Annotated in this window: 206 protein-coding genes and 3 pseudogenes (1 of these 209 cut by a window edge); 95 read left to right on the top strand and 114 right to left on the bottom strand. The window is 35.1% G+C overall.

Features of this window, described 5'->3' with window-relative positions; translation table 11 throughout:
- A protein-coding gene (locus AB674_RS09935; RefSeq protein ID WP_047776161.1) for an FUSC family protein crosses the window boundary here: on the bottom strand, positions 1-1,568 show its 5' portion. The gene continues 655 nt to the left of window position 1, outside the view; only the first 1,568 of its 2,223 coding nucleotides appear in the window; it begins with the start codon at positions 1,566-1,568; the stop codon falls past the left edge of the window.
- Between the two features lie 199 nt (positions 1,569-1,767).
- On the opposite strand from AB674_RS09935, the gene def reads away from it, so the two are divergent.
- The 3 genes from def to mazG all read left to right on the top strand — a co-directional run bounded on the left by def (position 1,768) and on the right by mazG (position 3,777).
- Positions 1,768-2,358, top strand: a complete 591-nt coding sequence (def, locus tag AB674_RS09930; RefSeq protein WP_047776159.1) for a peptide deformylase — start codon at positions 1,768-1,770, stop codon at positions 2,356-2,358.
- Between the two features lie 65 nt (positions 2,359-2,423).
- Positions 2,424-2,906 carry a DUF5606 domain-containing protein gene (locus AB674_RS09925; RefSeq protein ID WP_047776158.1) on the top strand — a complete coding sequence of 161 codons (483 nt, stop codon included), beginning with the start codon at positions 2,424-2,426 and terminating at the stop codon, positions 2,904-2,906.
- 100 nt (positions 2,907-3,006) lie between these two features.
- The gene (gene mazG, locus AB674_RS09920) at positions 3,007-3,777 is read left to right on the top strand and encodes a nucleoside triphosphate pyrophosphohydrolase (protein ID WP_047776314.1); all 771 of its coding nucleotides are present in this window, start codon (positions 3,007-3,009) and stop codon (positions 3,775-3,777) included.
- A 368-nt stretch (positions 3,778-4,145) separates the two neighbouring features.
- On the opposite strand, the gene AB674_RS09915 is transcribed toward mazG, so the two are convergent.
- On the bottom strand, positions 4,146-4,826 hold the full coding sequence (locus AB674_RS09915; RefSeq protein ID WP_047776156.1) for a Crp/Fnr family transcriptional regulator: 681 nt from the start codon (positions 4,824-4,826) through the stop codon (positions 4,146-4,148).
- Between the two features lie 1,171 nt (positions 4,827-5,997).
- Between AB674_RS09915 and AB674_RS09910 the strand changes: the two genes are divergently transcribed.
- The 8 genes from AB674_RS09910 (at position 5,998) to AB674_RS09875 (ending at position 15,225) form a co-directional block, all read left to right on the top strand.
- Positions 5,998-8,385 carry a heavy metal translocating P-type ATPase gene (locus tag AB674_RS09910; RefSeq protein WP_047776154.1) on the top strand — a complete coding sequence of 796 codons (2,388 nt, stop codon included), beginning with the start codon at positions 5,998-6,000 and terminating at the stop codon, positions 8,383-8,385.
- Positions 8,386-8,499: 114 nt separating this feature from the next.
- Positions 8,500-8,691, top strand: coding sequence for a cbb3-type cytochrome oxidase assembly protein CcoS (gene ccoS / locus AB674_RS09905; RefSeq protein ID WP_047776152.1), 192 nt, complete (start codon positions 8,500-8,502; stop codon positions 8,689-8,691).
- A 2-nt stretch (positions 8,692-8,693) separates the two neighbouring features.
- Entirely contained in the window at positions 8,694-10,883 is a 2,190-nt protein-coding gene (gene ccoN, locus AB674_RS09900) for a cytochrome-c oxidase, cbb3-type subunit I (RefSeq protein ID WP_047776150.1), read from the top strand.
- A gap of 5 nt (positions 10,884-10,888) precedes the next feature.
- A complete protein-coding gene (locus AB674_RS09895; RefSeq protein WP_047776148.1) occupies positions 10,889-11,083 on the top strand; it encodes a cytochrome c oxidase subunit IV in 195 nt (64 codons plus the stop codon).
- A gap of 1 nt (position 11,084) precedes the next feature.
- The gene (locus AB674_RS09890; protein ID WP_047776147.1) at positions 11,085-12,020 is read left to right on the top strand and encodes a cbb3-type cytochrome c oxidase N-terminal domain-containing protein; all 936 of its coding nucleotides are present in this window, start codon (positions 11,085-11,087) and stop codon (positions 12,018-12,020) included.
- Between the two features lie 13 nt (positions 12,021-12,033).
- Positions 12,034-13,452, top strand: a complete 1,419-nt coding sequence (ccoG, locus tag AB674_RS09885; protein WP_047776145.1) for a cytochrome c oxidase accessory protein CcoG — start codon at positions 12,034-12,036, stop codon at positions 13,450-13,452.
- Positions 13,453-14,062: 610 nt separating this feature from the next.
- Positions 14,063-14,512, top strand: a complete 450-nt coding sequence (locus AB674_RS09880) for a FixH family protein (protein WP_047776144.1) — start codon at positions 14,063-14,065, stop codon at positions 14,510-14,512.
- Between the two features lie 11 nt (positions 14,513-14,523).
- The gene (locus AB674_RS09875; RefSeq protein ID WP_047776142.1) at positions 14,524-15,225 is read left to right on the top strand and encodes a sulfite exporter TauE/SafE family protein; all 702 of its coding nucleotides are present in this window, start codon (positions 14,524-14,526) and stop codon (positions 15,223-15,225) included.
- Positions 15,226-15,227: 2 nt separating this feature from the next.
- Here the strand turns inward: AB674_RS09875 and hemN are convergent, their stop codons facing one another.
- From hemN to prfB, 8 genes are all read right to left on the bottom strand, one after another.
- Positions 15,228-16,592 carry an oxygen-independent coproporphyrinogen III oxidase gene (gene hemN / locus AB674_RS09870; protein ID WP_047776140.1) on the bottom strand — a complete coding sequence of 455 codons (1,365 nt, stop codon included), beginning with the start codon at positions 16,590-16,592 and terminating at the stop codon, positions 15,228-15,230.
- Between the two features lie 124 nt (positions 16,593-16,716).
- A complete protein-coding gene (locus AB674_RS09865; protein ID WP_047776139.1) occupies positions 16,717-17,187 on the bottom strand; it encodes a hypothetical protein in 471 nt (156 codons plus the stop codon).
- A 109-nt stretch (positions 17,188-17,296) separates the two neighbouring features.
- On the bottom strand, positions 17,297-17,644 hold the full coding sequence (locus tag AB674_RS09860; protein ID WP_047776137.1) for a hypothetical protein: 348 nt from the start codon (positions 17,642-17,644) through the stop codon (positions 17,297-17,299).
- A 493-nt stretch (positions 17,645-18,137) separates the two neighbouring features.
- Positions 18,138-18,560 carry a DoxX family protein gene (locus tag AB674_RS09855; RefSeq protein WP_047776135.1) on the bottom strand — a complete coding sequence of 141 codons (423 nt, stop codon included), beginning with the start codon at positions 18,558-18,560 and terminating at the stop codon, positions 18,138-18,140.
- A gap of 121 nt (positions 18,561-18,681) precedes the next feature.
- Positions 18,682-20,310 carry an acyl-CoA carboxylase subunit beta gene (locus AB674_RS09850; protein WP_047776134.1) on the bottom strand — a complete coding sequence of 543 codons (1,629 nt, stop codon included), beginning with the start codon at positions 20,308-20,310 and terminating at the stop codon, positions 18,682-18,684.
- A gap of 160 nt (positions 20,311-20,470) precedes the next feature.
- On the bottom strand, positions 20,471-21,469 hold the full coding sequence (gene lpxD / locus AB674_RS09845) for a UDP-3-O-(3-hydroxymyristoyl)glucosamine N-acyltransferase (RefSeq protein ID WP_047776132.1): 999 nt from the start codon (positions 21,467-21,469) through the stop codon (positions 20,471-20,473).
- Between the two features lie 915 nt (positions 21,470-22,384).
- Positions 22,385-22,831, bottom strand: a complete 447-nt coding sequence (msrB, locus tag AB674_RS09840; RefSeq protein WP_047776131.1) for a peptide-methionine (R)-S-oxide reductase MsrB — start codon at positions 22,829-22,831, stop codon at positions 22,385-22,387.
- Between the two features lie 172 nt (positions 22,832-23,003).
- Positions 23,004-24,102, bottom strand: a protein-coding gene (prfB, locus tag AB674_RS09835; protein WP_117610300.1) for a peptide chain release factor 2 whose coding sequence is annotated in 2 segments (ribosomal slippage) — positions 23,004-24,038 and positions 24,040-24,102 — 1,098 coding nt in all. Because the reading frame shifts where the segments join, the coding sequence is not laid out codon by codon here.
- A 150-nt stretch (positions 24,103-24,252) separates the two neighbouring features.
- On the opposite strand from prfB, the gene AB674_RS09830 reads away from it, so the two are divergent.
- The gene (locus tag AB674_RS09830; RefSeq protein WP_047776127.1) at positions 24,253-25,272 is read left to right on the top strand and encodes a threonine aldolase family protein; all 1,020 of its coding nucleotides are present in this window, start codon (positions 24,253-24,255) and stop codon (positions 25,270-25,272) included.
- 95 nt (positions 25,273-25,367) lie between these two features.
- Here the strand turns inward: AB674_RS09830 and AB674_RS09825 are convergent, their stop codons facing one another.
- The gene (locus tag AB674_RS09825) at positions 25,368-25,688 is read right to left on the bottom strand and encodes a YbaB/EbfC family nucleoid-associated protein (protein ID WP_047776126.1); all 321 of its coding nucleotides are present in this window, start codon (positions 25,686-25,688) and stop codon (positions 25,368-25,370) included.
- Positions 25,689-25,756: 68 nt separating this feature from the next.
- Here AB674_RS09825 and AB674_RS09820 point away from each other — a divergent pair, with 68 nt between their 5' ends.
- Positions 25,757-27,892, top strand: coding sequence for a S9 family peptidase (locus AB674_RS09820; RefSeq protein WP_047776124.1), 2,136 nt, complete (start codon positions 25,757-25,759; stop codon positions 27,890-27,892).
- A gap of 70 nt (positions 27,893-27,962) precedes the next feature.
- A complete protein-coding gene (locus tag AB674_RS09815; RefSeq protein WP_047776313.1) occupies positions 27,963-29,003 on the top strand; it encodes a PLP-dependent cysteine synthase family protein in 1,041 nt (346 codons plus the stop codon).
- A 1,377-nt stretch (positions 29,004-30,380) separates the two neighbouring features.
- Here AB674_RS09815 and AB674_RS09810 read toward each other — a convergent pair.
- From AB674_RS09810 to gcvT, 3 genes are all read right to left on the bottom strand, one after another.
- Positions 30,381-31,094, bottom strand: a complete 714-nt coding sequence (locus AB674_RS09810; protein WP_047776123.1) for a YebC/PmpR family DNA-binding transcriptional regulator — start codon at positions 31,092-31,094, stop codon at positions 30,381-30,383.
- Positions 31,095-31,416: 322 nt separating this feature from the next.
- Positions 31,417-33,447, bottom strand: a complete 2,031-nt coding sequence (locus AB674_RS09805) for a S41 family peptidase (protein ID WP_047776121.1) — start codon at positions 33,445-33,447, stop codon at positions 31,417-31,419.
- 495 nt (positions 33,448-33,942) lie between these two features.
- Positions 33,943-35,025, bottom strand: a complete 1,083-nt coding sequence (gene gcvT, locus AB674_RS09795) for a glycine cleavage system aminomethyltransferase GcvT (protein WP_047776118.1) — start codon at positions 35,023-35,025, stop codon at positions 33,943-33,945.
- Between the two features lie 281 nt (positions 35,026-35,306).
- On the opposite strand from gcvT, the gene AB674_RS09790 reads away from it, so the two are divergent.
- From AB674_RS09790 to AB674_RS09780, 3 genes are all read left to right on the top strand, one after another.
- Entirely contained in the window at positions 35,307-36,155 is an 849-nt protein-coding gene (locus AB674_RS09790; protein ID WP_047776116.1) for an NAD(P)H-hydrate dehydratase, read from the top strand.
- Between the two features lie 132 nt (positions 36,156-36,287).
- On the top strand, positions 36,288-37,070 hold the full coding sequence (locus AB674_RS09785; RefSeq protein ID WP_047776115.1) for a HipA family kinase: 783 nt from the start codon (positions 36,288-36,290) through the stop codon (positions 37,068-37,070).
- Positions 37,060-37,443, top strand: a complete 384-nt coding sequence (locus AB674_RS09780; protein ID WP_047776108.1) for a DUF3037 domain-containing protein — start codon at positions 37,060-37,062, stop codon at positions 37,441-37,443. The genes AB674_RS09785 and AB674_RS09780 overlap by 11 nt, the downstream gene beginning before the upstream one ends.
- Positions 37,444-37,674: 231 nt before the next feature.
- Here the strand turns inward: AB674_RS09780 and AB674_RS09775 are convergent, their stop codons facing one another.
- The 3 genes from AB674_RS09775 to AB674_RS09765 form a co-directional block, all read right to left on the bottom strand.
- Positions 37,675-38,223 carry a HutD family protein gene (locus AB674_RS09775; protein ID WP_047776106.1) on the bottom strand — a complete coding sequence of 183 codons (549 nt, stop codon included), beginning with the start codon at positions 38,221-38,223 and terminating at the stop codon, positions 37,675-37,677.
- 68 nt (positions 38,224-38,291) lie between these two features.
- On the bottom strand, positions 38,292-38,798 hold the full coding sequence (locus tag AB674_RS09770; protein WP_047776104.1) for a GNAT family N-acetyltransferase: 507 nt from the start codon (positions 38,796-38,798) through the stop codon (positions 38,292-38,294).
- 362 nt (positions 38,799-39,160) lie between these two features.
- Entirely contained in the window at positions 39,161-40,015 is an 855-nt protein-coding gene (locus AB674_RS09765) for a hypothetical protein (RefSeq protein WP_047776102.1), read from the bottom strand.
- 476 nt (positions 40,016-40,491) lie between these two features.
- On the opposite strand from AB674_RS09765, the gene AB674_RS09760 reads away from it, so the two are divergent.
- Both AB674_RS09760 and AB674_RS23070 read left to right on the top strand, forming a co-directional pair.
- Entirely contained in the window at positions 40,492-41,421 is a 930-nt protein-coding gene (locus AB674_RS09760; RefSeq protein WP_047776100.1) for a hypothetical protein, read from the top strand.
- A 193-nt stretch (positions 41,422-41,614) separates the two neighbouring features.
- Positions 41,615-41,716, top strand: a pseudogene (locus tag AB674_RS23070) (transcriptional regulator); the annotation flags it as partial.
- A gap of 79 nt (positions 41,717-41,795) precedes the next feature.
- On the opposite strand, the gene AB674_RS09755 reads toward AB674_RS23070, so the two are convergent.
- The 4 genes from AB674_RS09755 to thrA form a co-directional block, all read right to left on the bottom strand.
- Entirely contained in the window at positions 41,796-44,963 is a 3,168-nt protein-coding gene (locus AB674_RS09755) for a COR domain-containing protein (protein ID WP_047776098.1), read from the bottom strand.
- Between the two features lie 176 nt (positions 44,964-45,139).
- The gene (thrC, locus tag AB674_RS09750; RefSeq protein ID WP_047776096.1) at positions 45,140-46,429 is read right to left on the bottom strand and encodes a threonine synthase; all 1,290 of its coding nucleotides are present in this window, start codon (positions 46,427-46,429) and stop codon (positions 45,140-45,142) included.
- A 227-nt stretch (positions 46,430-46,656) separates the two neighbouring features.
- Positions 46,657-47,580: a homoserine kinase gene (locus AB674_RS09745; RefSeq protein ID WP_047776095.1), complete on the bottom strand. Its 924-nt coding sequence runs from the start codon at positions 47,578-47,580 to the stop codon at positions 46,657-46,659.
- 89 nt (positions 47,581-47,669) lie between these two features.
- Complete coding sequence (thrA, locus tag AB674_RS09740; RefSeq protein ID WP_047776093.1) at positions 47,670-50,117, bottom strand: bifunctional aspartate kinase/homoserine dehydrogenase I; 2,448 nt, start codon at positions 50,115-50,117, stop codon at positions 47,670-47,672.
- Positions 50,118-50,761: 644 nt separating this feature from the next.
- On the opposite strand from thrA, the gene hutH reads away from it, so the two are divergent.
- The 4 genes from hutH to AB674_RS09720 are packed head-to-tail and all read left to right on the top strand — an operon-like array spanning position 50,762 to position 55,884.
- Positions 50,762-52,276, top strand: coding sequence for a histidine ammonia-lyase (hutH, locus tag AB674_RS09735; RefSeq protein WP_047776311.1), 1,515 nt, complete (start codon positions 50,762-50,764; stop codon positions 52,274-52,276).
- Between the two features lie 48 nt (positions 52,277-52,324).
- Positions 52,325-52,969 (top strand): DUF47 domain-containing protein, encoded by a 645-nt coding sequence (locus AB674_RS09730; RefSeq protein ID WP_047776092.1) that lies wholly within the window; start codon positions 52,325-52,327, stop codon positions 52,967-52,969.
- 32 nt (positions 52,970-53,001) lie between these two features.
- A complete protein-coding gene (locus AB674_RS09725) occupies positions 53,002-54,342 on the top strand; it encodes an inorganic phosphate transporter (RefSeq protein WP_047776090.1) in 1,341 nt (446 codons plus the stop codon).
- 21 nt (positions 54,343-54,363) lie between these two features.
- Positions 54,364-55,884: an SMI1/KNR4 family protein gene (locus AB674_RS09720; protein ID WP_240478078.1), complete on the top strand. Its 1,521-nt coding sequence runs from the start codon at positions 54,364-54,366 to the stop codon at positions 55,882-55,884.
- Positions 55,885-56,015: 131 nt separating this feature from the next.
- Here AB674_RS09720 and AB674_RS09715 read toward each other — a convergent pair whose 3' ends face one another.
- The 3 genes from AB674_RS09715 to AB674_RS09705 all read right to left on the bottom strand — a co-directional run bounded on the left by AB674_RS09715 (position 56,016) and on the right by AB674_RS09705 (position 60,689).
- Positions 56,016-56,531: a DUF421 domain-containing protein gene (locus AB674_RS09715; RefSeq protein WP_047776309.1), complete on the bottom strand. Its 516-nt coding sequence runs from the start codon at positions 56,529-56,531 to the stop codon at positions 56,016-56,018.
- A gap of 102 nt (positions 56,532-56,633) precedes the next feature.
- Positions 56,634-58,004: a 30S ribosomal protein S6--L-glutamate ligase gene (gene rimK / locus AB674_RS09710; protein WP_047776087.1), complete on the bottom strand. Its 1,371-nt coding sequence runs from the start codon at positions 58,002-58,004 to the stop codon at positions 56,634-56,636.
- Between the two features lie 138 nt (positions 58,005-58,142).
- Positions 58,143-60,689 carry an ATP-dependent Clp protease ATP-binding subunit gene (locus AB674_RS09705; RefSeq protein ID WP_047776085.1) on the bottom strand — a complete coding sequence of 849 codons (2,547 nt, stop codon included), beginning with the start codon at positions 60,687-60,689 and terminating at the stop codon, positions 58,143-58,145.
- Positions 60,690-60,950: 261 nt separating this feature from the next.
- On the opposite strand from AB674_RS09705, the gene gyrA reads away from it, so the two are divergent.
- Positions 60,951-63,593, top strand: a complete 2,643-nt coding sequence (gene gyrA, locus AB674_RS09700; RefSeq protein WP_047776084.1) for a DNA gyrase subunit A — start codon at positions 60,951-60,953, stop codon at positions 63,591-63,593.
- A 40-nt stretch (positions 63,594-63,633) separates the two neighbouring features.
- Positions 63,634-64,902 carry a tetratricopeptide repeat protein gene (locus tag AB674_RS09695; protein ID WP_047776082.1) on the top strand — a complete coding sequence of 423 codons (1,269 nt, stop codon included), beginning with the start codon at positions 63,634-63,636 and terminating at the stop codon, positions 64,900-64,902.
- A gap of 67 nt (positions 64,903-64,969) precedes the next feature.
- On the opposite strand, the gene AB674_RS09690 is transcribed toward AB674_RS09695, so the two are convergent.
- The 7 genes from AB674_RS09690 to AB674_RS09660 form a co-directional block, all read right to left on the bottom strand.
- The gene (locus tag AB674_RS09690; RefSeq protein WP_047776081.1) at positions 64,970-65,389 is read right to left on the bottom strand and encodes an OsmC family protein; all 420 of its coding nucleotides are present in this window, start codon (positions 65,387-65,389) and stop codon (positions 64,970-64,972) included.
- A gap of 640 nt (positions 65,390-66,029) precedes the next feature.
- A complete protein-coding gene (locus AB674_RS09685) occupies positions 66,030-68,021 on the bottom strand; it encodes a DUF349 domain-containing protein (protein WP_047776079.1) in 1,992 nt (663 codons plus the stop codon).
- A gap of 279 nt (positions 68,022-68,300) precedes the next feature.
- Complete coding sequence (locus tag AB674_RS09680; RefSeq protein ID WP_047776077.1) at positions 68,301-69,041, bottom strand: hypothetical protein; 741 nt, start codon at positions 69,039-69,041, stop codon at positions 68,301-68,303.
- 66 nt (positions 69,042-69,107) lie between these two features.
- Positions 69,108-69,857 carry a shikimate dehydrogenase family protein gene (locus tag AB674_RS09675; RefSeq protein ID WP_047776075.1) on the bottom strand — a complete coding sequence of 250 codons (750 nt, stop codon included), beginning with the start codon at positions 69,855-69,857 and terminating at the stop codon, positions 69,108-69,110.
- A complete protein-coding gene (locus tag AB674_RS09670; protein ID WP_047776073.1) occupies positions 69,857-71,254 on the bottom strand; it encodes a tetratricopeptide repeat protein in 1,398 nt (465 codons plus the stop codon). The genes AB674_RS09675 and AB674_RS09670 overlap by 1 nt, the downstream gene beginning before the upstream one ends.
- Before the next feature lie 206 nt (positions 71,255-71,460).
- Entirely contained in the window at positions 71,461-72,657 is a 1,197-nt protein-coding gene (locus AB674_RS09665; protein WP_047776072.1) for an aspartate aminotransferase family protein, read from the bottom strand.
- 142 nt (positions 72,658-72,799) lie between these two features.
- Entirely contained in the window at positions 72,800-74,467 is a 1,668-nt protein-coding gene (locus tag AB674_RS09660) for an OstA-like protein (RefSeq protein WP_240478077.1), read from the bottom strand.
- Positions 74,468-74,752: 285 nt separating this feature from the next.
- Between AB674_RS09660 and AB674_RS09655 the strand changes: the two genes are divergently transcribed.
- Positions 74,753-76,621: an alpha-amylase family glycosyl hydrolase gene (locus AB674_RS09655; protein WP_047776068.1), complete on the top strand. Its 1,869-nt coding sequence runs from the start codon at positions 74,753-74,755 to the stop codon at positions 76,619-76,621.
- 445 nt (positions 76,622-77,066) lie between these two features.
- On the opposite strand, the gene AB674_RS09650 is transcribed toward AB674_RS09655, so the two are convergent.
- The 7 genes from AB674_RS09650 to rsfS all read right to left on the bottom strand — a co-directional run bounded on the left by AB674_RS09650 (position 77,067) and on the right by rsfS (position 82,694).
- Positions 77,067-77,846: a superoxide dismutase gene (locus AB674_RS09650; RefSeq protein ID WP_047776067.1), complete on the bottom strand. Its 780-nt coding sequence runs from the start codon at positions 77,844-77,846 to the stop codon at positions 77,067-77,069.
- 8 nt (positions 77,847-77,854) lie between these two features.
- The gene (locus AB674_RS09645; RefSeq protein ID WP_047776065.1) at positions 77,855-78,124 is read right to left on the bottom strand and encodes an acyl-CoA-binding protein; all 270 of its coding nucleotides are present in this window, start codon (positions 78,122-78,124) and stop codon (positions 77,855-77,857) included.
- Positions 78,125-78,778 carry a phosphatidylserine decarboxylase family protein gene (locus AB674_RS09640; RefSeq protein ID WP_047776063.1) on the bottom strand — a complete coding sequence of 218 codons (654 nt, stop codon included), beginning with the start codon at positions 78,776-78,778 and terminating at the stop codon, positions 78,125-78,127.
- Complete coding sequence (locus AB674_RS09635) at positions 78,768-79,658, bottom strand: phosphatidate cytidylyltransferase (RefSeq protein WP_047776060.1); 891 nt, start codon at positions 79,656-79,658, stop codon at positions 78,768-78,770. The genes AB674_RS09640 and AB674_RS09635 overlap by 11 nt, the downstream gene beginning before the upstream one ends.
- A 1-nt stretch (position 79,659) precedes the next feature.
- A complete protein-coding gene (locus AB674_RS09630; protein WP_047776058.1) occupies positions 79,660-80,268 on the bottom strand; it encodes a lactate utilization protein B/C in 609 nt (202 codons plus the stop codon).
- Positions 80,269-80,381: 113 nt separating this feature from the next.
- Positions 80,382-82,307, bottom strand: a complete 1,926-nt coding sequence (gene ftsH, locus AB674_RS09625) for an ATP-dependent zinc metalloprotease FtsH (protein ID WP_047776055.1) — start codon at positions 82,305-82,307, stop codon at positions 80,382-80,384.
- Between the two features lie 15 nt (positions 82,308-82,322).
- Positions 82,323-82,694: a ribosome silencing factor gene (rsfS, locus tag AB674_RS09620; RefSeq protein ID WP_047776053.1), complete on the bottom strand. Its 372-nt coding sequence runs from the start codon at positions 82,692-82,694 to the stop codon at positions 82,323-82,325.
- 94 nt (positions 82,695-82,788) lie between these two features.
- Here rsfS and AB674_RS09615 point away from each other — a divergent pair, with 94 nt between their 5' ends.
- The gene (locus tag AB674_RS09615) at positions 82,789-83,517 is read left to right on the top strand and encodes a biotin--[acetyl-CoA-carboxylase] ligase (RefSeq protein ID WP_047776051.1); all 729 of its coding nucleotides are present in this window, start codon (positions 82,789-82,791) and stop codon (positions 83,515-83,517) included.
- A 183-nt stretch (positions 83,518-83,700) separates the two neighbouring features.
- Here AB674_RS09615 and AB674_RS09610 read toward each other — a convergent pair whose 3' ends face one another.
- The 3 genes from AB674_RS09610 to pyrE all read right to left on the bottom strand — a co-directional run bounded on the left by AB674_RS09610 (position 83,701) and on the right by pyrE (position 85,968).
- Positions 83,701-84,366 (bottom strand): hypothetical protein, encoded by a 666-nt coding sequence (locus AB674_RS09610; protein WP_047776049.1) that lies wholly within the window; start codon positions 84,364-84,366, stop codon positions 83,701-83,703.
- A gap of 406 nt (positions 84,367-84,772) precedes the next feature.
- On the bottom strand, positions 84,773-85,165 hold the full coding sequence (locus AB674_RS09605; RefSeq protein ID WP_047776047.1) for a hypothetical protein: 393 nt from the start codon (positions 85,163-85,165) through the stop codon (positions 84,773-84,775).
- Between the two features lie 158 nt (positions 85,166-85,323).
- Positions 85,324-85,968 (bottom strand): orotate phosphoribosyltransferase, encoded by a 645-nt coding sequence (pyrE, locus tag AB674_RS09600; protein WP_047776045.1) that lies wholly within the window; start codon positions 85,966-85,968, stop codon positions 85,324-85,326.
- Positions 85,969-85,975: 7 nt separating this feature from the next.
- On the opposite strand from pyrE, the gene AB674_RS09595 reads away from it, so the two are divergent.
- Positions 85,976-86,578, top strand: a complete 603-nt coding sequence (locus AB674_RS09595; RefSeq protein WP_047776043.1) for an NUDIX hydrolase — start codon at positions 85,976-85,978, stop codon at positions 86,576-86,578.
- A gap of 279 nt (positions 86,579-86,857) precedes the next feature.
- Here the strand turns inward: AB674_RS09595 and AB674_RS09590 are convergent, their stop codons facing one another.
- The 4 genes from AB674_RS09590 to AB674_RS09575 all read right to left on the bottom strand — a co-directional run bounded on the left by AB674_RS09590 (position 86,858) and on the right by AB674_RS09575 (position 89,437).
- Positions 86,858-87,202, bottom strand: a complete 345-nt coding sequence (locus AB674_RS09590) for a cyclic-phosphate processing receiver domain-containing protein (protein WP_047776042.1) — start codon at positions 87,200-87,202, stop codon at positions 86,858-86,860.
- Positions 87,202-87,537, bottom strand: a complete 336-nt coding sequence (locus AB674_RS09585) for a hypothetical protein (protein ID WP_047776039.1) — start codon at positions 87,535-87,537, stop codon at positions 87,202-87,204. The genes AB674_RS09590 and AB674_RS09585 overlap by 1 nt, the downstream gene beginning before the upstream one ends.
- 125 nt (positions 87,538-87,662) lie before the next feature.
- Positions 87,663-88,523 carry a hypothetical protein gene (locus AB674_RS09580; RefSeq protein WP_240478076.1) on the bottom strand — a complete coding sequence of 287 codons (861 nt, stop codon included), beginning with the start codon at positions 88,521-88,523 and terminating at the stop codon, positions 87,663-87,665.
- Positions 88,524-88,663: 140 nt separating this feature from the next.
- Positions 88,664-89,437 carry a hypothetical protein gene (locus tag AB674_RS09575; protein WP_047776038.1) on the bottom strand — a complete coding sequence of 258 codons (774 nt, stop codon included), beginning with the start codon at positions 89,435-89,437 and terminating at the stop codon, positions 88,664-88,666.
- 104 nt (positions 89,438-89,541) lie between these two features.
- On the opposite strand from AB674_RS09575, the gene AB674_RS09570 reads away from it, so the two are divergent.
- From AB674_RS09570 to AB674_RS09515, 12 genes are all read left to right on the top strand, one after another.
- Positions 89,542-90,213, top strand: a complete 672-nt coding sequence (locus AB674_RS09570) for a sigma-70 family RNA polymerase sigma factor (RefSeq protein ID WP_047776035.1) — start codon at positions 89,542-89,544, stop codon at positions 90,211-90,213.
- Positions 90,214-90,245: 32 nt separating this feature from the next.
- Positions 90,246-90,704: a hypothetical protein gene (locus tag AB674_RS09565; protein WP_047776033.1), complete on the top strand. Its 459-nt coding sequence runs from the start codon at positions 90,246-90,248 to the stop codon at positions 90,702-90,704.
- Complete coding sequence (locus tag AB674_RS09560; RefSeq protein ID WP_047776031.1) at positions 90,688-91,893, top strand: phage terminase large subunit; 1,206 nt, start codon at positions 90,688-90,690, stop codon at positions 91,891-91,893. The genes AB674_RS09565 and AB674_RS09560 overlap by 17 nt, the downstream gene beginning before the upstream one ends.
- A gap of 50 nt (positions 91,894-91,943) precedes the next feature.
- On the top strand, positions 91,944-92,180 hold the full coding sequence (locus tag AB674_RS09555; protein ID WP_047776028.1) for a hypothetical protein: 237 nt from the start codon (positions 91,944-91,946) through the stop codon (positions 92,178-92,180).
- Positions 92,181-92,183: 3 nt separating this feature from the next.
- Positions 92,184-92,582 (top strand): hypothetical protein, encoded by a 399-nt coding sequence (locus AB674_RS09550; RefSeq protein WP_047776027.1) that lies wholly within the window; start codon positions 92,184-92,186, stop codon positions 92,580-92,582.
- Positions 92,583-92,855: 273 nt separating this feature from the next.
- On the top strand, positions 92,856-93,308 hold the full coding sequence (locus AB674_RS09545; protein ID WP_047776025.1) for a hypothetical protein: 453 nt from the start codon (positions 92,856-92,858) through the stop codon (positions 93,306-93,308).
- Positions 93,302-93,724 carry a hypothetical protein gene (locus tag AB674_RS09540; RefSeq protein WP_047776023.1) on the top strand — a complete coding sequence of 141 codons (423 nt, stop codon included), beginning with the start codon at positions 93,302-93,304 and terminating at the stop codon, positions 93,722-93,724. Before AB674_RS09545 ends, AB674_RS09540 begins: the two co-directional genes overlap by 7 nt.
- Positions 93,696-94,073, top strand: a complete 378-nt coding sequence (locus AB674_RS09535) for a hypothetical protein (protein WP_047776021.1) — start codon at positions 93,696-93,698, stop codon at positions 94,071-94,073. Before AB674_RS09540 ends, AB674_RS09535 begins: the two co-directional genes overlap by 29 nt.
- The gene (locus AB674_RS09530) at positions 94,066-95,271 is read left to right on the top strand and encodes a hypothetical protein (protein WP_047776019.1); all 1,206 of its coding nucleotides are present in this window, start codon (positions 94,066-94,068) and stop codon (positions 95,269-95,271) included. The genes AB674_RS09535 and AB674_RS09530 overlap by 8 nt, the downstream gene beginning before the upstream one ends.
- Positions 95,272-97,743: a hypothetical protein gene (locus tag AB674_RS09525; protein ID WP_047776017.1), complete on the top strand. Its 2,472-nt coding sequence runs from the start codon at positions 95,272-95,274 to the stop codon at positions 97,741-97,743.
- 33 nt (positions 97,744-97,776) lie between these two features.
- On the top strand, positions 97,777-98,292 hold the full coding sequence (locus tag AB674_RS09520) for a hypothetical protein (protein WP_047776015.1): 516 nt from the start codon (positions 97,777-97,779) through the stop codon (positions 98,290-98,292).
- Positions 98,292-100,424 (top strand): hypothetical protein, encoded by a 2,133-nt coding sequence (locus tag AB674_RS09515; RefSeq protein WP_047776012.1) that lies wholly within the window; start codon positions 98,292-98,294, stop codon positions 100,422-100,424. The genes AB674_RS09520 and AB674_RS09515 overlap by 1 nt, the downstream gene beginning before the upstream one ends.
- A gap of 56 nt (positions 100,425-100,480) precedes the next feature.
- On the opposite strand, the gene AB674_RS09510 is transcribed toward AB674_RS09515, so the two are convergent.
- Entirely contained in the window at positions 100,481-100,918 is a 438-nt protein-coding gene (locus AB674_RS09510) for a hypothetical protein (protein ID WP_047776010.1), read from the bottom strand.
- Between the two features lie 116 nt (positions 100,919-101,034).
- Between AB674_RS09510 and AB674_RS09505 the strand changes: the two genes are divergently transcribed.
- From AB674_RS09505 to AB674_RS09465, 10 genes are all read left to right on the top strand, one after another.
- Positions 101,035-102,138: an XkdF-like putative serine protease domain-containing protein gene (locus tag AB674_RS09505; protein ID WP_047776008.1), complete on the top strand. Its 1,104-nt coding sequence runs from the start codon at positions 101,035-101,037 to the stop codon at positions 102,136-102,138.
- A 13-nt stretch (positions 102,139-102,151) separates the two neighbouring features.
- Entirely contained in the window at positions 102,152-103,168 is a 1,017-nt protein-coding gene (locus AB674_RS09500) for a hypothetical protein (protein ID WP_047776006.1), read from the top strand.
- A gap of 80 nt (positions 103,169-103,248) precedes the next feature.
- Positions 103,249-103,800: a hypothetical protein gene (locus AB674_RS09495; protein WP_131701537.1), complete on the top strand. Its 552-nt coding sequence runs from the start codon at positions 103,249-103,251 to the stop codon at positions 103,798-103,800.
- 141 nt (positions 103,801-103,941) lie between these two features.
- The gene (locus tag AB674_RS22820; RefSeq protein ID WP_165579367.1) at positions 103,942-104,205 is read left to right on the top strand and encodes a hypothetical protein; all 264 of its coding nucleotides are present in this window, start codon (positions 103,942-103,944) and stop codon (positions 104,203-104,205) included.
- Positions 104,165-105,583: a hypothetical protein gene (locus tag AB674_RS09485; RefSeq protein ID WP_131701536.1), complete on the top strand. Its 1,419-nt coding sequence runs from the start codon at positions 104,165-104,167 to the stop codon at positions 105,581-105,583. Before AB674_RS22820 ends, AB674_RS09485 begins: the two co-directional genes overlap by 41 nt.
- Positions 105,583-106,065: a hypothetical protein gene (locus AB674_RS09480; RefSeq protein WP_047775998.1), complete on the top strand. Its 483-nt coding sequence runs from the start codon at positions 105,583-105,585 to the stop codon at positions 106,063-106,065. The genes AB674_RS09485 and AB674_RS09480 overlap by 1 nt, the downstream gene beginning before the upstream one ends.
- Positions 106,066-106,069: 4 nt before the next feature.
- Complete coding sequence (locus AB674_RS21860) at positions 106,070-110,665, top strand: beta strand repeat-containing protein (RefSeq protein ID WP_053004231.1); 4,596 nt, start codon at positions 106,070-106,072, stop codon at positions 110,663-110,665.
- A gap of 82 nt (positions 110,666-110,747) precedes the next feature.
- On the top strand, positions 110,748-111,008 hold the full coding sequence (locus AB674_RS09470) for a hypothetical protein (protein ID WP_047775996.1): 261 nt from the start codon (positions 110,748-110,750) through the stop codon (positions 111,006-111,008).
- Between the two features lies 1 nt (position 111,009).
- Positions 111,010-111,210, top strand: coding sequence for a hypothetical protein (locus AB674_RS22680; RefSeq protein WP_131701535.1), 201 nt, complete (start codon positions 111,010-111,012; stop codon positions 111,208-111,210).
- Between the two features lie 74 nt (positions 111,211-111,284).
- On the top strand, positions 111,285-112,100 hold the full coding sequence (locus AB674_RS09465) for a hypothetical protein (protein WP_047775995.1): 816 nt from the start codon (positions 111,285-111,287) through the stop codon (positions 112,098-112,100).
- A gap of 3 nt (positions 112,101-112,103) precedes the next feature.
- On the opposite strand, the gene AB674_RS09460 is transcribed toward AB674_RS09465, so the two are convergent.
- Positions 112,104-112,763, bottom strand: a complete 660-nt coding sequence (locus tag AB674_RS09460; RefSeq protein WP_131701534.1) for a hypothetical protein — start codon at positions 112,761-112,763, stop codon at positions 112,104-112,106.
- 117 nt (positions 112,764-112,880) lie between these two features.
- Here AB674_RS09460 and AB674_RS09455 point away from each other — a divergent pair, with 117 nt between their 5' ends.
- Positions 112,881-113,231: a hypothetical protein gene (locus AB674_RS09455; protein WP_047775992.1), complete on the top strand. Its 351-nt coding sequence runs from the start codon at positions 112,881-112,883 to the stop codon at positions 113,229-113,231.
- A gap of 82 nt (positions 113,232-113,313) precedes the next feature.
- A complete protein-coding gene (locus AB674_RS09450; RefSeq protein ID WP_165579366.1) occupies positions 113,314-113,925 on the top strand; it encodes a hypothetical protein in 612 nt (203 codons plus the stop codon).
- A gap of 45 nt (positions 113,926-113,970) precedes the next feature.
- On the opposite strand, the gene AB674_RS09445 is transcribed toward AB674_RS09450, so the two are convergent.
- Together AB674_RS09445 and AB674_RS09440 are read right to left on the bottom strand one after the other, a co-directional pair.
- Complete coding sequence (locus tag AB674_RS09445) at positions 113,971-114,555, bottom strand: glycoside hydrolase family 19 protein (RefSeq protein ID WP_047775989.1); 585 nt, start codon at positions 114,553-114,555, stop codon at positions 113,971-113,973.
- A gap of 5 nt (positions 114,556-114,560) precedes the next feature.
- Complete coding sequence (locus AB674_RS09440; protein ID WP_047775987.1) at positions 114,561-115,034, bottom strand: hypothetical protein; 474 nt, start codon at positions 115,032-115,034, stop codon at positions 114,561-114,563.
- Positions 115,035-115,156: 122 nt separating this feature from the next.
- Between AB674_RS09440 and AB674_RS09435 the strand changes: the two genes are divergently transcribed.
- The 3 genes from AB674_RS09435 to AB674_RS09425 all read left to right on the top strand — a co-directional run bounded on the left by AB674_RS09435 (position 115,157) and on the right by AB674_RS09425 (position 116,861).
- On the top strand, positions 115,157-115,711 hold the full coding sequence (locus AB674_RS09435) for a hypothetical protein (RefSeq protein ID WP_047775985.1): 555 nt from the start codon (positions 115,157-115,159) through the stop codon (positions 115,709-115,711).
- Position 115,712: 1 nt separating this feature from the next.
- A complete protein-coding gene (locus tag AB674_RS09430) occupies positions 115,713-115,991 on the top strand; it encodes a hypothetical protein (protein ID WP_047775983.1) in 279 nt (92 codons plus the stop codon).
- A gap of 273 nt (positions 115,992-116,264) precedes the next feature.
- Positions 116,265-116,861, top strand: a complete 597-nt coding sequence (locus AB674_RS09425) for a hypothetical protein (RefSeq protein ID WP_047775982.1) — start codon at positions 116,265-116,267, stop codon at positions 116,859-116,861.
- 48 nt (positions 116,862-116,909) lie between these two features.
- Here AB674_RS09425 and AB674_RS22675 read toward each other — a convergent pair whose 3' ends face one another.
- Both AB674_RS22675 and AB674_RS09415 read right to left on the bottom strand, forming a co-directional pair.
- A complete protein-coding gene (locus AB674_RS22675) occupies positions 116,910-117,227 on the bottom strand; it encodes a hypothetical protein (RefSeq protein ID WP_131701533.1) in 318 nt (105 codons plus the stop codon).
- A 21-nt stretch (positions 117,228-117,248) separates the two neighbouring features.
- On the bottom strand, positions 117,249-118,013 hold the full coding sequence (locus tag AB674_RS09415; RefSeq protein ID WP_047775979.1) for a hypothetical protein: 765 nt from the start codon (positions 118,011-118,013) through the stop codon (positions 117,249-117,251).
- A gap of 1,238 nt (positions 118,014-119,251) precedes the next feature.
- Here AB674_RS09415 and AB674_RS09410 point away from each other — a divergent pair.
- The 5 genes from AB674_RS09410 to AB674_RS09390 all read left to right on the top strand — a co-directional run bounded on the left by AB674_RS09410 (position 119,252) and on the right by AB674_RS09390 (position 122,385).
- Positions 119,252-119,584, top strand: a complete 333-nt coding sequence (locus tag AB674_RS09410; RefSeq protein WP_047775977.1) for a hypothetical protein — start codon at positions 119,252-119,254, stop codon at positions 119,582-119,584.
- A 168-nt stretch (positions 119,585-119,752) separates the two neighbouring features.
- Positions 119,753-119,950: a hypothetical protein gene (locus AB674_RS09405; RefSeq protein ID WP_047775976.1), complete on the top strand. Its 198-nt coding sequence runs from the start codon at positions 119,753-119,755 to the stop codon at positions 119,948-119,950.
- 69 nt (positions 119,951-120,019) lie between these two features.
- Positions 120,020-120,457, top strand: coding sequence for a hypothetical protein (locus AB674_RS09400; RefSeq protein WP_047775974.1), 438 nt, complete (start codon positions 120,020-120,022; stop codon positions 120,455-120,457).
- A gap of 320 nt (positions 120,458-120,777) precedes the next feature.
- On the top strand, positions 120,778-121,473 hold the full coding sequence (locus AB674_RS09395; RefSeq protein ID WP_053004230.1) for a recombinase family protein: 696 nt from the start codon (positions 120,778-120,780) through the stop codon (positions 121,471-121,473).
- 504 nt (positions 121,474-121,977) lie between these two features.
- The gene (locus AB674_RS09390) at positions 121,978-122,385 is read left to right on the top strand and encodes a hypothetical protein (RefSeq protein ID WP_047775973.1); all 408 of its coding nucleotides are present in this window, start codon (positions 121,978-121,980) and stop codon (positions 122,383-122,385) included.
- Positions 122,386-122,421: 36 nt separating this feature from the next.
- On the opposite strand, the gene AB674_RS09385 is transcribed toward AB674_RS09390, so the two are convergent.
- From AB674_RS09385 to AB674_RS09370, 4 genes and pseudogenes are all read right to left on the bottom strand, one after another.
- On the bottom strand, positions 122,422-122,616 hold the full coding sequence (locus tag AB674_RS09385; RefSeq protein WP_047775971.1) for a hypothetical protein: 195 nt from the start codon (positions 122,614-122,616) through the stop codon (positions 122,422-122,424).
- Positions 122,617-122,663: 47 nt separating this feature from the next.
- On the bottom strand, positions 122,664-123,032 hold the full coding sequence (locus tag AB674_RS09380; protein ID WP_047775969.1) for an LPD29 domain-containing protein: 369 nt from the start codon (positions 123,030-123,032) through the stop codon (positions 122,664-122,666).
- A 152-nt stretch (positions 123,033-123,184) separates the two neighbouring features.
- The gene (locus AB674_RS09375; RefSeq protein WP_047775968.1) at positions 123,185-124,927 is read right to left on the bottom strand and encodes a recombinase family protein; all 1,743 of its coding nucleotides are present in this window, start codon (positions 124,925-124,927) and stop codon (positions 123,185-123,187) included.
- 48 nt (positions 124,928-124,975) lie between these two features.
- Positions 124,976-125,842, bottom strand: a pseudogene (locus AB674_RS09370) (M14 family zinc carboxypeptidase); the annotation flags it as partial.
- 208 nt (positions 125,843-126,050) lie between these two features.
- Here AB674_RS09370 and AB674_RS09365 point away from each other — a divergent pair.
- The 4 genes from AB674_RS09365 to AB674_RS09350 all read left to right on the top strand — a co-directional run bounded on the left by AB674_RS09365 (position 126,051) and on the right by AB674_RS09350 (position 129,871).
- Entirely contained in the window at positions 126,051-126,509 is a 459-nt protein-coding gene (locus AB674_RS09365; protein ID WP_047775967.1) for a cupin domain-containing protein, read from the top strand.
- A gap of 17 nt (positions 126,510-126,526) precedes the next feature.
- Entirely contained in the window at positions 126,527-127,405 is an 879-nt protein-coding gene (locus AB674_RS09360) for a dihydrodipicolinate synthase family protein (protein WP_047775965.1), read from the top strand.
- 445 nt (positions 127,406-127,850) lie between these two features.
- Positions 127,851-129,200, top strand: a complete 1,350-nt coding sequence (locus AB674_RS09355) for a DEAD/DEAH box helicase (protein ID WP_047775963.1) — start codon at positions 127,851-127,853, stop codon at positions 129,198-129,200.
- 224 nt (positions 129,201-129,424) lie between these two features.
- A complete protein-coding gene (locus tag AB674_RS09350) occupies positions 129,425-129,871 on the top strand; it encodes a hypothetical protein (protein WP_047775962.1) in 447 nt (148 codons plus the stop codon).
- 118 nt (positions 129,872-129,989) lie between these two features.
- On the opposite strand, the gene AB674_RS09345 is transcribed toward AB674_RS09350, so the two are convergent.
- The 4 genes from AB674_RS09345 to AB674_RS09330 form a co-directional block, all read right to left on the bottom strand.
- Positions 129,990-130,568 (bottom strand): PhnA domain-containing protein, encoded by a 579-nt coding sequence (locus AB674_RS09345; protein ID WP_047775960.1) that lies wholly within the window; start codon positions 130,566-130,568, stop codon positions 129,990-129,992.
- Between the two features lie 67 nt (positions 130,569-130,635).
- Positions 130,636-131,253 carry a zinc-ribbon domain-containing protein gene (locus tag AB674_RS09340; RefSeq protein ID WP_047775959.1) on the bottom strand — a complete coding sequence of 206 codons (618 nt, stop codon included), beginning with the start codon at positions 131,251-131,253 and terminating at the stop codon, positions 130,636-130,638.
- A gap of 72 nt (positions 131,254-131,325) precedes the next feature.
- Complete coding sequence (coaD, locus tag AB674_RS09335) at positions 131,326-131,784, bottom strand: pantetheine-phosphate adenylyltransferase (RefSeq protein WP_047775957.1); 459 nt, start codon at positions 131,782-131,784, stop codon at positions 131,326-131,328.
- Positions 131,785-131,961: 177 nt separating this feature from the next.
- The gene (locus tag AB674_RS09330) at positions 131,962-132,933 is read right to left on the bottom strand and encodes a D-alanine--D-alanine ligase (RefSeq protein WP_047776301.1); all 972 of its coding nucleotides are present in this window, start codon (positions 132,931-132,933) and stop codon (positions 131,962-131,964) included.
- Between the two features lie 209 nt (positions 132,934-133,142).
- Between AB674_RS09330 and AB674_RS09325 the strand changes: the two genes are divergently transcribed.
- Positions 133,143-133,766 carry a PASTA domain-containing protein gene (locus AB674_RS09325; RefSeq protein WP_047775955.1) on the top strand — a complete coding sequence of 208 codons (624 nt, stop codon included), beginning with the start codon at positions 133,143-133,145 and terminating at the stop codon, positions 133,764-133,766.
- A complete protein-coding gene (locus AB674_RS09320; RefSeq protein ID WP_047775954.1) occupies positions 133,756-134,799 on the top strand; it encodes an RluA family pseudouridine synthase in 1,044 nt (347 codons plus the stop codon). Before AB674_RS09325 ends, AB674_RS09320 begins: the two co-directional genes overlap by 11 nt.
- A 139-nt stretch (positions 134,800-134,938) precedes the next feature.
- Here the strand turns inward: AB674_RS09320 and AB674_RS09315 are convergent, their stop codons facing one another.
- The 4 genes from AB674_RS09315 to AB674_RS09300 all read right to left on the bottom strand — a co-directional run bounded on the left by AB674_RS09315 (position 134,939) and on the right by AB674_RS09300 (position 138,261).
- Positions 134,939-135,598, bottom strand: a complete 660-nt coding sequence (locus tag AB674_RS09315; protein WP_047775946.1) for a hypothetical protein — start codon at positions 135,596-135,598, stop codon at positions 134,939-134,941.
- Positions 135,599-135,627: 29 nt separating this feature from the next.
- A complete protein-coding gene (locus AB674_RS09310) occupies positions 135,628-136,869 on the bottom strand; it encodes an ATP-binding cassette domain-containing protein (protein WP_047775944.1) in 1,242 nt (413 codons plus the stop codon).
- A 17-nt stretch (positions 136,870-136,886) separates the two neighbouring features.
- Positions 136,887-137,744 (bottom strand): sulfurtransferase, encoded by an 858-nt coding sequence (locus tag AB674_RS09305; protein WP_047775942.1) that lies wholly within the window; start codon positions 137,742-137,744, stop codon positions 136,887-136,889.
- A gap of 127 nt (positions 137,745-137,871) precedes the next feature.
- Entirely contained in the window at positions 137,872-138,261 is a 390-nt protein-coding gene (locus tag AB674_RS09300) for a DUF1398 domain-containing protein (protein WP_047775941.1), read from the bottom strand.
- A 357-nt stretch (positions 138,262-138,618) separates the two neighbouring features.
- Here AB674_RS09300 and AB674_RS09295 point away from each other — a divergent pair, with 357 nt between their 5' ends.
- Entirely contained in the window at positions 138,619-139,311 is a 693-nt protein-coding gene (locus AB674_RS09295; RefSeq protein ID WP_047775939.1) for a hypothetical protein, read from the top strand.
- 26 nt (positions 139,312-139,337) lie between these two features.
- Here the strand turns inward: AB674_RS09295 and AB674_RS09290 are convergent, their stop codons facing one another.
- From AB674_RS09290 to AB674_RS22130, 18 genes are all read right to left on the bottom strand, one after another.
- On the bottom strand, positions 139,338-140,174 hold the full coding sequence (locus AB674_RS09290) for a mechanosensitive ion channel family protein (protein WP_047775938.1): 837 nt from the start codon (positions 140,172-140,174) through the stop codon (positions 139,338-139,340).
- 20 nt (positions 140,175-140,194) lie between these two features.
- Positions 140,195-140,638, bottom strand: coding sequence for a nuclear transport factor 2 family protein (locus AB674_RS09285; RefSeq protein ID WP_047775936.1), 444 nt, complete (start codon positions 140,636-140,638; stop codon positions 140,195-140,197).
- 80 nt (positions 140,639-140,718) lie between these two features.
- Positions 140,719-141,156 carry an acyl-CoA thioesterase gene (locus tag AB674_RS09280; RefSeq protein WP_047775934.1) on the bottom strand — a complete coding sequence of 146 codons (438 nt, stop codon included), beginning with the start codon at positions 141,154-141,156 and terminating at the stop codon, positions 140,719-140,721.
- Positions 141,157-141,294: 138 nt separating this feature from the next.
- Complete coding sequence (locus tag AB674_RS09270) at positions 141,295-141,885, bottom strand: hypothetical protein (protein ID WP_047775931.1); 591 nt, start codon at positions 141,883-141,885, stop codon at positions 141,295-141,297.
- Between the two features lie 22 nt (positions 141,886-141,907).
- A complete protein-coding gene (locus AB674_RS09265; RefSeq protein ID WP_047775929.1) occupies positions 141,908-142,936 on the bottom strand; it encodes a saccharopine dehydrogenase family protein in 1,029 nt (342 codons plus the stop codon).
- Between the two features lie 38 nt (positions 142,937-142,974).
- Positions 142,975-144,240 carry a Na+/H+ antiporter gene (locus AB674_RS09260; RefSeq protein ID WP_047775927.1) on the bottom strand — a complete coding sequence of 422 codons (1,266 nt, stop codon included), beginning with the start codon at positions 144,238-144,240 and terminating at the stop codon, positions 142,975-142,977.
- A gap of 144 nt (positions 144,241-144,384) precedes the next feature.
- On the bottom strand, positions 144,385-144,705 hold the full coding sequence (locus AB674_RS09255) for a hypothetical protein (RefSeq protein ID WP_047775925.1): 321 nt from the start codon (positions 144,703-144,705) through the stop codon (positions 144,385-144,387).
- Between the two features lie 239 nt (positions 144,706-144,944).
- Positions 144,945-145,433, bottom strand: a complete 489-nt coding sequence (locus AB674_RS09250) for a hypothetical protein (RefSeq protein WP_240478075.1) — start codon at positions 145,431-145,433, stop codon at positions 144,945-144,947.
- A 60-nt stretch (positions 145,434-145,493) separates the two neighbouring features.
- Positions 145,494-145,970 (bottom strand): hypothetical protein, encoded by a 477-nt coding sequence (locus AB674_RS09245; protein WP_047775920.1) that lies wholly within the window; start codon positions 145,968-145,970, stop codon positions 145,494-145,496.
- A gap of 45 nt (positions 145,971-146,015) precedes the next feature.
- Positions 146,016-146,468, bottom strand: coding sequence for a hypothetical protein (locus tag AB674_RS09240; protein ID WP_047776297.1), 453 nt, complete (start codon positions 146,466-146,468; stop codon positions 146,016-146,018).
- Positions 146,469-146,571: 103 nt separating this feature from the next.
- Positions 146,572-147,126 (bottom strand): hypothetical protein, encoded by a 555-nt coding sequence (locus AB674_RS09235; protein ID WP_131701532.1) that lies wholly within the window; start codon positions 147,124-147,126, stop codon positions 146,572-146,574.
- A 65-nt stretch (positions 147,127-147,191) separates the two neighbouring features.
- Positions 147,192-147,707 carry a hypothetical protein gene (locus tag AB674_RS09230; RefSeq protein ID WP_047775917.1) on the bottom strand — a complete coding sequence of 172 codons (516 nt, stop codon included), beginning with the start codon at positions 147,705-147,707 and terminating at the stop codon, positions 147,192-147,194.
- A gap of 73 nt (positions 147,708-147,780) precedes the next feature.
- Positions 147,781-148,881 carry a hypothetical protein gene (locus AB674_RS09225; RefSeq protein WP_047775916.1) on the bottom strand — a complete coding sequence of 367 codons (1,101 nt, stop codon included), beginning with the start codon at positions 148,879-148,881 and terminating at the stop codon, positions 147,781-147,783.
- Positions 148,882-149,181: 300 nt separating this feature from the next.
- On the bottom strand, positions 149,182-149,853 hold the full coding sequence (locus AB674_RS09220) for a hypothetical protein (protein ID WP_047775914.1): 672 nt from the start codon (positions 149,851-149,853) through the stop codon (positions 149,182-149,184).
- A 324-nt stretch (positions 149,854-150,177) separates the two neighbouring features.
- On the bottom strand, positions 150,178-150,771 hold the full coding sequence (locus AB674_RS09215; RefSeq protein WP_047775912.1) for a hypothetical protein: 594 nt from the start codon (positions 150,769-150,771) through the stop codon (positions 150,178-150,180).
- A 206-nt stretch (positions 150,772-150,977) separates the two neighbouring features.
- Positions 150,978-151,517 (bottom strand): hypothetical protein, encoded by a 540-nt coding sequence (locus tag AB674_RS09210; protein ID WP_047775911.1) that lies wholly within the window; start codon positions 151,515-151,517, stop codon positions 150,978-150,980.
- A 190-nt stretch (positions 151,518-151,707) separates the two neighbouring features.
- A complete protein-coding gene (locus AB674_RS21855; RefSeq protein ID WP_131701531.1) occupies positions 151,708-152,301 on the bottom strand; it encodes a hypothetical protein in 594 nt (197 codons plus the stop codon).
- 311 nt (positions 152,302-152,612) lie between these two features.
- Positions 152,613-152,999 carry an RDD family protein gene (locus tag AB674_RS22130; RefSeq protein WP_082210615.1) on the bottom strand — a complete coding sequence of 129 codons (387 nt, stop codon included), beginning with the start codon at positions 152,997-152,999 and terminating at the stop codon, positions 152,613-152,615.
- Positions 153,000-153,332: 333 nt separating this feature from the next.
- Here AB674_RS22130 and dnaK point away from each other — a divergent pair, with 333 nt between their 5' ends.
- Both dnaK and AB674_RS09190 read left to right on the top strand, forming a co-directional pair.
- Entirely contained in the window at positions 153,333-155,216 is a 1,884-nt protein-coding gene (gene dnaK / locus AB674_RS09195) for a molecular chaperone DnaK (RefSeq protein ID WP_047775908.1), read from the top strand.
- Between the two features lie 246 nt (positions 155,217-155,462).
- Positions 155,463-156,035: a DUF6252 family protein gene (locus tag AB674_RS09190; RefSeq protein ID WP_047775906.1), complete on the top strand. Its 573-nt coding sequence runs from the start codon at positions 155,463-155,465 to the stop codon at positions 156,033-156,035.
- Between the two features lie 64 nt (positions 156,036-156,099).
- Here the strand turns inward: AB674_RS09190 and AB674_RS09185 are convergent, their stop codons facing one another.
- Positions 156,100-156,702 carry a hypothetical protein gene (locus AB674_RS09185; RefSeq protein WP_047775904.1) on the bottom strand — a complete coding sequence of 201 codons (603 nt, stop codon included), beginning with the start codon at positions 156,700-156,702 and terminating at the stop codon, positions 156,100-156,102.
- Positions 156,703-156,877: 175 nt separating this feature from the next.
- On the opposite strand from AB674_RS09185, the gene corA reads away from it, so the two are divergent.
- From corA to AB674_RS09170, 3 genes are all read left to right on the top strand, one after another.
- The gene (gene corA / locus AB674_RS09180) at positions 156,878-157,948 is read left to right on the top strand and encodes a magnesium/cobalt transporter CorA (protein ID WP_047775903.1); all 1,071 of its coding nucleotides are present in this window, start codon (positions 156,878-156,880) and stop codon (positions 157,946-157,948) included.
- A 63-nt stretch (positions 157,949-158,011) separates the two neighbouring features.
- Positions 158,012-160,105: a phosphate acetyltransferase gene (gene pta, locus AB674_RS09175; protein ID WP_047775901.1), complete on the top strand. Its 2,094-nt coding sequence runs from the start codon at positions 158,012-158,014 to the stop codon at positions 160,103-160,105.
- 88 nt (positions 160,106-160,193) lie between these two features.
- Positions 160,194-161,390, top strand: coding sequence for an acetate/propionate family kinase (locus AB674_RS09170; RefSeq protein WP_047776292.1), 1,197 nt, complete (start codon positions 160,194-160,196; stop codon positions 161,388-161,390).
- 259 nt (positions 161,391-161,649) lie between these two features.
- On the opposite strand, the gene AB674_RS09165 is transcribed toward AB674_RS09170, so the two are convergent.
- The 3 genes from AB674_RS09165 to AB674_RS09155 are packed head-to-tail and all read right to left on the bottom strand — an operon-like array spanning position 161,650 to position 164,174.
- Entirely contained in the window at positions 161,650-162,201 is a 552-nt protein-coding gene (locus AB674_RS09165) for a hypothetical protein (RefSeq protein ID WP_047775899.1), read from the bottom strand.
- 8 nt (positions 162,202-162,209) lie between these two features.
- The gene (locus tag AB674_RS09160) at positions 162,210-163,601 is read right to left on the bottom strand and encodes a hypothetical protein (protein ID WP_047775898.1); all 1,392 of its coding nucleotides are present in this window, start codon (positions 163,599-163,601) and stop codon (positions 162,210-162,212) included.
- A 6-nt stretch (positions 163,602-163,607) separates the two neighbouring features.
- A complete protein-coding gene (locus tag AB674_RS09155) occupies positions 163,608-164,174 on the bottom strand; it encodes a YceI family protein (protein ID WP_047775897.1) in 567 nt (188 codons plus the stop codon).
- Positions 164,175-164,930: 756 nt separating this feature from the next.
- Here AB674_RS09155 and AB674_RS09150 point away from each other — a divergent pair.
- The 10 genes from AB674_RS09150 (at position 164,931) to AB674_RS09100 (ending at position 182,614) form a co-directional block, all read left to right on the top strand.
- Entirely contained in the window at positions 164,931-167,675 is a 2,745-nt protein-coding gene (locus AB674_RS09150; RefSeq protein WP_047775896.1) for a histidine kinase, read from the top strand.
- A 243-nt stretch (positions 167,676-167,918) separates the two neighbouring features.
- Positions 167,919-170,933 carry a SusC/RagA family TonB-linked outer membrane protein gene (locus AB674_RS09145; protein ID WP_047775895.1) on the top strand — a complete coding sequence of 1,005 codons (3,015 nt, stop codon included), beginning with the start codon at positions 167,919-167,921 and terminating at the stop codon, positions 170,931-170,933.
- 4 nt (positions 170,934-170,937) lie between these two features.
- Positions 170,938-172,401 (top strand): RagB/SusD family nutrient uptake outer membrane protein, encoded by a 1,464-nt coding sequence (locus AB674_RS09140; protein WP_047775891.1) that lies wholly within the window; start codon positions 170,938-170,940, stop codon positions 172,399-172,401.
- An 11-nt stretch (positions 172,402-172,412) separates the two neighbouring features.
- Positions 172,413-173,312: a LamG domain-containing protein gene (locus AB674_RS09135; RefSeq protein WP_047775889.1), complete on the top strand. Its 900-nt coding sequence runs from the start codon at positions 172,413-172,415 to the stop codon at positions 173,310-173,312.
- Between the two features lie 68 nt (positions 173,313-173,380).
- Complete coding sequence (locus tag AB674_RS09130) at positions 173,381-174,766, top strand: glucoamylase family protein (protein WP_047775887.1); 1,386 nt, start codon at positions 173,381-173,383, stop codon at positions 174,764-174,766.
- 5 nt (positions 174,767-174,771) lie between these two features.
- Positions 174,772-175,485, top strand: a complete 714-nt coding sequence (locus AB674_RS09125) for a prolyl oligopeptidase family serine peptidase (RefSeq protein WP_047775885.1) — start codon at positions 174,772-174,774, stop codon at positions 175,483-175,485.
- Positions 175,486-175,496: 11 nt separating this feature from the next.
- Positions 175,497-177,797, top strand: coding sequence for a beta-glucosidase BglX (gene bglX / locus AB674_RS09120; RefSeq protein ID WP_047775883.1), 2,301 nt, complete (start codon positions 175,497-175,499; stop codon positions 177,795-177,797).
- A 101-nt stretch (positions 177,798-177,898) separates the two neighbouring features.
- Positions 177,899-178,684 carry a glycerophosphodiester phosphodiesterase family protein gene (locus tag AB674_RS09115; RefSeq protein ID WP_047775882.1) on the top strand — a complete coding sequence of 262 codons (786 nt, stop codon included), beginning with the start codon at positions 177,899-177,901 and terminating at the stop codon, positions 178,682-178,684.
- Positions 178,685-178,749: 65 nt separating this feature from the next.
- A complete protein-coding gene (locus AB674_RS09110) occupies positions 178,750-180,681 on the top strand; it encodes a discoidin domain-containing protein (protein WP_047775880.1) in 1,932 nt (643 codons plus the stop codon).
- 544 nt (positions 180,682-181,225) lie between these two features.
- Positions 181,226-182,614 (top strand): M20/M25/M40 family metallo-hydrolase, encoded by a 1,389-nt coding sequence (locus tag AB674_RS09100; RefSeq protein ID WP_047775877.1) that lies wholly within the window; start codon positions 181,226-181,228, stop codon positions 182,612-182,614.
- A 255-nt stretch (positions 182,615-182,869) separates the two neighbouring features.
- Here AB674_RS09100 and AB674_RS09095 read toward each other — a convergent pair whose 3' ends face one another.
- The 17 genes from AB674_RS09095 to AB674_RS09015 form a co-directional block, all read right to left on the bottom strand.
- Positions 182,870-183,175: a hypothetical protein gene (locus AB674_RS09095; RefSeq protein WP_047775875.1), complete on the bottom strand. Its 306-nt coding sequence runs from the start codon at positions 183,173-183,175 to the stop codon at positions 182,870-182,872.
- Between the two features lie 4 nt (positions 183,176-183,179).
- Positions 183,180-183,632, bottom strand: a complete 453-nt coding sequence (locus AB674_RS09090; RefSeq protein ID WP_047776291.1) for a Coq4 family protein — start codon at positions 183,630-183,632, stop codon at positions 183,180-183,182.
- Between the two features lie 89 nt (positions 183,633-183,721).
- Positions 183,722-184,399 carry a YiiX family permuted papain-like enzyme gene (locus tag AB674_RS09085; RefSeq protein WP_047775873.1) on the bottom strand — a complete coding sequence of 226 codons (678 nt, stop codon included), beginning with the start codon at positions 184,397-184,399 and terminating at the stop codon, positions 183,722-183,724.
- Between the two features lie 113 nt (positions 184,400-184,512).
- The gene (locus AB674_RS09080) at positions 184,513-185,367 is read right to left on the bottom strand and encodes a hypothetical protein (protein WP_047775872.1); all 855 of its coding nucleotides are present in this window, start codon (positions 185,365-185,367) and stop codon (positions 184,513-184,515) included.
- Positions 185,368-185,385: 18 nt separating this feature from the next.
- Complete coding sequence (gene kdsA / locus AB674_RS09075) at positions 185,386-186,204, bottom strand: 3-deoxy-8-phosphooctulonate synthase (protein ID WP_047775870.1); 819 nt, start codon at positions 186,202-186,204, stop codon at positions 185,386-185,388.
- 285 nt (positions 186,205-186,489) lie between these two features.
- Positions 186,490-186,942, bottom strand: coding sequence for a hypothetical protein (locus AB674_RS09070; protein WP_047775869.1), 453 nt, complete (start codon positions 186,940-186,942; stop codon positions 186,490-186,492).
- Positions 186,943-187,042: 100 nt separating this feature from the next.
- Entirely contained in the window at positions 187,043-187,741 is a 699-nt protein-coding gene (locus tag AB674_RS09065) for a lysoplasmalogenase (protein ID WP_047775868.1), read from the bottom strand.
- A gap of 12 nt (positions 187,742-187,753) precedes the next feature.
- On the bottom strand, positions 187,754-189,025 hold the full coding sequence (locus tag AB674_RS09060; RefSeq protein WP_047775867.1) for a sterol desaturase family protein: 1,272 nt from the start codon (positions 189,023-189,025) through the stop codon (positions 187,754-187,756).
- A 65-nt stretch (positions 189,026-189,090) separates the two neighbouring features.
- Positions 189,091-189,366, bottom strand: coding sequence for an ATP-dependent Clp protease adaptor ClpS (locus AB674_RS09055; RefSeq protein ID WP_047775865.1), 276 nt, complete (start codon positions 189,364-189,366; stop codon positions 189,091-189,093).
- A gap of 34 nt (positions 189,367-189,400) precedes the next feature.
- On the bottom strand, positions 189,401-190,234 hold the full coding sequence (gene prmA, locus AB674_RS09050; RefSeq protein ID WP_047775863.1) for a 50S ribosomal protein L11 methyltransferase: 834 nt from the start codon (positions 190,232-190,234) through the stop codon (positions 189,401-189,403).
- A gap of 142 nt (positions 190,235-190,376) precedes the next feature.
- Entirely contained in the window at positions 190,377-191,129 is a 753-nt protein-coding gene (gene tpiA / locus AB674_RS09045) for a triose-phosphate isomerase (protein WP_047775861.1), read from the bottom strand.
- 70 nt (positions 191,130-191,199) lie between these two features.
- On the bottom strand, positions 191,200-191,694 hold the full coding sequence (locus AB674_RS09040; protein WP_047775859.1) for a TlpA family protein disulfide reductase: 495 nt from the start codon (positions 191,692-191,694) through the stop codon (positions 191,200-191,202).
- Between the two features lie 299 nt (positions 191,695-191,993).
- A complete protein-coding gene (locus AB674_RS09035) occupies positions 191,994-192,659 on the bottom strand; it encodes a YqiA/YcfP family alpha/beta fold hydrolase (RefSeq protein ID WP_047775857.1) in 666 nt (221 codons plus the stop codon).
- 58 nt (positions 192,660-192,717) lie between these two features.
- Positions 192,718-193,017, bottom strand: coding sequence for a type II toxin-antitoxin system RelE/ParE family toxin (locus tag AB674_RS09030; protein WP_240478074.1), 300 nt, complete (start codon positions 193,015-193,017; stop codon positions 192,718-192,720).
- Positions 193,014-193,259: a type II toxin-antitoxin system ParD family antitoxin gene (locus tag AB674_RS09025; RefSeq protein ID WP_047775854.1), complete on the bottom strand. Its 246-nt coding sequence runs from the start codon at positions 193,257-193,259 to the stop codon at positions 193,014-193,016. The genes AB674_RS09030 and AB674_RS09025 overlap by 4 nt, the downstream gene beginning before the upstream one ends.
- 229 nt (positions 193,260-193,488) lie before the next feature.
- Entirely contained in the window at positions 193,489-194,610 is a 1,122-nt protein-coding gene (locus AB674_RS09020; RefSeq protein ID WP_047775853.1) for a BT_3928 family protein, read from the bottom strand.
- 67 nt (positions 194,611-194,677) lie between these two features.
- Positions 194,678-195,217, bottom strand: a complete 540-nt coding sequence (locus tag AB674_RS09015) for a DUF1599 domain-containing protein (RefSeq protein ID WP_047775851.1) — start codon at positions 195,215-195,217, stop codon at positions 194,678-194,680.
- Positions 195,218-195,365: 148 nt separating this feature from the next.
- On the opposite strand from AB674_RS09015, the gene folP reads away from it, so the two are divergent.
- A complete protein-coding gene (gene folP / locus AB674_RS09010) occupies positions 195,366-196,199 on the top strand; it encodes a dihydropteroate synthase (protein WP_047775850.1) in 834 nt (277 codons plus the stop codon).
- A 47-nt stretch (positions 196,200-196,246) separates the two neighbouring features.
- Positions 196,247-196,894 (top strand): hypothetical protein, encoded by a 648-nt coding sequence (locus AB674_RS09005; RefSeq protein ID WP_047775848.1) that lies wholly within the window; start codon positions 196,247-196,249, stop codon positions 196,892-196,894.
- 70 nt (positions 196,895-196,964) lie between these two features.
- Here AB674_RS09005 and rlmH read toward each other — a convergent pair whose 3' ends face one another.
- From rlmH to AB674_RS08950, 11 genes are all read right to left on the bottom strand, one after another.
- The gene (rlmH, locus tag AB674_RS09000; protein WP_029269532.1) at positions 196,965-197,438 is read right to left on the bottom strand and encodes a 23S rRNA (pseudouridine(1915)-N(3))-methyltransferase RlmH; all 474 of its coding nucleotides are present in this window, start codon (positions 197,436-197,438) and stop codon (positions 196,965-196,967) included.
- Between the two features lie 216 nt (positions 197,439-197,654).
- A complete protein-coding gene (locus AB674_RS08995; RefSeq protein ID WP_047775845.1) occupies positions 197,655-197,960 on the bottom strand; it encodes an antibiotic biosynthesis monooxygenase family protein in 306 nt (101 codons plus the stop codon).
- Positions 197,961-198,025: 65 nt separating this feature from the next.
- A complete protein-coding gene (locus AB674_RS08990; protein ID WP_047775843.1) occupies positions 198,026-199,444 on the bottom strand; it encodes an adenosine deaminase in 1,419 nt (472 codons plus the stop codon).
- A 109-nt stretch (positions 199,445-199,553) separates the two neighbouring features.
- Positions 199,554-199,838: a GNAT family N-acetyltransferase gene (locus AB674_RS08985; protein ID WP_047775842.1), complete on the bottom strand. Its 285-nt coding sequence runs from the start codon at positions 199,836-199,838 to the stop codon at positions 199,554-199,556.
- A 5-nt stretch (positions 199,839-199,843) separates the two neighbouring features.
- Positions 199,844-200,239, bottom strand: a complete 396-nt coding sequence (locus tag AB674_RS08980; protein ID WP_047775840.1) for an OsmC family protein — start codon at positions 200,237-200,239, stop codon at positions 199,844-199,846.
- A gap of 3 nt (positions 200,240-200,242) precedes the next feature.
- Positions 200,243-201,124: a pirin family protein gene (locus tag AB674_RS08975; protein WP_047775839.1), complete on the bottom strand. Its 882-nt coding sequence runs from the start codon at positions 201,122-201,124 to the stop codon at positions 200,243-200,245.
- A 291-nt stretch (positions 201,125-201,415) separates the two neighbouring features.
- Positions 201,416-203,413 (bottom strand): heavy metal translocating P-type ATPase, encoded by a 1,998-nt coding sequence (locus tag AB674_RS08970; protein WP_047775837.1) that lies wholly within the window; start codon positions 203,411-203,413, stop codon positions 201,416-201,418.
- A 10-nt stretch (positions 203,414-203,423) separates the two neighbouring features.
- Positions 203,424-204,641: an efflux RND transporter periplasmic adaptor subunit gene (locus tag AB674_RS08965; RefSeq protein ID WP_047775835.1), complete on the bottom strand. Its 1,218-nt coding sequence runs from the start codon at positions 204,639-204,641 to the stop codon at positions 203,424-203,426.
- An 11-nt stretch (positions 204,642-204,652) separates the two neighbouring features.
- On the bottom strand, positions 204,653-208,969 hold the full coding sequence (locus AB674_RS08960) for a CusA/CzcA family heavy metal efflux RND transporter (protein ID WP_047775834.1): 4,317 nt from the start codon (positions 208,967-208,969) through the stop codon (positions 204,653-204,655).
- Between the two features lie 94 nt (positions 208,970-209,063).
- On the bottom strand, positions 209,064-209,390 hold the full coding sequence (locus AB674_RS08955; RefSeq protein ID WP_053004236.1) for a DUF6660 family protein: 327 nt from the start codon (positions 209,388-209,390) through the stop codon (positions 209,064-209,066).
- A gap of 524 nt (positions 209,391-209,914) precedes the next feature.
- Positions 209,915-211,012 carry a DNA alkylation repair protein gene (locus AB674_RS08950; protein WP_047776286.1) on the bottom strand — a complete coding sequence of 366 codons (1,098 nt, stop codon included), beginning with the start codon at positions 211,010-211,012 and terminating at the stop codon, positions 209,915-209,917.
- A 405-nt stretch (positions 211,013-211,417) separates the two neighbouring features.
- On the opposite strand from AB674_RS08950, the gene nadC reads away from it, so the two are divergent.
- From nadC to priA, 5 genes are all read left to right on the top strand, one after another.
- Positions 211,418-212,275, top strand: coding sequence for a carboxylating nicotinate-nucleotide diphosphorylase (gene nadC / locus AB674_RS08945; RefSeq protein ID WP_047775832.1), 858 nt, complete (start codon positions 211,418-211,420; stop codon positions 212,273-212,275).
- A gap of 110 nt (positions 212,276-212,385) precedes the next feature.
- Positions 212,386-213,306 carry a YihY/virulence factor BrkB family protein gene (locus AB674_RS08940; protein WP_047775830.1) on the top strand — a complete coding sequence of 307 codons (921 nt, stop codon included), beginning with the start codon at positions 212,386-212,388 and terminating at the stop codon, positions 213,304-213,306.
- Between the two features lie 3 nt (positions 213,307-213,309).
- Positions 213,310-213,741, top strand: coding sequence for a DUF2147 domain-containing protein (locus AB674_RS08935; protein ID WP_047775828.1), 432 nt, complete (start codon positions 213,310-213,312; stop codon positions 213,739-213,741).
- A 25-nt stretch (positions 213,742-213,766) separates the two neighbouring features.
- Positions 213,767-214,522, top strand: a complete 756-nt coding sequence (bla-B1-FLAV, locus tag AB674_RS08930; RefSeq protein ID WP_047775826.1) for a subclass B1 metallo-beta-lactamase — start codon at positions 213,767-213,769, stop codon at positions 214,520-214,522.
- A 127-nt stretch (positions 214,523-214,649) separates the two neighbouring features.
- Complete coding sequence (gene priA, locus AB674_RS08925; protein WP_047775821.1) at positions 214,650-217,100, top strand: primosomal protein N'; 2,451 nt, start codon at positions 214,650-214,652, stop codon at positions 217,098-217,100.
- Positions 217,101-217,102: 2 nt separating this feature from the next.
- Here priA and AB674_RS08920 read toward each other — a convergent pair whose 3' ends face one another.
- Complete coding sequence (locus tag AB674_RS08920) at positions 217,103-217,801, bottom strand: LytR/AlgR family response regulator transcription factor (RefSeq protein WP_026729423.1); 699 nt, start codon at positions 217,799-217,801, stop codon at positions 217,103-217,105.
- Between the two features lie 177 nt (positions 217,802-217,978).
- On the opposite strand from AB674_RS08920, the gene rpsF reads away from it, so the two are divergent.
- From rpsF to AB674_RS08885, 6 genes and pseudogenes are all read left to right on the top strand, one after another.
- Positions 217,979-218,320, top strand: a complete 342-nt coding sequence (rpsF, locus tag AB674_RS08915; RefSeq protein ID WP_047775818.1) for a 30S ribosomal protein S6 — start codon at positions 217,979-217,981, stop codon at positions 218,318-218,320.
- Between the two features lie 5 nt (positions 218,321-218,325).
- Positions 218,326-218,622: a 30S ribosomal protein S18 gene (gene rpsR / locus AB674_RS08910; protein ID WP_002987043.1), complete on the top strand. Its 297-nt coding sequence runs from the start codon at positions 218,326-218,328 to the stop codon at positions 218,620-218,622.
- A 67-nt stretch (positions 218,623-218,689) separates the two neighbouring features.
- The gene (gene rplI, locus AB674_RS08905) at positions 218,690-219,130 is read left to right on the top strand and encodes a 50S ribosomal protein L9 (protein WP_047775815.1); all 441 of its coding nucleotides are present in this window, start codon (positions 218,690-218,692) and stop codon (positions 219,128-219,130) included.
- A 99-nt stretch (positions 219,131-219,229) separates the two neighbouring features.
- Positions 219,230-222,427: a TonB-dependent receptor gene (locus AB674_RS08900; protein WP_047775813.1), complete on the top strand. Its 3,198-nt coding sequence runs from the start codon at positions 219,230-219,232 to the stop codon at positions 222,425-222,427.
- Between the two features lie 109 nt (positions 222,428-222,536).
- Complete coding sequence (locus AB674_RS08895; protein WP_047775811.1) at positions 222,537-223,010, top strand: DUF6495 family protein; 474 nt, start codon at positions 222,537-222,539, stop codon at positions 223,008-223,010.
- 1,263 nt (positions 223,011-224,273) lie between these two features.
- Positions 224,274-230,686: pseudogene (locus tag AB674_RS08885) on the top strand (hypothetical protein); the annotation flags it as partial.

Below are 230,686 nucleotides of genomic sequence, written 5' to 3'. Positions count from 1 at the left end.
CCTGCAAGCGAATCTAATATTCTGAACTGAATTACTTCTACAACATTTGGCGTTAGGATTCCGTAAATAAAAACCACATACATGGTTACGAAAGTGGCACTTATTTTATAGTTAATCTGTGTAAATGAGATACCCAGTAACATACAAACAATAGAGAATATACTCAACGCCACATGGTTCTGAATAAGGGATACAATCCCGAATGCCAGAAGTCCACCAAGTACAGTTCCAAAAATTCGATTATACGAACGCTCTTTTGTTAATCCATAACCCGGACGCATGATGACAACGATGGTCAGTAGAATCCAATAGACATTTTGAAAAGGAAGAAAGTTCCCTACAACAAGACCAATCAGAATCGTAATGGTCAGTCGGAGCGAATGTCTGAAAATAGAAGAAGAAAAACTCATATTTTCAATAAGTGTACGGAGCGGATAATACTGAGGTGTCAGAAATTTTTCCAGTTCCTTGTCTTTGTCTTTCAACTTGTAAGATTGCATGGCAAGTGAAAAAGCCCTTTGTATGATCTTGATTTTTCCAACCTGATTTTTAGCATATTTCAGCATATTGGTCAGCATGAGAACTCCTTCGTTTGCTTCTTCTCTTCCTAAGCTTTTTTCATAATCAAAAATGGCAAATTCGAGCGCGTCCAATTCATTTTTCAGATCATTTTTGTCCACATAAGCGGCAATATGATGTACATTTTTGGATAGTTTTTTTAAAGTGGAAGCCAGTTTGTACGCCACATTTTGATACGTTCTTAAAACGTCAGGATGTTTGTCAAACTTTTCATGAAGTTTGTCGTAATCAAATGAGGTGTATAATGCTAATTCCTGGATTTCAACAAGCGTTATGAAAACAAGTAACATTTTGCGATTCTGACTGGTGGCAGCGGAAGTGCTTTGATTTCCAATTAACACTTTCCTTAAATCTTCGTTGATTTGGTTTAGTTCTACCTGAACAGCCAATTGCTTTTGAGTTATTTTTTCGCGATTTGCTTCAGGGCTCCATAAATCTCCTCTTAGTTTTAAATATTTTGCCGTTAGTTTTATGCCTTCAGCAATTTGTAATTCAACATATTTATAAGGTTGTACAAAATGAAAAATAAGCGAGACAATGAGATATAAAATACCACCAATAAAAATAAAACCCGAATATTCAACCGCATCCCAGCCTTCATGTAAATGGCCAAAAGACAAAGAAATTGAAAGTAATGCAGAAAAGGAAACCAAGGTAGCGCGCTGTCCATAAACAGAAATCATACAGCATAAAAACAGTAACAATCCCAAAAACGGATAAAATAATATCGGGAACGGATAAGCAAGATTCACCAGAAGATTTACACCCGAAACGATTAAGGAGGCCACAATAAGACCTTTTATCTTATGCGTTAAAGTACTCGGAATATCACTCGGATAGGTATAAAAAGCACCTAAGGCAATCGTAAAACCAATTTCAAAATGTCCCAGAAAGTTCAGGATCAGAACAGGAACAACAGAAGCAATAGTTACTTTAGAAGCATTTAGAAAAGAGGTACTATTGGTAAATTTGGAGATACGATTAAACATATAGTATGGTTTACGAGCAAAGGTAAGAATTGTACGAATTCTTTTGGCACAATTATAGCTGAGTTTTTAATAAGCATGCAAAAATGAGATTAATATGTTGTTTAGAATTATTCATTGACTATTTTTTACTATTTTTGCCAGCTGAATTAGGAGAATAAAATTCAGTGTTTTCCAGTAGATAATACAAAAAATAATACAAATGATTTTACCAATTGTAGGATACGGTGATCCAGTTTTAAGAAAAGTGTGTGAGGTAATTACACCGGAGTATCCAAACTTAAAAGAGATATTAGCAAACATGTATGAAACCATGTACAACGCTTATGGTGTTGGACTTGCTGCGCCACAGGTTGGAATAGCAATTCGTTTGTTTGTAATTGATACAACTCCTTTTAGTGACGATGAAGATTACTCAACAGAAGAACAAAATAAATTAAAAGGTTTCAAAAAAACATTTATCAACGCCAGAATCGTGAAAGAAGAAGGCGAGGAGTGGAGTTTTAACGAAGGTTGTTTGAGTATTCCTGATGTTCGTGAAGACGTTTACAGAAAACCAACCGTTACAATCGAGTATTGTGAAGAAGATTTTGTTGTAAAAACAGAGGTTTTTGACGGTTTGATTGCCAGAGTTATTCAGCACGAATACGATCATATTGAAGGAGTGTTGTTTACAGACAAAATATCTTCTTTAAAAAAGCGTTTGATTCAAAAGAAATTAAAAAATATTACAGAAGGCAAGACTTTTCAGGATTATAAAATGAAATTTGTTGCTGCCAAAAAAGGCAGATAATTATTTTTGATAAAAAAAGAGACAATAAAAAATAAACGAAATTCTTAATACAAATTATAATAAACATGAATTTAGAAAAAATATTAGCTGTTTCCGGGAAACCAGGTTTATATGCTTTAAAAGTACAGACTCGTACAGGATTTGTAGCTGAATCATTAACTGATGGAAAAAAAATCACTGTAAGCTTAAAAAGTAATGTAAGTTTATTGTCTGAAATTTCAATTTATACACAAGATGGTGAAAAACCGTTGACTGAAGTAATGCAACGCATTGCGGTTAAAGAAAACAAAGGTCAGGCGATTTCTCATAAAGAAGATAATGCAACTTTAACGGCTTATTTTAAAGAAGTTTTACCTGATTATGATGAAGAAAGAGTTTACCCATCTGATATTAAAAAAGTATTAAACTGGTACAACACTCTTCAAGGAAAAGGTTTAGTGACAGACTTAGCTCCGGTTCCAACTGAAACTGAAGAAGCTCCTGTTGCTGAGGAAAAACCAAAAAAAGCTGCAGCTCCTAAAAAAGCAAAAGTTAAAAAAGAAGAATAGTAAATTTTAGATTCAAATATAATAATCCTGTTAAGATGTTTTCTTGACAGGATTTTTTACTTTTACACCGTTCGGTTATACAATCAAAAAAACGTCAAAAATGAGCAAAGAACTTCAACTTCAGGCTTTCGAAAGATTATTAGTTATTATGGATGAACTTCGTGAGCAATGTCCGTGGGATAAAAAACAGACTTTGCAAACCCTGCGACACCTTACAATCGAAGAAACCTACGAATTAGGAGACGCCATTTTGGATAATGATTTGAATGAAGTTAAAAAAGAACTTGGAGATCTGTTATTGCATATCGTTTTTTATGCTAAAATAGGCAGTGAAACCAATGCTTTTGATATGGCTGATGTGTGCAATGAAATTTGCGATAAACTGATTCATCGCCATCCTCATATTTACAGCGACACGGTTGTAAAAGATGAAGAAGAAGTCAAACAAAACTGGGAAAAACTAAAGCTTAAAGAAGGCAAAAAATCGGTTTTAGAAGGCGTTCCGAGAAGTTTACCCGCTTTGGTAAAAGCCAGCAGAATACAGGATAAGGTAAAAGGTGTAGGTTTTGACTGGGAAGAACCGCACCAGGTTTGGGATAAAGTACAGGAAGAATTAGAAGAATTACAAGTAGAAGTAAAAGCAGGCGATCAGGATAAAATAGAAGCCGAATTCGGAGATGTTTTATTCTCAATGATCAATTATGCCCGATTTTTAAATGTGAATCCCGAAGATGCTTTAGAACGTACCAATAAAAAATTCATTAAGCGTTTTCAATATTTAGAAAGCAAAGCAAGTGATATGGGCAAACCTTTAATGGATATGACCTTAGCAGAAATGGATGTGTTTTGGAATGAAGCAAAAAAACAGTAATTAATTCAAGTTGTGTTTTTTTTTACCCCAATAATGAAGCCAGTGATACCTCATTTTTTGAATTGCCTCCTGCTTTAGCTGGAGGAATACGTTAAGATTAAAGGGCTTTAGCCAAAATATACTACACCTCTTTCGACTCAGATTAGTGGTTTGATTATTAAATATTTAATATCAGATAAATCTCAGTACCATTAAGTTAAGATGTTTTTTCACGCAGATTCTGCAGATTCTGCGGATTTTTTTGTCTCAATCTGTTTCAATCTTTGTGAGACTTTTTTGAGAATCCTTGGCTTAATGAAATTGAGCCAAAGCAGAAGGCTATTGAAATGGCAGCATATTGAAAAGCAATAATTAGCAACTTGAGTCAATTATTCTGCCAATCGTTTTAGGGAATTGATGTCTTTAAGCACAATTTTTTTACCAACCAATTCGATTAGTCCCAATTTATTGAAGTCAGATAATAAACGGATACAGCTTTCAGTCGCAGTACCAATCATTCCGGCTAATTCTTCACGAGTAAGTTGAACTTTTAAGGTTTTGTCTGTGTTTTCACCAAAAGTAGCCAGTAAGTATAATAAAGTTTCGGCCAGTCTTTGTTTTACGGTCTTTTGTGCTAATGCGATTTTGTCGTTTTCAGATTCTTTCAAATCTTCGCACACCGATTGCATCAGGTTCATGGAGAACTGATTGTTGTTGTTAAAAAAGTTGATGATTTCTGTTTTTGGAATAAAACAAACTTCCATGTCAGCGACAGCTTTTGCACTTAGATTTGCGGGTTCGTTACTGATCATCGAGCGTTGCCCTAAAAGTTCACCTGATTTAACAAGTTTTACAATCTGATCTTTTCCGTTAGCACTTAACTTAGAAAGTTTTCCAATACCGTCTTTTACACAAAAAACACCATTGGTAATTTCACCTTCTTCAAAAATAGCATCCCCTTTTTTTATGCTTAATGTTGTTTTGCTATTTGCTAATCTAATAACCTCATCTTTATTCAGTGCTTTTAGAGAAGTAAGCTGTCTTACGATGCATTGATCACATTTGTTCATAGCAAAAAAATTTACTGCAAAATTACGATTATTCGTATTCAAAACCCCAATTATGCTGGAAAAATAACAGCAAAAAATTATTGATAGCTAGTATTTTTTTATTTCTGTAAAGTTAGAATTGTAATTGCGTGCAGTACATTTAAGTAACATTGTATTTTTTGAATAGCCGTTGGTTTCAACCAACGGATTTAAAAAGTGTTGATGTAAGGCTTTAGCCCAATATCATTGAGCCAAGGATTCTCAAAAAAAGTTTCACGCAGATTTAGCGGATTTAGCAGATAATAATAAAAAAAATTAGCTAAATCAGCTAGATCTGCGTGAAAAAAAAAAATTAATCTAGTGACATTGGACTTTAGTAAAAAACTTAAAGAATAAAATTTTGGCTAAAGCCTCTGGACTCGGACCTACAGTACCGTTGGTTGAAACCAACGGCAATTCAAATCCGGATTGATTATTTACAGTGGGAAGTGCCAATTTTAGAAGTTACAGATAGTATTTGCAATAAAAAATTCTCCTGATTTACTTTTTGTGTTTTATCCAAAATCGTATGTAAGAGTTTTAATATCATGCTCCAATTATACTGGAAAAATAACAGCAAAAAATTATTGATGGCCAGTATTTTTTATTTCTGTAAAGTTAGAATTGTAATTGCGTGCAGTACATTTAAGTAACATTGTATTTTTTGAATAGCCGTTGGTTTCAACCAACGGATTTAAAAGGTGCTAATGTAAGGCTTTAGCCCAATATCATTAAGCTAAGAATTGTCAAAAAAGTCTCACGCAGATTTAGCGGATTTAGCAGATAAAAAAAAATCCCCGAAATCTGCAAAATCTGCGTGAAAAAACATTTTAATTTAGTGACATTAGGTTTTTGTAAAAAACTTAAAGAATAAAATTTTGGCTAAAGCCTCCGAACTAGGACCTAAAGTACCGTTGGTTGAAACCGATGGCAATTCAAATCCGGATTGATTATTTACAGTGGGAAGTGCCAATTTTAGAAGTTACAGATAGTATTTGCAATAAAAAATTCTCCTGATTTGCTATATGTGCTTTTTTGGCTGGTTTTCTAAATGTACTACGGGTTTGTAATTATCCGGTAGCTGCGAATGATAAATATCATAGTTAAAGTCTTTTGTGATTTATAAACTTTGCATAAGTTAAAATAACAAATTATGAAGGAGCAAGGGTGTTTTCATTGCGGATTAACCATTTCTAAAGACGAAGAGATCAATTTTGATGAAAAAAAGTTTTGTTGCAAAGGCTGTCAGACTGTTTACGAAATTTTCAGCGTTCATAATCTAACCTCTTATTATGATTTTGAAAAAGCACCGGGAGCTACACCGCAAGATATTCAGGGCAAATATGATTTCCTGGAAAATGAAGCCATACTATCTAAACTACTAGAATTTCAGGAAGGAAATACCGCTATTGTATCCTTAAGTATTCCGCACATCCATTGTAGTTCGTGTATTTGGATTCTGGAAAACCTCAATAGGATGCAACCCAGAATCAGTAACTCGCAAGTTAATTTTCCGGACAAGAAAGTTCGAATTACCTTTAATTCTGAACTCGTTTCTCTTAAAACTATCGTTTACCTGTTAAGCTCAATAGGATATGAACCTTATATAAGTTTAGAAAACTATGAAACCGGAAAAAATAATGTAGATCGTAGTCTTACTTATAAATTAGGGGTTGCCTTCTTTTGTTTTGGAAACATTATGTTACTGTCATTTCCGGAGTATTTCGAAATAAAGGAATTTTGGTTAGACAATTACAAACCATTTTTCAGGGTTTTGATTTTGATTTTATCATTGCCCAGTTTTTTATATTCAGCAAGTGGTTATTATGTTTCGGCTTATAAAAGTATAAAGGCCGGAATGTTAAATATTGATATTCCAATAGCCCTGGGTATTATTGTAATGTTCATCCGAAGCACTTTTGATATTGTAATGGATTATGGTTCAGGTTTCTTTGATAGTTTAACGGGGCTGGTTTTCTTTATGCTCCTGGGGAAAATGTTTCAGATTAAAACCTATAGTTTTTTAAGTTTTGAAAGAGATTTTAAATCCTATTTTCCGATCGCCGTCACCCGAATTGATGCTGACGGATCTGAAGAAAGTGTTCCGGTTTATGATATCGTAGAAGGCAATAGATTAATAATCAGAAATCAGGAATTGATCCCCGTTGATGGTATTTTGATTAGTGAAAAAGCTGAGATCGATTATAGTTTTGTTACGGGTGAAGCCATTCCGATTACCAAAAAATCAGGGGATAAAGTTTTTGCCGGAGGAAAACAAATCGGGAAAGTCATCGAAATGGAAGTTTTACATTCGGTTTCACAAAGTTACCTGACACAATTATGGAGCAATGAGATTTTTCAGAAAAAGGTACTGCAGCAACATAAAACCATTACGGATACGATTAGTCGTTATTTTACGCCGATATTATTAGTAATTGCAATGGCAGGTTTTGGATATTGGATCGCTATTGATGCAAACATTGCTTTTAATGTCTTTACGGCGGTGCTTATCGTAGCATGCCCTTGCGCCCTGGCACTGACAGCGCCTTTTACTTTTGGGAATATCCTCAGGATTTTAGGAAAACAAAAATTCTATCTCAAAAATGCGCTGGTAATTGAGCAGCTGGCAAAAGTAGATACCATAGTTTTTGATAAAACGGGGACGATCACCACCAGTAAAAAGGCAAATATCAAGTATGACGGGAAGTCAATTTCAGAAGAAAATAATGCACTTATAAAAAATGTACTTCGTGCATCAAATCACCCGTTATGCCGAATGTTGTATGACTTTTTACCTGAAAATAAAAAAACTAAAATCGATGATTTCTGCGAAATAACCGGAAAAGGAATTCAGGCCTCAGTTGCTAATAAGGTAATCAGGATAGGTTCAGCAGTATTTCTTGACGTTCCTGTTTCCGAAGAGACGCAGACCGGGAAAACTTCGCTTCATATCGAAATTGACGGTATTTATTATGGCAGATTTACATTTCAAAATCAATATCGGGAGGGTTTAGAAAAATTGTTTTTAGCATTAAGCAAAAAGTGTCAGATAAAAGTACTTTCGGGTGATAATGATGGTGAAAGAGCCAATTTAGAAGCAATCCTGCCGGAAAATACAGAATTGGTTTTTAATCAAAAACCCGAGCAGAAATTAGAATTCATTAAACAACTCCAGGAAAAAGGGCAAAACGTGATGATGGTTGGCGATGGTTTGAATGATGCAGGTGCTTTGGTGCAAAGTGATATCGGAGTTTCAATCTCAGAGAATGTGAATGTTTTTTCCCCCGCCTGCGATGCCATTTTAGATGCGTCGGAGTTCGCCCGCTTAGGTTATTTTTTAAAACTTTCGAAAAAATCTATTCTTATTATAAAGATGAGTTTTGCTTTATCCTTACTCTATAATATTATTGGTTTATCTTTTGCTGTTACGGGCAATCTCCTTCCTTTAGTGGCGGCTATAATTATGCCTTTAAGTACGATTACTATAGTTGGATTTGTAACTTTTGCTACTAACTATTTTAGTGCTAAGAATCTACGGTAAACTAAAAATATACGGAAGGTATTTTTATAAAGTCAACATTCCTCCCTTACCATGATAAATATCATTTTTTATACGCTCGTTACACAATAATTTTGGTAACATAAAATTTAGAGTATGAGTGTCATTTATCTACTAATTACAGTAAGTATTTTCGTAGCAATTGGATTCTTTATTGCTTTTATCGTTGCTGTCAAATCCGGACAATACGACGATGATTATACCCCCTCGGTCAGAATGCTTTTTGACGATGAGACCAATATTACCCCCAAAAAGAATAAATCAAATACAGAAGAAAAACAAGTATAATTATGGAAATGGAACAGTTTTATTACGACAACAAAATTGTAAAGAAGTTCATTTACGCTACGATCCTTTTTGGAGTCGTAGGGATGTTAGTAGGACTGACCTTAGCGGTTATGTACCTCTTTCCCAATATAACAGACGGGATTTCCTGGCTGAGTTACGGGAGATTAAGACCTTTGCACACCAATGCGGTTATTTTTGCCTTTGTAGGTAACGCCTTTTTTGCAGGGATGTATTATTCGCTGCAACGATTGCTGAAAGCCAGAATGTTTAGCGACTTTTTAAGTAATCTTCATTTCTGGGGATGGCAGCTTATTATCGTTGCTGCTGCAATTACGCTGCCGTTAGGGTATACTTCTTCAAAAGAATATGCAGAGCTCGAATGGCCAATTGATATTGCTATTGCGCTTATTTGGGTTGTAATGGGGATTAATATGATTGGTACGATGTTGCGTCGTAGAGAACGTCATTTGTATGTAGCCATTTGGTTTTATCTGGCCACATTTGTTACCGTTGCCGTATTGCATATTTTCAACAATATCGAAATTCCGGTTTCAGCCTTAAAAAGTTATTCTGTTTACGCGGGTGTTCAGGACGCTTTAGTACAGTGGTGGTACGGACATAATGCCGTGGCCTTTTTCCTTACAACGCCATTTTTAGGATTAATGTATTATTTCGTTCCGAAAGTAGCTAACAGACCTGTTTACTCGTATCGCTTATCAATTATACATTTCTGGTCTTTAATATTTATCTATATCTGGGCAGGACCACACCACTTGTTATACTCTGCTTTACCAAACTGGGCACAAAATTTAGGAGTTGCATTCTCTGTAATGCTTATTGCCCCATCATGGGGAGGTATGATCAACGGACTTTTAACATTAAGAGGAGCATGGGATAAAGTTCGTGAAGAACCGGTTTTAAAATTCTTTGTAGTCGCCATTACAGGATACGGTATGGCAACCTTTGAAGGACCAATGTTATCGTTTAAAAATGTAAACGCCATTGCACACTATACAGACTGGATTATCGCCCACGTACACGTTGGAGCTTTAGCATGGAATGGGTTTATGTCATTTGGTATCATTTATTGGTTAATTCCAAGAATGACAAAAAGCACTTTGTTTTCAAATAAATTAGCAAACTTCCATTTCTGGATTGGCACTTTAGGGATTATCCTGTACACCGTTCCGATGTATGTAGCCGGTTTTCTTCAAGCCTCTATGTGGAAACAATTTAATCCGGACGGGACTTTAACTTACGGAAATTTCCTGGAAACCGTTACGCAAATTATGCCAATGTACTGGATGAGAGCCATTGGAGGTACCTTGTATTTGATTGGTATGCTAACCTTGGTTTATAATATCATCATGACAGTGAGAGCCGGTCAACCAGTGGAAGACGAATTAGCTCAGGCTCCTGCTTTACAGGTAATAAACAGCAATAGACTTAGCGGAGAAAAATTCCACTCTTGGCTAGAAAGAAAACCAATCCAGCTAACCATTTTAGCTACGATCGCTATTTTAATAGGAGGAGTTATTCAGATTGTGCCAACGATTATGGTAAAATCAAATATACCTACGATAAGCAGTGTGAAACCATATAGTCCGTTGGAACTGGAAGGACGTGATTTATACATTCGTGAAGGTTGTGTTGGTTGTCATTCTCAATCCGTTCGTCCGTTTAGAAGTGAAGTCGAACGTTACGGACCACAAGCCAAAGCCGGAGAATTTGTCTACGACCATCCATTTCTTTGGGGATCAAAACGTACAGGACCTGATTTGTTGAGAGTGGGAGGAAAATATAACGACAACTGGCATTTCAATCACTTTTGGAATCCACAAAGTACTTCGGCAGGATCAATTATGCCGGGTTACAAATGGTTGTTTGATAACAAACCAATGGATACTTCTTTAATTGAAACGAAAATGAAAGCCATGGTTTCGCTGGGTGTTCCTTATAGCGATGCCGATGTAGCCAATGCGCAAAAGACTTTGAGAACGCAAGCAATAGCGATCGAGTACAATCTAAAAAGCGATCCTGATTTTGTAAAAAGTTACGAAGACAGTAAGAAGAAAGCAGCTGCAAAAGGCGAAAAATTCGTTCCTATGAACGAAAGAGAAATTGTAGCGCTGATTGCTTACATCCAAAGACTGGGTACAGATATTAAAGTAAAAGAAACTGCCAAAAACTAAGCGTTATGTTCGAACAAATTAAACACAACATGGAAAACATATCGGGTATCGAAATTTACCCGATACTTTCCCTCCTGATATTCTTTTTCTTTTTTGTGGGTTTGGCCCTTTGGGTTTTCTCCTATAAAAAAGAAAAAATTAGAGAAATGAGTGCAATCCCTTTAGATGAAGGACTTTGTGTAATATCAAAAGACAAATAAAATGAAAAAGTTTTTCCCCGTATATCTAAGAGTCCCCGTGATTTTCTTTATCGTTTTCGGTTTGATGGAGTATTTTATTGATTCAGGAGATAGGCCCGCTTTTGTAAAATATCCGATGGTTACTGTTTTTCTACTGGTCTTTTTATTCATTTTAATTGCAATAGAAATTACACTAAGTGCTGTAAATCGGGTCTTGTTTCAATTATTGTCTCCCGAAGAAAAAGCAAAAATAGAGTATGAAAAGAGTCTGCCGCTGACAGAAAGCAATTGGTACAAAAACTTAATGCAAAAATTGACCGAGACTCAACCCATAGAAAAAGAGGGTGACTTATTGATGGATCATGATTATGACGGAATCAAAGAGCTTGATAATAATTTGCCACCCTGGTGGGTCTATTTGTTCTATATCTGTGTCATTTTCGGAGTAATATATGTCGCCCGATATGAATTGTTTGGTGGTGACGATCAGGAAACGGAGCTAAAAATGGAGATGGCTCAGGCTAAAATTGATGTAGAAGAATACCTAAAGACTGCCCCCGATTTAATGGATGAAAAAACAGTTGTCCTGCTTACAGATGCACCAAGTCTCGATGCCGGAAAAGAGATTTTTACCAACAACTGTGCCGCTTGCCACCGTGCTGATGGAGGTGGGCAAATTGGACCAAACCTGACAGATAATCAGTGGATATTGGGTGGAGGAATTAAAAATTTATTTCACACCATAACCAACGGCGGACGTGACGGAAAAGGAATGATTTCCTGGAAAGGAACTTTAAAACCTAAAGAAATTCAAAAAGTAGCCAGTTATATTTTGTCTTTACAAGGAAGCAATCCAAAAGACCCGAAAGAATCAGAGGGTGAAATTTGGGTAGATGAAGCGGCTCCCAAAAAAGAAGCAGCGGTTGCTAAAGCCGCAGACAGTACGCAAGTTAAATAATAAAAGAAATACCATGTCAAATTTACCGGACGAAACATTTAGAGATACCATTGGAACTATTGATGAAGGTGGTAAAAGGAAGTTTATTTTTCCTAAGAAACCGTCGGGTAAATTTTATGAGTATAGAAAATGGGTTAGCTATGTGTTATTAGCCATTTTAATAGCTAACCCATTTATAAAAATAAACGGAAATCAATTTATGATGTTCAATGTTTTGGAACGTCGGTTTACTATTTTCGGATTTCCATTTTGGCCACAGGATTTTTATCTTTTTGTGATCTCCATGCTGGTCGGTATCGTTTTTATTATTCTGTTTACCGTGGTCTTTGGAAGGATTTTTTGCGGTTGGATTTGTCCGCAGACCATATTTCTCGAGATGGTTTTTCGTCGGATCGAATATTGGATTGATGGAGATCGTGGCGCTCAGTTGCGATTGTCAAAACAAGAATGGAATGCTGAAAAAATTCGCAAAAGAGTTTTAAAATGGATCGTCTTTTTTCTAATCTCTTTTGGAATTGCAAATGTCTTTCTGGCGTATTTAGTAGGGAGTGATACCTTGTTTTTAATGATTGAACAAGGACCTCTTGAACAGGCCAGTAACTTTATTGCGTTGCTGATTTTTACAGCGGTGTTTTATTTTGTTTTTGTCTGGTTTCGTGAGCAGGTTTGTATCATTGCGTGCCCTTATGGTCGTTTGCAAGGAGTACTTTTAGACAATAAATCAATAAATGTGGCCTATGATTTTGTTCGTGGCGAAAAAGAAACCGGCAGAGCAAAATTCAGTAAAAAAGAAGACAGAGCGACCATAGGAAAAGGAGATTGTATTGATTGTCATCAATGTGTTCATGTTTGCCCAATGGGAATTGATATCAGAAACGGCACTCAGTTAGAATGTACCAATTGTACTGCCTGTATTGACGAATGCGATACTATAATGGAAACGGTAGGTTTGCCGAAAGGACTTATCAGATACGCTTCTGAGGATGAAATTGAGAAAAAAGCACCTTTTAAATTTACCGCCAGAATGAAAGGCTACACCGCCGTTTTATTGATATTGTTGAGTGTTTTTGTTGGAATGTTATTTTTAAGAACAGATGTTCAGGCGATTGTTTTGAGACTTCCTGGACAGCTTTTTCAGCACAAAGGCGATAAAATAAGTAATGTGTATACTTATAAGATTGTAAACAAAACGATGAAAGAGTATCCCTATATCCATTTTGAGCTCATAGACCAAAAAGGAGCAATTAAAAACGTCGGAAAGCAACATTTTAAAGTATTGAAAGAAGGAATTTCGCAAGGAACTCTTTTTATAGAAATTGACAAAACACTTTTAGAAAGCGACAAAACTAAAGTCAAAATTGGAATTTATAACGGAAATCAGTTACTGGAAACAGCCACGACAAATTTTTTGGGACCACGAAGTTTTAATTAATTCAAGTTTTGGTGGCTTATCCCTAAAATGAAACAAGTTATACCTCGTTTTCTGAATGGTAATACTGTAAGAATTAAGAATTAAAAATTAAAGATTAAAAATTAAAAGATTTATAAAAGGATCATTATGAATTGCCTACAGCTTTAGCTGTAGAAATGTTGTTGGGATTAAAAATAAAATGGCTTTAGCCAAAATATACCGTAATTCTTTAGGCTAAAGCACAATGCCATCAAGTAAAGAATCATCAAAAAAAGTTTCACGCAGATTGAAGCAGATTGAAATAAAAAAAATCCGCAAAATCCGCAAAATCTGCGTAAAAAAAAACCTCTTAACTCAATGACATCGTACTTTAGCCCAACGTCATCAAGTTAAGAATCATCAAAAAAAGTCTCACGCAGATTTAAGCAGATTGAAATAAAAAAAATCCGCAGAATCTGCAAAATCTGCGTGAAAAAAATCTCTTTACTCAATGACATCGTACTTTAGCCCAACGTCATCAAGTAAAGAATCATCAAAAAAAGTCTCACGCAGATTTAGGCAGATTGAAACAAAAAAAATCCGCAGAATCCGCAAAATCTGCGTGAAAAAAAATAATTAAAATAATACTACCATGAAAATCAATTGGGGAACAGGAATAGTAATCGCGTTTGGATTATTTATGACCTTTATTTTATATTTTGTTTTTGAAGTACAATCGAATAGTAAATACGATAACGATCTGGTTGTCGAGGAATATTACAAACACGATTCGCATTTTCAGGACGAGATGGCAAGAATTCAGAATGCCCATGATCTAAAGAATAAACCTTCTATGATTTATACCGCTGAGGGTTTAAAAATAGCTTTTCCGAATACATTTGAAAATGAAAAAATAAAAGGAAATGTACTATTGTATCGACCATCAAACAAGAAATTTGATTTTGATACAGAAATCGCCTTGACCAATAATGCATTGTTAATTCCGCAGAAAAAATTAATCAAAGGACGCTGGGATGTCCATATGGAATGGCAGTATAATGGAATAAAATACTTGTCAAAAGAAGTGATTTATGTCAATTAATACGAAGCAAGATGTTATATTCAGCTTTTATATTCGGACTCATCAGTAGTTTTCACTGCATAGGAATGTGCGGCCCGATTGCGATGATGTTACCTGTAGATCGTACCAATGAAGCCAAAAAGAGCGCCCAGATTATGACCTATCACTTGGGGCGATTAACAGCTTATGCCATTATAGGATTACTATTTGGACTACTGGGAAGAGTTTTCTTTTTGGCAGGATTACAGCAAAAAATGTCCATTTTTATAGGTGTCGCCATGATACTTGTGGTTTTGATTCCGGAGAAAACAATTTCTAAATACAATTTTTCGAAACCCGTTTACAAAATCATTTCAAAAATAAAATCAAGTTTAGGAAGTCATTTTAAAAACAAGAGTTACAAATCCCTTTTTCTAATCGGTTTATTAAACGGATTCCTGCCTTGCGGAATGGTTTATGTGGCTTTATTTGGAGCAATGGCCATGCAAAGTGCCGGTTTAGGAGTTTTGTATATGCTTTTGTTTGGACTGGGTACAGTGCCGTTAATGACCCTTGTAGTGTACATCAACTCGATAATTACGGTATCCTTCAGAAACAGAATTCAGAAAGTCATTCCGTACGTAGCGGTGCTTATTGGAGTTTTGTTTATCTTAAGGGGTTTGGGGCTCGGAATTCCGTACCTGTCACCATCAAATATGAGTTTATTTGTACAGCAAACGCCCAATTGTCATTAAACTTAAATGGTCATCGAAAACAAGTTTGTTTCCGGTGACTTTCTTTTTAAATGCAGATCAAAAGCCATACAAATATTGCGAACAAAAGGTTTTCCGGCTTCCGTAATTTTTATTCTGTACTCTTCTATTACAATTAAATGATCTCTTTCCATCTCTTTCAAATCAAATAAAACAGCGGGAAGTTCTTTAAAATAGCCTGTTTTATTATTCCAGGAAGTTTCAAATTCACAGGTAAGATTTAAAATATGTTTTCTAATTGTCAGATCTTCATCAGTAAGAACATGCCCTTTAACAACAGGCAATTTATCCCATTCCAACAATTGGTAATAATCTTCCAGATTCTTGGTGTTTTGAGCAAAACTGTACCAACTGTCACTAATAGAAGAAACGCCCAATCCAATCATGAGTTGGGTTTTAGAAGCGCTATATCCCATAAAGTTTCGGTGTAATTGGTTGCTTTGCGAAGCCTTATACAAACTATCTGTTTTTAAAGCAAAATGATCCATACCAATTTCGTGATAGCCATTTTCAGAAAGTAATTGTTTTCCAATCTCATACAGTTGTCGTTTTTCGGCATCTTTTGGGAGGTTTTCATCATTAAAACCACGTTGGCCATTCCCTTTTATCCACGGCACGTGAGCATAGCTGTAAAAAGCCAATCGGTCCGGTTTTAGAGAATTTGTTTTTTCGACCGTATCAATTATGTTTTCCACATTCTGAAAAGGCAATCCAAAGATCAAATCGTGGCTAATAGAAGTATATCCGATTTCTTTTGCCCAAAACGATACTTTGGCTACGTTATGAAAAGGCTGAATGCGGTGAATTGCTTTCTGCACTTTTTCTGCATAATCCTGAACACCAAAACTAACCCTGCGAAAACCTAATTCATATAATTTTTTGAGTTGTTCGTAAGTTGTATTGTTGGGATGGCCTTCAAAGCTAAATTCATAATGATCTGCTTTATTGGCAAAAGAGAAAATTCCGTTGATGAGGTGTTCTAAATTGTTTACAGAAAAAAAAGTGGGCGTACCTCCTCCCAAGTGTATTTCTTTTATAAGTGGTTTTTCTGTGAAAAGTTTGCAATACAAACTCCACTCTTTTAAAAGTGCTTTTATATACGTTTCTTCAACCGTATGATTTTTTGTGATTCGTTTGTTGCAACCGCAAAAAGTACACATGCTTTCGCAAAAAGGGAGATGGATATACAAACTAATTCCGTTTTGGGTATTACTTTCTGAAAAGGCTTTTTGAAACGACTCTATCCATTTTTGTTCTGTAAAATCAGACTCATTCCAATACGGAACAGTAGGGTAACTGGTATATCTTGGACCGGGAACATTGTATTTCTGTGTGAGTGAAATTTTCATAAAAATGGATTTTCGATTTATCAAAATTAAGGAGCGAGGCCAACATATAAAATGATAAATGTCATACGACCGGCACAAAAAAAGAGGCTCAATTGAGCCTCTTCGGTGAATTAAATAACTAACATTAAATAGAATCCTGAATGATTTTAAGCCATTTTTTTGCAAACTGCTGATCTTGATAAGCACTTATTTGTTTGATGCGATCGTCATCAAAATCATAGAATGGAATTGTAATTTTTTTGGAGGTTTCTTTTTCCTGAAACTCAAAATCGATTTTCAAGATGGTATCTGAACCGGATTCAGTAGTCGGAACCAATTTACAGGAAGAAATGTTTTTTAAATCCACGTAGGTAGATTCCTGTTGATTTGGATTGAAATTCATCAAAATAAATTTCCCGTTTTTCTGATCAATAGTAAGCGTTTTATTGTTTTGAGATTCCGTTAAATCGAAGTCCTGTGGGTGATTTGGGTTGAATCTTTTTTTTATGTCTAAAATTTTTGCTTTGTTTACGGCATTTGTTCTTGCAGAAAAATATATAGGGATGGCTACTATGATCGCAATCACAATACCAATAATAGTTACACTTGTATCCATTTTGTTTTTGAAGTTTAATTGAATGAAATAGTTAAACCGCTTTCATAAGGAAAACCGTTTAATGATTGGAGAAGAACGAACTTCTTCCGTTTGAAATTTCAAAAATTAATTACCAAAAATGATGGAAAGGATAGAGTAGAAGTAGTATTCTTTTACTCTGATTTAAATGTTGATTAGCAAAATTGGATGCTGATTTTACGGCCTGATGTCTTGGAATGGGCATCAATATAGCATCAAACCATTTAACTATGTTTGGATAGTTGGTTTTGATATTTGCAACAAATTGATAGCTTGCCTGAGGTTGTATGAAAGCTAAAGAATCAGGTGATTCCATAGAGAACGCAGGATCTCTTTTCTCCGTTTGAGTTTTTTCAACAGTAATTTCATTCCCCTGACAAGCAAAGAAACTTATAATTAAAAGTGAAAAAAAGATAATGGTTCTGCGAATCCCGTTCATAGCGGCGAATTTAATTCATAAAAGACAATTAAAGAAATTTTAAAGAATTAATTAACGCTAAAGAAAGGTGTTATTATTTTATCCTCAACAGTTTTGCGATACAATTGAGGATAAAACAATATTATTTTTGCATTTTGAAATAATAATCAGCCGAGTGTTTTCCGCCTCCGTAGAACAAAAAGAAAATGCAAACTAATAAAACGACTATGGCTACAGTCAGATTTTCAGAGTGCCTATTTTATTGTCAATACCGAGTATTGATATTAAAATTTTCCTTTCCATTGCAACTAATTAATCCGGATTTGAATAGCCGTTGGTTTTAACCAACGGTCGTATATGTTTACGTCAAAAGGCTTTAGCCAAAAACCTTAAGTGTAAAGTTTTGGCTAAAGCCTGCATTATTGTCCTTTTTAAATCCGTTGGTTAAAACCAATGGCTATTCAAAAATACCTTTTTAATGATTTTTTTGAATATTCTCTAAATGAACTATAGGTTATTTTTGCATTTTGAAATAATAATCAGCCGAGTGTTTTCCGCCTCCGTAGAACAAAAAGAAAATACAAACTAATAAAACGACTATGGCTACAGTCAGATTTTCAGAGTGCATATGTCCCATGGAATTTACGAGAACAGCTCCAAATAGTATGGGTAATTGCGCGGCAATTGCCCAACGGGTGAGTAATCCAAAGAAAATCATGATTCCTCCAATCATATGGGCTGGCGCAATATAATGTAAGAGAAACATTCCGCCTCCAAATTGGTCAATTGGTGAAATCAAATCATGCAGATATTGAACATTGGTTACAAATGAAATTCCTTTCATAAATAAAAAAATGCCCAATACAATACGTATTAAATCTACTGGCAAATAAGTGTGCGAATTAGCCCATTTATTCAAGCTTTTTACATTTTCCATGATGTTACCTGATTAAAAATTACACACTAAGTTACTAATTTTTAATTAGATAAATATTTTTAAGGGACTTAAAATAAGTTTTTTACTTTTAATTTAACGTATTTTAAGAATCCCTTAAAAGTTATACCTGAATTACACCCAAATTAAATGGTTTTTGAATAGGAGCATGATTGGCAGCCTCAATTCCCATAGAAATCCATGTACGGGTATCTAAAGGGTCAATAATGGCATCTGTCCATAATCTCGAAGCAGCGTAATATGGAGACGTCTGTTCGTCGTAGCGTGCTTTTATTTTGGTAAACAATTCTGTTTCTTTGGCTTCATCTACAATCTCTCCTTTAGCTTTAAGCGAAGAGGCTTCAATTTGAGCCAATACTTTTGCGGCCTGAGTTCCGCCCATAACGGCAAGTTCCGCACTTGGCCAGGCAAAAATCAATCTTGGATCATAGGCTTTTCCACACATGGCATAATTTCCGGCTCCATATGAGTTACCCACAATTACGGTAAATTTCGGAACTACTGAATTACTCACAGCATTTACCATTTTCGCGCCGTCTTTTATAATTCCGCCATGTTCTGATTTTGATCCAACCATAAAACCGGTCACATCTTGTAAAAAGACAAGGGGAATTTTCTTCTGGTTGCAATTGGCAATAAAACGGGTTGCTTTATCGGCACTATCAGAGTAGATAACCCCTCCAAATTGCATTTCTCCTTTTTTGGTTTTAACTACTTTTCTTTGATTGGCTACAATACCAACTGCCCAACCATCGATTCTCGCATAGCCGGTGATCAAAGATTGTCCATAACCATCTTTATAAGCTTCAAATTCAGAATTGTCAACCAGACGATTGATGATTTCCATCATGTCATATTGTTCGTTTCTGGCTTTTGGCAGGATTCCGTAAATATCTTTTGGTTCTAAAGCAGGTTTTTCGGCTTTGATACGACTGTATCCGGCTTTATCAAAATCACCTATTTTATCTACGATGTTTTTTATTTTATCTAAGGCATCGGCATCATCTTTTGCTTTATAATCGGTTACACCCGAAATTTCGCAATGTGTTGTTGCGCCACCCAAAGTTTCATTATCGATCGTTTCACCAATGGCCGCTTTTACCAGGTAGCTTCCGGCAAGAAAAATACTTCCGGTTTTGTCTACAATTAGAGCTTCATCACTCATAATTGGCAGATAGGCACCACCGGCTACACAACTGCCCATTACGGCAGCTATTTGGGTAATTCCCATACTGCTCATTTGAGCGTTATTTCTAAAAATACGTCCAAAATGTTCTTTATCAGGAAAAATTTCATCTTGTAATGGCAGATAAACACCGGCACTGTCCACCAAATAGATGATAGGTAATCTGTTTTCCATTGCGATTTCCTGAGCGCGTAAGTTTTTCTTTCCTGTAATAGGAAACCAGGCACCTGCTTTTACAGTAGCATCATTGGCCACCACAATGCATTGTTTTCCTCTTATGTATCCTATTTTGATAACCACACCACCGGAAGGACAGCCTCCATGTTCGGCATACATTCCGTCTCCGACAAATCCTCCGATTTCGATACTTTTAGCATTTTCATCCAGTAAATAATCGATACGTTCGCGGGCTGTCATTTTGCCTTCTGCATGAAGTTTTGCAATTCGCTTTTCACCTCCCCCTAATTTGACTTTAGCAAATCTGTGTTTTAATTCAGAAAGTAGTAATTTATTGTGATCTTCGTTTTTATTGAAGTTTAAATCCATAAGAAATTGATTTTTTTACAAAATAGTCTGCGCTAATTTACAAAATCAATTGAAATAAACTATTATGGATTTAAAATTGAAATTTGATTTCTTTTTTGTAAATAAAGAGCAAAAAAAAACAGGAGCGAACTCCTGTTTAGTATATGTATAAATCGTACGATTATTTTTTAGATTCGCAAACCAATCTTTTTAGGATTGCCCATTGTTTTAGAGCATCACGAGCTTCTACAGCAGGATAACCCAACATTGTTTTTCCGGCAGGGATATCTCCAACAACTCCGGAACCGGCACCTACAATGGCTCCGTCACCGATAGTGGTGTGGTCTTTAATAGAGGCACTACCGCCAATTATTACGCCGTTACCAAGGGTTACAGAACCTGCTAAACCACTGTTTCCGGCCATAATACAAAATTTACCTAATTTGCTGTTATGTCCGATTTGAACTAAATTATCAATTTTACAACCGTCACCAAGAATGGTTGAACTGAATTTACCACGATCCACACAGGAATTGGCTCCAATTTCAACTCCGTTTCCGATAATTACATTTCCGATTTGTGGAATTTTAACCAATCCTTTCTCCTTACAAGGACGGAATCCGAAACCGTCAGCTCCAATTGTTGCATTTGGATGAATGATACAATCGCTACCAATATGGCAACGCTCGCGCACTACGGTTCCTGACCAGATAACGGTGTTTTTACCGATAGTACATTCGTCTAAAATAGTCACATTTGGATAGATGGTCACATTAGCAGCAATTTCTACTTTTGGACCAATATAACAGCCTGCACCAATTTTACTTCCTTCACCAATAATAGCAGTTTCGTCAATAACCGCAGTTCTGTGGATTTGATTGTGAAATATTGGAGTAGGTGGGGCAAAAAGGGCAAGAATTTGAGACATCGCTAAATCGGCGTTTTTTACTTTTATAAAAGCACGATTATCTCCAGGTTCAATCGAAATATCTTCATTAACAACTGCTATTGAGGCTTTTGAAGCTTCCCATAATTTTTCATATTTTTTATTTCCTATGAAAGAAATTTCAGTAGTTGTTGCTTTTTCCAGTTGCTCTGTTGCAGTTACGCTTTGCGAAGTAGTGCCATAAATTTCACCTTTTATGACTTCGTTAATTTCTTGGATTGAATAGGATTTCATGAATGAATTAAATTGATTGTAGGGGTTATTTTTTGCCAAATAAAATCAATTTGATTCGAATTACCTAATGTTCTTTTTAAGTTTTTTAAATTACTCTCTAAATAATAGTTTAAATATTACAAATTTAATACTAGAACTACTAATTTTTTGATTGTTGTGCAATTTTCAGGTTTGTGTAAATTTTGATTTCGCTGCTGATTTTGTAGTTTAAATATGTAAATCTCAGTAAAAAATAAAAAGAAGAATAAGGTTTTATTTTGTTGGTTATCATGTGTTTATTGTGGGTTGCTTTTGATGTTTTATGCCGTACTACCTGCTTTGTTGTTTCTTTTTTATGAAAAAAGAGAGATCGGAAAAATTACAATTTTCGGTTTTTTGAACTCATTCCGAATTTTGATTTTGATTTTTATTGTAATTCGTTCATAATGAGAGTGAAGCGTAAAATAGTGGCGAAAAAAAGTTTTTTTAGTGATGGGGAGATTGTATGAAAAAATAGTAGTATAAATAGTATGATTTATAAAAACGGAAGAAATGATTTAGCAGCGGATTACTTTTAAAAGCGACTTACAATAATCGTTTACTTTATAAGACTAAAATAAAAAGCGATTCACTTACTACTAAGGAATCGCTATTCTGAATAATTGGTTTGTAAATAATTATCCTTTTTGAATTTTTTACTATTTGATTTGCCTCAAGCTTTGGTTCAATATCATTAAGTTAAGGATTGTCAAAAAAAGTCTCCCACAGATTTTAGCAGATTGAAATAAAAAAAATCCGCAAAATCCGCAAAATCTGCGTGAAAAAACATCTTAACTATATTCCTCAAACTAAAGCAGGAGATTATTCAATAAAATGCTTTTACAGACCTTAAGTTGATTTAGCTTTCGGCATAAGAAAACTTATAACTTGAATTAATTACTCTTTTATTTTAGAAAGAGATATAGCATTGATACAGTAACGCAATCCGCTTGGCTCCGGGCCATCTGGAAAAACGTGTCCTAAATGTCCGTCACAAGTATTACAAACTACCTCAACACGAATCATTCCGTAAGATTTGTCGGCGTTATAAGCGATTGCATTTTCTTTAATCGGTTGCGTAAAGGAGGGCCAGCCTGTTCCTGATTCAAATTTTTCACTGGCATCAAAAAGTAGCGTACCACAACATTTACATTCATAAATTCCGGGATCAAATAAACTGCATAACTCAGAACTAAAAGATCTTTCTGTTCCTTTTAAACGAGTTACCTGATATTCTTCAGCAGTTAGAAGTTGTTTCCATTCTTCTTCTGTTTTTTCCACTCTCTTTTCAGGAGCCGGATTTCCTTTATTTGTAAAACGAATTACATCTGCCCATTTGATCATAAGTAGTTTTTTTTTAAAGTTTCAAGTTTCAAGTTTCAAGTTTCAAGTTTCAGGTTTCAAGTTTCAGGTTTCAAGTTTTTAGTCTCAGTTTTCAGTTTACTTGACGGTTTTGCTTTTGAATTTAATCAAAGAGTAAAACTGCGACTGCGACTGAAAACTGCGACTAAAAAAACTATTCCTCCTCCCGTTGGCCCATCATCATTAGAAATGCTTTTAGGAAAGGATCAATATTTCCGTTCATTACGCCATCAACATCGCTGGTTTCGTAACCTGTACGAACATCTTTTACTAATTTATAAGGTTGCATAACGTAATTACGGATTTGCGAACCCCATTCGATTTTCATTTTTCCGGCTTCGATATCAGCACGTTGGGCTTGTTGTTTTTTAAGCTCAATTTCGTATAACTGAGAACGTAACATCTGCATGGCACGTTGTCTGTTGTCTTGCTGAGAACGGGTTTCAGAACATTGAATCTGAATTCCGGTTGGTTTGTGAACCAATTGTACTTTGGTTTCTACCTTATTTACGTTTTGTCCTCCGGCACCACTCGAACGGGAAGTTGTAATCTCGATATCGGCAGGGTTAATGTCGATTTCGATACTATCGTCAACAAGTGGGTATACATAAACTGATGCAAATGACGTATGACGTTTGGCATTACTGTCAAAAGGCGAAATTCGAACTAAACGATGTACGCCGTTTTCTCCTTTTAAGTACCCAAAAGAATAATCTCCTTCAAACTCTAAAGTAACAGTCTTGATTCCTGCCACCTCGCCAGCCTGAAAGTTCAGTTCTTTTATTTTGAAACCGTAACTTTCGCCCCACATGATGTACATGCGCATCAGCATTCCGGCCCAGTCACAACTTTCAGTTCCACCGGCACCCGCCGTAATTTGAACCACAGCACTCAAACTGTCACCTTCGTCGGAAAGCATGTTTTTGAATTCTATGTTTTCAATATGCGATTGCGTAGTGTTGTAATGCTCGTCTAATTCCTCGGCTGAAAGTTCCCCTTCTTTATAGAAATCATAAGCAAGCTGTAATTCATCTGTAAGTTCAATGGCTTTGTCATAATCTTCGATCCATTTTTTCTTGTTCCGAAGGTTTTTTACAATGATTTCAGCTTCTTTAGGATTGTTCCAGAAGTCAGGTGCGAAGGTTTTTTCTTCTTCGTTGGCAATTTCGATTAGCTTGGCATCAACGTCAAAGATACCTCCTCAACGCACCAAGGCGCTCCACAATACCTTTAATTTGTTCGGTAGTTGTCATAAATTAATACAAGTTTTATATGTTTTTTATAAATATTACGTTAATTTGGTTCTGGGATATTCACTAGTTAAAGTTTATTAAAACTTATCTCGAATAACTGTCAGTAATACGTAATTTTGTTGTGCAAAAATAAGACATAGTTTTTAGAATATGGAAATAAATTTAATTAGCGATACCATTACCAAACCTTCTCTGGAAATGTTGCAGTATATGTTTAATGCCCAAGTCGGTGATGATGTATACAAACAAGACCCGACAGTCATTGAGCTTGAAACCAGAGTAGCGGAGTTTTTTGGAATGGAGGCCGGGCTTTTTTTTCCATCCGGAACTATGGCTAACCAAACTGCAATCAAATTACACACCCAACCGGGAGAACAATTAATTGCGGACAAATACGCGCATGTTTATCATTATGAAGGAGGAGGTGTTTCTTTTAATAGTGGTGTTTCCTGTTGTTTAATAGATGGACATCGCGGCATGATCAATGCTACTCAGGTAGCAGCAGCGATTAATGATCCTGAATTCTATCATAGTCCTTTAACAAGTTTGGTTTGTGTCGAAAATACAACCAATAAAGGAGGTGGTGCTTGTTACGAATTAGAAGATTTAAGAGAGATAAAAAAAGTCTGCGATGCCAATAATTTGAAGTTTCATTTGGATGGCGCCAGAATTTGGAATGCGTTGGTAGCAAAAAGACAAAATCCAAAAGAATTTGGAGCAATTTTCGATACTATTTCGGTTTGTTTGTCTAAAGGATTGGGTGCGCCAATCGGTTCTGTTTTGTTAGGATCTAAAGCTGATATCCATAGAGCGTTGAGAATCAGGAAAATACTTGGAGGTGGAATGCGTCAGGTGGGGTATTTGGCAGCAGCCGGACTCTATGCTTTGGCTCATAATATTGAAAGATTGGCCGAAGATCACCGCAGAGCTAAAGAAATTGCAGCAGTTTTAAGTACAAAACCCTGGATAGCGGCAATAGAACCGGTAGAAACTAATATTTTGATTTTTTCACTGGCTGAAAACTACAGCGACCAGCTCTTAGTAGAAAAATTGAAACAGAAAAATATTTCAATAAGTTTAATGGGACACAATAAACTCCGAATCGTAACGCATCTGGATTATAGAGAAGTGATGCATACGTATGTTTTGGAGACACTTTCGAAGTTTTAAGAAAAAAAGAGTTTAAATTTTGTTTCAGGTTTCAAGTTTCAGGTTTTTCGTAATACGTATAACTTGAAACCTGAAACCTGAAACTTGAAACATTCTTATTTAAACAAGTTGTCCATTCCCGGAATCATTGGCATATCCATTTTTGCAACGGCGTCCAATTCTCTTTCGTTTACACCTGTAGCCTTTTCAATCGCTTTATTGATTGTTACAATTAAGTAATCTTCTAATTGCTCTTTGTCTTCCAATAAAGAGTCGTCAATTGAAATGGAAGTTATCTTTCTATTTGCAGTTAAGGTCACTTTTAATAATCCATCAGCACTTTGTTCGTCGATTAAAACAGTATCCAGGCGCTTTTTTGTATCTTCAATTTTTTGTTGGGTTTCTTTAAGTTTGCCCATCATTCCCATTAAATCCATTTTTGTTGATTTTTAAATTATTCCGTACAAAATTAGTATATTGCTCTAGTATTTCAATACAATATTTTATGAAAAAATTAATTCTGTTTTATTGTGTTTGTGCTACTTTTGCTCCTTCTTATTTAAAAACTAATGCTCAATCTATGCCAAATGATATAACGGCTCCAAAGGCCAAAATAATTGAAAAGAAATTAAAAAAGCATAAAGAAACCCGAATCGACAACTATTTTTGGTTGAATAATCGTGAGAATCCTGAGGTAATAGATTATCTGAATCAGGAAAATGCTTATTACGAAAGTATGACAGCACATACAAAGGAAATTCAGAATGCCTTGTATGAAGAAATGAAAGGGAGGATTAAAGAAGATGATTCATCGGTTCCTTATTTTTATAATGGATACTATTATATAACTCGTTTCGAAACCGGACAGAACTATCCTATTTTTTCAAGAAAAAAAGGAAGCCTTTCTGCTGCTGAAGAAATTTTATTCAATTGTAATGAATTGGCAGTAGGTCACGCTTACTTTAAACTAGGAGGTTTAAGCATAAGTCCGGACAATAAATTTGCCAGTTTTGGAGTGGATATTGTGGGGAGAAGAATCTATACGATTCAGTTTAAAAACTTGGAAACAGGAGAAATTCTGGCAGATAAAATTGAAAATGCTACAGGCGGTTCTGTTTGGGCAAATGATAACCATACTATTTTTTATACCAAACAAGACGAAGTTACCTTAAGAGCCGATAAAGTATTCCGACATAAACTAAATACAAGTTCTGAGAAAGATGTACTGGTTTTTAATGAAACAGATGATACCTTTAATGTTTCCATCAGCAAAGAAAAATCAAGAAAATACATTGTAATCGGATCCGGAAGTACACTTACTACTGAACACAGAATCCTGAATTCAGACAATCCGGACGGGGAGTTTGAGGTTTTTCAGCACCGTGTACGTGGTTTAGAATATAGTATTTCGCATTACGAAGATTCGTTTTATATCTTAACCAATAAAGATAAGGCAACGAACTTTAAGTTGATGAAAACGCCTGAAAACAGAACAGAAAAGAGAAACTGGGCAGATCTTATCCCGCATCGTGAAGATGTTTTGTTGGAAGACATTGAGATTTTTAAAAATTATCTGGTTGTCGAAGAACGCTCCAATGGATTGAATCATATTCGAATCATGCCTTGGAAGGACGAACCGGATTATTATCTGCCTTTTGGAAGCGAAACGTACAGTGCTTATACGACAACAAATATTGATTTTGATACTGATATTTTGCGTTATAGCTATCAATCGCTTGCAACGCCATCGTCTGTGATTGATTTTAATATGAAAACTAAAACCAAAGAAATCTTAAAAGAACAAGCGGTTTTAGGAGGGAAGTTTGATAAAGAAAATTATATCGAAGAACGTATTTGGGCTACTGCCAGAGACGGTGTAAAAGTGCCTATTTCTATCGTTTACAGAAAAGGACTCGAGAAAAATGGTAAAAATCCTTTATTGTTGTACGCATATGGTTCATACGGAATGACAATGGATGCTTATTTCTCGTCTACAAGACTTTCTTTGTTAGATCGTGGATTTGTATATGCAATTGCCCATATTAGAGGAGGAGAAGACTTAGGAAGACAATGGTATGAAGACGGGAAACTGTTAAAAAAGAAAAATACCTTTACAGATTTCATCGATTGCTCTAAATTTGTAATTAACGAAAAATTTACTTCTTCGAAACATTTGTATGCAGAAGGAGGATCAGCAGGAGGGTTATTGATGGGAGTTATCATAAATGAAGCCCCGGAACTGTATAACGGAGTTATTGCTCAGGTGCCTTTTGTTGATGTTGTTACAACAATGCTTGATGATAGTATTCCATTAACGACAGGAGAGTATGACGAATGGGGGAACCCAAACAATAAAAAGTATTACGATTATATGTTGTCTTATTCGCCTTATGATAATGTAAAAGCGCAACAATATCCAAATATGTACGTTTCTACAGGATTGCATGATTCGCAAGTGCAATATTGGGAACCAGCCAAGTGGGTAGCCAAATTGAGAGAAATGAAAACAAATAATAATTTTTTGTTTTTAGATACCAATATGGATGCCGGACATGGCGGTGCTTCAGGAAGGTTTGAAGCACTAAAAGACTTAGCAAAGGAATTTAGTTTTTTATTAGATTTAGAAAAAATTAAAAGCTAATTAGATTTTTTTTGTTAAATTTGCAACCTATCGAGGTTATTTAAAAATGCCTTTGATTAACTATTTTTTTATGAAAGAAGAAATAAATGCTTATAATAATGTTTTAGAGTTAATAGGTAATACACCACTTATTAAGCTAAATAAAGTCACCGAAGAGTTAGAAGGAAATTTCTACGCAAAGGTAGAAGCTTTTAATCCGGGACATTCCTCAAAAGATAGAATAGCATTATATATTATTGAAGAAGCCGAGAAGAAAGGAATTCTGTCTCCGGGAGATACCATAATCGAAACTACATCAGGAAATACCGGTTTTAGTTTAGCAATGGTCAGCATTATAAAAGGGTATAATTGTATTCTAGCTGTAAGTTCAAAATCATCGAAAGATAAAATTGACATGTTAAGAAGTTTAGGAGCTAAAGTATATGTCTGTCCGGCGCACGTTTCTGCAGATGATGAAAGATCATACTACAATGTTGCCAAGAGATTACACGAAGAAACTAAAGGTTCGGTTTATATTAATCAATATTTCAATCAGTTAAATATTGATGCGCATTACAACACCACAGGTCCTGAAATCTGGGAACAGACAAAAGGCCAAATCACGCATCTTATTGCTTGTAGCGGAACAGGAGGAACAATTTCCGGAACCGCAAAATTCTTAAAAGAACAAAATCCAAATATTAGAATCTTAGGTGTTGATGCTTTTGGATCGGTATTAAAAAAATACCACGAAACAAAAGAGTTCGATAACAAAGAGATTTATCCGTATCGTATTGAAGGTTTAGGTAAAAACCTGATTCCATCTGCGACTGATTTTGATATTATTGATAAATTCATGAAGGTAACCGACGAAGAAAGTGCTCACTCAGCAAGAGAGATCACCCGTAAAGAAGGTTTATTTGTGGGGTATACATCCGGAGCTGTAATGCAGGCTATTAAACAATATGCCGAAGAAGGTGAGTTTACCAAAGACAGTAATGTTATTGCTATTTTCCCAGATCACGGTTCACGTTATATGAGTAAAGTATTTAGTGATGACTGGATGAACGAACAAGGATTCTTTGATAGCATCAATGAAGAAGAAGTTCAAAAAATTGAATTTGTAAAGTAATTTAAATACTTTTAGAGATATAACTCCATTCGCCGGTCGAATGGAGTTTTTTTTTGGAGTTAAAGCAAGGGATACTTGGATTAACTCTAGAAAGAATAAGCGTCCCGTTTGTTCTTTCAACGAAGGAGACTCGACTTCGCTCGAAATGACTAACTAAATGTGTTCCTGTTGTGGAGTTGCTTGTGCGATTTCTCGACTTCGCTCGAAATGACAAACTAAATGTCTTTCTGTTGTGGAGTTACTTGTGTGATTTCTCGACTTCGCTCGAAATGACAAAAAGAGCGAATCCTGTTCTTATACTAACGTTTTTCAACTAACCATGTCATTTCGAGGCACGAGAAATCACACAAGTAACTCGGTAAAGATTGGCGATTTTCTACATGAAATTACAGGAAATTGGGTTTGACGAATTGATGATGTTAATAGTTGAGTTTCGAAGAAATAAACTATATATTGATTAGCAGTATTCATAATGTGAGCTCTTTTGATCTCGAAGAAAGAAATTAGATGGAGAGTGGGAGTAAAATTTAGAAACAATTGCTTAAAACAGCCTTAAAAGGCTTACGATCATCACTTTTGATTGTTTTGCCGACTATTTAGGTAAGTTAACGGGAAAATTTTCTTTTAACACTATTATACTATAGATTAGTGGTAGTGTAATAATACGTTGTTTTTAAATTACTTATAGCTGTGTGATGAAAAGTGTACGACAATGCTGAGTTTATCGGTATTGATAAACGAAATTTTCAGACTTAAGAAGAGGAGTGTTTTCAGATCAACTGAAACGAGTGAGGGACGATAAAAAGAATAGTGATATATGACTTGACGGAAGGGAGTTATTTGTTGTAAATAACAAATGTTCCCTCTAAAAACAACCTTAAATTGAATGTAAAACTTTGATAGTTATAGATTGATTAGTTTATTAGTTGTTAAGTTTTGAATAGTGAAAAAGCCTCCTGAAATGCATCGTCAGTTGGCTTTTTGTTTTTTTACGGGTGTCGTTTTAGCTTATTACGCTTAACACTACGAATAAAATTACCAGAATAATCACGGCAAATTTGGTGTATTTTGATGTTCTCATGAGATTGATTTTTAGATTTTAATAAAACTATTGATTGCTGCAAATATAACAGTTAATCTGTCTTTTCATAATTAAAACAGAAACATTACAAAGCAGAAATCCGGGTTTAAGTAAAAAAGAACCGTAGATGAAAAATTAAACCATATAAGTGATGTAAGTCCATTTTAAGCAAAACGCTTAAGCTGATGTGAACTTACATCACTTATATGGTTTAAAATAAATGTCTTTACTCAGAGTTTGGGGAATAAAAAAAGCTCTGAGTTTTCAAAGCTTTTGGATAGGTATATAGAAGTTTTTTATTCTTCTTTCATCGTATGATAAACGTTCATCACATCATCATCTTCTTCAATCTTTTCGATTAACTTTTCTACATCAGCGATTTGAGCTTCAGTAAGTTCTTTTGTGATCTGTGGAATACGCTCAAAACCAGAAGACAAGATTTCTAAACCTCTGTTTTCTAATTCTTTTTGCAAAGCTCCAAAGCTTCCAAAAGGAGCATAGATTAAGATTCCGTCTTCGTCTTCGAAAACCTCTTCTGCACCGAAATCAATTAATTCCAGTTCTAATTCCTCAGCATCAAGTTCTCCTTTTGCAATGCGGAAATTACAAGTATGATCAAACATGAATTCAACCGATCCCTGAGTTCCCATTGTTCCGTTGCATTTGTTGAAATAACTGCGAATATTAGCCACAGTTCTGTTATTATTGTCAGATGCTGTTTCAATTAATATGGCAATTCCGTGAGGAGCGTATCCTTCAAACAAGATTTCTTTATAATTGGCAGTATCTTTATTACTGGCATTTTTTATAGCGCGCTCAACATTATCTTTAGGCATGTTGGCCGCTTTTGCATTTTGTATTACAGCTCTTAATCTAGAATTGGCTTCTGGGTTAGGACCGCCTTCTTTGACAGCCATAACGATATCTTTACCAATTCGGGTAAATGTTTTGGCCATTGCAGACCAACGTTTCATTTTTCTTCCTTTTCTAAATTCGAACGCTCTTCCCATTACTAATTTTTTATTTTGTGATGCAAAAATACGGTTATTCCTTATTTTTCCAAAATCAAAAGGATTCTTTTTTGTATAATGTTTTTATAAGTAATTGTATTTAAAAACAATTGCTTTTATACCTTGATGTGTAGCCATAAAATCTAATAAGAAAAGCATACATTTTAAAGCATATTTGAGTACTGTGACTGAATACTGTAATTTATCCGAAAAGCCATAAGAAGATTAACCTGAAACCTGAAACAAATCCAACCTGAAACAAAACCAACCTGAAACAAAACAAACCTGAAACAATAATACCACCCCGAAACAAACCTAGTTTTTACTTCGACCCGTTAAATTCAGTAATAATATTCACAGCCTCATTCAGATACGGATTCGTTTTTAGATTGTCTATCTGGTACTGATTCATTGTTTTTTCAGTGGGGTAAACGCCTAATAGAAATTGGTTTACGGTAGAGTTGTAAACATCAAGCGGGTTGTTATCGTCATTAAAAGTATGAATTTCTGTCCAAAGAGCGCTGATTCTCTTTTTCTGCTCAAAAACAGCATCCAGTGTCATGAGCACTTCTGATTTTGGGACATTAACTAATTTATCGATTTTCTGATTGATTTTTTTAATGTCGTTGAAATAATAATTATCAGCTAATCTTATAGTGCTGTTGGTTGCTATTTTAGTGATGAGGTTTCGTTTTACGTAGGTTCTGTATTTTAAAAACGGTTTAATGCTGTCATTCTTGATAGCAGTCGGAAAATCACTTTCTTTTTGATACACGTCTTCGTAAAATTCCGGAAGTATTACATCGGGAGTAACGCCAACGTATTGATGACTTTTGCCGGTAACTCTGTAGAATTTATTAATCGTGATTTTTAGAAAATCGGTATTTTTTTCTTCGTCAAGCGAAAGAATGGTTTGCATCGTTGCCTTGCCAAGCGTAGTGCTTCCCAACAACAAAGCGCGATTGTAATCTTGCAGGATAGAAGAGAAAAACTCACTTGCTGAAGCTGTATTACTGTTTACTAGAATGACGATTGGGCCTTTGTAAATTAGTCCTCTAAAAGGGTCATTTATCACCGTTTGTTCTTGTTTATTGTCCACGACAACAGAAAGCGGACCGTAATCAATAAACATACCGGCCATTTTTATAGCTTCTTCCATTGAACCTCCGCCATTGTCAATCAAATCGATTACCAGGCCTTCTATGTCGTCTTTTTCGAGTTTGATTACCTCACGGGCGACATCATCAGCACAGCCTTTTCTACTATTTCCGTCTAAATCAGCATAAAAACTTGGGATTTTGATGTAGCCAATTTTACTTTCCTTGCCAATTATAAAACTAAAGACCGAGTTTTCTTCATCTTTCATGACTTGTTTTTCTATAGCCACTTCAAAGCTTTTACCTGAATTTCGTTTTAATGTAAAGACAATATTTTTATTTGATTCGGATAAAATCATGGTCGAAATGGATTCCAAAGAAGCACAGGAAACTTTCAAAGTCTCTTTCTCATTGGAAACGGAGACAATCTGATCTCCTTTTTTAATTTGTCCTGTTTTAAAGGCCGGACCATTGGGATCGACTTCTTCTACGATTATTTCGTTTTTCTCATTTAGATTTACGGTCATTCCCAACGATAAATGCTCTTTTGATAAGGAAGCAACAAAACTGGATTTAGAATCATCACTAAAATAGGCGGTATGGGGATCAAAATAGGTACAAAAGAAATTGTACAGTTTTTCGTCCTGCTTGCTTTTTGTTTCTAACAATGTATTTATGCGACAGATTTCATTAGTTAAAATTAACTTTTTTGAAACTGCTTCAATCGATTTGAAATTGGTTTTTATAGAGTCTAAATTGTCACTGGTCTCTACGATATCATCTAAAATTTGATAGCGTAGTTTTTTGAGCCAGACTTTTTCCAGATTTTCTTTGTTGAGATAAAAAGCAAATGATTTTTTGTAAAACCGTATCGTGTCGTTTTTGTTATAATCAATTGGTTCAGCTTGAATTTTCTCCAGAACGGTTTTGGTTCTAAGGAGTCCATTTTTGTATTTGGTAGTAATATCTGCTAAAAAGCTACAATCGTTCTGAAGAATCAAATCGTCTAAATTGTGGCGGTATTTTTTGGATATTTCGTCATATTCGCTCTGAAAAAAAATGTTTCGGGACGGATCTAATTCATTGATTAGATTATCGAAAACAAATACAGACAAACTATCGTCGACTGGTTTGGGACGAATATGCTCGGTTTGAATTAGTACATTTATCTTATTTAGTATTTCACAGGTTTTATCGCTATTTTGACTAAATAGAGTACTGGTAATTAATGCAAATGCAAATACTATTTTTTTCATAAATCTGAAAATGATCGTTCAGACTAAAATTACGTTTATTTTTCGATAAAAGACAGTAAATTCTTTAAAATATCGGCAAAGTAAATATTAATTGGGTCAAACTGCATGGAGGAAGTTTTTTCGCCGCTAATTGCCCGAATTATGAGAGTTTTGACTTTGTGAATTGTAATGCCACAGATTAAACGGATTATTAAGATTTTGTTTCTTGTTTTAACTTTTATAAAAGAGTATAGAGCACGTGACAGATTATAAAGAGAAGTTTTTTTGCCACGAATTACACGAATTTCCACGAATTATTTTATCGCTTAAACTTTGTGTTATTTGTAAAAAAATAAAAGGCAAAAGAAGAAAACCCTTTTAATCTGCGTAATCTGTGGCAGATTAAACTAAAAGAAAAACCACAAATCAATTAGTGAAAATTCGTGCAATTAGTGGCAAAAAAAAATGCGTTACAATAAAAATTGCAACGCACCTATACTTAAAAGTTTAAAAATATTATTTCTTGTAAAAAGGCAATTTAACCACTTTTGCAGGAACATCATTTTTTCTGATTCTGATAAAGATATCACTGTCAACAGTACTATTGCTTACTGTTACATATCCTAAACCAATTCCTTTATTCATCGAAGGTGACATGGTTCCTGAAGTAACAACACCAATTACAGTTCCCGTTGCGTCAACAATTTCGTAGTCGTGTCTTGGTACTGCACGCTCTTGCATTTCGAAAGCGATTAGTTTTTTAGTAACACCTTCTTCTTTTTGTTTTTTCAGACTGTCAGAATTGGTGAATTCTTTTGTGAATTTAGTGATCCATCCCAAACCTGCTTCTAATGGAGAAGTAGTATCGTTGATATCATTTCCGTATAGACAGAATCCCATCTCAAGACGTAAAGTATCACGAGCTGCTAGACCAATTGGTTTAATACCAAAAGCTGCACCAGCTTCAAAAACTTTATTCCAGATCGCTTCTGCATCAGCATTTTTACAATAGATTTCGAATCCACCTGAACCAGTGTAACCCGTAGCAGAGATAATTACATCACTAAGACCAGCAAAATCCGCCACTTCAAAATGGTAGTAAGCGATTGCTGATAAATCGATAGAAGATAAAGATTGCATTGCTTCAACCGCTTTTGGTCCTTGGATCGCCAATAAAGAATAGTCATCTGAAAGGTTTTTCATTTCAACACCTAAATCATTGTGTGATGAGATCCAATTCCAGTCTTTTTCAATATTCGAAGCATTTACAACCAGTAAATACTCTTCTTCTTTCATTTTGTATACAATTAAATCGTCTACAATTCCACCATCATTATTTGGTAAACAAGAATATTGTGCTCTTCCGATCGTTAAAGTCGAAGCATCATTTGATGTTACTTTTTGAATTAAGGCCAAAGCATTTGGTCCGGTAAGTAAGAACTCACCCATGTGTGAAACGTCAAAAACGCCCACACTGTTACGAACCGTTTCGTGTTCTGCATTGATACCTTCATATGTAATTGGCATATTATAGCCGGCAAAAGGTAGCATTTTTGCTCCCAGACCTTCATGTATGTGCGTAAGCGCAGTATTTTTCATTGTGTTGTTTTATATAATTGAGTCGCAAATTTATTTAAAAAATATCAAAATAAAACAGTCTAAATTATAAAATTCTTAAAGATTGATACTGATTTTGTGTGATTCGCTATATCTTTTGCTTTTTTAAGAAAAAAAATAAGGAGATACCGTAGTAAACATTGCGTATAGTACCTGTACTTGTAAAATTAATGTAAAGAATGAACGAGTTCTGTATTTTAGTAATAAGAAAATTCTTCGTATTCAATATTTTTCATACTTTTAGGTCTGTAAAAGTATCCAAAATGAAAGTTCCGCTTCAGATCACAAAACAAGAAATTCTGACCTTTTATAAACGTCCAAATCCTTTAACTCATAAGGGGATTCAAGGTCATGCTCTAATTATTGGCGGCAGTTATGGGAAAATAGGAGCAGCAGTTTTGGCCTCAAAGGCATGCATAAAATCAGGTTGTGGACTGGTCACTGCTTTTACACCAAAATGTGGGTATCAGATTATGCAAATCAGTATTCCCGAAGCAATGGTTATGACGGATCAAAGCGAAAATTGTATTACCAAAATTGATTTTTCGTTAGTACCGCAAGCAATCGGAATTGGTCCCGGAATCGGGCAGGAGCAAAGGACACAAATAGCGCTTTTTGAATTTTTAAAAAACAATAAAAGCCCTTTAGTTCTGGATGCGGATGCTTTAAATATCTTATCGAATAACAAATCCTGGCTCGATCTCTTACCTGAAAATACGATTCTGACACCTCATCCTAAAGAACTGGAGCGAATAGTTGGAAAGTGGAGCTCAGAGATTGATAAGTTTGAAAAGACAATTATTTTCTCGGAACGCTATAAAGTTATAATTGTGATGAAAGGAGCACCTACTTTTATCATTAATCAAAGTAAAATTTACCAAAATACAACAGGTAATGCCGCATTGGCAACTGCCGGAAGCGGAGATGTGTTAACCGGAATCATTACCAGTTTATTAGCACAAGGCTACTTACCGGATCAAGCCGCAAGACTTGGTGTTTTCCTTCATGGATTAACGGCAGATATTGGAGTGCAAAAAACAGGATATCATTCTTTTATCGCTTCTGATAGCATTAAAAATTTGGGAAAAGCATTTTTATCGCTGGATTCTTAGCACTTTAGACTTCTCCACTTTTTATACAGATACTTTGTAAAGAATGTAGATTTAGTCCGAATTTTAAAAAAAATCTAAAATCAGGATTCAGAAATCAAAATTCGTAAGTTTGTATTCCAGTAAATACTGCTTATGAAAAACAATTTCGATCTCAGAACGGTAAACGTTACGCGTTATATTACGCCTTTGCGCGAGGGCGGTTCTTTACCCGCTTTGGCAGAAGCCGATGACGATTTTAAATATGTATTAAAATTTAAAGGTGCAGGACATGGTGTAAAAGCTTTAATTGCCGAATTGGTTGGTGGTCAAGTTGCAAAAGCTTTAAAGTTACAGCTTCCCGAATTGGTTTTTGCTCAGCTCGATGAAGCATTTGGCAGAACTGAGGCTGACGAAGAAATTCAGGATTTATTGCAAGGCAGTCAAGGGCTTAATTTGGCACTTCACTTTTTGTCGGGAGCTATTACTTTTGATCCTGCTGTAACCACTGTTGATGCTAAACTTGCTTCTCAAATTGTTTGGCTGGACGCTTATATTACCAATGTTGATCGTACTTTCAAAAACACAAATATGTTGATCTGGCATAAAGAATTATGGCTGATCGACCATGGGGCTTGTTTGTATTTTCATCATTCCTGGAACAATTGGGAACAACATGCTAAAAGTCCGTTTGCCTTGATAAAAGACCATGTTTTGCTGCCACAGGCTTCTCTTTTAAAGGAGGTAGATGCTGAATTTAAAGCGCTTTTAACACCCCAAATTCTGGAAGAAATTGCCAATACAATTCCGTTAGAATGGCTGCAATGGGAAGATACTGATGAAACTCCCGAAGCTTTGCGAAACGTATATCTACAGTTTTTGCAAACCCGTTTAAATAATTCCGAAATCTTTGTAAATCAGGCTCAAAATGCAAGATAGTCACTTATATGAGTATGCTGTAATTCGTGTAGTACCGAGAGTAGAACGCGAAGAATTCCTCAATATCGGAATCATTTTATTTTGCAAAAGAGCTAAGTTTATAAAGGTGCTTTTTCACATTAATACAACTAAAATTGAAGCACTTTCTGATGATTTTGATATCGAACAGTTAGAATGTAATTTAACTTCATTACAAAAAATTGCCAACGGGGACAAAGATGCAGGTCCAATTGCTGAATTTGATATTCCGGAACGTTTTAGATGGCTAACCGCAATAAGGAGTTCGGCGATTCAAACGTCAAGACCTCATCCGGGTTTGTGTGAGGATTTAGAAAAAACGATTCAAAGGCTTTTTAAGGAATTGGTTTTGTAGGAAGAGGCTCAAAGGTTTGAAGGTTTTTGTTTCAGGTTTCAAGTTTCAAGTTTGAAGTTTCAAGTTTCAGGTTTCAGGTTTCAGGTTTCAAGTTTTCTCACTCCAGATAAAAAAGCAGTATAAATCCGCTTAATCTGCCAAATCCGCGTGCAAAAACACATTCAGTTAAAACCTGAAACTTGAAACCTGAAACAAAAAAAACGAATCTACCCTTTTCAATTGATGATCGGATTAAAAGTCCAATATTCCGTAGAGGCATTCATTGGAAAAATGAAGTAGTATATTTTCCTTTTTTTGATTTTCAATGACCAATAAATCGTAAGGTTTTAGATCGTACGGTTTCTCATTAATTTTGATAACTGTTGTATCTAAGGAAAATAAAATCACTATTTGTGCATTACAATTCTGATTGCTATTGGCTATTTTTAGTTTGTGATGGCTTATTTTTTCAGAAACCATCCAATTAAAATCAATGCCTTTTGTATAAGAAGTCACTTCATCATCGGAATTAAATTCCATGATTTCATATTTCTCATATACTTTTTTTTCTTTGTTTAAGTCAATATGTAAATCGTTATCAAGCATTACCAAGTAGCGGTAATAGCCCTTAAATTGGGTAAACTCTGAAGGCACTTTCTCTATTGTAGCACTGCTTATTCTGAATGCAAAATCCCTGTCGGCATAGTGGGCAGTTTTCGGATGTATCAGATATTCGTAGGTCAATCCACCACTCCAAACAGAGGCTTTACTATTTTCTTTTGGGAAAAGATGTAGGTTCATTTTTTATTGTTTTTAATAAGCAATCAAATGTGCTATTTTTTCAATGATTAACAATTGCACTTAAAAACTTAAATCTTTTTCTCGAAATAAATAAATTCCAGAGGTTTTTCAGAGATATTTACGTGAATTTCGCTTTGTGGAAAAGCTTCTCTTTCGCCTGTATCTTCATAACCATTACGTTTGTACCAGGCGATCAATTCTTCACGAACAGAAATCACGGTCATAATAATTGCATTTAAGCCTAAAGATTTAGCATGATTTTCGGCTTCAGCCAACATTTTTCTGCCGATTCCGCTATTTTGTAGCTCGGGTGAAACGGTTAACATTCCCAAGTACAATTGATGTTCTTTTTCGACCAATAAAACGGAACTAATGATTTTTCCATTCTCAGTAAATTTCAAAATGGTATTTTTTGGATCCTGAATGGTTTGCGTCAATTCTTCTTCAGTAGTTCTTTTTCCTTCTAAAAGATCGGCTTCTGTAGTCCAGCCTTTTTTAGACGATTCTCCTCTGTAGGCCGAATTGATTAATAGGTTTAATGCAGGGATGTCTGCTAATGTTGCTTTTGTGATCATTTGTAACAGGAATGGACTATGGTTTTATTTTTCAAAGATAGAAAAAGTAAATGTGTTTGAAAGATCAGATTAAGGATCAAATCCAAAAGTTTTGGGGAAGTAAAAATCTCGCAGAGTCGCAAAATCGCAAAGTTTTAAAGTAAAAACTGAAAAAAAAATTGAGACTCCATGACATTTGAGAAACCCAAAGTGAGAAAGTGGAAAAAAGGGTAAGGCTTAAAAATGAGAATAAAAAACGTTGTGACTTGGCGTCTTTGCGAGATCGTCATAGCGAGAAGAAAAGCTAATACAATAAAAAAGCGCAAAGTCAGGGACGTTTGCGCTTTGTAAATATATTTTAAACCCGGATAAACAGCATCAGATTATTCGTAGCTGTATACCGTTTTTGTAACGGTTTTTTCGTCAGGATATGCTAAATCGATTACTTTAACAGTAGATTCTGTCAGATAGCCATTAGCATCATATTTATAATCATACTCGTTTCTCATTTCGTATAAGGTCACCCCTTCAGAAACGGCTTTAATTTTCCAATCTAAAATGTGCATCCAATTGTAAATGTAACATCTGAAAATTGGCTCACTGGAATATATACCGGCTTTTGTGTAGTCTACAGTAAGTTCGTAAGTGGTATCTACAATCCTGTCTTTAACAACATAAGAAGTAACTCCGTTGGTAACGACACGTTTTGAATAATTTTTTTGCAAGCTTGTTATATTTACAAAAACCTTATTGCCAACATAAGTATACAAATAGGTTGTATTTACCGGGTTGGTAACCGGAACCTGAAGATAACTTCCGTCAGGTTGCTGTTGAAGAATTCTTTGGGTGTAAGTTCCGTTTTCGACTTCTTTTATATCACGTCCGATTTCGTCATAATAAATATCGGTTACGTTTCCGTTTGGAGCAGTTACTTTTGAGATAAAACCACTACTGTTGATTTCTGTAACAATATCAGCATAGTAGGCATTAGTAACTTGATTGGCTTCATTAAAATCGAATTTTGTAATATTTCCAACTAATAGATTGTCTGTATATTTATCGATTGAGTGTAATCTGCCTCTTGTATCGTAAGTATAACGTCTTTCTCTTAAGTTTTCTTCTATTTCGTTGCCGTTATCATCTTTGATAATATCAGAGACTACTTCTTTTATTAAACGATGCGGTGCTGTTTCGGTTGATTTTCCAGTGGTTTTTGCTGCCGTTTTTTTAGGAATCAATTGTATGGCAGGTTTAAATACCTCCTGATTTGGTAATCTGGGGTCAACTACATCGGGAGTAGGTGTAGCGGGTGCGTTTTCGTCGCTTGCACAGCTTGTAAAAAGAAGGGGTAAAGTAATAAGTAAAAATACTAAAGTAGTTTTCTTCCTTTTTTGGTAATGTGAGTTAAATGGTGATTGTTAATTTTGATTGAAAGATACTGTTTTATTTATGATAAACGCGGGGTAATTTCAAGACTAATAAGTCAAAAGTTGACTATTTGATTGTTGAAACATTTGGCAGAACTGTATTCATTAACCGGAAAATCGACTTAGAATTAAAGTATTAAAGTGAAAAAAATAATGCGGTTTAGATTTATTTTCAGGTATGTTTTTTTGTTGTTATTATTTTTGGAAAAGAAAGGGAGAATAGGAAAAATAATAATTATGTTTGCGCCACTATAAACGAACTATTTCACCTATTTTAACATAAAAACATGAGATTTTCTAAATTACCATTTATTTTGTTTTCTTCTATCTGTATTACAATTACTTCTTGCTCTTCTGACGAAGATTCAGCTTCAGATACACTTCCTGTGCAACCCGAAGTTGTCAATCCTGCAAATGAAAAATTAGTTTCGGTTGTCTATCCTTTTAGCAATAATATTCCTTACATGATGGATAAACAGACTTTTGAGTATGATAATTTAAACAGAATCAGCAAAATAAAATTTACTGGTTTCGTGTACGGAGTTACTTATGTAAATCCGGATTTGATTGAGATCAATTTATTGGAAGATCCAATCGAAGGAAGAAAGATGGTATCAAAAAAGACAATCAGCCTGAAAGATGGAAATGTTATATTGATTGTAGATAAAAAGTTTGATCTGATAGAGACCACTAATGAAAGTAAAAATGCAGCAACAGATTCTACACTATTCAGCTATAGTAATAAATACCTTTCAAAGGTTCAGTTTTATGGCAAATCAGTCAACTGGGGGAATTCTTACAGTCTAGACAAACAGTTTGACTTTATTGAAGTTAACGGAAATATTACACAAGCCAAAGAAACATCGGAATACTCCGGAATTACAGAGGTTAATTATTCTTATGATAGTAATCCTTATCTAAATATGGGGGATATGGTTTATGAAACACCCTTGTATTTTGGTAGTGTTGAGGGGTTGCATGTTTTTTTTAAAGATAAATTAGGAAAGAAAAATGTTAACAATATAGCTAAAGCCGATTTTTCATATGAAAAAAGGTCTAATCAATTTTTGGGTTACAGAACGATTTTTTTTACAAGAAATTTGGACAAAAATGGCAGATTAAGCGAAATTTTATTGTCAGGTACAATAACGAAAAGTGTTGATGGTACTCCGAGTTCAAGTTTCAATAATGAAAAAATGAGTTTTATTTATAAGTAAAAACGAATACAGTAGAAGATACTTTTGAATTTAAGTCTTAGCCGTTTCGGATTTCCGATATAGCTAAGACTTTTTCTTGGTGTAAAAACTTTTTAATCTTGAATAAAGTCAGTTTAGAACTTCTTTATTGACCATTGTCTTTCTGGATTGATTTTGTTTGCGCTCACGAGCGGGAGGCTCGCGTTAGCGGGGTACTTTTAATCCTTTAGATAGAGTTGTTGAACTTTACGAACGTTTGGTGCAAGCTGAAAAAGATAAAGTTGAGTATTTGGAGAAGTTGTTGAATGGGAAATAATCGTTTTTGAAGATATATTAAATTGAAAAGAGACCTTTTATGAGGTCTCTTTTTTTATTACTTTTTTGGGATGAAACTTTTAAAATACTTTTTTTGTAACCTTAGGTGTTTTTCCTCCTAATGCAGGTATTTCGATTAATGGTTCGTCAGTTAATTTTGCCAATAACCTGTTCTGAGAATCTGTTAGGTTTTCAACAACTAGATCGCTATCTATTTCGATTACATCGTTGCCTTGAAATCCAAATGGGTAGATGGAATTGTTTCTTTTGTCAAATGACACTAAAATGTATTTTTGTGGTCTTTCCTTAATGTCATTAATTATTCTCTCATATTCGGCTCCTACACCTCCTTTAAATGAATTTGCTTTTACTGCGTAACCTTTGCTTAATACAATTATAATTTTATTATTGTTAGATAAATTTTCATACATCATTTTCATAAAATTATTTTCTTCTTTATACAAATCAAATGATGCATCTAAATTCCATTCAGTTCTTAATTGATTTACAAATTTGCCCACTTTATTTTGATGTTCCTCATCAAAATCGCTGTTTTCATCAGACCAACTATATGTTACAAATATTTTAGGTCGACTATTTTTTTCGTCCATTATTTTTTCCATTTTTTCTACTTCTTCTCTAATTACTTTTATTGGATTGGGTAATCCTATATTATATAATAATTCTTCAACTTTGAAAACTTCTTCACTAATATTGCAGAATACTTTAGAGTCAGCTTTTTCTTTGATTTTATCAAGTAACATTTCATAAGAGAAAGTTGTTGAATCTTTTTTTGTTAAGCATTTTGCACAAACACATGGGATTATAATTTTTGGTGTAACTCCTTTATATCCATCTGTGATATCTTTAAGAGCATTCATTATAATCATTATAATACCTCTTGCATCTTTTCCTTTTGCTTTAACTGTTATTTTTCTGTGATAAAAATCTTCAAATACCTGGCAAGTTGTCTCGTCGTCACAAAAATTAACTCCATTGTTCCATACTTGGTTATCATCAATTATATATCTACTTAATTCTGCACTAATTTGATTTACTAATCCTTTGGGCATAAAATCATATTGATATTCTATTCGTAAACAAGACTCAGAATCAGCCCAAATACTATCACTAGGTATTGATTGTAGACGAGTAGGCATGATATAATCCGACTTATTATGTTTTTTTGGAAAAGCAATTTTAAAAACTTCTAACATATCTTTTAAAATTTCATGCTTGTCTTCATAAATGGTTTCGTTCCAAACTCTTTCAAAATCAGAAGAAAATATAATTCCTTTTTGATTTAATATTTTGTCGTCGTCTATGATCTTATAAACAGCATCAACTGACCATTTTGGATTTAGAATTATCCAGTTTTTTAATTTTGCTTCTTTATGATACCATAAAATAATTCCAATTGAATGAAAAAATCGTAGACAATCATCTATATCTTCTTTGTTTGCAAAACTTTGAGAATTTGAAAATTTAATCGTTTCTTTCAAATCAAAATAAGTTATACAGTTCTTTTCTTGTAGATTGTTAATTAATTCTCTTACTGGTATCCACGATTTTGGAACACTTTTTTTGTAATGAGGCAAGTTTAATATTTGATTAATGATTGATTTTTTTATTTGTAAAAGACCTTTATTTTTATCTGGTAAATTAATTTCGTGATAATTTTGCTCTTGATCTTTTATGATGTTGAAATTTTCATTAGCGATATAAGCACCTACATCATTCCATGGAGTAGTATTACCATCATGACATGTTTGCCCCAAAATTATAGGGCTTTTGCCTCCAAATTGATAAATTGTTGGAATCCAATAATCAAAATGATGTGTATTTTGGCGAGAAGATGCTAATAATACAAAGACAGAATTCTCTGTTAGAAAAAAACGATGTACTGGATAGTAAACATCTTGCCCTCCAAAATCCCAAATATGAGCAATATGTTTTTTATTTGATTGTTTTTTAAACTCCCAGTCTACAATTGAAATTCCTCTAGTTCTATTTTTTTCTTCAGGTAGTTTTTCTCTGGAATTTAGCAATCTTTTTAATAATGAAGTTTTTCCTGCACTTCCTTCACCAACCAATGTCAACTTAGCTTCAAAAATTGTATCTGTCCCTTCTTTTTCAATTTTTTTAAAGAATCGTACAATAGCATCATTCCCTTCCTCTAAGGTGTGAAGTGGCGGGTATTCTAAAGGATTATTGATAAGATTTAATCCTATATTAAATTCATCACCATTAATTACAATTCCTTCTTGAATTAATTTTAATAATATTCTAATATCTGTTATTTCATTACTTCTTAAATCTAAGTAAATTAATTTAGTAATATCTTTTAAAGAAAGAATATTGTTGATTTTATTTTTGCTTAGATTTAGATGAGTTAAGTTTGTGAAATTTGTTAGAATTGAAATATCAGAAATAATATTATTACTCAGATGTAATCTGGTAAGTTGAGTCAAATTTTGTAAAAAATCAATATTTGAAATTAAACTATCATCTAATGACAAGTATGAAAGTTTGTTTAATTTACTTATAATTGTATAATCTTTTATAGGGTTTTTCCCTATGCGTAAAAAATTCAAATCTAATATCTTTTCAAAAACTACAATGTTTGAAATATTATTACTTTCCAAGGTTAATGTTTTTAACAATACTAGATTCTCAAGAATTGATATTTCATTAATTGTATTACTACCTAAAAGTAAAGAAGATAATTTCGTTAATTTTTTTAAAAAAGAAATATCTGTGATTTTATTTTCACCTAAATCTAAAAGATTCAACTGAGTTAAATTTTTTAGACTGGAAGCATCAGATACTAGATTGCGCCAGAGATCAAGAGATTCTAATTTTACTAAATTTTTAAGTACTGAAATGTCATCTATTTTATTATTCCATAAGGATAGTTCATTTAAATTCACCAATTTTTCAAGCGATGATATTTCCGAAATACTATTACTACCAAGATTTAAATTTCTTAATTGAATCAAATTTTTTAAAGGAGAAATATCAGATATTCCATTACCACTAAGGATTAATACCTTTAAATGAGGAAATTTACTCAAGATCGATATATCTGAAACAGCAGTAGATATTATTCTTAAATAGACAATTTCATTATCTTCATTAACTTCATAAATATTTTGATTGTTAGAATCTAATTCATTTGGATCTGAAGAAGAATATATTTCAATTTCAAAATGTTTTTCTAATTTTAAAACTTGATCATGTTTGTTCATTGATTTATTTCTAAAGTTATGTTTTTAATAAGAGATGAATTAGATAGGTTAAGCATTTTTAAATAAATTCAAACGTACTAATTTGTCTTACAAAAAGCTAATTCTTGATAAATAAAAAAGTCACAAATTACTCTAAAGTAATTTGTGACTTTTAATATTTTCATATGGTGAAAAAACTACCCCAAGAACGCCTTCAATTCCTCATAACTCCCAATCTTCACACTCACTTTCTCTTTATCCAAAACACTTTCTATTTGTGTCGGAATAGGAAGCGTAATTCCTAATGCGGGTTCAACCACATCTAAGAATTTAATTGGATGGGCCGTTTCTAAGAAAATTCCAATGACATTTTCGTGTTTTTGCAGTTCTTTTTTCAAGCCTAAGTATCCAACAGCGCCATGTGGTTCTGCGATGTAACCGTCGGTATTGTAAATGTTTTTTAGAGCAACTAATGTTTCTTCATCCGTATAACTATACGAAGAGAAATCTTTCTCGAAAGCTTTTAAATCATTGTTGTATAATTCCTGAATTCGGATAAAGTTACTTGGATTTCCAACATCCATAGCATTAGAAATGGTTGCTTTAGAAGGCTTCGGATCGTATTTTCCGTTTTCTAAAAATCTTGGCACTGTATCGTTTACGTTTGTTGAAGCTACGAAATGTTCAATAGGTAAACCTAATTTTTTTGCCATAATTCCGGCACAGATATTTCCAAAATTCCCACTTGGACAAGAGAAAACCAGCGGTTTGTTTTGATTTTTCAAGGCTTTGTAGGCAAAGAAAAAATAGAACATCTGTGGTAACCAACGTGCAATATTAATAGAATTTGCTGAGGTCAGATTTTTATGTGCCAAGGTTTCGTCTAAAAATGCTTTTTTAACCATATCCTGGCAATCATCAAAAACACCATCAACTTCCAGTGCTTTTATGTTTTGTCCTAAAGTAGTCAGTTGTTTTTCCTGAATGTCACTCACTTTTCCTGACGGATATAAAATGACCACATCAACGCCATCAACGCCAAGGAATCCGCTGGCGACAGCACCGCCCGTATCGCCCGAGGTTGCTACTAAAACAGTGTTTTTAGAATCTTTTTTGTCTTTGTTAAAGTAGGCCAAACAACGCGACATAAATCGGGCTCCGACGTCTTTAAAAGCCATTGTTGGGCCGTGGAATAATTCTAACGAGTAAATTCCGTTTTCGACTTGCACCACCGGAAAATCAAAACACAAAGTCTCGGCAATAATTTCTTTTAAAGTTGAAGTCGGAATTTCGTCTCCAACAAATTGTTTAATCGCTTCAAAAGCAATTTCTTCGTGACTTAAACTTTCGATTTTATCAAAAAAAGAAGGATCTAAAGCCATGATTTCTTCCGGGAAATATAATCCTTTATCACTCGCTAATCCTTGTATTACAGCTTCCTGAAAAGAAACTTTTGGGGCATTGTGGTTTAAACTATAGTATTTCATTTCTAATTTTAGATTTTAGATTTTAGATTTTAGAATTGTTGTTGTGGATAATTCTGATTTCTAAATCTTAATTATTAGCGGTTCTTTTTGTCATTTTTCGACGTAAGGAGAAATCACACTCGGAACTCGACAACAGTACGTCCTCACTGGTGTGATTTCTTGTTTGAAATGACAAACGGTACCCAAAATTTTTAATTCTGAATTTTTAATTTTTAATTCTTTTCAAATTACAAAATCCTAACCCCATCAGGATTAATCTTCGAAACGTGAATTTCATAAGGCAGACTCATCTTTTCGTAAACGTCGCTCATGGCTTTTGCAATTCGGTTTGCGGTTTCTTCTCCGCGGCTTAAAGCGAAAATGGAAGGGCCAGAGCCTGAAATTCCCGAACCTAAAGCGCCATTTTCTAGAGCTGTTTGTTTGATTAAATCAAAACCCGGAATCAAAACGCTTCTTAAAGGTTCTACGATTTCATCATGAAGCGAACGTCCGATCAGGTCATAATCTTTGGTGTATAATCCGGCTACTAATCCACCGACATTTCCCCATTGCATGATGGCGCTTTTTAGGGAAACATTTTGTTTTAATACCGAACGGGCATCAGAAGTTTTCAACTCGATTTGAGGATGAACCACCGTAGCAAACAATTCTTCGGGACTGTCAATTCTAATAATATCAAGCGGACTGTAACTTCTTACCAAAGTAAAACCGCCTAAAAGGGCAGGAGCAACATTGTCTGCATGCGCATTTCCACTGGCTAGTTTTTCGCCCTGCATGGCAAACTGCACCAAGTCTTTTCTGGAAAAAGGTCTTCCCAGCAATTCGTTGATTCCGAAAACAGCTCCCGCAGAACTGGCGGCACTGCTTCCGATACCGCTTCCGGCTTTGATATTTTTGTAGATTTCAATTTCAAAACCAAAATCCAATTCCTCTAAGGTTTCCAACATCGCTAAAGCAGCCACTCCCGAAACATTTTTCTCTGTTTCTAAAGGCAAATCGGCACCAATAATTTTAGTAATTCGTACCCCTTTCTGATCCGATTTCCGAACAATCATTTCGTCACCCGCATTGTCTAAGCAAAGTCCAAGCACGTCAAATCCACACGAAAGATTCGCGATTGTTGCCGGGCAAAATAGTTTTATTTCTTTCATTATTTTTTGTTTCAGGTTTCAGGTTTCATGTTTCAGGTTTTTGCAGAACGTGCTACAAAAACCTGAAACATGAAACTTGAAACAAAAATTTATATGTTTCCAATTCTAATCACATCTGCAAAAATCCCTGAAGCGGTAACTGCTGCACCGGCTCCGGCACCTTTTATAAGCAAGGGCTGATCGACGTAGCGATCGGTGTAGAACAAAACAATGTTGTCTTTTCCTTCTAAATTATAAAAAGGATGCTCTTTTGGGATAAACTGTAAACCAACGCTCGCTTTTCCGTTTTCGAATTGTGCTACATATTTTAGTCTTGAATCTTTGTTTAAAGCTTCTTCGTAAATGTTTTCGAAATGGGGTGCATGTTTGATTAAGGTTGCGAAAAAGTCATCGTTGTTTGTTGTCGATAAACATTCGGCAGGCAAAAACGATTCGTTGGCGATGGCGTCGATATCCATTTCGTAACCGCTTTCGCGAATTAGAATCAGGATTTTACGAGCCACATCGATTCCGCTTAAGTCAATTTTAGGATCAGGTTCGGTAAATCCTTGTACTCCGGCTTCTTTTACCACATCGTGAAAAGAGTTGTTTTTATCGAAATTATTAAAGATAAAATTCAGACTTCCCGATAAAACGGCTTGAATTTTATGCACTTTATCACCTGAAGCAATTAAGTTTTTTACGGTATCAATAATAGGTAATCCCGCACCAACATTTGTTTCAAACAAAAATGGAGCATTATACTGACGCGATAGGTTTTTTAGTTTTTTATAGTTGGCATACGCAGACGAACAAGCAATTTTGTTACAAGTTACGACTGCCATACTTTGTTTTAAAAACTGTTCATAGGTATCGGAAACACTTGCATTTGCTGTGATGTCGACAAAAATACTGTTACGTAAATTCATTTCTTTAGCACGTTCGATAAAGGCTTCTTTGTTGGCTGGTTCACCTTTGTCTAAATCATTTTGCCATTCTTTAAGCGAAATGCCGTCTTCGTCAAAAAGCATTTTTCTGGAATTGGACAAAGCAATCACACGAACATTAATCTTCAGATTGTCTTTTAAGAATTTCTTTTGATTGTGAATTTGCTCTATGAACTTTTCTCCTACATTTCCAACACCCATTACAAACAAATTAAGCTGTTTGGTGTTTTCTTCAAAGAAATTCTCATGCAAGGTATTCAGTGCTTTTTTAACATCTCTTTCGTTGATTACAGTTGAGATATTACGTTCAGAAGCACCTTGCGCAATAGCACGGATATTTACGTTGTTTTTTCCCAGAGTGCTAAACATTCTACCGCTTAGACCTTGGTGATTTTTCATGTTTTCGCCAACCAAAGCAATGATGCAAAGGTCTTTTTCTACGATACAAGGATCTATTTTGTTTTGAAGGATTTCAATTTCAAAAGCTCTGTTGATTGCGGCCTCGGCATTTTCTGCGTCAGAATTTAGAATTCCGATGCAAATAGAGTGTTCAGAAGAGGCCTGAGTGATAAAAATAACATTTATTTTTTCCTGAGACAATACTTCAAACAAACGTTTTGATGAACCCGAAACTCCAATCATTCCAGGGCCTTCCAACGTTAACAAAGAAATATGATCAATATGGCTGATTCCTTTTACAACAGTATCTTTTGATGAAACCTGATCTGAAATTAAAGTTCCCTCGGCCTCGGGTTCAAAAGTATTTTTGATTAAAATTGGAATATTTTTCCTTAAAACGGGTTGAATTGTAGGTGGATAAAGCACTTTTGCCCCAAAATGAGACAATTCCATAGCTTCTTGGTATGAAATAGTAGCAATGGGTCTTGCTTGTTTTACAATTTTAGGATTTGCGGTAAACATTCCGTTTACATCAGTCCAGATTTCCAGTTGTGTTGCATTTAAAGCGCCGGCAATAATAGCAGCAGTATAATCAGAGCCACCACGACCTAAAGTGGTAGTAATTCCGTCAAGAGTGGAGGCAATGAATCCCGGTAAAATAGTGATTTGTGATTCGTTTTCAGTAAAATAGTCGTGAGTTAATTGATTGGAGATTTCAAAGTTAACAACTGCTTTACCAAAGTTATTATTGGTTTTAATGAGCTCACGGCTGTCTTTGTAAACGGCATTTTTATCGATTTGCAGGTAAGCTTGTGCAATGATAAAAGACGATAACAATTCACCGAAACTTAAGATAGTATCTGCTGTTCTAGGAGATAATTCTCCCAATAAGAAACAACCGTCCAGTAAAGTTTCTAAATGATTTATAATTCTTTTGATATGGCTTAATAAGCTACTTTGTTCGCTTACCGGAATCAGTTCTTTTAAAGTGTCAAGATGTTTTTTCTCGATTTCGGCAATAATTTCCCTGAAACTTTCGTCGTTGGCTGCGGCTTTTGCAGCTGCCAATTGAAGGAGGTCCGTTACTTTACTTAATGCGGAAACCACTACAGCTACTTTTTCCTGTTTGGAATTTTGATTTATTATTTCGAGAGCGAGCTTTATATTTTGTGCATTGGCAACCGAAGTTCCGCCAAATTTTAATACTTTCATTTTGATGATTTTTTTCTTTGATGCAAATATTTTTATCTATCCAATAGCTTTCTTCTTTTTAGAAAAAAGTATAGACAATCAGGATTATATGTAAAAGTGTATACCCCTAAGGGGTAGTTGTTGTAGTAGAAATTGTGGTAACAGCAATTACAGCTCCGATTGGAGTTACTGTAGAAGATTGATATGTAGTGCTGTTACTTTTCATTTTGATTTTTCAAAAGTACAGTTTTTTATAAAAGTTAAAAATCTTTATTTTCTTTTTACGAATATTTCATTATTTCAAAAATATAAAATTCAATATTGAGTATTTTATAAAATTCAATATATAAAATAAGCTTATTCGTATATTTATTTACTTTTTATTGAGGTCGTTAAGTCAAAAGTTGTTTGAATTTAATGACAAATTCAGTTGAAAAAGCGGTTTAGTCTATAAATTTAATAGACTTTTTAGTTTTTTGATTTTCTGAAGACTATTAAAAAATCGGTTTATTCGGGTTATACGTTATTATAAGATTTATATGGTTAATAATATGAAATGATTAGAATTGGCAATATTAGATTGTGGCAATTTTAATTATTATGAACAAATGTTGCTTTTTAATATTGATTTGTTGAATTTTGACATCTTAAAATATTTAAACAACATGAGAGAGATTCATTATATAAGTACGGAGACCATAACTTTAGAAGATTTACAAGAAATAATCGTAAATCAAAAAACACTTGAATTATCAGAAGAAGCAAAAGTAAACGTTCAGAAATGTCGCGATTATTTAGATAAAAAAATGGCGTCACATTCTGAGCCTATTTACGGAATCAATACTGGTTTTGGATCACTTTGTAATGTGAAAATTTCAAATGAAAACCTGTCAAAATTACAAGAAAACCTTGTGAAATCGCATGCTTGCGGGACAGGAGAGGAAGTACCGTCTGAAATTGTAAAAATGATGTTGTTGCTTAAAATTCAATCTTTAAGTTACGGACATTCGGGAGTTCAATTGCAAACGTTAGATCGTCTGGTTGCTTTTTACAACAACGATATTTTACCTATTATTTATACACAAGGTTCATTAGGAGCTTCCGGAGATTTAGCCCCTTTGGCACATTTGTCTTTGCCTTTGTTGGGAGAAGGAGAAGTGCTTTTTGAAGGAAAAAAAGTAGCTTCAGCAGAAGTTATGAAACATTTTAACTGGGAGCCAATTGTCTTGAAATCTAAAGAAGGTTTGGCATTGCTGAACGGAACTCAGTTTATGAGTGCTTACGGAGCTCATATTTTAATTAAAGCTTATAAATATTCGTATTTGGCAGATTTGATCGGAGCTATTTCATTGGAAGGTTTTGATGGAAGAATAGAGCCTTTTAATGAATTAATCCATTTTATACGTCCTCACAAAGGACAAATTGTGACGGCACAACGCATCAATGAGTTCTTGGAAGGAAGTGAGATTATTGCTCAGGAAAAGAAACATGTTCAGGATCCCTACTCATTCCGTTGTATACCTCAGGTTCACGGAGCTTCAAAAGATGCGATTGATTATGTTAGAAAAGTATTCAAAACAGAAATTAATTCTGTTACAGACAATCCAAATATTTTTGTTGAGTCAGATCAGATTATTTCCGGAGGTAATTTTCATGGACAACCTTTGGCTTTGGCATTAGATTTTATGGCAATTGCTTTGGCTGAATTAGGAAGTATTTCAGAAAGAAGAACGTATCAGTTGATTTCAGGATTGCGTAATCTTCCGGCGTTTTTGGTTGATAATCCGGGGTTAAATTCAGGTTTTATGATTCCACAGTATACAGCTGCAAGTATTGCGAGTCAAAATAAACAACTGGCTACTCCGTCAAGTGTTGACAGTATCGTTTCGAGTAACGGACAGGAAGATCACGTAAGTATGGGAGCAAACGGTGCTACCAAAGCATTACGTGTTATGGATAATATTGAGCGTATTCTGGCAATTGAGTTGTTAAATGCTTCACAGGCTATTGCGTACAGAGAACCTTTAAAATCAAGTGATTTCATCGAAATGTTCTTAACGAGCTACAGAGAAGTGGTGCCTTTGGTAAAAGAAGACCGAATTTTGCATTATGACATCGAAAAAACAGTATCGTTCCTGAACAGTTTTCAAATTGAAAACGATTTGTTAACAATGGCTTAACATTACAAAGTATTAATGAAGTAATTTTGCGCTATCAAAAATAAAAAAATGTCAATAAACAGTATTTTCCAATTTTTAGTGCCGAAAGACAAAAAATTCTTTCCACTTTTTGAAGAAGCTTCAAGTAATTTAATTGAATTAGCTTCTAATTTACACGAAGCTGTAAACCTTCCATTGAAAGAAAGAGAAGTTCTTTTTCAAAAAATTGATGAGTTAGAGCAAAAAGGAGAAGACATTACGCGTCAGACCAATCTTGAATTGAGCAGAAACTTTATTACGCCGTTTGACAGAGAGGATATTCATACTTTGATTACTTCTATTGATAACGTAGCGGATTACCTTCATGGAGCCGCAAGCAGAATGAAATTGTATCAGGTTGATAAGATTACAAAATCAATCAGAAAGATGACGGAAATTAACCTTGAGGCTTGTCAGAATATTGACAGTGCGGTAAAGGAGCTTAGAAATCTAAGCAATATGAAAGTTATTAAAGAGGCTTGCGCCAGAATTAATAAACTTGAGAATAAATCTGATAATGTTTATAACAAAGCAGTTTTTGAAATTTTTGAAAACGAAACAGATGCTAAAAATATTATTAAATATAAAGAAGTTTTATCTGTTTTAGAATCAGCTACAGACAAATGTAAGAGTGTTGCGAACATACTGGAATCTATTTCTGTAAAACATTCTTAAATTCAATTTATTTCATTCTGAAGTTATAATTTATGACGCTACTTATAATTATTATAGTATTAGCCTTAATTTTTGATTACATCAATGGTTTTCATGATGCGGCAAATGCTATTGCTACAGTTGTTGCGACAAAGGTATTAACGCCTTTTCAGGCCGTTCTTTGGGCAGCATTTTTTAACTTTCTGGCTTACTGGGTTTTCGGATTTGGTGTTGCGGATACTGTTGCAAAAACAGCAAACACCATGGAAATTAACCTGGTTGTTATTCTGGCAGGGGTTATTGCGGCAATTTGTTGGAATTTATTGACCTGGTGGCTTGGAATTCCTTCGAGTTCATCGCATACTTTAATTGGTGGTTTTGCAGGAGCAGCAATAGCGCATGCGATCGCTGTACACGGTCTTTCAGGTTATGTTGGTGAAGATGGAACTACGCATTATTGGTATCAAATTGTCAGTTGGTATAAGGCAGGAAAAGATGGTGGAATGCCTTCCGGTGTTCTTATTATTATTGCTTTTATTGTTTTAGCGCCGTTGTTAGGAGCTTTGGCTTCGTATTTAATTTCGATTTGGTTGTTAAATGCTTCTCGTAAAAGTATTTATCCTAAGATATTCACAGCAGTATTAATGATTGTTACGGTTTGGTTTGTTTACACCCAAATGATTCCTTACGAGGAAATCATAAAAGGAGGTAAGGCACCCCGTTTTACATCATCTGTTTTTTGGAGTGTTGCTTTTGAACCTCATAATATTAAATGGTTTTTAGTTGCTTTTATCGTATTAACTGTAAGTGCTTTTTGTTTGATATTTAGTAGTTTAAATTTGCATCAGGCTGACGGAGCATTAAAGAAAATGCAATTGTTATCTTCTGCTGCTTTTAGTTTAGGACACGGAGGAAACGATTCGCAAAAAGTAATGGGTATCATTGCAGCAGCAGTTGCGGTTTATATTAATGCTAACCCTGGTGTGCACATGAATGAATGGTTAGATGTGGTTCTGCCATCAGATGATGGAGCATTCAAAATGCCGCCTTGGATTCCATTAGCGTGTTATTCTGCAATTGCAGCCGGAACTTTAAGTGGTGGTTGGAAAATTGTAAAAACAATGGGTTCAAAAATCACAAAAGTAACTTCTTTTGAAGGTGTTGCTGCTGAAACTGCTGGAGCTTTAACGCTTTATTTTACAGAGCATTTAAAAATTCCGGTAAGTACAACACATACAATTACAGGTTCTATCATTGGTGTTGGATTGACAAAACGTGTATCTGCCGTTCGTTGGGGGGTAACCGTAAGTTTGATCTGGGCTTGGGTATTAACGATTCCTATTTCGGCTATTTTAGCAGGTTTAGTGTATTTTGTATTGAGTATTTTTATTTAAATAAAATAATTTTTGTAAAATGTGAGATTTAAATTTTACATTTTTAAACATAGGAAAAAGGATAATTTCGAAAGATTTTATCCTTTTTTTTTATTTTTTAAAATTGAACATTCCATATATTTACCATTTAAACAGTTAATGATGTTTGTAGAACAGGTACAAAGAATAAAAAATAAGCTTATTAAAGCTAAAAATGCTGATGTAAAGTTAAAAGTATTTGGTTCGGAAGAGCATAAGTATGCTTTAGGGTATACTTTGAATGAGAAAGATATTTTAAAATTTGAAAAGGAATATGATTTAGAATTGCCTGAGTGTTATAGAACTTTTTTGACTAATGTTGGCAATGGAGGGATAGGTTTTAATGCTTCAGGAGCTGGTCCGTTTTATGGTATTTACCCATTTGGAAAAATGATCGAGGAATTGATCGATAAAAATACAAAAGAGTATTTAAGTCAGGATTGTGTTTGGTATCCAAATATGACGGATGAATATTGGGATGAAATAACAAAAAATATTGATGAAGAAGGTATCTCAGATGAGGATTTTGAAATCGAATTAGGGAAAATATTTTCAGGAATTTTGCCTCTTGGATCACAAGGTTGCAGTTATATTCATGGGCTTGTATTAAATGGTGAATTTAAAGGCAGAGTTGTTAATCTTGACCTTGATAGGCAAAAACCGAAATTTACTTTCGAAAATAATTTTTTGGATTGGTATGAAAGATGGCTTGATGAAGTAATTTCAGGAGATCTGATTGTAGATACAGCAACTTGGTTTGGATATTCAATGGGAGGTAAAGCAGAGGATCTTTTAGAAACATATTTTTCTGTGAGCGAATTCAATATTAAAAAAGACTGCTTAAATGCGCTTTTAAAAAAGGCTAAACTGGATACGGAAACTTTAGATGTTATAGAGGCGGAGTTTAAATTAAGATCCGGAGAAATTCAGGAAGTTTTACTTCAAATACTGACAAAGTTTGATTACAACAAAGCACACGTTCATTTAATTGAATATGCAAACGAAAATTTACTGCAGGTCTTTCAGTTTGTTTTTTGGTATGCAAAGGAGAAAAGCAGCGACTGGCTTGAAAGTATTGAGACAAATGTTGGAAAGATAAATGATGAAGAAACGTTTCGATTTTGTACTTATTTATTAAAAGAAATGAATATAGATTATGGTGAAATAATTGCACCTTTTGCATCTAATGAGAATGAAGATATTAGGGTTAGTGCTTACTATTCACTTGGTCAGTTAAAAAATAAAAGTAAATATCTTGAAACTTTTATTCAGGGTTTAAATGACAAAACAGACTCTGTTGTTCGTACAGCCTTACAAGCTTTGGATGGACTTGAAGATAAAAAGTTATTAATACATTACAAAAGTATTTCCGAAAGATTCCCGAAAGAACAAAATTATATTTTGGTGAATTTAAATCTTAGACTAAAGCCTTTTGGTTTAACAAATTCGACAATTAAAAATATAGATGTGGAAACGTATGAGTTCTTCACAGACAAGAATAAATGGTATCAGTTTTGGAAATAATGCTAATTAATTAAAATAGCAAAAAAGCTGCTTTCTTATTTAAAGCAGTTTTTTTTGTATTATTAAACATTAACATTTGTAATATCATTTTATAAACACACACACATACATTTCATTTTTTATACCAAATGCTACTTCCTGAAATTTTTATGATTGTGCTTACGCTTGTAGTGGGTCTCTTTTAAGTTAGTTTTATCTTGAGAAATAACACTAATAGTGCCGTCAATTTCCAACATACAAAGCTTTACATCGGTGAAATGCTCTAATCCATGTTCACGCATGGCTTCTTTTAATTCGTCGTGGGAAATGTCTAATTTGCTTAGGGATTTAAAATCTAATTTTCCGTTATGAATTAAAATCTCGGGTTTGTCTAATAGCAGGTCGTTAAGGACTTTGTATTTGTGTGTTAGTTTTTTAATAATGAAATTAATTACAAACAACACTAAAGCCGCAACCAGTCCACCCCAAAGGCTTGTGTCCGGGCCAACCATCGCATTTTGAACCGAATTACTAATTAATAAAATCAGAATAATATCGGCGGTATTTAATTGTGAGAGTTCTTTTTTTCCAAAGATTCGGAGTGCAATGGTCATGAAAAAATAGACAGCAACACTTCGGAAAATAATATCAAGATAAGGGTACAACATTGCTTTTTTTAATAAAGTTAAATAAAAAAGCTTTGTCAAAGTTTTAAACCTTGACAAAGCTGCTAAAATAATTATGCTGTAGTTAAGTTTTAATGAACTTACTTAAGATAGCTTGAAATTTTTCTCAATCGCTCGGATCATTTCTCCGGCAATGTCTTTGTTTGTTGCACCTTCAATTCCTTCAAGGCCCGGCGAAGAGTTTACCTCAAGCAATAACGGTCCTTTTGAAGAACGAATGATATCTACTCCTGCTACTTTTAAATCCATTGCTTTTGCGGCTTTTATGGCGATTTTTTTCTCTTCGGCTGTTACTTTTATAACAGAAGCCGTTCCGCCAAGGTGGATATTGGCTCTGAATTCGCCTGGCATAGCTTCACGCTGAATGGCAGCCACTACTTTTCCGTCAATAACAAAACAACGAATGTCTTTTCCGTTGGCTTCCTTAATGAATTCCTGAACGAGGATATTGGCATTTAAGCTTTTGAAGGCATTAATAACACTTTCTGCTGCTTTTTTGGTTTCTGCCAAAACAACTCCTTTTCCTTGTGTTCCTTCTAATAATTTTACGATTAACGGAGAACCACCAACCATTTTAATTAAGTTGTCGGTGTCTAATGGAGAATTAGCAAAACCAGTCGTCGGAATGTCAATACCACTATTTAATAACAGTTGTAAGGAGTATAATTTATCACGGGACTGTGTGATGGCTGTAGCCGAATTTAAACAGAAAACTTTCAAAGCTTCAAACTGACGTGTCAAAGCGCAACCATAGAATGTAATACTTGGTCTGATACGTGGAATAATAGCGTCAAATTGATTAAGAATTTTTCCGCCTCTATAATGAATTTCGGGAGTTTTCGCATCCAGTTTCATGTAGCATTCTTTGATGTTCAAAAAGTGCATTTCATGACCACGCATTTCACCGGCCTCCATGATTCTTTTATTGCTGTACAATTCAGGATTGCTGGCTAAAAGTCCGATTCTTAAACCGGAAGTTGCTTTTTCTGAATTTTGGTATAATTCTTTTAAGGATTCCGGAGTTGGTTGTCCTAATAAGTACTTTTCTTCCGGATCAACCAATACACGTCCGCTCATGGCCTCGCGACCTAAAAGCATTCTGAAACCCATTGAATCTCTATTGGTTAGGGTCATTTCGATAGGCCACTTCGCATCACCAATTTTAAGATGCGTCTGGATTACGTAACGGTGTTCTCTAAAACCACTGGAGCTTTTTACAATTCTTTTGTCAACCAACGGTGCTTCACAATGTATGATGGTTTTGATGTTATTCTGAATCGGGTTAATGTCGAATTTTACCCAGTTGGTATCATTTTTAATAAAAGGAGCTATGTTTATAGCATGCAATGCCGATGTCTTTGCACCGGAATCCACACGAGCCTTGATTGTTGGGATTCCTAGTTCTGGAAATGAGCACCATTCTTCGCTACCTAAAATGACTTTGTTTTGAAGCATACGTTGTTTTTTATTATAGAATTTAATAGTCAAAAATAACTATTTGCTTTTAATAAATCGAGGATTTGGACTAAAGAATAAACCCGTTATGTTATAAAAACGTAACGGGTTTGTTATTTCTGTTATAAAAATAAGTATTTATTGATTTGTTGGCTCTTCTGCTTTGTGTATTTCTACAGAAAGTTCCTGAGAGTCGTCTTTTAGATCCATTAAAATCTCATCACCGGAATGTATTTTTGAGGTAATGATCTCTTCTGCCAATAAATCTTCAACGTATTTCTGAATCGCTCTTTTTAACGGTCTCGCACCAAATTGTCTGTCAAAGCCTTTTTCTGCGATAAATGCTTTGGCTTTATCGGTTAGATTTAAGCTGTATCCTAATTCAGCAACACGAGAGTATAGTTTTTTAAGTTCGATTTCGATGATTAAATCAATATCTGCTTTTTCTAATGCATTGAAAACGATAACGTCATCAATTCTGTTTAAGAATTCCGGAGCAAATGTTTTTTTCAATGCGTTTTCGATAATGCTTTTTGAATTATCATCGGCCTGAGCTATTTTCGCAGCAGTTCCAAATCCAACACCTTGTCCGAAGTCTTTTAACTGACGGGCTCCAACGTTAGAAGTCATGATGATGATCGTGTTTTTGAAATCAATTTTACGACCTAAACTATCTGTTAAATAACCGTCATCTAACACTTGAAGCATCATGTTGAACACGTCCGGATGTGCTTTTTCGATCTCGTCTAAAAGAACAACACAGTATGGTTTTCTACGTACTTTTTCGGTTAATTGACCGCCTTCTTCGTAACCTACGTATCCCGGAGGCGCTCCCACTAAGCGGGAAATAGCGAATTTCTCCATGTATTCACTCATGTCAATACGTATTAACGCATCTTCAGAATCGAATAATTCTTTTGCTAAAACTTTAGCTAATTGTGTTTTACCAACTCCGGTCTGACCTAAGAAAATAAACGAACCAATTGGTTTGTTCGGATCTTTAAGTCCGGCTCTGTTACGTTGAATAGAGCGGGCAATTTTCAGAACAGCTTCGTTTTGACCAATTACCTTGTTTTGAATTAGTTCCGGTAATTGTGCTAATTTATTGCTCTCTGTTTGTGCAATTCTGTTTACAGGGATTCCGGTCATCATAGAAACAACATCGGCTACATTGTCTTCTGTAACTTCAATACGGTTGTTTTTAGAGTCTTCTTCCCATTGTTCCTGAGCTACAGCCAGGTCTTTTTCGATGCGTTTTTCATCATCGCGAAGTTTGGCTGCTTCTTCATATTTTTGTTTTTTAACAACCATATTTTTAAGCTCACGCACTTCTTCCAACTGACGTTCTAAATCTAAAATTTGTTTCGGAACATCAATGTTGGTAATGTGTACACGAGATCCAGCTTCGTCAAGAGCATCGATAGCTTTGTCCGGTAAAAAACGCTCAGACATATATCTGTTGGTTAATTTTACACAAGCTTCGATTGCTTCTTTGGTGTACGTAACATTATGGTGGTCTTCGTATTTGTCTTTTACGTTATTTAAAATCGCGATTGTTTCCTCAACAGAAGTTGGTTCTACAATAACTTTTTGGAAACGTCTTTCTAAAGCTCCGTCTTTCTCGATGTATTGTCTGTATTCATCAAGAGTAGTTGCTCCAATACATTGGATTTCTCCTCTTGCTAAAGCAGGTTTAAACATGTTGGAAGCATCCAGAGAACCTGTTGCTCCACCGGCACCTACAATAGTGTGAATTTCATCAATAAAAAGAATGATATCGTCGTTTTTCTCCAGCTCGTTCATAACGGCTTTCATTCTTTCTTCAAACTGACCGCGGTATTTTGTTCCGGCTACTAAACTGGCCAGATCAAGAGTAACTACACGTTTGTTGAAAAGAATACGAGATACTTTTTTCTGAATAATGCGTAAAGCCAGACCTTCTGCAATAGCAGATTTACCAACTCCCGGCTCTCCAATAAGTAGCGGATTGTTCTTTTTTCTACGGCTTAGGATTTGAGAAACGCGTTCAATTTCTTTTTCGCGTCCTACAACCGGATCCAGTTTTCCTTCCTCAGCCATTTCTGTTAAATCTCTCCCAAAATTATCTAAAACCGGAGTTTTTGACTTTTTGTTTGACTTATTGGCGGGATTGTTAAAACTACTTTCTTTAAGACTGTCATCTTGTCCTGAATCGTCGTTGTATGATTCGTTTCTTGGCAAGTTTTCTAAGAATTCTTCTTCGTTTGGAGTCATATTTAAATATTGTTCTTTAGCTATATTATAATCTATTTTTAGTTTATTCAATAGCTTGGTTGTGGGATCGTTTTCGTTTCGTAAGATGCATAACAGCAGGTGTGCCGTGCTGATCGATGAACTTTGAAATACTTTTGCTTCAAGAAAGGTGGTCTTCAGAGCTCTTTCAGCTTGTCGGGTAAGATGAAGATTTTTCTTTTCGGCATTGACTTCAACGCTTTGATTGGCTGGACTGAGTATTTCTACTTTTCTGCGTAAATGATCTAAATCAACAGCCAGGTTATTGAGAATATGAATGGCTTTACCGTTTCCATCTCTCAAAATGCCCAGCATTAGATGCTCAGTACCAATAAAGTCGTGGCCCAAACGCAAGGCTTCCTCTTTACTGTAGGTAATAACATCTTTTACTCTTGGTGAAAAATTATCATCCATAATATATAATTGTAATGTATTGTAAATTTAGTGAATTACTGTGTGAAAAACAAAAACCGTACCCTTCGGAATCTCATGACAGCTAATAGACAAAAAAAATAGCAATTATAGCGTTAAAAAACGCTTAATTTATTAACTGAAATTGAAAATAAAGTTGTTAATAAATCATTGAAATAAGTGTATGAAGATAGTTATAAAAATTTCAAAAAACCGTATCTTGGCACGCTTTGAAATTAATATAATTATTTAATATAACAACTTATGTCTGAAGGAGAAAAGTTAATTCCTATTAACATAGAGGATGAAATGAAATCAGCTTACATCGATTATTCGATGTCAGTAATTGTATCAAGAGCACTTCCGGATGTTAGAGATGGCTTGAAACCGGTGCATCGAAGAGTTCTTTATGGAATGTATGATTTAGGAGTAACTTCAAGATCTGCACACAAAAAATCAGCGAGAATCGTAGGAGAGGTTTTGGGTAAGTATCACCCACATGGTGACACCTCTGTTTATGACGCTATGGTGCGTATGGCTCAAGAGTGGAGTATGCGTTATTTATTAGTAGATGGCCAAGGTAACTTTGGTTCTGTCGATGGTGACAGTCCGGCAGCAATGCGTTATACTGAGGCAAGAATGCGTAAAATTTCGGAAGATATTATGGCAGATATCGAAAAAGAAACAGTTGATTTTCAACTCAACTTTGACGATACTTTATATGAGCCAAAAGTAATGCCAACCAGAGTTCCTACTTTGTTAGTAAATGGAGCAACAGGTATTGCAGTTGGTATGGCTACTAATATGCCACCACACAATTTAACAGAAGTTATCAACGGTACATTAGCGTATCTGGATAATAATGATATTGAAATAGACGAATTAATGACACATATTAAAGCTCCTGATTTTCCAACAGGAGGTGTAATATATGGTTATGAAGGCGTTCGTGAAGCTTTTAAAACCGGTAGAGGACGTATTGTAATGCGTGCTAAAGTTGGTTTCGAAGAAGTAGACGGAAGAGAATGTATTATCGTTACAGAGATTCCATACCAGGTTAACAAAGCCGAAATGATCAAACGTACGGCTGATTTGGTTAACGATAAAAAAATCGAAGGTATTGCCAATATCCGTGACGAATCAGATAGAAACGGTATGCGTATCGTGTATATCCTGAAACGCGATGCTACACCAAACGTAGTTTTAAATACCTTATATAAATACACTTCATTACAATCTTCATTCAGTGTAAACAATATTGCATTAGTAAAAGGTCGCCCACAAATGTTGAATCTGAAAGATATGATTCACTATTTTATTGAGCACCGTCACGATGTAGTAGTGCGCAGAACTCGTTTTGAATTGCGTAAAGCAGAAGAAAGAGCACATATTTTAGAAGGATTAATTATTGCTTCTGATAATATCGATGAAGTGATCGCGATCATCAGAGGTTCGAAAAATACGGAAGAAGCACGTGATAAATTAATTGAAAGATTCAATTTGTCAGACATTCAGGCTCGTGCCATCGTAGAAATGCGTTTGCGTCAGTTAACAGGTCTGGAACAAGATAAGTTAAGAGCAGAGTTTGAAGAATTGATGAAATTAATAGAGCATTTGAAGGCTTTATTAGCAGATGTAGCTCTTAGAACGAACTTAATTAAAGAAGAACTGGAAGAAATTCGTGAGAAATATGGCGATGCCCGTCGTTCTCTAATCGAATATTCAGGTGGTGATGTAAGTATTGAAGATTTAATTGCCGATGAGAATGTGGTTATTACCATTTCGCACGCCGGTTATATCAAACGTACGAACCTTACAGAGTACAAAACACAAAACAGAGGTGGCGTTGGACAAAAAAGCGCAGGAACAAGAGATCAGGATTTCCTTGAGCATATGTTCGTTGCAACCAACCACCAATATATGATGTTCTTTACGCAAAAAGGAAAATGTTTCTGGATGCGTGTTTACGAAATTCCGGAAGGAAGTAAAACCGCAAAAGGTAGAGCAATTCAGAACTTGGTGAACATTGAAAGCGATGATAAAGTAAAAGCTTTCATCTGTACACAAGATTTAAAAGACAAAGAGTATATCAACAGTCATAACCTTGTAATGGTAACCAAACAAGGACAGGTTAAGAAAACATCTTTAGAGAAATATTCTAAGCCTAGAGTAAATGGTGTTGCTGCAATTACAATTAAAGAAGGGGATGAATTACTGGAAGCGAAATTAACAAACGGAGAAAGTCAAATTATCCTGGCTGTGAAATCCGGTAAATTAGTTCGTTTTGAGGAAACTAAAACCCGTCCGATGGGAAGAACAGCTTCCGGAGTTCGCGGAATTACCCTAAAAGACGATACCGATGAAGTAATTGGTATGGTTACTGTTGATAAAGACAACGTTAACGATTCACAAATCTTAGTAGTAACCGAGAACGGATACGGTAAACGTACTAAACTGGTTGATGACGATGGTGAAGATGTGTACAGAATTACGAACCGTGGAGGAAAAGGAGTTAAGACACTTAATATCACGGAGAAAACAGGGAAATTAATTTCGATTAATGCGGTAACCGATGCGGATGATTTGATGATTATCAACAAATCTGGATTAACAATCAGAATGGCAATTGAAGATTTACGTGTAATGGGTCGTGCAACGCAAGGAGTTCGATTGATTAACTTAAAAGGAAAAGATTCAATCGCCGCTGTTACAAAAGTAATGAAAGACGATGTAGCAGAAGTTGTAGTTGACGAAGATGGTAATGTTATCGAATCAGCTATAGAAAGAGTGAAGCCGGATTTAGAAGTTCTTGAAGACGATGGTACGGCAGAAGAAGAGGACGATGACGACGATGCTGAAGAAGAAACAGAAGACGAAGAGGATTCTGAAGAAGAATCAGAAGAATAAGTAAACCACAAAAATAAATTAAATATACAAATTGACTATTATGAAAAGTAAATATGTAATACTTGCGTCAGCATTATTGATTTCAGTAGCTACTTTTGCTCAAAAAGATCAGATTAAAAGTGCTGAGAAAGCATTAAAAAACGGAGACGCACAAGGGGCTATCACAATACTAAAAGATGCCGAAAATTTAGTTGTTAATGCTAAAGATGTAGAACAAGCACAATACTATTTTGTAAAAGGGAACGCTTACTTGGATTTGGCTAACAAAAAAGTTGAAGAAAGTAAAAACTTATCTCTTGCAGCAGAGAGCTACAAAAAATTAATTGATATTGAAAAAGAGTCAGGAAAGTTAAAATACTCTACTCAGGCTGCTACTTCAATTACTCAAATTAAAGGAAACTTGATTAACTCGGCTATTGCTGATACACAAGCGAACAAACATGCTGACGGTGCAAAGAAATTATACGAAGCTTATTTGTTAGATAAAAAAGATACAATTAACTTGTACTACGCAGCTTCAACAGCGGTAAATGCTCAAGATTATGATGCAGCTTTACCAATGTACGAAGAATTGAAAAAAGTAAATTATTCCGGAAAAGGAACTAGTTATTTGGCATTAAACAAAGCAACTAAAAACGAAGACGGTTTTAACAATGCTAACGAAAGAGATTTAGCTGTAAAATTAGGAACTCACGAAAAACCAAGAACGGAAGCAATTCCTTCTAAAAGAGGTGAGATCAACAAAAATCTTGCTTTAATCCTGGTTCAAAAAGGACGTATTGAAGATGCTAAAAAAGCCGTTGCAGATGCTAGAAAAGCAAACCCGGAAGATTCTACTTTGTTGCTTACAGAAGCCAATCTGTATTTAGAAACTAAAGATTTTGAAACGTACAAAAAATTAGTTAACGAGGCTTTACAAAAAGACCCGAACAATGCTGATCTATTGTTTAACTTAGGAGTAATTAGTAACAATGCTAAAAATCCTGCTGACGCTGAGAAATACTATTTGAAAGCGATCGAAATCAAACCGGATTATACAAACGCTTATCTTAACCTTGCAGCTTTAAAATTAGAAGCAGAGAAACCAATCATTGAAGAAATGAACAAATTGGGTACTTCTGCAAAAGATATGAAACGTTATGACGTTTTAAAAGCGCAAAGAGAGTCTGTTTTTAAAGGAGTTATTCCTTACCTTAAAAAAGCAAACGAATTAGATCCTAAAAACGAAGATGTTTCTAAAACATTATTAGGTGTTTACAAAGCATTAGAAATGACTGCTGAAGCAAAAGCTTTGAAAGCTACAATGTAAGCAGAAATGAATTAGTATAAAAAAAACCAAGGCTTGACCTTGGTTTTTTTATGCTTTAAAGTTTCGTCTAACTTACCAAAGTAGCAGTTAACGTAATTGTAGTATTTAAAAGCTTTGATATTGGACAAATTTCTTTCGCTTTAGCAGCCGTTTTTTCGAATTCTTCTGCTGAAATCGAAGGGACTTTTCCTTTTAAATCCAAATGAATCAAAGTTATGGTACCGTCTTCAAAGGTTACTGTCGCTTCTGTAGTTAAATCATCTGCGGTAAAACCTCCTTCGTTAAGTAAAAAACTTAATTGCATCGTAAAACAGCCCGAATGCGCTGCTGCAATAAGTTCTTCCGGATTCGTTCCGACTCCGTCTGCAAATCTTGTTTTAAAGGACAATTGCGCATTGTCTAATGTAGTACTTTGTGTACTGATAGTTCCTTTTCCTTCCATGCCCGTACCTTTCCAGTTGGCATTTGCTTTTCTTGTAAATTTCATATTGATACTATTTAAAGGTTTACAATCTTCTGATTCTCAAATATAATCAATATTTTAAAGAATAGTTTTATGAAATTTAATTAGAACGTTAAGTTTCTGGGAGAAATACTTGAAAACTTAATTGTGTGCACAGTTTGGATCAAATCAAAAAATTGTGGACTAATTTGTGTAAATCTTCTTCTGTTTATTTTGTTGGTGATTTTTTAGGCTTTATTTCTCGCAAAGACGCAGAGCCGCCAAGTTTTTATACTGATTTTTTAACTTCGCGACTCTGCGACTTCGCGAGATTTTTGTTTCTCTGCAACTTCTGTACTTGGTTCCAAAGTTTTCCAAGCAAAAATGCCAAACAGTTTTTCTCTTCTTTCCTCCATTTGTCAGGCTGAGCGAAGTCGAAGCCCTTTTTACCTAACCAGCCTTCGACTACGCTCAGGGTGACAATAATTCATAAAAGAACGTTTAATTGGTATCTATAAAGCGTTTTTAACGAGACAAACATAGGGGCTCAAAGCTCTTTATGTTGATCTTGCTTTGCGAACTTTGCGTAAATCTTTGCGAACCTTGCGGTTAAAAAAAAATAGTGCATAAAAAAAAGGTGCAATGAGAATTTCATTACACCTTTTATATTTTTAAATCAAAAGTCTTATTCCTGACCTAGATTACGTAATTGTTTTAGTTTGTCTTTCCAAACATCAAGGCTTTCTTTGTGAACAGCAATGTTTTTACGAACTTCAAGAACAATTGAATTCTCTTTCTTAGCATTTTTTGTATTGGTAAAAAACTGAATGTTGTTCTCTAATTGGAAAATTTCATTTTGAACCTCTTCAATTTTACGCATTAAGAAGATTTTTTCGTTATCCAGTTTTCTGGTGTCGTTACTTTCCGATAAAGAATCTATACGGTTAGAGAAACGCATCATTTCGGTTTCTTTTTTACTCAAACTTAATTTTTCAAAAAGAGCATCCAGGATTTTATTGAATTTCCCTTCAATATGACGTCTTGAGAAAGGGACTTTACCAAAACCTTTCCAAGTTTCAATATGTAATTTTATAGCGTCTAAATCTGTTTTATGGTCTCCGGTAAGCTGGTAAGCTCTTAAGATATCCAAGTACGCTTTTTTGTTGTCAAAAGCAGCTACTTCATCACCGTTTTCCTCTGATTTGTGCTCTTTTAATTTGTCAAAATAATGATTACAAGCGTCTTTGAAATCTTTCCAGATTTTATCAGAATATTTTTTAGGAACATGACCAATTTGTTTCCACTCTTCCTGAATTTGTTTCATGATTGGAGTAGTGGCGCCAAAATCAGTACTTTCTTGTAATTCTTTGGCTTTGGCAACAAGAGCCATTTTTTTATTTAAGTTGTCGTTTTGATCTTTTTTAATGTCCTTATAAAAAGAATTTTTAAAAGAGTTGAAATTTCTAACGGCAGTTTTAAAAGAAGCCCAAGTTTCTTCGTTTACCTCAGACGGCACTTTTCCAGCTGCAAAGAACTCATTTCTTAACGCTTCTACTTTTTGAATTTGTAGCAACCATTGCGAATGTGAGTTTACTTTTTCAGTTCCCAGAACTTCTAATTTACCAATAATCTCTTTTTTAATTTCAAGATTTTGTTGCTCATTAGCTCTTTGACTTTCAAATAAAACCTCTCTTTTATCGTGGATTTTTTTAGTCAGTTCACTGAATTTATTCCAGATAGTGTCGCGGTGTTCTTTAGAAACAGGTCCGATATCTTCTTTCCAGATTCGGTGTAGGTCCTGTAATTCTCTGAAAGATTTACTGATATCCGTTTCGTTTACCAATTCTTCAACACGAGCTATAATTTTTTGCTTTTGTTCTAAGTTGTATTTAAAATCTAAATCTCTGGCTTCACGATCTAAATGCAGATAATCATAGAAATTTTCTACATGAAAGTGATAGTTGTTCCAAACGTGATTGTATTTGTCTTTTGGAATTGGTCCTGCATTTTTCCATCTCTCTCTTAAATCATTAAAATGTTTAAGCGTGTCTTTGATGTTTTCCTGCGGGTTTATAAGTTCTTTTAGCTCCTCAACGATTGCAAGTCGATTGTCTAAATTAGATTTTAAGTTGGTTTGTAAATGTTTAAAATGAGCATTTCTCTTTTCTCTGAAAATAGAATAATATTCATCAAACTTAGATTTTAATGGAGAATGGTATTCAAATTCTTCATTAGGATCTTGTTTAGAAGCGTTGAATTCTTCTTTTTTCTCCTCTATAAGATGATTGTATTGTAATAAGAATGATTTCTTGATTTCTTCGATATGCTCTTTTACAGACATTACTTTGTCTGTATTTACAAGTTTTTTCAGTTCGTCAACAAGAGTATCTAGCGTAAAAGTATCATAATCCTGCATAGGGATTTCATGACGTTCTTTTAACGTTTCATCTTCACTTTCCTCAGCGTTCGAATTGGTGATCGCATCTAATGCCTCTTGATGATCTGCTTCCGGAGTTTCAGCCACAGTTTCTAATTCAATTTCAGTAGTTGAAACTAAATTTTCGGCTGCAGTTTCAGAATCAGATTCTTCAATCACATTGTCTTGTATAGAATCGCTAATCTCGATTTCTAGTTTTCCGTCTGCATCTTGCAGGTTATCATTCTTTTCTTCTAACATTTTAAATGTATAAGGTTTATTGGTTTAAGTAGAGCGAAAGATAGTAAAGGTGTTTCTAAATACAAAATAAATCGTTTGTTTATGCACTATTTTTCGATGAAATCCTTATTTATTGTTCTGTTTTAGGGATGTGATATTCTTTTTTTTGTTTCGTTTTCTGAAATAAATTCAAAATTAGACCCTATACCATTTTTAGAAAAATGCTATTAATTGATTATTTCGTTTTCTATTGAGGATTTTATTTTAAGAAATCTAAAATTTTGTAGTCAAAGATCTTTGTCAGAATAAGATTAGAAGACCAACCTCCAAACCATAGTTGTATGTTTTGTTTCCTCCAAAAGCCACACTCGGATGGATGTAGGCGAGGTTAGTAGGGGTAATTTTTCGGCCAAATTCTAAAAAAGCATTATTTTGAAAGCCTTCTAAAATACTATTGTACCGAAAAGCAACATCGGCAGCAATCCAGTTTTTGCCAAAAAAATGGAATAGTACATTTTCATAAGCAATGACGCTAATGTCACTTCGTTCACTGGAACCGGCAAAACTCGCCTGATATTCTAAGGATGTGATCCAAAGAAATTTTTTGCCGCTCATATATTTACCATAAAAAACGGCCGGCATGACAACCCATTTACCCGATCCGAAGCTGGGATCTGCGGCAGAATTGGCATATACTCTTGCTCTAAGGGCAATACCGTTTTGTCTCTCCATAAAAGGAATATAACTAACTCCCATACCAACATCTCCAATCCCGCTTTTATTTATTGAATTGGTATTGGCTGATATTAAAGGAAGGTCAAACCGTAAATTCCAAGCTTTGTCTCCAATCGGAACTAAAGCACGTACTTGTGTAGTATTAAAAGAACCATTGTCGGTATCTAAATACTCATTAAAAAGTAATATGGTTTTAAGAAAATAATGATAACGGGGTTCCGAAAAAGGGCTTTTGGACTCAACTGTTCCTTGAGCATTTGTAGCCGTGGCAATTAAAAAAAATAGAATAAGTAATGATTTATTCATAACTACCTGTTAACGAGTAGTCTAATGTACGAAAATTGCTTTAACATTTTATGGACGGCCGGTTTTTTATTTATTCCAGATTTTCCAGGCTTTTTCGGCTTGAAAAATAAGCATGTCATAACCATTTTTTATAACAGCACCTCGTTCTTTTGCATTTTTTAGAAATTGAGTTTCTTCCGGATTGTAAATTAAATCATAAGCGATATGCTTATTGGTGAAATACTCATACGGCAGGTCAGGGCAGGCTTCAATATTAGGGCTTGTGCCTACCGGAGTACAATTGATTATAATTTGATAATTGTCAAAAGTAGTAGCGTTGATTAAATCGTAATCAATGATGTTGTCTTTGGCTTCTCTCGAAACAAAAGTATAAAGAATATCAAGCTCATCAAGAGCAAAAGCAACCCCTTTTGAGGCACCACCGGTACCTAAAATGAGTGCTTTTTTGTGATGGGGTTCTAATAGTGGTTTTAATGATTTTTTAAAACCATAGTAGTCCGTATTGTATCCTTTTAATTTGCCGCTTTTGGTAAATTTTATGGTATTAACAGCGCCTATTAAAGCCGCTTTTTTTGAAAGTTTATCTAAAAAGGGAATGACTTGCTCTTTGTACGGAATCGTAACATTTAATCCTTTTAAATCCGGATTGTTTTTAACTAATCCGGTGAAGTGATTGATTTCTGAAATGTCAAAATTTTCGTAGCTGTTGCCGGTAAAAACTTCATTGCTAAATTTTTCAGTAAAATATCCTTTCGAAAAAGAGTAGCTAATGTTACGGCCCAGTAAGCCAAAACGTCTTTTTAAAGTGTCAATCATTATTGCTTTCTGTGTTTTTCAATATAATTTTTAACCATTTTTTTGGTCCAGACTACCGGAAACAAATCTTCGATTAAGATGTAATTGTCAAAGTTTAAACGTAATCCGTTGCTTAAATGAAATTTAGCTTTTGTATTGTCCTGAATCATAAAATACAATCCCGCAAGACGATATTCAACTTCATTTTCTTCAGGGAAGTATTCCGATGCCTGTAATAAGGTTTGAATGGCGCTTTCAAATTCACCTAAAAACTGAAGAATATCAACCCAGAATAACCAGGTTTCTAAGGCGTAATCACCAAATTCTACTGCTTTTCTATACCCAAACTCAGCCTCTTCAAAGAAGTTCATTTGTTTGTTTATCGTTGCATAACGTTTCCAGTACAAACGATTTTGATTGTCGATAGCCAATGCTTTATTGACAAAGAATAAGGCTTTCTGGAAGTTTTTTTGACGAACATAAAAATCAGTAATCGCAATCCATCCTTTGTCTAAAAGCGGATCTTCATGTACGGTCTGATTGTAATATTGTAATGCTTTGGCTGAATTGCCCAGTTTTTCATGACATTTTCCGATACGCAACAAAGCATACGAGGTAGCATCGTCTAATTCGATGGTACGGTTGTAGCTTTCGATGGCTTTGCTGTAGTCTTTCAGGCGTTCGTAAGCTTTTGCTTTTTCCATAAAGGCACCTAAGAACTCATCATCTATGATGGTTGCATAATCAAAGGCACGAATGGCATTTTCATATTCTTTAACACCATAGTGCAAGCGACCCAACTGATGCCAGGCAATCTCACTGTACGGGTTTTTGTTGATATAATCGTTCAGATATACAATGGCATCCTGATTTTGATCTAAAAATTCAAAACAATACACCACATTGTATAAAGCAGACTGATCTTCCAAATCTTCTTCAAGACATTTGATAAAACTGTCTTTTGCCATCTCAAGGTTATCCATAAACAGATATTCCATTCCGATTAAGTTGTACACGTCAGCGTAATCGTCTGTATATTGCAGTGCAATTTTAAGCAATTCTACCGCTTTTTCGTGTTGGTCTCTCTTAGAACAAATATTGGCTTTCTGGATGTAAATTTCCTCGTTGTTAGGTTCAATTGCATACAACTCATTCAAAAGCTTTTCAGCGATGTCGAGTTTGTCGTCGTAAACCAGCATTTCTACTTGTACTAGTTTTAAGCCCGTAGATTTTGGGTGCTGATCTAATGCGAGTTTTAAGGCTTTTTTTGCTAAATTAGCCTTACCTATGTCTAAATAATGAAGAATAATTTCTTCAAATTCTTCAGAATCAAAAAAGAGTACTTTGTTAGTTTTTAACATCGACTCAAATTTGGATAGGGATAGGTTATAATCTTCTTCTTCGTTGCTTAATTGCATACTTTGTTTATTTGAAATTAGCCTGTTATAAAATTAGGCAACCATATTTTGTTGTGAGGAAAGGGGATTAATTGTTTTGAACAATTTAATTAACAATATGGACAGAATTCGTGTTCTGTTTTTTTAGGTGGTATTCTTTTTTCTTGTAAAAGAATACAGCATTATTATTCTAAAATTTAATACTAATCCGGCGTATTTACCCCTGATTAATTTTCTTGTTCCTTTTTCATTATTTCATCCATAACATTCAAGATAATGGCACAACCCTCTTTTATTTCCTCTTCAGAAATCGTTAATGGTGGTGTTATTCGTATCGCGCATCCTTCAAACAGCAACCAGAATAAAATGAGCCCTTTGTCCTGACAATTCAAAATAACTTCGTTGGTTATTTCCGCAGTTTCAGTCATGGCGGCAAGCATCAATCCTTTTCCTCTAACTTCCTTTATCAAAGGATGTACCAAAAGCGATCTGAAGAGTTTTTCTTTTTCTAACGCCTCTTGCATGAGGTTTGTTTCAGTTAATTCCTGCAAAGTTGCCAGACAGGCTGACGCAATGACAGGATGGCCTCCAAAGGTGGTGATGTGTCCTAATTTCGGATTTTCCGTTAAAAGATCCATTTTTTCTGCCGATGCCGTGAAAGCACCTACAGGCATTCCGCCACCCATTCCTTTACCCATAACCACAATATCCGGAACGACATCGTAGTTTTGAAAACCAAACAGTTTTCCGGTTCTTCCAAATCCGGGTTGGATTTCATCCACAATCATCATGGCTCCAACTTCATCACAGCGCTTGCGTACTTTTTGAAGGAAATTATCATGGGGTTGGATGAATCCTGCACCTCCTTGAATAGTTTCTAAAAGAATAGCAGCCGTTCGCGTGGTTATTTTTTGTAAATCTTCTTCGTTATTGAATGTTATAAAATCAACATCAGGCAACAGCGGACGAAAAGCTTGTTTGCGTTCCTCAAAACCCATAACACTCATCGAACCCATCGTGTTACCATGATACGCATTATGACACGATATAAGCTGACTGCGACCTGTTGTTCTTTTAGCCAATTTAAGCGCTCCTTCAATCGCTTCTGTGCCTGAATTGACCAAATAAGTTTTGTTCAGGGATTCGGGAAGGAGTGAAGCTAATAATTTGCAATATTCTACCGCCGGGCTTTGCGAATATTCACCATAAACCATCACATGCGAATATTTGTCTAACTGGTCTTTTATAGCCTGATTGACTCTCGGATGCTGATGACCAAGCGTGCAGGCAGAAACTCCGGCCACAAAGTCTAAATATTTTTTATTGTTGGTATCGTATATGTAGGAACCAATGGCATGCGAAACCTCCATTCCTAAAGGATAAGGGGATGTTTGTGCCTGGTATTTTATAAAATCGGGATTCATTTCTTTTTTAGGTGCTAAGGTGCTGAGATTCTGAGTTGCTGAGATTTTGGGTTTTTTGTTTCAGGTTTCAAGTTTCAGGTTTCAAGTTTCAGGTTTCAGGTTGCTGGAAACTGCGACTGCGACTGAAAACCGCGACTGAAAACTATTTTTCAGCTTTTACCTTCTCCTTACTCTTTTGTTTAACAGTTGGCTTCTTTTTATCGTAATCTAATGTCTCTTTCATGATTTTCATGGGAACATTTTCTTTTGCATCATCTTGTTTTCCTTCTTTGACTAATTTATCGTTGAGTTCATTCTCTTCGGGGGTAAAAATATCGTCTTTAGATTTTATTCGTTCATCGCCTCGCCAGACTAGACCTCGCAGTTTTCGGGCATTTTCGGGCAGATCAGCTTCGGGGTAGATATCGCCATCTACTTTGTTGAAAAAAGTGATGGTTTCAAGCGCATTGTTTTCCAAAATCATATTGATTTTACTACTCACGTTTTTGTTGATACCAATAAGTTCATGGGCATCATTCCGCATATAATAAATTACTTCCGTGTTTTTTACGACATCGACATCATGTAGTTTTCCATCCCGGAATTTACCAAATAAATTGATACCCTTAACCTGATTATAACCCGTTCCGAGGGTATCCCGCGAGACCATAAAGGTATTGTTGAGTACTTTTAAAGAATCGATTTTTCGAGTTGTATTATTTCCGATAAGGTGCATGATATCTCCTGTAATCTGGCTTTCACCATTCCAAAGAATCGGATTTCCGATTAGTTTTGTTAACGCACTTTTAGAGTTGGAATGAATCGAATCGCATTTTCCGCTCATATCGGTTTTGTAAAAACGTGCATTGTTATAAGCCCTAAGGATTCGTTCGCCTTCTTTACCGGTAACCATCAGTTTTTTTCCGTGAATATAAACGGAATCATTGTCTACAAAGTTAACCGCAACGGCTCTTTTAGTAACAAACATCGAATCTTTAAGTTTAAAGACTTCTGCATAATGTCCTTTTACGATTCCGCGATTGATAGAATCCGTAATTTTTACATTCCGCGTTGCCGAAGCAAATTCAGTATTCCGATTATAAAATAAACTATCGCCCTCTATGCGCCGATCATCATATTTTATATAGGATTTTCGCAGTAAATGCGCCAGATTTTTCTTGGTGTCATAAAAACCATTTTCTGTATAGATATAATTGGTTTTACTGGTAATTGTTGACGGACCAAATAAATAACTGTGTCCTGAATTACTGTAATAATCCAGGTGATTTGATTTGATTACATATTTCGGGTTGGTAAGCGTAACGGCCGTTAAAAACTTAAACTTTTTCTCCGTCACATAATACCTGCCTGATTTACTAACCAAAGTATTGTCTTTGTTGATGATAGTTCCTTTTGTGTTATAAAAAACTTCCTGTACATTTCGGTCAAAATTGATCGTATCCGTTTGCAAAGTGGCATCCGGTGAAGTCATTACAGCATTTCCGGTTGCAAAAGCTTTTTTCATATTACCATTGTACTCGGCATATTTACTGTTTAGAAATAAGGTGTCACCCTGTACTAATTGTACATTTCCGAAAGCTTTCAGATAGTTTTCTTTTTGAAAAAAGTATGCTTTGTTGCAGGTTAATACTACACCATCATGATTGACCTTTACATTTCCGGTTAACAAAAGAGCGTCTGGCATTAATACCTGATCGACATCAGAAAAATCAGCATTCTCGACAATGATTTTTTTGGGTGTTTGTGCAAAGATGCTTTGAACACTTAAAAGAAGCAAACAATAAGATATGAAAAGGAGTGATTTCTTCAATGGTTTAAATTTTTGTCAAATTTATGAAAAAGGTTACAACCTTTAAGGATATTAGGATTAATTTATAATTCATAAATTTCATTATAGGTTAAGCGAATTTTAAAAGTTTAAATTATGAACAAAAACCGCTACTCTCTCGTTGTAGTTTGTCTTTTTGAATTGGAAACAGTATAAATTGATTTAAGTTTTCTTCGGATTTTAAAAATTAGTTTAAATTTAATAAATGGTTTCTAAATTATCGATTTAATCTCTCGGTTTAGAAAAGAATCAGTTTATAAAATCAATATGATAAGTAAAAGAATTTTTGTTGCAGGAATGGCTGTAACGATACTGTTTTCGGCATGTAAAACAAAAGATTTGAAAATGAACAGAGACAAAGAGGAAGTTGCTGCAGCTAAGAAAATTGTCGTGTATCAGGTTTTTACACGTTTATTCGGAAATAAAAACACCACCAATAAACCATGGGGCACCATTGAAGAAAATGGGGTTGGAAAGTTTGATGATTTTACAGATAAAGCATTGCATGAAATTAAAGATTTAGGGGTGACTTATGTTTGGTATACCGGAGTTCCACATCATGCTTTGGTTCGTGATTATACAGCCTATGGAATTTCAAACGATGATCCGGAAGTGGTAAAAGGAAGAGCAGGTTCTCCTTATGCAGTAAAAGATTATTACAATGTAAACCCTGATTTAGCGGTGAATCCTGCGAATCGTTTACAGGAATTCGAAACTTTGATTGCGCGAACCCATAAAGCGGGTTTGAAAGTCATTATTGATATAGTACCCAATCATATTGCCAGAAAGTATGAAGGAAAAAGCAATCCGGAGGGTGTTCGGGATTTTGGCGCTGATGATAACGTAACGGTTGAATACAGTAAAAACAATAACTTCTATTATATTCCGAATCAACATTTTCAGATTCCTGACGGCGATATTCCGCTTAATGGAGAAAAAAGCCCTCTCGTTGATGGTGTTTTTGATGAAAACCCGGCAAAATGGACGGGTAATGGCTCCCGTAAAATAAAACCGGATCAAAACGATTGGTACGAAACCGTAAAAGTAAATTATGGTATTCGCCCAGATGGTTCAAAGGATTTTCCGGAACTTCCGGCTGGTTTTGATCAAAAAAACTATCAGGAGCATTTTACCTTTTGGCAGGATAAAGACGTGCCGGATTCCTGGAAGAAATTTAAATCGATTGCCTTGTATTGGACGGCTAAAGGGGTTGATGGTTTTCGTTATGATATGGCCGAAATGGTTCCGTATGAATTTTGGAGTTATATGAATTCGGCAATCAAAATGAAAAACCCAAAAGCCTTTTTATTGGCTGAAGTTTATAATCCGAATGAATACCGCAATTATATCCGTTTGGGGAAAATGGACTATTTGTATGATAAAGTAGAAACGTATGATAAGCTAAAAGATATTATTCGTGGAAAATCTTCAACAGATGGTTTGTCTGAAATTCAAACCAGAATGACGGATATCGAACATCATATGTTGCATTTTTTAGACAATCATGATGAACAGCGCTTGGCAAGTCCTGAATTTGCAGGAACTCCGGAAAGAGGTAAATCATTGATGGTTGTTTCTACTACAATCAGCACATCGCCAACCATGGTGTATTTTGGACAGGAAGTAGGAGAGGCCGGAAATGAAAACGCCGGTTTCGGCACCCGTTCGCGAACTTCAATTTTTGATTATATCGGCGTTCCAAATCATCAGCGTTGGATGAATGAGGGAAAATTTGACGGCGGGCAACTTTCAGAGTCGGAGAAGAATCTTCGTGATTTTTATAAACGTTTATTAAATTTTTCGATTAACAGTCCGGCTTTGATGGGAAGTTTTCAGGAAATTCATTCTGTAAATCATCAGAATACAGGTTATACCGATTTGATTTATTCCTATGTACGTTGGTCCGAAAACCAGAAGTTGATTGTTGTGGCTAATTTTTCTTCGGAAAAGACAAGCGAATTCGAATTAAAAGTTCCTTCTGATGTTATTTCTAAATGGAAATTAAAGGAGGGTTCTTACGTGCTTTTGGATCAGTTGTATTTGCAGAATAAAATCTATTTTACAGTAAAGAATGGTGAAGGGGTGGCACGAGTTAAAATTGGGCCTTCTGAGTCGTTTATTTATGAAGTGAAGTAGCTTTTTTTAACCGCAAGGGTCGCAAGGGGTTTACGCTAGGTTCGCTATGATTTTTTTCTTAGACTTTATAAAAAAGATATAATATTACTTAGTGCATTTTGCCGTAAAGCTATTGAAGCTTTAAAAAAAAACAGTTTTGGTTTTCGGTTTAGAGTTGAAAATAGATTCATTTACAATTTGATATTTTTTTATCACGCAGATTTGGCAGATTTTTTTTGTTGCCGCGCAAAGTTAAAATAGCTACTGTTGTTTTGTTAGCAGTAAATAAATCAGCCTAATCTGCAAAATCTGCGTGCTAAAAAAAAAATACAAAGCTATAAGTAAAACTTGCGTCCTTTGCGCAAACCTTTTGCGACCCTTGCGGTTAAACTTTCTAGCCTTAAAAGTTATAAGGATAAAAAAAACAGGCTGTCTCTTAATGTAGAAACAACCTGTTTTTTATGTTTTATACTTTTCTGACTTTCTTTAAAGCCTCAATATAATTTTCGTTTACTTTTTCCCAATTTATGTGTTGATAAAAAGCATCAATATAGGTTCCTTTTCGGTTTTGATAATCGAGATAATAAGCATGTTCCCAAAGATCAATTCCCATAATGGGTGTTCCGGGAATCAGAGCATTTTTCATTAGGGGATTGTCCTGATTATCGGTCGTTGTGACCTGTAATTTCCCTAATTTGTCCACTACCAACCAAACCCAGCCCGAACCAAATTGTTTTGTTGCCTGACTTTTAAATTGATGTGTAAGATTATTAAACGAACCAAATTCTTTATTAATTGAACCTGCAAGCGTATCTTTTGGAGTTTGCTCTTTTGGTGTTAGAATATTAAAATAAAGCGTGTGATTGTAATACCCACCAGCATTTTGACGAAGTTTGGCATTGTTGAGATCTAATTTTTTCAGTATATCTTCAATCGTCATATTCTCATATTCGGTAGAAACAATTTCTTTATTTAAAGTATTCGTATACGATAAATAGTGTTTTGAATAATGTGTTTCTAAGGTAAGTGATCGTATGGCAGGGGCTAAACCGTCATAAGGAAAAGAAAGTTTGGTTAAAGCAAAAGAACCTGCTTCAGCTTTTACATCATCGGGTGTTCCGATGAGTATTTTTTCTTCTTTTGTTGGTAAAGGAACTTCTACAACTTCGGTTAGCTTATTGTCCTGACAAGAAAATAATGCTAAGAATGAAGTTAAAATACTGAAACGAACAATGTTTTTCTTCATAATAAAAATTATTTTGCTGTTAGTGAATTAATGATTTCGATATAATTTTCTTTAGCCTCATCTCTTGATAAATGGCTTATTTGCATCCATGCATTTGTTTTGAAAGCGTCTCTTAAATCAAAATTTTCAGATTGATTGTAAACGGCTGTTCCAAAAGTGGCTTGTTTGTAATAGGCATATAGCCTTAGTTGCACATCTTGCGGCAACGCGGCTTGTGTCATTTTTAATGCATTTTCTACAGCCTCAGAGAAACGTGTATCTAAATCTTTTATCGTCATTTAAGCTTTTGTAGCAATAATGGTTTTTCCTCCAATTGCTTTTTGGTTTAATTCCACATTAATTGGAGTACCTAAAGGTAAAAATAAATCTACTCTCGAACCAAATTTAATAAAACCTGCATCAGTTCCCTGAATAACCTGCATTCCTTCTTCGGCATAATTCACAATTCGACGTGCCAAAGCACCTGCAATTTGTCTGTATAATACCTGTCCGAAAGTATCATTTTCGATGACAACGGTTGTTCTTTCGTTTTCTTCACTTGCTTTTGGATGCCATGCAACTAAAAACTTTCCAGGGTGGTATTTACTGAATTTGATAATACCGTTCATTGCGTAGCGCGTAACGTGCACGTTTATTGGTGACATAAAAATAGAAACTTGAAGACGTTTGTCTTTAAAGAATTCACCTTCGTAAACTTCTTCAATTACCACAACTTTTCCATCAACTGGAGCAAGAATGTGATCACTGTTTAAAACGGCGATTCTTTTTGGGTTTCTAAAAAATTGCAGAATAATAATCAAAATTAACAAAGCTGCTATTTGAACAAGCATTCTTAGCCAATTGATATCGATAAATTTTTCAGCAATTAAAAGTACGGCAACAGTAAAAACTGTACCTAATAAGATTGATGGGGCTCCTTCTTTATGAAACATAATATAAAATTTGGTAAAATAAAAATATAAATGGTGCAACAAATATAACACTATCCAGGCGATCTAAGATGCCTCCGTGTCCCGGCATTATCGAACCGCTGTCTTTTACACCGGCGATTCTCTTAAATTTAGACTCGATCAAATCACCGATCGTTCCAAAAACACTTACTATTAAAGCAATAATCGTCCATATTAAAATGGATTTATTACTAAAAGCCGGACTAGGCTGAATGTAAAGTTTTGAAATTAAAAAACCGGCAAAAGCTGCAAATACAACACCTCCCAGGAATCCTTCTATGGTCTTTTTTGGAGAAACACGCTCAAAAAGTTTGTGTTTTCCCATCGATTTTCCAACCAGATAAGCAAAAGTATCATTGGTCCAGATCAGAACGAATAGTCCAATAATAATTTTCGGATTGTAATCGTTGGTTCCAAAAGAAATTTTGACAATAAAAAGAAAGGGTAGTGTAATATATCCCAGTAGGTAGAGATATTTTGAGGAAATGCTTACTTTTTGAACAGAGTCATAAAATAAGAATATAATACATTTAACTGATATCACTACTGTAACGGCAAGAAGTATCAGATTTAATTGTTGAATGTTGGTTTCTAAATCGAGGTTTGTTTGAAACAATTCATCCAGATAAGCAGTTGTCTGTTTGTTGTAATGACTTAAGAGTACAATAACAGCATATAACAAAACTCCGAATAGAATGGCGAAGATTTTATTAAGGCTTACCAAGTTGCAAAACTCGTAAATTGTAATGATCAGGAAAATACCAAAAAGGATAATAAAGCTTTCAGTAGAAAACAAGATCGAACTTAATAGTAAAGCAATATAAACAGCACCGGAAATGGCTCGCTTGAGTGTTTCGTTCATCTTAAAGATCCTCTAAGAGCAATAAATATAGATTTTTGGCAACACTTCCGTATTGTGTAAAATCTTCTTCTTTTGCTTTTTCGAAATATTTTATTGTGGTAATATTAGTTGGATAATCCCTTTCGTATTTATGTTTAATAGCACTTAGACCATCGCTTTTTATAGCCAGGATCTGACTTGTGGTTGCTATTATGACAATGTTAGCAGGTAATTCGTTTGGTTTGTCTTGTCTGATTTGTTTGGATGAAAATAAGATTGAACCTTCATCTGCAATAAGGTTTTCACAAGAGGCAAGTAAAAATTTAGGATTTCTTGGCGAGATATAAAGTAGTTTATTCTCTTCTAACAGGCTAAATAACCCCGGTTCGTAACATAAAACTTCGTTTTCGAACCAGTCGTTTTCTTCGAGGATATTTTCAAACTGTTCGGCAACTTCTTGTTTGTTTTCACAATACAAAAATTTACCGCCATTCTTCTTAAAATTAAAAATGAACCTCTCGTCAATTGACAAATGACTATCAGGACTTGCCGCACTTCCTCCATATTCGCTTTCATGTTCTTCATCAGAAGCGGAGTCACCGGAACCAAATATTTTTTTGAAAAAATTCATTTTATATGAAATACTTTACATGTTAATTGAAAACGTTCAAAGATAAAAAAATCTTAATTCAAAAGGCTATTTTGAATTAAGATTTTAAAAAATATTAAATATTTCTGTATAATTTACGAAACTACTTCTTCAAGATTTTTGTCAAAAGTACGTTTTCCGAAAATTGTTTCTAAGTCATCTTTGAAAATAACTTCTTTTTCAATTAAGATATCAGCAAGCTGATTTAATTTGTCTTTGTTTTCTTCCAGAATTTGAATGGCTCTTTTGTATTGACCTTCAATTAATTCTGAAATTTCAGCATCGATAATCTTTGCTGTCTCGTCAGAATAAGGTTTCGAGAAGTTGTATTCGCTTTGTCCGCTTGAGTCATAATACGTAACATTTCCGATTTTATCATTCAAACCGTAAATCGTTACCATAGCACGAGCTTGGCGCGTTACTTTTTCCAAGTCACTTAATGCTCCGGTTGAAATTCTGTCAAAAGTTACTTTTTCAGCAGCTCTTCCACCCATAGTAGCACACATTTCGTCTAACATTTGATCTGTTCTAACGATTTGTCTTTCTTCCGGAAGGTACCAGGCAGCTCCTAAACTTTGTCCACGTGGCACAATAGTTACTTTAATAAGTGGTGCAGCATGTTCTAACATCCAGCTTACCGTTGCATGACCCGCTTCGTGAATCGCAATTGCTCTTTTCTCTTCTGGAGTAATGATTTTGTTTTTCTTTTCAAGACCTCCGATGATTCTGTCAACAGCATCAAGGAAATCTTGTTTGTCAACTGCAGTTTTGTTGTTACGCGCCGCAATCAAAGCAGCTTCGTTACAAACATTTGCAATATCAGCACCTGAGAAACCAGGAGTTTGTTTGGCTAAGAAATCTAAATCAAGACCTTCTACTTTTTTGATAGGAGCTAAGTGTACTGCAAAGATTTCAGCTCTTTCGCGAATGTCCGGTAAGTCAACAAAAATTTGTCTGTCAAAACGACCAGCACGCATTAAAGCTTTATCAAGAACATCAGCTCTGTTGGTTGCAGCCAAAACGATTACGTTAGAGTTTGTACCAAAACCATCCATTTCTGTTAGTAATTGGTTCAAAGTATTTTCTCTTTCGTCATTTCCGCCTGACATATTGCTTTTACCTCTTGCTCTACCAACTGCATCAATTTCATCGATGAAGATAATAGCAGGAGATTTTTCTTTTGCTTGTTTAAACAAATCACGTACACGTGAAGCACCAACACCAACAAACATTTCTACAAAATCAGAACCTGATAAAGAGAAGAAAGGTACTTGAGCTTCACCCGCAACTGCTTTTGCAAGTAAGGTTTTACCAGTTCCCGGAGGACCTACCAATAAGGCTCCTTTTGGAATTTTACCTCCAAGATTGGTGTATTTTTCAGGGTTTTTCAAGAATTCTACAATTTCTTGTATTTCTTCTTTTGCACCTTCTAAACCGGCAACATCTTTAAATGTTGTTTTGATATCTGTTTTTTCATCAAACAGTTTTGCTTTCGATTTTCCAATGTTGAAAATTTGTCCTCCACCGCCACCGGCACCGCCTGACATTTTACGCATAATGAAAATCCAAACACCAATAATAATGATGATAGGAAGTAAGCTGATCAGGATATCGCTCCAGTTGTTTTTTTGCAAGAAATTAAAATCTTTCAGTTTGCCTTCGCCAACTGCTTTCTCTAATTTCGTTTGAAAAATCTGGTCGTTACCAATTTCTAAAGTATAATGAGGACCTTTGTTAGGTCTTTCAAAAATATCTTTTGCTACTTTTTTATTCGCTGCATCTTTTAGTGCTGCTGTTGTAAGGTATACTTCAGCTTCCGCTTTGTTGTATACGATTACTTTTTCAATTTGTCCTTTTTCTAATAAAGTGTTGAATTTAGAAGAGGTCAATTGAGCGGGTTCGCTTAAGCTAGATCCTCCGGTTGCAAAACTTATAAATAAAAAAACCAGAAGTATTGCAGTATATATTAACCAGGGACTTATTTTAAATTTACTCGGATTTGGATTATTATCTTTAGCCATTAGAAAAAATTTTCTTTAGTATTTGTTTTCGATTGTAGTTATTTTGGCATCACCCCAAAGGCTCTCGATATTATAGTATTCACGGATGTGTCTTTGGAAAACATGTACCACGATATGAACATAGTCCATCAGAACCCATTCTGCGTTATCGGTTCCTTCTACGTGCCAAGGTTTATCTTTTAAATCTTTGGATACTGTTTTCTGAATTGAGTTTACAATGGCGTTAACTTGAGTGTTAGAGCTTCCGTTGCAAATTACAAAATAGTCACAAACAGCCGTGTCTATTTCTCTTAAGTCAAGAATATCGATATCATTCCCTTTTACTTCTTCAATTCCTTTGATTATGTTCGCTAATAGAACGTCATTATTAATAGTCTTTTTCGCCATGAATTATTTTATATGATTTTGTAAAGTTACCAATTTTTGTCATTAATTTTGAACCTTAACAAAATATTAAATTAAGTATAAATAAATTATTTAAATGAAACTAATCAAACTCGATGCCATAGATTCTACAAACGATTTTCTTAAGGCATTGGCGAGCCAGGAAGAGCTTGATAATTTTACAGTGGTAACGGCTGAAAATCAGATAAAAGGCAAGGGGCAAATGGGCTCCAAATGGCAGTCTGAATCCGGTAAAAACTTAATTATGAGTGCCTTGGTTAAGGATTTTTTGTTTGATAATGAACAGGTTTTTAATTTAAGTATAGTAGTTTCATTAGCCGTAATTGAAACTTTAAAATCGTTGGATATTTCTGATTTAAGTATAAAATGGCCAAACGACATTATGTCATACAACAAGAAGATTGGTGGCATACTAATAGAAAATACTCTCAAAAGTGATGGCAGAATCGTGTCAGTTGTTGGATTAGGACTGAATGTTAATCAAACAAATTTCGCCGAATTGCCTAATGCTTCCTCCTTATCGGTGATTTCCGGAAGAACTTTTGATAAGGATGTTTTGCCTTTTTTAATCACAGAAAAAATAGAACAGAAAATTGAGGCATGGAAAACCAATTCTGAAGTTTTCTGGGACGAATACTTTAATTCTTTGTTTAGAAAGGGTGTTCCAATGCCTTTTAAAAATCTCCAGAATCAAAACTTCATGGGAATTATTCAAGGAGTTTCTCCCGTTGGGAAAATACAAATTATGCTTGAGGATGATTCAGTGGAAGAGTTTGAGATTAAGGAGATTCAGATGCTTTATTAGGGAGGCGCTAAGGTTCTGAGGTTCTGAGTTGCTGAGTTTTTGGTTGTGAAAGGTTCAGAGGGACATTGGCTCAGAGGGAAGAACTGAAATTGAAAGATTTTAATTGTTTGATAGAAATAAATCCGCTAAATCTGCGTGCTTAAAAAAAACTCATGACTTTTATACAAGATTTAAAAGAAATATTTAAATCTGTTCAATCTGCGTGCTGACATTCTTTTTTGGTTCGATTTTTCTATTCCAGTAGATAATATAGATTGTTCCTAAGATTGACGGTGTGATCCAGGCTATTAAATTGCCAATTCCTAATCCGGCGACGATATAGGCCGTAATAGATGCGATTAAAGCTCCAATCATCTTTCCGATATGTTTTGAAAGCCAGTTTCTATTGGTTTCCGAAAAATTTTTATAGAAAATAAAATCTTTTACGGTCATGTAAAATCCAAATCCACCAAAAAAAGTAAACAGGATTCCGTTTGCAATGTTATTCAATTGACAATAAACGCCTAACGAAATCATTAGTGCTGAAAAGAACAACATCGTTCCTGAGATTATTTTGTCTAATCTATCTGCTTTTGGTTTGTGTTTAAAAGTCAAAGCTCTGTTTCCCGAAATAACAAGATAGATGGTAAACAATCCAATTAGAAATAAAAATATATTTTGATGCTTTGGCATCCAGCAAATCGGTAACGAGATAAGAGAGCTGGTGATCATGCCAATAGAGAACAGTTTCCCCATTCTTTTATGCAGTTTTCCGCCTTTTCGGACTATAATACTCCCAATTCCGGTAATTAGCCCAAGTCCTCCAAAAAAAGCATGAATGTAAATTAAAATTTTAATAGCTGGTTCCATTTTGATGTGTTTTAGTTTGATGAACCAAACTTCGATCAATAATGCGGAGCGGAATAATTTATAGTTCTGAGTTGTGGTTTTTTGAGGATGAATTGGGTTTTTTAAGGTTCTGAGGTGCTGAGATGCTGAGTTGCTAAGTTTTTAGGGAGAGGGGAGGCTGGTAGGTTTAAAGACTCAAAAGAGCAAAGGTTCAGATGGGAAGAGCTTAAATTGGGGATTTTAATTTTGTTATAGATGTAAATCCGCTAAATCTGTAAAATCTGCGTGCATAAAAAAAAGACTTCATGACGTTGTAATTTTACAAGCAAGACAAAACGAAAATCTGCCAAATCTGCGAGCGAAAACAAGACAATAAAAAAGTCCGATCGTAAAATCGGACTTTTAAATTATGTGGGCTAATTTACAATTAAAGCTTTGTCATATTAGTAGCCAAAGTTTCAATGAATTTGCTAATTGGTCCTTTGATCATCATGGCCATCATTGCATTAAATTCACCTTCGAATTGCAATTGTACAGCACTTTCTGAGTCAGAAATACTATCAATGTTAGAAACCAATGTAAACGGAAGTTTATCACTGGCAGCGCCCAAGACAATCTTGTTTGGAGCTGTTTTTTCTTTCATTTTTAGTTTTATTTCCGGCATCCCTTTTAATCCAAAAATAAAAGCATCTTCGCCAATTACTTCAAATTTAGCAATGTTATCCGGCATTAATTTTTCAAAATTCCTAACATCAGTCAATAAATCAAATAGATCTTGCGCTGATTTCTGAACAGTAACTTTTGGACTTTCTAAGTTCATATTTTATTTTTTATTTAAGCTAAGTTGGTTGTTTAACCGCAAAGTTCGCAAGTTTTGTTCTATTGTAAAACGTTATAAACGCAAAGTTCGCAAAGGTTTTATGTTTAAGTTGTAGAATCAAGACCAAGAATCTAAAATCTGCAATCTAAAATCTACAATTACTCTTGTCTCCAAGTTGACGGACTCACATTCCATTCTTTTAATGCAGCCATATCATCCTCAGAGATGTATTGTTTTTGTACCGCTAAATCCAATAAGTTCTCGTAATTACTTAGTGTGTACAAATCGATATTAGCATTTTTAAAGTTTTCTTCGGCGACATTAAAGCCATAAGTAAAGGCTGCTGCCATTCCTTTAATGATAGCACCTTCATTGCGTAAAGCTTCAACAGCCATAAGACTACTGTTTCCGGTACTGATTAAATCTTCTACGACAACTACACTCTGACCTTTTTGCAGGAAGCCCTCTACTTGATTCTGTCTTCCGTGTTTTTTTGCTTCCGGACGGACATATACGAAAGGTAATCCAAGGCTTTCGGCCACTAAAATACCAATTCCTATTGCCCCGGTTGCAACACCGGCAATGACATCTGGTTTCCCAAATTGTTTTTCTATATTTTTCGCAAACTCATCACGAATGAAATTTCGGATGGCTGGAAATGAAAGAATTAACCTATTATCGCAGTAAATAGGTGACTTCCATCCAGAAGCCCATGTAAAAGGATTTTCTGGATTCAATTTAATTGCATTTATTTGCAAAAGCAATTCGGCTGTTTTTTCGGCTGTATCTTTATTAAAAATCATAGTACAAATGTATAAAGTTTTTGTGAACGACAAACCACTTTTTTTGACAAATGAAATCTCAAGAGAGACCAATTTTCAATTATTTCTGTTAGAGAGCATTGATATTGAACAGCTTATTGTCAAAATTTTTCAGAATAAAATTCAAAAAGCGTATTTGTACCATCCTGATGAAAAGGAGATATTGAAGACGCTGAAGGCTAAAATTCCTGTAAACAAAGCCGGCGGAGGACTAGTTTACAATAAAAAAGGGGAAGTTTTATTTATTTTCAGAAACGGAAAGTGGGATCTACCAAAAGGCGGAATCGAAAAAGGAGAGGAAATAGAGAACACTGCCATGCGCGAAGTCGAAGAAGAGACTGGCGTAGGAAAATTAAGAATCACGAACAAGCTTCAAAAAACCTATCACGTTTTTAAACGTAACGGAAAATACAAACTCAAAATTACGCATTGGTTTGAAATGCATTCCGATTTCGAAGGAACACCACAGGGACAACTTGAAGAAGGTATCGAAAAAGTAGCCTGGTTAAATCCCGAACAAATCAAAGAAGCCTTGAAGAATTCGTACGAAAACATCAAACTGTTATTTGAAGAAGAAATTCAGTTCCAATAACTGCTGGTGTAAATTCCAAATCTTTAAAATTCCAAATTCCAATTTTACGTTGAACTTTTAAATTCAATTGGAATTTGGAATTTTTTTAGGTTGTTTCAAGTTTCAGGTTTCAGGTTTTGTGAAAACTGTAACTGGGACTGAAAACTATTTCTTAGATTTTTAAGTCTTTTTATCGTCGCTAGCGCGAGCGTCCCGCTCGTGAGCGCAAAGAGAATCAAACTACGGTAAAGAAATGGCAACGGGCGCGAGCGGGACGCTCGCGCTAGCTAAAAAAAAGAACTAACTATTTTCGTTTCTCAAATGTCTAATATAATTATCAAGTAAACTCTGAATTTGCTGACTAGCAACAGGATTGGCAGAATGTACATTAAATTTTAGGTTTATTAAATCAAGACCGGATTCATAAACCAGCCATTTTGCGGCAGCATAACCATCTTCTGCAATTATATCATTTTCGTCTAATCCCAAATCATTATCAAAACTGATTAGTTCAGGAAGACCGTTTTCGAGTATGGTTTTTTTGAAGTCATTAAAATTTCTTACGATTACAAAATCATCGTCAGTCAAGTTTTTGTAAACCATTTTTACGGTTCTAATATCGTCAAGAAAAAGCTTATATGTCATTATTTAGGATTTGGTTTTGTTGTAATTATGATTGCGCCTCTGTCTCCTTGAGAGCCGTATATCACTGTAGCGCTTCTTTTGTTTAAAAATGAAATTTGATATAGGTCTTTTTTTTGGAGCGGTAAGAAAACGGTATCTTTTTCTATATCATATTTAATTGGTATGCCGTTAATTATAATAATGGGAGACAAACTAATTTGATTATTTTGTGCTATTTTATGAATGGAATCAGATAAATAATATTTTTTATCATCAGTGTCTTTAAGTACAAAAAATGTCTTTTTTGTACAGCCAAAAATCATAATTATTATGAGTAAAAGTAGAATTTGTTTCATGATTTTTAATTTTGATATACACTATAAAGATTGGGGAGTTTAAGTCTAGCGACCTTAGTGTAATTCCATGTGATCTTTGTGGTGAAATTAAACTTCCAAGCATCTCGTATTTTACAAATCACATCTTACAACACCCGATAAACCGGATACTGCAAATGCGCCTTCTCATAATATGCAGAATGTTTGTAAATCCATTCTAATTGTGCTTCAGGATTTTTAGCAAATGTTGTGTCGTTTTGTTTTTTCGTTTCCAGTTCTGCTTTTAATGTGGGATTCTCTTTCAATAATTTTGCGGCAGTATCTTCAAAAACATATTCAGAATAATGTTCTTTTTGTTGTAAAATAGCGTCAAAGAAATTCCAATTAAAGAACGAATCTACACCTTCCGGTTCAAAAGCTTCCAATAAATATTTGGCGCCTTTTTGATTTGTAGGCACCAGGTAATCGCCTTTCGCGAAAGCAACTTTTACGATTTTAGAAGTTATACTTGTATTTCGATGTATATAATGCCCTTCATAAGCGGATGGAGCCGTTTTGAAATCAGCGATTTTATAACTTTCAACCTCAACAATTGTGTCGTTTTTTAGTTGAGAATAAGTGATTCCGTTGTTTTTCAAAAGATCAATGATGTTCCAATAACCACGCGGAATAATATAAGCGGTTGGAATCACAACTTCTTTAACCGATTTGAATTCTTTGATGTACGGAACGTCTTTTTTGTACGGCTTGCTTCGATCATAGTACAAACGGTCTCCAGTTGTAGCTTCACTTTTTTTGTACCCCGCTTCATAGCCTAAAAAGGAGAATTTAGTGGTTTTGGTACTGTCCATTTCCCACTTCAGAGTATAGGGCTTTTTCGGTAGATATTGTGCTTCGTTTTTTGCTCTAAGCTGTTTGATTTTTGAATAATTCGCCTCCATAAAGTCGATTGTGGATTTCATGTATTCGTAGGTTACTTTTACACGGTCGGCATACTTTTTAAGCATGTGCGTTTCAACTATAAAGCATTTTAACTAGTAATTTTTTTATTTATTCATTAAGTATTGAAATTAGGGCACTTAGGATTAATAATGTGCTAAAATAAAGTTTTATAATTTTCAATAAAATATTACTTGTAGGTCAAAACTTACGGTACTGGATTTGTTTCTGCTTCAATTACTTTTTTATAGAAATCGTCACGGAACTCTACGTAACCCGTACTATTATTACTATAGTTAATTATCTCAGAGATTTGTGCTGAAATATTTCTAACTAAAATATTTATCACGTCATGGTTCGGTAATTTATCGGGAAATGAATTATAATCTAAATTTTGATATTTTGTAATCAGTACTATATTATTGCAAATTTCACCAAACATTAGTACACTAAATTTTAATGATTTATCTTCTTCGGGTGGTTGTCGTAGAATGGATTTTTTTTGCTTTTCTCCTAAATAAAGATTGGCTAAAATCATAAGTCTTGCGGCTTTATCCAAGTACATGTTAAAGTCAATTTCTTTAATTGCTTTTTCCCATTTTGCATCAAAAATCTTACGATTAATTATCTGTTTTGGTTCAGATTCAGCTCGTTCAAGTGCTAATAAATTATAGGCAAAATATAATCTAGGGTATTTCGCCACTAATATATCTAAAAGGTCACATATCTCTTCCAATTTACTAACAAGTACTTGGTGACGACCGTCGCTTGCACTTTTATTGATTGCTTTAATTGATACAAATAAGGCGACGAAAGCTGCAACAGTTGCTAGGAAAGTGAAGAAGTTTCCGTACTCGTCGAAAAAAAGCGCAAAACTTGATGATTCAGTGGCAGCTTTAGTTTTTGTTACTTCTAGTATTTTAACAATTGTATCTCTATGTACTATTACAATTGTATCATGAATGGATTTTGCCTTTTGCATTTATTTAATGTTGTTTACAATTACAATTATTTAATTGGTGAAGTAAGACCTTTACTTAGGAGGGGGTAGGTACTATAATTAATTTATAAAAATATTATAAATTAATGAGACAATTTCACAAGGAACTAAAGAAAATACAAAAAGACTTACAATATCCTGAACAGCTGGAACTCTTTGACGCTTACAAAGTCAATCCCACCCAAGAAATAAAAGACCAAATCTTCAACGCTAATATAAAGCTGGTCTTTTCAATCGTAAGCAAATATAGGGATTTTAAAGGTGTTGATGTTGAAGAGGCGCAACACTTTGGTTTTATCGGGTTGGTGTGCGCAATCAATCATTTTGACCCCGCAAAAAACATTAAGTTTTCCACCTATGCAACTAGGGTAATCACAAACGAGATAAACAACGGATTGAATTTGTTTACGGGTGTTATCCCGATACCCAAACACTTATACAAAAAAGTTAAGTCGGAGTTGATACAGGAAATTACAACCTCTGATTTAGAAAGTCTACAACTAGAAAACGAAACGCTAGAAAACGACATCGATAGCAAAATCGATAAGCAAATCTTTTGGCAAATGATAAACCAATATTGTACCGTTGACGAAATCGACATCTTAATCAAAATGTATTGTTCGGAACATGAGACAAAACTTGTCAACGTAGCTAGGTCAATCGGTCACACCAAGCAGTACACCTACAACAAACTGCAAAAAATAATCAAAAGGCTGAAAGAAAATGAAGTCTTTAAAAATAATCTACGAAATACCTAACGCCTAGGGTATTGCATTCCTATAATAAAAATATGAGTAAATACATAAAATATACAGAAGAACAAAAGCAAGAAGCAGTTACACGCATATGTGAAGAGATAAGCCTTGGTAACCCTTTAACGGAAACCCTAAATAAATACGGTGCGTTGAGCGTGCCGACGTTTCACTATTGGCTAAAGAAAAATCCTGAGTTCAAAGAAATGTACACACTTGCACAGAAGCATAGAGAACAATTTTTCTTTGATGAAATCATAAGAATTGCTTACAGCGAAGAGCCGACAACGGTTAAGAAATATCGTAACAGTGAGTTATACGAAACACTAGTAAGGGACAATGTAGAAAGCAGACGTTTAAAAATTAATTCCCTTAAGTGGTGCTTGGGTAAAATGAACCCTAACAAATACGGAGAAAAAGTAATAGTTGATAATGAGACGCAAACAGCAATAACGAGCATCAAATTTATCGACTTGAACGATGCAGCTACAGATTAAACCCCTTAAACATCAAAAAACTTTCCTGTTATCGACTGCACCACATACCGCCCTTATAGGTGGGTACGGTGCTGGTAAGTCACACGCTGGTGTAATGAAGACTATCATTAAAAAAATCCAATATAATGGGTTGAATGTAGCCTATTATCTACCAACATACGCCCTAATCAAAGACATTGCACTACCAAAGTTCAGCGAATTACTTACAGAATACGACATTCCGTTTAAAATCAACAAGCATGATAACACAATAACGACACCTTACGGTAAAATACTATTACGTAACATGTCAGACCCTAACAAAATCGTTGGTTATGAGGTCGCTTATTCAATGATTGATGAGGCTGACACGCTACCAAAGGGCAAAATGGCTGACATTTTCGTTAGAATCCTCGGACGTAACAGGCTAAAATTACCAAACGGTGAGCATAATTGCGTTGATACGGTCTCAACACCTGAGGGTTTCGGCTGGTTATACGAGTTTTTTGTTAAGCAACCCAGCACGAACAAGCTAATTATTAGGGCTAGAACCTACGACAACCCGCATTTACCTACGACATATATCGATAATCTTAGGGAATCGTACAGCGAACCACAATTTAACGCTTATATCAATGGTGAGTTTGTGAACCTGAATAGCTCTAGTGTTTACAATGCATACAATCGTAAGGTAAACGGTTCAACGGAAACGATAAGACACGAAGATATTTTATATATCGGATTGGATTTTAACATTACCAATATGAATGCGGTAATACACGTAATGCGTGACAAGGTTTTACATGCAGTCGATGAAATTTACAAAGCTTTCAACACGCAGGATATTTGCGACATTTTAAAAGCTAGGTTTCCACATCATAAAATTTACATCATTCCCGATGCGTCAGGAAACGCAAGGACAACCAGCGGAGCGAGTGATTTTACAATCTTGTTGAACAACGGTTTTAAAATCGATGCGCCAAGAAAAAACCCAAATGTGAACGAACGTGTAAACGCTATCAATTTAGCATTTCAAAACGGTACATACTATGTCAATGATACGGCTTGCCCTAACTATGCCGAGGCTTTAGAAAATCAAATCTACAAAAACGGTGTTCCTGATAAAACAGGCGGTTATGACCACATCACAGAGGCGGCAGGTTATGCAGCATTCAAAAAGCTATACGGTAAAAAATTGCAAGTACTATAAGAGTTTACTTTTTAGCATGTAACATGATATTTAAAATAAAAATTATACAAATGAAAAAACCGACAGGCTGCGCAAGTTGCAAAGGAACACCAGCGAGTGACAAAGACCACTTACAAAAGATGCTCTTAAATTATTTTCCAATTCTCGAAAATGAGTTTAGAGAACTGGCAGAAAACGAGCTAGAAAATGAAGCCGTATTTAATGAATTATTCAACGGTGAAAAAATTGATTTTGGAAAACTAAAGGCGGTTTATCACTATCAACAATTAAGCAAGATTAAAAACTAAAAAATGAAATTATCACAAGTAACCGAAAGGATATACAGAACTAAAAACGACATTCCTTTCTTGAAGCTTAAGCAATTCGGTGAGGAAATCAAAGGACAAGAAACCGACATCGAATTAATCGAAAAGAAAGTCAAAGAACATTTCAATACTAGTGACTTGTTAGGCTTTCATAAAGCACTAGAGACCAACCCAAAGAAAATAAAATTTACTTATAAGGTTGATTTGGATTTAAAGAAAGCAGCGAAGTACATCGACGCTGATACGTTCCAATTGGAAAACGATTTGGATGCTTTGCTAAGGTTGTTCGTAAGTCCTAAATATTTTTCTCAAAAGATTGACGTGCATAAAATGAAATATGCCGAATGTGAATACATTATAAATTCTTTCTTGCCAGCTTATTAGACTATAAAAACCGCCACCCGTATATCTACCACCCACCCGTAATATACCAAGGTGAAACCGAGCAGACACAAGGAACACTAGAAAGACAGGCGTTTAATAAGCATTACGGGGCGTACTTAGAAATTTTATACATGCTAACAAAGGGTGACATGACAAAGATTGACGATGTACTCGAATGGGACACCGACAGATTTTTATTTCAAGGCGAGTACTTACTAAGAAAGCGACTTGTTGAAAATCTAAAATAAAAAGAATACTAACAATTAAAACTTAATGAATGAAATATATACGCTAAATAATTGGTTGATTACAGAGTTTCAAAAGAACATCTTGGTTAACACAATTTCAACGTTACCAACTCTTCAATTAGATGTTAATACACAAAACATTTACCCACTTGTAAACTTAGATTTACAAGATACCGACATTACCGAAAGTACTATCTCAATCAACTACAGGATTACGATAGTACAACAACGTGACGTTAAGCCACAGTTGACAGATAACAAACTTCTTGTTGATACCAACTACATCGACAACGTTAGCGAAACGCATTCAATCGCACATAAGCTATTGAATAAGCTATTAAGAGACTACAACGATAACAATATCGAGCTTACTTCACAATCAACGCTTAGACAGCTTAAAAATTGGTCACGCAATTCACTTGACGGTGTGCAGTTCGATATTGAATTAACGATACCCAACCAAGGCACGATATGTTAAGTACAGAAGAGATAAGAAAGATAGCCCAGCAAATCGTTGACGAAAGTAAAAAGACTGCACATGTTGACCAAGGAACGCTAAAGCGTTCAATAAGCTACACAATCGACAAAGGTAAATACATCTTTCGTCAAATGTACTACGGGTTTTACGGTGAAGACAACCCAAGCGGGATAAACTCACAGCTTGAACAGAACGCAAAGCGGCTAATGCCAAGCGGTGTAGAGTACCAAGTCGTAGGAACAGACATAAGAGGTAACACCGTTGAGACCACAATAAAAAAAAGCGGGCGAAAATTGACCAAAACATCAACAAGTAGTACCAGCAATAAGCAGACAACCAGCAATATTAAAAAGCTGATTGACCGAGCAAAACAAAACCGTTTAAAAAATGGCGATAGCGAGAAAGAGAAGAACTAAAGAAGAAATTGCAACGGATAAAATTATACATGAAGAACTAGACAAGCTTGGTGAAATCATTTATAAGGAAGCAAAGCAAAATTCTAGGGTTGCCAAAGATACCTACTATACAACTGACCGAGTACAACCAGCGGGAACACTAAACAAAGCAGGGGGAACGCTAAGAGATTCGATAAATTTTAGAATTGAAAACGATACAACGCTTGTACTGGCACAAGTTGATTACGGAGCATACCAACACCCAAACGAATTACTTGAAAGCGTTGACCGTCACACACCAGCAGCAACCAAAGCAATCATACAAACAATAACGACAATACTTACACAACCGTTTACATCTAATGCCTAGTTTAACCAATGACTTAAAAACTATAATCGACACACCCGACAAAATTAAATTTTGCAATAGTCCTATTCACATAAGACAGACCGCAATCGGTGTAAGCAATCTTATAAAAAGCGTTACGCACTACTTGTGGATTTGGAACACAGACCAAAATAAAGTACTTGGTGACGCTACGCAAATACTACCTAAAGAGCTTGTTAGTCAAAGTGATACCTACATCAATGTTAACATTGCCGACCTTATAAAATCCTGGCTTATCAGTCCAGAGAATGCGCGAAATACAAACCAACCACAATTTGCTTGGAACACCTACAGCCTGCCAGCACAAACGGGGCAAGGTGTGTTTTATCAGCTGATAAGCGAAGTACTAGAACAAGACCCGACAACCGATGCAATCATAAAACAGACGGTTGTAAGTCCGACTTATTTTGCAACGTTGGGTTATCGTTGGAACTATGAGCAGAACACAGGAAGCGACAACGGAATAACACCGTACTTATCAAATCCTTTTGGTCGTTCAATCTTAAGAAAATACAATCAATCAATTGACAACTATTTTACTAATACGTTTAATCTTGGTCAGCCAGTTGACAGTTGTACAACGGGAAACATGATAAATCAAACCAAGGTATTACCGCCAGTAAATCAAAGGTTTTGCGCTTGGGATAATTATTTGATTGTTTTTTTAAACAAATTGGGATTGTGGGACACGTTTACACCGTTCGGCAAAACTATAATATCTACAAAGATAAGTACTAGCAATTCAAATCGAATGTTTAGAGACCCAAGTTATATTGATAACTCACAAGTACATTCAACGCTTAGGGACACTTTAAATGTACTAGAATCTTACACAATCAATTCGGGGCATATTGATGAAACAGCAACGCAATTAATTGAAGAGATTGCATACAGTCCAAAGGTTTATTTAATCAGGTTCAAAGGCGACAAAGTTACAAGTAGTTCAACTGGGATAACAGTTGACAGCACCTATATAACGGTTGACAATACAAATATTACAGTAGACAACGACACGGTAACGGCTGAAAGTATAGGTTATTTTTCAACATACCAACAGATACCAGTTATACTAACAAACCCGCAAGACCTCATAAATAAAACGAGGCTCAACGACAAGGTAAATATTGAATATACATTCAAGTTTGACCAAACAAATAACAAGATTTTAGATATAAAATAAATGCAGGTAGTAACCGAAATTTACATAGCACCGTTTAGTGGGTCAACTGATTACGTAAAGTTAGACTTGTACGATGACGAAACAATCAATTTAGTCTATACGCTAAAAGACGTAACGGATTTGAGCAAAGTTTTTGCGCCTTATTCATTATCGTTTACAATCCCAGCAACGCCAAAGAATAGACAGGCGTTACAGTTTTTCGGTGATACAGATGTTTTAAAAACAAATACAACGGGTTCATATCCTTGCAAAATTTATACTGACGGTAACCTAAATCTAACGGGTAATTTCAACGTTGAAGACGCTAATTATGACCTAAATTCTCATGCGTCAATACAAGGAAGTTTTGAGACTGACATGAAAAGTCTTAAGGATAGAATAGGCAGCGATTTAATTAGCGATTTAGGAAGTATATTAAGCGGTTCAACATCGATACAATACACGCCAACAGCTGCAAAAAATTCTATAGAATCGAAACAATTATTATATAAAGAATTAGACTACACCAATAGCGGAACAACCAGCGCAAACGACATTGTTGTCAACTACATTACACCGCTTGCGTCAAATAAACGTGTTTGGTCTTACGATAAAAATAGCGACATCGTTGATAATATTGCTTACACAACCAATGTAAGTGGGTCAACACTTTCACCAATCGCAACACCTGAATTGATGCCAGCAATTAGTTATAGGTCTTTGGTTGAAATGATGTTTAAAAAATACGATTTAAAGGTTAATTTGCCTTTGCGTAAAGACAGACTTTTTAATGAAATGTATGTTTGGGTGAACGGGTCACCAACAGATGAAAAGCTAAGCAACGATAACGTTTTAAAATTCGGTTCAACTTTTAGTACTTCATATTCTCAAACTTTTAGTGCTTTCGAGGTATTTTATCCCAATGTACCAACAGCTTATGAGGGGTCACCCGAGTTTGAAGGCTCTTTTCCTAGAAAATACAATACATCATATTACACCCGTAACGATTACGATATTATTAAAATTAATATTGGGGACAAACCTAGCGGTACATTACCACCTTATGATTCCTTGCTACGTTCGAGCCAGTCAGTAAGAATAAATGTGCAGTTAGAAAACCTAATCGCTCAAGTTACAGGTGGGAAAATCACAATATCACTTAGAAGACCAAACGGGAACAAGCCACCAGCGGAATGTGAAGAAATTTATACTTCAACTACAGAAATGGGAACGTTTCAGAATGATGTTTTCATTGATATTCCTGATACTGCGTTCGATAATTACACACCTGATTTTTCACTATATCCAACATTTGAAGCGTATATTTTATTTAAGGCTGATTTAGCCACTTGGGATAAAACAAACATTTTTACACAGTTCATTTTTGCCGCTCCTTATTCGGGTTGGTTATCATTTTGGCAATGTAATACACAGGTTGCAATATCTGACGGTCACGAACAATTAAAAGCATCGGGAAAACTTGACCTTATCCAATCGTTGCCAAAAATGAAAGTCGTTGATTTTTTTCAAAGCTTTTTGAAGACATTCAATTTATCGATTTTCAACCCAATGGTTAGTACCAACGAGTTACAAATTTTAAGCGTTGAAGATATTAACGATACAGGTAAGTTTTATGCTAAAAAAGAAGTTGATTATACACCGTTTATTAGGTCTTCATCTTACACGAAATCTGTACAGGATAAATATAATAAATACAATTTTAAACATGCAACAAGCAAGTATAAATCTAACGTTGATTATTTAGCTGGTAATCCTTCTAAACTCGAGTACGGACAAATTACTCAGGACAATAACAGCGGTAAGGTAAACGAATATGCAATTGTTACCAATTACACAATTATACCACCAAGGATTGTATTAAACACAAACCTGCAAACTTATTACGGCTTTAGTAATGAAGCAGCAGAACAGCAAAACAGATATAAGCCGATAAATAACGAGTTGGTTTTATTTGTAAACAACGATTTAAGTTACTTAACCAACGGTGTTGAATTAGGTTTCTTAATGACTGATACTAGCATCATACCGCTTACTAGATATATGCTCATGTTACCGTGGTTTATGAATACAAAACAAAGCTTAGGTTTTAATGTATTGATTGATGACGTTAGCGGTAATTTAGAAAATACTCAAAAGACCAGTTCATTATACAAACGATTCTACGAAAACCAAACATCAAGACTACTAAGTGTTAACGTACTAACTCATAAGTTCGATTTGTTTTTACCGAGTTCAGAAATATATGTCAACCCGTCAAGAACGAACGAACCGCCTACAGGTTTTCGATTGCAGAATGATGTAATTATTGGTGAAACCCGTTTTAGTATTCTCGATTCAACTATCGATATAACGACAGGTAGGGCAAAGTTAACCTTATTAAACTACATAGTTAACCAAGAAAATGAAGTTGTGCCAACGCCAAATATTTACAATCCTGACGGTTACGATTCAACACAATATGAAACAATTTAATAACGAAAAACAAAGAAATATGAATTAAAAAAAATGGCTTTAACAATAGCACAACTAAAAGATTTAGTTAACATAAACTTAGCTGACAATAGCAATATTATTCCCGCTGAACATAGAGCCGTTGAACTGGCTTTGATTGATTATATTGAAACACTTCAACCAATTTCTAACAGTAACCTACCGCTTAACAAGGGTTATATAACCGCAAATGATGCTGATACAGGCGGGTTTGAGGTAGGTATTGAAATTGGTATACAATTATCAAATAGACTTCGCAAAAGTGGTAACGTTAATACGGTTACTTGTGTATCAAGTCCGAACAATACAATCTTAACGGTTAACCTGCAAAACCCACATCCCAACAATAATTACATTGTTAAAAGTTGGTTCGAATTAGTGCCAACCAGCCCTGTATTACTTCAAAATACAGCGGCAGTTGGTCAGCCAGTTTTTAACATCATATCAGGTGCTCAATTTCAAATTGTTCTAAAAGAATGGACAGGTGGAATACAAGCACTTAGATTACACTTTGAAACAGTTGGTTACTAATGGCAGAGGAAAACAAAAACATCGAGCAAAATATTAAGTTGCAGTTTGACACCAACGCCAACGAAATAAAAAAAGAGGTTGATTCTTTAACGGATTCAATCGACGGAACAACAGACGCAACAGCCGACAGTAACAAAGAAACGGAAAAAAGCGCACAGCAATACAAAGCGTTAAAGACCCAAATAAGAGAAGCAAACGTTGAATTGCAAAAGGCGGTACAAATCCACGGTGAAACGTCAGAAGAGGCGATAAAAGCAGCCAAAGCAGTTGCGGAACTAAAAGACCAAATGCAATTTGCAGCTGATTTAACGGAAACCTTCAACCCTGACCAAAAATTTAAAGCGTTGGGTGCTGCTTCACAAGTTGCCGCAACTGGTATCAACTTTGCAGCTGGTGCAATCGGTGCTTTTGCTGGTGATTCAGAAGACGCAACAAAGGTCTTACAAAAGATGCAGGCTGCAATGGCTTTCGCTGACGGTTTAAGAGGTCTTAGTGACTTGGGTGACCAGTTCGCAATACTTAAATCAACGATTCTAGCAGCAACAGCAGTCAAAGAACTAGATACAGCAGCGGAGAAAAAGAATATTATACAAAAAGGTATTAGTGCAACCGTTACTGGTGTACTTACAGCGGCACAATGGGCGTATAATGTTGCGTTAGCGGCTAATCCAGTTGTTGCAATCGCCTTGGCAGTTGCGGCTTTAACGGCTGGTATTTGGTTGCTTGTTTCGGCAATGAATGCGAGCGAAGCAGCCGAGCAAAAACAGATTAAAACCGCTCAGGAAAACGAGAAAGCGCAAAGAAAACTAACCGAGGCACGAAAAGATAGCCTTAAGGAGTTGGAACGCCAAAGAGATTTCGAACTGGCACTTGCAAAAGCAAGCGGTGCGAGTGCAAAGGAGTTGAATAAACTTGCTAATGCACACATCAACGAGGCTAGCGCAATAAGTCAAAAAAACGCAAAACTTGCCAGCCTTAACTTCTTGCGTGAGCGTTCAATCTTGTTAGATTTAAAAGCAAATGAAGCCAGCGAAGAGGCAATAAAGGCGCAAAAGGAAGCAATGAAAAATGCTTACGAGGAATTGCAAACCTACAACAAGAAAACACTTGATTTAAAAGATAAAAGAATCGATTTAAACAACGATTTTATTGTTAGTGAAACCCAAAAGGAAACCGATTTAAGAAAGAAAGCAGCTGACGACGCAAAGAAAGCAGCGGAACAGGTAGCCAAAGACAAGAAAGCCCAAGCCGAAAAAGAAGCAGCTGAGGCGTTAGCGTTAAAAAAGAAAAATCTTGAAGACCTTGCGAAAGCTGAGAAAGACGCACTTAAAGAAATTCAAGACAACAACGCTAAGACAGCGCAAGAAAAGCTAGACTTAGCCAAACAAAGAGACTTAGAAGAAATCGAAGCCTTAAGGCAAAAGGGCGTTGATGTAACTAACTTAATGGCGTACAACAAAGAACAGTACGACACGTTACAGGCTGAACTTGACGCAAAAGCGAAAGAGGACGCACTTAAAGCAAATGAGGAATATTTCGCAGCTCAGGCAGATTTAGCTATCGCCAATGCTGATAAAGAAAAAGAGATTGCCGACCGAAAGCTCGCACAAAAACAAGCTGAGCAAGATTCACTTAACAACTTGGCAAACGCTGGAATCAATGCGGCAAAGGGATTATTTGAAAAAAATAAAGGAGTACAAAAGGGAGTTATAGCGACTGAGGGTGCTATCGCTTTGGGTAAGGTTGCAATCAATACCGTTGAAGCAGTTACAAAAGACAATGCAGCCAGCCCGTTAACGTTTGGTTTGCCTTGGTCAGCGGTTCACATCGCAACAGGTGCGTTGGGTGCAGCAAGCATTATTGCCAATACATCGAAAGCACTTAGTGCGGTTGGTGGTGGTTCAGCTGGTGCTGCACCGAATATGCCAACCGCACCAACAAGCGCACCAACTAGAACAACAGCAAACGCAGCCCCACAGGTAGGGTTTCAGGCAAGCAGCGAAAACCAAATCGCTTCAACAATCGCCAGCAACACCAACGCACAGCCAGTTATTAAGACTTACGTTGTTGCGTCAGAAGTTGCCACACAGCAAGCACTTGACCGTAAAAAAGTTGAGGCTAATTCATTCTAAAAAACAAGAAACCCGCTAACATGTTAGCGGGTTTTTTATGCACAATTGTTATCGATTTATGAACTAACAGGCGGTATAACGTACTCTATTTTGGCAAGAAAAGTAGTGTCGGGTTTCGTTACTAAAAAGATAATATTACCATTTACAAATGAAATTTCAACCTTGCATATAACCTCAGGTGAACCGTTTGAAACTGGCAGTTTATAACTAGAAGTGTACACCCCGTTAATGACAGATTTGATATTAAAAACTTGCGGTGTACCACTTACTATTATTGATATTGTCTTTGCGCTTTCATTGTAAACGATTTTCGAATTTTCGTTTACATTTTTATCATATCCTGATTCAACGTAATTATTCCCACTATCATAGGCTTTTACCTCAGTTATTCTATATGAAAATGAATTATCAGTTTTAGCTTGTTCACTTTCGTCATTAGAGCAGCTAGTTAACGCTGAAATTGCTATGAATGCACAAAGTATAAATTTCTTCATCGTTTAAGGTTTAATTAGTTACGTACAAAGGTACACTATTTTTATTAATGAGTCAAGTTAACGAAAAGATTAATTAGACTGTTTACTTCGCCTTGTCTTTTTCCTATAATATTTATATGAAAAAGTATGAATTAGTTTTTAACGCAGAACATGAAGGGGTTTTTAGAATTTCCCTTGTGAAAGACCCTGCAATCGAAACAACTCTTTTACACTTCAACGCTGATAAACCGCAAGTTTTACACTTTACGCAAGACGAAAAAAGAATCGTTTACGCACCTGCAATGATACCTAATAAATTAATCTTTAGGAACAACATAAACGGTGAAAATGCTGAGGTGTTTTACACAGCTGAAACTATCGAGAAAATACAGCAAAATTACTTCAAAAACGGTTACAACTCTGTAACCAATATCAACCACCAAAACGAAAATATCACAGGGGTTTACCCTTTTGAATGCTGGATAGTAAAAGACCCGCAAAACGATAAATCTAACGCCCTAGGCTTAGACGTTCCAGCAGGTTCTTTAATGTTCGGGTACAAGGTTGACAACGACCAAGTTTGGAACGATGTAAAAAGCGGAAATCTTGACGGTTTAAGCATCGAAGCAAAGCTTGGATTCAAAGAGGTTAACGAAAATAACAATTATAAAAAGCAGACTATGAACAAAAAAAGCATTTGGCAATCAATCAAAGATTTTTACATGGCAAGTGAGGATAAAAAAGAGTTCCAAGCAGGTGATAAAAAGGTCTTTGCAATTGATTTAAAAGAGGGCGAAATCTTAACAGATGAAGCAGGTGAGCCAATCGCAAACGCTGATTTAGAAATCGATTCAAAGCTATATAAAACTGACGACTTGGGGACAATTTTAACGATTGAAGACAAGCCAACAGAAGAGGCAAAAGATGAACCTAAAGAAGTTGAAGCGGTTGCAGAAGATGCACCAGCAGAAGACAACAAAGAAGACGAAACGCCAGCTGAGGACGAAGCACCAAAAGAAGATTTAAAAGCCGAAAACGAGCAATTAAAATCAGACTTGGCAAAAGCTCAGGAAGAGTTAGCAAAACTACAAGCTGACAAAATCAAAGCTGATACAGAGTTAACGCAAATGAAAGCGGAAACACCAGCAACCCAACCAATTAAGAACATACCAGTTCAACCAATCAAATCGTACGAGGAAATGACCAACTACGAAAAGATGCAACATAACAAGAGAAAATAAATATTAACCAAAAATGCCAATTAGTTATTCAGGGGGTAAGAAAAACCCAGATTTAGAAAATATTCAATCAGAATTATACGCTGATTCTAAAACATTCAGAGACCGTACAATCGATATTCAAGAAGGTTTCAAAAGCGGTGCAGACGTGTACGAAAGTAAAGTAAACGTAACAATGAAAGCAGGTTCAACAGATGCCGTAACGGCTGACGGTTCAATCGGTTTAAACGTTCAAAAATCACCAGTTACTTTAACATCAATCGAGTACAGCGATGTAATTGACGATGCAGTTTTATTCGGTACACGTTTCGAGGCTTCAATGGCTAAAGGAGCGTTTAACCAAGTATCTGACGAGTTCGATAAAAAAGTTCTTATTCAAGTTGCGCCAGCTATTGGTGAACAAGTTGAGGACAGGCTTTGGAACGGAGCAACTACAGCTACCAAAGCAAGTATTGCAGCAGCTACAGGTGTAACAGCGAGCGTAAAAGCAGCAGTTGCGGCTATGCCAACTTCATTATTTGATTCATTACCAGTTAGAGCAATTTGGAACGATTCAAACTCTAAAACAGTTGCGGGTGCGGGTGTTGCTGATACTATAAAAGTTGCAGGTACAGCGATTACAAGCTCAAATATTGCGGCTGAGTATTCAAAATTATACGCTGGTGCGCCTGACAAAGTAATCAACGCAACAGCTTCAACAGCGAAAATCTTTGCGCCATTGGCTCACCGTCAATTAATCAAAATCGCTAATAACACAGTTGGTGCAGCTCAACAAATCAACTTCTTGGTTGAAGGTGCTGGAGCAACAGAAAAAATCTACTACAACGGTGTTGAAATCGAGTTTCACCCATTGGTTGGTTTAATGATTTTAACATTACCTGAGTACTTGAAAGTTCTTGTTGACTTGGCTGGTGACAATTCATTCTTAGAAATCGACAAAATGGCGAACGGAGCGCAAAAACGCTACATCAAAAACAAACAATCAATCTCAACGTGGGTAACTAACCAAAGATACATCACTATTTACGGATAATCATAACATGAAGTTTTAAGCCAGTCATTAACGACTGGTTTGAGGCTTTATAACAAAAGACTAAAAACATTATATATAAAATGGGTTGTACATCAATATCAAAAAGCCGTAAACTAGCTTGTAACTCAGGAATGGGTGGAGTTAAAGCGGTTGGGGTTGCACCTTACGATTCGTTGAAACGATTATCTGTTAGTGGTTCAGGCGTTACGGCACTTGCAACTGTTTACAGCGGTTCAACTATCGCAAGATTGGAACTTAAAAATACAACTGTTAACTATTTAGAGACAGCAACAGCGGGCGGTGATAATCGTAGTGTTAGTGTTGTTGGTGATATTCCTTGCGTGTTCAACGTAGCAACAGGAACAGACTTAGAAACAGCGAATTTAATAAAAGAATTACTTAAAGGTGAGGTCGTTTTATTCATAGAAAAAAATGACGGTACTATCGTGGCGGCTGGTTCTCAGCTTGGCGCACAAGCAATTACAATTACTGACCAAACAGGGGGTGCAATTGCGGACTTAAACGGGTTTACCGTAACGTTTCACACAGAAGAGCCAGACTTTTCAAGAAACTATTTGTTAACATCAGCCGCTTTGGTTGACTATGCTACAGCTATTAAGCCGTACGTGTAACAAAAACATTAATCTAACAATTAAGGCAGGCAGTTATATGCCTGCTTTTTTTATTTATACACATATCACATGAAAGTAATAAAATTAAATCAGGTTGAAGAGTTTAGTTGCGTACCTAGAGTTTACCCAAACTCAAACGACATGTTAAGCGTTACGTTAACCAATGAATTGACAAATACAAAGATAGAATTAAGCTTTACTTCTATCATTTCGGGTGCATATTTAACTATAATATTAAATACAATACCCAACGATTTTACAAGCGGCAATAAGTACGCAATTGAAATCAATAACATAACATCACAATCAATAATTTATCTAGGTAAGCTTATGATTGTTGACGAGAATACAGATATACAAAATTATGCCTACGCAACGCAGTCAAACAGCCGTTTCGAATACTAGCAAGCCGCAAGTTTTCGCTGGTAACGTTATGATGTCAGCATTTCAACCAATTGATATAAAACCACAATACGGACGTAAGTGGATTACTAACGGAACAAATAACAACAACTTTAAAATATACAAAGACGCTTACGACGACAGTCCAACCAATGCAAGTATTATCAACGCCTTTGTAAATTACATGTACGGGCAAGGTCTTTACGACGTTAACGGTCAAAACATTCAAAAATACATTAGTGATGAAGACGTCCTTTTGCTTTGTCAGGATTATAAGACTTACGGAGGTTATGCGATGCAGGTTATTTGGTCATTGGCAAAGAAACCGTTAAGAATTGAATACATTCCAATCTATAAATTAGCTATTAATGTCGATGACAGCACTGAAATTAACGGCTTTTGGTATTCTTGGGACTGGTGCAACCAATACAAGTATAAACCTGAGTTTTACCCAACCTATACAGGTGTCTATAAGGGTTACGACTTAGAAATTCTTTACGTAAAGAGACCAACAGCTGAGCCGTTTTTCCCAATCCCTGACTATTTAGCTGGCATTCCTTGGGCTAAGGTTGAAGGACAACTAGGAAATGCGGCAAAGCAACACTTTATAAACGCAATGAGCGTCCTTACAGTCATCAATTATAATGGTGGTCGTGCTGAGGATGATGTCGCAGAAATACAAGCGCAAAACGTACGTAATAAAGTCGTTGGAACTGAAAACCAAAGTGCGGTAATCGTATCATTCAACGAACATGCAGAAGACGGTGTTACGGTTGACCAACTTTCACCGCCTGAACTTAATCAACAAAACGTATTCTATTCAGAGGAAGCCGAAAGAAAGCTAATTATTGCACACTCAGCACCACCGATTTTATTTGCTGGTTCAACAGGTGGAAACGGTTTTAGTTCAAACGCTGACGAAATCGCAACGGCTACCCGTGGGCTATTCAGACGACACATAAACCCAATGCGTACGGTAATAATCAACGGTTTAGATAAGGTTTTTAATGTGATTGATTCGAGTATCGATTTAGATTTTGAAGACTTTGCAGAAGAGACAAAACTTGAAAACACTAACAATTCAAGCAAATCACAAGATACATCAATCAACTTAATCGATTCGCCAGCAGAAGCCGACAGCGAACCAGTTGACACTTTTGATGAAGCAACCAAACAGGCACAAGCACAGCTTAAAGGCTCAGTTGGAGGTGTGCAAGCGATACTAGATATACAAGCCTCTTACGTGGCTGGTACTACTTCATACGAAAGTGCTATCGCAATGTTAAACTTAATCTTTGGATTCAACAGACTACAGGCGGTTAGGCTTTTAGGAGACCCAAAGCCAGCTGAAAATAACGCAAATGTAACACCAATTGCATAATGGCAAAGACTAAAATATTATTAACACCTAACATGATAAGTGAAACGGTTGGTTTTGGTGGAAATATTGACATCAACCAGCTAACGCCAAGCATTGTAATTGCTCAGACAACCTATTTAAAAAGGATTCTAACGAGTGACTTATATAACAAGATTGTTTCTGATTATAGCGCAGGAACATTAACGGGTATTTACGAAACTATTTACACTGATTACGTTATCGATATACTTTCTTTTTACTCAGCAAGCATGTATTTATCAATTAACACCAGCAAAACGACCAACGCAGGAACTTATAAAGTAAGTGTTGACGGTTCGCAAAATTTACCACTTAATGAATTGGTAATACTTGGTAAAAATTACGAGGCAATAGCGATAAACTATGAGCAAAATTTCTACGAGTTCATGAGTAAAAACCCAGTTCCCGAATACGGAAAAAATAACGATACAAGAAATACAACCAACTTAATAGGTTGGTATTAAATTAATGGCGCAAAAACACATAAATACTGACATTCCAAACAGCGGGAACGGTGACGCTTTAAGGGATGCATTTAATAAAACAGAAGACAACTTTAACGAACTATACGCAAATAAGGTTGATAAAATCAGCGGCAAAGCATTAAGCACGAACGACTATACAACAGCCGAAAAAAACAAGCTTGCAGGTATTCCAGCCGACGCAGAAAAGAACATACAAAGTGATTGGCTTGTCAATGATTCGGGAAGCGATGCGTTTATCAAAAACAAACCGTCATTCGTTACAGCGATTGAATGGGGTGACATTACAGGTACTTTGAGCGACCAAAGCGATTTACAAGGAGCTTTAGACGCTTTACCAACATACGCATACGTTGACGCTAAGATTCAGCAAAATATTTTAAGCGGAATAACTGATTATGCACCGTCTGAAAATGCGGTTTTTAACGCTCTTCAGCTAAAACAAAATACTTCAGAAAAAAACCAAGCCAACGGTTATGCTGGGTTAGATGCGGGCGGTAAAATAGCACCGTCACAATTGCCTAATAGCGTAATGGAGTACAAGGGGGTTTACAATGCAACAACCAACACACCAACGCTTGTAAACGGTACTGGTAACACGGGTGATGTTTACCGTGTTACGGTGAGCGGTGCGGGTGTTAACAGCTTAAATTTTGTTGTTGGTGACTACGTTGTTTACAATGGTACGACCTGGGAAAAACAGCACTCAGGAGGTGATAATGTTGTGAGTGTTTTCGGTCGTGCTGGCGTTATTTCAGCGCAAACAGGCGATTACACAACTGCACAAGTAACTGAGGTTACGAATAAGAATTATCAAACCGATAATCAAAAATTGTATAACGATGCGACCAGCTCAATACAAACGCAGCTAAACGGTAAAGAGCCAAGTATAAGTTTTAGTTCTAATACTCAGTATTGGCGTGGTGATAAGTCTTGGCAAACACTTGATAAATCAGCCGTTGGACTTGGTAACGTTGACAATACAGCAGATTCAGTAAAAAATGTTTTATCAGCAACCAAATTATCAACTGCAAGAAATATCAACGGTGTTGCTTTTGACGGTACAAGTAACATTACAATTAACGCAACCGATGCTATCGCAAGACTACCACTTTCAGGTGGTACGCTTACTGGTGCGTTATCAGGAACAACTGGAGGGTTTACGGGGGTTTTAACAGCACCAACGGCAGCAGTTGGAACAAACAACACGCAAGTTGCAACAACAGCATATGTGCAAGCTAATTCAATAGGTGGAACAGGTACGGCAAACTTTATTCCAAAATGGACAGGTTCAGGAACGCAAGGAAATGCAAATATTTATGATGATGCGGGATATATTGGAATTGGTACAACTGCACCAGTTAGAAAATTACATGTTGTCGATACTAATGGTGGTTTTTTCTTTGACGGAACACACGCAATTTATAACCGTTTCAAATCAACAAATAATTCATCTAGTACTGGGAAAGATTTGTTACTAACTGGTCAATCAGGCGGTACAAATCCTGACTTATATTTAACAGATGACAGTAAAATTGGTATTGGAACATTTACACCAGTCGGTAAATTAAACGTGTTTACTGGTCTTTCGGCACTAACATTAGATATTCTAAATCAACAAAATGGTTCGATATCTTTTGCAAACAATTCAGGTAGTATTACTGCACCTGCAATCGCAGGTAAATCGGATAATCATACAGGTTTACAATTGATTGGTGCTACAAATGAAAGTAACACAAATCCTGATATGTCATTCAACGTAAGAGAAAATGATAATACAGACTTTTCAGGTTTTACATCATCAGCGTTTAGATTTGCTAGATTTGGAACAACTTTAATTGACGTATTACGTAACGGAAATACAACATTTAGTGGTGTCATTACAGCACCATTATTTAACGGAAATGCTACGGGATTATCTTTGGTTGTAGCAACGGATGCAAACGCAAATAACGGTGTTGGAACGAATACTTTAAATAGCACAACTGGTGCGGTTAATTTTCCTTATGCGGCTGGTGTTAGTTTAGATGTTCGTAGGGCAGCTGGTAACCTTTCAGCGGTTGGTAGCTATCAATTGTGGAGCGGTAACAATCCTAATGATACTGATTTACAATTTAGAAAAATATCTAATTACTCAGGTGGTGAAGTTTGGACAACTTGGCAAAAAATGTTGCACGGTGGGAACTATCAAAATTACACTTTGCCGTTAACAGGTGGTACAGTTACAGGTAATGTAACAGCACCAACCTTTACGGGTGCGCTGATTGGTAATGCTTCAACTGCAACAGTATTACAAACAGCAAGAACAATCAACGGTGTTTCGTTCAACGGTTCGGCTAACATAACGATTAACGCAACGGATGCAATCGCAAGATTGCCACTTTCAGGTGGTACGTTAACGGGTGGTTTGGTTGGTACAACCGCTAATTTTACAACCTTTACTGGTGCTTTGGTTGGTAACGCTTCAACTGCAACACTTGCGGCTGATGCAACAACCTTAGCTACACCAAGAAACATCAACGGTGTAGCGTTTGACGGTTCAGCTAATATAACGATTAACGCAACGGATGCAATCGCAAGATTGCCAATAAGCGGTGGTACAGTTACTGGTGCTTTATTTGCACCAACTGCAACGTTAGGAACGAATAACACACAGGTAGCTACAACGGCATACGTACAAGCTAATTCAATCGGTGGTAATGGTACGGCTAATTTTGTACCAAAATTCACAGCATCAGGAACACAAGCCAATTCAACAATCGTTGATAACGGTAGTAGTGTTTGGATTAATTCAAATTCATCATTTGGAACGGGAAAACTTAATCTTAGTATTGTAGGTGCTGGTAGGTTGATTGATATTAACAGAGAAGACGCAACAATTACATCAGGTATTACGGGCGGTGCTGGTTTGTCACTTTCAACTGTTCCATTTGCCAACGGCACAGGTGGTGTTTTTGGTAATAACGTACTAGGTTACTCTAAAAATCCTTTAGAGTCTATTGGTATTCGTACTGCTTGTGTTCCGTTATCAGATACAGGAACTGAACCACTTATTAAATTAGAGGCTAATGGTTCAACAACCAACGGTTTTAGCGGTATCGTAGGTGTTGCAAACAGACCAATTTTAGGTGTATATAATTATTCAACACAATTGGTACAAGTTGCGGCTGACGGTAGTGTTGGTATTGGTTCAAATAACCCGCTTGGTAAATTAGATATTAATACTGGTGTGGCTGGTATTCCTGCAACCGTTGCATCAATTCCAAGTGGTACTATAAGTTTTGTAAATGGTGGTTCTGTTACAGCAGTGCCAATAATAATTGGTCGTTCTGATAATTCAGTTGGTTTATCGTTACAATCAGGTACAAGTGATTCAAATACACAGCCTGATATGCAGTTTAATCTTAGAAGAACTGACAACGCAGATTTTTCGGCATCAACGTTAACGTCAGTTGGTTTTAGATTTTCAAGATTTGGTACAACATTGGTTGATATTCTTAGAAATGGTAATACAACATTTGCTGGTACTGTAACCGCTCCAACCTTTACGGGTGCGCTTGTGGGTAACGCTTCAACTGCAACAGTATTACAGACAGCAAGAACAATCAACGGTGTATCATTCAACGGTTCAGCTAACATAACAATCAACGCAACGGATGCAATCGCAAGATTGCCACTTTCAGGTGGTACGTTAACGGGTGGTTTAGTTGGTACAACTGCAAACTTTACAACCTTTACTGGTGCTCTAGTTGGTAACGCCTCGACTGCAACACTTGCGGCTGATGCAACAACCTTAGCTACACCAAGAAACATCAACGGTGTAGCGTTTGACGGTTCGGCAAACATAACGATTAATGCAGTTGATTCGACAGCAAGACTTGCTTTAACTGGTGGCTCGTTGACAGGTGCGTTGAATGGAACAACAGCCGCTTTTAGTGGTATTGTTACAGCACCAACAGCAGCAGCGGGAACAAACACAACGCAACTTGCAACAACCGCTTTTGTTGCAGCTGGTTTAAATCTTAAGGCTGATGAAAACAACGCAGCGTTAACGGGTGTACCAACTGCACCAACAGCAGCAGCGGGAACAAATACGACTCAAATTGCCACAACTGCATTTGCTACAACAGGTTTAAACCTAAAAGCCAACGCAGCAAACGCAGCCTTAACAGGTGTGCCAACTGCACCAACAGCAACAGCAGGAACAAACACAACGCAGGTTGCAACAACTGCTTTTGTAACTGCTGCAATTACTGCATCGATGCCAGCAACTAAGGTATACAAGGCGTTAATTTCGCAAGCAGGTACAGGAGCACCAACGGTAACAGTTCTTGAAAATACTTTGGGTACGGTTACTTTTGGGTATAGTAGTGTTGGAGGCTATACAGTTAGTTCGGCTGGACTTTTTACAGCTAATAAAACTTTTTGGAATTTAGCAGGAGGACCAAACGCAAATACTGTAAATGCAATTAATTACGTTAGTAGTTCTTCAATGTTCATTTGGACAACAAATGTTGCAACAGGTTCTAACGTAAACGGTGGATTATCTCAAACGCCAATATTAATTGAAGTTTATCCGTAACAAACATTAACATAAATAAACTAAGGCTAATCGTTTAGATTAGCCTTTTTATTTACTATAATATTTATAAACAAATATCAACATGACAATAGAACAATTAGCCCTAACCGTTATAACTTTTTTAATTTCAATAATCGCTTACTTTATTAAAAAAATACTTGAAAAGATTGACTTACACGATTCAAAAATCAACGAACATAACACGTCAATTAAAGTGATTGAAACGGAACATAACACGCTTAATAACCGTATTGATGATTTATTTAGTGCAATCAAAGAATTAAGCCAAGAAATAAAACAGCTATCAAAGGAATTAAGCAAGAAAAAAGACATCGACAAATAACATGAAATTCATAAACTACATCAAACAACTAATTGAATACAATACGAACCCAAGTAGTAAACGCTTTATTGGCGTTGTTGCTGGTTTGTCGTTGTGCGTTTATATGTTTATCAATCCCAGCGAATCAGCCAACAACTCAGTACTTATACTTTCATTGGGTGCGTTGGGTATAACAGCATACGAAAAGCTTATAAAAAAATAAATTTATAAAATTCCAATAGAGGTTAAAGACGTATTGAATATTTTTTCTATTTTTAGTTCTTAATTGATATTTGGATGAGCGAAAAAGAAATTATTGAAAAAGAAGTAAAGGACAAAGAAATTAGCTACAAAGAAATTATTGGATTTATAAAAGAAAATCTAAGCATTATAATAATCGTTCCTGCATTTATAGGAGGTTTGTGGCAAGTTGTTGAGTTAAGCAATATTTCTATTTCTTTAATTCGATTCTTTTCAATTTCTCAAATTGTGCCTGACGGGTTATTGATTTTAGTATTTCTATTTTTTATCAGTTTTCCTATTTTCTATAGTTATGTGGCCGAACTAGTTTTAAAAGATGAAGAAAAAAAACGAGCTGTTCCCTTACACGAAAAACTAGTAAAATCTAAAAATGTTTATTTAGTAAGCATAATTTTTGTACTATTACTGCACGTGATTTTTAATGCTGTGTTTATTTGTCAGTACTATAATGAGAGCATTGGATTGAATGCTATAAATCAATGTTTATTTCCCTCGTTAATAATTTGTGGTTTAAATCTAGGAATTTATTATTCGATGCGAACACTCTTAATTAATACGACCACTTTAATAGGAAAATGGGTTATTTATGCTATTTTTTTTCTTAATATCATAATGGTTGTTTTTACTTTTATAAAAGTTCGACAAACTTTGTTACAAACTTCATCCGTTAATAATATTGAAAATGTAAATTCTTTTTTAAAAAAGAAGTACCCAAATTCTGAAAAACAAATCTTGTATTTTAATGACAAGTATATTTTTATTGGGATTAGTAAATCAAAAAAAAATAATGAGCAAAAGGATTCCAATGTAAAAATTCAAATTTTAGAATTGGAAAAACTTTTTGACAAATAAAATTTATAAATTAGTTCCTAGTACTTCTCTAATTTCTTTTTTTATAGTTATCATAATAGGTTGAATTTTTTCTTCAATGTTTTTATATGCAGAAAAGGCTTTTCTTTTAAATTCATTATCATCTAATCCCGCTAGTACCATTACGTTATTAGTGTCATAATTAATGAATATTTGAAAACATTCTTCTATGAATACAGCAATAATTGATTCAAGATTATCACTAAAAAAAATTAAATTGTCATCAACGTACCTGATAAACTCTTCATGTGAGGTGCGAAAATTTTCACTTAACTTATCTTCTCTTTGAATTCGGGTCATATTGTTGGGTATAACTTTTATTTCACTTACAAAAAGAGCTAAGTCATTTCTTGTTTTATTCAATAGCGTATAAGTTGTTTTTAAGACTTCAAATCTTTGTTCGTGTAGTTTTGTGAATTTGAAATTTTCTTTACTTTTTAGTGAGTTTAACTCAGTTTGAAATTTGGAAATTTCAATAGATTGTTCCATTTTGGTTTTCTCAAGCTTCTTATCAAAAGAGTTCTTTATATTTCCTTCAATAATTTTTGTAGCAACCAGTGCTACCAAAGAAGGAATAATTGAAGACTCGAGAGCATTTAAAATTACTTGGGTGTCAAACATATCATTGAGTTGTTTTTTATACAAACTTACTAAAATTATAAAAGGTATTTAGTTCAATTTTATTAGTTACAATTTGGAACATATATTTTGTTTGTAGTTGTTCTAATCTATGCTAATTTTGTGCTTGTAAATTTTGATAAAATGGAAAATGAAGTACAAAAAGCAAATACGGTGGATGCTCACATTTTGGAAGCATCAGGACTGGTAAAGGATAAGCGAGGCTATAACGCATTACTTAACCTGCTACAAAATGGTTTGTTAATGTTTGAAAGGTTAGGTATTGAAGATACGAGCAAGTTTATAAAGGTGCTCGACAAAATCGGTCTTGAATGGCGTTTTATAACTGACGGTATCGAACTTAAGGAAAATGCAAAATCAATGTATTACATCAGGGAAATTTATAATAAACAAGAGTCGCACAAACCAACCTCAAAGCTTAGAAATTACAAAGAGGGTGAGGGTTGGGTGAAGACAAGAAATAACCAAGATTAAAAAAAAACAAAGGCTAACATGTGTTAGCCTTTTTCTTATATTTGTTAGATAACCGTAATATTCAAACATGATTGATTTTCTTATGAAAAATGCACAATACATTATATTCCTTGGTGGATTATTAGCTATAGTTGGTGCTTTATTGGCTGGTAAGCAAGCAGATAAAGATGCAGCTATTGCACAAAGTAGAATTGACAGTATAAGTTCTACAGTACAAAAAATTAATAATGAGACGACAGGAGGTGATAGTTTCCCGTTTTTAAATATTGACGTTTACAATGAGGGAAAAGAAATAGAGTTTAAGCTTTACAACTACGGTAAAATTAAACTTAATGATGTTACAATGGAAATATCAGACGGTGCAAAAGGAAGTATTGAAGGTTTAATGACAGCAGCTAATGTTGAAGATGAATTAGAAAAATATACAACAACTAAATTCTATAATATTTTATATCCAAATCAAAGCATACGAATAACGGATTTTAAAATCGATGATAGCATTAAGGATATATGTTTAACTATTCACTTTAAATTTGGTAATAAGCATCTTATTGAATTGATTTTGTTTCATGATTATAAAAATCCAGCGTTGAGACGTGGTTATGTTAAAATCGAGGACGGAACTAAAACGTATCTTCATTATACGATTGATAAGGATTTTAATAGGACTTACATTGTAGGATTCAACATTTAATTTTATGTTATGTGCTATTAGTTAACGGATTGATTAATTGTAGTGTTATGTTAATTTAAGTTTTGATACTTCTTTGAATAGGGAGGTTCGCTCATTAATACCGTTAAGACCTCCGTTTATTTTCTTGGTCACACGTTGAACACTCAAATCGTTGTCCTCAGTAATGACCGAATTGATTTTATTTGTTTGCCAAAACCACAAAGCTGATACAAGCGAGTTTGCTTCACTCAGTAGTGTGTCAGGTTCAGTTAGTATCGTATCGTTGCTTAAATGCTTCGCTAACGCTTCATAGTTGGCTTTAAAGGTCAGTTGAATAAATCCACGACCACGATAACGCCAACCGTCACCACTTTCAACGTCACCGTTATTGTATCTGTTCGCATAGACAATGTTAGCGATTTGTTCAGGCTTTCGTGCTACCTTGTTGGCTGCTTCAATATCCTTAAAGTATTTTTTAAAGGTTGAGGTTAAAGCCTTGGCTGAGTAGTTAAGATTTTCGCTTTGGGGGGTTAGCTTACTTTCATGATAAAGTTGTGCCCAAAAGTGCGAGCGTTGCAATTGGGTAGAAACACCGTACTTATTTAGCACGGTGTTGTATTTGGTATTTAGTTGTAGTATTAATTCATTCAATTGGTTTAAAGGTTAATCGCATCGTTATTGTTCAGGTAAATCACATTCTTGGTGATGTACTCAGGATTATCAGTATTGCTATTGATTGGGAAGTACTTTAAGACACCAGCATCTTGTAGATTGGTGATGTCCCAAATTCGAGGCGGTTGGGTCGAATCTTTGTAGAAATTTACATAGTGAATGTAAATCGTTTTGTTTGGGTGTTTTTCTTGCATTGCGGCTTTAAGTTCCTGCAAACGCTTAAGTTTCTTTTGTTCAAGAATCCAACTCGAAAATTGGTCTTTATCGTAGTTGGGTACTGTTTTAATTTCGGTGATTACAAAGTCGGCAGTCGTGCCAGTTGTTAGGCTCACGTCCCAACTTGAAAAGCGATTCTTAGACCACTTCTTAATTGACCAGTTATTTTGTGTGCTAACGAATCCGTTAAATAAATTGCGTCCGTTATTTTCGTGCAATTCGGTTTGTTGTTTGTCATTCATAATATATTGTTTTATATTATAAATATAACGTACCCGTTAAAAGAGTAAATAATAAGTGAATTAATTTTGAGTATAGCCGAAAAAAAATTAGATTTGCAATATCAATGACTAAACCTATTAACATGACAAAACAGATAACTCTTATTCTTGACGGTGTGGAACAGGTTGCAACTATTCCAAGTAAGACAGCGGCAAAAGAAAAAGCAGTTGATACGGGAGTTTATACCCTATCAACTAAAAACGCTTTGAAATTCAGCGTTAACGCAATGGAAAAACTAGGTGTAAAGCTTGGTGATGAAGTAACCTATATCATTGTAGGTGATAGACATTTCTTGGCTAAAACAACGCCTGAGTTAGGCGAGGGGTTCGCAATTACAAAGTTGGGTGACACACAAAACTATAAGCGTTTGAACCACCCTGTACTTTGGGCGGCACTTAAAGGTAATGATAAAACAATCAACAGATTCGAACTAAGTGACCCAATCACAAGTAAGGACGGGTTGGTGGTATTTGAATTGTTATTCAAAGAGACAATCAAAAAGAAAGTCACTAACGGAAAAAGAAAACCAGCGACAGGAAAAGGAAACAACGCCAGCGTTAAACGTTTAAGACCCGTGCAGGTCGATAACATGTTAACCTTTGATTTACCTGTCACCAACTTAAGTAAAGCAAACTAACATGACCCAAGAACTAAAAATCGCCACGTTAAAATCCGCAATTGAAAGGTTCAAAGAATATATAAAAAACGCTGACCACACGCAGCCAGTTACGCAGGAAATTCTTATTGATAACTTGGTTGTTGCAGGTGGAGAAAAACAAGAATTTTTACATTATCTAGCAAATCGGCTTAGTACTTTTGAAAAATTAGATTACGGAAGTGCGGAAGTTTTAACCGAGATTGAATTACATTTAATGTTGGAAGACTTCGAAAACCAACTTGAAATATTGGAATTATAAAAGGAAATACCACAAAATCAAAAACCGTCTTAGCGTAATGTTAAGGCGGTTTTTTTTATGTGATTTACATAACTTAATTGAGTTATATAAACGAGCTATATAACTTAATTGATTTATGTATTAACGATTAAATTACATAACTAAATTAACTTATGTGTTAATTGTTAAAATTAACGAATTTATTGCACATGTTAATTGTTTAACATATATTTGCAACGTCGAATTGAAAGACATACTAATAACAAATTTAACAACCAAAAACGAATCATACCTATGACATTAGAGCAAAAACAACAAACGCTTATAACAGCAATTGCAGAAATTAAAAACGTACTTAAAAACGCTGATTTTGGTAACGACTACACGACCGATATGATAAGCGAAGATATTGTTTTAAGAGCGGAAGGCGAAACGCACGAAAGCTACAGCGAAAGACAATCTTTTGTTTTTGATATTCTTAGCGATGCAGGAGCGGAAGACGGCGACAACGTAACAGAAGAAGAGGCAGACCAAATGCAAATTGAACTAGAGAACGCTTTAGAGGAGATAACACTACCAGCGACAAAAGAAGAGCAAGAAGCGACAATAAGAACAGCACTTAAAGAACATAGCGAATATTTCCAAAACGGAGACCACGACAAAGAACATGTTCGATATTGGTTAAATGAAGACGGTGTAACATTCGATTCTGAACAGTTTAGAGACCATTATTTTAGCGTTACCAACTCTAGGTTAATGGAAGGTGAGCAAATATATATTTGGGGTTTAATCGAGGATTCAAAAGCGTTTGAACATCAAACAATAAATCGTGATGAACTTGACGAAATTAGTTATTTACTTGAAACCGAATTAAACGAAATAATTGGTTAGCACCCAAAAGAGTGAAAATAAAAAACCCGCTAGATGTAGCGGGTTTTTTTATATGCTTTCAAAAAATCTTTTGATTGATTGAATGAATGATTTTTGTTTTTCGGCACGTGTTGGCTTTCCGTGGCTTTCTTGTATCTCTTGTATAATCATTTCTTTGGTCTTACCTTCATAAATCGTGCATCCAATTAGCGTGCCGTTGATGTACTTATTTTCAAGACACACGCCATTCTTAAACATGTAGCGGTAAACTATACCAACCTCAAAATACATGACAATTTCGTGCTTGTAGTATCTGACCCTTATTACCTTGTTATATTCATTTTTGATATACGTTACATATCCGTTTTTGTTAAATCGTTTGTTCATTCATATTAATTATTCTTTATGTTATTGTGTCACCTGCTGAGCCGCAAGCAAATCTTTTTTTAGTTCCTGAACCGCCAACCAAAACGCCTCAAAATTATCGTTTAACAGGTCTTGGGTTTTTGCACGCACCACTTTGAAATCTAGCGCATCACGAAACTTAAAATCGGTCAGGCTATGAAAGTCGGCAGGACTAAACGTACGTCCTTTTGTTCCGTAATGAAAGTAACTGTCAAACCTCGCTTTCATTTCAGCTTTCTTAACTGCAAGTTGGGTCTCTTTTGCTTTTGGTGCTGCATCCTGTACAACTGGTTTAGTTGGTTCAGGTTGTTGTGCTGGCACTTCTTGTTTCGGCTCAACATGTTCAATGCTGGCGATTGGTTCGGGCGTTGGTGTTGCTTTCTTTTTCTTTGGTTCGGGTGCTTGGTCTAACGCTGGAATCAATGAAATCAATTTCTCTAGGTTAATTGAAAGCTTGGTCACCTTACCGCCTTTAACACCGTCAAAGTTAGATTTGGTTTCACTTATTACAACACCCAGCTTTGTAAGCTTTAAAACAATGTTACCAATCGTTGAGGCTTTCGTATTTATGATGTTACCCAAATGCTCATAACTCATTTTAAATTCTTGGTCGTTGTCTTGGTATGATAACACCAATTCAATCAATTTAATATCGTTGAGGCTAATTTCTTCTATGTTGGTCAGGATTGGATAACTTTTAATATATCCTATCTTATTGTGTTTTTGTTGTAGAATCTCTAATTCTGTTTGTTTTCTTGTAGTACTCATACTATCCTTGTTTTATCTGTCTGTTATTTTGGATTGTCTAGTTTTGGCTAGACAGAGCTGGCAGGAGCTACCCACCAGCACGCCAAGATTTTAAAATCTGTTCTGATTATAAATACAACGATACCGAAAGAAAGTCACATAGTCAATGATTTTTGCCTATATTTTTTTGTTATAGAGGTATAACTTTTAATTATAGTTGAAGTATTCAGTACGATAAAGGTATGTCATTTTTTAGTGATGTACCTAGCTAAGTATATCATTATTTAGTGATATACCTATAGTGAAAATCTATCGTTGAAGTATCGTTTATCCACTAGCTACATCACTCGTTAGTGATTTATCTAGTAGGTATATCATTATTTGGTGATATACCTGACGGTTATTTCGATATCTATATCACTTTTTAGTGATATAGGTACATCACTAAAAAGTGATTTGATTATAACACAAATATTAATAAGAAATAATAAAAGAATAATATATATAAGGAAATTTTTATTTATCAAGTTGGATAGGTTTGTAATCTCAACTCAAAGTTGAACTTCGCCAGCATGTTATGAAAATGAACATTTCAACGGGAAGACCACACAAAGCCACGCAAGCAAGATAAGATTTACTTCAACCCAAAGGAACAGGCGAAGCCACTTCAACCCAAGAGGGATAAGACTCAGCCCGAAACGTTAAGATATGTCAACGGAACAAAGAGACTCAGTTCACAATGTCTAAAATCTAACCCAACGCAATTTAAGAAGCATTTGCGCCACGATAAGCTGAAAAGTACACGAGAACACCTCAAAAAATAAATAAGCTCTTAGAATCGCTTATTTGAGGTAAAGGAAAGAAATAACACGTAAATGTTAAATATAATATAAAACACTTGCGCAGGTCAAATAAAAAGAGTACTTTTGTTACCTATTATTTTTATATTTTACGAACTTCACATAATAAGTACATGACAAAGATACAAGGAAAAACATAACTAAATTAATTTATATAAAATATTAACATAATTTTAACATATTTATGAAAGGAGAAAAAAAGAGTACCAACGATGAATTATTAACCAAAATCTAGTAAATGCAGGGCAAAGTCAACAAAGAACTAGCCGAACTATTGGAGCGTTACGAAAGAAGCAAAAGCCAAAAGAACGGTTAACGGATTGACCAGCTAAAACACATATTAAAAATTTAGGCACACACTAGCCGAAAAACAAAGAATTAATAATTAACATTTTACAAATGACAATAAGAAAAAAGAATTATGATTACAGTACAGACGTTGTAACAGTTCAAGGTAAGGGATATAACCCTGACTACATTATAAATTTTCCAATAGAAAAGGACGAAATTAATTTAGAGAATTGTACATGTGTGTTCTCTATACGGAATCGAAACAACTTAGCCGTTAGGCAGTACGTTGGTGCGGAGTTTTTCGAGAATTTAAATAATGAGAACATCCAAAAAGAGATTAATGGCTATTTGCCTGAGGCGGTATTTTGCTTTACGGCTTCATTTTTTCCGCTGGAAGAGTTTTTAAAAGAAAAAGATTTCAAACCTTTTTTTAGATTTTAAATATGAAATTATAGCGGAGCATCTACATTCTTGAAACAGCCCTTTATGCAGCTTTAAACGGGGTTTTGTAATCAAGCCGCACATAGCCGCAACAAAAAACAACATCAATGCATAAAAAGCTTTACTTTTTTTAGTTCGAGCAGATATTTATAGAAAACAAATATAAATATGACAAAAGAACAAATCAATCAACTGGAGCAACTAAGTAAAGAAGAGCTAATAACAAATGTTGTAATCTTATCGGCACAATACCAAGCATCAATTGAATTAGGTTACTACTTTCAAGAGCAGCTTAAAAAGCAGCAAGAACCACTAAAGAGTGAAAAAAGAGAATCATTTAAAGATTACGAGAAGAAAACAATATAAACATTCAAAATTTAGATAAGTTATTTTGTAATATTTTTATTAGATTCGCTAATCAAAAATAACTTTATTATGAGTACCTATTTAGATAGTTTTAAGGGTTTTAACATGTTTTCAAAGCAAATGATTGTATATGCGCTTATTACTTGTGCATTTTGGACTGTGCCATTTTGTTTATTTAAGCCTGAATTTTTTAAGTTTCCAATTTACGTGCAAATAGCAGTTATCTTTTCATTAAGTTCTGCTTGGTATGTTTTGACTATGCTTTCTATAATTCGATATTTATATGAACTTAATGACTATCCAATGTCAATAACTATATTGACGGGTGTTTCAGCGTTTCTTTTATGTGTAGCAATACTAATTAGTTACTATTATTCTAGTAGTTTTACTTTTTTCTTAAGAGTTGCTTTTTTGTGGGTAATGGTGCCAGTCTTTTTGTGGCAATTTGTTCGCATGTTTAGAACAGAATGGAGGCGAGTAAGAGGTACACAAGTAACGCAACCTTAAAAGTTTTTTGATTCAGTGCTTTGAAATTCTTTTTTTAATTCACCAAATTTTCAGCTTTTTATCCCACTAAATTAATGGGATAGTAAAAATTCATCTTCAACGATACCAAATTCAACTACTTACATTTTAGTGAGTGGTTTTTTTTGGCTCGTTTCTGTATCAACTTAGGGTGTGGGTTAAGCACACTTTGGGAACACCAGTAAAACCAAGCGTTGATATAGAACAATAATAAAATAAATGCATTGCGTTTAGGGTAAACCCTAACACGATATAAATAAAATTTATACCTTTGCATTAATGAAACCGTTAAACAATACGTTATGACAGAAAAACAACCAGCCAAGTATATACGCATTAGCGACAGAAAGCAGAAGACCGAACGCCAGCAGAATACAACCGATAAGCTTTACATTGATATAATCAGCGGTAAAACCAAGTTTGCCGACCGACCAGCAGCACAGCAGCTAATGCAAGACATTGAAGCGGGGCTTATATCTCAGGTCTCGACGCATGAGGTGAGCCGCTTTGGTAGGTCGCTGAAAGACGTTATTGACACCGTTACGTACATGCAGGATAAGGGCGTTAACATACACATTGCTAACATCAATATGCATAGTATTATCGACGGCAAGCCAAACCCGATATTTAACATGATAGTTTCAATACTGGCTAACATATCGGTGCAGGAGTTGGAGACCTTACGAGAACGTCAAGCCGAGGGCATTCGCTTAGCTATGCTTAACCCTGATAAGAAGTACAAAGGGCGTGTAGCAGGTAGCAAGATAACACCTGAGGAACGGTGCGCTAATAACCAACCAATCGTTAAGCTATTGAAGAGCAACGCCAAGGGCAAGACCAGCCTATCAATGAGACAGATTGCAGCTATTACCAACAAGAACCTATCAACGGTGCAGCGAGTATCTAACGACTTTAAAGCAATGGGTGGGGGTCAGTTCTTTTATAACCCCGTGGCTGATATGTTCGCACCACCTAGCGAGCCAGCAGTTAAACGATAACCACAGCAACAATACATAACGCCACGATGAAATTATAAGCTCTTAAACGGGCTTATTTTTTTGCCTGATTTTCGGTGTTTTGGGGCTTTCTGAACTGAGACACACCTTACACTCACCAAGCACCAAAAACTGAAAAAAAGGTCTAGGCAAGAAAAAACCCCTTAGCAATACCAAGGGGTTATCAATTAATTCACTTACTTGGGACACCTCCCAAATAAATCACTAAAACATTAACGGGGTCACTACACCCTGAAAACATCGGGGCAAAGATATATTTATTTCTGAGACTACCAAAAAACGAAAACCCTATCACAATGGTAATAGGGCTTTGTTATAAAATAATAATATGTGACTTCAATAGCTTAACAAAAAATAACATAAAAAAATATGAGCGTTAAGTTATTAATTCAATTATAGTATTTATACATAATAAGTCAAGAGGAAATAAATAAAATAAAATAGTATATTAGCTTCTTACCAAAATTATAAATTAATACCTTAAAAATGAGAGCGGAAATACTTAAAACTCTAGTGCAGGCGAAAGAAATGTATGCAACAATTACAAACGAATACGGCAACGTATTACCTGAGAACATTTTAAATAGTGCTCATGCTACAATAGATTCTAACATACCGAAGTTTGTAAATAACTTTTTGCATGTTTTAAATGACGCTGTAAAACAAAATATCTATTCTGAGAATAATAATATAGATGAAGCTATCGAGGTTTTTAGTAATCCTGATTTAGATGTTTCAATTCAAAGTGCCATTAATAGCAAAACTTATTTAGCCACGGACGGTGCAAGAACATTTAATACAACACAAATTTTAGAACAATGTGTTGACGGTGTTCATTCGGGGTTGGTTTCATTAAGCTCAACATTAATGGCTGGTAGAATAACAAAGCGATAATAAAATTTTACATTTTAATAAAAGCGAAAGCCCCTATTAAGGGGCTTTGTTGTATATACCAGTTTCTAATGCTGATTCTAATTTCTTTATGTGGTCACGGTATTCTTGGATTGCTTCGGGGTCTTGGTCTTTTTCGTCAAGCTTCAATTCGTTTTGCAGGACTTGGATTGTTTCAGTTAAAGCGGCTTCGATTCTGATTCTTATTTCGGGTGTTACGGGAATATTTACCATTGTGATTTTTAGTGTTTAGATTAAGCCCCTTGCGGGGCGTTTGGTGTTTATGCTTTGATTGTAAAAGGTTTGTCCCAGTCTCCAACCTTAAGAGTTATGTAATGTCCCACGTCGTGGTAGTCGGTCATTAAGTCGCTATTGTTGTAATTGTCTTGGTTAAGAACGCCAGCCACTTTTTTAAGTACCTCTTGGATAGCTGGAAAATCTTTGTAATGAGATTCTAACCAAAAGTGGTTAACGCTTTCGTATTCTTTGTTTGCGTCTTGTCTCAACTCGATTGGTGCTTGTAGTATGCAGCATCTTACCGATGAATAGTGTTCACGTGTTACTGAGAATTTCCAACCCTGTTTTAGTGGGTAAAGTTGTTTTAATTGGTTTCTCATTTCTTTAACTGCTTCTGTAGTGATGTAAGCCATTGTGTAGTGATTTGTGTTATTAATTGTTTTAACTTGTACAAATATAAAACAATTAATTTAATACTACTAAAATATTAACGAATAATTTTAACGAAGTGATTAACGAATGTATTAACGAAAATATAAAAGCCCTGCATTTGCAAGGCTTAAGGTTAGTTTAAAATTATTTGATTTTTAGTTACAAACTGCCAATCTTTTATGTCTTTGTACTTTTCGTTATTATAAAACTCGGTGTTGTAGTCGTCTTCAACTTCTGTATGCGGGTCAAAGGGTTTAATTAGAAAGGTTTTGTATTTGAAAACTGGCGGGCTTTTGGTTGCGCCTTGGCGATTGACAATAAATGTCAATACATCGGGAAGCTCTTCGCCAGCAATTTGTAGCCTTACGTCACATCGGGTATTGCGTAAGTCCACTTTATAGACCGTGATTGATTTGATTATCTGTTTAAATATAGCCTGTAACTTATTGCGGTCGGTTTTTGCTTCTGTTAATAGCTCTGTGTTGGTTGTTGGCTTGTTAAGATTGGCTAGCGTTTCGGTACTTGAAAGCAACTGTTTTCTTTGGGTTGACAGTTGGGTGACGATATTGTTTTTTTCGGTATTAAACTGAGCTAGTTTCTTTTCGTAAATCGCTGGCGGCACTTTCTCGTCATAGTAATCATTGATTAACCTATCGATACGGTTTTCATACTTGGTTAATTCCTTTTCAAGAACTGGTAAATTTGAATTTATAAGTTCAATTTTGCGTGTTACCTCTTCTTTGATTGCCTCGGTATCACTAAGATATTGCAATATTTGTGGTGTATCTTCGAAAGCGTCGTAAATAGCAGAATCCAAAAGGTTGATTTTAATTGAATTGTTGCCGCATTTGTTAGTATAAGGTGGGACAACACAACTAGCGCAAGCGTAATACTTTGTAACTTTGTTTATAACATGTGTAAAATTACGACCGCACGACCCGCATTTAATAAGATACTGCAACAGCACAACGTTTTTAGTCATTAGATTGCGTCCGTTACTCCTTTTGTTTTCTCTTATGTCTTGGCAATGGTCAAATAATTCCTTTGAAATAATCGCAAGTTCGGGTACTTCAAAGGAGGCTTTAAGTTCTTCTTTGTTTTTTTGGAACACACGCAAGCCGTAGTACAAAGGTTGTTGTATCATGTCTTTTAATTGGCTGGCTAACCATGTCATTTGATTTGCAGGTTTACCACCAATGAGTTTATCACCGTACATTGAATGTGATTTGGTTGGTATTTCCTGCTGGTTCAATTTGTTTGCGATTGCTTGCAACCCTAACCCGTGGGTGTAGTCGTCAAATATCTGTTTAACAATTTCCGCTTCAACTTCATTTATAACCAACATTTTGTTAATACGGTCGTAACCGTAAGGAGCAAATGCGCCACCGCTTGCACCACCCTTAGAAGCATTTTGTCTCTTACCTGACATCGAACGGGTTTTAAGTGTCTTGGCTTCAATGTCCGCAAAATCCATTAACAAAGAAAAAACGGTTAGTTGTATTTCGTTAACTGAGCCGTCAGGATTTAAGAAGTAAGTACCCCCATTATTTGAGGTTAAGCAAATATCAACTTTCTTATTAAAAAGCAAGTCGTTGACGAGCATGCGGGTTTCAAGTGGATTACGACCGAGCCTAGACATTTCGGTTACGTAAATACATTTATAGTGCTGTGGGTCTTTTTCTATTAAGCTTGTTAGCTTATCTAGCTCAGGACGTTTATTGCTATTTTTATAACCTGAGATTTTTTCATTGTAAACATCAATGTTGACATTTCCAACACCGTAAGAGCGGTTAATGAATGTTTCTATATCTGAACGCTGACGCTCAAATGACTGGTCAAGCGTGGAGACCCTGAGGTAAATAGCTAGGTTTATCATGTCTAAAAAGTCTTATTTTAGACAAAGATATAAATTTTACTATTATGAATGTGTTACCACCACAAAACCGATTGTATTAAATAGTGAAGTATAACCCGTAGTATACCTCGGACTGTCTGTAAACTGGCCAAAACCTTTGTCCGGTGTGTCTTTAAAAGAATCTACATAAGGGGTTGTTTCAATTTTTTTATTTTGTAAATCTTTCACTAAAGCCGGCATCATTTCGGTATTCATAAAATCACCCAAAACGGTTCCCAGTTTATTGTGTTGCGTCATAATATACGTAAGCTTGTATTGATAATCTGATCCGTTACTTACGTGATTGTCAATAAAAACATCAGGATTTGTTTTCTGGAAAATTTCGACAAAACTTTTGGTATTTCGGGTGTCGGACTTTATTAAATCCCGATTTAAGTCATAGTTTCGGGCATTTCCGCGGAAACCATAAATTTCCGGACCATCCTGATTGGCTCTTGTGGTTGAGTTTTTGTTTAAAGCACCTCCAATATTATACACCGGAATTGTTACAATAACCGTATTTTTTGGCGCTTTGATTTTTCCTAAAGCTAAATCTCTGAACAATTGCATGGTGGCGTCAATTCCGTCCGGTTCTCCGGCGTGGATTCCGTTGTTGACAAGAAGAACAGCTTTGTTTTTTTGAATGGCATTAAAATCAAATGCAGCATCGGGATTGAAAGTAATCATGTGTAAAGGATATCCTGAATCTGTCAACCCCATTTCCTGCATTTGAACTGTTGGAAAATCTTGGGACAAAAGAGTGTAGTACTTTATAGTTTCGTGATAATCGGCCGCTTGATTTCCATTGCCTTTTTCGAAAAAAGTGTCGTATTTTTTGGTGTTTTGCGCGAAAATTGTAAGGGTGAAAAGTAAAATGGGAATTGTGAAAAGTCTCATGATTTGGGTTTTTAATAGGAGTCAAATATAATTATTTGTTGTAAATGTTTTTAATGCTTTTGTAGTTATCAGGAATGTTTCTTTAAAATTTAATTCTCCGAAATTCAAACTGGACTAGTAGTTTGTTTTAAAACTGTGCCACTTGTATAGTCCAAAGTTGAAGTAGTTTTGAAAACGCAATACTGCAGTAAACAAAATTTCAAAAATTATGGAAACTAAAGAACAATTTTCATCGAAAGATTTTCACCAAACTTTTGCCCGACCAACATTTGTGAAACCGGAAAAATTAATTCACAGAAATGTAGAAGATGCCGGAGTACACAATCAATTTTCTACCGAAAGAAAACACCCGGTTTTTTTCGTTGATCTTCCCAGTAAAAATGTTAGCATGACAATTGGAGGTCTGTTACCGGATCAGATGACAAACAGACACAGACATACTTATGAAACCGTATTGTATGTCATAGAAGGGCATGGTTACACAGAAGTTGAAGACGAAAGGGTAGAGTGGAAGGCCGGAGATGCCGTTTATATTCCGAGTTGGGCCTGGCACAGGCATAAGAACCTGAGTAGTGAAGCGTCTGCAAAATATATTGCTTGTGAGAACGCACCACAACTTCAAAATTTGGGTGTTGCCTTGAGAGAGGAAGAAGGAAGAGATCTTTAACAAACTAAAAAAAACAAATGAAAAATAACTTATTTAAAGGCATTATAGCCTATCCGATTACTCCATTTGACAAAGAAGAGAAAGTAGATATTACGTTGTATAAAAAACTATTGGAGCGGTTGCTTGTTTCAGGTTCACATGCAGTTGCGCCATTAGGCAGCACGGGTGTAATGCCTTATTTGACAGACGAAGAGAAAGAAGCCGTTACCGAGGCAACCATAGAACAAGTCAAAGGCAGGGTTCCGGTTTTGGTTGGAGTATCAAACTTAACGACTGAAAGAACGATTTATCATGCGAAATTTGCAGAGAAAGCAGGCGCCGATGCGGTTATGATTATTCCGATGAGTTACTGGAAATTATCGGATGATGAGATCGTTAAACATTTTGATGCTGTGGCAAAACAAATAACAGTACCAATCATGGCGTACAATAATCCGACGACAGGAGGAGTAGACATGTCACCGGCCTTGCTTAAAAGGATTCTTGAAATTCCCAATGTTACCATGATAAAAGAAAGCACGGGAGATATTCAGAGAATGCATTATTTGAAAAGAGAACTGGGAGATGATGTCGCATTTTATAACGGTTCAAATCCGTTGGCATTGGCTGCGTTTGCTGCCGGGGCTACGGGATGGTGTACGGCGGCACCCAATTTGATTCCCAATTTAAATGCGGATCTGTATAATGCGATTCAGAATAATGACTTGAATGAAGCTCAGAAGGTGTTTTACAAGCAATTAAATCTTTTGAAGTTTATAGTGAATAAAGGTTTGCCAAGAGCCATAAAAGCAGGTCTGGAAATTCAAGGAATCGATGGAGGTTTTTTGAGAAGTCCCTTGAAGCCATTGACTGAGGGAGAAGTTAAGGAGTTGGGATTGATTTTGGAGGAGGTTTAAAAAGATTCAGGTTTCACGTTTTAAGTTTCACGTTTTAAGTTTCAAGTTTCAGGTTTCAAGTTTCAAGTTTCATGTTTGAAATGGGGGGATTTGGATGGCGTGTTTAAACGCAAGGTTCGCAAAGGTTTGTCGCAAAGGCGCAATGCTGTGTTTAAGATGTTTTTTGACTTCGTTTGGGTGATCTTTGACTTGACTCAGAGAGAGCTTCGGCTTTACTCAGGACGCCCTTCGACTTCGCTCAGGACTACATACCGTATGTCAAGCTGAGCGGAGTCGAAGCCTTTTACGGAAAACCTGAAACCTGAAACCTGAAACATGAAACTTGAAACATGAAACTTGAAACTTGAAACCTGAAACTTGAAACATGAACCTTCAAACTTGAACCTCCAAACCTGAAAAAAAACTTTACCCCCATAAACAACACTATTTTGTTTACTTTTGCAAAATGAATAAAAAACACCATTCCAATAATATACTTTCGAATTTAGGTATTGAGAGCCTGAACGAAATGCAGGAAGTTGCACAAGATGCAATTCTTAACGATAATAATGTTTTACTGCTTTCTCCAACGGGATCGGGAAAAACACTGGCTTTTTTATTGCCGGTTTTAGAATTATTGCAGCCTGAAGTGCTTTCGGTTCAATGTTTGATTTTGGTTCCTTCACGTGAATTAGGATTACAGATTGAACAGGTTTGGAAGAAAATGGGGACTGATTATAAGGTGAATATCTGTTATGGAGGTCACTCGATTGACACTGAAATTAAAAATTTAAGTAATCCACCGGCTGTTTTAATCGGAACTCCGGGGAGAATTGCAGATCATATAGAAAGAGGAACTTTCCGAATGGACAAAATTCAGACTTTAATTTTAGATGAATTTGATAAGTCATTGCAATTGGGTTTTCATGAGCAAATGTCTTTTATCATTGGCAAGCTAACGAAATTAAACAAACGTGTTTTGGTATCGGCTACTTCAGATATTGAGATTCCGAGATATACCCGAGTGGTTAATCCGACCGTTTTAGATTTTATTCCGGAGGAAGAAGAAAAAGCCAATCTTTCGATGAAAATGGTGGTTTCTCCTGCGAAAGATAAATTAGGGAGTTTATTCAATCTGATTTGTTCTTTAAAATCGCAATCGGCTATTGTTTTCTGTAATCATCGTGATGCCGCTGAACGTATTAGTGATACATTAAATGAAAAAGGAATTTATTCGGTGTATTATCATGGCGGAATGGATCAGGATGAGCGTGAACGTGCTTTGATTCAGTTCAGAAACGGAAGTGTGAGTTATCTGATTACAACAGATTTGGCTGCCCGTGGTTTGGATATTCCGGAAATGAAACACGTTATACATTATCATTTGCCTTTAAAAGAAGACGAATTTACGCATAGAAACGGTCGTACGGCACGTATGCAGGCTTCGGGTACGGCTTATATACTCATTCACGAAAGTGAAAAAAAATTAGATTACATCGACTACGGTATGGATGTTTTGAATGTTGAAAATACAACAACATTACCAAAACCACCTGAATTTCAAACAATCTACATTAGTGGAGGAAAGAAAACAAAATTGAATAAAATTGATATTGTGGGGTTCTTTTCGCAAAAAGGAAAACTGGAAAAAGGCGATTTAGGATTGATTGAAGTAAAAGATTTTATTTCTTTCGCAGCAGTAAAATATAACAAAGTAACAGAGCTCCTTAAGAATATTAAAGAGGAGAAAATGAAAGGGAAGAAATTTAAAATTGAAGTGGCCAGAAAGGTAGTTAAGAAAGAAGAAGAGCGATAGTTTTTTTGAATTTGAAGAACTTTTTGTAAAGCTTTATCTCTTAAATAAGTGTGGTTTTTGAATTTAAATTATTGATTATTAATATGTTGTGGTTCGTTTATTGAGGAATGAAATGCTTTTGAACAAAATCAACAATTTAATGTTAATAAAATAGCAGTTTTAGAGGTAATTTTTCCTAATTTCGGCGTTTAATAATATAAGTAAAAATTAACCCCAAATTCATTATGAAAAACATTATTACCCTTGCCCTTATGCTCTTTAGTTTTGTTTCGTTTGCACAAATTAAAGTCCTTGAAACTGTACCAGTTGAAAAATTGGGAAAAGTAAATAACAACTATATTCAAAAAATTGGAGATGAGTATACGGTTTATTACACTAGTATTCAAAATGAGGACGAATCGTCAAGTTTAAGAAAGTTTACTTTCAAAAACGTAAATAACGATTACACCAATTTGTACAATATTATTTTAAATGGTTTTACAGCAAGCCCTTTATATGATATCAAATTAGAGTTGCCAAACAATTACATTTGGTTGCACTACACAGGAAGTGTTCTTCCGGAAAAAGCTACTGTTCAGTTTATGGTTTCTACTAAAGATGCTTCTTCTGCAACAAGCAGTGTTTCTGAGCCATTCGTTAAAGATCAGATTAATAAATTATTTCAAAAATAATTTGTTAGCAGACACTATATTAAAAAGGCCGTTCAGTTTTCTGAACGGCCTTTTTTAGTTTTCAGTCGCAGTCGCAGTTTACAGAAATGTACTGAAACCGAAGACTGCGACTGAAAACTTATATCTTCTTAACGTACTGTGTGATAATTACAATCTGTTGTCCGTCTACTTTTCCTTCAATGTATTCTGCATTTTCATGATCTAAACGAATGTTACGTACAGCAGTTCCTTGTTTGGCAACCATGCTTGATCCTTTTACTTTTAGGTCTTTAATTAAAACCACAGAATCTCCGTGCTCTAAAATTACGCCATTACTGTCACGGTGAATTAGTTTATTTTCGTCCTCTTCACCTTCTCCTGTTGCTTGCGCCCATGCCAAAGTATCTTCGTCTAAGTACATCATGTCAAGCAATTCTTGCGGCCATCCTGAAGCACGCATACGACTTAACATTCTCCAGGCTACGACTTGTACGGCGACATTCTCGTTCCACATACTGTCGTTTAAGCATCTCCAGTGATTTAAATCGACATTATCCGGATTTTCGATTTGATCTATACAAGTAGTACAAGCGAATATACTTTCGTCAATTCCGCCTTTTTGAGTAGGTAAGACGGTATATACTTTTAGGTTTTCGGTTGCGCCACAAAGTTCACATTTCGATCCGCTTCGTTTGTTTAATTCTCTTTCTATGCTCATTTTGTCTTTTTTTTGGCGAATGTATAGTTAAATACGACGTTTCGCAAATTATGTATTGAAGATTAAATTACTGTTCGCGTTTAACTTCATAAATTTTATTTTCATTGTAAAGTTTCAACATATTCTTTCTGGATATCGAATATGCCTCTTTATAATTTTGTGCGATATCAATTTTATTGATATCTGTTTTTGAATCAATTTCCATTTTATTTGCAAAAATAATCAGACTGTCTTTTGAAACTTGATCGATTTTCATCGTTGAATAATGTCCCTCTGCAGAGTTAAAAAAATAAACATCTCCCACTTTTGGATTCTTGACATAGCTTTCACTGTCTAAATCTGTTTGGTGTGAATTGTAAAAGCATAAAATAGCAATGGCAGCAACTAAAATTAATCCTGAAAACATCCAAATAGGAGTTTTTATCCCTCCATCTTTTTCTTTTTCTCTATCGAGTTTTGTTTGAATGTTTGCTGGTAATTCAATCTTTTCAAATGTTTTTTTACAGGAATTGCATTCAGCAAGAGTTACTTTTTTGATTGGAAAAAATGGAATCCAATATAAGTGTGCGTATTTTCCGTATATGCTATAAATCATTGATACATTAGTATCGCAATTTGGACAATCTACATTTATAATTTGTCCATCTTTTAAATTACTGGCTTTGGTTCCGTAAAAAAATATCATTTTATGTTTTTTGGTTTGTGCTGCAAAAATAAAGATATATCCTACCGATCCAAATTTATATTTAAGACTAAATTATTTCTGCACCCTTACAGCATCCGGAACCAACATTTCATACTCGCCACCATTTCGCAATACGTCACGAACAATACTGGAGCTGATATAGGATGTTTTGGCTGCTGTCAGCAAGAATACGGTTTCTATTTTTGAAAGACGTCTGTTGGTATGCGCAATCGCTTTTTCGAATTCGAAATCGGCTGGGTTGCGCAACCCTCTTAAAATAAAGTTCGCTTTTAGTTTATGACATAAGTCGATGGTAAGACCTTCATAGGTAATAACCGTTATTTTTGGTTCGTCTTTGAACGTTTCTTCAATAAATCGTTTTCTTTCTTCGAGTGAAAACATGTATTTTTTTTCGGCATTAACACCAATCGCAATGACAATTTCATCGAACAAAGAAATTCCTCTTTTGATAATGTCTTCGTGACCTAGTGTAATGGGATCAAATGATCCGGGGAATATGGCTTTTCTCATTTTTTTTGAGGTTCTGAGTTTCTAAGGTTCTAAGGTTCTGAGTTTTTGAGGTTCAAAGGCTCGGAGGTTTTATTTTGAATTCTTCTTTGTCGAAATTGATAAAGAAAGCTATTTTTAAGAATTAAAAAAGGTCCTGAAATCTTAGTAACTTAGAATCTCAGAACCTCAGTAACTTTTTTAAACTAACGCCAGCTCAATCGCATTAGTAAATAAATCTTCCAGAGAGATTCCCGCTGCTCTGGCTTGCTGTGGAATCAAACTTTCTGTTGTTAGTCCCGGAATGGTGTTCATTTCGAGCATATAAGGTTCGTTGTCTACGATAATGAATTCGCTTCTGGAGAAACCTTTCATTTTTAAAACTTCGTAAGCACGTTTGGCTGTTTCAGCTACTTTTTGAGTTAATTCGTCTGAGATTCTTGCCGGTGTTATTTCTTGTGATTTTCCTTCGTATTTGGCCTCATAATCAAAGAAATCATTATCAGATACAATTTCTGTAATTGGTAAAACTTTAATTTCACCTTTATAATTGATTACACCAACCGAAACTTCTGTTCCGTCAAGGAAACTTTCGATGATGATTTCGTTGTCTTCTTTATAAGCTACCTCAATAGCAATTGGCAATTCGGCAGCGGTTTTTACTTTTGAAATTCCGAAACTTGATCCAGCTTTGTTTGGTTTTACGAAACAAGGTAAACCTACTTTTTTTACAATTTCTTCGGTATTGATAACATCACCTTTATTTAGGTAATAAGAAATGGCTGTTTTGATTCCGTATGGTTTTAAAACCGAAAGTAAATCACGTTTGTTGAAAGTAAGTGCAGATTGGTAATAATCGCAGGAAGATTGCGGAATGTTTAACAATTCGAAATAAGCCTGCATTAATCCATCTTCACCCGGAGTTCCGTGAATGGCATTGAAAACACAGTCAAAAGTAATTTTTTGCCCGTTTACAGTTACGGAGAAATCATTTTTATCAATTGGAAATTCAGCTTCATTTTCGTCTACATATACCCATTTTTCTTTGAAAATATGAATACGAAAACCAACGTATTTTGTTTTGTCAAGATATTGGTGCACAACATTTCCGCTGATAAGAGAAATTTTATATTCGCTTGAATATCCGCCCATGATGATGGCTATGTTTTTCATTTTTTTATGTTTAGTATGTTTTGTTCGTTTTTTTGTTTCAAGTTTCAAGTTTCAAGTTCGACAATTTTGTGAACTTTGCGTGAAATCTTTGCGGCCTTTGCGGTTAAATTTTAACGTAGCGTTTTTTTGCCACTTTCTTGTTTTAAACAAAATTATCATTTTTTTTGAAACGAAATAGGTTTATCTTTGCCACAACTAAAAATAATTTTATGAGTTTACGTAAGTATTTAACAAGCCGTGTGTTCTTTTTGCAAGTATTAGGTGCGGCTGCTATTATTGCAGTTTTGGGTTATTTGTTTATGCATTGGTTGACTTTTACAACTGATCACGGACATGAAATCGCTGTTCCGAATTTATCTAAACTAACCGAAGAGCAAGTAGAAGCAAAATTAGACGAGCTGGACTTAGATTATGTGCTTTTGGATAGTGTTGATTACCGAAGTGAATTTCCAAAATACAGTGTAGTGGAGCAGGATCCATTGCCTGGAACAAAGGTAAAAGTTGGTAGAAAAATATATATAAAAATTAATGCTTCCGGATTTTCGTCTGTTCGAATTCCGGATTTAATAGAAAAAACGTATCGTGAAGCAGTTCCTACGCTAAAGGCTTTAGGACTTGAAGCAGGAACAATTACCTATATTCCGAATCTTGGAAAAGATATGGTTTTGGAAATGCGTTACAAAGGAAGAAATTTAAAAGTAGGTGACCGTGTATTGAAAGCTTCTAAAATTGATTTGGTTTTAGGAGACGGAAAAGCAACGTATGCAGATGACAGTCAGGCGACAGATAGTTTAGCTGTGCCACCAACTGAAACCCCAAAAGATGAACAATAATATTGAAAATTTAGATCTGGAAGACGAATTATTCGAACATTTCAGATTTGAAGTCCCTAAAGGTCAAGCGCTCTTGCGTATTGACAAATATTTAATGAATTTGATTCAGAATGCGACCCGAAATAAAATTCAGAACGCAGCTACTGAAGGAAACATTTTTGTAAATGATATTCCGGTAAAATCAAATTATAAAGTAAAACCATTAGATGTGGTAACCGTGATGTTATCGCACCCGCCCTTTGAAAATCATATTCTTCCGGAAGATCTTCCGTTGAATATTGTTTATGAAGATGATGCTTTGTTGTTAATCAACAAGGAACCGGGGATGGTAGTACATCCGGGTCACGGAAATTACACCGGAACTTTAGTGAATGCTTTGGCACATCATTTTGATAATTTGCCAATGAATAGCAGCGAACGTCCTGGTTTGGTTCACAGAATCGACAAGGATACTTCGGGACTTTTGGTTGTAGCCAAAACCGAAGCTGCCATGACACATTTGGCAAAGCAATTTGAAGCTAAAACTTCTGAACGTGAGTATATCGCACTTGTTTGGGGTAATGTAGCGGAAGAAGCGGGAACGATCGAAGGAAATCTGGCCAGACACTTAAAAGACCGTATGCAAATGGCTGTTTTTGCTGATCCTGAAATCGGGAAACCTGCAATTACACATTATAAAGTGTTGGAACGTTTTGGTTATGTAACGCTTATTTCCTGTAAATTGGAAACAGGCAGAACACACCAAATCCGTGCGCACCTGAAACATATCGGACATCCGTTGTTTAATGACGAACGTTACGGAGGGCATTTGATTCTGAAAGGAACCACTTTTACAAAATACAAACAATTTATAGACAATTGTTTCAAAGCATTACCACGTCAGGCATTGCATGCTAAAACTCTTGGTTTTGTGCATCCGACTACGGGAGAAATGATGCGTTTTGATACCGAATTACCGCAAGATTTTCAAGATTGTATTGAGAAATGGCGCAATTATGGAAAGACGCATAATATGGAAGACGAAGAGAACTAATTAGATAATTTGTCAATTAGAAAATTAGATAATTTTGTAATATAAAAAGCTCCTATTGGAGCTTTTTTTGTTTTATCATTAAAATATTAAGTTAATTAAGCTTTTTGTGTAATGTAGCTTAATGATATGATTTTTTAGATTATTTCAAATAAATGGTTTCTTTTGGAGGGGTGGTATAAAACCAGTTAACATTATCAAAATTTTTCAAATCAATTTCTATAGTTACAATATCTTTTGGTGTTGAAATAAATCCCGTATAAATTAATTTATTCTTTTTAATTTTCTTGAAGGTTATATTATTTATGCTGAAGTTAAAAAGTTTCATGTTCAAATATTCGATAAAGGATTCAGGGTCTTTTATGTTCAATTTAAAAAAACTTGCTATAGGATCTTTAAAAAACATTCCAGAAATAAATAAGATTTTGTCTTTATTTACAGCTACTAAAAATCTATTACTAAAAGGCACAAAGCCACAATTGCTATTTTTTTTGAGTATTGTGTCATCAGAGTCAAATTTGAAATAGGTATAATCAAAATTAGTAATTCGATAAAATGTGTATTTTTTATTATTTGGAAAATTAATAGGTTCCACTTCTGTACTAATTTTTAAATTCCAATCTTCTAATGGTAAAAGACAAGCTCTGCTGAACTGATATTCGGAGTCTATTTCTTTTGTTAAATAGAAGATACGATATGATAAAATATTTTTTCTGATAAGATCTTTTTCTGTAACACCGAGATCTTGACTATTTGCCGGAGAAAAAAAGAAAAAAAGGAATACCAAAATAGTATATCTCATAGTATAGTAGTTATCTATTATTATTATTATTAATTTAATTCAGAATGGTATTTTACTTTTCCAATCGAACCTGTTGGTGTGGGCACCAATTCAAATACAGAAGTAGGAGCGAGGCCTGATTCGATGCGGTGCGAAACGTAGATGATCGCTACGCTGGTTTCCTGTTTTATGGTATTGATAAGCTGAATTACCAAATCTACATTTTCGTCGTCTAAACCTTCGACAGGTTCGTCCAGAATTAATAATGGCGGATGTTTTAAAACGGCACGAACGATCAACGCTACTCTTTGCTGGCCGATTGACAGTTCTGTAAAACGTTTGTTTTTTAATGGACTCATTTCGATTACTTCAAGCCATTGTGCTACGTTTTGCTTTTGAAAAGTTGTAGGTTCTGTATATAATCCGATAGAATCGAAAAATCCGGACAGTATCATTTGTTCTAAAGTGTGGCCTTTTTGAAACAAATCGGTCATCGAAGTGGTGAAGATTCCGATCTGTTTTTTAATGTCCCAGACACTTTCTCCCGTTCCTTTTTTTCTTCCAAATAAAAATAAATCCTGACCAAATCCTTTTGGATTGTCTCCCGTAATTAAAGAAAGAATTGTGCTTTTTCCGGAACCATTTGGACCGATAAGTTGCCAGAACTCACCCGGTTTTATGGTCCACGATATTTGATCTACAATTTTTCTTTCTTCGTAACTTACCGAAACGTTTTCCATTTTTATTAATACACTTTCGTGAAAGGAATGCGGTTCTATGGCTTTTGGAATTGAAGTAGTCTGTAATGTTTTAAAATGGTTTTCGACTTTTGATAATGGATGCAAAGCAAACGAATTGTCCTTAATTTGGACTTTATTGGGTACAAAATCAAGAACGTCAACATATCGATTAACCAATTGAATAATAGCAATACTATCGGTCAGTTTTTTTAGTGATTCTGCCAAAACAACACGGGAGGCTTGATCTAAATGATCAAAAGGATTGTCGAAAATGATGAAATCAGGTTTTTGATTGATACAGTATCGAAGAAACTCTTTTTTACGCTCGCCTGAAGAAAAGGTTCGCAATTGTCGGTGCGAATCCGGAGAAGCTTCTACAATGTCATATTGGTATTCTTTTTCAATAAATTTCTCTATCGCCATGTCGGAGAAAAGAATGCCTTTCTGGTCTTTAAAAACGGCCAATTCTCCTTCAATAGTGCCGGAAAGTAACGTGTCGATAAAAGCTTTTTTGTTTACTTTATTTGATAAAAGGATATCCCAATGCTGCATTTTTATTTCTTAAAAGATTAATTGTTTTCTTTGGTTGCCATCGGACGATCGTTACGTGACCATTCGCTCCAGGAACCTACATATAATTTTGGAATCGGAATTCCGGCATAATCCATTGCTAATAAAGTATGACAAGCCGTAACGCCCGAACCACAATGGACTATTGTATTTTCGGGTTTTACAGGACCTAAAATTTCAGTATATTTTTTCGCTAATGTTTCAGCAACATGATAAAAGCCATTTTCGTCTAAGTTTTCACTAAAAGGAACATTAGTCGCTCCCGGTATATGTCCTGCGATTAAATCCAGAGGCTCTGTGAGACCATCAAAACGATTTTTGTCTCTAACATCAATAACGATAAATTCGTCATTATTTCGAGCCGTTTCAACTTGGTTTATGTCCGCTAAACCCAATTGCCATTCTTTAATCGGATAATTTTCTACGGTGTCAAAAGGTTCAATTTCTGAACTTATTGGAAAGCCACTTTTGATAGCAGCCTGTAAACCACCGTTTAAAACCTGTACTTTTTCGTGTCCGACAGCTCTGAGCATCCACCAGAATCTGGCAGCGGCATTGGATCCGTTTTTGTCATCATAAATTACAACATGGCTTGAAGGCTGAATTCCAAGGTTTGATAGTGTTTTTGAAAATTTATCGAGAGAAGGTAAAGGATGTCTTCCACCTTTTGTAGGTTCGGTTGTGATCGTGGCTAAATCGTGGTTCAAGTCAGCATATCGCGCACCTTTTAAATGCTCTTTTTTATAATTTTCTTCCGCACCGATTCCTGCTCTCGCGTCTATTAGGATGATTTCTTGTGAAGTATGTAATTCCAGTAGTTCATTGGGATTTATAAGAGGCGAAATTTTAGTTGACATGGCTTTGGCGTTTTTTGGTTTTATAAAGGATTGAAAATTGGTGATTTGTGTTTGATGCTTCCTTTTTTTGCCACAAATTGCATGAATTGGCGCGAATTGAATTTGTTGGTTTGTTTTGTGAATGAGGTTAACTTGGGATTTTTTCGATCAGGATTTCATTATCTGATTGATCAAAATAAGTACAGGTCATTTCGACTATATCAACACGCCATTTTGCAATACCACATTGCGCACAATGGCCGCAGAATGTTATATAATCGGTTTCACCATACTGATGTTTTACCAAAAACTCAATAAATAGTTCTTTGTTCGGAAAAGGGGCAACTTTAATTTCGGCATATTTTTCATCAGCAGTAACGTTGTAATTGTTTACGCCGTAATATTCTACATGACCGTCGTGCACAAAAGTATCGTATCCTTTAACACCCAGAATAATTAAGTCTTGTATATAATTTGGAAAATCGGCACCCGATTTTACTTTAGAATGTGCTTCTTTTATTTGTTCGATTGTAAACATATTGTCAGTTTTTTAAGATTGCTATTATATTTCAAAAATACGATTAATGGATCAAAGAACGGATTCCGCTTTTATTATCTGACCGAATTTGAATTGATACTTATAAAAGTAAAGAGAACCATTTTTAAAACAAAGAGTAAAATGCTAAAGTTATCTGAAAAAGTAAAGGACTGCGAATTACCGTGACTTCTAATTTTTGTAGGTTTCTTTTTAGTTTCGTTTAATTTTAAGTTAACTGCTTGATTTTTAAAATGTTGTATTTTGGCGATGAATAATGCACTTAAAAGGATATTTTTTTTAAATAGCAAGGTTTTTCGTAAATTTAATAGTAGAATGTTGTAAGCTAAAATTGATATTATGAAAAGAACAATACTTCTATTCCTGTTGACAGCCCCTACATTTGCCCAGGAAATCAATACATTTGATTTTGCCGTTATAAACTCAACCTTAATTTCACCCAATATCGATCTTGATAAAGGACGTAGTGTTATTGCGGGCAATGAAAATCAATATTCGACTTACTTTCAGTACGCCTTTACGATGTGCGAGGACGATGTTATTTTGGGAGCTGGCATCGATAAGTCTGATATTGATCGGTCTTATGTTGGTTATATCGGTAAGATATGTGAAAAGTTCAGAGCTACAATCGCTATAGGTTACTTAGAGTCGAGGAGTGGTTATGACGGAACATTTACGGGATTTAGTGTATCCTGGCATTTTAAGGAGAACACTTTTATTGGTGGTAGTCTCGAGAATTTGCATTCAACAAGCATTAGTTATGATACCGATGAAAGTTCCGATTATTACAGAAAACTGGTTCCAAAAGTTTTTGCGAGTTACGAAATTATTCCACATCTGATTGCTTTTGGTCAGTTAAGCAGCAGAGTTAATGATATTGCTTTAAAATATCAGAACGATCGTTTCGCGGCGGGAGGGTTTTATTCCGGTCAGGGAGAAGAAGGAATTTTTGGAACGGTAAACTTTGGTCGTTTTGCAGTTTCCTGCAGTACAACTTTTGATAAAGTAAATTTTGGATTGAAGTTTCAATAAACTAACAACGTCTTACTCTAGAAAACTTATTTCTTTAACGTGACAACCTGTTGCGGATAAGGGATATCAATATTGGCCTCGTCAAAACGTTTTTTGATGCTTTGCAATAAATCACAATACATAATAAAACCGTCCGTAGAGTTTTTTGCCCATGCCCAGGTTTTTATATTGACACTTGATGCACCGAGTTCAACTACTCTTGCATTAACTAAAGGCGTGTTTTTCTTTTTTTCTTCGGCAGTTCGATTATCAATAGAAAGGGGATGTTTGCTGACTTCCTCTTTCATAATTTCCAGCGCTTTTTCGATATCCGATTCGTAACCGATACCAATTTGGATTATTTTGCAACACTTGGTATCGTGCATATTGGTGTTTACAATAATTTGATTGCTAATAATCGAATTTGGAATAATGATTCGGTTGTTTTCCGCATCTTTCAGAACGACCTGTCTTAGATTGATATCTTCAACGGTACCTACAAAATTGTTGATGGTAATTTTGTCATTGATGCGAAAAGGCTTAAAAATCACAAGAAAAATACCGCTTACAATGTTACTTAACGCTTGTTGCGAAGCCAAACCGGCCACGATCGAAATAACGCCGGCACCTGCCAAAAAGGAATGTCCGATAATTTTAAATTCCGGAATTTGTATTAAGGCAAATGCAAATCCCAAAATATAAATAACCGTAATGATTAAATGTTTTAAAAACTTAAAACCTGTCGCATCGTATTCTTTATCGCTGAGTTTGCGATAGAGAAACATTTTTAAGGCTCTATCTGTAATGGCACCCAAAACGATGGTTACAATCACTATAATAGCGACAAAAATGCCTATCCTAAAATCTGTTATATAATCAATCATTCGTTGTAAAAAGGAGCTTATTATTCGTCGAAATTGTCGTAGTAGGTAAAATCTTTTGTAATCAAACCGTTTTCAATTGTAAAAATAGTACAAATTGGGAGTTCAAAAGTTGAATCGTCTTCGGCAGTTCCGGAAGACACAAATTCAACGATAACATTATTTTCTCCTGAAGGATAGATCTGAATGACTTTATCAGTCAAATCGGGAAACATCTGATTTAATTCGCTGTATTTTTTTAGGGTTTCAGCACGAGTTTGTTTTACGATCCCTGTTCCGAGTGACGGATCTTTAAAATCGGCAGTCGGGGTATACATTTCGGACATTTCTTTCCACTTGTGGTTGTTGAAATGCTCGAAATATTGTTTGACTAAGGCTGTATTTTTTGACTCCATATTTTGCGGTTTTTGGTTGTTACAAGAGATTAAAATTAATAGTGTAAAAAAACTTAAGATTGCTTTTTTCATAGTTATTGTTTTAATTATGGTTGAAACATTCGTTTAACTGTAAGCACAAAATGGAGTCAATTTATTACATAGGAGCTGTTTTAAAGTGCTATAAAATCTTCGCTTTTCGGAAAAATACTCAAAGCATCAACTGCAATTTGTGGAGTTGGAGTAGCTAATTTACGCAATTTAGTATCCATCCAGGCGCCATCAACGGTAATAACGGCACAAAGTGTATCGTCTTCCTTTCTAAATTCGTGAATGATAGACCAGCGTGACGCATCCGCTTTCATTTTTGAAGTTTTGGTATGAATGAATATTTTATCTGAAAGTTTTAGCTCTTTTCTAAAAACACACTCTTCTCTAAATAAAATGGGTCCAAAGCCCTCTGTCTGCATTATTCTTAAAGTCAACCCCAATTGTTCTAAAACTTCGATACGATGTTGTGCGCCAAAATCGTAATAAGCACTATGGCGAACGTGAAAATTTGGGTCAAGATCTGACCAGCGAAAAGATAATTCTTTAGTAAATGAAACCATTTGTTTTTTTAATTTTAATGTTAATCGGAACTGTTTTTTTGAGATTTGTTTCTCATAAAAACGGTTATTGTCAGAAATCGAAATTACAAATAAAAACCGGAAAAGTTCTTTATGAAAACTTAAAGTATCAGCAACAGCTTAATAAAATTCTGTTTGAAAAGAGACGAAATCCTGTAATTTAGGTAATGGTCTGATAAGGACTTTCTTCTGGGAATGCGTTGGCTTTCCACTTTCGTCGTCATAACGTTCTGTATCCTTAATTCGGATTCCGGTAGATAAATTAAAATCTATTGTGGTCATTGTACCTAGGCCGTCAGAATAGGCTTCGGAGAAACCGATAAGTTCGAAATTGCCATTTTGAAATCGGAATTTATGTTCATAATGGCCTCTTGTAAGTTCAATATTAATACTGAGAATCCCTTTTTTGATCGTAATTTCTGAAAAAGCATTCCCTGAGTAATAACCTTTTTTGCCCTCAGGAAATGCTGGGTCTATTGCTTTTGTTGAAGAAAGAATTGGTTTGAATTTTCCATTTGTTTCGGCAAAATAGATTTCGAGTTTATAAGGTCCTTCATCATTTAAGGTGTCTTGTGATACTAAAACATAATCGATTAAACCGTCTTTGTTTAAATCGCCTTTTACTTTGGTAATCTCTTTATTGAAATTATCTTTTTGAGCAAAGAGCAACGTGGAGAAAAGGATAAAGTATAGTGAAATCAATTTTGCCATTGGGTAATGCAGTAATTTATTTTTAATTCAATTGAGATTCTTTTATAGCTGATATTTCGATGTCATCTTCATCTAAAGCTTGTAAAAAATCTGCTGCATCATAAACTTCTCCCATTGTTGTTACACCGGTCTTTTTTACTCTGCCTGACAAAATTCTATTTATTCCTTCTACTACCAACGGAGCGGTAACGGCATAAATATCCTGTCCCTGAGCGGTAATGATTCTTATTTGGTTGTCTTTTGTTGCAACAACATCAACACAGAATTGTTGTGAGGATCTGTTTTTGCTGTCTACAGCTTTAGGTTCCGGAGTATCATCATTTCTAAGATCATTCAAAGAGTTTTGACTAAGATAGGTATTAACACTGCTAACATTTAAATGACGCGAAATAGTAATGATTTCAGAAAGCGGCAAAGCAACAACTTCCTTAATCCCAATTGGACTTTTAAAATCCCATTCTTGCGAAGGACTTGCTTCAAGTTCTTGTAAACGATTGTCTTTGAACGTTAATCTTTTATAGTGATTTCGGTCTCCTGTTAGCCTTGTTCCTTTTGTTGGATGCCACGAGTCCAGTCCGATATAAACATTTATTTCATCGATCTGGTTCCAATCGTGGGTTAGGGCAGTACTCAATAAATCGGCTAATCCGCCATAGAAAGCAGAGGCAGGAATTATGAGGATTTTATCGTTTTTTGCCTGTTCAGAAAACTGTTCGAAGATGTCTAAAACAGGTTTTTGTTCCGCCGTTAAATCAATGTAATGACTACCCAGTCGCAAAGCAGATTTTATGATAGGTTCTGCGGTGTCTAAGTAAGGGCCGGCACAGTTTATAATAATTTCTGCACCTGAAAATGCATCATCTAATGTTTTCGGATCGTGAATAGATGCTGCTTGTATTTTTAAATCTGGATATTCTTGATTTAAAAGCACTAATTTTTCCTGATCTCTTCCCGAAAGGATAAGATTTTTATAACCTTGTCTGTAGAGTTCGGAGACAATAAACTTTCCGGTGTGTCCGTAGGCACCATAAATTGCAATTCTATTTTTCATAAGGATTAGTTGGTTTAGTAATGTATAAAAAATATATTTTAAGAACGATTTGTTTCTTTTGGAGTTAATTTTTTTACAATCCAGGGCAAAGTAAGTCCTTGTCCGATAAGGGTTAATAATACAACCGCAACTGAAATAAAAATAATAGCATTTCTTTGAGGGAATGGTGTTCCGTTTTCCAGAAATTTGGGTAGCCCGATCGCGATTGCCAACGAAACAATACCGCGCATACCAGACCAACCTAAAATAATACTGTTGTTGAAGTCTAAAAGAGCATGTTCGCTTACTTTTCTTTTTCCTTTTGTATCTAGAAAAGCTTTTTGAAGGTTTATTTTTTGCAGAAAAACCCTTCCCATTCTAATTAACAGTGCTGTGATGGTAATAATCGCAGCATACCCAATATAAGGCAAAATCATAGTATTGTCTATGTCTTTGAGGATGTAGCGGAAATTAAGACCAATTAAAATAAAGATTAATCCGTTAAGGAGAAAAATAATAATATCCCAAAGCGTTCTGGAGTTGTTTTTTAAACTTTCGGGGAAGATTTTATTACTGAATCGGGCAATAGACAATCCTAAAACGACTACCGCGATAACGCCTGAGACGTGCAGATGTTCAGCAACAAGATAGGCTACAAAGGGCATTAAGAGCATAAAACTAATCGTAACGTTTACATTTTTATGCACTTTGGTTAGGATGTAAGCGAGAATTTTGGCCATGATAAAACCAACCAAAAAACCACCTCCAAGCAATAACATAAACTGTAAGGTCGCTTTCCAAATTACAAAAGCTGATCCCATTACAGCCGCCACAGCAAAGCGGTAAGCAACAAATGCCGATGCGTCGTTAATAAGGCTTTCTCCCTCAAGGATTGTGATGGTTTTGTGTGAAATTTTTAGCCCTTTTGTGATACTTATTGCCGCTACAGCATCGGTGGCAGAAAGGATTGCGCCAAGTACAAACGAAAGCGGCCAGGTCATTCCGGGAATCAGGTAATGGGCGACAATGGCGATTCCTAAAGTGGTAACAAAAACTAATGTAATGGCCAATGTACCAATTGTATTGATATTGGTTTTAAAATCATTTGGCGAAATATTAAAAGAAGCATCGTATAAAAGCGGAGGCAGAAAAATCAAAAAAATAATTTCGGGATTAATCTCAATTTCGCCCATGCTTGGAAAAAAACCGATTATGATTCCAACAATAACCAATAAAATAGGGTAGGGTAACTTAATTTTATCTGCAAAAGCAGAAAGTCCAATTACGATGGCCAGGATAAAAATGATGATGCTGTAATTTTCCATTATTTGGCTTTTACTGAATGAGGTATTTTTTGAGATTACTAATTTAGTTATTTCTTAAAATAAAAAATTCACAAAGTTTCTTAAATTATCCTGTTTTAGTTTTATTGGTTTTAAATTTTGATTTTATGCGTTAGATGATGGGTTTTATTTTTCTGAAAGTACACTCCGATTTAATACATCTTCCAGATTTCCAATTTCTAGTAAATCTGCAATAGTTTTTTCAATACACTCCCTTGTAAGTTCCTTTACAAATAAATCTGGTGTACATTGATATAAACCATTTAAATTGTCGCCGCTTTTTTCATTCAGCTTTTTTAAAGTTTCTAAAAACTTATACGTCCAAATGTTTATTCCGTAATGTTTTCCATTTGGCAAATCAACATGAATATTACAAGATTCATTTTCCATATCAGAATTGCTAAAATCGACATGTTCAAATTCAAGCCAAAGTTTAAAGTTGGTCATTGGAGATTTATATGTTTTATGTTTAGTTAGTTCGGTTACTTAAAATTATCTGTAAACGCTTGTTAGTGGATGTAATTTTGATTGTATTATATTTTGACTCTGTGTTAAATTTGTTAATAGCGATCTAGTGCTTGAAAGGGTTAGGGATTTCGAAGCTGAGTATTTTTGACTAAACGTATATAGCAATAAAAATTGTAATTGCACTAAAGTCCCAATCTCTTCAAGCTGTTTGGATCAATTTAGCCTTGCCAGACATTAATTTCTGTGACTTTTTCGTTTTCAAATGTTATTGTTAAACTTCCGGTGTTTATTCCGGTTTTACTATATCCAAGATAATATCTAAATTCTTTTTCTGTTGAAAAACTGCTACTAGGTTTTCCGAGCAAATTAATAATCTCGTTTTTGGACATTCCGATTAGTTTATAATTATTTCGCAAACTGTTCATCATATCCCAACGCATAGTCATGTTGTCTTCAAGGTTTAAATTTGCATTTTTCCATTTCTGAGAAACAAATTTTTCACCTGAAATCTTTCCACGCAATCCTAAAGCGCAAACAAATACGATAATAAGGACATTTAAGAATATATTCAGTTTTTTCATTTTGTTATTTGTTGCAAATGTTTCTATCTTATTCTGCTCTTCAAAAAGATCGTCCAATGTTTTGCTTTTGAAGTGATTGGGATTTAAAGGCGCGTTTTTTTTATTAAACACAATTTTTTGAAGCACAGAATCATCTTTTAATTAAGCTTAAAGACCTAATCACTGCAAGCCGTTAACCATTGGATTTTATTTGTTTTTAAGATTATTATACCAATACATTATTTTTTCAATTTCTTTTTTGTCAACTTTAGGATTAGAATTCAGACCGAGTTCTATTTTTGAATTTGTAATGTAAGAGTTTAAAAAAATAATTGCAAATCCACCAACTTCGGCATTATCTTCTGAAATAAATGAAGAAAAAGTATTCATATAACCACAGCACTTTTGATTAGAATTAAGTATACTAATCAAATATTCTACATCCTCTTTTTTGACCCAATTTTTAGGAAAGTCTCCCGAAAAAGTTACAGAATTAAGCCCTCGCTTTTGGTCATACTTCTCTATAAATAGTTGTATAAATTTTCTTGCGTTTAAGTCTTTAATGTTTAAAGTTTTATTTGTGTCAATTTGAGTTTTAGGTTTAAAAATTTCATTTTTAGAAAGGAAGTATGGAATAGACAAAACGAAACAAAAAAGTAGTAAGTAAAAGATCTTTTTTTTCATAGTTTTCTTTGTTTATTGCTCGTTCGGTTAAATTAATGATTTTTATTATTGCTCTATCGTTTTTGAGAATGTAATTTTTTCTTTGGATACTTTTTTTAGTAAACTTTTTTCAGCTAAACTCCAAATAATTAAAATGTTATCTTTTACAAAAAAATCTTCCGGATGCTCCTTTGTAGATTTTTTTCCGCCCCAAAGTAGACCTTCGAGGAAACCTTGCATTTCAAAATTATTTTCAAATTCAAAATACATAATGCTTCCACTGTCAGTTTTGTTTTCAAAATTTTGAACTTCTTTATGTTTTACTTTTCCAATCAAAGCAGAATATAGATCAGGATTATTGTAGAATGTGCAAGCTTGTATTGAGATACATTTTGGTTTATTTGTCAAATGATAATCTACAGGAATTTCATTTTCATTAAGTTTTAACTTTTCAAAATTCTGCGCAAATACATTTGTACTTAAAAATAAGCAAGAAAGAAATAAAATTGTTTTTTTCATTAAATAGGTTTTATATTTAGTTTTTTCGTAATTCAACCATACTTAAATTCGTTAGGAGCTCATTCAAGTCGCAGAATTCTTTTTGGTTACAGTAAACTTGTTGTTATCTGATGTTTTTTCTTTTCAATTGTGAATAGGATTCCACAGTAATTATTGAGAGATTAAAAAGTAATAAGTAGTATCCACTCTTTATTTGTTCAATATCTTCAAAAACTTTTCCAAAATATAGCAATACCAGCGGGAGTATTAGTAAAAATATATTCAAAACGCCTAAAATCAGAGTTACTTTAGGCTTGTTTTTAAACGAGTAAAATACTAGAAGTAAATTTATTAAAATAGAAATCGAGAACGGCAGTAATGGCCATTGAGGAGTTTCAATATCATCAATGAATAGTTTCCCGATTTGATAACCGTTTAGTGTTATTTTTTTTTTGAGTTTTACAAAATCAGTAATTGCATTTTGCTTTTTTACGGTCAGTTCTGCGAAAGTTAAATTGTACTCTTTTTCATTAAGTTCCGTTCTAGAGACGCTTTTTACCTCTTCCCATAATGGACTATTTTTTAAGTTTCTATTTTCAGAAATATTTTTGTCTGAACAAGTTTGAAAAAAGGGGAGGAATAGAATCAATAAACTAATTATGGAGAGTTTCTTTAACATATTTTGTTGTTTTATGGTTGTTCATTGGTTATTTTCGGTGCTTTGTGCGAAAATGCCAGGAACGGTTAGCGGTAGTATTTTTTACAATCCTTTTTGGCTTCAATTATTGTGATTCCAAGTAAAATAAATCCGCCAATGAGAGCAATATACGCACCTAGTCTTTGTTTTTCAATATATTCTGCTGCGCTATATACAACTTCATTTTTTTTCTCAATTTGAAAGATATCTAAATTTAAGTTTGTTGAATTATTATCATTAAAATAAACTAGTACTTCATCGTTTAAATTCAACTTTTTAGCAAGCAAATCATAATTCTGTTCTTTGTTATAAACTCCAAAAACTTTTTTATTTCCCTCAATTTTGAAAGTAAATACTTTTGAGGCAAGTTTATACTTTCCGGCTACTGATGAATTGTTTTCAGTTATTTTTGTTTCAATAATTTTTCCATTTAAACTATCGTAACTAGTAACATTTCTGCTTATGTTTGTTGTTGTTTCAAACTCCAAATAAGCACAAATAAAGCAAACAGAAGTTAATATTAACGAGGCTAAATTTTTAATTATAATTTTTATCGGTTTCATGTTTTTAATTGTGCCGCCAACATTTTTTGGGCTTTACGAGATTGGAAACTAAAACGGCTGTCGACTGTAATTTTTATTTCCACATTGATTTATACTGTTCCATTTTATTCATTTCTTCACTCATAAATGAATTGTCTTTATTTTGTATTCTTAATTGATTTATAGCGTCAATGTTTGCCAATACACCAGATTCATACCAAGGAAATTCATTTGCTAAGGAGTCAAGTTTAGCTAATGCTCTTAGACTTTCTCCATTTTGTGACAGAAAAATCGAATGTTCGTATCTAAATGTTGGACACCAATAATATTCTTCGGCTAATTTTTCCCAAGTTTCATCATCACAATTTCCTGCTTTAAGAAAATTAATTGCAAAAATAGATGAATCGATATAATTAACAGAAAAAGCAAAATAATTTAATAATGGAATTTCTTTCTCGTTAGCATCGTTTTTAATTCTATTTTCGATTACTTCGTTAATTAATTTATGGGATAGTTCTTTATCTTCATATGAATCGGATAAATGTAATAAATTAGCGTATTCGGTTTTGACAATATCTAAATCCGGTCTCAATTCGTAAGCGCCTTTTGAATAATGTAAAGCTTGAGGAATGGAGTTTAAAACACGATAAAGTTTTGATAGTGCAACAATCAATCTTATATCTTGAAAATCATCTTGTTTTATATTGGTTTCTTGAAAATTTAAAGCTTTTAGAGCGTATCTGTCTTTTACAAATCGTTCAATTATTTGCCATTTTTGTAATTTGTTAAGTTCAGTTTCATCCCATTGTTCAAATAAAATTGCTCTTCGGTCCCAAATTGATCTGACTTTTTTCCATTCATTAAAAGTGAAATTAAAAGCTTCGTGTTCTTCAAACAAATTCCCTTGTTCGTCTTCTAAACTAAGCTCAATTCTAAATTCAGGAGATGAATAGTATCGATTTATTGAATCATACAATTCCGTTTTAAAAAGATCAGGTGTATTTGTACTAATTTCATTAGAACCGGATAATTTATTCATCATTTCTAAAAATAAATCTTGGTCATTTTGTGGCGAAGATTTAAGTTCATCCATTGCTTTTTTTTCATGCTCCTCAGCATTCTTTTCAATTATTGATGAATTTCTTTCTTGTTCTTTGTTTTCGGTTTTTCCGAATAATCGTTTAAATAGGCTCATAGTTGTTGTTTTTCTAAAATTACAGCTTACGGCTGTTAACGTTTATTGTTTGTTTTTATAGCGTATTGGTCAAATTTATACTTAATTTTTTTTGTTATAAAGTTTGAAATAAATAACGAGCCTGCCCCTAAAAAAACAAAAGATGTTCCCATTTTTAATGGGGAAATATCCATTTTTCACTCCGCCAAAAATTGAAAGTAGTAATAAAACCAATACTAATTAATAGTAATCCAATAATTAAATGGAATATGATTTTTTTGTTTTTCATGAGTTTTTTAAAATAGCTGTTGCCTGCTGTTTTTATTGTAATTTTATAATGCCTTTTTCGTTAGATAATGTATCATTTTCGTTCCTACTATAGGTTCTTTTTAATTGTAGACTTTCTAACATTAAATGATCTGTCAATTTTAAATGTTTAGCAGATGCTTTATAAACATCATATTGGAAAGGTGGTTCAGACCATTCTAAAGTGTACTGATAGGCATCAATTATTTGATTTTCATTATTTGTTTTAATAATCAGTATGTCTTTAAATTCTTTTATTGAAGTTGGAGCACCGCCGTTATAACTACTTCCTTTAAAAGTGGCAATAAATTGATAGTAATTGTATTTTCCATTTTTGGGTTCAAAAGCGCTAATTCTTTTTTTTGGTTTATGAAATAATCCATAATTATTATCAATGTCATCTAATTTTGAATAGTCAAAGTCGGCATTAATTAGTTGTTTTTTAAGCTTATAAATTTTAGGTTCATTAAGCCCGGTTGCTTTGTCTTCAGTTTTTATTTCATGAACTATTTCTTTTTGTTTTGATTTACAAGAAACTAAAAAAGATAAAATGAGAGATATTGTGATTAGTTTGTATAGTTTCATAATTGGCTGATTCGATGAATTTTCGTTTTTATTGTTCAAAATCATAACTAACGCCTTTGGGGCTAAAGGAGGTTGGGGATTAAAGATGCGGACTTTTTTCATTGTACGTCAATTTTTCAAGTACAAAACTTAAATTTGGCACTTGAGCCCGGCTCGCACAAAACCTTGTTATTGTATTTTTTTTTACTCCCCTGCTGAGCGAAGTCTCCCGACTTCGTACCCGCTCCAATGAGCTAAAAAAGTTGTAGCCGAATATAGTAGTGTTTGCGAAGCCAGGAGACTTCGCACAGCGATCGCAATATTGTGAAAGAACACTTCGAAAAGCTGGAGTTTTTCCATTAAGCAAAAATTTTCCCAGTACAAAAACCAGCTGTAAATTAAGCCAAGTACCCAAATCTCTTTTAACGGCTGTTGACAGTTGTATTTTTAGACCCAATTAATATCAGTTGAACTAACTAATTGGCGACTACCGTTTTCATAAACAAAGTTAAAGGTAAATGTTTGCGGTAAATTATCATTAGGTTTTTCCATTAGAATTAACTTTAAAAAATACGGATTACCGCCTATAAAAAATGAACTTTGATTTAAAGCAATTACTAATGAATCTATTGTTTTTTGTTGACCATCCCATTGAACATCATGCCATTTAAATAAATCTTTAATGTCAGTACCTGCCGGTTTACCATTAAAATTATTATTACTGAATATTTCAATTGTTTTCAATTTATCTTTCAGTCCGTCAATACCTGGGGTGCCTTTTGAAAAAGCATAAGCTGAAGTTGTAAAGTTGAACCACTGTCTTGATTTTTCAATATTTGCAACGTAGGTATAAGACATGTTAATTTTAAAGTATACTTTATTTTCTGAAATTATATCTGTAGGCTTAACAAGATTTGTTAATGCTTCGTCTTTAAAAGCCTGACAAGTCAAATTGTCAATTTTATAATATGGGTCTACACTTTCACATGAGATTGGTATAATCCCTAAAAAAAACACTAATATTAATATATTACGTTTCATAAATTACTCATTGTTTAAAAATTTAATTTTCTGATTCTATGCTGTGGATTACAATTGTGTCTAATTTTTCGATAATAGTACTACCAAGGTCTTGGCACTATACGAGTATGGGGATTTAGAAGGCCGAATGTAGGAATAAAACGATAATTCAAGAAAGGCTCAATCACGACAAACGGCTGTTGTGCGATCGGTTATTTTATTTACTATTACTCTCCAATATATTTTGTCCTTATAAATTTTGAACAATCATTTTCAAACTCATTGCACGAATCAAATAAGATTATAGCTCCATTTTTATTTTTGTTACTTTTCAAGATTTGATAAATTTCAACTCCTCCAATTGGGTCGACTCCAACTAAATCAATAATAATATTCTTTGTAAAAGTTAACGTTTTGTATAAGCTTAGTATTCTTCTAGGACTTCCTGCTAATGTGTTCACTTTTATTTTTGGTTTCATCCAATTAAGTTCATATATTTTATTTCTATAAAATATATTTGAGCCAGAATTCTTAAGATACTTTTCAACTGTTAGAGGAAAGATAAAACTTAAAAGTGAATTTGTTTCTATGTGTTCAACATATTTGAAACTTGAGTTTTGATTTGTAAAAATACTATTTAATTTAAGAGTTAAGTTCCTAAATTTAGCACCTCCAAGAATTTCAATTATAATAATTTCTCCTTCATTTATAGTAAAAGCAGGTATTATAAAATCGTCAATAATTTGTTCAGGGAAATTTAATAACATTATAAATTTGTTTTTTTTTACTTCTGCGGTTAACTGTGGCGCAACGTTCTGGCACTACAAGAGGTTGGGGAATAAAGATGCGGGATTTTCTCCATTATGCACAAGTTTTCCAAGTACAAAACTAGCTACAAATTCAGAATAATGTCCAGATCTCGTGTAACGGTTATTAGTTAGCCGGGCTTTGTTCTTATTATTTTGTAGTTGTTATTATTATAGCTCCGTAAACTTCATCTTTTCCATATATAACATTACTACTGTTTTTATTTAAAATGGTAACATCTGATATAATTTCTTTTTTTATAGGTAGAACTATTGTGTTAAGAGTTTTATTATATTTAAAAGGCTCTCCATCTATGACTATTAATGGAGGATTAGCAATTTCATCTTTTTGGAAAGCGGTTTTGATTTTGTCAACCAAATAATATTGTGATTCGTCTTCATTTTCCAGTAAAAATATTTTCGTTTTTGAGGTTGTAACTATTAAAACTCCTGCTTCGCCGAAATTACCATAAATACTAATGCCTTTCTGTTTATCAATTGCTACAATCTTTTCAATAGCAACTTTTGACAATGGTAATTTTTCTTTTTCTAAATCTTGGTAACGAAATGGTATTCCATTAACAACAACAATAGGGCGATTTGTTATTAATCCACTTTCAGCCATTTTTGAAATTGAATCTGAAAGAAATAATTTCTCTTTTCCGTTTTCAAGAAGCTCATATCTGTTTTGTGAATACATTGAAAATGATATGATAGAGATAATTCCGAGAAAAATTTTTTTCATAGTGATTTTTTTAGATTTCATAACGCCTTGTTACTAAAATTTCGGCGCTTGTCATGGTTAGGGGTTTAGAAGCCGAGTATTTTCGGCTCGACGAATATAGGAATAAAAACGATAATTCAACTAAAGCGCTACTGGAAGTCGCGAGGCTTCGCATAGCGAGGGATATAGATTTTGGTTGTTTTACTATTGTTGTGTACTAAGAACGATTGGGTATATCTTAAACCTGTTCAGCCTTAAAGCAAATGAATAGCATAATGATAACGTAGCCAATGAAGAGGTGCAGGTTTTATGAATTTTATTTTTTACTCTGCTTAAATTTTCACCATTACAGTCCCACTAAGAATATCATGAAGGGCTCGTTTCTTTGAGCTCGAAAAAATAGTGATAAAAGAAAGCCAGCCGAATAGTAATTTGATGAAATATCGAATCAGAGCCTGGAAAATATTGATTCGTTTTGTGCTGTCGGAATTTTTTCTGACTCTTATGCTTTTTATGTTATTGCCTATTGTGCCACCAAAAGTAGTGGCTATTGGTTCGTATAGAAATAGAGCTACGAGTAAAACAGCCCTTAGCCAATCGGGTACATTTTTGAAATTAGATAAAATATCAGAGAAAATGATCATGCAAGCAACTATTAAAACCGAGTCAATTAGAATAGATTGTATTCTCTCGAGTAAAAAAGGGTATTTTTCGTTCATCGTTTTTTTTTGACGAATGTACTTATTTTAATGGTATTCACAGAACTTTTTTTAACACAACCAAGTGCCCTAGCCCTGATGGGAGCGGCATCCTTTTTCTTGCTTCTTTAGCAAGGAAAAGATAGAGCAGACAGCAGGAATCAGCTCCTGATAATGACACTTAAAGTACTGATATGCCATGAATGTCAGGTTTTAAAAATGTCATGTTGTCATATTTTTTTGGTGTGTCAATAGTAAACTGACAATTTACTTTGGTTTTTTATATTGGCATAAAGATTGACTTATGCCACATGAGTTTAAAAATTAGTATATCAAAAATAAATTATATAAAAAATGGGTAAAATAATCGGAATTGACTTAGGTACGACGAACTCTTGTGTTTCTGTAATGGAAGGTAATGAAGCAGTTGTTATTCCTAACGCAGAAGGAAAAAGAACTACACCATCTATCATCGCTTTTGTTGAAGGTGGAGAAATTAAAGTGGGTGATCCTGCAAAAAGACAAGCGGTAACTAATCCAACTAAGACTATTGCTTCTATCAAACGTTTTATGGGACAAGGTTTTGGTGAGGTTTCGGCTGAAGCAAAAAGAGTTTCTTATTCAATCGTAAAAGGAGATAACAATACACCACGTGTTGATATTGATGGTCGTTTGTACTCTGCACAAGAATTGTCAGCTATGACACTTCAAAAAATGAAAAAAACTGCTGAAGACTATTTAGGTCAAACAGTTACTGAAGCGGTTATTACTGTTCCTGCTTACTTTAATGATGCACAACGTCAAGCTACAAAAGAGGCTGGTGAAATTGCTGGTCTTAAAGTTATGCGTATCATCAATGAGCCTACTGCTGCTGCATTAGCTTACGGATTAGATAAAAAAGGAACAGATCAAAAAATTGCTGTTTACGATTTAGGTGGAGGTACTTTTGATATCTCTGTTCTTGAATTAGGAGACGGTGTATTCGAAGTATTGTCTACAAATGGTGATACTCACCTTGGAGGAGATGATTTTGACCACGAAATTATTGACTGGTTAGCTGACGAATTTAAAGCTGAAGAAGGTATTGATTTACGTTTAGATCCAATGTCTTTGCAACGTTTGAAAGAAGCTGCTGAGAAAGCTAAAATTGAATTGTCATCTTCTGCTGAAACTGAAATCAACTTACCTTACGTAACTGCTACAGCTTCAGGACCAAAACACTTAGTTAAAAAATTAACTAGAGCTCAATTCGAAAAATTAACTGATTCTTTAGTAAAACGTTCTATGGAACCAGTTGCTAAAGCATTAAAAGATGCAGGTTTATCTGTTTCTGATATTGACGAAGTTATCTTGGTAGGTGGTTCTACTCGTATGCCAAGAATTGCTGACGAAGTGGAGAAATTCTTCGGTAAAAAAGCGTCTAAAGGAGTTAACCCTGATGAGGTTGTTGCAATTGGAGCAGCTATTCAAGGTGGAGTTCTTTCTGGAGATGTAAAAGATGTATTGTTATTAGACGTTACTCCTTTATCTTTAGGTATCGAAACTATGGGTGGAATTATGACTATCTTAATTGAGTCTAACACAACTATCCCAACTAAAAAATCTCAAGTTTTCTCTACTGCTGCAGATTCTCAACCAACTGTTGAATTGCACGTATTACAAGGAGCTAGAGCAATGGCTGCTGATAACAAAACTATCGGTCGTTTTAACTTAGACGGTATTCCACCAGCACCGAGAGGAGTTCCTCAAATCGAGGTTTCTTTTGATATTGATGCGAATGGTATCATCAAAGTTTCTGCAACTGACAAAGGAACTGGAAAATCTCACGATATCCGTATCGAAGCTTCTTCTGGTTTAACAGCTGAAGAAATCGAAAAAATGAAAAAAGACGCTGAAGCTAACGCTGAGTCTGATAAAGTAGCTAGAGAAAGAGCTGAAAAATTGAACGAAGCTGATGGAATGATCTTCCAAACTGAGTCTCAATTAAAAGAGCTTGGATCTAAATTAGCTGATGATCACAAAGTTGCTGTAGAGTACGCTTTAACTGAATTGAGAATGGCTCACCAATCTCAAGACATTCCAGCTATTCAAACAGCTCTTGACAACATCAATGCAGCTTGGAAAACAGCTACAGAAGCGATGTACGCTCAAGGTGAACAAGGTCAACAAGCGGCTCCTCAACAAGAGCAGTCTCAAGGTGACAATGTTGAAGACGTTGAATTCGAAGAAGTAAAATAATTTACTCCGTAGAGATGCACTGCTGTGCGTCTCTTACATAAGAATTGAAAACCGAGTCAGAAATGACTCGGTTTTTTTATGGCTTTTTTTTAGATAGGTTTTGAGGTCGGGTATTCTGTTTATTTGAATTAACCCCAGCAGGTTACGGAAACTGGTTTGATTTGGTTGTGAAATATTTTTCTATAAATGTGGTTTCCCTTAATCTTATTGAGTTTTTTAGTGTTTTATTTGCGCAAAAATTAAATTATGAAAAAAAGATTAGGCCTGGTAGTACTGTTAGTAGCTGCTTTATTTACAGGATGTAGTGGTGATGCTGATGACAAAAAAGAAGACCACGCTGGAATTACCTCAGTTACAGCTACCATCAATGGTGTAGCGTGGAAAGCTACAAAAATCAACAGTGTTACTTTGATGAAGGTTCCGGGAGAAAATGGAGGACAGCGTTTTGATATCAATGCTGAAGATGGTTCACAAAGACTTTTTTTAACGTGCGGAGGCGAGTTAACAGCCAATGATGCTATGCCGCTAAAAGAATATGTTTTTGAAGACTCAGGTTCTGAAGGGGAACTGATTAATATTAATGCACTGTTTTTGAACTATTATCTAATTGGTGGAGATTCTTTTGCGGAACATACCCCTAAATCCGGAAAAATGACAATTACAGCTATGAATCCGGAGAAAAAGACAGTTTCGGGAACCTTCAGTTTTACAAATGAAAAAGGAGGTATCATACAAACTAAAATCGTAACTCCAGATGTCTTTGAAGTTACTAATGGTGTGTTTACTGATTTACCTTATACAGTTATTAAAGGAGAATAAATTTTGTGTTATACAAAACGGTTAAAACCCGACAGGTTTCAAAAACCTGTCGGGTTTAGTTTTTTTATAAATTTAAAAATTGTTCTAAAGAATCGAAATTTTCTTTCTGATTGTGAAGGATTTTTAAGTTTTCAGTGTTCTCAAACAATAGTACTACTTTCTCACGTTTCAGTTTTGTAGGTCTCTCTGAAATACAGGTCTCATAAGAACTCCAGGGATATTCTATCGGATGTTGACAAAATCCATGATTTACGGGATTATAATGGATGTATTTTATAACAGCTCTTAAGTAGAAGTCGTTATCAATTAATTTTCTTTTAAAAGGCCTTTCAAATAAAGCACCGTGTCTATTGTAGCCTTTGTTAATTGCTTTTGTATACGCATTAAATAAATTTCCAAAAGATTGATGAGGTGCGATAATCTTTTTTAATTCATATTCTCCATGGCTTTGTAAAATTTCTTCAAAGCTTTTTATTCTTACCAATAAATGAAAATGATTTTTAAGCAGACACCAGGCAAAAGTTTCTGCAATAGGTTCTATATGTTTGTTGTAAAGGTCTAAGAAATGCTCATGATTTCTATTTTCCTTAAAAAGATTTTCACTATTTATCCCCCTATTATAAATGTGATAGTACTTTCCAAATTCTAAAGGTTCTGTAAGTTGCATAATTTTTTAATTTATATTTTCAAACCCGACAGGTTTTTAAAACCTGTCGGGTTTAAAAATAATATAAGTAGGACGAATTAGTTAAATGATTTATACAAACCACTTCATCAAAATGACAATTGTCATTTCTCTTTCGAATTCTTTTTCGTAATATTACTGTATAAAACATTTTTGAATGCGAAAGATAAAATACAAGAAAGGACGCAAGCTGCAACACATTACCCTAGAGTACACGGGCTCTCACAAAGAACATCAATCAGAGATGCAACTTTTTGTCTATGATGATGCGGATGTTATTGAATACGAGAAATTTAGTATTTTGGCATTAAATACCTGTGTTGATTATACCAAAAATAACTGGTTGAACATCCATGGATTGAATGATATCAATTTGATAAAAACCATTGGAGCGCATTTTAAAGTTGATGATTTTCTTTTGGCAGATATCTTAAATACCACCAAAAGAACAAAGCTACAGGAGCAACAAGATATTTTATTCTTCAATATAAAATCGATTTTGCCTTCCGAATATTCAGATAACATTAGTGTTGAACAGATTAGTTTTATTTTGAAAGACAACGTTTTAATTTCATTTCAGGAAAAGCGAAGTGATTTTTTTACCCATATACGCGAGCGTCTTCGTACCCATTCCGGGATTGTGCGAACAAAAAAAGTAGATTATTTGTTGTACTTATTATTGGATGCTGTAATGGAGAATTTCTACATTACGTTGGAAGATGAGGAAGATAAAGTAGAGGAATTAATCAATGAAACTAAAAAAGAAGCCAGACCTATTATTCTGGAAAAGATTGAAAACCATCGTGATAATCTAAACTTTTTGAAAAGATCAATTATTCCGCTTAGAGATTCATTATACTATTTGAAATCAATAAAAGATGACAATACGGATAACGGAATCGAAAAAGAAACCTTCAATTTTTTTATAAGACTGCATCAGAAAAGTTTAGAGCTTTTAGAGCAAATTGAATCCGATATGAGTTCATTGGAAAGCGCTTCTAATTTTTATTTTTCGGAGCAAAGTCGAAAAATGAATGAAATCATGAAAACCCTCACCATTATTTCGGCCATCTTTATTCCACTGACTTTTATTGTTGGAGTGTACGGAATGAATTTCGACAATATGCCCGAACTTCGGTACAAATACGGCTATCATTATGTCATGATTGCGATGTTTTTTCTTGTTATAGGTTTAATCGTTTATTTCAAAAAAAGACGTTGGTTTTAACGTTTATTTCGAAGTTAAAAATTTCGGGATAGACTACATTTGTTAAGTTTAAAAATATAAAATATGAGTAAAGCGATATACATAGCTACAAGCGACCAAAATAGCGGAAAATCGATTATGACACTCGGTTTGATGAGTATTCTGATTGGTAAAACCGCAAAGGTGGGTTATTTCAGGCCCATCATAGAAGATTTTGTCGATGGCGAATCAGACAATCATATAGAAACAGTTCTTTCCTATTTTAATCTTGACATTAAGTTTGAAGAAGCCTATGCGATTACAAAAAGCAAATTAATTAAGAAGAAAAATAAAGGGAAAATAGGAGAGGTTTTAGATCTAATTATCGAAAAATACAAACGCCTTGAAGAACGTTTTGATTTTGTTTTGGTTGAAGGAACAAGCTTTACAGGAGAAGGAACTGCAATTGAACTGGATACCAATGTCCTAATCGCAAAAAACCTCGGAATCCCAACAATAATCATAGGATCCGGAATTGGAAAAACCTTGGACGAATTGGTAGACAGTCTTAATCTGGTTTACAATTCGTTTAAAGTCAAAGAAGTTGAAGTTTTATCGGTTATTGCCAATAAAGTGCAATTCGAAAATATTGAATTGGTGACACAAGGATTGCAAAAAAGCTTGCCGAGTACGGTTTTGATTAATACAATTCCGCTAATTTCAAGTCTGAACAATCCGACAATGCAGGAAATCGTCAATCAATTGGGTGCTAAAGTATTGTTTGGAAGTACTTATTTGAACAATCAGATTGGGCATTATAGTGTAGGGGCCATGCAATTGCATAACTACCTGGTTCATTTACATGATAACGCTTTGGTAATTACACCCGGTGATCGTTCCGATATTATTTTAGGAGCATTACAGGCAAATGAATCGGCGAACTATCCTTCGATTTCCGGAATCATTCTGACCGGAAATATAATTCCGGAAGAAAGCATATTAAAACTTATAGAAGGACTTTCGGCAGTGGTACCTATAATTGCGGTTGCTGAGGGAACGTACTATATCACGAATAAAATTGGAAGTATCCGATCGGAAATTTATGCCAACAACACCCATAAAATTGAAACCTCGATTAGTACTTTTGAAAAATACGTTCAAATTGAAGCACTGTCTGAAAAATTAATCACTTTTGAAGCAGAAGGTATGACGCCGAAAATGTTTCAATACAACATGGTTAAAAGAGCGAGACAGCACCGCAAACACATCGTACTTCCGGAAGGAAATGACGAACGAATTATTGTGGCAGCGTCGAGATTATTAGACATGGATGTGGTTGATATTTCAATTATTGGAGATAAAAAACAAATCGAAAATAAAGTCACAGAACTCGGAATTACTTTTGATTTTTCAAAGGTTACCATTATCAATCCGATAGAATCGCCACTTTATGAAGATTATGCCAATACCTACTACGAGCTTAGAAAAGCCAAAAACGTAAGTATTACAATGGCAAGGGATTTAATGGAAGATGTTTCTTATTTTGGTACCATGATGGTCTATAAAGGCCATGCTGACGGAATGGTATCAGGAGCAGCGCATACCACGCAACATACCATTTTACCCGCATTACAATTCATTAAAACAAAACCAAACTCCTCCGTAGTTTCCTCCGTGTTTTTTATGTGTTTAGAAGATCGTGTTTCCGTTTTCGGAGATTGTGCGATTAATCCAAATCCAACGGCAGAACAATTGGCAGAAATTGCTATTTCATCAGCAGAGTCAAGTTTAGCGTTCGGAATTGAACCCAAGATAGCGATGCTTTCCTATTCATCAGGATCTTCCGGAAAAGGAGACGAGGTTGATAAAGTTAGAACTGCCACAGCAATTGTAAAACAAAAAAGACCTGATTTAAAAATTGAAGGACCAATTCAATACGATGCTGCAGTTGATCTGACAGTCGGAAAAAGTAAAATGCCCGATTCAGAAGTCGCTGGACAAGCAAGTGTACTTATTTTTCCGGATTTAAATACAGGAAATAATACCTACAAGGCTGTTCAGAGAGAAACCGGAGCTTTGGCTATCGGACCAATGTTACAAGGTTTAAATAAGCCAGTAAACGATTTAAGTCGCGGTTGTACCGTAGATGATATTATAAACACAGTAGTAATAACAGCCATCCAAGCACAAGGATTGTAGTCAAGAAAAAAAATGTTTCAGGTTTCAAGTTTCAGGTTCTATAACATGAAACTTGAAACCTGAAACAAAAAAAACTCAGCAAAAAAAAATGAAAATATTAATCATAAATTCAGGAAGTTCATCAATTAAATACCAATTAATGGTTATGCCGGCTAATGAAGTAATTTGTACCGGTATGATTGACAGAATTGGTTTGGAAAGCTCCAATGTTACGTTTAAAACTTCAACCGATTCTTACGAAGAAACAGTATCAATTCCAACCCATAAAGTAGGATTGCAAAAAGTAGCCAATATGCTTTTAGATGCTGAAAAAGGAGTTATAAAATCAACTTCAGAAATTACTGCCGTTGGACATCGTGTGGTGCATGGCGGAAGTAATTTTACTGATACCGTAAAAATCGATGAAAAAGTAAAAGCCAAAATCAAGCAACTTTTTGATTTGGCGCCCCTTCACAATCCAGCTAATTTGGAAGGTATTACCGTGGCCGAAGAAATCTTTCATACAGCAGATCAAATTGCCGTTTTTGATACCGCTTTTCATCAGACGATGCCCGAAGTAGCTTATAAATTTGCAATTCCAAATGAATTGTTGACCGAAAAAAGAATTCGAGTGTACGGTTTTCACGGAACAAGTCATAAATATGTTTCAGAACAAGCAATCAAGTATTTGAAAGGAATTCGACATGCCGCCCAAAATATAATCACCATTCATTTAGGAAACGGTTGTAGTATGACCGCAATTAAAAACGGAAAAAGTGTAGATCATTCTTTCGGTTTTGGACCAACAAACGGTTTAATTATGGGGACCAGAGCCGGTGATGTAGATCAATCGGTGATTTTTTATATGGCGAATTCATTGGGATACAGTTTAGACGAAATAAATGAGATTCTTCAGAAAAAAAGCGGAATGTTGGGACTTACGGGGTACAGCGATTTGCGTGATATTGAAGCAAATGCCGAAAAAGGAGATAAGGAATGTCAATTGGCATTGTTCATGAATGCCTATCGCATTAGAAAGTTCATTGGTTCTTACACCGCAGCATTAAATGGTTTGGACGCCATTGTTTTTACAGCTGGAATTGGAGAGAATTCTTCGTACATGCGCAAATTGGTTTGTACAGATATGGAGTATTTCGGAATTGAGATCAACGATGAAGAAAACCAGATTCGTTCCAAAGAAATAAGAGAAATCAACAAAACAACTTCTAAAGTTAAAGTTTTGATTGTTCCAACTGATGAAGAATACGAAATTGCCAATCAGGTATACCACTTGCTTCAAAACTAGGATGCTGTATTTAAAGATGAAATTATGCTTGCCCATGTAGAGTAACGTTTTTTAAGCTGCAGATTATAAGAGTTATGAGAAGGGTATCCAAATCATAGGTCTGATATTCTGAGATTTTAAATGTCTAAACGGGCAAGCATAATGTTTTTTGCATTGAAATTTTAAGCGCAATACTATTTGTAAAGACTGTCCAATAAAAAAAAATCTTTAAGCCATCTTTGAAATAGGCTTTAGAAGGTTTTTTTATAAATAGGACAACCTAGTTTTTGTGCAGAAAAAAGTCAATCTGTATTTCATCTTTTACTTTTACCAAGCCAGCCATCCTTACCGGAGGTTCAAGTCCGATCTCGGAGAAGCTTAAATTTATAATGCCTTCAATTTTATTTCCCGAAGTGTTAAGTATAATGTCTTTGTATTTGAAAGTTTTATCTGTTATCAAAAAAGAAAGGTTGCATTTATAGTTTTTTCCGTATGTTCTTATATCGTAAATGGTTACAGAACTCGTAGGGTATTTTTTTACTTTTACCGTAGTTTGAAAATCTTTAGTCATTATTCGGTGTCTGCAATCAAAGCGGAGCATCGGAATTTCTGCAACAATGTTGTTTCTTTTGTTTAGATTTAGAAAAATGGTGTCTTTTTTTAAGAGTGAATTATCACAATTATAATCTCCAATCGTTGATTTTCCACTGATTTTTATTTCAATCATTTTGATGATTAAAATGGTGTCATCAGGGTAAAAAGTGGGTCTGGCACTTCCTAAGACTAGAAAAGATACGAGACCCAACATTACAATTATAACTAACTTTCTCATTTTATTCGTTAAAAAGTAATAACGGCTTCAAATAGTACTCCGTTGAACTTTCCGCCAAAGAAATCGTTTGGAGTTCCATTGGCATTAAACTGACTGTAATCTTTATAGGTTTGGTTGATATAGCCAACCTTTGCAAGGATATTTTTGGTCATAAACCAGCCGGCACTGCCTTCAAACCTGTTCACAGAAACTTTTTTGGAGTCTGCATTGCTTAATTTGCCACTCACGGTATTGTATTTTCCTCCTATAAAGAAGTTTTCAGTAGAACCAAATCGGTAAACCAAATCGGCTTCATACTGGTTTGTAGTACGTTTTTCGTCATTACCTTTTTTATCTCCTCCTGATGCAAACTCTAAAGTTGCAAAGAATTCAAGCCCTTTGTATTTTACAAAAGGGTTAATCATATAAGAGGTGGCCCAGTTGCCAAATGCAGGATTAAATCTTCCGGTGGTCTGGTTAGAAGCCGGGTCAAAATTATCGGCAATAGAGATAGGAGGAGTGGCCGGATTATTATCTTGATCAAATGACGAAGCGGCATGAGTCATTACACCTGTAAAGCGACTTCCGGCTCTATCAGAAGAATACAAATTACCGCTGGAGTTGGCCGTGTGATATAAAGAACCCGTAAGTCTGACTCTCAGATCAGCGTCAAGTTGTTTGTCATAACCTATTTTGGCAAGAATGGTAGGGCTAATAGTAGTGTTTTGATCCGGGGCAGCAGGAGTTGTTGGAGCAGGAACAATTTCTTTAACATTTTGATTCATTTTAGAATTGGTTACGCCAATCATACTGACAAAGCCACTTCGGATGTAATAAATCTCAGCACCCATTTCGGTAATAAAAGCATCCATAATATTGTTACCGATAAAAGGATTCATCAATGCATTTCCATTGTCGGATCTTCTAAAATGAGCATCACCATAATTGTTTTCCATTTGACCAATTTTGATAGTGGCGTACTGCATAAAATCGGACAGAAAATCTTTTTCGATAAAATCTAATTTGTCAATCTGTAAATAACCCCCTTTTACCCAGGTTTCGTTATGGTGCCTTGAAGCCAGATAAATATCTAAATTTACACGAACCCCGTCAAACAATTGAGCTCCAATAGTCATATTTGCGTTCGGTAAATTAAAATTATTTTCAAGGTTATTTAGTTTGTATTGGTCAGCAGTATAGTTGTGATCATTAAAAGACTTTACCCCCTGAAACTGCAGTGCAAAAGCAGCTCCTAAATCAACACTCAATCCTTTAAACTTAACACTGTCTTTTTTTACATCAAATTGATTGATTCCCTCTTTGTTACGTGGAATCAGATTTTGAATTTGACCGAATCTGTCCTGAGCTGTTACAGTAGCAATATGTATTAAAGTTATTACCAGAATATAAATTTTTTTCATTAGTGCTTATTTTAAAAAGAGGTTGAAGTTGATAGTAAGGTCTTTACCGGTTTTAATTGTTCCTAATAATGCTTTAGGGGGAGTCATTCCGAAATCGGCAAAAGTTATTTTTTGCACCCCTTGTAAGTTTATAATTTCATTGACAAAGCTTGTTTTTATCTGGGTTTTATATTCTTTACTAACTCCGGCTATGGTATAGATCCCGGTTAAATTCCAAGTAGATTCATTTACTTTTTCTGCAGATTTTAAAACGTATTTTATGTTTTTATGTGTTTTAGTATTTAGCGTTTCGTAAGCAGCTTTGTTTATACCGTTTTTTTCGTTTTTTATACTTTCTGCCAGCAGCATAATAGTAAGACTGTTGATTTCGGTTATTTTATGATTCAAGGCGGTTATGTTTGCTGTACCCGTGCCGGTATCAGATTTCATTTCCCAGTCATGTAAAGTAGAGGTTCCGGTTACTGAAAATAGTGATTTTGTATCTACAGTGTAATTTTTCTGAGCTTTGGCATAGAAGGCAATTCCTAAGCAGATAAAGGTTAAGAGAATAGATTTAATTTTTTTTGTTTTCATTTTTGTTCTTTTTTTTGGTTGTTAATTAAGGGGAATTATCTAATAGTCGACTGATTTTTGAATCAGCAGCCGATTCCTAAGATGCGTTGTAAAAAAACAGACAGCTTCTTTAGAGCTGCTTTGAATAGTATTTAACATTTGGATTCTTTGCGTTCCTGACAGCTGTCAAAATTGAACTTCGTCTCCATTTGTTTTTACTACAATAAAAAGATTTCACTCTTTTTGGTACTTAAAACTGAGAAAAATATAATTTATAATTTTCTTGCATATGTGTTAATTTTTGAATGAATTAACTTATTTTTAGCGAAAATATAAAAAAGATAATAACTGGAGGCTAAAAAAATATACTATTTTTACTCTTATTTGTTTGTTTTTTAACAAGTTTATTTTTTCAAATAAAAGTAAGCGACTGTACTATAGACTAATTGCTTTTTTATGATTCATAAGTTTCAACGAATACCATCCATACCCTATAAAAAAGTCTTTGATTTTATAGAAATAGTTTTATGAAGTGTTTTTTTGATGAAATTTAGATAATGAGCAAAGCGAACCAAGTAATTTTTTTTAGCGAAAAAAGAGTCCAATAAAATCGAAAGGAGGGGTAAAGATTTTAGAAATAGGATTAATATGAATTGTAAAAACAAGTGATGAGATGTGTCAAGTGACAGGGCAAATTGGTGACAAAAGAACAGACTGCTTGGTGTCACATAAAAAATTAAATTTTTGTCAGTATCTTTGAATATAAAACCAAATGTTTTGAAATCGACACTTTTAAAATTATTTTTCTTTTTCCTCTTCACTTCTCAAATTCAGGCACAAGAATTACTTCCTTTTGTTGAAAACTACAGTAAATCCGATTTTCAGGGAGATAATCAGGTTTGGAACGTTGCTCAGGGGAAAGATAACGCCATGTATTTTGCCAACAATCATTATTTGTTACGCTACGACGGTGTAATTTGGGAGAAATACACGCTGCCTAATAAAACAATCATTCGTTCTATTTTAATCGAAGACGACAAAATATATTCCGGTTCTTATAAAGAGTTTGGGTATTGGTATCGCAAGGATGGTAAAATGCATTATGTTTCGATTACCAAAAATCTTCGTCTGTTTGCCGAAAAAGACAATGAAGAGATCTGGAAGATATTCAGATTCAATGGATCGCTTTATTTTCAATCCTTCAATGATGTCTTTATTTATGATGGGAAAACCATTCAAAAGATCAAATTCTCATCGCTTATTTCGTATTGTTTTCCTGTCGATAAGAATCTTTATGTAGCGTCTGTTAAGGACGGTATTTTTAAGATGAATGGAAAAAAAATAGCCAATCCAAAGGGATGGGGGATTCTAAAAAATACGGTGGTTCATGCCATTGAAAAATACAAAGACGAAACGTATATTTTTACACAAAAAAAAGGTGTTTTTGTGGTCCAAAGCAATGGGCTTAAACCGTGGGATAACCCGTTGAATGAGACCTTAAAGTCAACTACTATAAATGTGGCCAGATTTATTAAAGGCAATAAATTGGTTATTGGTACAGGGAATAAAGGCGTATTTATTTTAGACTTAAAATCCAATTTATTTAAAAACATTGACCGAAATAATGTTTTAATGAACAATTCTATTTTGAGTATTGGTTTTGACAAAGAAGATGATTTATGGCTTGGTTTAGATAATGGAATTGCCCATATTGAGGTGAATTCGCCGATATCAATTTTTTATGATAATACAGGAATCCTGGGATCCGTTTACTCTGTGGCAAACACAAAAGACGGCTATTTAATAGCTTCCAATCATGGTATTTTTGAATTTGGCACGGGTAAGTTTAAGATGATGCCAAATACGCAGGGGCAAGGCTGGAATATTACTAAAATTGGGGATAAATTTATTATCGGTCACAATGACGGAACATTCTCTTACGATAACGGTTCATTGACTAAAATCAGTACCGTGAGCGGGGGGTGGAATTTATCCAAAAGCACCATTAACAATACCTATTTCCAATCGACTTACAGTGGTATTTTAGTGTATGATGATTTGTCAGATTTGTCTAAGTACAAAACAATAAAAGGTCTCACAAAGCCCATAAAATATGTGGCTCAGAATAAGAAAAATGAAATTTGGGCAGCCGATAATTACCGCGGATTGTATCATGTCCTATTAGATGATAACTACAATACCAAAAAAGTAGAAAACGTTACCCAACAGAGTAAAATAAAGAATGATTTTGGCATCAAGATTTTTGAGTTTAGAAAAGAAATACTTTTTCTAATTAATAATTCATGGTACACCTACAATTCAATTAGCAATAAACTGGAAAAAAATGAATTGTTTAATGCCAATTTTAAAAACGTTTCAGATGTTGTAGCCATAGATGAAGATCATTTTATGGTGCTTCAAAATGGAATTTTATATCATATTTATGCTTCCGGAAACAAATTTGTCTGGAACATTATTCAGGAGAAATACTATAAAGGAAAGTTGATTAATGAGAATTTAAGAATTTTTAAAAATCAGAATCACTATCTGTTAAATTTAGATGATGGTTTTATTTCACTTCAGTTAAAATACATAAACAAGCAGCACAAAACGTTACGAGTAGAAGCTTTTAGCGAGGGAACTCTGGTGACAGACAATTCTAAAATTAAATTCAATAAAGAGCTTAAAGTAAATGTGATCTCTGGAATTTATGGTGCAAGTAAACCTAATTTATTCTACAAGCTAAATAAAAGTAAAGATTTTGTTCCAATTTCTGACGGCGTTATTTTATTGAATAACTTAAGTAGCGGTTATCATTCAGTTGTTATTTACAAACACGACGGTGCCAGTTATGAAAAAGTAGCTGATTTTGATTTTAAAGTAGCACAACCCTGGTATTTTTCTTTATGGATGATTTTACTTTATTTAATAGGTATAGCAGGAATTCTGTTTTTCTATTATAAATGGAATAAGCTGCGTTATACTCAAAAATTAAAATTGCAAGCGGAAGAATTAAAGCACCAAAGAGAAATTCTGGAAATGGAATTAAAAACCGAGAATGAGTTGAACATTCAGGAATATGAAAAACACATTCTGGAATTGGAACTGCAAACCAAATCATCTGAAGTTGCCGGAAAATCATTGTCAATTGCCAAGCAGAGCGAAATGATCGACAACATTCAGAATATTTTAAATACGGAAAAAGATTTTAGTAAACTCAAAAGCGAAATTAAAAAAGCAATTAAAATCAATGAAGTAAACAAACACGAGTGGGAAATTTTTGAAACCAATCTGAACCAAATCCACAATGAGTTCATTATTAACCTTACCAAGAAATTCCCAAATCTGACTCCAAAAGATATTAAGCTCTGTGTTTATCTTAAAATGAACCTTTCTTCGAAGGAAATTGCCCCTATGATGAACATCTCTTTTAGAGGTGTAGAATTACACAGATATCGTCTAAGAAAGAAGTTAGACCTGACTCAAGACGAAAACCTGTCAAAGTTTTTATTAAGTCTGTAAGATTCTGTTGATTTTTTTAAACATCTTTTACTTTTTTATTTCTTTTTTTAGATTATTCTAATACATCATTACTACATCATAACGTTATGTTAAAGGAAATAATTGAATATTTAAATTATTGATTATCAGTTAATTATGTTTGTTTTTTCGCATAATGATGTAGCTGTGTAGTAGTGTGTTTGATGTACTACAACGTTGTAATTGTTTAATTTGGCTCTACTAACTTAAACGATTACAAACTGTATGAAAAATTTTATTTTTAGCTTTTTAGCACTCTTGCTGCTTCCGGCCTATATGTCCGGACAGGCAATTAAAGGAAAAGTACTAGACAGTAGCGGGATGGGTGTTCCGGGTGCTATTATTACGGCATCGGAATCCAAAACTTCTGCTGATACTGATTTCGACGGAAATTTTACGATTAATGCTAAAGTTGGAGAGACTTTAAAAATTGCTATGTTGGGATTTGATTCTGCTTCTGTACCGGCAAGTGCAGGACAAATGACAATCACGTTAAAAGAATCTGGTGATACCGCTTTAAAAGAAGTCGTTGTAATTGGATACGGTACCAGAAAGAAAGTTGATAATACAACCGCTATCAGCTCTATCAGATCAGAGGAAATTACAAAAACTAAAGTACTAAATGCATCGCAAGCCATACAAGGTAAAGCAGCCGGTGTACAAGTTATCTCTTCTGATTTGCCGGGAAGTACACCATCTGTAATTATTAGAGGTCTTGGTACTGCAAGAGGAGGAAGGGCTCCTTTATACATTGTAGATGGAATGCCGACTGAGAATATTAATAACATTAATGCAAATGATATCACTTCTTACGATATTTTAAAAGATGCTTCAGCGCTGGCAATTTATGGTACGAGAGCAGCAAATGGTGTTATTATTATAACAACTAAAAAAGGTATAGGGAATAAGGTTTCTGTAGAAATAGAAAGTTTTGCCGGTATTAGATCGCCTCTTAAAAAAGTAAAAATGGCGGGTAGTAACAAATATGCTCATTATACTAACTCAGCATTACAATCGACCACTTTTTCTCAAGATCAGCCCGTTAATACTGATTGGTTTGACGAAATTACAAGAACAGGAACGTATACACAAAATAATATTTCTATTTCAGGAGCTTCAGAGAGTATTAAATACTTCTTTAGTTTAGGAAACTATGAAGAAAAAGCAATTTTGAACGGTCTGGATTTTGGACGCACGACTTTTAGAAATAATAATGAATATAAGATTTCTAAAAAATTAACGCTAAATCAGAATTTTAGTTTTACATCTTCTAAATCAACTCCAAAGCCATTATCCGCTTTTACAAATGCATACAAACAATCTCCTTTGGTACCGGTTTATTTTCCTGACGGGAAATATGGCGTTTCCAGAGTTGGTGATAATGGTTTTGCTAACGAGACGGGATCTTCATTTAATAATGTAGGGAATCCTGTGGCACAGTTGGGCTTTTTTGATGAAGAACAAAGAAGTATAACACTTCAAGGTGGTTTGAAATTAGATTACGAAATTTTAAAATCTTTAAAATTCACTTCGCAATTTAACGGAGAATATTATACGTGGAAACAGTATAATTATGAAGACAACAAAAATATTTGGCTGGCTGCAAATCCTGATAAAATAGCCAGCGATTATGAAAAAACATTTCCTACTGCTAATATAAATACGCTTACAAAAGGTAGGGAGCAATATTACAATTGGAATCTATCTAATTATTTAACGTACAATAAAGTTTTTGGGGAAATTCATGATCTGGAGGTTACCGCCGGTATCGAAACAAGTGTAAAAGGATCCAGAGAAAAATTGACTATTATTAGAAAAAACGTAAATGCAGATGCTAATTATTGGTCATTAAAAGATGTGGAGTACGCAACAAATGTAACAAGTTATAAAGATGAGGTTTTTAATGAAACAAAATTAGCCTCTTATCTGGGACGTTTTCAATACAAATTGATGGATAGGTATTTACTTACCGGTACTATTAGACGTGATGGATCTTCCAACTTTGGAAAGGATTATCGTTGGGGTAATTTTCCTGCCTTTGGTTTAGGATGGATAATCACTAAAGAGAATTTTATGGCTAATGTCAAAGCAATTAATTTATTAAAACTAAGAGGGGGTTGGGGTAGATTGGGTAACCAAAATGTACCATTAAACAAAGCAAGTTATACTTCCGGTCAAACGGCTTATTTAGGAGGTTCTATCCTTAATGAAGGAACTACTATCAATTCTCAAATAGATCCGAGTTTGTCTTGGGAAATAACGGAAGAATCTTCAGTAGGTTTAGATTTTGAGCTTTTTCAGAATAAACTTAAAGGATCGTTTGATGTGTATGATAAAAATTCGACAAATGTTATTCTTTTTACTAAGCCGTTAATAACTTCCGGAATAACAGCTGATTCTCCCGGACATGTAGGTAAAGTTTCTAATAAAGGCTATGAAATTTCGCTACGTTGGGATGATAAAATTAATGAGAATTTCAGCTATTGGGTTGGTGGAAACTTTTCAAACAATAAAAATGAGCTTACTAGTCTAAGAAACGTAACCGTAGCTCCGCTTATTGGTGGGGGGTTAGGAAATGGGCAAGATACAAAGTTATTGGATGTTTCTTCATTGGGCAAGCCATTAGGAAGTTTTTATCTCTACGAATATGCTGGATTTGATCCGACAAACGGAAACATGCTTTATTATAATGCTGCAGGAAACAAAGTTACCCAAGATGCTTTAAATGCAGCTACAGATAAAAAATATGTAGGCTCTATTCTGCCAAAATCTAATTATGGAGTTTCTTTAGGGCTTATTTATAAAAACTTTGATTTTTCTGTTGATGGTTACGGAACGTCAGGAGCAAAGGTGTATAACGGTAAAAAAGCGCAACGTTTTTCAGGCGAAAACATCGAAGAATCTTTGGCTAATAATTTCTGGACTCCAAATAATACGACCGCTTCTAATCCCGGAGCATTTAATAAGGTGCCTGTGGCTTCTACTTATTATTTGGAATCAGGTGATTTTTTTAGAATCAATAACATTACAGTAGGTTACAAATTGCCTTTACAAAGCAACAGTTTTATTAGTTCTTGCAGAATTTATGTAAACGCAATTAATCCCTTTATTACGCAAAAATTCTCAGGATTTTCTCCCGAGTTAAATGGCGATGGTGATCCATACAAACTTCAAGGAGTAGAGTTAGATGCTTATCCAACTTTGAGATCATTTGTAATGGGTGCTAATTTAAAATTTTAAGATCATGAAAAAAATATATATAACAGCGTTTGTAGTTTCAGCCTTCTTTTTTTCAGGATGTGCAGACGATTATTTAGATGTAGATCAAACCGAATCTATTTCTACAGATGATACCGAATTGTTTAATAATGATGTAGGAGCTGCTACATTTGTAACTTCAATTTATAACAAGTTTCTAAATTGGGACATGACTTCTTTTGGATGGATTGGTCTTTCAAGTATTACGTCTGATGATGCAGACAAAGGTTCATCACCTGGAGATACAGGAACCGATAAAGATGTATTGGATGCTTTAACGTATAATGCATCAAATCCTTCTGCAGAGAGTACTTTTAAAGCTAATTATGATGGAATTAACCGATGTAATCAAGCTTTAAATATTTTACCAAAATTAGATAAAGCTAATCCTGCTTTAAGAGCCAGATTAGCTGGTGAAGCAAAATTCCTGAGAGCTTTTATGTATTTTACTTTGGTAAAATGTTACGGAGGAGTTCCAATTGTGGATCATTTACCTGTGCCGGTTTCAGATTCAGACCGAATTATGCAATTAACACGTAAATCGTCTGCAGAAGTATATGCGTTTATCGAAAACGACCTAAACGAAGCGATAGCTGCTCTGCCGGAAAAAGGCGCTTATGCTGCCGGAGAACGAGCACGAGCCTCAAAAGGAGCGGCTTATGCGCTATTGGCAAAAGTAAGTTTGTATCAAAAGAAATGGCAGCAAGTAGTCGATAATTGTAATAAAGTTACCGGATATTCTATTGTTAATGATTACGCTTCTATGTACAAAGCTTCCGGAAAATTTGATTCTGAATCTATTTTCGAAATTTATGCGCAAGGCGCCGTACCGGCAAAAGGAATTGAGGGGTATTCTAACACACAAGGTGCTCGTGGTACCGGAGGTTGGGGATGGGGATTTAATACGCCTTCTCAAAGTTTGGTAAATGCCTATGAGCCGGGGGATGTTAGAAAAAATGCTACTATCATTTTTAGAGGTAGTACTTTGTACGATGGTAGAGTGATACCTAACACGGTAGAAAACGAAAGATACAACTACAAGTGTTATTCATCTCTTTATACAAGTGCGTGGGAAACAGATGTGGACATCAAATACTTGAGATATGCTGAAGTTTTATTGATGAAAGCAGAAGCTTTAAATGAACTAGGACAAACAGGAGAGGCAATTCCATTATTAAACAAGATCAGACTTAGAGCAAACTTAGGAGAAACACCAGCTGTTTCTCAAGGAGATGTTAGAATAGCGATTTGGAAAGAAAGAAGAGTTGAAATGGCTTTTGAACACGACAGATTTTTCGATTTAGTACGTACAGGACAAGCCAAAGCTGCTTTTGATGTTGATGGAAAGAACTTTATTGTTGGAAGACATGAATTGTTTCCTATACCGGCGGCATTCTTAAGAGAAGCCGGAAATCTATCTTCTCAAAATCCTGGTTACGATAACTTTTAAAGACAATCAAAATGAAAAAAAATAAATATATTTTCTTGCTTTCTTCTGTTGCAATGTCAGCATTTTTTACTGGTTGTGAGGATAGTATAGATAAAGTTAACAGTCCAATTCCGTACGAACAAATTGGTGGATATGATAATTCAGATGCTATTGCTCCAGACCATTTGGTTGCTAAATTTAGTTTTGATGGAACTATTTCAGATTCTAAAAACGCAATTACGGATGGTGTTGGACAAAACGTTAGCTACGAAGCAGGAATCAAGGGAGAGGCTTACAAAGGATCTAAAACTTCTTTTATAGCCTACAATAACGTTGCAAGTTCTGTAATAAACCTGAAGAGTATTACAGTTTCAATGTGGATCAAAACAGATCCACATACAGGTGGAGCTCAATCTTTATACATGCTCCCTAAAAAAACAGATTTCTGGGGGAATATTTTTACACTTATTGAAGGAACTGGACCAGCAACCACAATGTTGATGAAAAACCATACCCAAAGAGATGTAATGCCTAGTATTCCTTGGGCTGGGCAATTTATTGAACATAATGGAGCAAACCTTTTGACTAATATGTTTGGCGCATGGAAACATTTAGTGTGGACCTATAATGGTACAAGTTCTACGTACAGTCTCTATATAGATGGGAAAAAATTAGACTTGCCATTATCTCTTTCAAAAAGATATGCAAGTGATCCTACAATGGGAGGAGGTCCTTATGGAGAACTGGCTAATTCTGAAGTCTCAAAATTTATCATTGGCGGTTTTCAACAGCATTTAGGTCCTCCATTTGGAAATCCTGATAGTTGGATGCTTCATTATACGGGATTAATGGATGAATTCAGAATTTATGATTCTGCTCTTACGGATAATGAAGTTGCAGCATTATATAAACTTGAAAAAGATAACAGATAAGTAATTTGTAAGACACCTGGAGATTTTTTCTCCGGGTGTATTTTTTAATTCATAATATTTTATAAAGAATGAAAATTTCAATATACCTAATCGCTTTTTTGAGTTTTTTTAACTCGTGTTCGTCCTCTACACCCGAGGAAAAATCAGGAGGTACTCCATTACCCACAACTCCGGTAACACCGACTAAACCTTTGACCGATGCAGAAGCACTGGATCAGGTTCAGAAAGATGCTATAAAATATTTTTGGGATTATGCCGATCCAAATTCAAAATTGGCGAGAGAAAGATATCTTACGGAGGACCCTAATTTTGAGTCCAATATTATAACAACCGGAGGTTCTGGATTTGGGTTAATGACTATTGTTGTAGGTATAGAAAGAGGTTTTTTACCAAGGGCTGAAGCTGTTTCCAGACTTACAACGGCTTTAACTTTCCTCGAAAAAGCAGAGCGTTTTCACGGAGCATGGCCGCATTGGATGGACAATAAATCAGGAAAAGTGATTCCGTTTGGAACAAAAGATAATGGTGGAGATTTGGTTGAAACTTCTTTTGTTTGTCAAGCTTTAATTACCATCAGAGAATATTTTAAAAATGGAAGCACTACGGAAAAAGCATTAGCAGCAAAAGCAGATGAACTTTGGAGAGGCGTAGAGTGGAGCTGGTATACAAAAGGTGAAAATGCTTTATACTGGCATTGGTCTCCCAATTATGGATGGGAAATGAATTTTAAACTCGAAGGTTACAACGAATGTTTAATCACTTATGTCATGGCAGCCGCATCACCAACCTATCCGATTTCTGCAGAAGCCTATCATCAGGCTTGGGCAAGAAACGGAGCTATAGTAAGTGGCAGTGCTCAATATGGGTTACCGGTTGTTTTAAATTACAATGGAGCTTCGGGAAACGTTGGACCAATGTTCTGGTCGCATTATTCTTATTTAGGTTTAGATCCGAATACTTTAAGCGATAAATACGCAGATTATTGGCAATTGACACAGAATCACGCCAAAATTATGGTGCAATACAGCATTGCTAATCCAAAAAAATGGAAAGATTACTCCGATAAATGTTGGGGACTTACCGCAAGTTATACTCGTAATACAGATGGAACCACAGGTTATACTGCACACCAACCTAATAATGATACGGGAGTAATCACACCAACAGCAGCTTTGTCTTCTTTTCCTTTTACACCTGTAGAATCAATGAAATTTTTGCATTATCTGTATGATGAAAACAAAGCAAAATATGTTGGAATTGCAGGCCCTTACGATGCCTTTTCACCACAGTACAATTGGGTAACACCTCGTTATCTGGCCATAGATCAGGGTACCATAGCGCCAATGATTGAGAATTACAGAAGCGGTTTATTATGGAAGTTGTTTATGAACGCAGCAGACACCAAACAAGGTTTAACCAAACTTGGATTTAAATCAGGCAAATACGGAATCTAATTGTCATGAAATATAAAATAACACTATTGATACTGCTCTTTTCTGTATTGAGTTTTGCACAAAGCGAAACAACCGGAAAACTAAAAACAGTGATTGTAACCCATTGCGAATTGGGTTATGCACTGCACAAACCGGCCAACGCAAAAGAGAAAAAGCCCTTAATAGTTTTTATTTCAGGTGATGGAGAAAAAGGTACAGACATTGAAAAAGTAAAAATTAACGGCCCTCTGAAATACCTGAAAGCACACGAGTTAGATGCTTATGTTCTTGCTCCGCAATGCAAAGAAGACGAAGATTGGGACATAGAGTCTATCTACCAGTTAATTACGAAAATCAGGAAAGAGAACAATATAGACTCCAACCGCATTTATGTGACCGGTTTGAGTTCAGGAGGATGGGCAGCGTGGAATTTAGCGCTTTCGCACCCCGATATGTTCGCGGCAATTGTGCCCATTTCAGGTTTTGTTGATTTGATTCCGTTAGAAAAAGTATGCAAAATAGCGTCTATTCCAACCCGAATTTATCACGGTTTATTAGATGATGTTGTCAATGTAGATTATGCCGTAACGGTTTACAAAGAATTAAAAAAATGCAAGACGAATGATGTCCGATTAATCATTTTTGACGACGCGGGTCACGACAGCTGGACAAGAGTTTATGACAATCCGGAGATTTATGACTGGATGTTTAAACAGGTAAAAACAAATACGAACAAATAATATAGAATAGAATGAAAAACAAATTAGTCTTACTTTTTTTAGGATGTGCTGTTTTGGGTTACGCTCAAAAAAAGAACACTAAAAATACAGTAAAAATTAAACCGAAGTCTGAATTTGTGGCAGAGTTAATTTCTAAAATGACGCTGGACGAAAAATTAGGTCAGTTAAATTTGCCAACATCGGGTGATATTACAACAGGGCAAGCCAATAGCTCCAATGTTGCAAAAAATATTGCTGATGGTAAAGTAGGGGGTTTGTTCAACATAAAATCAGTTCAAAAAATCAGAGAAGTACAAAAGATTGCGGTTGAAAAAAGCCGTTTAAAAATCCCGTTGTTATTTGGTATGGATGTCATTCACGGTTACGAAACAACATTCCCAATTCCATTAGGACTATCGTGTACCTGGGATATGAACTTAATTGAAAGAAGTGCCCAGATTGCAGCTCAGGAAGCCAGTGCAGATGGGATTAACTGGACATTTTCGCCAATGGTTGATATTTCCCGTGACCCGCGTTGGGGAAGAGTTTCGGAAGGTTCAGGTGAAGATCCGTACTTAGGAAGCCAGATTGCAAAAGCAATGGTAAACGGATACCAACAAAAAGATTTGACAAAAAACAATACCATTTTGGCCTGTGTAAAGCATTTTGCGTTATACGGTGCACCGGAAGCAGGACGTGATTATAACACAGTTGATATGAGCCATATCAGGATGTTTAACGATTATTTTCCTCCTTATAAAGCGGCAGTTGATGCAGGAGTAGGTTCCGTAATGGCTTCTTTTAATGAAATTGACGGGATTCCTGCAACAGGAAATAAATGGTTAATGACCGATGTTTTAAGAAAACAGTGGGGGTTTAAAGGTTTTGTAGTAACAGATTTTACAGGAATTCCGGAAATGATTGAGCACGGAATGGGGAACTTGCAAGATGTGTCTGCTCTATCTTTAAATGCCGGTGTTGAAATGGATATGGTGGGTGAAGGTTTTCTAACCACACTTAAAAAATCTTTAGACGAAAAAAGAGTAACAATCGAACAAATTGATAATGCGGTTCAACTTATTTTAAATGCAAAATATGATTTAGGATTATTTGAAGATCCTTATAAATATTGCGATGACAAAAGAGCTAAAACTGAAATTTTTACAGCAAGCAGTAGAAAAGAAGCACGTCAGATCGCAGCACAATCTTTGGTGTTGTTAAAAAATCAAAATCAGGCACTACCTCTTAAAAAGTCAGGTACAATTGCACTTATCGGACCTCTGGCAGATGCCAAAGAAAACATGCCGGGAACCTGGAGTGTAGCTACAAAAATGGAAAATGCAGTATCCTTATTGAGAGGTATCAAAGAAGTTGCAGGACCTTCCGTTAAAGTGTTGTATGCAAAAGGAAGTAACTTAGATTATGATGCAGATTTCGAGACTAAAGCAACGATGTTTGGCAAAACATTGCACCGTGATGATCGTTCTAAAGAAGAACTACTGGCAGAAGCATTAAAAGTAGCCAACCAATCTGATGTGATTGTGGCGGCACTTGGAGAATCTGCAGAAATGAGCGGAGAATCCAGCAGTCGTACTAATTTAGAAATTCCGCAAGCACAGAAAGATTTATTACAAGCTTTACTTAAAACAGGGAAACCGGTTGTTTTGGTTTTATTTGACGGACGTCCGTTAGTATTGAATCAAGAAAATGAAACGGTTCCGGCTATTTTAAATGCTTGGTTCGCAGGAAGTGAAGCAGGATATGCAATTGCTGATGTTTTATTCGGTGATGTTAATCCATCAGGGAAATTAACATCGACTTTTCCAAGAAGCGTAGGGCAAGTACCCATTTATTATGCGCACAAAAATACAGGAAGACCGCTTGCTAATACAGAAGGGAAATTCGAGAAATTCAGATCCAATTATATCGATGAGAGAAACGAACCCTTATTCCCATTTGGATTTGGTTTAAGTTATACCACTTTTGAGTATTCAAATTTGAAGATTTCATCCGATAAGATGAATTTTGGTGGAAATGTAAAAGTAACTGTTGAGGTTGCCAATACAGGAAATTTTGATGGAAAAGAAACGGTGCAATTATACATTAGAGATTTAGTTGGTTCTGTAACAAGACCTGTTAGAGAATTAAAAGGTTTCCAAAAAATAGCTCTTAAAAAAGGAGAAAAACAAACCGTGACTTTTGAGATCACAGTTGAAGATTTAAAATTTTATAATTCTGATTTACAATTCGTAGCAGAACCTGGGCAGTTTGATGTTTTCGTAGGAACAGATTCAAATGCCGATAAGAAAGTTAGTTTTGAGTTAACTAAATAGTTGGTTTGTTCTATTGGTCAGCCCTTCGTGTAGTTAGCGAAGGGCTTTTTTTTAAAAGAAACATTTATTTTTTAAACCATCATAATTTTAATTCTTAGATAATGAATATAATTAAAGTAGCTCGTGCATTTCTTTTTTTGATAGTATTGGCCGTTTTTTCTTCCTGCAGTAGTAAGAAAAATGGTGTAGTGGCACATCGCGGTGCCTGGAAAACCAATAAGCTGCCTGAAAATTCTATTGCAGCGCTTAGACATGCTATCGATTTAAAAGCAGCAGGTTCAGAATTTGATGTTGTAATGACAGCCGATGATTCCCTTGTGATCAACCATGATCCGCATTACAATAAATTGATTATTGAGGAAACTAACTATGCGGACTTAATTAAGTTCAGACTCTCTAATGGCGAAAAACTTCCAACACTTTACGAATATATTGCCGAAGGAAAAAAGAATAATAAACAGACCCTTTTGGTGTGTGAAATAAAAGCTTCAGGGATAAGCAAAGAAAGAGGACAAAAAATAGCTCGCATGGCGGTCGAAATTGTAAAGAAACTTAAGGCCGAAAAAATAACCGGTTATATCAGTTTTGATTATGAAATTTTAAAACAGATTAGAAAAGTAGATTCAAAAGCTACTTTGCAATATCTGGAAGGTAATAAATCACCGACTGAAGTTAAATCAGATCAGATTACAGGTATTGATTATCATTATTCTGTTTTCAAAAAACATCCTGAATGGATTAAAGAAGCAAAAGAAAATCATATCATTTTAAATGCCTGGACGGTTAATGATCCTGCAGATATGGATTGGATAATTGCGAATAATTTTGACTATATAACTACAAATGAACCTGAACTTTTGAAGGAAAGAGTAAAGGGGAGAAAATAGAATAAAGAACATAGAATAAAGAAATGTTTTTAGATGAAATAATTTCTTTATAAAATTAAAATCATATGAAAAATATATTTGTACTGCTGACAATTTTTCTTTTGTCCCTTTTGATGTTGTATAGTAGTAATATGACAGCTCAAAATACAAACATACCGGGAAAAACAGAATGGTTTGATCCGGAAAAACCAGCAACAACCTATTGTAATCCCATCAATATTGGGTACAATTATACGACTCAAAATCATAATGGAATTCCGGAATCCCGCCGTTCGAGTGCCGATCCGGTGATTATCACTTATAAAGGGGATTATTATTTATTTGCCACCAATCAGGCCGGTTTTTTCTGGAGTAAGGATATGTCTGATTGGAAATTTGTTTACGGTAGTTTTCAAAGAAATCCCGGAGACGATGATCAATGTGCACCGGCAGCTTGGGTGGTAAACGATACCCTCTTTTATGTAGGTTCAACCTGGAAAAAAGACCATCCGGTTTGGAAAACTGCTGACCCAAAATCAGGACGATGGACAAGGCATGTCAACACCGCAATGCTGCCAACCTGGGATCCAGCCATTTTTCAGGATGATGATAAAAAAGTGTATATGTATTATGGTTCAAGCGGTAAATTACCATTAGTGGGTGTTGAGGTAGATTATAAAACCTGGCTTCCAAAAGGAAATCAGGCTGATTATGCTAAACTATACGCAGCAACAGAAGTCGAAGACATTCAGAAACCTTACGGGCAGGCCAAAGCAGTCGTTGGATTAGACCCTTCAATACATGGCTGGGAGCGTTTTGGACCAAATAATGATATGGAACCCGCTCCCTGGGGGAATTTTATTGAAGGAGCCTGGATGACCAAACACAACGGGAAATATTATATGCAGTACGGAGCACCCGCTACCGAGTTTAAAGGTTATGCAAATGGAGTTCATGTAGGGGATAATCCGTTAGGGCCATTTGTCTATCAAAAACACAATCCGATGTCTTATAAACCCGGAGGTTTTGTAATTGGTGCAGGCCATGGAAATACTTTTGCCGACAATTATGGAAATTATTGGAATACAGGTACCTGCAAAATCTCCATAAAAGACCGCTTTGAACGCCGCATCGATATGTTTCCGGCCGGATTTGATCAAGATGGAGTAATGTATTCTATTACAACATACGGTGATTTCCCGATTGTTCTGCCAACCCAACAACGGGATCAGACCAAAGGAGCCTCGTCAGGTTGGATGTTACTTTCCTATAAAAAGCCCGTGACAGTTTCTTCTTCTGAAGCTTGTAACGAGGTGGAGACACACAGGATGGACAACGGTGGTAAAAAAGTATATGAAAAAATCTGTTACGATGCTTCAAACCTGACTGACGAAAATATTCAGACCTACTGGTCCGCAACATCCGATCAACCGGGAGAGTGGTTGCAACTTGATTTGGGAAGAAAGATGGAAATTAAGGCGCTGCAAATCAATTATGCAGATCATAAAGCAACCCAGTACAATAAAGCAATGGATATTTATTATCAGTATAAAATATGGATGTCCGATGATGCTCAAAATTGGACTTTAGTGGTTGATAAATCAGCCAATGATAAAGATGTTCCTCATGATTACGTTGAATTAACAAAACCAATTAAAGCGCGTTATATAAAGATGGTCAACATTCATAATGCTTCAGGAATGTTTGCTGTTTCAGATTTCAGAGTTTTCGGAAACGGATTGGCAGAAAAACCAAAAGCAATTTCTGATTTTAAAGTGAAAAGAAATGCAACCGATCCCCGTAATGCGATTATTTCATGGACAAATAAAACAGACGCTATAGGTTACAACATCTACTACGGAATTACGCCTGATAAATTGTACAATAGTATCATGGTCTATGGTGATCGTACTTATGATTTCAGAGGTCTGGACAAAGGCACAAAGTATTATTTTGCAATTGAACCTTTTAACGAAAACGGTATTGGTGCCAAAAGTAAAATTATGGAATTAAAATAGCTGTTGAGCGCAATTAATTTTGACACATAGGAGATTACTAAGCAAAAATGCTGTACAATTTTCCTTATCTCTCCACCATTTGTCTGGCTGAGCGGAGTCGAAGCTCTTTTTCCCTAACCAGCCTTCGACTTCGCTCAGGGTGACAATAATGCATAAAAGAATGTTTAATTGATATCTAGAGGGTGTTTTTAACGAGACAAACATAGGAGAGATATAGTTTGTAAAGTCAGATAAAGTCGCTTCACTTAAAATAAATCACATAAAGTTATGTAAAAAAATTGTGATTTTCTAAAAACACCATAAATGTTAGTTTTAAATCTATGTTTCTATGTGTTAAATAAATTTAGCAGTATTATACCCGACAGCTAACTAAAATAATTTTTGAGTAGTGAAATCCTGAAAAGGCTGATTCCAAACAAAAAAGCTTAGAATCAGCGTTTTTTTATAGAAAAGCACTAAGAAAAAGTAGTCGAGTTGTAAAGAATTTTGTTCCTTTGTAAGGCTCGATAAAAAAGAGCGCTTAACCCAAAATGCTATAAAAACCATGAAAAAAACGATTCTTTTAACTGTTTTAGCTTTAAACGGATTGACATCTTTTGCGCAGTCAAATGATGAAAAAAACATTAAATTATTTTACAAAAAAGCCTTAACCGAGTCAAAATGTTATACTTGGTTAGAATATTTGTCAAACGATATCGGAAGTCGTTTATCAGGATCTCCCACTGCAGCAGCGGCAGTTCAATACACCAAATTACAATTAGAAAGACTAGGACTTGACAAAGTATATCTGCAGGAAGTAATGGTGCCACACTGGGTTCGTGGCGAAAAAGAGACTGCTTATATCTTAGACAATAAAGCAAAAACGGTGGTTCCGATTTGTGCTTTGGGTGGATCAGTTGCAACAGCTAAAGGTGGTCTTACAGCTGAGGTAATTGAGGTGAAAGGAATCAAAGAATTAGCAGAATTAGGAGATAAAGTAAAAGGAAAAATTGTGTTTTATAACAGACCAATGAATCCGGAGAACATTGAAACTTTTACTTCTTACGGAGCTTGTGTAGATCAAAGATACGCCGGTGCAAAAGAAGCCGCTAAATTGGGAGCAGTAGGAACTATTGTTCGCTCTATGAATTTGCGTTTAGATGATTTTCCACATACAGGGGCACAAAGTTATGGTGATTTGCCAAAAGAGCAATACATTCCAACAGCGGCAATTAGTACAAACGGTGCCGAATTGTTAAGTGCATCTTTAAAGAGAAATCCAGCTTTGAAATTTTATTTCAAACAATCTTGCGAAACCTTACCGGATGTTTTGTCTCATAACGTTATTGGAGAATTGACAGGTAAAGAACACCCTGAAAATATTATGGTTGTGGGCGGTCATTTAGATTCTTGGGATTTAGCAGACGGATCACATGATGATGGAGCAGGGGTAGTACAAAGTATGGAAGTACTTCGTATTCTTAAAAATTTAGATTACAAACCTAAAAATACCATTCGTGTAGTATTGTTTATGAACGAAGAAAATGGTGGAAAAGGTGGAGCTAAGTATGAAGAAATTTCAAAGAAAAACAATGAAAATCATATTTTTGCCTTAGAAAGTGATTCAGGCGGATTTAGTCCAAGAGGATTTTCTATAGAAGCAGATGATGCTAATTTGAAAAAAATACAAGGGTACAAAGACCTTTTCGAACCTTATTTAGTGCATAGTTTCACCATTGGACATGCAGGTTCAGATATTAATCATTTAACTTCAAAAGCAATTGTAAAAGCAGGTTTAAAACCGGATTCTCAACGTTATTTTGATTATCACCACGCTGCAAATGATAAATTTGATGCAATCAACAAAAGAGAATTAGAACTAGGAGCGGCAACTATGACTGCTTTAATGTATCTAATGGATCAAAACGGAATTGAAACGCCTAAAGTAAATTAAGGTTTCAAAAAGGCAAAAACTAAAGCTGCAAGTTCATTCTTGCAGCTTTTTTTTTAGATCAAGTTGTGCTGTATAGAAAGTTCTCCTGCTCCTTTTTAATTCTATACCTAAATTTTTTAGCACACAGATTTGGCAGATTGCACAGGTTTTTTTGTATTTGGTAAATAAGATCAGCTTAATCTGCCAAATCTGCATGCAAAAGAAACCTCTTGTGAACACTGCGATTATAAAAAAAGCAATCGGAATCGTTACCGATTAAACCTTGATTGCAATACTGTAATACAAAAAGAGAATCGGGATATTCGAGAGCAGGATCAGAATTTTAATTCCGATATCTTTTCTTTGTTCCGATAACTGAATAAATTTGTCCGTCAAATGAAATAACATTATTGCATTTACGATCAGTGCAGAAAAGGCAAACGGACTGGCAACGACCAACAGAGTTGTACTTCCATTCGAAAGTATATAAAAAACGAAAAATAACGTACTGATTGTAAACGAACCAATGGTCAGATCGATTGATTCGGTTTCGGTAAAAGTTCTGTTGTTACTAGTTCTCATGATTTTAAATATTAAATGTTTTTTGAATAGATTGAATTGGCGTGTGCAACATTTTTGAAAAATCCAGATAGTAAAACGGAAGCGCTTGTTGGCCTCTTTTGTATTGTTGAATGAAATAATTCATTTGTTTTGGATAAAAAAGCGTACCCGACGAGATTACAAGAAATAAATACAGACTTTTTTTGCCATTCCCCAAAAGATAATATTGCATTCCGATTTCTTCACGAACGGAAATACCAGTATTGGTCAGAACATGAATGATGTCATGATCTTCTAGTTTTGGCTGAATATCAAACTGATTTTTAGTAAGGAAGGTTCCCAGTCCAAAACCTAAACTCTCTGCCGGATAGGTTAATAATGTAGTTTTGTCAATGTCCCAAGGTTTGTTTTTTTTGAAATATTTTTGATACGGTTGTTTAGTATGTTCGTACATTTTTTCAATAAGACGATCTTTCATAAGTTGATTGGTTTTTAAAAGTTCTTTGAATTTCAAAGTAAAATAAGAAATAAAAAAGCTAATTTTATTATAAATCAGCTTCCGTATTTTTAGTAATTATCGAGTACTGTAATTAACAGTTTAGAATCGGAGAGGTTAGAGGGTGAAACCACTTTTTCTTCCAGCGGAATAGTGTTTCCATATCTTTCCTTTAATACTTTTTGTACTCTTTCATCGGCTAAATTAAAATCTTTCAATTCCTGCAGCTTACACAATTCAATGTCGGCTCCGTTTTTATATATTTTCCAAACCAGTTCTGAGCAATAAATTTTAGTATCGGTCCATTCAAAATAAGCATCGTATTGTTTACCCATAAATTGATTACCATAGTTTTTCATTTTCTCAAGTGTTTTTGAATCCAGAACGGCAGTGGCATTTTTTAGCCTTTTCACGACGTATTTGCCGTCTTTTCCATGTTCGATCCACTTGTCCAATGGAGTTAGTTTTACGGGCTGCACAGCTTCAAAAACGAATTGTTTTCCATTGACGTTAAAAATGATTCCACAATGAGAAAATTTCGACCTGGTTGCAATACGGACTGCCTCACACTGACTGGATTCCGAGGTCTGAAAAATAATATCGCCATCTTGTATTTTAGCCAAAACACTATTTTCCTGTTTGGATTTCGAAAAGGAATTCATTGGGAAAAACAGTAATGTCACGTAAAGGGCACAAGAAAAACTGATTAAAAAACTTACTATAAGGAAAATATATTTTGTCTTCTTCATTCTAAAAATTTAAATCACAAAAAAAAAGCACTTTGAAGTACAAAGTAAATGATAAAAAAAATAGCTGCCAAATAAAATGACAGCTATTTTTAAAATATAAAGTGACCTATTTTTTAGATTCTGAAAATTCCTCCAACAGCGATAATTCGTTGTAAAAAGAAGAAATCTTGTGAAGCGCTATCTTCACTACTTCTTGTAGTTCTGATGTCCTGCATGTTGATATAACCACCTTTTAACTCTCCCTGAAGATAGAAATATTTAAAAAAGGTAAAGTTAATCCCCGCTTTTGCAGACAATCCGTAACCTGAAATATGAAAATCGTCATGACGTTCTTTTCCTAGCAAAGTTGTATTCGTTTTAGGATATAAAACTCCAGCTCCTAGCCCTTCAGTTAAATTGATTTGAACTTTGTCTGTATTTGGTAATCCAAACCATTCTGAGATATCATCATGTCTGGAAACTTCCGTATTTACATAGTTCAGACCATCGGTATGCTCATACATTAAGAATTTACCATCTGTAAAGTCAACGGGAGTATTGTTGTAATCCCTATTGTTTGTTGAGCCAATTTGATCCGAAGGCAAATTAACATAACCCGATACATTTGCTGTTTGATCCTGAGTCATTACATACTTCATATGATCCCAACCGATAGCAACGCTATAATGATCATTAATGAAGTATCCCAATCTAAAATTCGTTTGCGGAATGGTCATATTAGCTGGATTTACATAGTCAATATGCCATCCTTTTGGTTTGTCATGAGCAGTCATGTTATCAACTGTAAAGTTGTAATCTTTTCCTCTGAAATTGACATCAGACTTGGTATAACTGTCTCTGTTACCACCCCATGATACAAAGAATTTTCCTTTGTTATGGGCGGTATATCTTTCTACTGCGATTTCTTCCTGTGCAAAAGTGTTTAATGAAAAACCCAATAAGACAAAAAATAAAAATTTAGTTTTCAATGAACTTAGTATTAAAATTTAAAATGAGTTAACCGTTTTTCTGATCGCAACCAATTTGGTCATTAAACCTTCAAAATAGTCTAAATGTAACATGTTGGCACCATCACTTTTTGCATTAGCAGGATCAAAATGAGTTTCGATAAAAATACCGTCGACCCCAACAGCAATACCTGCTTTGGCCACAGTTTCGATCATATCAGGTCTTCCACCTGTAACACCGGCAGTCTGATTTGGCTGTTGTAAAGAATGCGTAACATCAAGAACTGTAGTAGCATATTGTTGCATAGTAGGAATTCCTCTGTAATCAACAATCATATCCTGGTAACCAAACATAGTACCACGATCGGTAACCATTACATTCTCGTTATGACAATCTAATACCTTCTGAACGGCATGTTTCATGCTTTCAGGGCTCATAAATTGTCCTTTTTTCAAGTTTACCACTTTACCCGTATTTGCAGCAGCTACAACTAAGTCCGTTTGACGCACTAGGAAAGCTGGAATTTGCAAAACATCAACATATTGAGCAGCCAAATCGGCATCCTCATTCGTGTGAATATCTGTTACCGTTGGAACATGAAAAGTTTCAGAAACTTTTCTTAAAATTTTTAAGGCTTTTTCGTCGCCAATTCCTGAAAAACTATCAATTCTGGAACGGTTTGCTTTTTTAAATGATCCTTTAAATACATAAGGAATTTGAAGTTTGTCGGTAATACCAACTAATTTTTCGGCAATTCTAAGCGCCATTTCTTCTCCTTCAATAGCACAAGGGCCTGCTAATAAAAAGAAATTTCCGCTATCTGTATGCTTAATTTGTGGAATATGTTGTATGTTCATAGTATGTTTTTTTTTGACAGTGCAAAGGTAGTTATGATTTATGAGTTTGAGATGAAGATTTAAGAATTTTTTAAGAGCTAATAGTGCTGATGCTGTAGGCTTTTTCGTTTAAATTAAATTTTTCAGCCGTCATGATTAAATATGGGTTTGATTTATAAAATTTGAATTCTGTTTTTTAAAATTGATTCCAAAAGAAAGTTTATACATTTTAAATTCTTTGCGCTCACGAGCGGGACGCTCGTGAGCGCAAAGAGAATCAAACATCAATTAATAATAACAATAACTCTAGTCCTGCTTCAAACGCAATCCCATCGGAACCATCAAAATTCCTTTTTCGTAAATGTTCAGATAAAGTTTAAGGGGTTTCTTCTGGCCGTCCCATTTTAGTTCATACACATTCAGGAATCCGGCTCCCATATCGCTTCTTTTCGTAGGGAAAGGACAGCAGGTTTCTAATCGTGTATAAGTGATTTTTTCTCCGTTTGGACCAGCCAAAGCATTTAAAAAACGGGTTTCGTTTAAAGCTTCATCTTTTGTGTTTCTGTAAAAAATATTCACAGGATAATCCGGATCGTAACCATATTTTTTGTCGTTACTGAATAAAGTAATGATAAAGGTATTGTCTTTTTTTAATACTAAATCAGGAGCATTATCGTCTACATTTTTTAAAGTGGACTTTGTACTGATACAAGAGGTTACCGATAGAAGTAAAACGATAAAAAGAACTGTTTTTTTCATGTTGAGTGCGTATTTTGTATTACAAATGTAACCCGTAAAAATGGTTTTTAAAATAATCTGGATTAAGAAAAATACAGACAGAAATACATTAGATTAAGTCTTAAATTTTCTTAGATTCTGTTGCTACAGTGAGACCGGAATTTAATTTTAAGATACCAATTACAATCAGATATTGTGCCACAAGATAGGTTAACATTATAAAAAAAGAACTTTTCTCAATTGGAGCGTAAAATTTATTGATTGCCAGAATGCTGTCTGAAATAACAAACATAACGGCACCAATAAAAACGTATTGATTACCGGGTTTTTTCCAGATTAAGAACCCGTTAAAAGCTAACAGTAACATAAAAGAAATTACGGATGCATAAACAATCACCGGGATTTTTAATTCTCCTAAAGAGGGTAATAGAACAGTCAACATCCCGATTAAGTAAGAGGCTATAACGAGACTTCCAATTAGAAAAAGGGTTCTTTTTTTCTTGTTTTGAGTTTTAGTCTGTTTATTAAAAAGAACGCAATAAACGAGATGTGACAGAAGAAACGCAACCAAACCTAAAATGAAATAGATCTCAGCAATATCTGCAAAAAGTAAAATTACATCTCCAATCCAGGAAAATAATAAGGCAGTTAAAAGGGTATTCTTTGATGGAAATTTTTTATAAAAATAAACGCCAAATCCTAATAAGGGAATCAGAATGGGTTTTAAAAATAAATCAAAACTCTCGTAGCCCGAAAGTAAGAGCAAAAGATAAACAGTACTAAAACCAATATAGATTTTAAGAAGCGGGGGATTTTTCATAGTAAGTTTGGGTTATGAATTGGCAAGTTGATTTTGAGTAGTTTTAAAATCAATAGTAACAAAATACAGGGAAATTAAAAAGGATAACGTCAAATAACCAATAACGACATAATTGGCAAATGGGAATACAACATTCAAACCAAACCAATCACCATAATAGGTGATAATCGCAATGGCAATTGTAAAACGAAAGCCCTCCCACAAAGGGGCATATTGGCTTTTATCCATCAGTTCACTATAGCTGTAGATCGTAATCAAAATAAAAAAGCCGTAAACAAAGATATTGGGTAGGCCAATTTTGGCAATATTGTCAAACAAATAAGTGACAAACAAAAGGGTTATGAGAACCTGAGTAACAGACCAATAAATCAGTTTTTGAGAATTATGGATACCATATTTTTCAAAATTAAAAACATTCTCAATTTTGTTTACGGGGTATAATTCTTCAAAATTTTCAGGTCGCCAGCCTGTTGGTTTAAACCAGATGGTGAGTTTATCTTTCCATTTTGGAGCACGCCAGGCGTCTTTGATCAATAAAGTCAAATGCTGGAAATTAATTCGAATAGGATTCCAGGTACTTGCCGGTCTTGTAATTCCAAAAACAGGAGGGACATCATCCAATTCCTCTTGGAAAGTGCCAAAAAGTTTGTCCCAAAAAATGAATATTTGTGAATGATTCTTATCTAAATATTCCGGATTTATAGCGTGATGCACCCGATGATGAGAGGGCGTTACTAAAATATGCTCAACAAACCCCATTTTCTTGATATGTTTGGTGTGATACCAAAATTGCAAAAACAAATGAAGCGGCAAAGTTATCGCAATAACAGTGGCAGGGACACCAAGTAAGGCGGCCGGAATCAATAAAAAGGTGAATAAGTTGACTAAGCTGGCAATAGGTTGTCGCAGCGCACAGGCCAAATTAAATTCTTCACTGCTATGATGAATAGCATGTTTGTTCCAAAGAAAATTAATCTGATGCGCCAATCGGTGGCTCCAGTACCCGTAAAAGTCGATTACAAAAAAGGCAATACAATAGGAGAGGACATTGGCTTCTAAATGGTAAAGTGCAATTTTAGAAACCATCCATTCGTACGAAATAAAAGTCAGACTAAGACCCAAAACATCTTTTACCGAATTGGTAATTCCTGAACTAATACTCGACACGCTGTCTATTAAAGGTGCAGTATCATCCTTTTTATAGAGCCCGTATATTTTTTCGATTATAATTAATACTAAAAAAACAGGCGTAGCGATAATTAATATTTTTCCATATTCTTCCATAAAAAAAACATTCAATTTTAATCAAATATAGAATAAAATTGAATGCTTTTTAAAATATTCCGGACTTAAACAATTTCGGCGCTAAGACCCGCTTCCAAAAGTTGTGTGCATTGTGGTTTTAACTTGTCCATCGGACCCGTTTTTACCGCGCATTTTCCGTTGTAGTGTACAATTAAGGAACATTGTTCCGCTTGTTCAGAAGTGTGGCTGCAAACACGCATTAAAGTATCAATTACGTGATCAAAAGTGTTTACATCGTCATTGTAAACAATGATTTCGTTATTAAAACCTACAGCTTCCTTTTCCCGAACCCTTTCTCTTACTTTTTCTTTAGTACTCATTTTGTTTAGATTTTTGTACTGTTGTAGTTACTGACTAATTTACGTATTTTAATGAAACCCAGTTATTTCTTTGGAACTTTTTTACGTAAGTCAATCCCTTTTCTGTGCACGAAGCATCGATAAATGGAATGTCTTCTTCGTAAAAACCGCTTAAAAGCAAAGTCCCTTTTGGATTTAAACAATCCACATAGGCCTGCATATCGTTTAGTAAAATATTACGGTTGATATTAGCAATGATCAAGTCGTATTTTTTACCTTCCAATAAAGCAGCATCGCCTTCATAAACGGTAATATGTTTACAGTTATTGCGTTCTGCATTTTCAATTGAATTCAGATAACACCAGTTGTCAATGTCAATCGCATCAATTGGCTCAGCGCCTTTCATTTCAGCTAAAATGGCTAAAATTGCTGTTCCGCAACCCATGTCTAAAGTTTTCAAACCGGCAACATCTGTTTCCAATAAATGTTGAATCATCATGTGAGTCGTTTCATGGTGACCCGTTCCGAAACTCATTTTTGGTTCAATGATAATGTCAAATTCGGCATTTGTTTTTTCGTGAAAAGGGGCGCGAACGTGACATTTTCCATCCACATCAATAGCTTCAAAATTCTTTTCCCATTCCTCGTTCCAGTTCACCTGATCGATTTCTTCAAAAGTATATTCGATTTTGAATTCTTCCGATTGTAAAATATAAATGTCATCCAGAATAGTTTCATCCCATAAATCTTTCTTCACAAAAGCTGAAATTCCATTTTCAGTTTCTGTAAAACTTTCGAATGCTTTTTCTCCCAATTCAGCAATTAATATTTCTGATCCTAGTTCTTTTGGTTCAATAGTAAAATGATACCCTAAATATATATTCGACATAAATAATTTTTTTGCAAAGGTAAGAATACAAAGGAGAAGTTGTTTATAAATATGTTAGAACGTTGTCAATTTTGGGATAATTTTTAGACATAAAAAAAGCGATACTGTTACGTATCGCTTTTAGTTTTATATAAATCTAAAATTAGATTGCTGTTACAATAGCTAAAAAGTCATCTGCTTTTAAAGCTGCTCCTCCGATTAGACCACCATCTACATCCGGTTTAGAGAAAATTTCCTTAGCGTTATCCGGTTTTACAGAACCGCCGTATAAAATTGAAACTTCATCAGCAATGTCAGCTCCGAAAGCTTTACGAACCACTTCTCTGATAAATTCATGCATCTCTTGTGCTTGCTCCGGTGAAGCAGTCTCTCCGGTTCCGATTGCCCAAACGGGTTCGTAAGCCAGGACAATTTTAGACCATGATTCTTTTGCAATGTGGAACAATCCGTCACGCAATTGATTTTCAACAATATTAAAATGATTTTCGGATTGACGGTCTTTTAATTCTTCTCCAAAACAGAAAATAACAGTCATATCATGTTTCAAAGCAGTATCTACTTTGTTTGCGATTAAAGCGTCAGTTTCATGGAAAATAGCTCTGCGCTCCGAGTGACCAAGGATTACTGTAGTGACACCAATACTCGTCAACATGTCTGCAGAAATTTCTCCTGTAAAAGCACCACCTTCAGCTTGGTGAACGTTTTGTGCAGAAACTCCAATAGTGGTGTTTTTTAATTTAGCCACAGCTCCGGCCAAGTTTACAAATGTTGGTGCAACAATTACCTGAGCAGTAGTTTGAGCTGGTATTTTGGTGATTAATTCGCTTAATAATTCTTCAGTTTGTTCTGCGTTTTTATGCATTTTCCAGTTTCCTGCGACAATCTTTTTTCTCATTTTGGTAGTTTTTAGTATTCTTTTAATTTTTTGTTTTTTATTGAAGTTGCAACTGATTTTTTATTGCGTTTTATTTTAATCCTTGTAAAGTCGAATTGATCAGATCAAAATCTTTTTCGATCGCGCGGTACAATACTATTTTTCCGGTTTTATCAATAATGATGTATCTTGGAATCCAGTCTAAGTCAATTGCTTTTCCGAAAACTCCTTTCATACCGTCTGTCATCATAAAATGATCTCCTTTTATTTCGTGTTTTTCAATTCCGATTTTCCATTTATCTGCGGTCTTATCGGCAGAAAGAAATAAATAAGAAACATCAGGATTATTGGCTTGTAGCTCTTTTACTTTTGGCATTGCTTTTACACAATCACCACACCAGGAAGCCCAAACTTCGATTACCAAAGTTTTTCCCTTGTATTTTTTTAGAATATTTTTAAAGCTTACCTGACTGTCATCAGTAGCTAATAATTTTTGAGAAAGTGCTTCTTTTGAAAAACTGGTTTTCTGAGCTTGCGAACATGAAAAAGTAATAAAGGCAATGAGGATTAGAGCTATTTGTTTCATAGTAAGAGTTTGGTTTATTATTTGAAATACCGAATTCACAAAGTTAAACAAACAAATCGAATGCCAAATGGAGATTAACAAAATTTGAACACTGCTTTGTTTTATCACAAAACAGGAAATTTCGGTTAAAAAAAGAGGTCTGAAATCGTAATAGTTCGTTGTGAAAATCTAATTTCGGAGTAAAATCTTGAGAGAGGATTTCTAAAAACTAAAAAAAAATCGGTTTTTTAGTTTTCAAAAGAGTTTTCAAAGCAAAAAAAAACGCCAAAAATTTCTTTCTCGCGTTTTTTTTAGCAGTATTAATTTAGCTCATAATTTCCGTTAGCCCATTTTTTGCAGGGAACGATCCAACCGTCTGAGGCTTTGAATAAAAAGCCATGTTTTAAACCGGTATTCAATTCGATTTCTTTGAAGTGATTGACTTTCAATTTTGAAGTTTCTTTTCGTTTGATAGCCGAAACTCCCAGGACATCTGATTTTTCATAAATGGTCAGAATGTTTCCACAGAAATTGATGTCTGGAATTTCTTCAATATCAATATCTCTGAAACTGCCAATAAATACAAAATTAACCTCCGGATTTGCCAGATAAGTAGAAACATACTGTGCAATATAACCGCCCATTGAGGTTCCGATTACGGTTATCTTATTGGGTTTAACTCCTTCTTTTATTAGTTTGTTGATTTGTTTTACCACTTTTTCCGCATAACGGGCTGCGTTGGTGTTTTTCTTTCTTTTCTCACTAAAAACGATAAAATTATCCGCTTTAAAGGAATTGATTATTTCGTTGTATTCGGCTTTACCGTACTCAGGATGAGCTTCATTCAAATCGTGTTCTTCTATAAATTTATTGTGCAGAAAAAAGATATAAGCTTGGTTTGGATTATTTGATTGGGTTTGACTAAAGCCAAAGAAACAGGAAAGTGTAAGAAGTAAAAAAGGAATAAGACGAAATGGTTTTTTCATTGTGGTTTTTGATTTAGTTTAATTTTTTTGATTTTTTTTAATCTGTCCTCTATAGCTTTTATTTGATATGATTTTCAACGTCCATCATCTCATGCAGAATACGGATGATTTCTAATTGATTCTCTTTTACATTTATTTTATAGAAGATAAGATGTGATTTTACTTTTGAACGAAAATAGTCTTTTCTTATTGCTCCAAAATCAGAACCGGAATTTGGTTTTAAGCATAAATATTCAATTTCTTCAAATAATAAATTTAAATATCGGTCAGCTTGTTCAATCGACCAATTTTCAGCGGTGTACAGCCATATGTTTTCTAAATCTTTTGTTGCTAAATTACTTATTTCGTAATTCATCATTTTGAATGTTTTTCATGAAGATTATTCAAAAATGATTCGCGGTTAAAATCTTTAGCAAATCCGGATTTTTCCCCTTTTTTAAGTTCATTGATTAATTCAGTCTTTTTTGTTTCTTCCTGCTCAAACAGTCGTAATGCTGCGCGAACAACTTCACTGGCAGAAGTAAACTTCCCATTTTTTACCTGACTGTTTATGAAATTATCAAAATAATCTCCAAGTAATATAGAGGTGTTTTTCGGCATGATTTCTAAAGTTTTAATTCAAAGATACCAATTATTGGTATATGTTGTAGCTTGGTTTAGTTTACTTTATCATTTTTATTAGTATAAATTTTATAGACAATAAAAGTAAAATGGCTGCAGGGAGATTAAACTAAATTATGGATGAACTTGTAAAATGACAATGATAAATAAAAAAGCGCCAATACCTCTAAAATATAGAATATTGGCGCCATTTAAATTACTTCTTTTTTTAAAGACTATAAGCAACATTTGATAGTTTTAAATCGTCAACGTCGTTATAATGCACTTTTTGTACTATAGTTCCTTTGTTCAGAACCACAATGCTAGGATTTGCTCTTTCGATTGTTTTTAAAGCGATTGCGTCACAGAAATAAAAATCAACATTTAGGCCGTATTGTTTTTTAGCTTTTGCAATTACGTCCGGTCCGGAAGCTGTCATTGCAATTACTTTGTATCCTTTCGCTTTAGCTTCCTGATTTACTTTTTCCAGTTTTTTCATTCCTTCAGGATTAGATAAATTCAAATCGTAGGTAACAAAAATAACTAATTTAGGCTCTTTTAGTAATTCGTCTTTATAATCAGAATCGTTTTTTACCATAGTAAAGTCATGAATCGGTGGTACATATCCTTCTGTAATTACTTTGTCTTTACGGTCTACAAAAGTGGCGCCTTCAGGAATGTTCATCAGATCTTTTTCGGTGAACTCTTTGTCAACTCCGTTTACTTTGTAGATAAAAATCATTTCAACTACAGATTTTGGAGCACCTTCCGGAATTTCCATTCCTTTTTCGATGTTGTTTCCAACTTTGAATGGACGGAAATCTTTTATAGGATTGTGATTTAATACCCAAACGGCCATAAAAACACATAAAATTACGCTGATTAAAGTAATAATATTAGTTAGTAGTTTTGAAAATAAAGGTTTAACTAATTTTTTATTGATAAACAAAATCAAAATGAAGAAAAGCAATACAATATCTTTTGTAAACGACTGCCAAGGCGTAAGATGTAAAGCATCTCCAAAGCAACCGCAATCTTTCACTACATCAAAATAAGCGGAGTAGAAGGTAAGGAAAGTAAAGAAAATGATTAATAACAATAGGAACCAAATCGTTGCTTTTGCTTTGTAACCTACTAATAACATTACGCCTAAAACGACTTCTAAAATTACTAAAAAGATAGCTAATCCAAGTGCTAAAGGCTCTAAGAACGGCATGTTGAAAACCGGCTCGCTAAAATATTCCGCTAGTTTATAAGAGAACCCAACCGGATCATTAAGTTTGATTAATCCTGAAATAATAAATAATATGCCGACAAACAGTCTGGAGAATTGGGTAATAACGTTTTTCATAATTTAGAATTTAGTTTAAAATTCCAAAAAATAACCTTGGAATTTGGGATTTCATTTTTGAAATTTATTATTTCATTGGGTTCAAAATCAACGCAAAAATGGAATAATTAATCATGTCCTGATAATTGGCATCAATGCCTTCAGAGACTAAAGTTTTTCCTTTGTTGTCTTCGATTTGTTTTACACGGAGCAGTTTTTGCAGAATCAGATCGGTAAGCGAACTCACACGCATATCGCGCCATGCTTCGCCATAGTCATGATTTTTGGCTTCCATTAATTCTTTAGTAAGTTTAATTTTAGCGTCGTATAATTCGGTTGCTTTTTCTACGTCCAGATCAGGTTGGTCAACAACGCCTAATTCCAATTGAATCAAAGCCATAATCGAATAGTTAATGATTCCGATAAATTCGCCACTTTCATCCTCATCAACTTTGCGAATTTCGTTTTCCTGTAAACTTCTGATTCGTTGCGCTTTTATAAAAATCTGATCGGTTAGTGAAGGCAGTCTCAAAATACGCCAGGCACTGCCATAATCTTTCATTTTATTGATAAATAAAGTACGGCAAACCGTTACTACGCTATCATATTCTAAAGAAGTATTCTTCATTTATTGTTGTATATTTGCTTAATTTTTTTCCAAAAATAAGGATAATTTTTTGAAAGCCTGAGAGGTTTCAAGTTTAAAGTTTCATGTTTTACGTTCAAACTCGAAACTTGAAACAAAATGAACTTGAAACAAAATAAACCCAAACAAGATTGTAATGAATTGCAAAGGACAACTTATAGATTTGTCAGTTCCCAGAGTAATGGGAATTTTGAATTTGACGCCAAATTCTTTTTTTGATGGAGGAAAATACAATAATGAAGACGAGATCATCACAAGAGCAACTAATATACTAACCGAAGGGGCCGATTTTATTGATCTTGGAGGGTATTCCAGTAAGCCAAATGCAGAGTTTGTATCGGAGCAGGAGGAAATTGACCGCGTTGTACCGGCTATAGAACTTATTTTAAAGCATTTTCCAGACGCTTTATTGTCCATTGATACTTTCAGAGCAGGAGTTGCTAAAGCAAGTATAGAAAGCGGTGCAGCGATTATAAATGATATTGCATCAGGTGAGTTAGACGACAAAATGTTTGATGTGATTGCAAAATATAATGTACCCTATATTATGATGCACATGCGTGGTAATCCACAGACGATGCAAAGCTTGACGCAGTATGACGATATCATGAAAGAGATGTTGTTTTATTTTTCTGAAAAAGTACAAAAAGCGAGAAGCCTCGGAATTAATGACTTGATATTGGATCCCGGTTTTGGATTCGCGAAAACGACAGATCAGAATTTTGAAGTGATGCAAAAAATGGAACTTTTTAATCTTTTGGAATTACCTGTTTTAGCGGGTATTTCCAGAAAATCTATGATTTATAAAACGCTCCATATAACAGCAGAGGAAGCTCTAAACGGTACCACAATTCTTAATACCATTGCTTTATCAAAAGGTGCTAAAATACTGCGCGTTCACGATGTAAAAGAAGCAGTTGAATGCATTACTTTGTTTACTAAAATGAGTTTTAGACAAAATTAAAGTAACATTCCGGTTTGTTGTTTTAAATCTTACCATTATTTTAAATTATGAAATACTTTAGCTTACTCTTTGTAATTCTGTTTTTCTCGTGCGGGAAAAAAGAAGATGTTTTATTACCAAAGTCAAATGTAACGGTGGTTAAAACTGTAGAGGATCTGTCGCCAATTTACATTTTTTTTAAAACAGACGGCAAGGATACCATCGCCGAAGTAAATCGAAAAAACAGCATCATTTCAACCAATTGGATTTTCAATATTGACAAGCGTTTGCCGCTTAAATTGGTAATTCGGGAAGTAATGAAACTTCAGGAGAAGAAACGAACTGAAAAAGCACACAAAAACGAAAAAGCAGAGAATTATTATTCATATGCGGATTCTGTTGGAAAGAATTTAGCCTTTTTGCCTTTCACGAAAGTGCATTATAAAATGGAAATTGCCAATAACAGAAGTCAGTTGTATTTCAAGAAAAATGGAAGGATACAATACAGCGGAAGAAAAACGTATGATTTTCCTAAAAGTGATTTAAAACCGTTTTTGGATAGTTTAGTAATCAATCCTAAGGCTGAGATTAAATTTTCGTACGATAAAAATATGACGTACGGAGATTACATTCAATGTAAAATTCTTGTTGAAAAAATGATACAAGAAAAAATTGATTTTGTATTTATAAATACCGAAGAGGAATTTGTTTTCTAAATCCCCAACCTGAAACAAAAGAAACCTGAAACAAAAGAAACCTGAAACAAAGAAAACGTGAAACAAATCTTTATTGATGATGATAAGGCTCATTTCTTAAAATCGTAAACCCGCGATACAATTGCTCAATAAAAAATAAACGCACCATTTGGTGGGAAAAGGTCATTAAGGAAAGCGAAATTTTACCTTGCGCTTTGCTGTAAACTGTGTCCGAAAATCCGTAAGGGCCACCGATTACAAAAACAAGTGTTTTGATTCCGGAGTTCATTTTCTTTTGTAATTCTTCAGAAAAACCAACGCTGGAGAAGTTTTTCCCATTTTCATCGAGTAGAATTAGCTGATCGGTTGGGGTTAATTTGGAAAGAATTAATTCTCCTTCTTTTTCCTTTTGCTGACTTTCAGATAAATTTTTTACGTTTTTGATGTCGGGAATAATCTCTAAATCGAATTTGATATAAAAGGACAAACGTTTGGTGTAATCGTCAATCAAAGTCTGAAGCGATTTATTGTCGGTTTTGCCTATGGCGATGAGTTTGATGTTCATGGTTTTTTAGTTTTTTGCCACAGATTAAAAGGATTCGGAAGGATTTTTTTTCTAGTTTATTGTTTGCTTTTTTGCCGCGAATTTCACGAATTGGCACAAATTAAGATATGAAAAAAGGCTAACTTTTTTATACTTTTTCGCCACAGATTAAAAAGATTCAAAAGGATTTTTTTTTTTAATCTGTGGGAATCTTTTTAATCTGTGGCAAAATTAATGCTATGGCTTCTTATTTTTAAAAACGGTTTCAAAATGTTCTACGACAGGGAATGGTTCGTAATAATGATGTAAAAGTTTCTTCCATTCTAAGTACGCAGCTGAAGTTCTGAAACCTACAGTATGATCTTCCAATGTATTCCAGTCTACTAGTAAAAGGTATTTGTTTTCTATCTCCAGACATTTTTCTAAGCGATGCCCTAAATAGCCTTCAATAGAAGAAATGTACTGACTTGCTTTTATAAAATCGCTTTCAAATTGAGTTGTCAAATTTGGTTTTACGTAAAGATAGGCTGCTTCCAGAATCATATTTTATGTTGTAAAATTTAAACTACACCTAACAGGTTTTTAAAACCTGTTAGGTTTGATTTAAGTTAGTTTTTAGAAAATTGATTTTCAAAAGTTTTAAATCTGGCATCCAGATCTTTCAATAATTGTTTTTTTACAGAAGCATCCTGAATAAAGCTGTAATTGATGCTGTTGTAAACATATTTTTTGATCGTTTCGTAAGTCACATCAGGATATCTTTTTGCCAGTAGGACATATTGTTCGGTCATGTTGGTTCTTAGAATTCCGGCATCGTCGGTACTAATTACAATTGGGACATTAAATTCTTTATAAAGTGAAAACGGATGTCTGTTCTCTTTTACTTTTAAAATGAATTCGTTACTGGTTAAGTTGATCTCAATCGGAATATTGTTTTTAGCCATATAACGCAACAAGTCGTATGAGTTTGCTTCGTATGCAATATCGACTCCGTGTCCAATTCTATTGGCTCCGGCCGTATAAATGGCGGAGTTAATATGCCAGGTTAAATCCTCCGGTTGTACTAATCCTAAAGTCAATTCTCCTGCGTGGAGCGTGTACTTTACATTATCAAATTTAGAATGGCAATATTTGAACATGACCATATGAAGCCAGTAATCGTTCATAGAATTTTCACCATGTTCAGGAGAAACAATGTTTACACCTGCAACCAATTTGCTGTCGTTTGCTGAGATAAAAGCAATAACCAGATTTTTGAATAAATCTACTGGTTCCATAAAACGAAGTACAAAGTTCTGATAACGCATGGTAAAACGATCGTCATCAATTTTTAGTTCCTTATGTAGTTTTGCGACGAAGTTTGTATTGAAATCTTCGGCGTATTTTTTAGCGTCTTTTTGTTGTAATGATTTATACAATTGATCTAAATATTTTAGAACTGCTTTTTCGTCTTTTTGTGCCGCAGCCTGACGGAGTTTGGTATTAAAATCGGTTAAATCAGCAACATTCATATCACAAGGAATCGTTGATAATTGCGTTTCGATATAACTTACATTTTCAGCAAGGGCTCGTTTTTTTAATTCAAGCATTCCTTCGGCAAAATGCCCGTCGATTGTTGCATAAAACTTATCGAAGGAATCAAAAAACAAGTCGTCAGAAGGAACAGATACTCCATTGTAATCTTTTGCAGACCAGGTTTGCATCACTTGCTGTTTGTAAAAATCCAGTTTTCCTTTATTTTTAAGTGAAGAAAAAGTTTCCCAGTTTCCATTTGTAGGTTTCGTTTTAGAGACCGCCATAGTTTCTAAATTCAAATAGAAATCTTCAGAAATTGCTCTTTCCAAAAGAGGTTCTGCATAAATTGATCCCGAAAAATGATGGTGTAGATCGCCTCCTTTAGGCATTTGTTGAAAAAAAGCAGTAGAAAGGGCTTCGTTGTTTCTGATTTTTTCCAAATAACGTTCAGCCGATTGAGAAAAGCCGATTTGTGCTATAAAAATACAGAAAAGTGTAATTATCCTTGTCATAGTCTAGGTTTAAATTACATGCAAATGTAGTTATTTTACAGGACTTTTGAAAAGGAAGGGGGAATATTTAAGTAAAGACGCACGGCAGTGCGTCTCTACGAGGACATTTTTATGAAAAAAGAACATCATGTATATCAGCGGTTCTATCGAAAACGCTTTTGGCAAAAGGACAAAGCGGAATAATTTTAAAATCATTGGCTCTGGCATATTCAACGGCAGCCATGACCATTTTTTTACCCACTCCTTTTCCGTTGAATTCTTCGTTTACTTCGGTATGATCAATGATGAATTTAGTGTCACCAGCCCAGCTATAGGTCATTTTCCCGGCTTGTTTTCCGTCTTCTACAGCTTCAAAATATCCTTTTCTTCCTTCGTTTATTTGTTGTATTTCCATGATTGTTAAAATAATGTGGTTTTGATTTCTATTGAATGTGTTAATGTTTTATGAATTGGGCAACTGTTGGCAATGGTTTCTAAACGTTGTCGCTGTGTATCGTCTACCTCGCCAATGATTTCAATTTTTCGGGTAAATAAAGAGACATTCTGATTAGAGTCTCTTTCAAAATCGACCTTGATATTGATTTCAGAAACTTGCCATTGTTTGCGGTTGATGTACATTCGTAATGTAATGAGCGTACAGGCTGCCAATGAAGAAGCTAAAAGTTCAGAGGGACTAAAGCCTAGATTTTTACCTCCAACTTCTTGAGGTTCGTCCGCAATTACCGTGTTTCCGCTGGCAGATTTTATTTCGGTGCGATACAAGCGCGTGTCAATTTGTGCTGATATAGTTTCCATATGTTATTTCATTCGGGGTTCAGGTAAAGGAACAAATTCAGTTTCTCCCGGGACTTTTGGGAACGTTTGTGCTGTCCAGTCTCTTTTTGCTTTTTCAATTAATTCTTTATCAGAAGAAACAAAATTCCAGAAGATAAAATGTTCTTCAGGGAAAGGAGCTCCTCCAAAAATATAAACAGTAGAATGAGCAGCAATTTCAAACTCACATAAAGTACTGTCATTTGTAATCAGGATCTGCTTCGGATCGTAAACATGCTCTCCGCTTTTAATACTTCCTTCCAGGATATATAAACCACTTTCTCCATACAGATCTTTTCCAATATTGATTTTTTGAGTCGTTTCACTTTTGATCTCAATAAAATATAACGGACTATACACGGGAACCGGTGATTTTTTGTTGAAAGCTTCTCCGGCAATTAACTTATAAGAAACTCCATTTTCTTCCCATTGCGGAATATCATCTGCCTCCACATGTGTGAAATTAGGTTCCATTTGCTCTAATTCTTTTGGCAAAGCAACCCAAATCTGTAATCCATGAAGGACTTTATCGGAAGTTCTTAAATATTCGGGTGTTCTTTCGGAATGTACAATTCCTTTTCCTGCGGTCATCCAGTTTACAGCGCCCGGTTTTATTTCGAGTTCTGTTCCCAGACTGTCGCGATGCATGATACTTCCTTCAAACATAAAGGTCAGTGTAGAAAGTCCGATATGCGGGTGAGGAGGGACGTCCATATTCTGGTGTTGGTTCAGATGTGCAGGCCCCATATGATCGATAAATACAAATGGTCCGACTGCTCTTTTTTCACGAAAAGGCAATAATCTCCCTACCATAAAATTGCCAATGTTGGCGGCGCGTTCTTCGATAATTAAACTGATGTTTGACATGGTGTATTTTTAAAATTGATCTTTTGACGATTGAGATTTATTGTAATTATTACTGGGGTTCTTTATAATTGGTTTGACAAAGTTACTATCATTATTAAAAATGCAACTTAATGTAGATTAAGAACAGAGTTATCATAAAAGTAAGGATAAATATTTAATTACTAAAGGCCATTTTTAAACCTAAACCTAACAGGTTTTTAAAACCTGTTAGGTTTGAGATATTTACGTAAAAAAAAAAGGTATTTATACGATTTTGTACAAATACCCCTTTTTTAATCTACTTTACTTTGTTTAAAACTTCATTCTCTGAATTCTTACCGCATTCAGAATCGCTAATAAAGCAACCCCAACATCAGCAAAAACAGCTTCCCACATGGTGGCGAGGCCGCCGGCACCCAGTACAAGTACAATAGCTTTTACAACAAAGGCTAAACTAATATTCTGCCATACAATTTGTTTGGTTTTTTTACCAATATTTATGGCGGTGTATATTTTTGTCGGCTGGTCGTTTTGAATCACGATATCGGCCGTTTCTATAGTGGCGTCACTTCCTAAGCCACCCATTGCGATTCCGGCATGTGCCAGCGCAATCACAGGTGCATCATTTACGCCATCACCAACAAAGGCAATTTTCAGGTCTTTGTTTTTTAAATCCGTAACTTTTTCAACCTTATTTTCGGGTAATAAGTCACCATAAGCCACATCGATATTTAATTCTTTGGCAACGGAATTAACCACAGCTGTTTTATCCCCCGAAAGCATGACGGTTTTTACGTTTATTCGATGTAAGCTTTGAATGGCCTGTTTGGCGTCTTCTTTTATTTCATCGGCAATGAGGAAATATCCGGCATATTTTTGATTGACGGCTACAACAATTATAGTGAAAGGCGTTTGGTCTATTTCGGTATCATAACTAATATCGAACTTTTTCATTAGTTTGGTATTTCCGGCCAAAATAGCATTGCCGTCAACTGTACCTTTTAGGCCGTGACCTGCAATTTCTTCAACAGCGGTAACAACACTGTTTTTTTCTGCTCCATTGGCATAGTCAATAATGGCAGTACCAACAGGATGTGTTGATTTGGTTTCGAGTGCAGCCGTATATTTTATTAAATCAGCATCGGGAATCCCAACCGCTACCACTTTTTGAACTTTAAAAACTCCTTTTGTCAAAGTTCCGGTTTTGTCCATTACCACAACCTGAATTGCCGCCATGATGTCTAAAAAGCTCGAGCCCTTAAACAAAATCCCGTTTTTACTTGCTGCTCCAATTCCGCCAAAGTAACCCAGTGGAATTGAAATCACCAACGCACAAGGACAAGAGATTACCAAAAAGACTAAGGCACGATACAACCAATCTTTAAAAAGATAATTGTCTACAAAAAAGTAAGGCAGTAAACAGATCGCGATTGCTGCATAAACCACAATTGGCGTGTATATTTTGGCAAATTTTCGAATAAACAATTCGGTTGGCGCTTTTTTGGAAGTCGCTTCCTGAACCATTTCCAGAATTTTAGACAATTTACTATCGGTATACAAAGTGGTAACTTTTACCTCGGCTACGGCATTGAGATTGATCATTCCGGCAAGGACACTTTCGCCTTTGTTTTTGGTATCAGGTTTACTTTCTCCTGTTAATGCCGCGGTATTAAAAGAAGCTGTTTCAGAAAGAAGTTCGCCATCTAAGCCTAATTTTTCGCCTGGTTTTAATTGAATGATGTCTTCAATTTGAGCATTTTTTGCTTTAATAATTTTAGGCTGATTGTTCTCAAGAATCGTCACTTCATCCGGACGCTGGTCTAACAGTGTTTTGATGTTTGCTTTGGCACGTGTTACTGCCAATGTTTGGAAAGTTTCGCCAACAGCATAAAAAAGCATTACAGCAACTCCTTCGGGATATTCGCCAATTGCAAAAGCACCGATGGTAGCAATACTCATTAATAAAAACTCTGAAAAGAAAGCACCATTTCTGGCACTCCCAATTGCTTCTTTTATGACAGGAAAACCAACCGGCAAATAAGCGACTATGTACCAAACAAGTCTAACCCAACCTGTAAACCAAGTTTGAGGTAAATAATTGTCGAAAACAATGGCAATGATTAGTAAAACAAAACTAGTTATTGCCGGAGAAAAAAGCTGAAAAGTGGTCTGATCTCCTACTGAGTGGTCATGTCCATCATCGTCACTATGTTTGTTATCATCATGTGAGCAGCAACCTGCTTCTGTATTTTTTTTGGGAGCTGTGTTTTGTTTTGTTTCACAGCAATCAGTATCGTCATTATGTATCATAAAATTTAGATTAGTGGGTGTGTTCTCCACCGCCTTTTTGAGCAGACAATAGATAAAAAGCACCTTGTGTAACAATTTTGCTTGTATTTGGGATTGAAGTTACAAATTTTATTTCAGTATATCCCATATCGGTAGTGCCTGGAATAACTTCAATGGCTTTAAAATGTATTTCTTCAGCTTCCTCTTTAGAATCGTGTTTTCCGCCTTTTTCGGCATGTTCTTCTTCTTGAATAAAGATGAAATATTTATCACCATTTTTTACAATTGACGCTTTTGGCAGTGCCGGAACAGTAGCGCTATTAAGGTTTATGTTGGCAGACACGTACATTCCGGAGATTAATCCTTTAGCATCATCCGGATTTATTTTGGCGTGAACGGCAACCGTTTTACTTTCGTTAGAAAAAGATTTATTGATACCGAATATTTTTCCTTTTATGGATTTATTGGATTGGTTGGTCAGGATGAAATCGACTTCCTGACCTATCGAAATAGAGCCTAAATCTTTTTCATATACATTTAAATCCAAATGCATTTGACTGTTGTCAACTACTTCAAATAAAGGAATTCCGGTTTCTGCAAATGCTCCTTTGGCAATGCTAATTTTACCTACATAACCACTTATCGGTGATAGTATAGGGATTAATGCATTGTTGCTGCTCGGGCTAATATTAAGCGCTAGCAATTTGTTTTTTGCCGCTTGGGCTCGTGCTCGCTCTACAGCTAATTTTGCTTTGACTTCCTGAAATGTTTTTCGTGGATTTACATTTTCATCAGCCAATGTTTTCTGACGATTGTATTCTAATTGTAAATACTCGATGTTGGCTGTAGCCGATTTGTATTCTTCTAACATTTCTACCACTTCCAGATTTTGAATAGTAGCCAGAACTTTGCCTTTGTTGACATAAGTACCTTCCAAAACTAAAATGTCTTTGACAGTACCTCCAAGCAATGTGGCAATTTTAGCGGAATTCTGAGGAGGAACCGTCGTATAACCGTTTGCTTTAATGATCGTATTGAGGTTACGGTTTTCCACCATTCCAAACTGAATGCCAACTGTTTTAAATTGAGCAGCCGTCAACATTACTTCATTTTCTAATTTCTCGTCTTCCTGTACCTCTTCGGTTTTTTTCTCATTACACGATGTTAGGAGTAATATGAGCATTAGAAGAAAGGTGATAGGAACAAACAGGAGGGTAAAACGCTTTGTTGTATTTTTTATATTTTTCATTATGATGAATATTAGTTATTAGAAATAGAAGGGAATTGTAAACGAATGGCACTTTGATTGTACATATTCAAAGTCTCGGCATATTGTTTCTTAATGTCAATGGCCTGATTTAAAAAACTGATATAAGTCCAATAGCTCATATCGCCATTTGAATAGCTTTTTTGGGCTGTTGTAATAATCTGCTCGGCATATTGCAGGCCTTCTTTTTGATAATAAGATAGCCCTTTTTGTTGTTTTTCAAAATCGTTATTCAATTCCTGTATTTGTAATTCCAAAGAGAATTTATTTTTCTCTAACTCCAATTCTGATTGTGTAATGTTTATCGCTGCGGCTTTGGCTCTAGCGGTATTAACGCCACCAAACAGCGGAATTTGTAAACCCGCCGTAAATCCCTGAAACAAAGATTTAGTATCAATGGTTTGTGCAAAGTACCCTAAACCCAGTTTTGGTGTTCGTAGTGCTTTATAGGTATTCGCTTCTTTCTGATACACTGAAATTTGTTGCTGATAGTACTCTGTCATTAGGTTTTCTACTTTAGACTTGTTGGAATCTGCAAGTGTTGTAAACTGTAAAGAGGTCGTGGTATCAGGCACAATATCTTCCTTAGTTTGAACAAAAAACTGCAACTGTTTTTGATAAATGACCAAATCGTAGGCTAATTGCTCTTTTTGAGTTTCAATTTCTTTGACTTTAGCCTTAGCACTAATTACTTCGATGTTTCCGCTTTCGCCAGTCTTAAAACGCAGCTCTGCATTTTTTAGAAATAAAGCATAAATATTGAACAATTCGGTATTTAGTTTTTGAATAGAAACGCCGTATAAATATTGATAGTAAGCTAGTGTTACGGCTTTTTCAATTTCATAGGCAGACATGGCTTTTCGTTTTTCGGCCAACTTCACCAATTCTTCCTGCAATTGTCGGTTCGCTTTGGTGATTTTTCCGATTGGGAAATACTGCTGTACAGAAACATTGCTATCATAATCGACACTGTTAAACTGTCCGCCTTGGTACTGTATTTGCAATGCATCGGGCTGAAAAGCGGTCTTTTTAAGGATCGTTTGTTTTTCTACTTCTTTATCGGCAATTTTTAAATTGATGTTATTAGATTTTGCTATTTCAATTGCTTTTTCCAATGTAACAGTCTGTTGGTTTTGAGCAAAAGAAAAACTGCTGATCAGTAGTAAAAAAACAGTTGCTATTGATTTTGTCATTTTTGATTTTAGATTAATTTTTTTCTCAGACAATAAATAGAGTATAGGTAAAACAATTAACGTTAGTAAAGTTGCGGAGAATAAACCTCCAATTACAACCGTCGCTAATGGTTTTTGAACTTCGGCACCACCGCTTGTAGATAATGCCATTGGCAAAAATCCTAAAGAGGCAACTGCCGCAGTCATTAAAACGGGACGTAATCTTGTTTTTGTTCCAATTAATACACGTTGCAGCGGATCAGTGATTCCTTCTGTTCTTAATTGATTGAAATAAGAAATCAAAACAATTCCGTTAAGAACAGCGATTCCAAACAACGCAATAAAACCAATTCCTGCTGAAATACTAAAAGGCATGCCACGCATCCATAGGGCAAATACACCACCGATGGCCGAAAGCGGAATCGCGGTAAAAATCAAAGCCGCTTGTTTGGTGCTTTTAAAAGTAAAATAAAGTAACACTAAAATTAAACTCAGTGCAATTGGTAAAGCAACAGAAAGACGTTTGTTGGCTTCGATAAGGTTTTCAAATTGCCCTCCGTAAGTCACATAATAGCCGGCAGGCAGTTTGAAGTTTTTATCCAGTTTTTGTTGAATTTCTTCTACAACACTTTTCACATCACGTCCACGGACATTCAGTCCAATGGTAATTCTGCGTTTACCGTCTTCACGAATTACTTGTACAGGACCTTGTTCGTATTCTACAGTTGCTACTTGCGAAAGCGGTACCTGCTGTCCGTTTGGTAACGGAATAAACAGATTACTCACATCAGCAATGTCGTTTCGATTGTCTTTGTTCATTCGAACTACAATATCAAATCGTCTGTTTTCTTCGTAAATTTTTCCTGCTGCTTCCCCCGCAAAAGAAGAGCGAAGTATCTTGTTTAAGTCTTCAATATTTAAACCATACAAGGCAATTTTATCGTAATCGTATTTTATGGTAATCTGAGGTAACCCACTTACTTTGTCGGCTTTTAGATCGCCGATACCTTCGATTTTATTGATTTTCTTAATTAATTCATTGGCTTTTCTTTCCAGAACATCAAGGTTGTCACCAAATATTTTGATGGCAATATCGCTTCGGCTACCGGTCATTAATTCGTTGAAACGCATTTGTATCGGCTGTGAAACTTCGATGTTGGCTCCGGGGATTTTTTCCATTTCAGCTTTCATCAATTGTGCCAAATCTTGCCAGTTGTCGGCACTTGTCCATTCCTTTTTTTCCTTCAAAACAATAATCAAATCACCACTTTCTATTGGCATAGGATCGGTTGGAATTTCACCACTACCGATTTTGGTAACGATGGTTTTAATCTCCGGAAATTTTGCCTTCAGCATTTTTTCATATTCCGTTGTTGTTTTAATCATTTGTGATAAAGAACTTCCGGTCATAATTGTAGCATTAATAGCTAAATCTCCCTCTTCGATAGTAGGGATAAATTCTCCTCCCATGTTTTGGAAGATAATCAGAGAAAGAGCAAATAAGGCCACAGCAATACCTAAAACCGCTTTTTTAAAACGTAATGCTTTTTCTAAAAGTGGTGTATATAGTTTTTCAAACCAAGCCATCATTCGGTCACTGAAATTCGGTTTATGTTCTGTGCTTTTTGACAAGAATAAAGCACTCATCATTGGGACATAAGTTAGAGACAAAATAAAAGCTCCTATAACTGCAAAACCTACGGTCATGGCCATTGGTTTGAACATTTTTCCTTCAGTTCCGATCAAAGCTAAAATAGGCAGGTACACAATTAAGATAATAATCTCCCCAAAAGCAGCACTGTTTCTGATTTTTGAAGCCGAAGCATAAACTTCTTCATTCATTTCAGATTGTGTTAGCTCTCTTTTTTTCTTGAGTTTTTGCAAGTGGTGCATGGTGGCTTCGACAATAATTACGGCACCATCGACTATAATCCCAAAGTCGATTGCTCCAAGGCTCATTAAGTTTCCGCTGACGCCAAATGCATTCATCAAGATTACGGCAAAAAGCATCGCTAAAGGAATCACAGAAGCAACTATTAATCCCGCACGAAGATTTCCTAAGAATAAGATCAATACAAAAATGACGATTAAAGCTCCTTCAAGTAGATTTTTAGTAACCGTTCCAATAGCATTATCAACCAATTTACTTCTGTCAATAAAAGCTTCGGCAACAACACCTTCAGGCAACATTTTGTTGATCTGAATCATTTTTTCTTTGACACGTTCCACAACAGCTTTCGAATTTTCTCCTTTAAGCATAAGGGTTAGTCCACCCACAATTTCACCTTTTCCGTCTTTGGTAGTGGCACCAAAACGAATCGCATTTCCGAGTTGCACGGTTGCGATATCGCGAATTAGAATAGGAGTTGCATTTCGGTTTTTAACCACAATATTTCCAATATCTTTAATTCCTGACGCCATTCCGACTCCACGAATGAAATAAGCAAATTCATCTTTTTCAATATAAGCACCACCTGTATTCTGATTGTTTTTTTCGAGCGCGTCAAAAATTTCTGTAATGGTAACGCCGGCACTATTCAATCGGTTGGGATCAACGGAAATTTCGTATTGTTTTACGCTTCCTCCCCAGGTGCTTACTTCGGCAACGCCTTTTACGCCTTGTAGTTGAGGTACAATAATCCAGTCCTGAATGGTTCTTAAGCTGGTTGCATTGTACTTGTCCTCATAGCCTTTTTTGGCATACACGTCATATTGGTAAATTTCACCAAGACCCGTTGAAACAGGAGCTAATTCGGGTGTTCCGGCATATTTAGGAATGATTTCCTCGGCTTGTTTAAGCCTTTGAAAAACTTGTTCACGTGCCCAATACGTATCGGCACCTTCTTCAAATACAACCGTAACAACTGATAGTCCAAAACGGGAAATACTTCGCAGTTCGATTACTTTTGGTATCGTTTTTACCGACTGTTCAAGAGGGTAGGTGATTAATTGTTCTACTTCCTGGCTTGCCAATGTTGGCGCTGTAGTGATAATCTGTACCTGATTGTTGGTAATGTCAGGTAGTGCATCCAACGGTAGGTTTTTAAGGGAATAACTTCCCCAGGCTATAAGAATCAGGGTAATTAGAAGTATAATGAATTTATTCTTTATACTAAATTGTATAATGTTATCTAGCATTTTTTTGGATATAATGAATGAGAAATCAGACGAAATCGGCCTGTTTTTTTGTGGTAAGTCCACAACACATCTACCCGAAATTACTCGGGCTACATTATACTATCTGAGGCGGTTGCCAGATACTTCCGTAAAAATTAGAAGTAAGAATGGAATGGTAAGAGGATAAAGGTTTTTTAATAAGTAGTGTAGGCTTATTAAAAGAAAATGAAATAACAGGAGTTGTGCTTAGTATTTGCACAGCGCAACAATTACAGCTGCAAAATGGCGGACAAAGATCCGATCCTTTTTCGTGAGATTGATCATCAATTTGGCTTACTTTTTCTGTTGCAGGTGTAGTTGCATCAGTAGCTAGCGTATCTGCACAAGGCAAAGACGATAGCACGATTAAGTAAACTGATAATATGATGTTAATCCATTTCACGGGGTAAAAATAAGGATAAAATTTTGATGGTTTATGAAAAAAATATATTTTTTGGCAGAAAAATAACATTTTTGTAGAATCTGTTTTTAACCGCAAAGTGCGCAAGGATTTACGCAAAGCACGCAAGGGCTTATGCAAGGGCCGCAAAGACCTTTTTACCCATGTGTCAGGCTGAGCGAAGTCGAAGCCCTCCTTTGTTCAACGAGCCTTCGACTTCGCTCAGGGTGACAATTGTATGAAATAGTAAATGATTGTTGTTTTGTAAAAGTTGTTTAACCGCAAAGTGCGCAAGGATTTACGCAAGGGCTGCAAAGGCCTTTTTTACCCATCTGTCAGGCTGAGCGAAGCCGAAGCCCTCCTTTGTTCAACGAGCCTTCGACTTCGCTCAGGGTGACAATTGTATGAAATAGTAAATGATTGTTGTTTTGTAAAAGTTGTTTAATCGCAAAGCACGTAAGGGCTTACGCAAGGACCGCAAAGACCTTTTTGCCCATCTGTCAGGCTGAGCGAAGTCGAAGCCCCTTTTAAACCAATTCAAAAGACAAAGTCTCGCTTTCCGTCCCATTAATAATAATCGACAGCTCATGAATTCCGATATGAAAAACACGAGTGGTGATTATTTTAAAAGATTGATTTCTCTCTACTTTGATTAATTCTTCCGGTGGATAGATTTTCTCGCTTATTTTAAAGACTTTTTTAGCTAAATGACCTTTTGCTTTTTTATAGTGAACGGCATATTCTAATCGAACCGTTTTTGGGGCTTTATTATTGTTTTTTAAATGAAATTGAAACTGTAAATAGTCTCCGATTTTTACAACAGGAGTTTTGATTTCAAAATCGGTAAGTTCAATATTAGTGCTTTCTAAGCCGTAATGACTTAATATTTCAGGATGGCCTTGTTTGAGTAAAGTTCTGCAACCGTGTTTGATAATTCCGTCCGTTTCTTTGCTGATTCCTTTCCATTTGTTGGCAATTTCAAGAACGATCTGCGGATTGTCTTTGACAATATCATTCAGGTTATTGGCTACGCTTCTGCGTACATATTCGGAGGAGTCATTTTTAAGATTTTCTAAAATAGGCAGTATAGAAACAGGGTCTTTTTTTAAGAACGGAATTGCCATTGCCCAAGGTAATCTCGAACGGCTTCCTTCGCTGGCCAATCGTCTGACATGATGATTTTCATGCAAAGACCATTTTACCATTTCAGCAATCATTTTTTCTTTGTATTTTAAAATAAATGGGCGAACGGCAAATTCACAACTAATGAATTGGGTGATGGGAACAAAGGCTTTCGTCGAAGTTTCAAAATCCTCCAAACCGTAAACTTCAATATAATCGGCAAAAAAGATAAAGGCCAGATTGCCGTCTGTAAATTTATTTTTCTTTAAGTTTTCAATGATTTTATCAATTAAAGCAACCGCTTCCGCGAAATTTTCAGGCATAAACTGATGAAAAACAACAGTGGTATGTTTCATGCGGTCTTTCCATTCTTTTTGGGCAAAATCACCTTCGTAAATGGTGTCGATGAATTTTTGTTTGTCAAATGCCGGATGTACTTCGGCTACAGCCTGACTGAATTTTTCATAGAAAGCAACCGAATAAATGTCTTTAATTAATCCCATAATTTTGTTTGAATGAATTTCAAAGATATTTAATGTTGAGCGATTTTTTATCGATTTTCGTATTAAGTTTAGTCCGGTATTCAAGGTTTGGAAACCTGGTAAAAAAGTCTTGGGAGTGATTATTTTAATCATAACTAAGATGCATTCGGTGAGACATTCTAAAGCAGAAAAGCAGTAGGAGATCTTTATGAGGCCTTAAATTTTTCTATTGGTTTTATGAAGATTGTTTTCTAAGAAATGCTTTTTTTTGACTATTGAAAATTGATTTTCAGAGGTGTTGTAAGTTTTTACTATTTTTCTTTCAGGAATTTGCGTGAATTTTGTTGTTTTAAAATTTTTAGCGTTTGTTTCACTTTCAAATCCCCAAAATATGTCCTACTTTAGCATCTTATAAAATTTTAAAAAATGATTAGCGACGTACAATTTCAAACCGAATTACAACTACTTATTAGTAACGCTATTAGAGAAGATGTAGGTACAGGCGACTATAGTTCGTTGGCTTGTATTCCTGAAGCCGCACATGGCCAGGCTAAGCTTTTGGTGAAAGATCAAGGGATTATTGCGGGTGTTGCATTGGCTAAAATGATTTTTGAATATGTAGATCCGGCATTAAAAATTAAAACTTTTATAGAAGATGGTACACATGTAGAATACGGAGATATTGTTTTTGAAGTTTCCGGAAGCTCTCAGTCCATTTTAAAATCAGAAAGAGTCGTTTTAAACACCATGCAGCGTATGTCTGCAATTGCTACAAAAACGGGGCAATATGTGGCGCTTTTAGAAGGAACAGGGGCTAAGATATTAGATACTCGTAAAACAACTCCAAATTTCAGAGTAGCCGAAAAATGGGCCGTAAAAATCGGAGGCGGTAAAAACCACCGATTTGCACTCTACGACATGGTAATGCTGAAAGACAATCATATCGATTTTGCAGGCGGAATTACACTTGCCATAAAGAAAACCAAAGACTATCTGAAGGCTAATAATTTAGATTTAAAGATCATCGTTGAGGCTAGAAATTTAGATGAAATTCGTGAAATTTTGTTAAGCGAAGGCGTTTACAGAATTTTGATTGATAATTTTAATTATGAAGATACTAAAACCGCAGTGCAATTAATCGGTACCAAATGCCAGACAGAATCTTCGGGAAATATCAACGAAAAAACCATTCGCGAATATGCTTTATGTGGTGTAAATTTCATCTCATCAGGTGCACTAACACACTCTGTTTACAATATGGACTTGAGTCTAAAAGCTTTCTAGCAGTGATCTGAATTGTAAATTATCAATTAAAGACAGAAAACAGGACCCCAATCTAAAATCTAACCTCTACAATCAAAAATCTACAATCAAAAATCTAAAATGATAAAAGTATGTCTCAAGAGATAGAAGATCGGATTGAAAAAATTCCGGTATTGCGTTCTATAGTGCGGATTTTTAAGAGAATAAAATTGCCCTGGCTAGAGGGGTTTTCGTTATATGATTTATTGGAATTATATACTTTAGGGATTCTTGAAGGCGCATTTTCGTATCATGCCAGTGCTGTTTCTTTCAGTTTTTTTATGGCCTTGTTTCCTTTTGCGTTATTCATTTTAAACTTAATCCCTTTTATTCCGATCGAAGGATTTCAGGCAGATTTTTTGCAATTTGTGCACCAGGGGGTTCCTCCAAATACCTATGATGCTATCAGTAAAATTATTAGTGATATTTTAAATAATAGTCATTCGGGTTTATTGTCTTCGGGATTTTTGCTTTCTATTTTTTTAATGGCAAATGGAATTAACGGGATTCTTAGTGGTTTTGAATCCTCTAAACATGTTTTTGATAAACGTGGTTTTTTCAGACAATATCTGGTTGCATTAGCCATCTCGCTGATTATGACCATTATTTTGTTTGTAACGGTTGCAACGATTGTGGTCTTCGAGGTTTTTATCCAGAAAACAATTATTCAGGATGTGTTGAGTGATCGTATTCCGCTGATTATTTTAGGTCGTTATGTGTTTGTAATATTAATGATTCTGATAACATCTTCGGTATTATTGCGTTATGGTACTAAGCAATATAATAAAGTGCCATTTATTAGTATAGGGTCAGTTTTTACGACGGTCTTAATTGTTATATCTTCGTTCTTTTTTGGGATTTGGGTTATAAAATTCTCAAAATACAACGAACTTTATGGTTCTATTGGTACATTATTAATTCTAATGTTTTATATTTGGATAAACTGTATGATACTGCTATTGGGGTTTGAATTGAATGCCACTATCAGAAAATTAAAACAAAAAAATAAATAAATTATGAAAAATTGGATGTTAACGATTGGGGTGTTTTTTCTAACATTAGGTACAATTCAAAGCCAGACTGTTATTGGAAAATGGAAAACAATTGACGACGAAACAGGCGAGGCAAAATCAATTGTTGAGGTCTATGAGAAATCCGGAAAAGTATACGGTAAAATTGTAGAAATACTTCGTGCAGACCATAAGAAGGATGTATGTGTAAAGTGTGACGGTGCAGAAAAAAACAAGCCAATTTTAGGCATGATTATTATAAACGGTCTTAAAAAAGACGGTAGTGAATACAATGGCGGAACTATTTTAGATCCTACAACAGGTAAAAAATACAAATGTTATATCACTTTAGAATCTGTAGATAAATTAAAACTACGTGGTTATGTTGGGCTTTCGATTATGGGAAGAACACAATATTGGTCACGAGTAAAAAACTAAAAACTCATTTTTTTAAATCGTAAAAATGCGAAAATTAGGATCGATACTATTTTTCTTAACCATGCTGTCAAGCAGTTTTGGACAAACTAAGAATTCGTTATTACCCATAAGTCATCTCACAGGTGACTTTTATGTTTATAAAACTTTTCATGATTATAAAGGAACGCTGATTTCTGCAAACGCTATGTATCTTGTAACAGACGAAGGAGTTGTATTGTTTGATGCTCCTTGGGATAAAACGCAATTTCAGCCCTTGCTGGATAGTATAAAAGCAAGACATAACAAAAAAGTGATTATGTCTTTTGCAACGCATTCTCATGATGATAGAGCCGGAGGGATAGAGTTTTACAGACAAAAAGGAATTAAAACCTATACCGGAAAAGTGACTGATGCTATTTTAAAGAAAGAGAACAAACCAAGAGCTGAATTTGTACTGCCAACTGATACTACATTTACGGTTGGGAAATATAAATTTGAGGTATATTATCCCGGAAAAGGCCATGCACCGGACAATATTGTAGTTTGGTTTGCTAATGAAAAAGTGCTCTATGGTGGTTGCTTTGTGAAAAATGCTGCTGCAGAAGACTTGGGATATTTGGGAGATTCTGACGTCAAAGAATGGGAGAAATCGATTAAGAAAGTACAAGCAAAATTTAAGAACCCGAAATATATTATTCCGGGGCATGAAGATTGGGCAGATATACGCTCTCTGGATCATACGCTGGAGTTGGTCAATAAATATAATGCTGAAAAAGCCTCAGGCAAATCAGATAAGAAATAGTTTGTAAATTCAGCTAAGACGAAACACTCTCTGTTTTTTGTTATGGCTGAATTGATACTTGTGTTTAGAATAAAAAAATGTATAGAATAATTGAATTTGTAATTGTTCTGAAATCATATAAAAATCGATGTATTTTATTGAAGTTATTTTACCGCTTTCCTTAGCTAAAACTTTTACATATAGGGTTTCTGAGGCAGAATTTCATTTTATTAAAAAAGGAATGAGGGTAGCGGTGCCTTTTGGTAAAAGCAAAGTTTATACGGCACTGGTTCTCGATGTCCATGAAAATGCCCCGACTTTGTATGAAGCCAAAGAAATCCACCAGATTTTAGATGAAAAACCTATTGCTACCGAAACCCAGATAAAACACTGGCTTTGGGTGGCGGATTATTATATGTGTGGTATTGGTGATGTGTACAGAGGTGCATTTCCGGGTGGACTATTGTTAGAAAGTGAAACAATTATTTCGCATAAAGCAGCTGTTTCGGTCAATCAAAACGAACTTTCTGATGAGGAATTCCTGATCTATGAAGCTTTGCAGCAACAGAGTTCTTTGAAGGTTCAGGATATTATTTCGATTTTAAACAAAAAAAGTATTTTTCCGGTGCTTCAAAAAATGCTGGATAAAGACATCATCGTTTTAGAAGAAGAGATAAAAGAAGGGTACAAACCGAAGCTTGTTCGATATGTAAAATTACACAGTAAATACGAAACAGACGAAGGTTTGGGGCAGCTACTGGAAGTGTTGAAAAACGCAAATAAACAGAAAGAAATAGTATTGGCTTATTTCCAGTTAACTGCTTCGGAAAAGAAGCCGGTTACCGTAAAAAAAATGATTGAAGTTTCACAGTCTACATCGACGATGGTGAAAAGGCTCATTGAAAAAGAAATTTTTGAAGAATATTTTCTGCAACAAGATCGTGTTACGTATCAGGGAAAAGCTTCGGAGAATCAATTGCAGTTGAGTGAAGTTCAAAACAAGGCATTTACTGAGATTAAAGAAATTTTTGCCGAGAAAGACGTTTGTCTGCTTCATGGTGTGACATCCAGCGGTAAAACAGAGATTTATATAAAATTGATTGAAGAGTATTTAGAACTCGGGAAACAGGTTTTGTATTTGTTGCCTGAAATTGCACTTACAACACAATTGGTTTCGCGGTTGAGATTTCATTTTGGCGATAAAATTGCTGTTTTTCATTCAAAATACAGTAATAATGAAAGGGTAGAAGTCTGGAAGCAAACATTAGAGAATGCAGCTAAAGCACAGATTGTGATAGGAGCAAGATCGGCTTTGTTTCTGCCATTTGTCGATTTAGGTTTTCTAATTGTAGACGAAGAGCATGAGCAGACATTCAAACAAACAGACCCTGCGCCACGATATCATGCCAGAGATTCGGCTGTAGTGCTGGCTAATTTTCATAAAGCCAAAGTGTTGTTGGGGTCAGCAACTCCAAGTATAGAAACCTATTTTAATACACAAGCCCAAAAATACGGTTTGGTATCCCTTACGGAGCGTTACAATAATGTTCGAATGCCGGATATTGTTCTGGTTGACTTGAAAGACAAGCATTTCAGAAAAAGAATGACAGGGCATTTTAGTGATGTGCTGCTCGAAGAAATATCCGAAGCATTAATGTTGGGGGAACAGGTGATTTTATTTCAAAACAGACGTGGTTATTCGCCCGTAATAGAATGTCTTACTTGTGGACATGTTCCGCATTGCCAGCAGTGTGATGTAAGTCTGACTTATCATAAACATAAAAACCAGTTGCGCTGTCATTATTGTGGTTATGCAATTGCTAAACCTACACATTGTCATAGTTGTTCGAGTATTGATTTGACGACAAAAGGTTTTGGTACCGAACAAATTGAACAAGAATTAGGGTCTCTTTTTCCAAAAGCCAAAACCGGAAGAATGGACCAGGATACCACCCGTGGTAAATTTGGTTTTGAAAAAATTATTGACTCTTTCAAGAATCGGGAAATTGATATTTTGGTAGGAACTCAAATGCTGGCCAAAGGTTTGGATTTTGATAATGTGAGTCTGGTTGGGATTATGAATGCAGATAATATGTTGCATCATCCGGATTTCAGAGCTTTCGAGCGCAGTTTTCAAATGATGACACAGGTTGCCGGAAGAGCCGGAAGAGCTGAAAAACAGGGGAAAGTTGTAATTCAAACCTATAATCCAAATCACAATACCATTCAACAGGTAACGACCAATAATTATATAGGTATGTATAAGGAACAATTATACGATCGTCAGATCTATAAATATCCGCCTTACTTTAGAATTATTAAGCTGACTTTGAAGCATCGCGATTTTGATAAGTTAAAAGAAGGTTCAATGTGGTTGTATCAGGTGTTGAGTCAAAACCTCAATATGCCTGTGCTTGGTCCTGAAGAACCTGCAATAAACAGAATAAGGAACGAATACATCAGAACGATCTTAATTAAAATTCCGCAAAATCTGCCTTTGGGAAGTACAAAAAAAACTATTCAGAAAATGCTGAATAGTTTTGAAGCGGTTGGACAATACCGACCTATTAAGGTGGTAATAAACGTCGATTTTTATTAAAATTAAGACGAAGTAGAAAGAGCTTTCACTAAGTCTTCTTTTTTGTTTCTGCTTAAAGGTATTTTTGTGATTCCTATTTCTGCAAATTTGCTGTTAAATCGTTCTACTTTATCGATATTGATGATATAAGACTTGTGTACACGAATAAACTTGTCTTTTGATAAATCATTCTCAAAAGATTTCATTGTAGAAAGAACCAAATTACTGTCGTCTTCGGTTACTACTCTTACGTAGTCTCCAAAAGCTTCAATCCATTTGATTTTCGCAGTAAAAATTTTAAGTTTCTTAAGATTACTTTTGATGAAAATATGTTCACCTTCTTCTTCTTTTACTTCTTTTTTAAGCAGATGCATGTCAATGGCTCTTTTTACGGAAGCATTAAAACGGTCTACGGCAATAGGTTTTTGAAGATAATCGGTAGCATCATAATCAAAAGCTTTTAAAGCATATTCAGCTTTAGAAGTAATGAATATAATTTGCGGCTTGGACTTTAGTCCGTCAAGGAAGTCAAAACCGTTAATAACAGGCATTTCAATATCAAGGAATATTAAATCTATATTATTTAAAGAGATACAACTTTTGGCTTCAATCGCATTCGAGAAGTCACCGATTAAATGCAAACCTGGGTGATTATTGACTAGTTTGGCGATAATGGTTCTTTGTATAGAACTATCATCTACAACAACACAGTTTAGTTTCATAACATTCAAATTTAGAATAAATTCAGGATAGCAGTAGTAAATATATTATTATTTTAGTAAAAAAACTAAATTTAGATTTTATTTTTTGCTTTACAACGAATAAACGTAAAAAAGTGTTGGATATATAAATAAAATGTCTACTTTTGCACCCAATTTTAACAAATAAATATTGTATTTATGAATCATTATGAAACTGTTTTCATTTTAAATCCCGTTTTATCTGAGGTTCAGGTGAAGGAAACAGTAACGAAATTTGAAGAATTTCTTACTAGTAGAGGAGCTGAAATGGTATCTAAAGAGGATTGGGGTCTTAAAAAAATGGCTTACGAAATCCAAAACAAAAAAAGTGGTTTTTATCACTTATTTGAGTACAAAGTAGCTGGAGAAGTCCTAATTGCTTTTGAAACTGAATTTAGACGTGATGAGAGAATTATGCGTTTCTTAACTGTAAGTTTAGATAAACATGCGATCTCTTGGGCTGAAAGAAGAAGAACTAAATTAAAATCTACTAAAGCTTAATTATTATGTCTACAATAGAGCAATCTGCAAAAGGAAAAAAAGACGGAGATATCAGATATTTAACGCCTTTAAACATTGAAACTAACAAAACTAAAAAGTACTGTCGTTTCAAAAAATCAGGAATCAAATACATCGATTATAAAGATGCTGATTTCTTATTGAAATTCGTTAACGAACAAGGAAAAATTCTTCCACGTCGTTTAACTGGAACTTCTTTAAAATACCAAAGAAAAGTGTCTGTAGCTGTGAAAAGAGCACGTCACTTAGCTTTAATGCCATACGTGGCCGATTTATTAAAATAATTTAAAAACTCAGTTGTTGGTTTCCCGTTAAAACGGAACCTAACTTCTAAAATATAAGGACAACAACATGGAACTTATTTTAAAACAAGACGTACAAAACTTAGGTTTTAAAGATGATGTAGTATCAGTAAAACCAGGTTACGGACGTAACTTTTTAATTCCTCAGGGATTCGGTATTTTAGCTACTCCTTCTGCAAAGAAAGTATTAGCTGAAAACCTAAAACAAAGAGCTCACAAAGAAGCTAAAGTTGTTGCTGATGCAAGAGCGTTAGCTGAAACTTTAAAAGCTCTAGAGATTAAACTTACTGCTAAAGCTGGTGGAGAGAAACTTTTTGGTTCTATCACAAACATCGATATTGCTGACGCATTAGCTAAATCTGGTAACGCTATTGATAGAAAATTCATCACTAGTGGTATCGTAAAACGTACAGGAAAATATGCAGCTAGCATCCGTTTACACAGAGATGTTATTGTTGAATTAGCGTACGAAATTATTGCAGAGAAATAACAGACCGTTAACTTTTTGTTAATAAAATATAAGAATCACTCCTCGGAGTGATTTTTTTTTGGTTAATTTTGAGATTATAACTCACACAAAACCAAGAAAATGAAAAAATTATTTGCACTATTGTTATGTGTTTTCAGCCTTACTGTTGGTTTAGGGCAGACTACAACATCGAGTATCAAGGGTATTGTAAAAAGTTCAACCAACGAACTGTTGCCCGGAGCTACGATCCTGGCGATTCATACTCCGACGGGTTCAAAGTACTCTTCTTTGTCTAATGAAGATGGAAGATTTAATATTTTGAACATGAGAATTGGCGGCCCCTATAAGATTATTGTCACTTTTGTTGGTTACCAAAATCAAGAGTACAATGATGTTTATCTTGATTTAGGGAAAGTTTTTAATTTAGATGTTCTTTTAGCCAGCGAAAGCCAGGCTTTGGAAGAAGTTAAAGTAGTGTCTAAAAATAAAGTTTTTCAAAGTGGAAGAACAGGCGCTGAAACCACAATTGGAAGAAGAGAGTTAACCGCCTTGCCTACCATTTCGAGATCAGCAGAAGACTTTACTCGTTTGGAACCGACTGCCAGCGGAGGATCCTTTGGAGGTAGAAACGATCAGTATAACAATTACTCTTTAAACGGAGCGATTTTTAATAATCCTTTTGGACTTGACGCCGCAACTCCGGGTGGGCAAACCAATGCTCAGCCTATTTCATTAGATGCGATCGATCAGATTCAGGTGGCGACTGCTCCTTATGATGTTACTTTATCCGGTTTTACAGGGGCTTCTGTAAATGCTGTTACCAAATCCGGAAGTAATGAGTATCATGGTACTGCTTATGTATTTTATAGAAATCAGGATTTAACGGGAAGCAAAATTAAAGGAGAAAAAATATTTGTACCCTCTTTAGAACAAACTCAGGCCGGGTTTAGTTTAGGTGCTCCGATTATTAAGGATAAATTATTCATTTTCGGGAATTTCGAAATTGATAAAAGAAACGATTTAGGCTCTAACTTTATCGCTAACAATAATGATGGGGTTACCGGAATCAATGAATCCAGAGTTTTAGAATCCGATTTAATTGCGGTATCAAATGCGCTGATGAATTTAAAAGACGCCAATGGTAATAACTTTAATTACAATCCGGGTGCCTATCAGGGATTTATTCATGAATCAAATTCAACAAAAGGAATTATCAAGTTGGATTGGAATATAACGGATAATCATAAACTGGCGCTTATTTACAATTTTCTTGATGCTTCAAAAGATAAACCGGCACATCCAACTGCTTTAGGATTCAGAGGTCCAAATGCTTCTATTCTTCAATTTCAGAATGCAGGTTATCAGATCAACAATAAGCTGAGCTCTTTTTTATTGGAACTAAACTCAAAATTCAGTGAATCTGTTTCTAATAAACTTCAGGCAGGATATACTTATTTTAATGACTTTAGAGATCCGTTTTCATCTCCTGCTCCGGTTATTAATATTCAGGACGGATCGGGATCAAATTATATTATAGCGGGTCATGAACCTTTTTCGATCAACAATACACTTAAACAAAGAGTAATTCAGATTACTGATAACCTGACCTATATTAATGGAAGTCATGTGTTTACTTTTGGAACTTCTTTCGAGAAATTCAACTTCGAGAATTCTTTCAATTTAGCAGGTTATGATAATTTTGGAAATCCAAATGGGTATGCGGGGACTTTCTTTACGCCTTATTTTACAACGCAGGCTTTTTTGGATGATGCGGCTAAACCCTATGCGACAAGTATCATAGCTCAGAACATGCAATATGCAATAGATACGTATAATTCTAAAGGGAATTTTAAAGCCGGTGAAGATCATGGTTGGAAATTAGCAGAATTAAACGTTGGACAGTGGGCTTTTTACGCACAGGATGATTGGAGTATCACAGATAATTTTAAATTGTCAATAGGATTAAGAGCTGATAAGCCTTTGTATTTTAATACCGCAGATCTGATTCAGAAATATATAGATACGGATAATGGCGGAGCAGGAAGAGATTATAGTATTAAATATTATGATCCGTCAAACGGACAAGTGACACCGTTAATTTCTACCAATTTGCCTAGTGATAAAATTTTGTGGTCGCCAAGACTTGGTTTTAACTGGGATGTAAGTGGTAATGCAACATCACAGCTTCGTGGAGGATCGGGAATTTTTACAGGCCGAATTCCGTTTGTTTGGTTAGGGAACCAGGTAAGTGGTGCTGATGATAGCTTTTTGCAGATTATGGATCCGGATTATAAATGGCCACAAGTTTGGAGAACCAGTGTAGGTTATGACCATAAATTTGAAGGAAATTATATTTTAACTCTTGATATGTCTTATAACAAAGATATTAATGGTGTTCATGTGCAAAACTGGGGTTTAAAAGATCCGACTGGAACTTTAGGTGGTGTCGACAGCAGACTAATTTATACAGCGGCTGATAAAGGAACAAACAATGCCTACGTAATGGGGAATTCCAATAAAGGATTTGCGTTTAATAGTTCGATTAAACTTCAGAAAACTTTTGAGAATGGATTTTATGCCAGTGTAGCGTACAATTATTTAGTGTCTAAAGATGTGAACTCTATTGAAGCGGAGATTACCGGAGATGCATTTGCTTTTAATCCTGCATTAGGAAATGTAAATAAGGATGTGCTTTCTAATTCTAAATATGGAGATAACAACCGTTTTATTGGTGTAGCATCAAAAAAATGGAAATACGGGCGCGATAAATGGGCTACGACAGTTTCTACTTTCTTTGAATATGCCAGAGGGGGACGTTTTAGCTATACCTATGGAGGAGACATTAATAACGACGGATCGGGTGTGAATGATTTGATTTATATCCCAACGACTGCTGAAATAGGACTAATGACATTTACGGGGGGAGCTGCACAAGGAGCTGCTTTTGATAAATTTATTGAGCAGGATGATTATTTAAGAGACAGGAGAGGAGAATATGCAGAACGTTACGGCGCAATTTCTCCTTGGAGAGGGAAATGGGATATGAAAATTTTACAAGATTTTAATTTCAAAGTCTCATCTGCCTCAGAAAAAAAGAATACCATCCAGTTTAGTATTGATATTTTAAATGTTGGAAATTTACTTAATTCGGATTGGGGAGTTGTTCAGGTGCCTACAAGTGTTCAGCCTATCGGTGTTTCCGTTGTTGGAAATACACCAACTTATACCTTTACCAATACACAAACAAAAACATTTAGCTACGATGCCAGTCTGAACTCCAGATGGCAAATGCAATTTGGTGTTAGATATATTTTCTAATCGAGTAAAGATATTGTAAATTTGCCCCCTCAATTGAGGGGGCTTTTTTTGTTTAAAAATTTAGATGTTTATAAAGCTATTTAGAGGGGTTTAATTTGAAAAAATAATAATGAAATACGCAAGATTAACAAAAGAGCAATTTGACGAGCTACACGCAGAATTTTCAAACTTTTTGGCCACGCAAACTATTGATAAAGCAGAGTGGGATTCTATTAAAGAAAACAAACCTGAAGTTGCAGAACAGGAGTTGGATGTTTTTTCAGATTTAATCTGGGAAGGTGTTTTATCCAGAGCTGAATTTTTGGAGCATTTTTCCCGAAACCATATCTTTTTGTTTCAATGTTTCGAAACGCATGTGCAATCAATAGTTTTAAAAGCATTGGTTCCTGAAACTGATTTTCTGACCAAAGAGGGTTTACAATGGTTGAGTGACAATATGTTTACGGACAATATTGAAATGAAAGTTGGAAAAAAGGTGTTTACAGAAGACAGAAATGCTTCTATTTTTGAATTGATTCAGCAAGGTGCTTTTTTAAGTGACGGGCAATTATTTAAACAAATCAATACGATTATAGAATCATAACCATTTAGAAAGTATTGAAAGTATAGAGGAGGTAAACGATTGATGTTAAATTGTTTACCTTTTTTTAGTTTTTTAACTTTTGTTTAAACTTTTTTTCTTTTTTGACCCCGTATTTCTACGTGCTTTTTTGTGAAATATGCAATACAGCCTGTTTTTAGAGCTAAATTGTAAGTTTTACTTTTCAAATTTGCACTTTAGCTGTTATTCTGATCAATCGTCGAGTTTTATTTGTAATACTTTACTTTCTTTTTGTGTTTTAGTAAAACTATTTTTATTTTTTTTAACGTTAAACGAAGTCGCTTTTGGTATAAAAACTATTGATTTATATGCCATTTAGAGCATTTCTTTGTTCATTAGTATGAATTTAGTATAGTATACTCAAAAAAACATACTTGTTTTATATTTTCCTTTTTTATAATTTTAAGTAGTGAAAGTTAAACAAAATGCTTTTTTGTACTTTTTCAAAAATACCTATTAAATAGTAAGTAATCTGATTACTTCATTAAAGAAGAGACAGGTTACAATTTTATGTTTTTTTTGCAGGATTTTAAATTTGAAGATTTTAGTAATAACTTAAATTAATCTGCTTATGGAATTGACATTTACTTTCTTTATCGAGTTTACATTTGGTGTTTTTATTATTTTAGCTTTACTCTTTATTTACAGAATTAAAATTAAGATGTCTTCGATTCTTAATTTTGATTGGATTGTAAACTTTTTCCAAAGATTTTCCCGTTACGTCAATTTTGTATTTTCAAACCCCAGTCAGCGGTTTGTTAATTAGCAGTTTTATGCTAATGATATTTCTTTAATTAAGAAATAGTATTTATTAAAATTAATGTATTCAATTTTTTAGAGTCAACTCTAAATAAAGAAGTTTATAGAAGGCCTAATCATCTTTCTATAGTGATTGAAACATACCAAATATTTTAAAGAATTCCCCAATTCTTCCAAGCTTATAATTTTCATCGCTGAAAATTAATACTACAACAAATCACTTCATAGGGAAGATTGATCCAGGTCAGTATTCCAAAAAATTTTGAGTCCGTTTTTTATTCACATTGAATAAGAAATGCTCGGCAGCATATTTAATTTAACCAAATTACAATATTATTTTTTTTAAGAAATAGATTTTAAGTCCTTAGTTTTTAAGGCTTTAGGTTTTGTTTTAATCAATTGATTATTAGTGCTTTTTTGAATTGCCTAAGTATACGTACTTATCGCAAGAGGTATTTTATTGTCCATTTTCTAATCTTCCAAATTATGAAAAAAAATTTTACTTTTTATGATCTCCATTTTATGAAGAGATTGTTAGGACTATTATTTTTATTGTTTTTATGCAATAAAACATTTGCGCAAACATTCTGTAGACCAGTATCACAAACGAATGGTATTTCTGGTATATGTGTTGGCTCAAGTATAACTAATCCTACGGCAGCTTTCGACAATGATCCCGGTTTGACCACCTTTACGACTATGAATACGGTCGTCGGGGTTTTGTGTTCGGTCCAGGAAACAATGGTCTTGAACCAAACAGCTAAAGCTGGTGATGAAATTGTCTTTTACATTGGTAACGGCAGTGGCTTACTTAGTTTAGGATTGTTATCTACGGGTACCATTCAGGCTAAGTTAAATGGCACTAATGCAGGACCAAGTGTTGCAATGGATAGTCCTTTGCTTAATTTAAGTTTGCTTCCGGGTAATACAACCGGAATATTAAAGTTTAAGCTGACAAGTGATGCCAATCAGGTTCAAATTCAGCTGGGAGGTGTTTTAAGTGCCTTAGTTAATTTAAGAATTTATGATGTTCGTTTAGAGTTTGCAGACCCAACAGTGACAGGCGGTTTAAGCCAGACTGTTTGCTCTGGAAATTCTATTACATTAACAGCAGCTCCTTCAGCGGGAACTACTTTGGCATGGTACGATTCGGCAACTTCTACAACGGCTTTAATAGGAGGGAACTCTTTTTCAAGTCCAGCTTTAACGGCCAATACAACCTATTATATTGGAGTTACAAGGGCAGCAGGTTGCGAAAGTAATGAGAGGATACCGGTTGTTGTAAATGTCTCGAATCCAGTCGCACCGGTAATTAGTACAACCGGAACTGCAATTTGTTCGAGTGGTAGTACACAGCAAACCACTTTATCTGTCATAAATCCAATTTTAGGAACTACTTATAATTGGTATACTGCAGCAAGTGCTGGAACACTTTTAGCTTCAGGAAGCAGCTATAGCCCAACCGTTTCGGTGGGCACTACTAGTTTTTACGTAGAAGCAGTTATAGGCTCTTGTTTAAGTTCAACCCGAACTCAAGTTGATGTGGTGTCAACAGCAGTCCCTGCGCTTCCTACAGTTTTAACACAAAGTGTAACAATACAATCAGGACAAAACGCGATATTAAGCGCAACAAGTTCAGAACCGGGAGTAACTATAAATTGGTATGATGTAGCCACCGGAGGAACCGTTCTGGCTAGTAATTCTCCAACCTTTACGACTCCGGTACTAACAGCCACTAAAACGTATTACGCAGAGGCACAAAGTGCTGCAGGTAGTTGTGTGAGCAGCACCAGAGTACCTGTACTAGTAACCGTTATAAGTACACCGCCGGGAAGTTGTCTGCAGGCAAATAGTCAGGTCACTACTTTAAATGGACTTTGTTTATTATGTACTTCAACAAATCCTAACAATTCGGTAGATGGTAGTGCTACAACAGCAGCACAGCTAACGGTTCCTGTTGGTTTAGTAAACGGATGGGTTCAACAAACGCTTCAATTTAATAATCCGGGTAAAACAGGAGATATTGTAGATGTTGATTTAGAATTACCTTCTGGTCTTCTTGATTTGTCTTTATTGAATTATATTAGTTTGGCTACTTATAATGGAGCGACTTTTAATAACGATAGAGTTTCAATTAATAATATAGTAAGTATACAATTATTAGGAGGAAATAAATTTAGAGCCAGTGTAACTGCCGGTGCCAATTTTGACCGTGTCGAAGTTCGATTAGGTGGTTTGGCTACTCTTTTAACCAGTGTGAATATTTATCAGGCTGCTTACCGATATAAAGTACCTACTGTTACCGGAAATACAACAATTTGTAGTGGACAAACCACAACATTAACGGCAGGTCTTGCTGTTGGTGAAACAATTGCTTGGTTTGATGCTTTAACAGGAGGAAATTTATTAGCCAGTACAGCATCCTATACTACTCCGGTTTTGACCTCGGCGGTAACTAATTATATACAGATCACCAGAAATGGCTGTGTAAATAGTGAGCGCTCGGCGGTACAAGTATTGATTGATAATCCGCTGGCACCAATAGTGGCTGCTGTTCCTGCAAGTATTTGTAGCGGACAGACTTCAACTATAACCATTCAATCTCCGGTGCTTGGTACAATTTATAAATGGTATGATGCGGCGGCGGCTGGAACTTTGTTGTTTACGGGAACTTCTTTCGTAACACCAAATTTAACAGCAAACACCAGTTATTATATAGAAGCGGGAATTAACAGTTGTATAAGCGCTTTAAGAACGCAAGTCGACGTTACCGTTAATCCATTACCGGCTGCTCCAATTGCGGCATCGTCTAATGTGATCATTCAGTCCGGACAAAGTGTTAGTTTGCAAGTATCAAGTCCTGAACCGAATGTTGAATTTGATTGGTATGACGCAGCTGTTGGCGGGACATTATTAGCTACTGCCACAAGCACTTATGTAACACCAGTGCTAACAGCAAATACAACTTATTATGTTACAGCGAGAGGTCTTCTTTCCAGTTGTATAAGTAGTGTAAGAACACCTATTAATGTTGTAGTAAGTGCTTCAATTAGTTCTTGTTTGCAAGCCAATTCGGAGGTTGTTACTAAAGGAGGAACGACAATATGTTTATTATGTAGCTCAAATAATGATGGAAATGCTGCTGATGGGGATGTAACAACAGCTTCAACACTTAACATTCCTTTAGGATTATTAGGAGATCATATTGAGCAAACATTAACGTTCACTACTTCTGGTCAATCAGGTGATATTATAGATGTTGAATTGGGAATTCCTACCGGACTTCTTGATATTAGTCTTCTTTCCAATATCACTTTACAAAGTTTTAATTCAGGTGTTCCTAATAGTGATCAGATTTCTATTAGTTCACTTGTGGATATCCAACTATTAGGAGGAAATCGTTTTAAAGCTAGTTTTACAGCTGGTGGTGCCTTTACCAGTGTTCGAGTTCAATTAAACGGACTTGCTACTGTTCTGACCAGTCTGAATATTTATGATGCATCATTTAGATATAAAAATGCAACTGTTACAGGAGCTTCTTCACCTATATGCAGTGGACAAACGGCCACTTTGAACGCCAGTACAACTGCAATAGGAGAAACATTTAAATGGTTTGACTCCGCAACCGGAGGCATAGAGCTTTCTGCTTTAGCAAGTTATACTACACCTTCCTTAACAGCGTCAACAACGTATTATCTGGAAGCAACCCGTGGTGGTTGTATCAATACGGTTCGCGAACCAATTACAGTGACCGTATCTCCATTTGCAACAGCAGCAAATATTACAATTGCAAGTCCTGTTGAAGCTTCTTGTGCCGGAGTAGTTACACTTTCTCCGACATCAGCTTTGGTGGGAGCACAATTTAAATATTATGGAGACCAGGCTAAGACTATTCCAATTTTAGACGCGGGTACCGGTGGATCAGGTGAAACTTATGCAATAAATCCAACTACCTATGCTTTGACGGTTAGTGGTTTAACAGCTGGAGCATCGCCTTACTCTTATTTTATTTCCGTTGTGAATGCAACCAATTGCGAAAATGAGGCAGGAAATTTAAAAGAGGTAACCGTTACCTATCCAACAACGACAGCTTTAACTGTAATAGCAGTTCCACTACAAGGATGTGGAAGCGTTAATTTGAAAGATGCAATAGTTGGTTTCGATACTTCAGGAAATACAACTTATACTTTTTATGATCCGTCAAATGCGATTATAACTGCAGACGCTGCAGCAAGTGTAAGCACAAGCGGCGTTTACTCTATTCAGGCGCAGGGCAATGGAATTACCTGTCCTTCGTCTAAACAAACGGTAACCGTAACGATCAATGCCTTACCAACTTTGGTGGTAACACCTTCGATATCTGTGAATACTGGAAGCAATGTAGCTTTAAACGCAGTATCTGATGGAACATTGGCATGGTTTGATCCACAAGGGAATGCTTTAGTAGGACCAGCCTTTGAAACTGGTGTATTAAACACCCCTGGAATTTATACTTATACAGTAGTAGCAAGTAATGCGAATTGTACAAGAACCGGAACTGTTTCTATTAATGTTATTGACCTGAATAGTTGTCAATCATTAACAGAACGAGTTTATGCTACTACACAAACCTTTGGGTTTAATATAACAGGAGGAGTATCAAATCCGGGTAATGCCGTTGACGGAAGTACTCGAACGTACTCTACCATTACAACCGGAATTGGACTTTTAGGAGTTGGGACTACCTGGCAAGATTTGAAATGGCCGGCCAATATTGTAAAAGGAACTCCGGTAACGGTTAAGTTGGGAACTGAATTAAGTCTTTTGGCCTTAGGACAAAACCTATCTGTGATCGGAACTAAAAATGGAGTAAACATAGGAACTTTTCAAACGGTTTCAGGATCATTGTTGAACCTATTGTCAGGAGACAGTGCTTTCGAGTTTACTTTTGTTCCAAGTGATGGTACCGGACCACAAGATTATGATGGAATAAAAATTCAAATGGCATCACTTGTAAGTGTAGCACAAAGCACAAAAGTATATGATGCTTATTATACAAGATCAGTTTCTACTGTAGCATGTACTCCTGGAGATATTCAGGATATTTATTACGGAGCAGTAGATTTAGGAGTAGGAGCTTTGACTGCTACAGTGGGTGTTAGCGATGCATGGAATGTAGCAGATAACGATATCAGTACTTTTGCTACTATGTACAGCGGTGTTGGGGCACTTGCTGCGGCTGATTTAACTGTAGCATTTAAAACTCCCTCAATAGTAAGTGATACTTTAAGAATAGTAATCTCAAAACCGGGAACTATTTTAGCAATTAATTTACTTACCGGATTTACGATTCAACGCTATTTAGGTGATGTTGCGGTTGGAACTCCGATAGACAATACAAGCACCTTGTTAAGTTTGAAATTGTTAGCAGGTGATTCAATGGCTATCGTTTTAGTGAATTCGCAACCTGAACCTTATGACAGAGTTAGAATTCGTTTTGGTGGTGTTGCGGGAGTACTGGATAATTTAAGAGTTCATACCGTTGACCGAGTAGCCAATACGAAAGTAGTAGGGGGTGACATAAATAATAAGGTCACGGTCTGTCCGGGAACGGCGGTCACGCTCCAGATACCCGAAGTAGCTTGTTCAACTTATAAATGGTATGACGCACCAACAGGAGGTAATGTTGTGGCAACCGGTATTTCTTATACTATTCCGACTACCTTGGCGGCAGGAATTTATAAATATTATATACAACCGGTAAGATACAACTGTGAAGCTTTTACAAGAGGAGAAGTAACCGTTGAGGTTAGAGCTTCAAGCCCGGTAAATGCTTTAACAAATATTACTTTAAACGGAGGAGCAGTTACTTCTATTTGTTCTCCATCTGGAACCGTAACTTTAGCAACTGGCTTAAGTGGTACTCCGGTACTAACAAATCCGATATATTATTGGTATAGTTTTGATGGAACAACAAGTCAGTTAATTGCGGGAGAAACAACTGCCCAATTAATTGTAAACGGTTTAATACCGGGAACCTATACTTATTATGTAGGGGTTAGTTCAGATGAATTATGTGAAACCGCGGCGATAGATAGAAAACAGATTACATTTACAATACTGCCTCCTTCTATCAAGACCGATATTCTGGTTGACGGGACATCCGTATGTCATAACATAGCGGCATCCTTGACACCAACCGCACCTACTTTAACAAATGCAGTATTTACGTGGTATTTGGATGCGAATAAAACGCAGCCTATAACAAATGGAGCTGTTATTGGAGGAGTTACTTATGCAATAAGCGGCACAGGTGTTTTAACAGCAACTGGCTTAACAAAAGCCTTGAGTCCAATTATATATTATGTGGCCGTTTCCAGTGATGGAACCTGCGAAAATATTGCCGGCACACTTCAGGAAGGGACAATAGTTATAATTGATCCTAATACGCCAACTACAACCGATACTACTCAGGATTTCTGTTTGATAAATGCTCCGACTTTTGCGAGTATTCAGGTAAATGAAAGTAATGTAGTTTGGTATAATGTAGCAACGGGAGGAACTGCTTTTGCACCAACAGCGGCATTGACCAGCGGAGTTTATTATGGTGCTGTTTTAGACCTTTTAAACAGTTGTGAGAGTTCCGTTCGTTTGCAGGTAACTATCAGTGTAACCGATCCGGGCACACCAACGACTACAGATACCACGCAAGATTTCTGTTTGGTAAACGCACCAACCTTTGCGAGTATTCAAACGAATCAAGCTAATGTCGTTTGGTACAGCGTTGCAACAGGAGGAGTAGCGATTGCACCAACAACAGCTTTAACGAGCGGTACTTATTATGCTGCCTTGTTAGACGCTACAACAGGTTGTCAAAGTAATGTGAGATTATTAGTTACGATCAGTGTAACCGATCCGGG

This window comes from Flavobacterium sp. ABG (assembly GCF_001027725.1).
Taxonomy (GTDB): Bacteria; Bacteroidota; Bacteroidia; order Flavobacteriales; family Flavobacteriaceae; genus Flavobacterium; species Flavobacterium cupriresistens.
The sequence above is the reverse complement of the archived record's forward strand: the minus strand, read 5'-3'. Positions and strand labels throughout refer to the sequence as shown.

Bases quoted from the DNA above. Each gene is read 5' to 3' on its own strand.
- coaD (WP_047775957.1), bottom strand. From the start codon at position 131,784: ATGAGAAAAGCCATATTCCCCGGATCATTTGATCCCATTACACTAGGT.
- AB674_RS09025 (WP_047775854.1), bottom strand. From the start codon at position 193,259: ATGCCGAAAAACACCTCTATATTACTTGGAGATTATTTTGATAATTTC.
- AB674_RS09270 (WP_047775931.1), bottom strand. From the start codon at position 141,885: ATGGCAAAATTGATTTCACTATACTTTATCCTTTTCTCCACGTTGCTC.
- AB674_RS09745 (WP_047776095.1), bottom strand. From the start codon at position 47,580: ATGAAAGAAATAAAACTATTTTGCCCGGCAACAATCGCGAATCTTTCG.
- AB674_RS09815 (WP_047776313.1), top strand. From the start codon at position 27,963: ATGAAAGAAGAAATAAATGCTTATAATAATGTTTTAGAGTTAATAGGT.
- AB674_RS09850 (WP_047776134.1), bottom strand. From the start codon at position 20,310: ATGGATTTAAACTTCAATAAAAACGAAGATCACAATAAATTACTACTT.
- pyrE (WP_047776045.1), bottom strand. From the start codon at position 85,968: ATGATTTTTAATAAAGATACAGCCGAAAAAACAGCCGAATTGCTTTTG.
- AB674_RS09405 (WP_047775976.1), top strand. From the start codon at position 119,753: ATGACAAAAGAACAAATCAATCAACTGGAGCAACTAAGTAAAGAAGAG.
- AB674_RS09290 (WP_047775938.1), bottom strand. From the start codon at position 140,174: ATGATTGATTATATAACAGATTTTAGGATAGGCATTTTTGTCGCTATT.
- AB674_RS09165 (WP_047775899.1), bottom strand. From the start codon at position 162,201: ATGAGAAAGTTAGTTATAATTGTAATGTTGGGTCTCGTATCTTTTCTA.
- AB674_RS09450 (WP_165579366.1), top strand. From the start codon at position 113,314: ATGAAAAATGCACAATACATTATATTCCTTGGTGGATTATTAGCTATA.
- ccoS (WP_047776152.1), top strand. From the start codon at position 8,500: ATGAGTGTCATTTATCTACTAATTACAGTAAGTATTTTCGTAGCAATT.
- bla-B1-FLAV (WP_047775826.1), top strand. From the start codon at position 213,767: ATGCGAAAATTAGGATCGATACTATTTTTCTTAACCATGCTGTCAAGC.
- AB674_RS09645 (WP_047776065.1), bottom strand. From the start codon at position 78,124: ATGACGATAAAAGATTTAGATACACGTTTCTCTGAGGCTGTAGAAAAT.
- AB674_RS09170 (WP_047776292.1), top strand. From the start codon at position 160,194: ATGAAAATATTAATCATAAATTCAGGAAGTTCATCAATTAAATACCAA.
- AB674_RS09085 (WP_047775873.1), bottom strand. From the start codon at position 184,399: ATGAAGAAGACAAAATATATTTTCCTTATAGTAAGTTTTTTAATCAGT.
- AB674_RS09525 (WP_047776017.1), top strand. From the start codon at position 95,272: ATGCAGGTAGTAACCGAAATTTACATAGCACCGTTTAGTGGGTCAACT.
- AB674_RS22820 (WP_165579367.1), top strand. From the start codon at position 103,942: ATGTTAAGCGTTACGTTAACCAATGAATTGACAAATACAAAGATAGAA.
- AB674_RS09910 (WP_047776154.1), top strand. From the start codon at position 5,998: ATGAAGGAGCAAGGGTGTTTTCATTGCGGATTAACCATTTCTAAAGAC.
- AB674_RS09895 (WP_047776148.1), top strand. From the start codon at position 10,889: ATGTTCGAACAAATTAAACACAACATGGAAAACATATCGGGTATCGAA.
- ccoG (WP_047776145.1), top strand. From the start codon at position 12,034: ATGTCAAATTTACCGGACGAAACATTTAGAGATACCATTGGAACTATT.
- AB674_RS09635 (WP_047776060.1), bottom strand. From the start codon at position 79,658: ATGAACGAAACACTCAAGCGAGCCATTTCCGGTGCTGTTTATATTGCT.
- AB674_RS09015 (WP_047775851.1), bottom strand. From the start codon at position 195,217: ATGAAGAATACTTCTTTAGAATATGATAGCGTAGTAACGGTTTGCCGT.
- AB674_RS09220 (WP_047775914.1), bottom strand. From the start codon at position 149,853: ATGAAAAAAGTCCGCATCTTTAATCCCCAACCTCCTTTAGCCCCAAAG.
- rpsR (WP_002987043.1), top strand. From the start codon at position 218,326: ATGTCTACAATAGAGCAATCTGCAAAAGGAAAAAAAGACGGAGATATC.
- AB674_RS09035 (WP_047775857.1), bottom strand. From the start codon at position 192,659: ATGAAAAAACCATTTCGTCTTATTCCTTTTTTACTTCTTACACTTTCC.
- AB674_RS09415 (WP_047775979.1), bottom strand. From the start codon at position 118,013: ATGAGTACTACAAGAAAACAAACAGAATTAGAGATTCTACAACAAAAA.
- AB674_RS09070 (WP_047775869.1), bottom strand. From the start codon at position 186,942: ATGAAAAAAACAGTTCTTTTTATCGTTTTACTTCTATCGGTAACCTCT.
- AB674_RS09610 (WP_047776049.1), bottom strand. From the start codon at position 84,366: ATGGAACCAGCTATTAAAATTTTAATTTACATTCATGCTTTTTTTGGA.
- AB674_RS08900 (WP_047775813.1), top strand. From the start codon at position 219,230: ATGAAAAAATTATTTGCACTATTGTTATGTGTTTTCAGCCTTACTGTT.
- msrB (WP_047776131.1), bottom strand. From the start codon at position 22,831: ATGATCAAATGGGCAGATGTAATTCGTTTTACAAATAAAGGAAATCCG.
- AB674_RS09305 (WP_047775942.1), bottom strand. From the start codon at position 137,744: ATGTCAACTAAAATTTCGCCTCTTATAAATCCCAATGAACTACTGGAA.
- AB674_RS09925 (WP_047776158.1), top strand. From the start codon at position 2,424: ATGAATTTAGAAAAAATATTAGCTGTTTCCGGGAAACCAGGTTTATAT.
- AB674_RS09650 (WP_047776067.1), bottom strand. From the start codon at position 77,846: ATGAAGAAAAACATTGTTCGTTTCAGTATTTTAACTTCATTCTTAGCA.
- AB674_RS09630 (WP_047776058.1), bottom strand. From the start codon at position 80,268: ATGAATTTTTTCAAAAAAATATTTGGTTCCGGTGACTCCGCTTCTGAT.
- AB674_RS09225 (WP_047775916.1), bottom strand. From the start codon at position 148,881: ATGAGCCTATTTAAACGATTATTCGGAAAAACCGAAAACAAAGAACAA.
- AB674_RS09255 (WP_047775925.1), bottom strand. From the start codon at position 144,705: ATGACCAACTTTAAACTTTGGCTTGAATTTGAACATGTCGATTTTAGC.
- AB674_RS09820 (WP_047776124.1), top strand. From the start codon at position 25,757: ATGAAAAAATTAATTCTGTTTTATTGTGTTTGTGCTACTTTTGCTCCT.
- nadC (WP_047775832.1), top strand. From the start codon at position 211,418: ATGATTAGCGACGTACAATTTCAAACCGAATTACAACTACTTATTAGT.
- hutH (WP_047776311.1), top strand. From the start codon at position 50,762: ATGAGAGAGATTCATTATATAAGTACGGAGACCATAACTTTAGAAGAT.
- AB674_RS09055 (WP_047775865.1), bottom strand. From the start codon at position 189,366: ATGAGTACTAAAGAAAAAGTAAGAGAAAGGGTTCGGGAAAAGGAAGCT.
- AB674_RS09340 (WP_047775959.1), bottom strand. From the start codon at position 131,253: ATGATATTTTTTTACGGAACCAAAGCCAGTAATTTAAAAGATGGACAA.
- rpsF (WP_047775818.1), top strand. From the start codon at position 217,979: ATGAATCATTATGAAACTGTTTTCATTTTAAATCCCGTTTTATCTGAG.
- AB674_RS09725 (WP_047776090.1), top strand. From the start codon at position 53,002: ATGACGCTACTTATAATTATTATAGTATTAGCCTTAATTTTTGATTAC.
- AB674_RS09410 (WP_047775977.1), top strand. From the start codon at position 119,252: ATGACAATAAGAAAAAAGAATTATGATTACAGTACAGACGTTGTAACA.
- AB674_RS09655 (WP_047776068.1), top strand. From the start codon at position 74,753: ATGATAAGTAAAAGAATTTTTGTTGCAGGAATGGCTGTAACGATACTG.
- AB674_RS09880 (WP_047776144.1), top strand. From the start codon at position 14,063: ATGAAAATCAATTGGGGAACAGGAATAGTAATCGCGTTTGGATTATTT.
- AB674_RS09115 (WP_047775882.1), top strand. From the start codon at position 177,899: ATGAATATAATTAAAGTAGCTCGTGCATTTCTTTTTTTGATAGTATTG.
- AB674_RS09065 (WP_047775868.1), bottom strand. From the start codon at position 187,741: ATGAAAAATCCCCCGCTTCTTAAAATCTATATTGGTTTTAGTACTGTT.
- AB674_RS09715 (WP_047776309.1), bottom strand. From the start codon at position 56,531: ATGTTGTACCCTTATCTTGATATTATTTTCCGAAGTGTTGCTGTCTAT.
- AB674_RS09605 (WP_047776047.1), bottom strand. From the start codon at position 85,165: ATGAACTTAGAAAGTCCAAAAGTTACTGTTCAGAAATCAGCGCAAGAT.
- AB674_RS09125 (WP_047775885.1), top strand. From the start codon at position 174,772: ATGAAATATAAAATAACACTATTGATACTGCTCTTTTCTGTATTGAGT.
- AB674_RS09385 (WP_047775971.1), bottom strand. From the start codon at position 122,616: ATGGTAAATATTCCCGTAACACCCGAAATAAGAATCAGAATCGAAGCC.
- AB674_RS09470 (WP_047775996.1), top strand. From the start codon at position 110,748: ATGACAATAGAACAATTAGCCCTAACCGTTATAACTTTTTTAATTTCA.
- AB674_RS09550 (WP_047776027.1), top strand. From the start codon at position 92,184: ATGAAATTATCACAAGTAACCGAAAGGATATACAGAACTAAAAACGAC.
- AB674_RS09310 (WP_047775944.1), bottom strand. From the start codon at position 136,869: ATGCAGCATTGGGATATCCTTTTATCAAATAAAGTAAACAAAAAAGCT.
- AB674_RS09095 (WP_047775875.1), bottom strand. From the start codon at position 183,175: ATGAGAACTAGTAACAACAGAACTTTTACCGAAACCGAATCAATCGAT.
- AB674_RS09810 (WP_047776123.1), bottom strand. From the start codon at position 31,094: ATGGGAAGAGCGTTCGAATTTAGAAAAGGAAGAAAAATGAAACGTTGG.
- AB674_RS09110 (WP_047775880.1), top strand. From the start codon at position 178,750: ATGAAAAATATATTTGTACTGCTGACAATTTTTCTTTTGTCCCTTTTG.
- tpiA (WP_047775861.1), bottom strand. From the start codon at position 191,129: ATGAGAAAAAAGATTGTCGCAGGAAACTGGAAAATGCATAAAAACGCA.
- AB674_RS09540 (WP_047776023.1), top strand. From the start codon at position 93,302: ATGTTAAGTACAGAAGAGATAAGAAAGATAGCCCAGCAAATCGTTGAC.
- AB674_RS09730 (WP_047776092.1), top strand. From the start codon at position 52,325: ATGTCAATAAACAGTATTTTCCAATTTTTAGTGCCGAAAGACAAAAAA.
- AB674_RS09090 (WP_047776291.1), bottom strand. From the start codon at position 183,632: ATGAAAGATCGTCTTATTGAAAAAATGTACGAACATACTAAACAACCG.
- gyrA (WP_047776084.1), top strand. From the start codon at position 60,951: ATGTCTGAAGGAGAAAAGTTAATTCCTATTAACATAGAGGATGAAATG.
- def (WP_047776159.1), top strand. From the start codon at position 1,768: ATGATTTTACCAATTGTAGGATACGGTGATCCAGTTTTAAGAAAAGTG.
- AB674_RS08940 (WP_047775830.1), top strand. From the start codon at position 212,386: ATGTCTCAAGAGATAGAAGATCGGATTGAAAAAATTCCGGTATTGCGT.
- AB674_RS09670 (WP_047776073.1), bottom strand. From the start codon at position 71,254: ATGCAATTAAGCAACGAAGAAGAAGATTATAACCTATCCCTATCCAAA.
- AB674_RS08920 (WP_026729423.1), bottom strand. From the start codon at position 217,801: ATGAAACTAAACTGTGTTGTTGTAGATGATAGTTCTATACAAAGAACC.
- AB674_RS09430 (WP_047775983.1), top strand. From the start codon at position 115,713: ATGACCCAAGAACTAAAAATCGCCACGTTAAAATCCGCAATTGAAAGG.
- AB674_RS09380 (WP_047775969.1), bottom strand. From the start codon at position 123,032: ATGGCTTACATCACTACAGAAGCAGTTAAAGAAATGAGAAACCAATTA.
- AB674_RS09890 (WP_047776147.1), top strand. From the start codon at position 11,085: ATGAAAAAGTTTTTCCCCGTATATCTAAGAGTCCCCGTGATTTTCTTT.
- AB674_RS09345 (WP_047775960.1), bottom strand. From the start codon at position 130,568: ATGAGCATAGAAAGAGAATTAAACAAACGAAGCGGATCGAAATGTGAA.
- AB674_RS09780 (WP_047776108.1), top strand. From the start codon at position 37,060: ATGCAAGATAGTCACTTATATGAGTATGCTGTAATTCGTGTAGTACCG.
- AB674_RS09510 (WP_047776010.1), bottom strand. From the start codon at position 100,918: ATGAAGAAATTTATACTTTGTGCATTCATAGCAATTTCAGCGTTAACT.
- AB674_RS09135 (WP_047775889.1), top strand. From the start codon at position 172,413: ATGAAAAAAAATAAATATATTTTCTTGCTTTCTTCTGTTGCAATGTCA.
- AB674_RS09155 (WP_047775897.1), bottom strand. From the start codon at position 164,174: ATGAAAACAAAAAAAATTAAATCTATTCTCTTAACCTTTATCTGCTTA.
- AB674_RS22675 (WP_131701533.1), bottom strand. From the start codon at position 117,227: ATGAACAAACGATTTAACAAAAACGGATATGTAACGTATATCAAAAAT.
- thrC (WP_047776096.1), bottom strand. From the start codon at position 46,429: ATGAAATACTATAGTTTAAACCACAATGCCCCAAAAGTTTCTTTTCAG.
- AB674_RS09770 (WP_047776104.1), bottom strand. From the start codon at position 38,798: ATGATCACAAAAGCAACATTAGCAGACATCCCTGCATTAAACCTATTA.
- AB674_RS09760 (WP_047776100.1), top strand. From the start codon at position 40,492: ATGAGATTTTCTAAATTACCATTTATTTTGTTTTCTTCTATCTGTATT.
- AB674_RS09005 (WP_047775848.1), top strand. From the start codon at position 196,247: ATGAAATACTTTAGCTTACTCTTTGTAATTCTGTTTTTCTCGTGCGGG.
- AB674_RS09130 (WP_047775887.1), top strand. From the start codon at position 173,381: ATGAAAATTTCAATATACCTAATCGCTTTTTTGAGTTTTTTTAACTCG.
- AB674_RS09140 (WP_047775891.1), top strand. From the start codon at position 170,938: ATGAAAAAAATATATATAACAGCGTTTGTAGTTTCAGCCTTCTTTTTT.
- AB674_RS08980 (WP_047775840.1), bottom strand. From the start codon at position 200,239: ATGGAAACTATATCAGCACAAATTGACACGCGCTTGTATCGCACCGAA.
- AB674_RS08950 (WP_047776286.1), bottom strand. From the start codon at position 211,012: ATGGGATTAATTAAAGACATTTATTCGGTTGCTTTCTATGAAAAATTC.
- hemN (WP_047776140.1), bottom strand. From the start codon at position 16,592: ATGAAAATTTCACTCACACAGAAATACAATGTTCCCGGTCCAAGATAT.
- AB674_RS09555 (WP_047776028.1), top strand. From the start codon at position 91,944: ATGAAAAAACCGACAGGCTGCGCAAGTTGCAAAGGAACACCAGCGAGT.
- AB674_RS09325 (WP_047775955.1), top strand. From the start codon at position 133,143: ATGAGTTTACGTAAGTATTTAACAAGCCGTGTGTTCTTTTTGCAAGTA.
- dnaK (WP_047775908.1), top strand. From the start codon at position 153,333: ATGGGTAAAATAATCGGAATTGACTTAGGTACGACGAACTCTTGTGTT.
- AB674_RS09440 (WP_047775987.1), bottom strand. From the start codon at position 115,034: ATGAATGACAAACAACAAACCGAATTGCACGAAAATAACGGACGCAAT.
- AB674_RS09465 (WP_047775995.1), top strand. From the start codon at position 111,285: ATGAGCGAAAAAGAAATTATTGAAAAAGAAGTAAAGGACAAAGAAATT.
- AB674_RS08960 (WP_047775834.1), bottom strand. From the start codon at position 208,969: ATGCTAGATAACATTATACAATTTAGTATAAAGAATAAATTCATTATA.
- prmA (WP_047775863.1), bottom strand. From the start codon at position 190,234: ATGTCGAATATATATTTAGGGTATCATTTTACTATTGAACCAAAAGAA.
- AB674_RS09695 (WP_047776082.1), top strand. From the start codon at position 63,634: ATGAAAAGTAAATATGTAATACTTGCGTCAGCATTATTGATTTCAGTA.
- AB674_RS09435 (WP_047775985.1), top strand. From the start codon at position 115,157: ATGACAAAACAGATAACTCTTATTCTTGACGGTGTGGAACAGGTTGCA.
- AB674_RS09235 (WP_131701532.1), bottom strand. From the start codon at position 147,126: ATGTTAAAGAAACTCTCCATAATTAGTTTATTGATTCTATTCCTCCCC.
- AB674_RS09515 (WP_047776012.1), top strand. From the start codon at position 98,292: ATGGCAGAGGAAAACAAAAACATCGAGCAAAATATTAAGTTGCAGTTT.
- AB674_RS09240 (WP_047776297.1), bottom strand. From the start codon at position 146,468: ATGAAAAAAACAATTTTATTTCTTTCTTGCTTATTTTTAAGTACAAAT.
- AB674_RS08985 (WP_047775842.1), bottom strand. From the start codon at position 199,838: ATGGAAATACAACAAATAAACGAAGGAAGAAAAGGATATTTTGAAGCT.
- AB674_RS09825 (WP_047776126.1), bottom strand. From the start codon at position 25,688: ATGGATTTAATGGGAATGATGGGCAAACTTAAAGAAACCCAACAAAAA.
- AB674_RS09280 (WP_047775934.1), bottom strand. From the start codon at position 141,156: ATGGTTTCATTTACTAAAGAATTATCTTTTCGCTGGTCAGATCTTGAC.
- AB674_RS09365 (WP_047775967.1), top strand. From the start codon at position 126,051: ATGGAAACTAAAGAACAATTTTCATCGAAAGATTTTCACCAAACTTTT.
- AB674_RS09665 (WP_047776072.1), bottom strand. From the start codon at position 72,657: ATGAATCCCGATTTTATAAAATACCAGGCACAAACATCCCCTTATCCT.
- AB674_RS09395 (WP_053004230.1), top strand. From the start codon at position 120,778: ATGACAGAAAAACAACCAGCCAAGTATATACGCATTAGCGACAGAAAG.
- AB674_RS09400 (WP_047775974.1), top strand. From the start codon at position 120,020: ATGAGTACCTATTTAGATAGTTTTAAGGGTTTTAACATGTTTTCAAAG.
- AB674_RS09315 (WP_047775946.1), bottom strand. From the start codon at position 135,598: ATGAGATATACTATTTTGGTATTCCTTTTTTTCTTTTTTTCTCCGGCA.
- corA (WP_047775903.1), top strand. From the start codon at position 156,878: ATGCGAAAGATAAAATACAAGAAAGGACGCAAGCTGCAACACATTACC.
- AB674_RS21860 (WP_053004231.1), top strand. From the start codon at position 106,070: ATGGCGCAAAAACACATAAATACTGACATTCCAAACAGCGGGAACGGT.
- AB674_RS09640 (WP_047776063.1), bottom strand. From the start codon at position 78,778: ATGTTTCATAAAGAAGGAGCCCCATCAATCTTATTAGGTACAGTTTTT.
- rplI (WP_047775815.1), top strand. From the start codon at position 218,690: ATGGAACTTATTTTAAAACAAGACGTACAAAACTTAGGTTTTAAAGAT.
- AB674_RS09245 (WP_047775920.1), bottom strand. From the start codon at position 145,970: ATGAAAAAAAAGATCTTTTACTTACTACTTTTTTGTTTCGTTTTGTCT.
- AB674_RS09485 (WP_131701536.1), top strand. From the start codon at position 104,165: ATGCCTACGCAACGCAGTCAAACAGCCGTTTCGAATACTAGCAAGCCG.
- AB674_RS09775 (WP_047776106.1), bottom strand. From the start codon at position 38,223: ATGAACCTACATCTTTTCCCAAAAGAAAATAGTAAAGCCTCTGTTTGG.
- AB674_RS09560 (WP_047776031.1), top strand. From the start codon at position 90,688: ATGCAGCTACAGATTAAACCCCTTAAACATCAAAAAACTTTCCTGTTA.
- lpxD (WP_047776132.1), bottom strand. From the start codon at position 21,469: ATGAAATCCTATTCAATCCAAGAAATTAACGAAGTCATAAAAGGTGAA.
- AB674_RS09590 (WP_047776042.1), bottom strand. From the start codon at position 87,202: ATGACATATAAGCTTTTTCTTGACGATATTAGAACCGTAAAAATGGTT.
- AB674_RS09495 (WP_131701537.1), top strand. From the start codon at position 103,249: ATGGGTTGTACATCAATATCAAAAAGCCGTAAACTAGCTTGTAACTCA.
- AB674_RS09520 (WP_047776015.1), top strand. From the start codon at position 97,777: ATGGCTTTAACAATAGCACAACTAAAAGATTTAGTTAACATAAACTTA.
- priA (WP_047775821.1), top strand. From the start codon at position 214,650: ATGTATTTTATTGAAGTTATTTTACCGCTTTCCTTAGCTAAAACTTTT.
- AB674_RS09580 (WP_240478076.1), bottom strand. From the start codon at position 88,523: ATGCTTAAAAAGTATGCCGACCGTGTAAAAGTAACCTACGAATACATG.
- AB674_RS09705 (WP_047776085.1), bottom strand. From the start codon at position 60,689: ATGGATGATAATTTTTCACCAAGAGTAAAAGATGTTATTACCTACAGT.
- AB674_RS09390 (WP_047775973.1), top strand. From the start codon at position 121,978: ATGAGAGCGGAAATACTTAAAACTCTAGTGCAGGCGAAAGAAATGTAT.
- AB674_RS09190 (WP_047775906.1), top strand. From the start codon at position 155,463: ATGAAAAAAAGATTAGGCCTGGTAGTACTGTTAGTAGCTGCTTTATTT.
- AB674_RS09865 (WP_047776139.1), bottom strand. From the start codon at position 17,187: ATGGATACAAGTGTAACTATTATTGGTATTGTGATTGCGATCATAGTA.
- kdsA (WP_047775870.1), bottom strand. From the start codon at position 186,204: ATGAACATACAACATATTCCACAAATTAAGCATACAGATAGCGGAAAT.
- AB674_RS21855 (WP_131701531.1), bottom strand. From the start codon at position 152,301: ATGAAAAAAATTTTTCTCGGAATTATCTCTATCATATCATTTTCAATG.
- AB674_RS22680 (WP_131701535.1), top strand. From the start codon at position 111,010: ATGAAATTCATAAACTACATCAAACAACTAATTGAATACAATACGAAC.
- AB674_RS09320 (WP_047775954.1), top strand. From the start codon at position 133,756: ATGAACAATAATATTGAAAATTTAGATCTGGAAGACGAATTATTCGAA.
- AB674_RS08995 (WP_047775845.1), bottom strand. From the start codon at position 197,960: ATGATTCTGGAAGCAGCCTATCTTTACGTAAAACCAAATTTGACAACT.
- AB674_RS09210 (WP_047775911.1), bottom strand. From the start codon at position 151,517: ATGTTATTAAATTTCCCTGAACAAATTATTGACGATTTTATAATACCT.
- AB674_RS09755 (WP_047776098.1), bottom strand. From the start codon at position 44,963: ATGAACAAACATGATCAAGTTTTAAAATTAGAAAAACATTTTGAAATT.
- AB674_RS09875 (WP_047776142.1), top strand. From the start codon at position 14,524: ATGTTATATTCAGCTTTTATATTCGGACTCATCAGTAGTTTTCACTGC.
- AB674_RS09690 (WP_047776081.1), bottom strand. From the start codon at position 65,389: ATGAAATTTACAAGAAAAGCAAATGCCAACTGGAAAGGTACGGGCATG.
- AB674_RS09215 (WP_047775912.1), bottom strand. From the start codon at position 150,771: ATGAAACGTAATATATTAATATTAGTGTTTTTTTTAGGGATTATACCA.
- AB674_RS09685 (WP_047776079.1), bottom strand. From the start codon at position 68,021: ATGTTAGAAGAAAAGAATGATAACCTGCAAGATGCAGACGGAAAACTA.
- AB674_RS09530 (WP_047776019.1), top strand. From the start codon at position 94,066: ATGCCTAGTTTAACCAATGACTTAAAAACTATAATCGACACACCCGAC.
- AB674_RS09790 (WP_047776116.1), top strand. From the start codon at position 35,307: ATGAAAGTTCCGCTTCAGATCACAAAACAAGAAATTCTGACCTTTTAT.
- AB674_RS09565 (WP_047776033.1), top strand. From the start codon at position 90,246: ATGAGTAAATACATAAAATATACAGAAGAACAAAAGCAAGAAGCAGTT.
- AB674_RS09830 (WP_047776127.1), top strand. From the start codon at position 24,253: ATGGAAATAAATTTAATTAGCGATACCATTACCAAACCTTCTCTGGAA.
- AB674_RS22130 (WP_082210615.1), bottom strand. From the start codon at position 152,999: ATGAACGAAAAATACCCTTTTTTACTCGAGAGAATACAATCTATTCTA.
- rsfS (WP_047776053.1), bottom strand. From the start codon at position 82,694: ATGGCGAAAAAGACTATTAATAATGACGTTCTATTAGCGAACATAATC.
- AB674_RS09585 (WP_047776039.1), bottom strand. From the start codon at position 87,537: ATGAAACAAATTCTACTTTTACTCATAATAATTATGATTTTTGGCTGT.
- AB674_RS09505 (WP_047776008.1), top strand. From the start codon at position 101,035: ATGAAAAAGTATGAATTAGTTTTTAACGCAGAACATGAAGGGGTTTTT.
- AB674_RS09020 (WP_047775853.1), bottom strand. From the start codon at position 194,610: ATGAAAAACGTTATTACCCAATTCTCCAGACTGTTTGTCGGCATATTA.
- AB674_RS09680 (WP_047776077.1), bottom strand. From the start codon at position 69,041: ATGAATAAATCATTACTTATTCTATTTTTTTTAATTGCCACGGCTACA.
- AB674_RS09480 (WP_047775998.1), top strand. From the start codon at position 105,583: ATGGCAAAGACTAAAATATTATTAACACCTAACATGATAAGTGAAACG.
- AB674_RS09295 (WP_047775939.1), top strand. From the start codon at position 138,619: ATGAAAAGAACAATACTTCTATTCCTGTTGACAGCCCCTACATTTGCC.
- AB674_RS09100 (WP_047775877.1), top strand. From the start codon at position 181,226: ATGAAAAAAACGATTCTTTTAACTGTTTTAGCTTTAAACGGATTGACA.
- thrA (WP_047776093.1), bottom strand. From the start codon at position 50,117: ATGAAAGTATTAAAATTTGGCGGAACTTCGGTTGCCAATGCACAAAAT.
- AB674_RS09350 (WP_047775962.1), top strand. From the start codon at position 129,425: ATGAAAAACATTATTACCCTTGCCCTTATGCTCTTTAGTTTTGTTTCG.
- AB674_RS09145 (WP_047775895.1), top strand. From the start codon at position 167,919: ATGAAAAATTTTATTTTTAGCTTTTTAGCACTCTTGCTGCTTCCGGCC.
- AB674_RS08895 (WP_047775811.1), top strand. From the start codon at position 222,537: ATGAAATACGCAAGATTAACAAAAGAGCAATTTGACGAGCTACACGCA.
- AB674_RS09675 (WP_047776075.1), bottom strand. From the start codon at position 69,857: ATGATTGACACTTTAAAAAGACGTTTTGGCTTACTGGGCCGTAACATT.
- AB674_RS09230 (WP_047775917.1), bottom strand. From the start codon at position 147,707: ATGAAACCGATAAAAATTATAATTAAAAATTTAGCCTCGTTAATATTA.
- AB674_RS09785 (WP_047776115.1), top strand. From the start codon at position 36,288: ATGAAAAACAATTTCGATCTCAGAACGGTAAACGTTACGCGTTATATT.
- mazG (WP_047776314.1), top strand. From the start codon at position 3,007: ATGAGCAAAGAACTTCAACTTCAGGCTTTCGAAAGATTATTAGTTATT.
- rlmH (WP_029269532.1), bottom strand. From the start codon at position 197,438: ATGAACATCAAACTCATCGCCATAGGCAAAACCGACAATAAATCGCTT.
- AB674_RS09265 (WP_047775929.1), bottom strand. From the start codon at position 142,936: ATGAAAAATAGAATTGCAATTTATGGTGCCTACGGACACACCGGAAAG.
- AB674_RS08970 (WP_047775837.1), bottom strand. From the start codon at position 203,413: ATGATACATAATGACGATACTGATTGCTGTGAAACAAAACAAAACACA.
- AB674_RS09805 (WP_047776121.1), bottom strand. From the start codon at position 33,447: ATGAAAAAAATAGTATTTGCATTTGCATTAATTACCAGTACTCTATTT.
- AB674_RS09040 (WP_047775859.1), bottom strand. From the start codon at position 191,694: ATGAAACAAATAGCTCTAATCCTCATTGCCTTTATTACTTTTTCATGT.
- AB674_RS09360 (WP_047775965.1), top strand. From the start codon at position 126,527: ATGAAAAATAACTTATTTAAAGGCATTATAGCCTATCCGATTACTCCA.
- ftsH (WP_047776055.1), bottom strand. From the start codon at position 82,307: ATGGCTAAAGATAATAATCCAAATCCGAGTAAATTTAAAATAAGTCCC.
- AB674_RS09545 (WP_047776025.1), top strand. From the start codon at position 92,856: ATGAATGAAATATATACGCTAAATAATTGGTTGATTACAGAGTTTCAA.
- AB674_RS08990 (WP_047775843.1), bottom strand. From the start codon at position 199,444: ATGACAAGGATAATTACACTTTTCTGTATTTTTATAGCACAAATCGGC.
- AB674_RS09260 (WP_047775927.1), bottom strand. From the start codon at position 144,240: ATGGAAAATTACAGCATCATCATTTTTATCCTGGCCATCGTAATTGGA.
- AB674_RS09855 (WP_047776135.1), bottom strand. From the start codon at position 18,560: ATGGAAAATGTAAAAAGCTTGAATAAATGGGCTAATTCGCACACTTAT.
- AB674_RS09455 (WP_047775992.1), top strand. From the start codon at position 112,881: ATGGAAAATGAAGTACAAAAAGCAAATACGGTGGATGCTCACATTTTG.
- bglX (WP_047775883.1), top strand. From the start codon at position 175,497: ATGAAAAACAAATTAGTCTTACTTTTTTTAGGATGTGCTGTTTTGGGT.
- AB674_RS09030 (WP_240478074.1), bottom strand. From the start codon at position 193,017: ATGATGAATTACGAAATAAGTAATTTAGCAACAAAAGATTTAGAAAAC.
- AB674_RS09615 (WP_047776051.1), top strand. From the start codon at position 82,789: ATGAAACTAATCAAACTCGATGCCATAGATTCTACAAACGATTTTCTT.
- AB674_RS09535 (WP_047776021.1), top strand. From the start codon at position 93,696: ATGGCGATAGCGAGAAAGAGAAGAACTAAAGAAGAAATTGCAACGGAT.
- pta (WP_047775901.1), top strand. From the start codon at position 158,012: ATGAGTAAAGCGATATACATAGCTACAAGCGACCAAAATAGCGGAAAA.
- rimK (WP_047776087.1), bottom strand. From the start codon at position 58,004: ATGCTTCAAAACAAAGTCATTTTAGGTAGCGAAGAATGGTGCTCATTT.
- AB674_RS08975 (WP_047775839.1), bottom strand. From the start codon at position 201,124: ATGTCAAACATCAGTTTAATTATCGAAGAACGCGCCGCCAACATTGGC.
- AB674_RS08965 (WP_047775835.1), bottom strand. From the start codon at position 204,641: ATGAAAAATATAAAAAATACAACAAAGCGTTTTACCCTCCTGTTTGTT.
- AB674_RS09285 (WP_047775936.1), bottom strand. From the start codon at position 140,638: ATGAAAAAAGCAATCTTAAGTTTTTTTACACTATTAATTTTAATCTCT.
- AB674_RS09060 (WP_047775867.1), bottom strand. From the start codon at position 189,025: ATGGAAGAATATGGAAAAATATTAATTATCGCTACGCCTGTTTTTTTA.
- AB674_RS09375 (WP_047775968.1), bottom strand. From the start codon at position 124,927: ATGATAAACCTAGCTATTTACCTCAGGGTCTCCACGCTTGACCAGTCA.
- AB674_RS09500 (WP_047776006.1), top strand. From the start codon at position 102,152: ATGCCAATTAGTTATTCAGGGGGTAAGAAAAACCCAGATTTAGAAAAT.
- AB674_RS09330 (WP_047776301.1), bottom strand. From the start codon at position 132,933: ATGAAAAACATAGCCATCATCATGGGCGGATATTCAAGCGAATATAAA.
- AB674_RS09160 (WP_047775898.1), bottom strand. From the start codon at position 163,601: ATGAAAAAAATTTATATTCTGGTAATAACTTTAATACATATTGCTACT.
- AB674_RS09575 (WP_047776038.1), bottom strand. From the start codon at position 89,437: ATGCAAAAGGCAAAATCCATTCATGATACAATTGTAATAGTACATAGA.
- AB674_RS09425 (WP_047775982.1), top strand. From the start codon at position 116,265: ATGACATTAGAGCAAAAACAACAAACGCTTATAACAGCAATTGCAGAA.
- AB674_RS09300 (WP_047775941.1), bottom strand. From the start codon at position 138,261: ATGTTTACAATCGAACAAATAAAAGAAGCACATTCTAAAGTAAAATCG.
- ccoN (WP_047776150.1), top strand. From the start codon at position 8,694: ATGGAAATGGAACAGTTTTATTACGACAACAAAATTGTAAAGAAGTTC.
- AB674_RS09355 (WP_047775963.1), top strand. From the start codon at position 127,851: ATGAATAAAAAACACCATTCCAATAATATACTTTCGAATTTAGGTATT.
- gcvT (WP_047776118.1), bottom strand. From the start codon at position 35,025: ATGAAAAATACTGCGCTTACGCACATACATGAAGGTCTGGGAGCAAAA.
- AB674_RS09595 (WP_047776043.1), top strand. From the start codon at position 85,976: ATGTATAAAGTTTTTGTGAACGACAAACCACTTTTTTTGACAAATGAA.
- AB674_RS09185 (WP_047775904.1), bottom strand. From the start codon at position 156,702: ATGCAACTTACAGAACCTTTAGAATTTGGAAAGTACTATCACATTTAT.
- AB674_RS09570 (WP_047776035.1), top strand. From the start codon at position 89,542: ATGAGACAATTTCACAAGGAACTAAAGAAAATACAAAAAGACTTACAA.
- AB674_RS09915 (WP_047776156.1), bottom strand. From the start codon at position 4,826: ATGAACAAATGTGATCAATGCATCGTAAGACAGCTTACTTCTCTAAAA.
- AB674_RS08935 (WP_047775828.1), top strand. From the start codon at position 213,310: ATGAAAAATTGGATGTTAACGATTGGGGTGTTTTTTCTAACATTAGGT.
- AB674_RS09860 (WP_047776137.1), bottom strand. From the start codon at position 17,644: ATGAACGGGATTCGCAGAACCATTATCTTTTTTTCACTTTTAATTATA.